General features: G+C 64.3%; 263 protein-coding genes, 37 tRNA genes, 1 other RNA gene and 2 pseudogenes (2 of these 303 only partly in view). 85 read left to right on the top strand and 218 right to left on the bottom strand.

All coding sequences use genetic code 11. The features are described 5' to 3' along the window. Positions 1-797, bottom strand: partial view of a site-specific DNA-methyltransferase gene (locus ABIB45_RS05590; RefSeq protein WP_354214918.1) — the beginning only. The gene continues 1,315 nt to the left of window position 1, outside the view; 797 of the gene's 2,112 nt are visible here — the first part of the coding sequence; its start codon is at positions 795-797; its stop codon lies beyond the left edge, outside the window. An 86-nt stretch (positions 798-883) separates the two neighbouring features. After that, on the bottom strand, positions 884-1,357 hold the full coding sequence (locus ABIB45_RS05585; protein ID WP_354214917.1) for a hypothetical protein: 474 nt from the start codon (positions 1,355-1,357) through the stop codon (positions 884-886). Positions 1,358-1,544: 187 nt separating this feature from the next. Here ABIB45_RS05585 and ABIB45_RS05580 point away from each other — a divergent pair, with 187 nt between their 5' ends. After that, positions 1,545-2,033: a hypothetical protein gene (locus ABIB45_RS05580; RefSeq protein WP_354214916.1), complete on the top strand. Its 489-nt coding sequence runs from the start codon at positions 1,545-1,547 to the stop codon at positions 2,031-2,033. A 55-nt stretch (positions 2,034-2,088) separates the two neighbouring features. Here ABIB45_RS05580 and ABIB45_RS05575 read toward each other — a convergent pair whose 3' ends face one another. From ABIB45_RS05575 to ABIB45_RS05560, 4 genes are all read right to left on the bottom strand, one after another. Continuing rightward, on the bottom strand, positions 2,089-2,571 hold the full coding sequence (locus ABIB45_RS05575) for a hypothetical protein (protein ID WP_354214915.1): 483 nt from the start codon (positions 2,569-2,571) through the stop codon (positions 2,089-2,091). 154 nt (positions 2,572-2,725) lie between these two features. Beyond that, the gene (locus ABIB45_RS05570) at positions 2,726-3,175 is read right to left on the bottom strand and encodes a hypothetical protein (RefSeq protein WP_354214914.1); all 450 of its coding nucleotides are present in this window, start codon (positions 3,173-3,175) and stop codon (positions 2,726-2,728) included. Between the two features lie 79 nt (positions 3,176-3,254). Continuing rightward, positions 3,255-4,103, bottom strand: a complete 849-nt coding sequence (locus ABIB45_RS05565; protein ID WP_354214913.1) for an ABC transporter permease — start codon at positions 4,101-4,103, stop codon at positions 3,255-3,257. Next, positions 4,100-5,029: an ABC transporter ATP-binding protein gene (locus ABIB45_RS05560; protein WP_354215040.1), complete on the bottom strand. Its 930-nt coding sequence runs from the start codon at positions 5,027-5,029 to the stop codon at positions 4,100-4,102. Before ABIB45_RS05560 ends, ABIB45_RS05565 begins: the two co-directional genes overlap by 4 nt. Before the next feature lie 278 nt (positions 5,030-5,307). Here ABIB45_RS05560 and ABIB45_RS05555 point away from each other — a divergent pair, with 278 nt between their 5' ends. Then, entirely contained in the window at positions 5,308-5,844 is a 537-nt protein-coding gene (locus ABIB45_RS05555) for a hypothetical protein (protein WP_354214912.1), read from the top strand. Positions 5,845-6,122: 278 nt separating this feature from the next. Here ABIB45_RS05555 and ABIB45_RS05550 read toward each other — a convergent pair whose 3' ends face one another. Both ABIB45_RS05550 and ABIB45_RS05545 read right to left on the bottom strand, forming a co-directional pair. Then, positions 6,123-6,338 carry a hypothetical protein gene (locus ABIB45_RS05550; RefSeq protein ID WP_354214911.1) on the bottom strand — a complete coding sequence of 72 codons (216 nt, stop codon included), beginning with the start codon at positions 6,336-6,338 and terminating at the stop codon, positions 6,123-6,125. 76 nt (positions 6,339-6,414) lie between these two features. Continuing rightward, complete coding sequence (locus tag ABIB45_RS05545; RefSeq protein WP_354214910.1) at positions 6,415-7,350, bottom strand: pilus assembly protein TadG-related protein; 936 nt, start codon at positions 7,348-7,350, stop codon at positions 6,415-6,417. A 180-nt stretch (positions 7,351-7,530) separates the two neighbouring features. Here ABIB45_RS05545 and ABIB45_RS05540 point away from each other — a divergent pair, with 180 nt between their 5' ends. Genes ABIB45_RS05540 through ABIB45_RS05530 form a run of 3 tightly spaced genes read left to right on the top strand, consistent with a single transcriptional unit; the run spans position 7,531 to position 9,218 of the window. Further along, positions 7,531-7,833, top strand: coding sequence for a hypothetical protein (locus ABIB45_RS05540; protein WP_354214909.1), 303 nt, complete (start codon positions 7,531-7,533; stop codon positions 7,831-7,833). Further along, positions 7,830-8,741, top strand: a complete 912-nt coding sequence (locus ABIB45_RS05535; RefSeq protein WP_354214908.1) for a phosphotransferase family protein — start codon at positions 7,830-7,832, stop codon at positions 8,739-8,741. The genes ABIB45_RS05540 and ABIB45_RS05535 overlap by 4 nt, the downstream gene beginning before the upstream one ends. Before the next feature lie 9 nt (positions 8,742-8,750). Continuing rightward, a complete protein-coding gene (locus tag ABIB45_RS05530; RefSeq protein ID WP_354214907.1) occupies positions 8,751-9,218 on the top strand; it encodes a hypothetical protein in 468 nt (155 codons plus the stop codon). 281 nt (positions 9,219-9,499) lie between these two features. On the opposite strand, the gene ABIB45_RS05525 is transcribed toward ABIB45_RS05530, so the two are convergent. Further along, positions 9,500-10,261 carry a tRNA(His) guanylyltransferase Thg1 family protein gene (locus ABIB45_RS05525; protein WP_354214906.1) on the bottom strand — a complete coding sequence of 254 codons (762 nt, stop codon included), beginning with the start codon at positions 10,259-10,261 and terminating at the stop codon, positions 9,500-9,502. A 198-nt stretch (positions 10,262-10,459) separates the two neighbouring features. On the opposite strand from ABIB45_RS05525, the gene ABIB45_RS05520 reads away from it, so the two are divergent. From ABIB45_RS05520 to ABIB45_RS05510, 3 genes are all read left to right on the top strand, one after another. Then, a complete protein-coding gene (locus tag ABIB45_RS05520; protein ID WP_354214905.1) occupies positions 10,460-10,849 on the top strand; it encodes a hypothetical protein in 390 nt (129 codons plus the stop codon). A 90-nt stretch (positions 10,850-10,939) separates the two neighbouring features. Beyond that, on the top strand, positions 10,940-11,416 hold the full coding sequence (locus ABIB45_RS05515) for a hypothetical protein (protein ID WP_354214904.1): 477 nt from the start codon (positions 10,940-10,942) through the stop codon (positions 11,414-11,416). 385 nt (positions 11,417-11,801) lie between these two features. Then, positions 11,802-12,005: a cold-shock protein gene (locus ABIB45_RS05510; RefSeq protein ID WP_354214903.1), complete on the top strand. Its 204-nt coding sequence runs from the start codon at positions 11,802-11,804 to the stop codon at positions 12,003-12,005. Positions 12,006-12,064: 59 nt separating this feature from the next. On the opposite strand, the gene ABIB45_RS05505 is transcribed toward ABIB45_RS05510, so the two are convergent. Together ABIB45_RS05505 and ABIB45_RS05500 are read right to left on the bottom strand one after the other, a co-directional pair. Further along, positions 12,065-13,753 carry a CCA tRNA nucleotidyltransferase gene (locus ABIB45_RS05505; protein WP_354214902.1) on the bottom strand — a complete coding sequence of 563 codons (1,689 nt, stop codon included), beginning with the start codon at positions 13,751-13,753 and terminating at the stop codon, positions 12,065-12,067. A gap of 65 nt (positions 13,754-13,818) precedes the next feature. Continuing rightward, positions 13,819-14,688 carry a hypothetical protein gene (locus tag ABIB45_RS05500; protein ID WP_354214901.1) on the bottom strand — a complete coding sequence of 290 codons (870 nt, stop codon included), beginning with the start codon at positions 14,686-14,688 and terminating at the stop codon, positions 13,819-13,821. Between the two features lie 156 nt (positions 14,689-14,844). On the opposite strand from ABIB45_RS05500, the gene ABIB45_RS05495 reads away from it, so the two are divergent. The 4 genes from ABIB45_RS05495 (at position 14,845) to ABIB45_RS05480 (ending at position 17,200) form a co-directional block, all read left to right on the top strand. Then, the gene (locus ABIB45_RS05495; protein ID WP_354214900.1) at positions 14,845-15,243 is read left to right on the top strand and encodes a hypothetical protein; all 399 of its coding nucleotides are present in this window, start codon (positions 14,845-14,847) and stop codon (positions 15,241-15,243) included. Further along, on the top strand, positions 15,240-15,617 hold the full coding sequence (locus tag ABIB45_RS05490; RefSeq protein WP_354214899.1) for a hypothetical protein: 378 nt from the start codon (positions 15,240-15,242) through the stop codon (positions 15,615-15,617). The genes ABIB45_RS05495 and ABIB45_RS05490 overlap by 4 nt, the downstream gene beginning before the upstream one ends. After that, positions 15,614-16,363: a hypothetical protein gene (locus ABIB45_RS05485; RefSeq protein ID WP_354214898.1), complete on the top strand. Its 750-nt coding sequence runs from the start codon at positions 15,614-15,616 to the stop codon at positions 16,361-16,363. Before ABIB45_RS05490 ends, ABIB45_RS05485 begins: the two co-directional genes overlap by 4 nt. A gap of 117 nt (positions 16,364-16,480) precedes the next feature. Continuing rightward, the gene (locus tag ABIB45_RS05480; RefSeq protein WP_354214897.1) at positions 16,481-17,200 is read left to right on the top strand and encodes a hypothetical protein; all 720 of its coding nucleotides are present in this window, start codon (positions 16,481-16,483) and stop codon (positions 17,198-17,200) included. A 59-nt stretch (positions 17,201-17,259) separates the two neighbouring features. On the opposite strand, the gene ABIB45_RS05475 is transcribed toward ABIB45_RS05480, so the two are convergent. The 24 genes from ABIB45_RS05475 to ABIB45_RS05360 all read right to left on the bottom strand — a co-directional run bounded on the left by ABIB45_RS05475 (position 17,260) and on the right by ABIB45_RS05360 (position 32,814). Then, entirely contained in the window at positions 17,260-17,685 is a 426-nt protein-coding gene (locus ABIB45_RS05475; RefSeq protein ID WP_354214896.1) for a hypothetical protein, read from the bottom strand. 369 nt (positions 17,686-18,054) lie between these two features. Then, positions 18,055-18,531 (bottom strand): dUTP diphosphatase, encoded by a 477-nt coding sequence (gene dut / locus ABIB45_RS05470; RefSeq protein ID WP_354214895.1) that lies wholly within the window; start codon positions 18,529-18,531, stop codon positions 18,055-18,057. A 9-nt stretch (positions 18,532-18,540) separates the two neighbouring features. After that, entirely contained in the window at positions 18,541-18,693 is a 153-nt protein-coding gene (locus ABIB45_RS05465; RefSeq protein WP_354214894.1) for a hypothetical protein, read from the bottom strand. Positions 18,694-18,696: 3 nt separating this feature from the next. After that, positions 18,697-19,167, bottom strand: a complete 471-nt coding sequence (locus tag ABIB45_RS05460) for a hypothetical protein (protein WP_354214893.1) — start codon at positions 19,165-19,167, stop codon at positions 18,697-18,699. 93 nt (positions 19,168-19,260) lie between these two features. After that, complete coding sequence (locus ABIB45_RS05455) at positions 19,261-19,842, bottom strand: hypothetical protein (RefSeq protein WP_354214892.1); 582 nt, start codon at positions 19,840-19,842, stop codon at positions 19,261-19,263. Beyond that, complete coding sequence (locus ABIB45_RS05450) at positions 19,839-20,204, bottom strand: hypothetical protein (protein ID WP_354214891.1); 366 nt, start codon at positions 20,202-20,204, stop codon at positions 19,839-19,841. The genes ABIB45_RS05455 and ABIB45_RS05450 overlap by 4 nt, the downstream gene beginning before the upstream one ends. After that, complete coding sequence (locus ABIB45_RS05445) at positions 20,201-20,590, bottom strand: hypothetical protein (RefSeq protein ID WP_354214890.1); 390 nt, start codon at positions 20,588-20,590, stop codon at positions 20,201-20,203. Before ABIB45_RS05445 ends, ABIB45_RS05450 begins: the two co-directional genes overlap by 4 nt. 16 nt (positions 20,591-20,606) lie before the next feature. Further along, on the bottom strand, positions 20,607-20,939 hold the full coding sequence (locus tag ABIB45_RS05440) for a hypothetical protein (RefSeq protein WP_354214889.1): 333 nt from the start codon (positions 20,937-20,939) through the stop codon (positions 20,607-20,609). Between the two features lie 3 nt (positions 20,940-20,942). Continuing rightward, complete coding sequence (locus ABIB45_RS05435) at positions 20,943-21,188, bottom strand: hypothetical protein (RefSeq protein WP_354214888.1); 246 nt, start codon at positions 21,186-21,188, stop codon at positions 20,943-20,945. A gap of 136 nt (positions 21,189-21,324) precedes the next feature. Further along, positions 21,325-22,071, bottom strand: coding sequence for a Bax inhibitor-1/YccA family protein (locus ABIB45_RS05430; protein WP_354214887.1), 747 nt, complete (start codon positions 22,069-22,071; stop codon positions 21,325-21,327). Between the two features lie 105 nt (positions 22,072-22,176). Then, positions 22,177-23,061, bottom strand: coding sequence for a hypothetical protein (locus tag ABIB45_RS05425; protein ID WP_354214886.1), 885 nt, complete (start codon positions 23,059-23,061; stop codon positions 22,177-22,179). Positions 23,062-23,134: 73 nt separating this feature from the next. Further along, positions 23,135-23,416 carry a preprotein translocase subunit SecE gene (gene secE, locus ABIB45_RS05420; RefSeq protein WP_354214885.1) on the bottom strand — a complete coding sequence of 94 codons (282 nt, stop codon included), beginning with the start codon at positions 23,414-23,416 and terminating at the stop codon, positions 23,135-23,137. Positions 23,417-23,514: 98 nt separating this feature from the next. Continuing rightward, positions 23,515-24,072, bottom strand: a complete 558-nt coding sequence (locus tag ABIB45_RS05415) for a hypothetical protein (RefSeq protein ID WP_354214884.1) — start codon at positions 24,070-24,072, stop codon at positions 23,515-23,517. 57 nt (positions 24,073-24,129) lie between these two features. Continuing rightward, the gene (locus ABIB45_RS05410) at positions 24,130-24,933 is read right to left on the bottom strand and encodes a hypothetical protein (protein WP_354214883.1); all 804 of its coding nucleotides are present in this window, start codon (positions 24,931-24,933) and stop codon (positions 24,130-24,132) included. Positions 24,934-25,030: 97 nt separating this feature from the next. Continuing rightward, positions 25,031-25,759, bottom strand: a complete 729-nt coding sequence (locus tag ABIB45_RS05405; RefSeq protein ID WP_354214882.1) for a hypothetical protein — start codon at positions 25,757-25,759, stop codon at positions 25,031-25,033. 42 nt (positions 25,760-25,801) lie between these two features. Continuing rightward, positions 25,802-26,257 carry a hypothetical protein gene (locus ABIB45_RS05400; RefSeq protein WP_354214881.1) on the bottom strand — a complete coding sequence of 152 codons (456 nt, stop codon included), beginning with the start codon at positions 26,255-26,257 and terminating at the stop codon, positions 25,802-25,804. A 31-nt stretch (positions 26,258-26,288) separates the two neighbouring features. Continuing rightward, positions 26,289-27,116, bottom strand: a complete 828-nt coding sequence (locus tag ABIB45_RS05395) for a hypothetical protein (protein ID WP_354214880.1) — start codon at positions 27,114-27,116, stop codon at positions 26,289-26,291. Then, on the bottom strand, positions 27,113-27,544 hold the full coding sequence (locus ABIB45_RS05390) for a hypothetical protein (RefSeq protein ID WP_354214879.1): 432 nt from the start codon (positions 27,542-27,544) through the stop codon (positions 27,113-27,115). Before ABIB45_RS05390 ends, ABIB45_RS05395 begins: the two co-directional genes overlap by 4 nt. Beyond that, the gene (locus ABIB45_RS05385; RefSeq protein WP_354214878.1) at positions 27,541-28,494 is read right to left on the bottom strand and encodes a hypothetical protein; all 954 of its coding nucleotides are present in this window, start codon (positions 28,492-28,494) and stop codon (positions 27,541-27,543) included. The genes ABIB45_RS05390 and ABIB45_RS05385 overlap by 4 nt, the downstream gene beginning before the upstream one ends. After that, positions 28,481-29,260 carry a hypothetical protein gene (locus tag ABIB45_RS05380; RefSeq protein ID WP_354214877.1) on the bottom strand — a complete coding sequence of 260 codons (780 nt, stop codon included), beginning with the start codon at positions 29,258-29,260 and terminating at the stop codon, positions 28,481-28,483. The genes ABIB45_RS05385 and ABIB45_RS05380 overlap by 14 nt, the downstream gene beginning before the upstream one ends. Then, complete coding sequence (locus tag ABIB45_RS05375) at positions 29,257-30,099, bottom strand: hypothetical protein (protein WP_354214876.1); 843 nt, start codon at positions 30,097-30,099, stop codon at positions 29,257-29,259. Before ABIB45_RS05375 ends, ABIB45_RS05380 begins: the two co-directional genes overlap by 4 nt. Before the next feature lie 121 nt (positions 30,100-30,220). Beyond that, positions 30,221-30,595, bottom strand: coding sequence for a hypothetical protein (locus ABIB45_RS05370; protein WP_354214875.1), 375 nt, complete (start codon positions 30,593-30,595; stop codon positions 30,221-30,223). 99 nt (positions 30,596-30,694) lie between these two features. Next, positions 30,695-31,915 carry an ABC transporter permease gene (locus ABIB45_RS05365; protein ID WP_354214874.1) on the bottom strand — a complete coding sequence of 407 codons (1,221 nt, stop codon included), beginning with the start codon at positions 31,913-31,915 and terminating at the stop codon, positions 30,695-30,697. After that, a complete protein-coding gene (locus tag ABIB45_RS05360; RefSeq protein WP_354215039.1) occupies positions 31,915-32,814 on the bottom strand; it encodes an ABC transporter ATP-binding protein in 900 nt (299 codons plus the stop codon). The genes ABIB45_RS05365 and ABIB45_RS05360 overlap by 1 nt, the downstream gene beginning before the upstream one ends. A 185-nt stretch (positions 32,815-32,999) precedes the next feature. Here ABIB45_RS05360 and ABIB45_RS05355 point away from each other — a divergent pair, with 185 nt between their 5' ends. Continuing rightward, positions 33,000-33,320 carry a histone-like nucleoid-structuring protein Lsr2 gene (locus ABIB45_RS05355; RefSeq protein WP_354214873.1) on the top strand — a complete coding sequence of 107 codons (321 nt, stop codon included), beginning with the start codon at positions 33,000-33,002 and terminating at the stop codon, positions 33,318-33,320. A gap of 70 nt (positions 33,321-33,390) precedes the next feature. Here ABIB45_RS05355 and ABIB45_RS05350 read toward each other — a convergent pair whose 3' ends face one another. The 3 genes from ABIB45_RS05350 to ABIB45_RS05340 all read right to left on the bottom strand — a co-directional run bounded on the left by ABIB45_RS05350 (position 33,391) and on the right by ABIB45_RS05340 (position 37,245). Next, positions 33,391-34,434, bottom strand: a complete 1,044-nt coding sequence (locus tag ABIB45_RS05350) for an ATP-grasp domain-containing protein (RefSeq protein WP_354214872.1) — start codon at positions 34,432-34,434, stop codon at positions 33,391-33,393. A 65-nt stretch (positions 34,435-34,499) separates the two neighbouring features. Next, positions 34,500-36,440: a cutinase family protein gene (locus ABIB45_RS05345; RefSeq protein ID WP_354214871.1), complete on the bottom strand. Its 1,941-nt coding sequence runs from the start codon at positions 36,438-36,440 to the stop codon at positions 34,500-34,502. 127 nt (positions 36,441-36,567) lie between these two features. Beyond that, positions 36,568-37,245: a hypothetical protein gene (locus tag ABIB45_RS05340; protein WP_354214870.1), complete on the bottom strand. Its 678-nt coding sequence runs from the start codon at positions 37,243-37,245 to the stop codon at positions 36,568-36,570. A 99-nt stretch (positions 37,246-37,344) separates the two neighbouring features. On the opposite strand from ABIB45_RS05340, the gene ABIB45_RS05335 reads away from it, so the two are divergent. The 3 genes from ABIB45_RS05335 to ABIB45_RS05325 all read left to right on the top strand — a co-directional run bounded on the left by ABIB45_RS05335 (position 37,345) and on the right by ABIB45_RS05325 (position 39,445). After that, entirely contained in the window at positions 37,345-38,289 is a 945-nt protein-coding gene (locus ABIB45_RS05335) for a ribonuclease H family protein (protein WP_354214869.1), read from the top strand. An 83-nt stretch (positions 38,290-38,372) separates the two neighbouring features. Then, positions 38,373-38,837 carry a hypothetical protein gene (locus ABIB45_RS05330; protein WP_354214868.1) on the top strand — a complete coding sequence of 155 codons (465 nt, stop codon included), beginning with the start codon at positions 38,373-38,375 and terminating at the stop codon, positions 38,835-38,837. 71 nt (positions 38,838-38,908) lie between these two features. Further along, on the top strand, positions 38,909-39,445 hold the full coding sequence (locus ABIB45_RS05325) for a porin family protein (RefSeq protein ID WP_354214867.1): 537 nt from the start codon (positions 38,909-38,911) through the stop codon (positions 39,443-39,445). Positions 39,446-39,515: 70 nt separating this feature from the next. Here ABIB45_RS05325 and ABIB45_RS05320 read toward each other — a convergent pair whose 3' ends face one another. The 12 genes and pseudogenes from ABIB45_RS05320 to ABIB45_RS05265 all read right to left on the bottom strand — a co-directional run bounded on the left by ABIB45_RS05320 (position 39,516) and on the right by ABIB45_RS05265 (position 44,603). Next, on the bottom strand, positions 39,516-40,055 hold the full coding sequence (locus tag ABIB45_RS05320; RefSeq protein WP_354214866.1) for a hypothetical protein: 540 nt from the start codon (positions 40,053-40,055) through the stop codon (positions 39,516-39,518). 93 nt (positions 40,056-40,148) lie between these two features. Beyond that, positions 40,149-40,607 carry an HNH endonuclease gene (locus tag ABIB45_RS05315; RefSeq protein WP_354214865.1) on the bottom strand — a complete coding sequence of 153 codons (459 nt, stop codon included), beginning with the start codon at positions 40,605-40,607 and terminating at the stop codon, positions 40,149-40,151. Positions 40,608-40,730: 123 nt separating this feature from the next. Further along, entirely contained in the window at positions 40,731-41,105 is a 375-nt protein-coding gene (locus tag ABIB45_RS05310; RefSeq protein WP_354214864.1) for a hypothetical protein, read from the bottom strand. 45 nt (positions 41,106-41,150) lie between these two features. Beyond that, positions 41,151-41,222, bottom strand: a tRNA-Gln gene (locus ABIB45_RS05305). A 7-nt stretch (positions 41,223-41,229) separates the two neighbouring features. Beyond that, entirely contained in the window at positions 41,230-42,207 is a 978-nt protein-coding gene (trxB, locus tag ABIB45_RS05300) for a thioredoxin-disulfide reductase (protein WP_354214863.1), read from the bottom strand. Between the two features lie 77 nt (positions 42,208-42,284). Beyond that, complete coding sequence (locus ABIB45_RS05295) at positions 42,285-42,452, bottom strand: hypothetical protein (RefSeq protein WP_354214862.1); 168 nt, start codon at positions 42,450-42,452, stop codon at positions 42,285-42,287. A 39-nt stretch (positions 42,453-42,491) separates the two neighbouring features. Next, complete coding sequence (locus ABIB45_RS05290) at positions 42,492-43,085, bottom strand: GNAT family N-acetyltransferase (protein ID WP_354214861.1); 594 nt, start codon at positions 43,083-43,085, stop codon at positions 42,492-42,494. Positions 43,086-43,125: 40 nt separating this feature from the next. After that, complete coding sequence (locus ABIB45_RS05285; protein ID WP_354214860.1) at positions 43,126-43,374, bottom strand: hypothetical protein; 249 nt, start codon at positions 43,372-43,374, stop codon at positions 43,126-43,128. Continuing rightward, positions 43,365-43,901 carry a hypothetical protein gene (locus ABIB45_RS05280; protein ID WP_354214859.1) on the bottom strand — a complete coding sequence of 179 codons (537 nt, stop codon included), beginning with the start codon at positions 43,899-43,901 and terminating at the stop codon, positions 43,365-43,367. The genes ABIB45_RS05285 and ABIB45_RS05280 overlap by 10 nt, the downstream gene beginning before the upstream one ends. Before the next feature lie 87 nt (positions 43,902-43,988). Then, positions 43,989-44,071: transfer RNA gene (locus ABIB45_RS05275), tRNA-Cys, on the bottom strand. Positions 44,072-44,106: 35 nt separating this feature from the next. Beyond that, positions 44,107-44,493: a transfer-messenger RNA gene (gene ssrA / locus ABIB45_RS05270) on the bottom strand. Positions 44,494-44,518: 25 nt separating this feature from the next. Further along, positions 44,519-44,603: pseudogene (locus tag ABIB45_RS05265) on the bottom strand. A gap of 225 nt (positions 44,604-44,828) precedes the next feature. On the opposite strand from ABIB45_RS05265, the gene ABIB45_RS05260 reads away from it, so the two are divergent. Further along, the gene (locus ABIB45_RS05260; RefSeq protein WP_354214858.1) at positions 44,829-46,022 is read left to right on the top strand and encodes an MFS transporter; all 1,194 of its coding nucleotides are present in this window, start codon (positions 44,829-44,831) and stop codon (positions 46,020-46,022) included. A 42-nt stretch (positions 46,023-46,064) separates the two neighbouring features. Here ABIB45_RS05260 and ABIB45_RS05255 read toward each other — a convergent pair. The 11 genes from ABIB45_RS05255 to ABIB45_RS05205 all read right to left on the bottom strand — a co-directional run bounded on the left by ABIB45_RS05255 (position 46,065) and on the right by ABIB45_RS05205 (position 48,016). After that, positions 46,065-46,137 (bottom strand) — tRNA-Arg (locus ABIB45_RS05255). A 26-nt stretch (positions 46,138-46,163) separates the two neighbouring features. Continuing rightward, positions 46,164-46,237, bottom strand: a tRNA-Gly gene (locus ABIB45_RS05250). Positions 46,238-46,590: 353 nt separating this feature from the next. Beyond that, positions 46,591-46,663, bottom strand: a tRNA-Phe gene (locus ABIB45_RS05245). Positions 46,664-46,912: 249 nt separating this feature from the next. Continuing rightward, positions 46,913-46,986 (bottom strand) — tRNA-Pro (locus tag ABIB45_RS05240). Between the two features lie 14 nt (positions 46,987-47,000). Beyond that, positions 47,001-47,103 (bottom strand) — tRNA-Leu (locus ABIB45_RS05235). A gap of 75 nt (positions 47,104-47,178) precedes the next feature. Then, positions 47,179-47,251: transfer RNA gene (locus ABIB45_RS05230), tRNA-Thr, on the bottom strand. A gap of 10 nt (positions 47,252-47,261) precedes the next feature. Continuing rightward, positions 47,262-47,336: transfer RNA gene (locus ABIB45_RS05225), tRNA-Pro, on the bottom strand. A 42-nt stretch (positions 47,337-47,378) separates the two neighbouring features. After that, positions 47,379-47,452, bottom strand: a tRNA-Thr gene (locus ABIB45_RS05220). Between the two features lie 78 nt (positions 47,453-47,530). Beyond that, a tRNA-Val gene (locus tag ABIB45_RS05215) sits at positions 47,531-47,603 on the bottom strand. Positions 47,604-47,714: 111 nt separating this feature from the next. Continuing rightward, positions 47,715-47,788 (bottom strand) — tRNA-Val (locus ABIB45_RS05210). A 154-nt stretch (positions 47,789-47,942) separates the two neighbouring features. Continuing rightward, positions 47,943-48,016 (bottom strand) — tRNA-Leu (locus ABIB45_RS05205). Positions 48,017-48,155: 139 nt separating this feature from the next. Here ABIB45_RS05205 and ABIB45_RS05200 point away from each other — a divergent pair. Next, complete coding sequence (locus tag ABIB45_RS05200) at positions 48,156-48,470, top strand: hypothetical protein (RefSeq protein WP_354214857.1); 315 nt, start codon at positions 48,156-48,158, stop codon at positions 48,468-48,470. 2 nt (positions 48,471-48,472) lie between these two features. Here the strand turns inward: ABIB45_RS05200 and ABIB45_RS05195 are convergent. The 38 genes from ABIB45_RS05195 to ABIB45_RS05010 all read right to left on the bottom strand — a co-directional run bounded on the left by ABIB45_RS05195 (position 48,473) and on the right by ABIB45_RS05010 (position 61,829). Next, a tRNA-Met gene (locus ABIB45_RS05195) sits at positions 48,473-48,545 on the bottom strand. A gap of 13 nt (positions 48,546-48,558) precedes the next feature. After that, positions 48,559-48,632: transfer RNA gene (locus ABIB45_RS05190), tRNA-Arg, on the bottom strand. Between the two features lie 11 nt (positions 48,633-48,643). Further along, positions 48,644-48,716, bottom strand: a tRNA-Glu gene (locus tag ABIB45_RS05185). A gap of 14 nt (positions 48,717-48,730) precedes the next feature. After that, positions 48,731-48,803: transfer RNA gene (locus ABIB45_RS05180), tRNA-Arg, on the bottom strand. Between the two features lie 5 nt (positions 48,804-48,808). After that, positions 48,809-48,884, bottom strand: a tRNA-His gene (locus tag ABIB45_RS05175). 84 nt (positions 48,885-48,968) lie between these two features. Beyond that, positions 48,969-49,040, bottom strand: a tRNA-Thr gene (locus ABIB45_RS05170). Between the two features lie 30 nt (positions 49,041-49,070). Next, a tRNA-Asp gene (locus ABIB45_RS05165) sits at positions 49,071-49,144 on the bottom strand. A gap of 42 nt (positions 49,145-49,186) precedes the next feature. After that, positions 49,187-49,261, bottom strand: a tRNA-Gln gene (locus ABIB45_RS05160). 46 nt (positions 49,262-49,307) lie between these two features. Continuing rightward, positions 49,308-49,380: transfer RNA gene (locus ABIB45_RS05155), tRNA-Asn, on the bottom strand. Positions 49,381-49,402: 22 nt separating this feature from the next. Then, positions 49,403-49,476 (bottom strand) — tRNA-Ile (locus ABIB45_RS05150). Between the two features lie 177 nt (positions 49,477-49,653). After that, positions 49,654-49,728: transfer RNA gene (locus ABIB45_RS05145), tRNA-Lys, on the bottom strand. Between the two features lie 29 nt (positions 49,729-49,757). Next, positions 49,758-49,831, bottom strand: a tRNA-Lys gene (locus ABIB45_RS05140). 9 nt (positions 49,832-49,840) lie between these two features. Continuing rightward, positions 49,841-50,368 (bottom strand): HAD domain-containing protein, encoded by a 528-nt coding sequence (locus ABIB45_RS05135; RefSeq protein ID WP_354214856.1) that lies wholly within the window; start codon positions 50,366-50,368, stop codon positions 49,841-49,843. A gap of 111 nt (positions 50,369-50,479) precedes the next feature. Continuing rightward, positions 50,480-50,552 (bottom strand) — tRNA-Ala (locus ABIB45_RS05130). A 39-nt stretch (positions 50,553-50,591) separates the two neighbouring features. Further along, positions 50,592-50,664: transfer RNA gene (locus ABIB45_RS05125), tRNA-Ala, on the bottom strand. Between the two features lie 83 nt (positions 50,665-50,747). After that, positions 50,748-50,836 (bottom strand) — tRNA-Ser (locus ABIB45_RS05120). Positions 50,837-50,850: 14 nt separating this feature from the next. Next, positions 50,851-50,937, bottom strand: a tRNA-Ser gene (locus ABIB45_RS05115). A gap of 26 nt (positions 50,938-50,963) precedes the next feature. Continuing rightward, a tRNA-Leu gene (locus tag ABIB45_RS05110) sits at positions 50,964-51,047 on the bottom strand. Positions 51,048-51,224: 177 nt separating this feature from the next. Further along, positions 51,225-51,308, bottom strand: a tRNA-Leu gene (locus ABIB45_RS05105). Positions 51,309-51,334: 26 nt separating this feature from the next. After that, positions 51,335-51,409 (bottom strand) — tRNA-Met (locus ABIB45_RS05100). A gap of 2 nt (positions 51,410-51,411) precedes the next feature. After that, a tRNA-Tyr gene (locus ABIB45_RS05095) sits at positions 51,412-51,493 on the bottom strand. 191 nt (positions 51,494-51,684) lie between these two features. Then, positions 51,685-51,757 (bottom strand) — tRNA-Trp (locus tag ABIB45_RS05090). Positions 51,758-51,876: 119 nt separating this feature from the next. Then, complete coding sequence (locus ABIB45_RS05085) at positions 51,877-52,026, bottom strand: hypothetical protein (protein WP_354214855.1); 150 nt, start codon at positions 52,024-52,026, stop codon at positions 51,877-51,879. Positions 52,027-52,509: 483 nt separating this feature from the next. Continuing rightward, positions 52,510-53,010: an RDD family protein gene (locus ABIB45_RS05080; protein ID WP_354214854.1), complete on the bottom strand. Its 501-nt coding sequence runs from the start codon at positions 53,008-53,010 to the stop codon at positions 52,510-52,512. 97 nt (positions 53,011-53,107) lie between these two features. Continuing rightward, on the bottom strand, positions 53,108-53,596 hold the full coding sequence (locus ABIB45_RS05075; protein ID WP_354214853.1) for an RDD family protein: 489 nt from the start codon (positions 53,594-53,596) through the stop codon (positions 53,108-53,110). A gap of 110 nt (positions 53,597-53,706) precedes the next feature. Then, positions 53,707-54,672, bottom strand: coding sequence for a hypothetical protein (locus tag ABIB45_RS05070; protein WP_354214852.1), 966 nt, complete (start codon positions 54,670-54,672; stop codon positions 53,707-53,709). After that, positions 54,669-55,205, bottom strand: coding sequence for a hypothetical protein (locus ABIB45_RS05065; RefSeq protein WP_354214851.1), 537 nt, complete (start codon positions 55,203-55,205; stop codon positions 54,669-54,671). Before ABIB45_RS05065 ends, ABIB45_RS05070 begins: the two co-directional genes overlap by 4 nt. A 23-nt stretch (positions 55,206-55,228) precedes the next feature. Then, entirely contained in the window at positions 55,229-55,435 is a 207-nt protein-coding gene (locus tag ABIB45_RS05060) for an NUDIX hydrolase (protein ID WP_354214850.1), read from the bottom strand. Between the two features lie 3 nt (positions 55,436-55,438). Next, the gene (locus ABIB45_RS05055) at positions 55,439-55,822 is read right to left on the bottom strand and encodes an NUDIX hydrolase (protein WP_354214849.1); all 384 of its coding nucleotides are present in this window, start codon (positions 55,820-55,822) and stop codon (positions 55,439-55,441) included. Continuing rightward, on the bottom strand, positions 55,819-56,538 hold the full coding sequence (locus tag ABIB45_RS05050) for a hypothetical protein (protein ID WP_354214848.1): 720 nt from the start codon (positions 56,536-56,538) through the stop codon (positions 55,819-55,821). Before ABIB45_RS05050 ends, ABIB45_RS05055 begins: the two co-directional genes overlap by 4 nt. Beyond that, positions 56,535-57,029, bottom strand: coding sequence for a hypothetical protein (locus tag ABIB45_RS05045; protein WP_354214847.1), 495 nt, complete (start codon positions 57,027-57,029; stop codon positions 56,535-56,537). The genes ABIB45_RS05050 and ABIB45_RS05045 overlap by 4 nt, the downstream gene beginning before the upstream one ends. Then, positions 57,026-57,868 carry a hypothetical protein gene (locus ABIB45_RS05040; protein WP_354214846.1) on the bottom strand — a complete coding sequence of 281 codons (843 nt, stop codon included), beginning with the start codon at positions 57,866-57,868 and terminating at the stop codon, positions 57,026-57,028. The genes ABIB45_RS05045 and ABIB45_RS05040 overlap by 4 nt, the downstream gene beginning before the upstream one ends. Further along, on the bottom strand, positions 57,865-58,389 hold the full coding sequence (locus tag ABIB45_RS05035) for a hypothetical protein (RefSeq protein WP_354214845.1): 525 nt from the start codon (positions 58,387-58,389) through the stop codon (positions 57,865-57,867). The genes ABIB45_RS05040 and ABIB45_RS05035 overlap by 4 nt, the downstream gene beginning before the upstream one ends. A 135-nt stretch (positions 58,390-58,524) precedes the next feature. Next, the gene (locus tag ABIB45_RS05030; protein WP_354214844.1) at positions 58,525-59,160 is read right to left on the bottom strand and encodes a hypothetical protein; all 636 of its coding nucleotides are present in this window, start codon (positions 59,158-59,160) and stop codon (positions 58,525-58,527) included. A gap of 186 nt (positions 59,161-59,346) precedes the next feature. Next, the gene (locus ABIB45_RS05025; protein WP_354214843.1) at positions 59,347-59,757 is read right to left on the bottom strand and encodes a hypothetical protein; all 411 of its coding nucleotides are present in this window, start codon (positions 59,755-59,757) and stop codon (positions 59,347-59,349) included. Between the two features lie 26 nt (positions 59,758-59,783). Further along, positions 59,784-60,254 (bottom strand): hypothetical protein, encoded by a 471-nt coding sequence (locus tag ABIB45_RS05020; RefSeq protein ID WP_354214842.1) that lies wholly within the window; start codon positions 60,252-60,254, stop codon positions 59,784-59,786. A 55-nt stretch (positions 60,255-60,309) separates the two neighbouring features. Continuing rightward, positions 60,310-60,969: an NUDIX hydrolase gene (locus ABIB45_RS05015; RefSeq protein WP_354214841.1), complete on the bottom strand. Its 660-nt coding sequence runs from the start codon at positions 60,967-60,969 to the stop codon at positions 60,310-60,312. Between the two features lie 2 nt (positions 60,970-60,971). Continuing rightward, positions 60,972-61,829, bottom strand: coding sequence for a hypothetical protein (locus tag ABIB45_RS05010; protein ID WP_354214840.1), 858 nt, complete (start codon positions 61,827-61,829; stop codon positions 60,972-60,974). 162 nt (positions 61,830-61,991) lie between these two features. Between ABIB45_RS05010 and ABIB45_RS05005 the strand changes: the two genes are divergently transcribed. After that, complete coding sequence (locus ABIB45_RS05005; protein WP_354214839.1) at positions 61,992-62,615, top strand: hypothetical protein; 624 nt, start codon at positions 61,992-61,994, stop codon at positions 62,613-62,615. 10 nt (positions 62,616-62,625) lie between these two features. Here ABIB45_RS05005 and ABIB45_RS05000 read toward each other — a convergent pair whose 3' ends face one another. Continuing rightward, on the bottom strand, positions 62,626-63,525 hold the full coding sequence (locus ABIB45_RS05000; RefSeq protein WP_354214838.1) for a hypothetical protein: 900 nt from the start codon (positions 63,523-63,525) through the stop codon (positions 62,626-62,628). Beyond that, positions 63,522-63,812, bottom strand: a complete 291-nt coding sequence (locus tag ABIB45_RS04995; protein WP_354214837.1) for a hypothetical protein — start codon at positions 63,810-63,812, stop codon at positions 63,522-63,524. Before ABIB45_RS04995 ends, ABIB45_RS05000 begins: the two co-directional genes overlap by 4 nt. Positions 63,813-63,870: 58 nt before the next feature. Between ABIB45_RS04995 and ABIB45_RS04990 the strand changes: the two genes are divergently transcribed. Then, entirely contained in the window at positions 63,871-64,488 is a 618-nt protein-coding gene (locus ABIB45_RS04990; RefSeq protein ID WP_354214836.1) for a hypothetical protein, read from the top strand. 4 nt (positions 64,489-64,492) lie between these two features. Here the strand turns inward: ABIB45_RS04990 and ABIB45_RS04985 are convergent, their stop codons facing one another. From ABIB45_RS04985 to ABIB45_RS04930, 12 genes are all read right to left on the bottom strand, one after another. Beyond that, entirely contained in the window at positions 64,493-65,053 is a 561-nt protein-coding gene (locus tag ABIB45_RS04985) for a hypothetical protein (protein ID WP_354214835.1), read from the bottom strand. A 63-nt stretch (positions 65,054-65,116) separates the two neighbouring features. Next, positions 65,117-65,275 (bottom strand): hypothetical protein, encoded by a 159-nt coding sequence (locus tag ABIB45_RS04980; protein WP_354214834.1) that lies wholly within the window; start codon positions 65,273-65,275, stop codon positions 65,117-65,119. A 61-nt stretch (positions 65,276-65,336) separates the two neighbouring features. After that, positions 65,337-65,786, bottom strand: a complete 450-nt coding sequence (locus tag ABIB45_RS04975) for a hypothetical protein (protein WP_354214833.1) — start codon at positions 65,784-65,786, stop codon at positions 65,337-65,339. 68 nt (positions 65,787-65,854) lie between these two features. Next, positions 65,855-67,156 carry a preprotein translocase subunit SecY gene (secY, locus tag ABIB45_RS04970; RefSeq protein WP_354214832.1) on the bottom strand — a complete coding sequence of 434 codons (1,302 nt, stop codon included), beginning with the start codon at positions 67,154-67,156 and terminating at the stop codon, positions 65,855-65,857. Between the two features lie 41 nt (positions 67,157-67,197). Next, positions 67,198-67,446 carry a preprotein translocase subunit SecG gene (gene secG, locus ABIB45_RS04965; protein WP_354214831.1) on the bottom strand — a complete coding sequence of 83 codons (249 nt, stop codon included), beginning with the start codon at positions 67,444-67,446 and terminating at the stop codon, positions 67,198-67,200. Between the two features lie 101 nt (positions 67,447-67,547). Then, entirely contained in the window at positions 67,548-68,198 is a 651-nt protein-coding gene (locus tag ABIB45_RS04960) for a DUF2637 domain-containing protein (RefSeq protein ID WP_354214830.1), read from the bottom strand. A 47-nt stretch (positions 68,199-68,245) separates the two neighbouring features. Beyond that, a complete protein-coding gene (locus ABIB45_RS04955; protein WP_354214829.1) occupies positions 68,246-68,899 on the bottom strand; it encodes a hypothetical protein in 654 nt (217 codons plus the stop codon). 98 nt (positions 68,900-68,997) lie between these two features. Continuing rightward, the gene (locus tag ABIB45_RS04950) at positions 68,998-70,428 is read right to left on the bottom strand and encodes a hypothetical protein (RefSeq protein ID WP_354214828.1); all 1,431 of its coding nucleotides are present in this window, start codon (positions 70,426-70,428) and stop codon (positions 68,998-69,000) included. 168 nt (positions 70,429-70,596) lie between these two features. After that, positions 70,597-71,550 (bottom strand): PDDEXK family nuclease, encoded by a 954-nt coding sequence (locus ABIB45_RS04945; RefSeq protein WP_354214827.1) that lies wholly within the window; start codon positions 71,548-71,550, stop codon positions 70,597-70,599. Between the two features lie 605 nt (positions 71,551-72,155). Then, positions 72,156-73,148 carry a hypothetical protein gene (locus ABIB45_RS04940; protein ID WP_354214826.1) on the bottom strand — a complete coding sequence of 331 codons (993 nt, stop codon included), beginning with the start codon at positions 73,146-73,148 and terminating at the stop codon, positions 72,156-72,158. 264 nt (positions 73,149-73,412) lie between these two features. Beyond that, the gene (locus ABIB45_RS04935; protein ID WP_354214825.1) at positions 73,413-74,888 is read right to left on the bottom strand and encodes a hypothetical protein; all 1,476 of its coding nucleotides are present in this window, start codon (positions 74,886-74,888) and stop codon (positions 73,413-73,415) included. 44 nt (positions 74,889-74,932) lie between these two features. Continuing rightward, positions 74,933-75,547 (bottom strand): M50 family metallopeptidase, encoded by a 615-nt coding sequence (locus tag ABIB45_RS04930; RefSeq protein ID WP_354214824.1) that lies wholly within the window; start codon positions 75,545-75,547, stop codon positions 74,933-74,935. A gap of 136 nt (positions 75,548-75,683) precedes the next feature. Between ABIB45_RS04930 and ABIB45_RS04925 the strand changes: the two genes are divergently transcribed. Further along, positions 75,684-75,878, top strand: coding sequence for a hypothetical protein (locus tag ABIB45_RS04925; RefSeq protein ID WP_354214823.1), 195 nt, complete (start codon positions 75,684-75,686; stop codon positions 75,876-75,878). A 70-nt stretch (positions 75,879-75,948) separates the two neighbouring features. Here the strand turns inward: ABIB45_RS04925 and ABIB45_RS04920 are convergent, their stop codons facing one another. Together ABIB45_RS04920 and ABIB45_RS04915 are read right to left on the bottom strand one after the other, a co-directional pair. Continuing rightward, positions 75,949-76,482: a dihydrofolate reductase gene (locus tag ABIB45_RS04920; RefSeq protein ID WP_354214822.1), complete on the bottom strand. Its 534-nt coding sequence runs from the start codon at positions 76,480-76,482 to the stop codon at positions 75,949-75,951. After that, positions 76,479-76,838 (bottom strand): hypothetical protein, encoded by a 360-nt coding sequence (locus tag ABIB45_RS04915; protein WP_354214821.1) that lies wholly within the window; start codon positions 76,836-76,838, stop codon positions 76,479-76,481. The genes ABIB45_RS04920 and ABIB45_RS04915 overlap by 4 nt, the downstream gene beginning before the upstream one ends. Positions 76,839-77,167: 329 nt before the next feature. Here ABIB45_RS04915 and ABIB45_RS04910 point away from each other — a divergent pair, with 329 nt between their 5' ends. Both ABIB45_RS04910 and ABIB45_RS04905 read left to right on the top strand, forming a co-directional pair. Then, the gene (locus tag ABIB45_RS04910; RefSeq protein ID WP_354214820.1) at positions 77,168-77,608 is read left to right on the top strand and encodes a hypothetical protein; all 441 of its coding nucleotides are present in this window, start codon (positions 77,168-77,170) and stop codon (positions 77,606-77,608) included. Positions 77,609-77,660: 52 nt separating this feature from the next. Then, positions 77,661-77,930 carry a hypothetical protein gene (locus ABIB45_RS04905; protein WP_354214819.1) on the top strand — a complete coding sequence of 90 codons (270 nt, stop codon included), beginning with the start codon at positions 77,661-77,663 and terminating at the stop codon, positions 77,928-77,930. A 61-nt stretch (positions 77,931-77,991) separates the two neighbouring features. On the opposite strand, the gene ABIB45_RS04900 is transcribed toward ABIB45_RS04905, so the two are convergent. The 3 genes from ABIB45_RS04900 to ABIB45_RS04890 are packed head-to-tail and all read right to left on the bottom strand — an operon-like array spanning position 77,992 to position 79,104. Next, entirely contained in the window at positions 77,992-78,300 is a 309-nt protein-coding gene (locus tag ABIB45_RS04900; protein WP_354214818.1) for a hypothetical protein, read from the bottom strand. 10 nt (positions 78,301-78,310) lie between these two features. Beyond that, positions 78,311-78,772, bottom strand: a complete 462-nt coding sequence (locus ABIB45_RS04895) for a GatB/YqeY domain-containing protein (RefSeq protein WP_354214817.1) — start codon at positions 78,770-78,772, stop codon at positions 78,311-78,313. Beyond that, positions 78,769-79,104, bottom strand: coding sequence for a hypothetical protein (locus ABIB45_RS04890; protein ID WP_354214816.1), 336 nt, complete (start codon positions 79,102-79,104; stop codon positions 78,769-78,771). The genes ABIB45_RS04895 and ABIB45_RS04890 overlap by 4 nt, the downstream gene beginning before the upstream one ends. 67 nt (positions 79,105-79,171) lie before the next feature. On the opposite strand from ABIB45_RS04890, the gene ABIB45_RS04885 reads away from it, so the two are divergent. Then, complete coding sequence (locus tag ABIB45_RS04885) at positions 79,172-79,705, top strand: hypothetical protein (protein ID WP_354214815.1); 534 nt, start codon at positions 79,172-79,174, stop codon at positions 79,703-79,705. 143 nt (positions 79,706-79,848) lie between these two features. On the opposite strand, the gene ABIB45_RS04880 is transcribed toward ABIB45_RS04885, so the two are convergent. The 9 genes and pseudogenes from ABIB45_RS04880 to ABIB45_RS04840 form a co-directional block, all read right to left on the bottom strand. Beyond that, positions 79,849-80,502 (bottom strand): hypothetical protein, encoded by a 654-nt coding sequence (locus ABIB45_RS04880; RefSeq protein ID WP_354214814.1) that lies wholly within the window; start codon positions 80,500-80,502, stop codon positions 79,849-79,851. A 2-nt stretch (positions 80,503-80,504) separates the two neighbouring features. Further along, entirely contained in the window at positions 80,505-81,335 is an 831-nt protein-coding gene (locus ABIB45_RS04875; RefSeq protein ID WP_354214813.1) for a thymidylate synthase, read from the bottom strand. A 226-nt stretch (positions 81,336-81,561) separates the two neighbouring features. Continuing rightward, positions 81,562-81,634: transfer RNA gene (locus ABIB45_RS04870), tRNA-Arg, on the bottom strand. A gap of 27 nt (positions 81,635-81,661) precedes the next feature. Next, the gene (locus tag ABIB45_RS04865) at positions 81,662-81,925 is read right to left on the bottom strand and encodes a hypothetical protein (RefSeq protein ID WP_354214812.1); all 264 of its coding nucleotides are present in this window, start codon (positions 81,923-81,925) and stop codon (positions 81,662-81,664) included. A 244-nt stretch (positions 81,926-82,169) separates the two neighbouring features. Further along, positions 82,170-82,562, bottom strand: coding sequence for a hypothetical protein (locus tag ABIB45_RS04860; RefSeq protein ID WP_354214811.1), 393 nt, complete (start codon positions 82,560-82,562; stop codon positions 82,170-82,172). Between the two features lie 138 nt (positions 82,563-82,700). Beyond that, entirely contained in the window at positions 82,701-83,420 is a 720-nt protein-coding gene (locus ABIB45_RS04855) for a hypothetical protein (RefSeq protein ID WP_354214810.1), read from the bottom strand. Then, positions 83,413-83,880 (bottom strand): NADH dehydrogenase [ubiquinone] 1 beta subcomplex subunit 11, encoded by a 468-nt coding sequence (locus ABIB45_RS04850; protein WP_354214809.1) that lies wholly within the window; start codon positions 83,878-83,880, stop codon positions 83,413-83,415. The genes ABIB45_RS04855 and ABIB45_RS04850 overlap by 8 nt, the downstream gene beginning before the upstream one ends. A gap of 370 nt (positions 83,881-84,250) precedes the next feature. Beyond that, positions 84,251-84,736: pseudogene (locus ABIB45_RS04845) on the bottom strand (SRPBCC family protein). Between the two features lie 36 nt (positions 84,737-84,772). Beyond that, positions 84,773-85,324 carry a hypothetical protein gene (locus ABIB45_RS04840; RefSeq protein WP_354214808.1) on the bottom strand — a complete coding sequence of 184 codons (552 nt, stop codon included), beginning with the start codon at positions 85,322-85,324 and terminating at the stop codon, positions 84,773-84,775. Between the two features lie 108 nt (positions 85,325-85,432). On the opposite strand from ABIB45_RS04840, the gene ABIB45_RS04835 reads away from it, so the two are divergent. Continuing rightward, entirely contained in the window at positions 85,433-86,008 is a 576-nt protein-coding gene (locus tag ABIB45_RS04835) for a hypothetical protein (RefSeq protein ID WP_354214807.1), read from the top strand. Between the two features lie 428 nt (positions 86,009-86,436). Here the strand turns inward: ABIB45_RS04835 and ABIB45_RS04830 are convergent, their stop codons facing one another. The 6 genes from ABIB45_RS04830 to ABIB45_RS04805 form a co-directional block, all read right to left on the bottom strand. Continuing rightward, the gene (locus tag ABIB45_RS04830; RefSeq protein ID WP_354214806.1) at positions 86,437-86,775 is read right to left on the bottom strand and encodes a hypothetical protein; all 339 of its coding nucleotides are present in this window, start codon (positions 86,773-86,775) and stop codon (positions 86,437-86,439) included. A 150-nt stretch (positions 86,776-86,925) separates the two neighbouring features. Next, a tRNA-Arg gene (locus tag ABIB45_RS04825) sits at positions 86,926-87,049 on the bottom strand. Positions 87,050-87,788: 739 nt separating this feature from the next. Beyond that, the gene (locus ABIB45_RS04820; RefSeq protein ID WP_354214805.1) at positions 87,789-88,193 is read right to left on the bottom strand and encodes a hypothetical protein; all 405 of its coding nucleotides are present in this window, start codon (positions 88,191-88,193) and stop codon (positions 87,789-87,791) included. An 85-nt stretch (positions 88,194-88,278) separates the two neighbouring features. Next, complete coding sequence (locus ABIB45_RS04815; RefSeq protein ID WP_354214804.1) at positions 88,279-89,850, bottom strand: Na+/H+ antiporter; 1,572 nt, start codon at positions 89,848-89,850, stop codon at positions 88,279-88,281. A gap of 113 nt (positions 89,851-89,963) precedes the next feature. After that, a tRNA-Asp gene (locus ABIB45_RS04810) sits at positions 89,964-90,037 on the bottom strand. A 416-nt stretch (positions 90,038-90,453) separates the two neighbouring features. Next, complete coding sequence (locus ABIB45_RS04805) at positions 90,454-90,765, bottom strand: hypothetical protein (RefSeq protein WP_354214803.1); 312 nt, start codon at positions 90,763-90,765, stop codon at positions 90,454-90,456. A 124-nt stretch (positions 90,766-90,889) separates the two neighbouring features. Between ABIB45_RS04805 and ABIB45_RS04800 the strand changes: the two genes are divergently transcribed. After that, positions 90,890-91,309, top strand: coding sequence for a hypothetical protein (locus tag ABIB45_RS04800; RefSeq protein ID WP_354214802.1), 420 nt, complete (start codon positions 90,890-90,892; stop codon positions 91,307-91,309). Positions 91,310-91,345: 36 nt separating this feature from the next. On the opposite strand, the gene ABIB45_RS04795 is transcribed toward ABIB45_RS04800, so the two are convergent. The 5 genes from ABIB45_RS04795 to ABIB45_RS04775 all read right to left on the bottom strand — a co-directional run bounded on the left by ABIB45_RS04795 (position 91,346) and on the right by ABIB45_RS04775 (position 95,504). Next, the gene (locus ABIB45_RS04795; RefSeq protein ID WP_354214801.1) at positions 91,346-91,978 is read right to left on the bottom strand and encodes a hypothetical protein; all 633 of its coding nucleotides are present in this window, start codon (positions 91,976-91,978) and stop codon (positions 91,346-91,348) included. Between the two features lie 305 nt (positions 91,979-92,283). Next, complete coding sequence (locus ABIB45_RS04790) at positions 92,284-92,967, bottom strand: NUDIX hydrolase (protein WP_354214800.1); 684 nt, start codon at positions 92,965-92,967, stop codon at positions 92,284-92,286. Then, a complete protein-coding gene (locus ABIB45_RS04785) occupies positions 92,954-93,130 on the bottom strand; it encodes a hypothetical protein (protein WP_354214799.1) in 177 nt (58 codons plus the stop codon). Before ABIB45_RS04785 ends, ABIB45_RS04790 begins: the two co-directional genes overlap by 14 nt. 2 nt (positions 93,131-93,132) lie before the next feature. After that, positions 93,133-94,674 (bottom strand): nicotinate phosphoribosyltransferase, encoded by a 1,542-nt coding sequence (locus ABIB45_RS04780; RefSeq protein ID WP_354214798.1) that lies wholly within the window; start codon positions 94,672-94,674, stop codon positions 93,133-93,135. Further along, positions 94,671-95,504, bottom strand: coding sequence for a ribose-phosphate pyrophosphokinase-like domain-containing protein (locus ABIB45_RS04775; RefSeq protein WP_354214797.1), 834 nt, complete (start codon positions 95,502-95,504; stop codon positions 94,671-94,673). The genes ABIB45_RS04780 and ABIB45_RS04775 overlap by 4 nt, the downstream gene beginning before the upstream one ends. Positions 95,505-95,701: 197 nt before the next feature. Here ABIB45_RS04775 and ABIB45_RS04770 point away from each other — a divergent pair, with 197 nt between their 5' ends. Beyond that, a complete protein-coding gene (locus tag ABIB45_RS04770) occupies positions 95,702-96,241 on the top strand; it encodes a hypothetical protein (RefSeq protein ID WP_354214796.1) in 540 nt (179 codons plus the stop codon). A 16-nt stretch (positions 96,242-96,257) separates the two neighbouring features. Here ABIB45_RS04770 and ABIB45_RS04765 read toward each other — a convergent pair whose 3' ends face one another. From ABIB45_RS04765 to nrdI, 25 genes are all read right to left on the bottom strand, one after another. Next, a complete protein-coding gene (locus tag ABIB45_RS04765; protein WP_354214795.1) occupies positions 96,258-96,719 on the bottom strand; it encodes a hypothetical protein in 462 nt (153 codons plus the stop codon). Between the two features lie 78 nt (positions 96,720-96,797). Next, positions 96,798-97,331, bottom strand: a complete 534-nt coding sequence (locus tag ABIB45_RS04760; protein ID WP_354214794.1) for a hypothetical protein — start codon at positions 97,329-97,331, stop codon at positions 96,798-96,800. Between the two features lie 2 nt (positions 97,332-97,333). Further along, positions 97,334-97,576 carry a hypothetical protein gene (locus ABIB45_RS04755; RefSeq protein WP_354214793.1) on the bottom strand — a complete coding sequence of 81 codons (243 nt, stop codon included), beginning with the start codon at positions 97,574-97,576 and terminating at the stop codon, positions 97,334-97,336. A 31-nt stretch (positions 97,577-97,607) separates the two neighbouring features. After that, the gene (locus ABIB45_RS04750) at positions 97,608-98,330 is read right to left on the bottom strand and encodes a hypothetical protein (protein WP_354214792.1); all 723 of its coding nucleotides are present in this window, start codon (positions 98,328-98,330) and stop codon (positions 97,608-97,610) included. 33 nt (positions 98,331-98,363) lie between these two features. After that, on the bottom strand, positions 98,364-99,086 hold the full coding sequence (locus ABIB45_RS04745) for a J domain-containing protein (protein ID WP_354214791.1): 723 nt from the start codon (positions 99,084-99,086) through the stop codon (positions 98,364-98,366). A 582-nt stretch (positions 99,087-99,668) separates the two neighbouring features. Further along, positions 99,669-100,082 (bottom strand): hypothetical protein, encoded by a 414-nt coding sequence (locus ABIB45_RS04740; protein WP_354214790.1) that lies wholly within the window; start codon positions 100,080-100,082, stop codon positions 99,669-99,671. A 100-nt stretch (positions 100,083-100,182) separates the two neighbouring features. Then, entirely contained in the window at positions 100,183-101,295 is a 1,113-nt protein-coding gene (locus ABIB45_RS04735) for an AI-2E family transporter (protein ID WP_354214789.1), read from the bottom strand. Between the two features lie 183 nt (positions 101,296-101,478). Next, the gene (locus tag ABIB45_RS04730; protein WP_354214788.1) at positions 101,479-101,793 is read right to left on the bottom strand and encodes a hypothetical protein; all 315 of its coding nucleotides are present in this window, start codon (positions 101,791-101,793) and stop codon (positions 101,479-101,481) included. 110 nt (positions 101,794-101,903) lie between these two features. After that, positions 101,904-102,548, bottom strand: coding sequence for a hypothetical protein (locus tag ABIB45_RS04725; protein ID WP_354214787.1), 645 nt, complete (start codon positions 102,546-102,548; stop codon positions 101,904-101,906). 143 nt (positions 102,549-102,691) lie between these two features. Further along, a complete protein-coding gene (locus ABIB45_RS04720) occupies positions 102,692-104,299 on the bottom strand; it encodes a vWA domain-containing protein (protein ID WP_354214786.1) in 1,608 nt (535 codons plus the stop codon). Next, positions 104,296-105,495: a toxic anion resistance protein gene (locus ABIB45_RS04715; protein ID WP_354214785.1), complete on the bottom strand. Its 1,200-nt coding sequence runs from the start codon at positions 105,493-105,495 to the stop codon at positions 104,296-104,298. The genes ABIB45_RS04720 and ABIB45_RS04715 overlap by 4 nt, the downstream gene beginning before the upstream one ends. A gap of 11 nt (positions 105,496-105,506) precedes the next feature. Continuing rightward, complete coding sequence (locus ABIB45_RS04710) at positions 105,507-106,664, bottom strand: hypothetical protein (protein ID WP_354214784.1); 1,158 nt, start codon at positions 106,662-106,664, stop codon at positions 105,507-105,509. A 198-nt stretch (positions 106,665-106,862) separates the two neighbouring features. Beyond that, complete coding sequence (locus ABIB45_RS04705) at positions 106,863-107,357, bottom strand: hypothetical protein (protein ID WP_354214783.1); 495 nt, start codon at positions 107,355-107,357, stop codon at positions 106,863-106,865. Positions 107,358-107,482: 125 nt separating this feature from the next. Next, positions 107,483-107,986, bottom strand: coding sequence for a hypothetical protein (locus tag ABIB45_RS04700; protein ID WP_354214782.1), 504 nt, complete (start codon positions 107,984-107,986; stop codon positions 107,483-107,485). Between the two features lie 111 nt (positions 107,987-108,097). After that, a complete protein-coding gene (locus ABIB45_RS04695) occupies positions 108,098-108,694 on the bottom strand; it encodes a hypothetical protein (RefSeq protein ID WP_354214781.1) in 597 nt (198 codons plus the stop codon). A gap of 17 nt (positions 108,695-108,711) precedes the next feature. Further along, a complete protein-coding gene (locus tag ABIB45_RS04690) occupies positions 108,712-109,104 on the bottom strand; it encodes an SLOG family protein (protein ID WP_354214780.1) in 393 nt (130 codons plus the stop codon). Further along, positions 109,104-109,394 carry a hypothetical protein gene (locus tag ABIB45_RS04685; protein WP_354214779.1) on the bottom strand — a complete coding sequence of 97 codons (291 nt, stop codon included), beginning with the start codon at positions 109,392-109,394 and terminating at the stop codon, positions 109,104-109,106. The genes ABIB45_RS04690 and ABIB45_RS04685 overlap by 1 nt, the downstream gene beginning before the upstream one ends. Continuing rightward, positions 109,391-109,744, bottom strand: a complete 354-nt coding sequence (locus ABIB45_RS04680) for a hypothetical protein (RefSeq protein ID WP_354214778.1) — start codon at positions 109,742-109,744, stop codon at positions 109,391-109,393. Before ABIB45_RS04680 ends, ABIB45_RS04685 begins: the two co-directional genes overlap by 4 nt. Before the next feature lie 5 nt (positions 109,745-109,749). Beyond that, entirely contained in the window at positions 109,750-110,175 is a 426-nt protein-coding gene (locus ABIB45_RS04675; RefSeq protein ID WP_354214777.1) for a hypothetical protein, read from the bottom strand. A 62-nt stretch (positions 110,176-110,237) separates the two neighbouring features. Beyond that, positions 110,238-110,636, bottom strand: a complete 399-nt coding sequence (locus ABIB45_RS04670) for a hypothetical protein (protein WP_354214776.1) — start codon at positions 110,634-110,636, stop codon at positions 110,238-110,240. Positions 110,637-110,797: 161 nt separating this feature from the next. Next, on the bottom strand, positions 110,798-111,775 hold the full coding sequence (gene nrdF, locus ABIB45_RS04665) for a class 1b ribonucleoside-diphosphate reductase subunit beta (RefSeq protein ID WP_354214775.1): 978 nt from the start codon (positions 111,773-111,775) through the stop codon (positions 110,798-110,800). Between the two features lie 124 nt (positions 111,776-111,899). Beyond that, on the bottom strand, positions 111,900-112,943 hold the full coding sequence (locus tag ABIB45_RS04660) for a hypothetical protein (protein WP_354214774.1): 1,044 nt from the start codon (positions 112,941-112,943) through the stop codon (positions 111,900-111,902). Between the two features lie 343 nt (positions 112,944-113,286). Next, positions 113,287-113,784 (bottom strand): hypothetical protein, encoded by a 498-nt coding sequence (locus tag ABIB45_RS04655; protein WP_354214773.1) that lies wholly within the window; start codon positions 113,782-113,784, stop codon positions 113,287-113,289. Positions 113,785-113,876: 92 nt separating this feature from the next. Then, positions 113,877-116,027 (bottom strand): class 1b ribonucleoside-diphosphate reductase subunit alpha, encoded by a 2,151-nt coding sequence (gene nrdE / locus ABIB45_RS04650; protein ID WP_354214772.1) that lies wholly within the window; start codon positions 116,025-116,027, stop codon positions 113,877-113,879. Further along, the gene (gene nrdI, locus ABIB45_RS04645) at positions 116,024-116,446 is read right to left on the bottom strand and encodes a class Ib ribonucleoside-diphosphate reductase assembly flavoprotein NrdI (RefSeq protein WP_354214771.1); all 423 of its coding nucleotides are present in this window, start codon (positions 116,444-116,446) and stop codon (positions 116,024-116,026) included. Before nrdI ends, nrdE begins: the two co-directional genes overlap by 4 nt. Positions 116,447-116,668: 222 nt before the next feature. Here nrdI and ABIB45_RS04640 point away from each other — a divergent pair, with 222 nt between their 5' ends. Next, positions 116,669-117,268: a hypothetical protein gene (locus ABIB45_RS04640; protein WP_354214770.1), complete on the top strand. Its 600-nt coding sequence runs from the start codon at positions 116,669-116,671 to the stop codon at positions 117,266-117,268. A gap of 62 nt (positions 117,269-117,330) precedes the next feature. On the opposite strand, the gene ABIB45_RS04635 is transcribed toward ABIB45_RS04640, so the two are convergent. The 17 genes from ABIB45_RS04635 to ABIB45_RS04555 all read right to left on the bottom strand — a co-directional run bounded on the left by ABIB45_RS04635 (position 117,331) and on the right by ABIB45_RS04555 (position 132,234). Then, entirely contained in the window at positions 117,331-117,675 is a 345-nt protein-coding gene (locus ABIB45_RS04635) for a hypothetical protein (protein WP_354214769.1), read from the bottom strand. A gap of 218 nt (positions 117,676-117,893) precedes the next feature. Beyond that, a complete protein-coding gene (locus ABIB45_RS04630; RefSeq protein ID WP_354214768.1) occupies positions 117,894-118,811 on the bottom strand; it encodes a hypothetical protein in 918 nt (305 codons plus the stop codon). 199 nt (positions 118,812-119,010) lie between these two features. Further along, positions 119,011-119,208 (bottom strand): hypothetical protein, encoded by a 198-nt coding sequence (locus tag ABIB45_RS04625; RefSeq protein ID WP_354214767.1) that lies wholly within the window; start codon positions 119,206-119,208, stop codon positions 119,011-119,013. Positions 119,209-119,241: 33 nt separating this feature from the next. Continuing rightward, entirely contained in the window at positions 119,242-119,805 is a 564-nt protein-coding gene (locus ABIB45_RS04620; protein WP_354214766.1) for a 3'-5' exonuclease, read from the bottom strand. 25 nt (positions 119,806-119,830) lie between these two features. Next, positions 119,831-120,358, bottom strand: a complete 528-nt coding sequence (locus tag ABIB45_RS04615; RefSeq protein ID WP_354214765.1) for a hypothetical protein — start codon at positions 120,356-120,358, stop codon at positions 119,831-119,833. After that, positions 120,358-120,654 (bottom strand): hypothetical protein, encoded by a 297-nt coding sequence (locus tag ABIB45_RS04610; protein ID WP_354214764.1) that lies wholly within the window; start codon positions 120,652-120,654, stop codon positions 120,358-120,360. The genes ABIB45_RS04615 and ABIB45_RS04610 overlap by 1 nt, the downstream gene beginning before the upstream one ends. A 113-nt stretch (positions 120,655-120,767) precedes the next feature. After that, on the bottom strand, positions 120,768-121,571 hold the full coding sequence (locus tag ABIB45_RS04605) for a DUF2958 domain-containing protein (RefSeq protein ID WP_354214763.1): 804 nt from the start codon (positions 121,569-121,571) through the stop codon (positions 120,768-120,770). An 82-nt stretch (positions 121,572-121,653) separates the two neighbouring features. After that, positions 121,654-122,535 carry a type II secretion system F family protein gene (locus ABIB45_RS04600; protein ID WP_354214762.1) on the bottom strand — a complete coding sequence of 294 codons (882 nt, stop codon included), beginning with the start codon at positions 122,533-122,535 and terminating at the stop codon, positions 121,654-121,656. 38 nt (positions 122,536-122,573) lie between these two features. Beyond that, positions 122,574-123,503: a type II secretion system F family protein gene (locus ABIB45_RS04595; RefSeq protein ID WP_354214761.1), complete on the bottom strand. Its 930-nt coding sequence runs from the start codon at positions 123,501-123,503 to the stop codon at positions 122,574-122,576. Then, positions 123,503-124,885: a TadA family conjugal transfer-associated ATPase gene (locus ABIB45_RS04590; protein ID WP_354214760.1), complete on the bottom strand. Its 1,383-nt coding sequence runs from the start codon at positions 124,883-124,885 to the stop codon at positions 123,503-123,505. Before ABIB45_RS04590 ends, ABIB45_RS04595 begins: the two co-directional genes overlap by 1 nt. Then, positions 124,885-126,075, bottom strand: a complete 1,191-nt coding sequence (locus ABIB45_RS04585; protein ID WP_354214759.1) for a CpaE/TadZ family protein — start codon at positions 126,073-126,075, stop codon at positions 124,885-124,887. Before ABIB45_RS04585 ends, ABIB45_RS04590 begins: the two co-directional genes overlap by 1 nt. Continuing rightward, the gene (gene cpaB, locus ABIB45_RS04580) at positions 126,072-126,812 is read right to left on the bottom strand and encodes a Flp pilus assembly protein CpaB (RefSeq protein WP_354214758.1); all 741 of its coding nucleotides are present in this window, start codon (positions 126,810-126,812) and stop codon (positions 126,072-126,074) included. The genes ABIB45_RS04585 and cpaB overlap by 4 nt, the downstream gene beginning before the upstream one ends. Positions 126,813-126,917: 105 nt before the next feature. Then, positions 126,918-127,901, bottom strand: a complete 984-nt coding sequence (locus ABIB45_RS04575) for a pilus assembly protein TadG-related protein (protein ID WP_354214757.1) — start codon at positions 127,899-127,901, stop codon at positions 126,918-126,920. Further along, a complete protein-coding gene (locus tag ABIB45_RS04570) occupies positions 127,889-128,269 on the bottom strand; it encodes a TadE/TadG family type IV pilus assembly protein (protein ID WP_354214756.1) in 381 nt (126 codons plus the stop codon). The genes ABIB45_RS04575 and ABIB45_RS04570 overlap by 13 nt, the downstream gene beginning before the upstream one ends. 82 nt (positions 128,270-128,351) lie before the next feature. Next, the gene (locus ABIB45_RS04565) at positions 128,352-128,564 is read right to left on the bottom strand and encodes a Flp family type IVb pilin (RefSeq protein ID WP_354214755.1); all 213 of its coding nucleotides are present in this window, start codon (positions 128,562-128,564) and stop codon (positions 128,352-128,354) included. Between the two features lie 146 nt (positions 128,565-128,710). Next, entirely contained in the window at positions 128,711-129,262 is a 552-nt protein-coding gene (locus ABIB45_RS04560) for a hypothetical protein (protein WP_354214754.1), read from the bottom strand. Between the two features lie 44 nt (positions 129,263-129,306). Continuing rightward, on the bottom strand, positions 129,307-132,234 hold the full coding sequence (locus ABIB45_RS04555; protein WP_354214753.1) for a sigma-70 family RNA polymerase sigma factor: 2,928 nt from the start codon (positions 132,232-132,234) through the stop codon (positions 129,307-129,309). 203 nt (positions 132,235-132,437) lie between these two features. On the opposite strand from ABIB45_RS04555, the gene ABIB45_RS04550 reads away from it, so the two are divergent. The 3 genes from ABIB45_RS04550 (at position 132,438) to ABIB45_RS04540 (ending at position 134,352) form a co-directional block, all read left to right on the top strand. Continuing rightward, positions 132,438-133,352, top strand: coding sequence for a hypothetical protein (locus ABIB45_RS04550; RefSeq protein WP_354214752.1), 915 nt, complete (start codon positions 132,438-132,440; stop codon positions 133,350-133,352). 16 nt (positions 133,353-133,368) lie between these two features. Next, positions 133,369-133,995, top strand: coding sequence for a hypothetical protein (locus ABIB45_RS04545; RefSeq protein ID WP_354214751.1), 627 nt, complete (start codon positions 133,369-133,371; stop codon positions 133,993-133,995). Between the two features lie 93 nt (positions 133,996-134,088). Continuing rightward, positions 134,089-134,352: a hypothetical protein gene (locus ABIB45_RS04540; protein WP_354214750.1), complete on the top strand. Its 264-nt coding sequence runs from the start codon at positions 134,089-134,091 to the stop codon at positions 134,350-134,352. Here the strand turns inward: ABIB45_RS04540 and ABIB45_RS04535 are convergent, their stop codons facing one another. Then, on the bottom strand, positions 134,353-135,543 hold the full coding sequence (locus tag ABIB45_RS04535; RefSeq protein WP_354214749.1) for an NERD domain-containing protein: 1,191 nt from the start codon (positions 135,541-135,543) through the stop codon (positions 134,353-134,355). Between the two features lie 96 nt (positions 135,544-135,639). Between ABIB45_RS04535 and ABIB45_RS04530 the strand changes: the two genes are divergently transcribed. From ABIB45_RS04530 to ABIB45_RS04495, 8 genes are all read left to right on the top strand, one after another. Further along, positions 135,640-135,795: a hypothetical protein gene (locus ABIB45_RS04530; protein WP_354214748.1), complete on the top strand. Its 156-nt coding sequence runs from the start codon at positions 135,640-135,642 to the stop codon at positions 135,793-135,795. A gap of 80 nt (positions 135,796-135,875) precedes the next feature. Then, complete coding sequence (locus tag ABIB45_RS04525) at positions 135,876-140,072, top strand: DNA polymerase III subunit alpha (protein ID WP_354214747.1); 4,197 nt, start codon at positions 135,876-135,878, stop codon at positions 140,070-140,072. A gap of 102 nt (positions 140,073-140,174) precedes the next feature. Continuing rightward, complete coding sequence (locus tag ABIB45_RS04520) at positions 140,175-140,459, top strand: hypothetical protein (RefSeq protein ID WP_354214746.1); 285 nt, start codon at positions 140,175-140,177, stop codon at positions 140,457-140,459. A 202-nt stretch (positions 140,460-140,661) separates the two neighbouring features. Continuing rightward, complete coding sequence (locus ABIB45_RS04515) at positions 140,662-141,144, top strand: single-stranded DNA-binding protein (protein ID WP_354214745.1); 483 nt, start codon at positions 140,662-140,664, stop codon at positions 141,142-141,144. Positions 141,145-141,255: 111 nt separating this feature from the next. Continuing rightward, positions 141,256-141,738 carry an HNH endonuclease gene (locus tag ABIB45_RS04510; RefSeq protein ID WP_354214744.1) on the top strand — a complete coding sequence of 161 codons (483 nt, stop codon included), beginning with the start codon at positions 141,256-141,258 and terminating at the stop codon, positions 141,736-141,738. After that, positions 141,716-142,069, top strand: a complete 354-nt coding sequence (locus ABIB45_RS04505) for a hypothetical protein (protein ID WP_354214743.1) — start codon at positions 141,716-141,718, stop codon at positions 142,067-142,069. The genes ABIB45_RS04510 and ABIB45_RS04505 overlap by 23 nt, the downstream gene beginning before the upstream one ends. Before the next feature lie 48 nt (positions 142,070-142,117). Further along, on the top strand, positions 142,118-144,013 hold the full coding sequence (locus ABIB45_RS04500) for a CHAP domain-containing protein (protein WP_354214742.1): 1,896 nt from the start codon (positions 142,118-142,120) through the stop codon (positions 144,011-144,013). A 25-nt stretch (positions 144,014-144,038) separates the two neighbouring features. After that, positions 144,039-144,689: a hypothetical protein gene (locus tag ABIB45_RS04495; protein WP_354214741.1), complete on the top strand. Its 651-nt coding sequence runs from the start codon at positions 144,039-144,041 to the stop codon at positions 144,687-144,689. A gap of 65 nt (positions 144,690-144,754) precedes the next feature. Here the strand turns inward: ABIB45_RS04495 and ABIB45_RS04490 are convergent, their stop codons facing one another. The 7 genes from ABIB45_RS04490 to ABIB45_RS04460 all read right to left on the bottom strand — a co-directional run bounded on the left by ABIB45_RS04490 (position 144,755) and on the right by ABIB45_RS04460 (position 151,374). After that, complete coding sequence (locus ABIB45_RS04490) at positions 144,755-145,468, bottom strand: hypothetical protein (RefSeq protein WP_354214740.1); 714 nt, start codon at positions 145,466-145,468, stop codon at positions 144,755-144,757. A 130-nt stretch (positions 145,469-145,598) separates the two neighbouring features. Continuing rightward, on the bottom strand, positions 145,599-148,505 hold the full coding sequence (locus ABIB45_RS04485) for a TrbL/VirB6 family protein (RefSeq protein ID WP_354214739.1): 2,907 nt from the start codon (positions 148,503-148,505) through the stop codon (positions 145,599-145,601). Next, a complete protein-coding gene (locus ABIB45_RS04480) occupies positions 148,502-148,954 on the bottom strand; it encodes a hypothetical protein (RefSeq protein ID WP_354214738.1) in 453 nt (150 codons plus the stop codon). The genes ABIB45_RS04485 and ABIB45_RS04480 overlap by 4 nt, the downstream gene beginning before the upstream one ends. 65 nt (positions 148,955-149,019) lie before the next feature. Next, positions 149,020-149,355, bottom strand: a complete 336-nt coding sequence (locus tag ABIB45_RS04475; RefSeq protein ID WP_354214737.1) for a hypothetical protein — start codon at positions 149,353-149,355, stop codon at positions 149,020-149,022. Between the two features lie 99 nt (positions 149,356-149,454). Then, positions 149,455-149,874 carry a hypothetical protein gene (locus ABIB45_RS04470; RefSeq protein WP_354214736.1) on the bottom strand — a complete coding sequence of 140 codons (420 nt, stop codon included), beginning with the start codon at positions 149,872-149,874 and terminating at the stop codon, positions 149,455-149,457. A gap of 9 nt (positions 149,875-149,883) precedes the next feature. After that, positions 149,884-150,918 carry a hypothetical protein gene (locus tag ABIB45_RS04465; RefSeq protein WP_354214735.1) on the bottom strand — a complete coding sequence of 345 codons (1,035 nt, stop codon included), beginning with the start codon at positions 150,916-150,918 and terminating at the stop codon, positions 149,884-149,886. A gap of 81 nt (positions 150,919-150,999) precedes the next feature. Next, the gene (locus tag ABIB45_RS04460) at positions 151,000-151,374 is read right to left on the bottom strand and encodes a hypothetical protein (RefSeq protein ID WP_354214734.1); all 375 of its coding nucleotides are present in this window, start codon (positions 151,372-151,374) and stop codon (positions 151,000-151,002) included. Positions 151,375-151,580: 206 nt separating this feature from the next. Between ABIB45_RS04460 and ABIB45_RS04455 the strand changes: the two genes are divergently transcribed. Then, positions 151,581-152,333 carry a DUF2637 domain-containing protein gene (locus ABIB45_RS04455; protein WP_354214733.1) on the top strand — a complete coding sequence of 251 codons (753 nt, stop codon included), beginning with the start codon at positions 151,581-151,583 and terminating at the stop codon, positions 152,331-152,333. Positions 152,334-152,345: 12 nt separating this feature from the next. Here the strand turns inward: ABIB45_RS04455 and ABIB45_RS04450 are convergent, their stop codons facing one another. The 5 genes from ABIB45_RS04450 to ABIB45_RS04430 form a co-directional block, all read right to left on the bottom strand. Beyond that, on the bottom strand, positions 152,346-153,020 hold the full coding sequence (locus tag ABIB45_RS04450; protein ID WP_354214732.1) for a hypothetical protein: 675 nt from the start codon (positions 153,018-153,020) through the stop codon (positions 152,346-152,348). 61 nt (positions 153,021-153,081) lie between these two features. After that, positions 153,082-155,370: a DEAD/DEAH box helicase gene (locus ABIB45_RS04445; RefSeq protein ID WP_354214731.1), complete on the bottom strand. Its 2,289-nt coding sequence runs from the start codon at positions 155,368-155,370 to the stop codon at positions 153,082-153,084. Between the two features lie 33 nt (positions 155,371-155,403). Then, positions 155,404-156,039: a M23 family metallopeptidase gene (locus tag ABIB45_RS04440; RefSeq protein WP_354215038.1), complete on the bottom strand. Its 636-nt coding sequence runs from the start codon at positions 156,037-156,039 to the stop codon at positions 155,404-155,406. Positions 156,040-156,214: 175 nt separating this feature from the next. Then, positions 156,215-156,499: a hypothetical protein gene (locus ABIB45_RS04435; protein ID WP_354214730.1), complete on the bottom strand. Its 285-nt coding sequence runs from the start codon at positions 156,497-156,499 to the stop codon at positions 156,215-156,217. A gap of 153 nt (positions 156,500-156,652) precedes the next feature. Further along, on the bottom strand, positions 156,653-156,823 hold the full coding sequence (locus ABIB45_RS04430; protein ID WP_354214729.1) for a hypothetical protein: 171 nt from the start codon (positions 156,821-156,823) through the stop codon (positions 156,653-156,655). A 118-nt stretch (positions 156,824-156,941) separates the two neighbouring features. Here ABIB45_RS04430 and ABIB45_RS04425 point away from each other — a divergent pair, with 118 nt between their 5' ends. Beyond that, on the top strand, positions 156,942-157,676 hold the full coding sequence (locus ABIB45_RS04425) for a beta-ketoacyl-ACP reductase (protein ID WP_354214728.1): 735 nt from the start codon (positions 156,942-156,944) through the stop codon (positions 157,674-157,676). Here the strand turns inward: ABIB45_RS04425 and ABIB45_RS04420 are convergent. Further along, positions 157,673-158,659: a zinc-ribbon domain-containing protein gene (locus ABIB45_RS04420; protein WP_354214727.1), complete on the bottom strand. Its 987-nt coding sequence runs from the start codon at positions 158,657-158,659 to the stop codon at positions 157,673-157,675. The genes ABIB45_RS04425 and ABIB45_RS04420 overlap by 4 nt on opposite strands. Before the next feature lie 79 nt (positions 158,660-158,738). Between ABIB45_RS04420 and ABIB45_RS04415 the strand changes: the two genes are divergently transcribed. Together ABIB45_RS04415 and ABIB45_RS04410 are read left to right on the top strand one after the other, a co-directional pair. After that, complete coding sequence (locus tag ABIB45_RS04415; RefSeq protein WP_354214726.1) at positions 158,739-159,287, top strand: helix-turn-helix domain-containing protein; 549 nt, start codon at positions 158,739-158,741, stop codon at positions 159,285-159,287. Next, positions 159,274-159,894, top strand: a complete 621-nt coding sequence (locus ABIB45_RS04410) for a DUF6036 family nucleotidyltransferase (RefSeq protein WP_354214725.1) — start codon at positions 159,274-159,276, stop codon at positions 159,892-159,894. Before ABIB45_RS04415 ends, ABIB45_RS04410 begins: the two co-directional genes overlap by 14 nt. Here the strand turns inward: ABIB45_RS04410 and ABIB45_RS04405 are convergent. From ABIB45_RS04405 to ABIB45_RS04390, 4 genes are read right to left on the bottom strand one after another with little or no spacing between them, the layout of a single operon-like run. Continuing rightward, positions 159,891-160,418: a hypothetical protein gene (locus ABIB45_RS04405; protein WP_354214724.1), complete on the bottom strand. Its 528-nt coding sequence runs from the start codon at positions 160,416-160,418 to the stop codon at positions 159,891-159,893. The two genes, ABIB45_RS04410 and ABIB45_RS04405, sit on opposite strands and share 4 nt — an antisense overlap. Next, the gene (locus tag ABIB45_RS04400) at positions 160,418-161,542 is read right to left on the bottom strand and encodes a site-specific DNA-methyltransferase (protein WP_354214723.1); all 1,125 of its coding nucleotides are present in this window, start codon (positions 161,540-161,542) and stop codon (positions 160,418-160,420) included. Before ABIB45_RS04400 ends, ABIB45_RS04405 begins: the two co-directional genes overlap by 1 nt. A gap of 22 nt (positions 161,543-161,564) precedes the next feature. Continuing rightward, a complete protein-coding gene (locus ABIB45_RS04395) occupies positions 161,565-162,041 on the bottom strand; it encodes a hypothetical protein (protein ID WP_354214722.1) in 477 nt (158 codons plus the stop codon). Beyond that, complete coding sequence (locus tag ABIB45_RS04390) at positions 162,038-162,925, bottom strand: Helicase associated domain protein (RefSeq protein WP_354215037.1); 888 nt, start codon at positions 162,923-162,925, stop codon at positions 162,038-162,040. The genes ABIB45_RS04395 and ABIB45_RS04390 overlap by 4 nt, the downstream gene beginning before the upstream one ends. Before the next feature lie 172 nt (positions 162,926-163,097). On the opposite strand from ABIB45_RS04390, the gene ABIB45_RS04385 reads away from it, so the two are divergent. After that, complete coding sequence (locus ABIB45_RS04385) at positions 163,098-163,904, top strand: ETEC_3214 domain-containing protein (protein WP_354214721.1); 807 nt, start codon at positions 163,098-163,100, stop codon at positions 163,902-163,904. 3 nt (positions 163,905-163,907) lie between these two features. Here the strand turns inward: ABIB45_RS04385 and ABIB45_RS04380 are convergent, their stop codons facing one another. The 11 genes from ABIB45_RS04380 to ABIB45_RS04330 form a co-directional block, all read right to left on the bottom strand. Next, positions 163,908-164,147 carry a hypothetical protein gene (locus tag ABIB45_RS04380; protein WP_354214720.1) on the bottom strand — a complete coding sequence of 80 codons (240 nt, stop codon included), beginning with the start codon at positions 164,145-164,147 and terminating at the stop codon, positions 163,908-163,910. A gap of 78 nt (positions 164,148-164,225) precedes the next feature. Then, positions 164,226-164,543, bottom strand: coding sequence for a thioredoxin domain-containing protein (locus ABIB45_RS04375; RefSeq protein ID WP_354214719.1), 318 nt, complete (start codon positions 164,541-164,543; stop codon positions 164,226-164,228). 83 nt (positions 164,544-164,626) lie between these two features. Beyond that, entirely contained in the window at positions 164,627-166,876 is a 2,250-nt protein-coding gene (locus ABIB45_RS04370) for an ATP-dependent DNA helicase (protein ID WP_354214718.1), read from the bottom strand. A 63-nt stretch (positions 166,877-166,939) separates the two neighbouring features. Then, complete coding sequence (locus ABIB45_RS04365; protein ID WP_354214717.1) at positions 166,940-167,218, bottom strand: hypothetical protein; 279 nt, start codon at positions 167,216-167,218, stop codon at positions 166,940-166,942. A gap of 120 nt (positions 167,219-167,338) precedes the next feature. Continuing rightward, positions 167,339-167,797: a hypothetical protein gene (locus ABIB45_RS04360; RefSeq protein ID WP_354214716.1), complete on the bottom strand. Its 459-nt coding sequence runs from the start codon at positions 167,795-167,797 to the stop codon at positions 167,339-167,341. Further along, complete coding sequence (locus tag ABIB45_RS04355) at positions 167,794-168,957, bottom strand: hypothetical protein (protein WP_354214715.1); 1,164 nt, start codon at positions 168,955-168,957, stop codon at positions 167,794-167,796. Before ABIB45_RS04355 ends, ABIB45_RS04360 begins: the two co-directional genes overlap by 4 nt. A gap of 523 nt (positions 168,958-169,480) precedes the next feature. Further along, the gene (locus tag ABIB45_RS04350) at positions 169,481-171,982 is read right to left on the bottom strand and encodes an ATP-binding protein (RefSeq protein ID WP_354214714.1); all 2,502 of its coding nucleotides are present in this window, start codon (positions 171,980-171,982) and stop codon (positions 169,481-169,483) included. Positions 171,983-171,984: 2 nt separating this feature from the next. Then, the gene (locus tag ABIB45_RS04345) at positions 171,985-173,049 is read right to left on the bottom strand and encodes a hypothetical protein (RefSeq protein ID WP_354214713.1); all 1,065 of its coding nucleotides are present in this window, start codon (positions 173,047-173,049) and stop codon (positions 171,985-171,987) included. Positions 173,050-173,070: 21 nt separating this feature from the next. Next, positions 173,071-173,724, bottom strand: coding sequence for a hypothetical protein (locus tag ABIB45_RS04340; protein ID WP_354214712.1), 654 nt, complete (start codon positions 173,722-173,724; stop codon positions 173,071-173,073). Between the two features lie 172 nt (positions 173,725-173,896). Beyond that, entirely contained in the window at positions 173,897-174,424 is a 528-nt protein-coding gene (locus ABIB45_RS04335; protein WP_354214711.1) for a hypothetical protein, read from the bottom strand. 35 nt (positions 174,425-174,459) lie between these two features. Continuing rightward, positions 174,460-176,322 carry a RecB family exonuclease gene (locus ABIB45_RS04330; protein WP_354214710.1) on the bottom strand — a complete coding sequence of 621 codons (1,863 nt, stop codon included), beginning with the start codon at positions 176,320-176,322 and terminating at the stop codon, positions 174,460-174,462. A 720-nt stretch (positions 176,323-177,042) separates the two neighbouring features. Between ABIB45_RS04330 and ABIB45_RS04325 the strand changes: the two genes are divergently transcribed. Together ABIB45_RS04325 and ABIB45_RS04320 are read left to right on the top strand one after the other, a co-directional pair. Then, positions 177,043-177,204, top strand: a complete 162-nt coding sequence (locus ABIB45_RS04325) for a hypothetical protein (protein WP_354214709.1) — start codon at positions 177,043-177,045, stop codon at positions 177,202-177,204. An 8-nt stretch (positions 177,205-177,212) separates the two neighbouring features. Continuing rightward, the gene (locus tag ABIB45_RS04320) at positions 177,213-177,383 is read left to right on the top strand and encodes a hypothetical protein (RefSeq protein WP_354214708.1); all 171 of its coding nucleotides are present in this window, start codon (positions 177,213-177,215) and stop codon (positions 177,381-177,383) included. Positions 177,384-177,432: 49 nt separating this feature from the next. Here the strand turns inward: ABIB45_RS04320 and ABIB45_RS04315 are convergent, their stop codons facing one another. The 4 genes from ABIB45_RS04315 to ABIB45_RS04300 all read right to left on the bottom strand — a co-directional run bounded on the left by ABIB45_RS04315 (position 177,433) and on the right by ABIB45_RS04300 (position 185,175). Next, positions 177,433-180,585, bottom strand: coding sequence for a hypothetical protein (locus ABIB45_RS04315; protein WP_354214707.1), 3,153 nt, complete (start codon positions 180,583-180,585; stop codon positions 177,433-177,435). 103 nt (positions 180,586-180,688) lie between these two features. Next, positions 180,689-181,573: an HTH domain-containing protein gene (locus ABIB45_RS04310; RefSeq protein WP_354214706.1), complete on the bottom strand. Its 885-nt coding sequence runs from the start codon at positions 181,571-181,573 to the stop codon at positions 180,689-180,691. A 390-nt stretch (positions 181,574-181,963) separates the two neighbouring features. Then, positions 181,964-183,055 carry a hypothetical protein gene (locus ABIB45_RS04305; protein ID WP_354214705.1) on the bottom strand — a complete coding sequence of 364 codons (1,092 nt, stop codon included), beginning with the start codon at positions 183,053-183,055 and terminating at the stop codon, positions 181,964-181,966. Next, entirely contained in the window at positions 183,052-185,175 is a 2,124-nt protein-coding gene (locus ABIB45_RS04300; protein WP_354214704.1) for a nucleotide-binding protein, read from the bottom strand. The genes ABIB45_RS04305 and ABIB45_RS04300 overlap by 4 nt, the downstream gene beginning before the upstream one ends. Before the next feature lie 212 nt (positions 185,176-185,387). On the opposite strand from ABIB45_RS04300, the gene ABIB45_RS04295 reads away from it, so the two are divergent. From ABIB45_RS04295 to ABIB45_RS04280, 4 genes are all read left to right on the top strand, one after another. Then, a complete protein-coding gene (locus ABIB45_RS04295; RefSeq protein ID WP_354214703.1) occupies positions 185,388-185,972 on the top strand; it encodes a hypothetical protein in 585 nt (194 codons plus the stop codon). A 30-nt stretch (positions 185,973-186,002) separates the two neighbouring features. Beyond that, complete coding sequence (locus ABIB45_RS04290) at positions 186,003-186,482, top strand: HAD family hydrolase (RefSeq protein ID WP_354214702.1); 480 nt, start codon at positions 186,003-186,005, stop codon at positions 186,480-186,482. A 72-nt stretch (positions 186,483-186,554) separates the two neighbouring features. Further along, a complete protein-coding gene (locus ABIB45_RS04285; RefSeq protein WP_354214701.1) occupies positions 186,555-187,226 on the top strand; it encodes an aminoacyl-tRNA hydrolase in 672 nt (223 codons plus the stop codon). 1 nt (position 187,227) lies between these two features. Continuing rightward, positions 187,228-187,524 (top strand): hypothetical protein, encoded by a 297-nt coding sequence (locus ABIB45_RS04280; protein WP_354214700.1) that lies wholly within the window; start codon positions 187,228-187,230, stop codon positions 187,522-187,524. A gap of 12 nt (positions 187,525-187,536) precedes the next feature. Here ABIB45_RS04280 and ABIB45_RS04275 read toward each other — a convergent pair whose 3' ends face one another. After that, the gene (locus ABIB45_RS04275; protein ID WP_354214699.1) at positions 187,537-187,773 is read right to left on the bottom strand and encodes a hypothetical protein; all 237 of its coding nucleotides are present in this window, start codon (positions 187,771-187,773) and stop codon (positions 187,537-187,539) included. A gap of 283 nt (positions 187,774-188,056) precedes the next feature. Here ABIB45_RS04275 and ABIB45_RS04270 point away from each other — a divergent pair, with 283 nt between their 5' ends. Both ABIB45_RS04270 and ABIB45_RS04265 read left to right on the top strand, forming a co-directional pair. Next, entirely contained in the window at positions 188,057-188,845 is a 789-nt protein-coding gene (locus ABIB45_RS04270) for a hypothetical protein (protein ID WP_354214698.1), read from the top strand. Beyond that, on the top strand, positions 188,842-189,006 hold the full coding sequence (locus ABIB45_RS04265) for a hypothetical protein (RefSeq protein WP_354214697.1): 165 nt from the start codon (positions 188,842-188,844) through the stop codon (positions 189,004-189,006). The genes ABIB45_RS04270 and ABIB45_RS04265 overlap by 4 nt, the downstream gene beginning before the upstream one ends. Positions 189,007-189,009: 3 nt before the next feature. On the opposite strand, the gene ABIB45_RS04260 is transcribed toward ABIB45_RS04265, so the two are convergent. Further along, a complete protein-coding gene (locus tag ABIB45_RS04260; protein ID WP_354214696.1) occupies positions 189,010-189,321 on the bottom strand; it encodes a hypothetical protein in 312 nt (103 codons plus the stop codon). Between the two features lie 68 nt (positions 189,322-189,389). Next, positions 189,390-190,169 (bottom strand): MBL fold metallo-hydrolase, encoded by a 780-nt coding sequence (locus ABIB45_RS04255; protein ID WP_354214695.1) that lies wholly within the window; start codon positions 190,167-190,169, stop codon positions 189,390-189,392. Between the two features lie 304 nt (positions 190,170-190,473). On the opposite strand from ABIB45_RS04255, the gene ABIB45_RS04250 reads away from it, so the two are divergent. The 5 genes from ABIB45_RS04250 (at position 190,474) to ABIB45_RS04230 (ending at position 196,555) form a co-directional block, all read left to right on the top strand. Then, positions 190,474-191,526, top strand: a complete 1,053-nt coding sequence (locus ABIB45_RS04250; protein WP_354214694.1) for a hypothetical protein — start codon at positions 190,474-190,476, stop codon at positions 191,524-191,526. Between the two features lie 108 nt (positions 191,527-191,634). After that, positions 191,635-191,913: a hypothetical protein gene (locus ABIB45_RS04245; RefSeq protein WP_354214693.1), complete on the top strand. Its 279-nt coding sequence runs from the start codon at positions 191,635-191,637 to the stop codon at positions 191,911-191,913. Between the two features lie 157 nt (positions 191,914-192,070). Continuing rightward, on the top strand, positions 192,071-194,332 hold the full coding sequence (locus ABIB45_RS04240; RefSeq protein ID WP_354214692.1) for a penicillin-binding protein: 2,262 nt from the start codon (positions 192,071-192,073) through the stop codon (positions 194,330-194,332). Positions 194,333-194,339: 7 nt separating this feature from the next. Beyond that, a complete protein-coding gene (locus tag ABIB45_RS04235) occupies positions 194,340-195,944 on the top strand; it encodes a hypothetical protein (RefSeq protein WP_354214691.1) in 1,605 nt (534 codons plus the stop codon). 65 nt (positions 195,945-196,009) lie between these two features. Next, positions 196,010-196,555, top strand: a complete 546-nt coding sequence (locus ABIB45_RS04230) for a hypothetical protein (protein ID WP_354214690.1) — start codon at positions 196,010-196,012, stop codon at positions 196,553-196,555. On the opposite strand, the gene ABIB45_RS04225 is transcribed toward ABIB45_RS04230, so the two are convergent. After that, positions 196,496-197,065, bottom strand: a complete 570-nt coding sequence (locus tag ABIB45_RS04225; RefSeq protein ID WP_354214689.1) for a hypothetical protein — start codon at positions 197,063-197,065, stop codon at positions 196,496-196,498. The genes ABIB45_RS04230 and ABIB45_RS04225 overlap by 60 nt on opposite strands. A gap of 358 nt (positions 197,066-197,423) precedes the next feature. Here ABIB45_RS04225 and ABIB45_RS04220 point away from each other — a divergent pair, with 358 nt between their 5' ends. From ABIB45_RS04220 to ABIB45_RS04120, 21 genes are all read left to right on the top strand, one after another. Next, complete coding sequence (locus tag ABIB45_RS04220) at positions 197,424-197,846, top strand: PMP-22/EMP/MP20 family protein (protein WP_354214688.1); 423 nt, start codon at positions 197,424-197,426, stop codon at positions 197,844-197,846. A gap of 3 nt (positions 197,847-197,849) precedes the next feature. Beyond that, complete coding sequence (locus tag ABIB45_RS04215; RefSeq protein WP_354214687.1) at positions 197,850-198,371, top strand: hypothetical protein; 522 nt, start codon at positions 197,850-197,852, stop codon at positions 198,369-198,371. After that, positions 198,371-198,697 (top strand): hypothetical protein, encoded by a 327-nt coding sequence (locus ABIB45_RS04210; protein WP_354214686.1) that lies wholly within the window; start codon positions 198,371-198,373, stop codon positions 198,695-198,697. The genes ABIB45_RS04215 and ABIB45_RS04210 overlap by 1 nt, the downstream gene beginning before the upstream one ends. A gap of 28 nt (positions 198,698-198,725) precedes the next feature. After that, complete coding sequence (locus tag ABIB45_RS04205; RefSeq protein WP_354214685.1) at positions 198,726-199,664, top strand: hypothetical protein; 939 nt, start codon at positions 198,726-198,728, stop codon at positions 199,662-199,664. Between the two features lie 64 nt (positions 199,665-199,728). Further along, complete coding sequence (locus tag ABIB45_RS04200) at positions 199,729-200,043, top strand: hypothetical protein (protein WP_354214684.1); 315 nt, start codon at positions 199,729-199,731, stop codon at positions 200,041-200,043. 76 nt (positions 200,044-200,119) lie between these two features. Next, the gene (locus ABIB45_RS04195) at positions 200,120-200,326 is read left to right on the top strand and encodes a hypothetical protein (protein WP_354214683.1); all 207 of its coding nucleotides are present in this window, start codon (positions 200,120-200,122) and stop codon (positions 200,324-200,326) included. A 43-nt stretch (positions 200,327-200,369) separates the two neighbouring features. Beyond that, complete coding sequence (locus ABIB45_RS04190) at positions 200,370-200,720, top strand: hypothetical protein (RefSeq protein ID WP_354214682.1); 351 nt, start codon at positions 200,370-200,372, stop codon at positions 200,718-200,720. Continuing rightward, complete coding sequence (locus tag ABIB45_RS04185) at positions 200,717-201,307, top strand: metallophosphoesterase (protein ID WP_354214681.1); 591 nt, start codon at positions 200,717-200,719, stop codon at positions 201,305-201,307. Before ABIB45_RS04190 ends, ABIB45_RS04185 begins: the two co-directional genes overlap by 4 nt. 8 nt (positions 201,308-201,315) lie before the next feature. Then, entirely contained in the window at positions 201,316-201,570 is a 255-nt protein-coding gene (locus tag ABIB45_RS04180) for a hypothetical protein (protein ID WP_354214680.1), read from the top strand. After that, positions 201,563-202,192 carry a hypothetical protein gene (locus tag ABIB45_RS04175; protein WP_354214679.1) on the top strand — a complete coding sequence of 210 codons (630 nt, stop codon included), beginning with the start codon at positions 201,563-201,565 and terminating at the stop codon, positions 202,190-202,192. The genes ABIB45_RS04180 and ABIB45_RS04175 overlap by 8 nt, the downstream gene beginning before the upstream one ends. Continuing rightward, positions 202,185-202,322, top strand: a complete 138-nt coding sequence (locus tag ABIB45_RS04170) for a hypothetical protein (RefSeq protein WP_354214678.1) — start codon at positions 202,185-202,187, stop codon at positions 202,320-202,322. The genes ABIB45_RS04175 and ABIB45_RS04170 overlap by 8 nt, the downstream gene beginning before the upstream one ends. 61 nt (positions 202,323-202,383) lie before the next feature. Next, entirely contained in the window at positions 202,384-202,698 is a 315-nt protein-coding gene (locus tag ABIB45_RS04165; protein ID WP_354214677.1) for a hypothetical protein, read from the top strand. A gap of 41 nt (positions 202,699-202,739) precedes the next feature. Next, positions 202,740-203,051: a hypothetical protein gene (locus ABIB45_RS04160; RefSeq protein WP_354214676.1), complete on the top strand. Its 312-nt coding sequence runs from the start codon at positions 202,740-202,742 to the stop codon at positions 203,049-203,051. 179 nt (positions 203,052-203,230) lie between these two features. Next, positions 203,231-203,716, top strand: a complete 486-nt coding sequence (locus ABIB45_RS04155; protein WP_354214675.1) for a hypothetical protein — start codon at positions 203,231-203,233, stop codon at positions 203,714-203,716. Positions 203,717-203,756: 40 nt separating this feature from the next. Further along, entirely contained in the window at positions 203,757-204,071 is a 315-nt protein-coding gene (locus ABIB45_RS04150) for a hypothetical protein (protein WP_354214674.1), read from the top strand. Positions 204,072-204,073: 2 nt separating this feature from the next. Next, the gene (locus ABIB45_RS04145; RefSeq protein WP_354214673.1) at positions 204,074-204,373 is read left to right on the top strand and encodes a hypothetical protein; all 300 of its coding nucleotides are present in this window, start codon (positions 204,074-204,076) and stop codon (positions 204,371-204,373) included. 26 nt (positions 204,374-204,399) lie between these two features. Further along, positions 204,400-205,131, top strand: coding sequence for a hypothetical protein (locus tag ABIB45_RS04140; RefSeq protein ID WP_354214672.1), 732 nt, complete (start codon positions 204,400-204,402; stop codon positions 205,129-205,131). A 41-nt stretch (positions 205,132-205,172) separates the two neighbouring features. Continuing rightward, on the top strand, positions 205,173-205,871 hold the full coding sequence (locus ABIB45_RS04135; RefSeq protein ID WP_354214671.1) for a hypothetical protein: 699 nt from the start codon (positions 205,173-205,175) through the stop codon (positions 205,869-205,871). 77 nt (positions 205,872-205,948) lie between these two features. Further along, entirely contained in the window at positions 205,949-206,224 is a 276-nt protein-coding gene (locus ABIB45_RS04130) for a hypothetical protein (RefSeq protein ID WP_354214670.1), read from the top strand. A 97-nt stretch (positions 206,225-206,321) separates the two neighbouring features. Further along, positions 206,322-206,618: a hypothetical protein gene (locus ABIB45_RS04125; RefSeq protein ID WP_354214669.1), complete on the top strand. Its 297-nt coding sequence runs from the start codon at positions 206,322-206,324 to the stop codon at positions 206,616-206,618. Further along, positions 206,608-206,943 (top strand): hypothetical protein, encoded by a 336-nt coding sequence (locus ABIB45_RS04120; protein ID WP_354214668.1) that lies wholly within the window; start codon positions 206,608-206,610, stop codon positions 206,941-206,943. The genes ABIB45_RS04125 and ABIB45_RS04120 overlap by 11 nt, the downstream gene beginning before the upstream one ends. A gap of 68 nt (positions 206,944-207,011) precedes the next feature. Here ABIB45_RS04120 and ABIB45_RS04115 read toward each other — a convergent pair whose 3' ends face one another. Further along, positions 207,012-207,971 carry a cation diffusion facilitator family transporter gene (locus ABIB45_RS04115; protein ID WP_354214667.1) on the bottom strand — a complete coding sequence of 320 codons (960 nt, stop codon included), beginning with the start codon at positions 207,969-207,971 and terminating at the stop codon, positions 207,012-207,014. A gap of 107 nt (positions 207,972-208,078) precedes the next feature. On the opposite strand from ABIB45_RS04115, the gene ABIB45_RS04110 reads away from it, so the two are divergent. From ABIB45_RS04110 to ABIB45_RS04080, 7 genes are all read left to right on the top strand, one after another. Next, complete coding sequence (locus ABIB45_RS04110; protein WP_354214666.1) at positions 208,079-208,399, top strand: hypothetical protein; 321 nt, start codon at positions 208,079-208,081, stop codon at positions 208,397-208,399. Next, positions 208,396-208,785, top strand: a complete 390-nt coding sequence (locus tag ABIB45_RS04105) for a hypothetical protein (protein WP_354214665.1) — start codon at positions 208,396-208,398, stop codon at positions 208,783-208,785. Before ABIB45_RS04110 ends, ABIB45_RS04105 begins: the two co-directional genes overlap by 4 nt. A 51-nt stretch (positions 208,786-208,836) precedes the next feature. After that, positions 208,837-209,640, top strand: a complete 804-nt coding sequence (locus ABIB45_RS04100) for a DUF8359 domain-containing protein (protein WP_354214664.1) — start codon at positions 208,837-208,839, stop codon at positions 209,638-209,640. A 104-nt stretch (positions 209,641-209,744) separates the two neighbouring features. Then, complete coding sequence (gene ligA / locus ABIB45_RS04095; RefSeq protein ID WP_354214663.1) at positions 209,745-211,853, top strand: NAD-dependent DNA ligase LigA; 2,109 nt, start codon at positions 209,745-209,747, stop codon at positions 211,851-211,853. Between the two features lie 74 nt (positions 211,854-211,927). Then, the gene (locus ABIB45_RS04090; RefSeq protein WP_354214662.1) at positions 211,928-212,455 is read left to right on the top strand and encodes a hypothetical protein; all 528 of its coding nucleotides are present in this window, start codon (positions 211,928-211,930) and stop codon (positions 212,453-212,455) included. A gap of 8 nt (positions 212,456-212,463) precedes the next feature. Then, a complete protein-coding gene (locus ABIB45_RS04085) occupies positions 212,464-213,048 on the top strand; it encodes a hypothetical protein (protein ID WP_354214661.1) in 585 nt (194 codons plus the stop codon). 89 nt (positions 213,049-213,137) lie between these two features. Then, a protein-coding gene (locus tag ABIB45_RS04080) for an ATP-binding protein (RefSeq protein WP_354214660.1) crosses the window boundary here: on the top strand, positions 213,138-213,584 show its beginning. It continues 663 nt past the right edge of the window; only the first 447 of its 1,110 coding nucleotides appear in the window; it begins with the start codon at positions 213,138-213,140; its stop codon lies beyond the right edge, outside the window.

The following is a 213,584-nucleotide window of genomic DNA, read 5'->3' as shown; positions in this document are numbered from 1 at the left end:
CCCTCGCCGAAGATTTCGTCGGCGAGCATGCGGAGACGGTGGTGCTCATCGTCTCCGATGGCCATCACGATCACACCAGTCGGCCTGAGCAGAGTCTTGGCGATCAGGAGTCGCTTCTCCATGAAGGACAGCCACTTCGAGTGCCGGTAGCCGTCCTTCTTGTCGATGTACCGGTCGTTGTACTTCCAGTCGGCGTTGCCTGTGTTGTACGGCGGGTCGATGTAGATCAGGTCTACCTTGCCGGCGTGCGTGTACTGGAGGGCTTCCAGAGCGTGATAGTTTTCGCCATTGATGACGCTGTGGACGGGTGCGTCCGGGTCGCCGTTGCGGATCTCGGAGAGTCTTCGCAGGCCGGGGTAGCCGATGTCGCCGAACTCTTTGGCGACAGTCAGCTCGGCAATCGGGTGGATTGCTTCGTTACCCTCGGCGTCCACAAGCAGGGCCGTCGATTCGTCACGGTTGAGCTTGTGAACCCGGTAGAACACCGAGTCCTTGCGGGGCTGTCCATTGACCGAGCTGATGACGACCTTGGAGCCGCGCTTCACGGCGTGCCTGGGCAGTCGGATGCCTTCGGGGTGGTGGCGTTCGAAGACGAGCCCGAACTGGCGCTGCATCCCGCCGATTTCGCGCGCCAGGTTCTCGCGGAGTACTGGATCGGTGATCTCGGCCAGGTACCGGTCCAAGCTGGAGGTGGTCTCGGCACCGGAGGGCGCGGAAGTAGTTTGCTGTGCGGTCATGCCGCTGATGTGTGCGGCGTTGCCCGCCACGCTCCACGGTGTGTTCGTCTCGATGCTCACACCAGGAAACATGCGTAGACGACGGAGGCACAGGCGCCCGATAAACGCCCCGCCGAAGCAGGGCGTTTATCGGGACTCGTATGGCACTAGATCTGCTCTACAGAAGCCCTCCAGCGAAGAAACTCCTCCCAGCCGCGCGGCTGACGAATTCGCGCACCTGCATACGGCTTCCTGCCGTCGTAGAAGATCCAATCAAGCTCTGGTGCTGAGATGCCGAACTGCGGGTTAAGCCCGTCGAAGCGGACCGGAAGGTCCAGCAAGACGCCTGCTGCGATGGCGGAGCCGTTGTGGACGTACCGGGTATCGCCCACTCCCCATTTTTCTGCACGATGCTTGAGTGAGTATGAGCTGGCCTTCGGGGTCTTGATAGTAGTGAACGCAGACAGAAACGCCAAACAGTGGTTGACCTCAAGCTGTACACGATTGCTGTACATGTCTTGGCGGTGTTCGGCGAAATGAACCGCGCCAAGTTCTTCGATTCCGTTAGTGGTGAGATGGGGGTGCTTCTCCAGGAGCGCCCCCATCCCCGCGGCGTCGACGATCATTGGTAGCTGGGTCATCCTTGTCCTTCCCGGACATTGCTAGGTTTTCGTTAGATGGCACTTACGGATATGCGTAGTTGCGGCAGGACCGGCTTTGAATAAATCGCTGCCGTCTGTGCTTGCTCCAAATGTGTGCGGCGGACTGGATTCCGCGTACCGCCAATCTGAAACCAGTAGATTTGTCGTTAGCGAAAGGAGCGCGCGAATGGGCTACACCCACTACTTTCCCGGGTTGACCGCCTCCGCCGAGGTCATCACTGATGCCCGCAAGATCATCGCCGCGTCCCCTGTGACCATCTGCGGTCCGGACGGCCAGGGTCTGCCGATAATGAACGGGGCGGAGGGGATCCGGTTGAACGGGTTTGAGGCCGCCGGCGAGGCGTACGAGACGTTCCACCTTGCCGGGACCAAGGCGCCGCTCTACCCGGACATGTGGACCTTCTGCAAGACGGAGGGGAAGCCCTACGACGTCGTGGTGACCGCCATTCTCATTGCGGCCGCGGTCCGCACCATGGAATCCGCTGATGGCGGGCTCAGGAGCGACGGCGACTGGGACAACTGGGCCGCCGGAGTGGAACTGTTCGAGCATGCGGTGCGCCCGCTGACCGAGGACGAGAAGATCGCCCTGGAGCTCGACGTCGAGGCTATGCGGCCATCTCAGACGGGAGAACACACCGTCGACCCCGGGGCCTAGTCCAGCCGCGTGATCGCCGAACCAGGGCGCATGGAGCCCCGGTTCGGCGAGGACCTCACCACCGGTACTCGGCCACGATCCGGAAGTGGTGACTGCATTTCCGTGTGATTTCCGCGATGTACTCGGCGAGGTGGCCGTTGAAGATCCGTTCTGCGTTGTCACGTTCGAACTGGTCCGTGGCCTTGTCCTGAACTTCCTGGTACTGCCTCAAGAGCAGATCGGTTTCCGATCCAGCAGCGAACGTCAACGTCACGAACGTAGTGACTTGAAAATGCTCATCGGTCGCCATCAGGTCTGTCGGTCCGCAAACATCCAGGTTCGGCACATTGTTCGCGGTGACAAAGCCTTCGACTGCCTTGAGGTACCGGGAGCCGTACCGCGCGTACCCGGCCCCGGCGCCCGGTGCGGCAGCTTCCTCTGTGTCGATATTCAGTGCGATGACCGGAGCCAGGGTGAGGTAGACCTCGATCTCTTTATCGCCTGTGTCTGTGTTTTCGTCAATGCCTGTGGGGGTCGCTTTTTCATCTACGGCGGTCATATCGTTCCTTCGAAAAATGCCACTCAGGTCCGCGGGCTGAATGCCCGTCCTAAGAAGCATGGTGTACCTGTCCTATGCGGCTCGCCTGTTGACGGACAGAGCGGGAACAGCGGGGCACGGGAGGGCGCCGTGATTATCTGAAATGCGACGAGGCTTACCGGCGCACCACGGGATAGAACCCGTTGCGGCCATGGCCGACCTCGACCTTCGGGGGAAGCTTTTCCTCCTCCGGCTTTCTGGGCCCATGGGCGGCGCTCCGGCGGTGGTGTCCTTCCTCCCACGCCTTCCATTCGTCGGTTGCCTCGACCTCATCGACCCGGTCGGTGGAGAACATGCGCATCTTGGGACCGTTCCGGTACACCGGGTTGCGGATCAGCTTGTCCGGCTCGCCCAGGAACCTCTTGATGGCTGCCGGCGTCCAGGCAGGGCTGCGGTCCGCCAGCGTCCCGGGCCCGAGCATTTCCCGCTTGCCCATCGGCTGCGTGCCGGCTCCCAGGCGGGTGTCGGTGATAGACGCCAGGGAGACGGATGGCTCTGCCCGTTCGACGGCGGCGAACTGGCCACCGGCGCGGAGGCCTTTGGGCTGGCGTGAAGTGGTCGTCATAACTGGTTTGTGTGCGGCTGGAGAGACATAACAGGCGGCCTGACACCTGGGGAAGGGTCCCCATCCCAGGCTGTCGCTCCTACACGTCCCGGGACTTTACGGCCGCCATCCCAGCCAGCAGCGGGGTGAAGGCCCAGGCGAGGAGTACAAGGGCGCCCTGGCCCTGGGTGAGATCGTTGGAGCCGGTGGTGACGGTAACCATCTGTGTCGCGGCGTTGGAGGGCAGATAACGGCCCATCTCGAGGATCGTTTCGTTGAACATACCTGCGATGCCGGCCACAATCGGCAGGACCAGCAGCACACCGAGGGTCACGGTGATTCCCGCGGCGCTGCTGCGGAGCAGGTATCCGGTGCCGATCGCCATGATCGCCACCAGGGCCAGGGACGCCCCGAGGTTGAGGATGCTCGGGATGACACCGTCTGCGGTCAGGGGGAACCCGAGGTTGTGTCCAGCCAGGAACGGCTGGGCGGCCAGGTAGGACCCGAGCCCGCCGAGGAGTCCGGTGAGGAACGCGGCGGCGGCCATGACGGCGGTCTTGGCCAGGACGTTGGAGATCCGCCGCGGTGAGGCGGTGAACGATGCCCGGATGAGTCCGGTGCCGTATTCGGATCCGACCTGGATGACTGCGAGGGAACCGATCAGGAGCTGGCCGAGGACGAGACCGGAGGCGGGGATCGCCAGGGCGACGGAATCCAGGTCAGTGGCGGCCTGCATCGCCGAACTCTGGCCGAGCACCATGGTGATGCCCCACGCGCCGACAGCGCCGATGCCGATCATGGCTGCCACAGAGGATAGCAGCAGAATCACCGAGGACCGGAGCGAGGTCAGCTTGATACATTCGGCGCGAAGGAGCCGGAGGAAGTTCAGCCGGGCCGGGACGGTTGCTGTCCGTTTGCCAGCTGAGCGAGTGTTGGTGACGGTGGTCATCGGATTTCCTCCCCTGCTGCGGCGAGTTCACCGGAGCGGTATTCGACGTCGTTCTTGGTCAGTTCCATGTAAGCCTCTTCGAGGGTGGCGCGCACCGGGGCCAGTTCGTAGATCAGCGCGTCTGCCTCCCGACCGAGCTGGGCGATCCTGCGCGGTTCGGCGCCGGATACTTCCAGCAGTTGAGGTTCCAGGACACGGAAACTGATGCCCTCCGCCGTCAGGACACGACACAGTGAGCTTTGTTCATCGGAGCGCACCAGCACCCGGTCTTGTCCACTGGCGAGGATGTCCTGCACGGGGGCGTCGGCGATGATGCTGCCGCGGCCGATGACGATCAGGTGGTCCGCTGTCTGGGCCATCTCACTCATGAGATGGGAGGACAGGAAGACTGCCCGGCCGTCGGCGGCAAGGTTCCGGGCCAGGTGGCGGACCCACTGGACACCTTCCGGGTCCAGACCGTTCACCGGTTCGTCGAGCAGGATGGTCTTCGGGTCCCCCAGGAGTGCGGCGGCGATGCCGAGCCGCTGGCCCATGCCGAGCGAGAAGCCGCCGGCCCGCTGCCCGGCAACGTCGGTGAGGCCGGTCAGGGCGAGCACCTCACGGACCCGGCTACCGCGGATGCCGTTGGTTGCCGCCAGACCCAGCAGATGCTTGTAGGCGCTGCGTCCCTTGTGGAAGGCTTTGGCGTCGAGCAGGGCGCCGACTTCCCGCAGCGGAGCGTCGTGTCTACCGAAGGGCTTGCCGTTGACGAGCACTTTCCCCGCACTGGGCCGGTCCAGGCCGACGATCATGCGCATGGTGGTGGACTTCCCGGCACCGTTCGGGCCCAGGAACCCGGTCACCTGACCGGGCCGGACCGTGAAGGAAATACCGTTCACTGCGGTTCGTTGCCCGTAGCGTTTGGTCAGGCCGATGGCCTCGATCATGGGGTCTGCTTTCATCGACGGATAGTGGTGCGGCGCGGGGCCGCCTCCGACATGTGTACGGACTGCGCCGCCGCGCTTCCCGGAGGCCGACGAGCGGGAAGGTCCCGGCAGCAGAAAGCAATCGATCTCCGCCTGGAGGGAGTGCAGCATCTCTGCCGGACACGATCGGTACGGACTAAGCGCCTGTCGGAACGACTCCCTAACGAGCACAGCACGCCCGTCGGCCACGTGTCTGCGCATGTTCAGGGGTAGAAGCCCTCGACAGAACTGAGACCGCCATGGCCCGGACCCCGCTCCGACCCGACATCGCCGCAGCGCGCGCCCGCACCAAATTCTCGCTCGGAAGCGGCCGTGAACTGCGCCATCTGGCGCAGTTGCTTACCGCCGGCGAAACGGTTTCCGCCATGACCCGGGCCCGCTACCAGGGCTGCTTCGGTCTGGCGGTCCTCACCGACACCAGGTTCCTTTTCCTCTGCCACGGGTTCATCTGGAAGGTCACCGAAGACATCAGCGTGGACCGTATCAGTCTCGTGCAATGGCGCACCGTCTTTGGCGTCGGCACAATGACAGTCCATGCGGGCGCCGTGCCCCTGGAGTTCACCGGCGTCAGGGGCCTGGGAGGGACCGCCGTGGTCCAGGGCCTGCGGAAGCAGGGGGCGGGACGGGATGTGGTGGATCGGAAGGTCCGCGAAGGCATCCTGTTGATCGCCGAGCACGTCGCTGCCGCGGCTCCGGAGGCAGCTATGGCCGGCTTTCCGGATGAGGTCCGGGAAACGTACTTCAGCGGTCAGGAGCTGTTGACTCAGTCGCGGTGAGGGCCGCCGGTTCCGCCGCACACATAGGAACTAAGAGCAGACGTTCACGTCGTCGCCCGGGGATTTTCAGACACTTTGCCCCGGGGTGAAGCGAAGGTTGCGCCGGGGCTTTCCTATTTCCCTGCTATGGAGTTTCCTGCGGCTGCTGAACATTGAACCGGGTCGGCCATCGCCGATCCGGTTCTTTTGTTCCTGCCTACTTCCCGGCCGGCACGGAGGTGCCGCTGCGCAGACCGACCGCAAGGTCGGCCCACTTCCGATGCAGGCAGGGGTGATTGCTATGCGCCCAGTGCTTGACGGACTTCGGCGCGGACGAGCCGTTCGGCGTCGTGGCCGAGATCCAGGGTCAGGATGGCTTTGAGGGCCCGCGCCATTTTGGGGGCTGCGGCCACAAATTCGGCCAGTTCTTTGTCGGTCAGGTCCAGCTCATCCAGGTCGGACGTTGTCCAGTGCTCAGTGGCATTCGGGTTGGTGAGGACTGCGGGTGCGGCCATGGTGGCTCCTTTGACGGGAACAAACGTGCTGACACTCTTTATGTGTGCGGCACACCCCGAGACTCCACCCCGCCGATCAGAGGCTGAGCTTCACGGCCCTTGCGCCCAGGTCGGCTCCGCCCAGCGGGAAATCTTTGAGGGTCACGAACTGGACGAACTTTCCGATGATCCCGGTGCAGGTGCCTGTGCATTTGAGGGTTCCGGTGTTGTTCCAAGACTGCGAGGGGAAGTTGTATCCGAGGATCTGGAACGCTGCGAATCCCCTGATGTGGAAGTCGCCACTGGAGCTGACTGTGTCGAACACCGGAAGCAGGACGGTCTGGTTTTGAAGGGAGGTGAAGGCCGGCTTGCAGACTTGCCCGTTGGGGACGCTGTCGCCGTTCTTGGAAGATACTGCCGGTTTCGTGATGGTTATCGTCGCGCCGCACACGGAGCTGCTGTCGGGGGTCAGCCAGCCGAAACCGCCCGGGATCACCTGACCGGACGGGCTGGAGCTGACACAGGTCGTCGTTCCGTGAAGCGTGAGCAGCTGGGTCTTCCCACTGAGGTCAAATTGGCATTCGGAGAACGCCACAGGCACCGCCGTAGTGAGCCCCGACGGTCCGCCCCACATCGCTTTGGAGGTCGTCACGACATCGGCGCGGGAGGCCCCGAAGATGTTCGCCAGGAACAAGGTCATGCCGGCACCCTTCGCGTCCCTGGCCGACGTTGTCACCTCAACGGTTCCGGCCGCAGGGAAAGTCGGCGCCGGTGCGTCGGCCATGCCGCTGTTGGTGTTGGCCTTGGCGTACTCCAAGGCTGTCGCAGGAGCGGCCGCCTTGCACAGTGTGGGACCCCGTTTGGCGCAGTCCTGGGCAATGGCCAAGGCTGCAGCGTCGGCGCCGTTTTGGAGCTGGACTTTCTGCGCGGACAGCATGCCGAAGTCGATGGCCATGGCTCCGAAGCCCAGCAACACGACCAGGAGCAGGGCGACGATGACCGCCACGGCTCCGCGTTCAGATTCTCTTTCCACTGCTCCCCCAACGACAGGCCCCGGAGGTGCTCGCGCGGGCCGGACCAAGTCTTCCGTACTGGCCGTGCCGCGGCCGCCCGTTCTGGCGATGGTGGGGAAACCCTTGGCCAATCCTGCGGGAACCCCGGCATAGCTTGTCCGACGTCGAGCGAATTGTGGCCCGCCGCACACATCAAAGGTATGAAATCTTCATCTACCTGGGTCCTGGCGCCGGCGCGGCTGGCTCCTGCGTCCCTGGACCCGAGGCCGGTCAAGAATGAGAACTCGTCCGGCTTTCCGACGACCACTGATACCGCGCGCGCCTACGCCATGGAGATCAAGTCTGACCGGGCCAAGCGGCTGCCGTGGCGGGTGATCGCCGAGAAGTTGTCCATCTCCAGGATCGAGGCCATCCGCCTGGCACACAGCCTGGATGAAGTCCTTGATGACATCCGCGAGTCCGCACTGGCAAGCGAACCGGTAGCCGCACACAGACGGGTATGACCACTCTTCACGCGGTACGTCCGGCAGTCCGTTCCTGGAGCCATCTGCGCTCCCCTGGGTTCAACGACCTGGCACCGGAGGTCGTCGCTGCCTCGGTCCCGGACGGGCTGAGTGTTGAGTCCGTCGCGCACCTGCGTACAGCGCACTACGCCGTCTACAAAGCGTTCACCGATGACGGGTCATACTGGGTGGTCCGGATCGGTCTGGTCTCCGAGGAGGACGACGCACCGGCTGACAACACCGGCTTCCAAGGAACATCCATGTTCTCCCCGTCCGGCCAGCGCCGGGAGTTCGACATCGCCCGGGGGTACGCGGCCGCCGGCGCCGGTATCTCCATCCCGAGCCACTATGACCGGGCCGAACGCCTCGACGTCCTCTGGGTCCCCTTCCTGACGGGCGACGCCCGACCTTTGACAGCTGCCCAGTGGCATCAGGCGCTCACCGAACTGCAGGCCTACCGCCCGGCCGAGGAAATGCCCGTCTTCACGAACCGGACCAAGAGTTTCGCGCGGCTGGACGAACTGCCGGACCAGCTGACGGTTGCGCTGCGGAACCGCTACGACACAGCTATGGAGGCCCTCTTCGAGGCCGCCACCTCATGGAGCGTCGTCCACGGCGACGCGCACGCCGGCAACGCCGTCAACGTCGGCGGTCGGGCTGTCCTGTTCGATTTCGACACGGCTTGCTGGGCGCCGTCCGTATGGGACCTCACTCACCTGCTGAACCGGGCCGGGGTCGGGCCTAACACCGGGTACGCCGCAGCAGAGCTCGCGGCCCTGTTTTCATTCACAGCAGCGGAAGTGGCTGCAGCCCTCGAACTCCGGAAGATTGCCGCCGGCATCGCCCGCATCCACCGGGAACACGCCGCGCAGGCCGGGGCGCCGGGTCCTGTCCGCGCCGCGGCCTAGGCTGGATCTATGCCGCCAACCCCGTCTCCGACTCCACTGGATGTCATCGTTCACACAGCGCCTGCGGCCGACTGGCAGGTGTGGGCTGCTTTCGCACCCCTGATCGCAGCGATCATCGCGGCTCTTATCGCCGGCGCAGCCTTGTGGCAGAAGCGGCGAGCCGACAATAGGGCCGAGTGGTGGCGGCGCGCGCAATGGGCGCTGGACGCTTCGATGTCCGACCATCGGGCACGGAAAGAGATGGGCCAGCAGGCAATCAACATCCTTGGGCAGAGCAAGCTCGCCACCCAGGAAGACGGTGTGCTGCTGAAAATCGGCACCGAAGACCCTCTCGACGCGGCGAACCGTGCCCGCCTAGCGGAGGCCAATGACACGGTTGCACTAACTGATCACGTGGAGGCGCCCCTGACGAGGGTGGACGACCCGGCTACAACACGCGACAATGAAAGGGACCACAATGACGGCACAGGCAGGTAGGAGGTCGACGATGGCTATGGCACACCCGACAACACACCGCAGGCCCTCCCGCGCCGAAACGGACGCGATTGCACCCTCCCGGCGGCCTGCGTCAGTGGACCCCGCGGACCGGAAAGTCCAAATTGCTGCTGCTAAGGCTCGTGTCACCTTGGACAAATTGACAGGTGATCAGACCGAAGAATGGATCATCGCGCTGTCCCGAGAAAAGCCCGAGTAGCCGCACTGATCCGTCCCCGTTGATGAGCCAGCCCTGATCGGACCGGGGCTGGATCTTCTGCTTCCTACGCCAGGCCGAGGGACCCCACCGTGTCGAAGTAGGGCGCCGGGACTGGTGTCCATTCCCGCCGCCGGACGTCGAGGGTCTTCGTCACTTGCTCCTTGGTGTGAAAGTAGGACACCGTCCGTTCCGCGAGCACGCGTTGGACGAAGGTCCCCTGCCGGACGGCCTGGTCCAGCTCGCCCCAGTGGACGCCTATGGCGGCCAGCATGTCCTTGCGGTCCCGCACCGAAACCCCGGTCAGTTCCCGGTGGCTGAAGTGGTTTGAGGCGAGCATCCCGACGCTGTTCTTCATCGCATCCGCCTGCCGCCAGCGGACGTATTCGAGCACGCCTCCGGGGCCGACCAGGTGGTGTGTTCGGCCGTCGAAGAGCGCGAGGGCTTCCACTTCAGGGCGGAGCCGATTGAACTTTGCGGTCGCCAGGGCGGCCGACGTCGAGACGATCTTCTGGACCTGCCCGCCGAACCATGCCTGGGTGTTGGCGCCTGTCAGGTCGGAGATGACGACGGAGATCTCGTCGGACTGGGTGTACGCGAACTGTGCGCCGTCGATGTTCTCGCACAGGTACAGGGCGGTTGCCGTCATGTCCTCGGTGAACTTGGGATCGAACGGCCGTTGCAGGTTCCGGGTGTATTTGGAGAATCCTTTGCCGTCGACGCGGATGACTGAGTAGCTATTGGCTGGCAGGACGGTGCGGTATTGGCGTTCCAGGCCCTTCATTACCATCGTGGTCTGGTCCCGGGGTGCGGGCGCGGTAATCGTCATGGCGCTCATGTGTGCGGAAAAGTCGATCGTGCTTCCCGACCCCTCCTCCGCCCCTAGGGACAGCCGGTGCGGCTTTCTCCGCATTAGCCGGAAGCAGCCTCTTGGACATGCCCAATTCTTCGCGTGACCGGGATGTGAATTCCGTGATGCCGCACACATAGAAGGCAAGTAGCAGCACCAAGACCATCAGGAGTACCGATGACCGCCACGATGAACGACCTGATCGGAGATTCGATTGCAACCGTCCCAACCCAGTTTTCGGGCCTCGTCGAGGACGCCTGCGCTCCGGTTCTGACCCTCACCGTCAATAGCCAGGCGGTCATCACTATCGCGCGCCGGCTTCACGACGGGACCTGTCTGGACGGCCCGGGATGCGAACTGCGCGACTTCCACGCCCTCGACACTTACCAGTCTGATGTGCAAAGCATGCTCGCTGCCCTGGTTCAGGCCGGTACCGCTGGGGACAGCCCCGAAGTCAGCACCTGCCGCGCTGCCGGCGACCGCCGCTGGCTGCATGGCCAATGGCGGTGCACGAAGTGCGATGCTCCCATCAGGTTCCGAGCCAGGTCCGGCTGGGTCCACAGATGACGGGGTCGCATCGTTAGGGCGACCCGGCGAGGAATAGGGTGGTCGCCGCCACATGAGGGGTATCTGACCTTGCACTGCCAAAGGAACCCCGTGCCCAAGATTCTCCGCAATTACCAGACCGATGCCCTCACCGATGGCGTGGAACCGTTCGCCGGCCATGACCGCGCGGGTATGAGCATCGGTCTTGAACACCTGCCGGCATCGTTCCGGGACTTCGCCGCGGATGACGATACTGAGCACCGCGCGTTCCTTGCCTACCAGGCGCAGAACCACGATTTCCCCGGCATCCTGCCGACCTGGGCTGAGCTGGCCGAAGACGCGGACATCAAATGGATCTACCGTGCCGTCCACTACCGGCCCTGGAGCGGTCAGTTGCTTGGCGGCAACGTGGACCTGCGCGGTACCGACGCGGAGACCGTTGCTGTCCTGCTCGAATCACTCATTCTCGGCTTCGCAGCCACCGGTCAGGCCTGGCAGATCACGAAGTTCTTCCACGTCGCCCCGCACGGGGTCCACCCGGGCCACCTCCATCTTCGGCTCGAGTGGGGAACCCCGGCGCAGCCCTGATCACCGATTCGGCCAGTGGCCCGGGTCGAACTTGGTGATCTTGGCGGGCCTTACAATTTCCCAGGGCTCAGCGGCCGGCCGGACTTTGTCCTGGTCATCCTCCGGCTCGGTTTCATCCGGATCAGTCTCGGGCGCGGGTGGTTCCTTGTCCTGCGGCATCGCGCTCCCCTAATGATGAGTGGCGCACTCTGCTTGACGCCTCACGACGCACATTAACCGCCGCGGCGCCTCATGGGAAGAGCAGCATTTGGTGACTCGGCGTGGTTCCGCTGCTGACGCAATCTCTTGCCCATTGTGGGAGGAGACACATAGGCTCGGGGTTGTGAGTGGCTGGGACGGTAATCCGAAGAGCGGAACCGACCAGCGACCCGTGAAGGAAAACAGCATGGCACAAGGTACGGTCAAGTGGTTCAACGCCGAAAAGGGCTTTGGTTTCATCGCCCCCGACGACGGAAGCGCTGACGTGTTCGCACACTATTCGGCAATCACCTCCAGTGGTTACCGCTCGCTGGACGAGAACCAGAAGGTTCAGTTCGACATCACCCAGGGCCCGAAGGGTCCTCAGGCTGAGAACATCCAGCCTCTCTAGGCGTCACCGAAGGCTGGCCGGCCCATGCGGGGTTCGGCCAGCCTTCTGCTGTGTCCGGGCTAGGACGCGTTCGCGGCCGCCCCTGCAGCTTCCCGCTTCGAAGCCCTCAATACCTTCGCTGCGGCTTTCTGTTCAGCAACCCTTGCCTTGGTGACGATGTCCTGCGCGGCCTTCTTCTTCGCATAGGCTGCCTCTGACTTCTGCAGCCGGCGCTTCGCCTCGGTCATGATGGCTTCCTCGTTTGAGGCCAGCCATTCCCGGGCGCCCGCTTCGTCACTGAAGGCCCCGTCGTCCTGTGCCTCTTCAGACTGGGACACAATGATCGCCCACAGCTTCCCCTTCGGGATGCCGGCGTCGGCCAGGTGCGGCCCCTTCAGCAGGGTCTTGCTGACCGCCGTCTCGTTGCCGATCTTCTCGGCGACGGCCAGCCAGTCCGGCACGTAGTTCCGGGTGTGCCGGGCACCGGGCCCCCGCCCGGCCTTGTCTGCCTCCACCAGCCGGGACCACTGCTTGAGCGTCGGTCCCCCGCCGGCGTTGTCCAGGCGGCGCAGCAGGCGGCGTACAGCCGAGGGCGTGATTTCCACGCCACCGCCGGGGGTGTGGCACATGTGCTCCCGGATTAGGGGAAGGATCTTCTCGTGGTACTTGCCGGGCGCTCCGATGCCGTCCAGGAATTCACGCGCGGGCTCGATGCCGGTCTCGTGGTGGCCGCCGGACTTGATGGTGCCGTCAGCCTCGATCTTGGTGGAGTGCGCCTTTCCGAAGTCGTGCGTTATGGCGGCGAGAACCAGGATGGAGGTTTCCTCTTCGTCGAGCCCGTCCCGGCGGGCAATGGCGGCCGCCTGGTCACCGGCCATGCCGAGGTGGACGATAACCTCCCCCTCCGGGTGCCAGCGCAGGTCCTGTGGAACTCCACGGGTCGCCGCGAGCCCCGGAAAGTGCTTCTCCCAGCCGGACGCGTGCAGGGCCTCCAGCGCCTTGGAGATGTGGGTGCCTTCGGTGCTGAGCTTGCGGAACTGTTTCCAGATTCCGTCCTTGTGCAGTTGGTCGAACGCAGGGGCCATTTCGTGGCACAGCTCGGCCGTTTCCGGTGCCAGCTCCATGTTGAACCGGCCAGCAAATTGCACGCCACGAAGAACGCGTAAAGGGTCCTCGCTGAACTTGTTTCCCGTGTGCCGGAGGATGCCGGCCCCCAGATCGGCGCGGCCGCCGAGGGGGTCCACGAGCTCGCCGGTTTCCGAATCCCAGCCCATGGCGTTCATCGTGAAGTCGCGGCGCGCGAACGCGGTCTCAAAGGGCATGTCCGGGTCAGTATCGACCACGAAACCGCGGTACCCGTCGCCGGTCTTGTTGTCCTGCCGGGGCAGGGTGACGTCGAAATCCTGGCCGTTCAGCGAGGTGTTGAACACTCCAAACGCCTGGCCGAACTCGTTCACGTCCCCGGGCAGCGCCCTCCGAACCTCCTCTTTGGAGAGCCCGTAGACCTCGATGTCGACGTCCATGGAATCCACGGTTCCACCTTGGGTGCGGGAGAGCAGCCCGTCGCGGACGGCGCCGCCGACGATCAGCGGCCGGCCGCCGGCAGCCCGCAACGCATCCAGGACCTGTTGGGTCTCGGGCGTGAGGTCGATCAGGTCAGGGATGATGTCCGCGGCGTGGCGCAGCGCGAGACTGGCCTCGGCGCGGGTATCGGGTGCGAACTGTCCACCGACAGGTATGCCCTTTGGCTGGCGGGATTGAGTGGTCATGCTCTTAATGTGTACGGCCATGCCTGCCGAAGGGTGGGAGCCCCCGCGGTGGCGGGCGAGCCGGCTCACTCTCCGGACGGCAACTCGTTCAGGAAGCTCTCAATTTCCTGTTTGCTCACCCCTGTCATGTCGGCGATTTCAGCCGGGGCTTTGCCCTGTCTGTGCAGCTGAAGAACGGTCCAGGCGAGGTCGTCCTCCTGCTCAATTCGTGCAGCGTTGGCCTCGTCGTAGTATTTCCAGGCGGTGCGCATGGAAACGCCCAGCTGCATCGACAGACCAAGTGCCCGGTCCTGAGCGGCCTGATCCCGTTCCTTCCGGGGCGGATGCCTGAGCTCGTCAGGGCGCCGGATGATGAATTTCGGGACGGGCAGTGCGAACGGGTCTTCTCCGGAGAGCCCGGAGTCCATGATTTTCTCGAAGGAATCAGCGACGGCTTTCCGGGCCCGCTGCCGGTCCTCCCACTCGTGGAAGCTGATCCCGTCCGGATCGGGCGCGATCTCTTTTTGAGCCACCCACAATTCCACCTGCTCGGTGAAGGTCCGGCCCTCCCTGGACGCTGCCGAAGCTGCGGCTTCCAAGTCGTCCCGTTTGTACTTCTGGCCATCGAAGATGTCAGGAAGATCCTGCCCAACCTGGTCTCCGAAGATCCCGTGAATGATCTTGCGAATATCGGCCTCGGGTTTGCCTGTTTCGAGCGCGATGGCTGCAGCGGACTCACCTCGCTGGTACATCGACTCGATCGTAATGAGGAACCGGTCCGCAGCCAGGTTGGCCTCGACCCAGTCCTCGACTGGCATCCCGTGTTCGGCCGCCTGTCGCCGACGGCTCTCGGTTGTGTATCTCTTCAGGACGGTCGCCCGGGTCAGGCCCATCATTTCGGCGGTTTGGTCCGCCGTCTGGATCTCGATCCGCGTCCACTTCGACTGCCGGGGCATGCATGCTCCTCACCGTTCGGGGCCACCGAAAAGCCACCCCGAATGACCATATCCGGCTGCTGAGGCATTGTCAGCCGCGCCGGCCGAATGGAGACCTTGGCGCCGGGTGCCGCACACATAGTCGGGAGAAGTATCCCCAGCAGGTCGAAAGAAGCCATGACAACTGAATCCGACTTTGCGGCGGCCACAGCCCCGGAAATCACCGCCGGCGGTGTCTACGACATCGTCTCCAAAATCACCCCATTCGCCTTTGATGGGATGAACGTGGCCATGAGCGCAAACTTTGAAGCGTTCGGCGAGAAGATCACCTTCGCTATCGAGCACACCAGCGAAGACCAGACCGCGACGGACGCTGAACCGTTCCTCGCCGCGATCCGGGCCAACGAGGAACTCCTGGCCACTCGACTCACCGAGGCCCGCGAGACTGCCCGTACGACCGGCGCCACCGCGCGGGTGTCCATGGACGGCATCGGCCTGGACCCGCTCTGGCCGGAGCTGATTCTGTCCGCCGGCCCCTACGACCCTGATGAAGATGAAGACGAGGACGAATTGTGAGCCACCTGACTGTTGTCCCCTCACCTGCGCAGATCCCCGCCGCACGCCAGAACGCCCGGCTGCACCTGCAGTCCCGCGCTCTGACCGGCATCCAGCAGCATCTGCTCGCAGGCGGCACGGACCACGAATTCATGCTTCGTCTGGCCACTGCTGCCCTGGCCGGGACCGCGACCGTCTCCGATGACCGCTTCGCCGCTGAGCTCCGCCGCCACACCAGAGGACTCGAAGCCTTGCGCCGCCATCTGACCGTCGGGGGCACAGACCGGGCCATCCTGATCGGCCTGACAGTCAACGCCCTTACCGGCTACAGCCCGGCGACCACCAAAGAAGCCGAAGCCGCTGCGGGACTTGGCGGGCAGCAGGTGGCCGCATGATCAGGAACACCTCCGAGTACATGCTGGCCGACGGGTCGCCGCGCTACGGCATCCGGACCACGGGCCTTGTCCCGACGCCGGTGGCCGCCGTCACGGGTCTCGTCCGGGTCGGGCAGACGGCTGACGCTGCGGCGCTGTTGGACGCCGCCGAACTGAAACTTGCGCTCCAGCATCGCTTCGTCCTGGACAGGGTCAACCACGCCGACGCCGAGATCATCACCCACCTGAGGGCCGAACATCCCGGAGAGCTCAAAGAGGCCGAGTCCATCGTGGCCGAGCGCCTCGGTTCCCCGACGGTGTGGATGCGGGGCGCGAAGTCCGCCTACGCTGAGGCTCGCGCGGAGGAGGCCCACAACGATGGCACCCTCTTCCGGCAGCTCGGGGCCGCCCTCAAATCCCTCGGCCTGACCGTGGCCATGCTGGTCGTCATCATTGGGCTCACCGTCGTACAAGCCCCTCCCCTGACTTCGCTGGGAATTATCGTCGGCATGTTCCTGGCGGCGCGGCCCATCCAGAAGCAGGTGAACCGGACGATCAACCCTGGCGGCATCTCAACCAGGATCGATGAGGAAGACGCAGGCATCCTCTGGGATGACGTCGTGAACGCCACTTTGGTTTCTGTCCTGCAGAACAAGGACATTCCGGTCGACCGGGCCAGCACCACGGCCGCGCTTCGCGGCTGGAATCACACCCGCTACGTCGGATCGGTGGCGCAGGAGCTGCGCACCAACACTGCGCAGCCGTAACAAATCAGCGCAACCGCCGATGCCGGGGACAATGACCTCGGGACCGGCAACGTCGCCGGCCTGGTCCGGCGTGCATTAGCAGCAGTATCACCGCCGGACCACAACATTGGGGGAATCATGAGCAACGAATACCATCTCGCCGACGGGTCGCCACGCTACGGGCACCGCACCGAAGAGTCATCCGCCACACAGCCAGGACAAGCCGTTACAGTCCGGGTCGAGGAAGCAGCACAAGGCGCCGCCCGCTTGGGCCTGGATGACATGGCCGCCGCCATCGACCGCAGGCTCTCCAGTGCCTGGGCGGACGCCCCGGACCCGCTCGTCACGTCCCTGCGCAAGGAGCATCCGGAGGAGCTGGCCGCCGCCCGCGCCCTGGTCAAGCTTCACCTGGGGTCCCAGCGGCAGTGGCGGCTGAAGGCCCAGGAGGTCCGCGACAAGCAGCTGTCCGCGTTGGTGGCCCGCCGCAAGGCCTCCGGCAGCGCCATCCAGATCCTCCTGATGCGCCTGGGCTTGATGGCCGCCCTGATCTTCCTTCCGGCCTACGTCGTCGTGACTGACCAGGAGAACTACGTGAAGCTGCTGATCACCGGTGCCTTGTGCTTCGCGGCGGCCCTGATCGGCGGCCACTTCCTGACGATCCGGGCGCGTGTCCCGGTGATGCCGAACATCCGCGGGCCCTGGCTGACGGAGCTGCGCGAGGACGTCGTGGACGCGACCTTGGCCGCCATCCTGCAGAACAAGGGCGTTGCCCTTGACTCCCGCACCGCAGCAGCCTGCCGGCGCGGATGGACCAGCATTCAGGCGGCATCCAAGGCCATGGCTGCGGTCCGCGACTGAGTTGCCTCGGCAAGACGAAGCCCCGGAGCGGTATTCGCTCCGGGGCTTCCTTTCGGTTTCTAGACGTCGGTGGCGACCTTAACCGGGGTCAGTTTGATGTAGCCGTAGCGGTCCTTGCTGATCGTGTACTCGGTACCCCGCAGGATGAGGGTGTCCGCTTCGGTGACGAGGATGCGTTCGCGGCGTTCCTGCTTGTGGGCGGTGATGACCGTGGCGTTCGCACTCATCCAGGCGTGCGGACCTTCAACGAGCGGGCCCTGGCAGACGACGCGGTGGAAGTTTCCGGCTTCCCAGCCGCCGACGCTGTAGGTGTTGTAGAGGTCGGTGCCGCGGTAGGTCTTGTCGAACATGGCCAGTTCGGGACCGGTGAAGTGGTCCTGGCCGAACAGGGCCTGCGGGGTTCCAGCGCCCGGGTGGCCCTCGGAGTAAGTGATCGGGTCGCTGTCGTTGATGATGAGCAGCTGGTCCAGGTTGAATGTAGCCATGGTCTTCGGTCCTCCGGTGTCGGCGTTCCCGGCTCCCTGCCGGTACTGCCAATGTGTGCGGGGATCCGAAACGCCCTCACCGATCGAAGCGCCGTCCCGCCGTACACAGAGAAGGCGGAGGGGTCACCGACCCCTGGACGCAAAGAAACCCCGGGACGTTGCAGGTTCCGGGGCTTCTTCGCAAAGGCAGACCTTTTCCGTTAGGTAGTCGGCTGCTGCATATTCTGATTCAAGGCTTGTCAGGCCACCGTACGGTCTTTCCTGACGTGCTGCGTTCCACACATTAGCAGCACCATCGGACAGTTTGGCAAGTCCCTCAGCCGAAGCGGGTCCCTCCGGATTTCCCGCGTCTCCGCAGGTCAGTGGTTCCTAGCGAGCCGCAAAGCCGCCCGTGGAGCCGAACCCGCCGGTCCCACGTGCCGATTCGGGAAGCGTCTCGACCCGGACGAACGAGGCGATTTCGACCTTCTGGATGACCAGTTGTGCGATCCGGTCGCCGCGGCTGAAAATCATGCCCCGCCGCTGGTCGGTGTTGAGCAGGCAGACGTGAATTTCGCCCCGGTATCCGGCGTCGATGGTGCCAGGGGTGTTCACGACGGTGATGCCGTGCTTGGTGGCCAGGCCCGAGCGGGGATGAATGAGGCCGACGGTCCCCAAAGGCAGGGCGACGGCTACGCCGGTCGGGACGAGGCGCCGCTCCCCCGGATCCAGGTGGAAGTCGATGGTGGTGCGAAGGTCGGCGCCGGCGTCCCCCGGCTGGGCGTAGGAGGGCGGTTCGATGCCGTCATCAAGCATTCTCAGTTCGACGGTGAGGGTGGCCGCTCCGGCGGCAAGATCTACGGTCATGGCTATCTTTCAGTTGGCGGCGCGTTCGTGGCGCAGCGCGGCTTTCAGTTCTTTGGCTTTGGCGCTCTTCTTGGCTTTTCGGCGCCGTCCGCGAGGGTTGTGGCAGGAGCAGCCGTTCATGATGAGCCCGTCTGTGGCGCAGCTTCGTCCGTTGGTCAGCACGGTTCACCCTTCGATCTGCAGGAGCGGCTTGACGGCTCCGGTGCGGTAGGCGGTCTCGATGCCCGCTTCGGTTTCCTCGTGGATCGTTTTGCCGTTGGGCAAAACGATGTGAGCCAGGAATTCTGCTTCGAAGCTCACGATGCCGGCGGCGACCGCTTCGAGCTTGGCCTTGACGACCAGGTTCAGGGCCCGCCAGGACTGACGGACCGCGGCCTCGTATTCCTTGGCCGCGGCCTCCGGGGTGCGGCGCTGGTTCTTGGCCGGTGTGTGGGTGAAGCGGCGTTCGGTGCGGTCGGGCAGCGGCAGGATGAAGCGGACCTGGCGGCCGTCGGCGGTGAAGGCCAGGGCGGCGCGGGAATCCTGCCAGCCGTACATGAACGAGGTTGCCCCGTAGCGGGTGAGGGTGCGTTCGATTTCGGCCCGGGACGTGTGACTGTCCACGGTGGTGCCCTGGGCGTAGCGTGAGGCAGTCATGGTCCCTTTCCGGGTTCGGTTTGTACCTGTCCTATGCGGGACCGGCGCTGACGGGCCTGATGTGTGCGGAAGCAGCGGCCGCCGTCCCCGGGGCTAGATGACCCCTCCCATTTCCTGTTCCTGGGCCAGGTAGTAGGCGTAGTCCTCTTCCATCTGCTGGGGTGTGGTCAGGACGGCCCCGGCGTTGAGGTCCCCGAGGAAGGCGAGCACGCGCTGCTTCGGGGTGGGGTGCGGGTAGTCCGGGTTCTCACCGTCGTTGATCGGGTAGATCCGGTACGTGGAGGCCCAAGCCCCCTCGAACCGCTCCCAGAGGGCGTTGCCGCGGGCGTCGGTGCCGCCCATGTTGAACAGGTGCCCGAAGAAGCAGTTGGTGGTGCCGTCGGCGGAGCGGACGGTGTCGACCTGCCAGGCGTCCTCCGCGGTCGCTTCCATGTAGGCGATGACCGGATCCAGTGTCGTCAGCTGAAGGTCAGCCCAAGCATCGTCGGAAAGAGCGGGGCACTGGTCGGCCCGGTGCGTCTGGCGAAACGTTTTAGCCCGGTGGAAGGGGTGCTGGTCACAGTCCGGGTGGAGGTTCGTGTCCTCGACGAGGCCGCACGCAGTTTTGGGGCACGGGCAGTCGTCCTCCATCGGGGTGCCCTCCCCGGGCCACGACCGCCCCATGTGGTGGCTCATTGCTTGTCCCCGTTCCAGACGTACGTGGCGGTGCCGTCCGAGTGCCGTTCGAGGACCTCGGAAGAGGTGTAGGGCCAGCCGTCGCCTTCGGAATTGGTCAGGAAGAACCACCCGGCCGGCATCCTGCGGAAGAACCGCTCGATGCGCCGCGGCCCGCGAAGGACAGTCCGCACGACGGAGCCCAGCGGCAGCTCGTCGAGCTCTGAGGCCGTGGTGAACGCGGTCTGATGGAACACGCCGGACGCGATCAGACTGGACGCGACGTGCCCGTCCATGGGTGCCGGGGATTGCCCGGCGGGCAGCCCGGAACGCCGGGAGTAGACGTCGGCGATCAGCTGTGCGAGGACCTTTACGGGGCTCATGCGGCCTTCCTTCGGGGTTGTGCCGTTGTCCGCACGGCGGCCGCCGTGCGGCGCTGATCTGCCGCCTCCAGGGAGGTGACCGGTTTGGAGGCCAGCGTGCCAAGACGGCGCCTGCGTGCTGCGATGAACGAGTTCAAGGACGAGACCGCGAGGGCGAGGTGAAAGTCCGGGCTGCCGTCTTCCCGGACTGGGTCTTCAATGACGAAGACAGGCTTGGCAGGCCTTTCAACGGTCTTGTGCGGCTGGACGCAGGACTTGCACTTACCGGAGTGGCCCCACGCCAGGGTCCCTGGCATCTCCTTGAGCAAGACACCGCGCGGCCGCATGGGCCTTTCGCATTCTTCGCAGAGGCATTCTGCCTTGGGAGTTTCTGGGGCGGTGCTCACGGTCGTGCTCTTTCTACTAACTGATCTGGGCGAGGAATTCGGTGATGGGGATGCGTCCGGCGAGGCTGCCTTCAGCGGGGATGCCGCGGCGCTGGCGGTCAGATTCGATACCGGCGCGGATGCTGGACAGGTAGCCGACACGTTCAACCGAGATGAAGCGGTCTGCCGGGTCCTTGCCGCAGGCTTCGTAGTCGCACAGGCGGCACTGGTTGTTTCCCCAGCTGGCGCTGGTTCCAGGGAAGTCAGCCTCGGTGGTGCGGTGCGGCCGGATTTCTGCGTTGCAGCCTTTGCAGCGGGGAAGCTCCGTGGTGTCTGTTTCAGATGCCAGGGCGGGGACGAGGTGCAGCATGGCTTAGATCTCCTGCGCTACGGAGGCGTCGACGAGGGCGCCGAGAGTCTTGCGGATGGCGGTCTCGAAACTGTCGAGGGCGTGCCCGTCGCGGCGCGGGCAGATTCCGCGTTCTCGGCATTTTTCGTCGTGGAGGCGGCGGGCGATGGCGAGGACCGAAAGGTCGTTCACGGTCACGGCCAGCGGTGTGGCTCTCCCTGCGGGGTAGGGGATGCAGGGTTTGGCCGGCGGGCGGGTGTAGGTGGTCATGTCGGGCTCCTTCTGGATTGGCTTCGTTGCCTTCTATGTGTGCGGCTCACGGCGGAACCCTGCTCAGCCGCAACTGCCGGTTCAACGCAAAAACGGCCCGCCTGCGTGGATGCAGACGGGCCGTTCAGTGGCATTGCTAGTCGTCGCCGCCACCCCGGAGCAGGGCAATCAGCCGCAGCAGCTCCAGATAAAGCCAGACGATGGTCAGCATCAGCCCGAAGGCGTTACGCCACGATTCGATCTCCGGGGCGCCCGAATTCACGTCGTCTTCGATGATGGTGAAGTCGACGATGAAGTTGAACGCCGCCATGATGACCACGACGATTCCCACGACTACCCCGACAGGGATGGACGTGCCGGGAATGTTCATGCCGTTCAGACCGAACGGTGTGGTGACCACACCGAACATGACCAGCCCGACGTTGATGAGGCTGTAAATCAGGTAGCCGAACATGGCCACCAACAGGATCTTCATCATTTTCGGGGTGGCCCGGACGTTGCCGAACTTGAACACCGCCAGGGTGGCGGCAAACACGGATAGCGTGGCCAGGACCGCCTGAATAACGATCCCCTCATACCTCGCCTCGTAGATTGCCGAGACGCCGCCCAGCGCCAGACCTTCGAAGGCCGAGTAGGCCAGGATCAGTGCCGGCGATGGCTTCTTCTTGAAGATGTTCACCATGGCGAGGGCGAAACCGCCGATCACGCCAATGATCATCAGGCTGGGGTTGGCCCAGCCGACAACGCCGGCGGCAAGCAGCGCCGCCATGCAGAACAGTGTCTTCATGATGACGTCGTCGTATGTCATGGTGCCCGCCGAAGCGAACTCCGAACCGCCGAAGCCGGGTGATTTCCTCTTCTTGGTGAAGACGGGGTTACTCAAGGTTCTCCATTTCGTGGATCAAAGGGCCGCCTGGCAGGTGAGAGTCCCGTCCGGCGGTTGTGCAGCAGTCATGTGTGCGGCAGCTGGTGCGCGGCTGCCCGGCGGCTATTCGGCGTAGTAGACCTCGAGTTTCAGGTCCGGGTCACCGAACGCCTCGATGGCGCGCGTATTTCCCTTGGTCGGTCGAAGCTGGGACCCGTTGGCGATGATGTCCGGGATCATCGCCTCGAACTTCTGGAAGTCCCCTTGACGGCCTTTATTGGTGTCGATGTGGGCGATGAAGGAAAACGGGGTGTCACGTGACGGGCCGACGGCAGGGTTGTCCAAAGCCTCGCCACCGATCGCTGACCGGTTGGCGTAGCCCACCACGCCGGACAGCGCGTAGGCCTCTGCATCGGTGAGGGGCCGGTTGGCCTGGAAACGGATCGACTGCGTGTCCTGCGGGTAGCCACTGACGGATGAGTGGTTGAAGACCTGATCCTCGGCGAGGACGCGGTCGAACACCTCGCCGGCCTGCAGGCGCGGATCGTCGTGCGGCACCGGGATCGTCTTTCCGTCCGGGAGGGGTTCAGCACGGTGGGCCCCGAACTCTTTGGCAGCGCCACGGGCGTTGGCGAGCCTGGCGTCGGTGACCGCTTCCAGGGCGTCCGCTTGGTCGTTGTTTCCCGCGGCGCGGAGGATCCGGAGTCCTTCCTCGGCGTCCCTGGCCTTGCTGGCGGAATAGCCGTGTGCCCGGAGGTGCAGCTCATCGGCCACCGTCTGGATGTTCCGGTCGGTGAAGTCTTTCGAGTCGTTCAGGCGGGACGCTATCTCGTCCAGCTGGTCAAGGTTGAGGTGGGCCGAAAGGCCCAGCTCTTTTAACCGGGTTCCGACATACTCCGGTGCCACTGTGGGCGCGCCCAGGCTAACGGACGGCTCGGTGTGGGTGGTGGCGGCGAACTGGCCGCCGACGGGGATGCCTTTAGGCTGACGGGGTGTGGATGTGCTCATGCCCATGATGTGTGCGGCTGGGCAGCAAAAAGGCGCCCCGCATTGTGGCCAGGGCGCCTTCGGGACTGCAGGCTTAGTTGTCGCCGATAGGACCGGTGAAGATCAGCGAGGACAGGGAGCCGAAGCCGAGGTCCACCGCGGTCACGAACAGGATCATGACGGCCACGAAGACCACGACCGTCAAGGTATAGCGGAACAGATCATTGCGGGTTGGGGTGACGACTTTGCGCAGTTCCGCGATGACCTGCCGGACGAACAAGAAGATGGTCCCGAAGAATCCCTTCTTCTGCTTCTGGGCGGCAGGTGTCTGTGGGCCGGAGAGCGGCTTGTCCCGGTGTGTCAGGGTCTGGGTCATGAAAGTGGTCCTTGCTTAGGTCGGTTCCGCCCTTGGCGGGGTGGGCGTTGCTCAGCAAGCATGTGTGCGGCACCAGAAGCTGCCCTCTTCATCTGCGGTCAGGGAGACTGCCGAAACAGCGCGTCCACCAGCCTCGTGCGGACCCTGTCAAGATTCGGCGGACAGCTCCCGAAGTACCAGGCGGAGCCCTGCCCATCTACATAAACCCATATAGTCTCGTGCGGACCCTCTTGTTCCCAATAGCCAAAGTCCATCGCTGCGGCATTCGGGTATTTAGTGTCCCAAAGCGCTGTTACCTCAGCCCTGACCTTGCTCCGTTCCTTCTCCCACTGCCTGCGCGCCACAGCGTTGCTGTCGGCGGATCCAGACTTGGGCAGCGGCGGCGAGACCACACACGACTCATCTATCACGATGTCACTATCGTAGGGGTGGTCGTCCGGTATCCAGATGGTTCTGTCTGACCGGATGCGGCCTCCTTTGACGACAAACTGATGGACGGTATCCTCTACTTCGCGCGAAACCCGCCGGACCCTTATGTATGTGTTCGTATGGGTGTCTCGCCCCCACTCGTATAGCCGGCGGCCACGCTCCATCTGCTCGGCTTCCTTAAGCTTCTTCGCGGCAAGGGCTGAATCGAAACTGAAAGGGTCGTCCATGAGCAGAGGCTACTCCTGGTGAGATGTGGGCAACAGGTAAACTCCGCAAATAAGGCGCTAGGGGCGGTTGATGCCCCGCGGGCTGTATCCGGGCTCCTTCGCTGCGCGGTCCGCGGCGTCCTTCATCATGACCTTCCAGCGGATGTCGCCCATGCCCTCAAAATGGTCCTTGTCGAAGTCGTACGCCAGGGCGTCCAGCTGGATGTGCGGGAGACGCAGTTCGGAGCCGGAGATGAAGACCTTGACGTCTTCATTACCGCGCTGGACCAGCTCCCATTGCCGGCCGTCCTTGTCGACATCCACGGTGATGATCCGGGTTCCGTCGGGGGCGTAGCGGACCCCGAAGTCACGGATGTTCACCTCGTCCCCGTACTGGAAGGTTTCTCCTTCAGGGTCGCGGCGCCACGCTTCCTGGCAGGCGGCGTCATGGCGGGCGCTAGTGACCAGGTCGGCGAGGACCTCATGTTCGTTCTTGTTCGCGCCGTCGCCGGCTTCCATGCGGAACGTCCAGGCGTCATCCTCGTCGTCGCCGTAGGCGACCGTCGGGTTCATGGTCCCAGTGTGGTGGACGGTGAAGTTGCGCCCGTCGACCTGCAAAATAAGGGCGTCCAGGCCGTCGTCAGTCCGGTACTTCGTGTAGAGCGGCGTCACGGTTCCTTCAATGCCGGCCTCATCCATGAATGCGGCGGCTTCGAGGAAGCGGGCCTGGTCTTCGGGGGTGTCCCAGGTGATCTGATCGCCTGAGCCGTTCACTACCAGCCCGGTCGCCGGGGAGTCCAGGGTGACGTCGGGTTCGGGATGGGTGTCGGGGGCGAACTGTCCTCCGGCGGGGATGCCTTTCGGCTGGCGGTTCTCGCTCATCGTCTTCTTTCGGTTGGCGTCTGTCACCTGACTGTGTGCGGCTGGCACCGAAATGGCCCGCCTCCGGATGATTGGAGACGGGCCTCGGGGGCAAAGGCTACTGCCTGGGTGCTGCCGCTGCGCTGCCGGCTGCGTACTCGGCGCGCTGATCGTCGTCGAAGCCTTCGATGATGGCTGATGCGTTGCCTTCCACCCGGAGGATCAAGGCGCCGTCCTCATCCACGTCTACTGGAGTGGCGGTGGCTTCCATCAGCAGAGGCGACCCGACGAGTTTTTCGCCGATCTGGTCGCAGTGGGTTTCGAGGTCATTGTTGATCAGGTCTGACATGCTCATGGTGGCCAGCCCGGAGACGTACCCGTTCTCATCGGCGCGGGCCCCGATTTCGTATGCGGAGAGCGGTTCATGGAGGATCGCCTCCGCGGTCCGGTTCGCCGGCGCTCCAAGGATGCGCGCGTATACGTCCGAGTCGGTCCCCTCTGCCTCGTTCATGGCGTCGCGAACCCGGACATGGAACGGTCCGTCATGGTCTTTCACCAGGCCGGAGCGCACCCCTGCTTCATAGAGCATGTCCGTTTCGTCAGACCCGTCCCGGAGGTTCCCGCGCTGTTCAGGTGTCATCTCGGCCAGGATCCGTCCGGCGTCGAACTCAACCGTCTCGATGTCGATGGCGTAGTCGCGTGCCCAGGCCTGCAGCGTGACACGAGCCATGATCTTGGGCGGGGCGGCAGGCGATGCAAGAGATACGTTCGGTTCGGCGTGAACGCCGGGGGCAAACTGGCCGCCGGCAGGGATGCCTTCTGGCTGGCGATTGGGTGAAGTGGTCATGGTGCCTTTCGTGGGCTTGTTTGAGGACGAAGCGAGGTTGGCTTAGTGGCTGGGAGTGGCTGCCCGGAGTCCGGTGTCGATGCCGTAGCCTCCTGCGCCTCTGGGCAGGTCTTTTGCGGGGATGATCCCTGCGGAGCGCGCCCATTTCTTGAGGACGCCCATTGGGTGGTTCCTGGTCCAGAAGAAGTACCAGTCAGGTTCCCCGGCGGCTCGGAAAGGGTTCCGGTAGCCGTGGGCGATGAATCTTCCGACGTCGTCGAAGCGAAAGAGGGTCTCTTCCAGGGATGGTGCCCGCGGGCAGACGATGGCGGCTCCCGCCCATTCCGCGTAGTTGTCCACGGTGAAATGGGAGAGCCAGTGGATGATCTGTTCGTCATCGCTGTCCTGGTAGACGGTCAGGCCGTTCACGATGCGCGACAGATCCGGGTAGAGGTGTCCATCGCGGAACACCGAATTTCCGACATGCTCCCAGGCTTCAGCCGGGATGGTGCGTTCCATAGGGACTCTTTCTTAGTGGCTTGGGTCGGATCTAGTTAGCGCGGATGTCGATGTAGAGCTCGTCAGTGTCTTCGCGGTGCTCGACGTGCCGGTCGAGGTGGATGTCCTGGAAGCCGTAGTCCTCCATTGCGAAAAGGTTGACGTCGCCGTAATTGCCGTGGACATCTTCGACGCGGTTCAGTGTGAAGGTGAGGCCGGATTCGACATCGGCTTTGCGATTCACATACACCTTGGCGAAATCCGGGTTGATGGCGAGCAGCCTGGCGGAGAGGTCTTCGACGTAGGCGTCAACGGCCTCGGTGTTGATCTGCTGCGCGTAGGCGTTCTGGGCGCGGGCCCGGTCCATGCCGGTCAGGTGGGCGAACGGGTCGCTGGAGGGTTCAGGGGAGGACTGCATTCCGGCCCACCGGTCCGCGATGGAGTCGAGGGTGAAGACCCCGGACCGGGGTGTGAAAAGGGTTTTGTCCGGAAGGTCCTGGTGCGGGCCCATGTCCCAGTGGGCGTCATAGCCGTTTTCGAAGAGGACGCCGTTTTCCTCGTCCAAGTCGATTTCGGTTCCGTCAGCTTTGTACAGCCCCATCCCTAATGTGTAGGAGCCTCCGGCGTCTGATGCCACGTCGACGTAGGCATAAGCGGCGTCCGGGTACTCTTCCCGGACAGCAGATACCCATTCGTTCTGGGCATAGGCGTCGTGCTGTTCCTTGGCGGCCGCATAACGCTCCTTCAGGACCTCTCCGATCGGCTGGGGAGGTGTCTGTGCCGGCGTGAGGGTCAGGTCCGGCTCTGCGTGGGCGGTGGCCGCGAATTGTCCGCCGACGGGCACACCCTTCGGCTGGCGGGTGGTGTTTTCTGCGCTCATGGGTTCTCTCCAAAGAGTCTGTTGTTGTACGAATCGGACCGGTATTCGCTGACCCAGTTGGCCTGTTGGGCGACCTCGAACTTGCGGTCCCTGAGTGTCTTGTCGTCGAGGTGATCCTGCTCGGTCTCGAACTGGGCCCGCAGTTCCTGGAAGGCGTCCCGCGCTTCGGTTTCCGGTGGGTTCCGGGCAGCTCCCAGGGAGTCCACGTAGGCTCCGGCGGCGTCGTACGCTTCGGTGATCCGGTCGATGTTGCCGTGCCGGTTTCGACCGATGCCGCGGCCGGCGGTGTAGATGGCATGGATGGACGCGCGTTCCAGTTGGTGTTCCTCATCCTTCCCCGCGTTCAGGGTCAGAGCGGGCTCGGCGTGGGTGGTCGCAGCGAACTGGCCGCCCACGGGGACTCCCTTGGGTTGGCGTCCGGCGCTCACCAGGTGCTCCCCATCTCGCAGTCTTCAACGTGGGTTCCGCGAGGCGCCGTGCACCAGGGGCCGTTAGTGCAGGGGCGCTTTTCAGCTTGCGCTTCCGGTGTCTGGAGGTCCGCCCGGAAGGCTTCGTCAGCCGGGCTCCAGGCCGCGGCCTTCTGCAGGTCAATCATGTAGAGGTCCTCGCCGTAGCTGCCGGTCGAGAAGGCGCCACTCCAGTGGGCGTTCTGTGGCTGCGCGTCCAGGTTTTTTAGCAGGCCAACGACCTCACGGGTGGCGTCCGTGGCTTCGTCGTCGTCCGCGAAGTACGTCTGCAGGGTGTCGTAGCCGGCGTCTTTGACGATCGCTCCGGCAACGAACTCGCCGTTGTCCCAGGAGTCGGTCTGGATCTCGGCGTAGACGGCGTCCGGGTGTGCGGCGAGGATCTTTCGGGCGGCCAGACCGGCGCTGGCCAGTTCAACGTGCCGGAGCGCCTGGCGGGCCGCGTCTCCGTAGCTGTCGATGGTTGTGGAGAGTTCCTCGTCGGTGGCAGGTTTCGCCTCACCTGTCGCGATGGCGAGGATGCGGGCCCGGGCGCGTTCGACGGCTGCGGTCTCTTCTGCCCGGACCGCGGCGGCGATGACTTTGTGCCGTCCAGTCAGCCAGCTCTGTGCCTGCTCGATGTCGTCGTCATCAGCACCGTCCCATTCGCCAAGAGCGTGCCCGTCGTAAGCGCCGCTGCCGTCGCTCTTCTCCCAGACTTGGATGAAGTCACCGGAGATGTCGGTGGTTTCGGTGATCATCCGGCCTTCGTCGCTGACGTGGAAGCGGACGTTGGGTGGATAGAGTGCCTCCGGCCAGCCGTCCAGCTCGGGCCGGCTGGCCTCTGAGAGGCTCACTCCCGGCTCCCCGTGCGTGGAGGCGGCGAACTGTCCGCCGGCCGGGACTCCCTTGGGCTGTCGGTTATCGGCCGTCATTTCGGTCCTCCCAGGTCAGGCCTGCAGTGCGGTAGGGGTGCATCCAGGCGGGACTGTCGTGTTTGGCGGCGGCGATCCGGAAAGACCGTTCCATGTGCCAGGCCATCTGCCCTGTCGGTGAGCCGTCGGGGGCGTCGATGTCCACGCTTTTCACCAGGTCGCGGAGGGCGTCGTCGGACTCGTCGCCGGTGAGTGTTTCGCCGTTGCGGTCTACCCGCAGACTCCCGGTGTCGTGGTCGAAGTCGATGTTCAGGTCCTCTCCGGATTCTTCGATGTCCGCGAAGCACGCGGCGGATGTGGCGTGTTCGCCGTCGATGATGTCGTAGCTGCGGAAGTCGTACCGCTCACTGCCTGCGTTCAAGGTGAATGCCTCAATGGCATCAGCATCGGCAAGGGCGCCCGCGAGGTCTTCGCCGAGGTTCTCGGTGCGGGACTCGTAGCGGAGACCGTACACGGGATCGTCGGCATCTGCGGTGTCGTGGTTGTCGATGGCCCAGCCGGGGTTCCCTGCCTCGTCAAGATGGCCGTCCTGGTGGATGTGGAACGCGCGGCCGTCGTTGGAGGTGAAGGTCATCTTCCCGTCGTGCGCTGAGACGGCTCCTTTGAGCCCTTCCTGCTGGATGGACTCGACATGATCGGTGAAGTAGGTAGCAGCTTCCTTGTCCACGTGGAGGTCGCCGCGGAGCCCCACGGCAGCCTCCCTGTGGGTCGATGGTGCGAACTGGCCGCCGGCGGGGATGCCGCGGGGCTGGCGGGTCTCGTTCATTCGTCGGCTCCGGTCCATGCGGCGGCCTTCTGCAGGTCGATAGTGAACCGGTCGTCGTCTTCCTGGATCGGGATGTTCAGGTCGGCCCAGTGAGCCCTGTCCGGTTCGGCTTCCAGTCCGGAGAACAGGCTGGCGTTGTCTTCGCCTGCGTACTTTTCGTCGTCTTCCAGGAACGAGTCGTAGCTGCTCAGCGAGGAGATGTAGTTGCCGTCAGCGTCGTAGATGATGGCGCCGGAAACGAACTCACCGTTGTCGGCTGAGTCGACCTGCAGGCCGATGTGGTGGGCGTCCGGGCGGTCCTTGAGGATGCTGCGGGCAATCACGGCAACGGATGCCAGTTCGGTGTCGCGGCGGGCACGGTAGGCTGCCGCCTGGTTCAGGCCGACCAGCTTCCCGAGATCTTCGTCGGACAACTGCGGGGCTTGGCCGGTGGCTGCTGCCAGCACCCGGGCACGAGCCCGATCAGCCGCGTCGGTCATTTCCTGACGGAGCGGCCAGGCGATCGTGTCATGTGTTGCATGGGCCCACTTCTGCGCGGCCTCATGGATGTCTTCATCCTTCAGCCATTCGTTCTCGAAGCTCTCGTTCTCAATGTCATGAACGTCATCGGCCGGGTTCCAGACCTCGAAGACCGGCTCGCCTTCGATGCTTACCGTGGTGGTGATGACGTTGTTTTCGCCCACGCTGTAGTCCACTTCGGGCTCGGGCAGGGACTCCGGCCAGCCGTTCAGTTCGGGGCGTCGCGGGGTGAGGCTGAGGGCTGGTTCGGCGTGGGCAGTGGCGGCGAATTGGCCGCCGACGGGGACGCCCTTTGGCTGGCGCGCGGTGTTATCGGTCATGCCCTACATGTGTACGGCAACTCCTGAAAAGCGCTCAAATCTGGCACAGACTTTGCCCTTCCACTGCCGGGCGATGGAACATTCCCCCGTCCGGCAGTGGCATGGTGCTAGTAGCCGCGGCCTAGTAGCCGCGGCGCTTGCGGCGCCGGCGGACCTGCTTCAGGACGACAAGGCCGAGGAAGATGACCGCGACGACCATTCCGGGGACGGTGTTGATTCCACCGAAAATGCCGACGATCACGGATCCGAGAAAGTAGGCGAAGATCCACTTGGCCAGGAACCAGACGACCGGCCCCAGCGACATGACAAAGTCGGCCTGGGCTTCGATCTCCTGGTTGCTCTTGGCCGGTTTCCGGCGGCGGGCTGCGGCGTCCCGCTGGTTGTAGAAGTTTTCCCGGTCCCGGTTGGAGGCCGAGCGGTTCCTTCCGTCGGACTGTTCGCGGAGCCGCTGCTGTTCCCAGAGGAAGTGCTGGGATCGGGTGTGCTTGCTTGCCATGGTGTTCCCCCAATATGTTGCACTGCCGGAGGGCAGTGGTTGATGTGATTCTAGAGTGCGCTGGTTTGGTCTGTGGGCACGGGCAGCTGCCTGAGCGGATCAGCCTCTCCGGATGAGGGCGGCAAGTACGGGGACCTTGGAACTGTATTGGATACTGCCGTGCCGGAAAAGCTTCACGGCGACCGCAATGACAACCGCTCCCAGGACGAACAGTTCGCTGATGACAATGGCTGCTTCCATACCGCCGAGCGAGCCGAGGCCGTTGCGGAGCATGGCGGTGACCGGGGCTGAGAACGGGAAGTAGGTGAAGACCTGGACCACCAGGCTGTCGGGGGCGCTCATAATGAGCGGGACGGCGTAGAGCGGCACGAACATGGTGATGACGATGGCGCCGAAGAGTCCGTTGGCGTCCTTGGCTGTGGGCATGACCGAGCCGATGGCGACCAGGGCCGCGGCGAACAGGATGAAGCCGCCTGCCAGCAGGAGCGCACCGATGATCATGGCTGACGGTTCCGGGACCAGCGCGGTCAGGGAGATGTCCGGGATTCCGGCTGTGCCGCGAAGGAGCATGAAGGCGAGGACGGCTGGCGCAGCCACGGTGAGCATCTGCACTACTCCGGTGGCCAGGATCGCGAGGATCTTCCCGACGATGAGGGTTGAGGCGTTCATGGTCGTCAGGAGCATCTCCGTGACCCGGTTTTCTTTCTCCTCCACCGTGCTGTTGAGGATCTGATTGCCCAGGAACAGGATCACCAGGTAAAAGAGGCCAAGGAACAGCATCGGCGGGATCATCGCGAAGAAGCCCCCGGATACTTCACCGTCCTTGAACATGGTTTCCGAGAACGAGAAGCGGCCGGCGGCCATGGCGGTCAGCTCCTGGGAGCCGATACGTTCCTTGACCGCGGTGCCCAGCATCTTGGTAGCCACGGCACTGTAGATGCCGCTTTCGAACATGCCACGGTCCTCCCCGTACACCTCGATGGCGCTCCGTGCCGGGTCTGCGGGGATGTAAATGAACGCTTCGGAGCTGCCGGCGCGGACGGCGTCGATCCCGCCCTGGCGTTCTGTTGCGAGGGTGCCGCCGGAGTCTTTTCCGAGCTGTTCGGAGATGAGGCCGGATTCATCCAGATACTGGAAAGACAAGGCAGCGTTCTGCTGCGCGGACACGGATTTGCTGGTGCTCTCACCGCTGAACCCGACCAGGCCGAGCACGATACCCATCACAATCGGGACGATCAGGGTTGTGGCCCAGAAGCTCTTCTTCTTGAGAGTTCGCAGGAACTCGAAGCGGACAACAGTGCTGAGGTTGTGGCGAGCCATCAGAGGGCCCTTTCCGGTGCTTGATCGGCGCCGTAGACGCGGAGGAAGATGTCTTCCAGCGAGGTCCGGGACGTGGTGAACGAACTGATCCGCAGGCCGCGGCCGACCAGGTGCTGCAGCAGCTCGGTGCTGTCGGTGGAGTCAGCCAGCGCGATGTGGGCGGTCGATTCGCCCGGGACGCCGGTTGGCCGGACCGTGAGCGGAGTGAAGGCGGCGTCCGCCGGAAGGGTGCCGGTGTAGACGACGGTAGCGGTGCGGGTCCCGTACTGGTCCTGGACCTGCGCGATGGTTCCGTACGCTTCGGCCTTCCCGTTTTTGAGCAGGAGGATCCGGTCGCAGAGCTGCTCGACCTCTTCCATCTGGTGGGTGACCATGATGACCGTGGCGCCGCGGGTCTTCTGTTCGCCGATGATGTCCATCAGAAGCCGTCGGTTGACCGGGTCAAAACCTTTCGTGGGCTCGTCCAGGATGAGCAGATCTGGCTTGCTCATGATGGTGACGCCGAGCTGGACTTTCTGCTGCTGGCCGCCGGAGAGCTTGTCAACGCGGGTCCTGGCTTTGTCGGCCAGGCCTACACGCTCCAGGAATTCCAGCGACCAGCTGCGGGCTGCTTTGCCGGTCAGGCCTTTGAGCTCACCGAAGTAGGCCATCACGTCGATGACGGAGTCCTTCTTGTAGAGTCCGCGCTCTTCGGGAAGGTAGCCGAGGGTGTGGCCTTCTTCGGACCGGAAGGACCTGCCGTTGATGTAGAGGGTTCCGGCTGTGGCCTGGTAGATGCCCAGCAGCGCCCTGATAGTCGTCGTTTTGCCGGAGCCGTTGCTGCCGAGGAAGCCGAACGTTTCGCCGCGGGCCACGTCGAAGGACAAGTCCTCGATGACGGTGCGGTTGCCGAAAGCCATCCGGAAGCTAGATACAGCCACGGCTGGACCGGAGGTCAGGGGTTCTGTCACAGGGTTGTTTCCTTACGAAGGTGGAAGTCTGTGGTCCATGTGTGCGGCAGTGCCGGCAAGGCTGCCCGTGAGGGTGGCGAGGGACACGTGCAGGGCTCAGAAAGTGTTATGACAGCCGGTGATAACCTCGTGACATGGCACAAATAACTGTAGTGGAACTCATCGATGACCTGGACGGATCCGAGGCGACCCAGAGCCTGACCTTCGCATTGGACGGTGTCGATTTCGAGATCGACCTCAACGACGCCAACGCCGAGGATCTCCGGTCAACGTTGGCCCGTTACAGCGAGAAGGCCCGCCGCGCCGGCGGCCGCAAGCGCAGCCTCTCTGAGGTCCGTGCGGCAGGACCATCCTCAAAAGACATCCGGGCATGGGCTCAGGCCCAGGGCCTCGAAGTGAACAGCCGGGGCCGCATCAACGGGGCCGTCATGGACCAGTACATGGCCGCCAACTAGCCTTCATTTCGATTCAGAAAGGCCGCCGAAACGCAACGCGCACCGGCGGCCTTTCACGTATCCCCGCTGCTTAGCGAAGCACGGCATTTTCCTGCGCCGCCATCGCGGAGGTCACCCGGAAAGGCTGGCTGGCATAGAGGCCGGAGTTCAGAAGCGGGTTCAGCTCGATCACCAGGGGTTCCCCATCGGCGCCAAGCGCGACGTCGATGACGTAGTCCGTCAGCTCAGGGACTTCGAGAGCCAAGGCGTCGATGGTATTCCTGGCGAAACCAGTCAGGATGCCGGCGATCGCGGGTTCGACCCCCACCTCGCTCGCTTCGGCACGGTTCCGGCGCAGCTTGTTGTCGAAGCGGTAGCCGTTGTTATCCAGGGGTGTAAATTCTTCGATGCAGCCAGCCGCGGTGACGGCGCAATGGCCGACAACGAAAACCCGATATTCGTACTCCATGGTCACGAATTCCTGGGCGAGGAGGTTTCGGGATGCGCCTTCGAGATACATCGCCCCGAAATCCAAAGCATCGTACATGGTGGCGCCGGCATCGTCGCGGGTAAACCCTTCGGGCAGGTCCACAGGGAATGCTGCGTACTTGTTCAGGTTCGCCTTCAGGAACGCCTTGCGGATCCCGTCGGCGGCGAAGCCTGCCAGGACGTCGCCCAGGTCGGTGGCTCCTTCCTCGGTGGGCGCGAACCCGCATACGGCGAGCCGTCGCCCGGCCCTGGCCCGGAATGCCTCGTATTCGTAGTAGTTATCTGCCAGCAACGCCTGGGGTTGGTCGACGCTCTGGTGGCGCTGGCTTGCCTGGGCGCCGTAGCGGGGCAGGTGGGCGAGTTCGCCGAGGGGTCGGCGCTCCCCTGTGCCGAGGTTCCGGGCTTCGCCGTATTCGTGCTGGGATACGGTCAGCCAGATGTTGCCGGGGCCGAACGCTTCGATGGCGGCATGAAGCCGGACTGCCTGCTCCCAGAAGTCCTCGTAATCGCCCTCGCCGCCTTCGGCGACCGGACCGATGTGCTCCCGCCACAGACCCAGCAGGCTGTCCTTGCGTGATTGGACGGCGGCCGGTGCCGGACGGTGGACGGGGTCTTCGCGGTGAACAATGTTGACGAGCCAGGGCATAGGGATCTGTCCTTTCGAGGTTGTCCCCTATGTGTGCGGAGCGGACAGGAGGGTTCACCAGCTGTCTAGCCGAGGCGGCGGATCAGGTAGCCGGTGCCATAGGTCTTCCACCGTTCATGCGCCATGGTGGCAGCCGGTCCAACGTCTCGGCGGATCTTGGCTTCCTGTGCTCCCGCCGGCAGCGGTAGGGTCCCGACGCGCTTGGCAGCCCATTCTGCACCGGCAGCCAGAGTGTCCTGAGTGAGGTAGATGCTTCGCTGCGTTTGGCGGTTGGTGGCGCCGTTGTATGAGCCCGAAGGAGCGCGGCAGCCTTTGTCTGCAAGCATGCAGACGTTGCGCACCCTGTCCTTTAGCGTAAGCGGCAAAGCGACAGTTCCCCGACCTTCCGCATCGGCAACATACTGGCCGCCGCTGTCGTCCGCTGGCAACGTTTCGCCAGCGCCTGCGATGCTCCCAAAAAACTTCGGCTCCCGGGCGGTATCGCCCATGAGCCAGACGGCGGCGATCCTGTCAATGACCGGCTGGGGCGCGGACGCGACTGTTTCATGAAGCACCTGGGCTCCCTGGCTGTAGCCGAGCATCACAAGCTTTGTGTTCGGGCATTCAGCGACGGTCTTGGCCGCCAATTCGGAAGCTTTTTTAGTGCCGTCTATAACCTGCAGGTCGAACATGTTCGGCGGCCCCATGATGCCGTGCATTGGAGCCCCAGGATCGCGAGGAGGAAGTGCGGGCAGGACGGATGCGAATTTCACACTCGTTCCGGAAGGAACCTCGTCTTTGAGCTTCCTGGCCGCGGCGGACACCGCCGGACCGAACCCGGGGATCTCCGGCCCGGCGCTGTCTGCTTCAGGCGTCTCCAGCCAATCCTCTCCCCTCGCGCCGATGACAGTCAGGTCGGCGCATTGCTGGCCGAGGCCGATTCCACTGCTTCCGCCGCCGACGTACTGGGGGAATCCGAGCTTGCCGAACACCCATTCGCCCGGGACGGTGTAGATGTCCGAGTTGTGGATGCGCTTCGTGACTTGGGGGTGTCGATAGTCGTAGGTGTCGGTGTAGACGGATCCGTGGGCGTGGTCGTCCATGACGAAAGAGAGATTGCAGACCTGGTCGAGCATGTGGCAGACGTTGACGACTTTGCCTTCGAGTTCTGTCGGGACGGGAACATAGATCCGGGGGTTGAGTGGAACACCGTATCTCAGGGCCCCGAACCCATTGGTCAGGTCGGTGTCTTTCTGGATGGTGCTCAGGACCCCGGTGTCCCAGGTGCTGTCAGGAATCGGGCGTGCGAGCTTTGACAGGGTCCATGAACCTTTGGTCCCTTTTCCGCTGTAGTTGTAGGGAGTTTTGTCGTTGGGATTGCGCATGGGATCGGCAATCAGCTGGACGGCCGCAATGTCTTTGAGCAGCCCCTCGGTCTTCAACTTGTCCAGCGCCAAGTGCGTCGAATGGGCACCCTGGCTGAAACCCATCAGGACGATCTTCGTTCCCGGGCATGCCTTGCCCAGCTTTCTGACGGTGTCGACGATGATAGTCGCCCCGGCCTCGACGGACGCCATGTAGGTTTCGTTATTTCCAATGCCCCACGGTGAGATGAGGAAAGTCCTGCCACCGAAAGCTTCGATGACACCGTTCACTGCCTCCACGGCCGGGTAGTCCACGGGGATGAGCCGGACGTTCGTTGTCGGTGAGAGTTTGTGGACAATTTCGTAGGCGGCAGTGGCGACTTCGTTTCCGAAGCCTGCAATCTGGTCTTGGGGCCTCGACCCTTCCTGGGTGGGTTTTCCTTCATTGCTTTCCATCAAAGGCTGGGCTGATCCGCGGGCACCGATAATGGCGACGTCCGCTTCACATTTGCTCTCTTTTGAGACAAACGAAGGGTTGTCCACCAGGTCTGAGACGATCGTCGCGTCGGCTGTCGCCGGGGCTGCCACGGCCCCCAGCGAGCCGGCGATCAGGGCGGCGGCGAGAGCGGTTCTGGCCAGGACAGAGCGGTAGCGCAGTTTCATGATTCCCCCAAGAAGTGCTGCCGGCCGAAGACCGGCCGGAACGTGCTCTGCTCATCCTGCCAGAAATGGCCACCAACCCGTGCGAGTGACGTTGCCCTGACCTGCGACAATGCGACCACCTGGACGGTCAGGCGATGAGGGCTGCCTCCAGGGCCGTGCAACGGGCGGACCGGGTGGCCAGCAGTTCGGCGAACCGGAGCACGAACTCCGCTGCCGTGTCCGGGTGTTCCAATGGGTCGCGCATGCTCGGTGCAAGTTCAAGCTGGATGCCTCCGCTGCCCGTGGAGCGGGCATAGGTGCGGACAGATTTGGGGCTGGCGGCGTTGAACTGCCCATTGGTCACGACATGGAAGTCACCGAAGGTGTCCTCGATCATTTCGGCCATTTCGAGTTCTTCGCTGCGGGGGTCATTTCCGATCCCCACGTGGATGTCCACCCCGTGCCGGGCGCTGGCCCCGACAATGTTGACCAGGTACTTGCCTTCGTCGAGGATCCCGTCCAGGGCGAGCTTGAACGGGTCGCTGCGTTCGTCCCAGTAGGTCCAGTCGGAGGCGACTCCGTCGGTGGCCAGCCAGCTTTGGCCGGCGGTGGTCCCGAGCAGTTGCACGACCGATCCGGTGTACTGGTCTGCGAATTTTCGACGCCCGTCCTGCCACCTGTTTGTCGCGTGCGGTGCCGTCAGCAGGAAGTAGCCGTCGGTCTTCTGCTGGCGTACGGCGTCAAGCGAATCACCGTTGTAGAAGTTCCGGCTAAAGAATTTCTCCATCGTCAGGAGGTCGTGGGTCAAGTCCATATTGATGAACATGCGTAGACGGTCTTGACGGTTGTGGGCACTAGCGGTGAATTTGCCGCACACATCAGGGGTGAGCGGCAACGTGCCGCCGTGTCGAGCCGAAAGAATCCCATGTCCCCCGCACCCGAGACCATCACCGCACCCGCCAGCGCAGGCGCACCCACCGACGTCATTCTCCATGTCCGAGTCCTGGACGAGGCGGGCCAGTGGGGCATTGGTGTTCTCGAAGACGACGGCAGCATCGGCATCCGCACCGGGGAAGTCGAGCCGCAGACATCCTTCTCCGCCACCCGAACCGAATCGGTCCTGGCCGCGTTCGCCGCGGTCCTGGAAGTCGCCGCCGAACGCCAGTACGTCGTTCTGGACGTCTCCAACATCCTGGTCCGCAAAGCCATCGCCGGGATGATCGACAGTGTCCCGAACGTCCTGCTGTCCGAAACGACCGCCATATGCGCTTACCGCACCGCCGTCGTCAAGGCCATGGAGGCCATGCCTGTCAGCATCGAAGTCCGGCACAACCCCGATGCCCGGAGCATGGTGATCAGCACAGACGCTTCCATCGCCACCACCGGCCAGGTCGCCGGTCTCGGCTGGATCGTGGCTGACGAAGACGGCGCCGTGCTCTCCGTCGGGCAGCGGACCGCCGATGTGAGCCGGTGCGGGGACATCCTCACCGGTGAACTCCTCGCCATCCGATGGAGCCTCCAGTCCCTCATTAGCCGTCACCCGGTTCCCGTGCAAGGACAGGGAACCGTCACCGTCCAGTCCGACTCCCGGGCGGCCCTCCGGCTGCTGAACACCCTCGGCGCCGGACGATACCCGTCAGCGTGCACTACCGATCAGATCAAGCTGGCCAAGCGCATCCTGGATGAGATCGGCACCATGCCGGTCCAGTTCCGCTGGGTGAAGGGCCATCAGGGCAACGAAGGGAACGAAGCTGCCGACCGGTTGGCGGTACTTGCCCGCCGGAACCGGGAGTTCGGCGTCACCACCGAAGTCGGGACCCGCATGTTCCGTGACCTCCGAGATCAGCTCGTCGCCCCCGTCGCCGCATGACCGCAACGCCATCCACCGGCTTGTCCTCGCAAACCTACGCATGTTTCGGGATGTAAGCGGACCCCAACCGGATACCCAGGGACATGATGAAAAAGCTCGGAACCCTCCTGACGGCCGCGGTCGTCCTCGCCCTCACCGCCGGCTGCTCTGCCCCGGCGGAACCGGCAGAAGCGCCAACCACGCCGCCGCCGACCTCACAGTACTCGGGCAGTGGATCCACCGAAGGTCCGACGCCCAACAAAACCATGTGGGACTACCAGGCGCCGGCTATGAAGGACAAGGCGTTCTATCTGGAAGCACGCAAAGGGACAACCGCCATCAAGGATCTGGCCGATGACAAGCTGACCGTGATGTCCCAGCTCACGTGCGCTGCGCTCGGGAACGGACAGACCAGCAAAGTCGCCCTGCTGAAGCAGGCCATCATCTCAGCCACTGGCTCCGAGGACGGCCTCACTGCGGCCGTAAGTAGCGACCTTGAGAAGGTCCTGAGTGTCGGCACCCGGAATTACTGCCCGGACCTGACTGGCGCCTTCGCCCAGGCCACCTGAGCGAGATTGCCCCGCAGCCTCTTTCTACGCATGTTTCCTAGCGACAGCATTCGCAAAAACCCAAGGACATCATGAAGAAGCTCGCCTCCCTCTCACTCGCCGCCGCGATCCTGGCCATGACCGCCGGCTGCAGCATGCTGCCCCAGGCAGGACCGGCGCCTACAGTGACCGTCACCGCCGGATCAAGTCCATCCGCCACCGCCGAACCCACTTCGGACGCCAAGTCCACGGACTCGGAGACAGGTGTGGACTACAAGGCCGGCAGCCCCAAAAAGGACGCGAGCACCGTCCTGACCAAAACGATGTGGGACTACGAGCACGGCACGATCTCGGACACGGCCTTCGTGACGCACGTCAGGGCAAACACCACCACCCTGGATCCTTACGATGAGTCGATGCTGGTAGTCCTGACCCAGACCACGTGCGCGGCCGTGTACAACGGCACCACCAAGGCAGAGATCGTGGAAAAGCAGGCTTCCATGGCCGAATCCAAGCAGGGTGCAGTGCTGACCAGAGAGATGGGCCGTGACATCGGCTACTTACTGGGCGCCGGCTCCAAGAACTACTGCCCGGAGCTTTCGGACGAGCTCGTCTCAATCCTCAGCTAGGCGGCTGCACCCCAAAGGGCCTCGGAAGTCTCCGGGGTCCTTTGGTGTTCCTGGCTACCACTGGCGGTTCCTAGTTGAGGGTGTCGAGGTACGTCCGGGCCTGTTGGGACAATCTGCTTGTTTCATGGTGGCGGAGATGGTCCGGCAACGGTTCGTCCACGACCACTACGAGCTCAGCTGCGGCGCCTCCCGGGAATGCCTTCGAAACCACGAGCTGTCCGGGCTGGAGGGACGGATACTCAACGAGTCCGCCTTTCGTCGTCTCTCGCTTAAAAGAGCGGGTCTTCCACAGGGCCAGGTCTGCCGTGATCAGGGTGGCAAACCACTCGTGATCGTCATACTCGCCCCGGAAGCTGTAATCGATGATCCATCCCGTTACCGAGGACTCATCGAGGGAGATGATAGTGGTTGGCCTGGACTCCCGGGAGTGAATGCCCCTGGACTCGACAGACCTCGTGTACGTCCGTTCCGGCTGGATGCCCTTGCTGCGCATGATCTGGACGAACTCGGCGAAGTCCTCCTCCGCCTCCCGAATACGGAGGCCTTCTGCTGACTCGGCTTCCAGCTGCTTGTTCCGGAGCGCTTCGGCGCCGTCTTCAATTCGTCCCATGAGTATCCCTTCGTTGCTTAGGACCCTACATTGGCGCGCTCAACACGACCACGACACCGCGAAGGGCGGCCCCGGAAAACGGGACCGCCCTACCTAGGCGATGAGTGCATAGTCGAAGTCCGGGACCAGCGGCGGCCGGGACTTGGGGGCATACGGAGTCAGGAGCAGCTTCATGCCGGCCTCTTCGGGGGTGCGGTCAGCCTTGCGCTGGTTGCACTTGAAGCAGCAGCCGACCAGGTTCAGCCACGTGTTTTGGCCGCCGCGGGACTGCGGCATGACGTGGTCAACCGTTTCGGCTTTGCCCTTGGTGCAGTACGCGCAGCGGCCGTCACGTCGCTTCACGGCCTCCTTGGTGCAGGTGGACCGTGTCCGCCAGGACATCTTCACGTACTTGATCAGGCGCAGTACTACAGGCCGGAGGAAGGGACCGAACGTCGCACCGTCGTCCTTCAGGACTTCAGCCACCCCGCGGTGGACCATTCGAATGGCGTGCTTCAGCGACACCCTGTGCAGCGGCTCGTACCCCGCGTTGAGGACCAGAACGCTCTCCATGACATCCGCTCCCCTTTCCTGTGTTTGCGGCCTCCGAACTTCTCTATGCGCTCACTTTCGTGAGAGCGGTTTGATCATTGGGAGATCCACAGCGAACGTGAAGGAAGACTGCTCTGGCCTCGCTTAGGGCTTGATGTTGAGGATCTCTACCGGGACGTTGTTCCTGTGGGAGACCTCGGTGGACGTCTCCGTCATGACGACCCGCTTCTCGCCGGCCTCCAGACGGGAGGCCACTTCAAGATGGAAGTTCAGTGCCCTCAGGAGTGACGCGCAACCTCCGTCGGCGTCTACATCCCATCCTTGTCCGATGAGGTCGCAGGGGCCGCGGACACCGCGCACCCGGTCGATGATGGTGTACTCGCTGCCCTTGCCGGCCGTAGACCGTGGCCGAGTGAGGATTGCGAACCGCTCGTCGGCGCTCCGGACCTTCCACCACGCTTTAGCCCGTGTGCCTTGACCGAGCTGGACCTGGCTTCCTTCGATGAGTTTCTGCGTCATGGTGGCTCCTTGCTCCGGCGCGTTTGCGCTTCGTCCTGATTTGCGTTCCTCGCCGAGGACTTGAACCTCGTCTGCCGGTTCCAAAGACCGGGGTGCTGCCGCGTACACCAGCGAGGACTGGCCTTTAGGCCGTGGCCGACTCCAGCATGGCCGGGACGGAGTTTGCGAGGTAGTGCTCGACGTCCTGGGCGGCCACGCAGCCAGACGCGGCCGCGGTGACCGCCTGGCGGTAGGTCGGGTCGATGACGTCGCCGGCCGCGAATACGCCGGGCAGGTTGGTCCTGGATGACCGGCCGTCCACGGCGATGGTGCCCTGGGCGGTGAGGTCCAGCTGGCCGGCCACGAGGGCGGTGCGCGGGTCGTTGCCGATCGTGACGAACAGCCCGTCAGCCGGAACCGTGTAGTCGTATTCCCTGTCCTTGGAGCTCAGGATCAGGCCGACGACCTTGTCCTGTCCGAGAATTCCGATCACTTCGGTTTCGAACTCGACGGAGATTTTCGGGCTGGCTAGGACGCGGTCCGCCATGATCTTCGATGCGCGCAGCTGGTCGCCGCGGACGATGAGATGGACGGCCTTGGCGAACTTGGTCAGGAACAGGGCTTCCTCTGCGGCCGAGTCTCCCCCGCCGACCACGGCGACCTCAAGGTCCTGAAAGAAGGATCCGTCGCAGGTCGCACAGTAGGACACGCCACGGCCGGAGAACGGCTCCTCGTTGGGGAGGCCGAGCTTCCGGTGCGCGGAGCCGGTGGAGATGATGACGCTCCGGGCGTAGTGGGCGCCGCCGTCGGTGGTGGTGACCTTCTTGACCGGTCCGTCCAGCTCGAGCTCCGTGGCGTCCTCGAAGAGGATTTCGGCGCCGAAGCGCTCGGCCTGGGCCTCCATGTTGGCCATCAGATCCGGCCCGTCGATACCTTCCGGGAAGCCAGGGTAGTTTTCGACCTCGGTGGTCTTCATCAGCTCTCCACCGGGCTCCATCATGCCCGCAACGATCAGCGGCCGGAGGTTGGCCCGCCCGGTATAGATGCCGGCGGTGTAGCCTGCGGGGCCGGAGCCGACGATGATGACGTCGCGGATTGTTTCGGCGGAGGGTGAAGTGCTCACGAAGGTTCTCTTTCTGAGGTGGTGATGGGGCGCCGCCTGAAGGCCTTGCGGCGCCAGGAGGCCGCCTGGTGCGAGGGCTAGACGCCGACCAGTTCGGCTGGATCCTCGAGAGGCGCTGCAGAAGTCTCAGAGTCGCTAAGGAACTCCAGGGCGGCGGTTGCTTCACTGTCGCCCATGCGGGTGAACAGTAGTTGTGTGCTGACGAAACTCTTCAGTTCCGGGTCAGCGGATGGGTGGGTAGCCATGTGAGTCCTCGCGGTGGTGCCGGTGTTGTCTGGCTGTCCCTATGCGGTGAGGACGCCGACGGCCGGTTCCAGCCCCCAGGAAGGATCACTGACACCGTCCACGAAGACGAAGTTCTCGCCGTGGATCCCCTGGAAGCTTCCGGTCTCGATCATCCCGTGGCGATCGTAGAACCGGCGGGCCGCCAGCGAGGTGGAGACCACAGCGAGGGCCGGCTGCATTCCTTCCCGGCGGGCGAAGCGGAAAGCTGCTTCGAACAGCTGCGCCCCGGTTCCCTTACCCTGGACCGTCGGGTCGACGAAGAACTTGGAAACCTCGCAGATACCATGAGGCGCCGGAGACACCTGCCCCATCCCGGCTAGGGCTTCAGTCAGGTAGGGGTGGGGTGCGGTGATCGAGATATGCCCGGCCACCTGGCCGTCAACGATAGCCACCCAGCGGCCCAGGGCGTCCTCGCTCAGGAGCCAGCCGGTGAAGGCCGTCGGGGTGGCCTCGACGTCGCGCTGGGGCGGGTACAGGCCCTCGGCGCGGCGCAGTTTGAGCAGTGCTTCAACGGCGCCGTGCAGGTGCTGCCCGTCCTGGAAAGGTGCGATCTCAACCGCGGGGCGTACAAGGACATTCGTTGATTCGCTCATGCCAAGGAACATGCGTAGATGACGACCGAAGCCGGCGCCGCTAGTCCCGGAAAGAAGAGCCAATCACTTCACCCTGGAATGCCCGGGCGATTTCGTACGGCGTTGCGCCCTTCTGTTTCGCGAGCACGGTGAGGCCCTCTATGACGCCGTACGAGAGGCCCGCGACAAGCGCCTCCGCCGGGCCTGCGATCTGCGTGCCGCCGTAAAACGTGGTTGCCGCGTCAAGCAGGTGCGTCAGTACTCCCCGGAGGTCGAGTTCGGCCGGTATCGGGTCTACGCTCAGCACCACTGGACATCCCGTCCGCGGTCGACGGCGAAGTCCGCCAGTTCCCGCAGGGCGGCGAGCCGGTCCTCGGAATAGCCGACGCGGCGGCCCATTTGGACCATAGTGGCACCGCCCTCACTGGTAGTCGTGGTGACGGGGACACCTGCGTCGGCCGGGTTGATGGCCTCAGCGAGCAGGACCCTGCCCATGAAGTCCTCCGGCGTCGTTGAGCCTGCGAGGGACCCTTCGAACGGCGTGGACGGAAGACCCAGCAGCTCCAAGAGGTGCATGGCGTTGGCGTTGCTGACGTTCATCTCCGGGGAGGGGGCCGACTCGATGGCCAGAACGGACATCATCCCGTAGGCGCAGTAGTCCACGTCACCGCAGACGGCCAGGGCGCCGGTATAGCCGCGGGCATCGTATTCGGCCTGCAGGAACGTCCGGGCCTCGTCGTAGGTTTCGAAGCGGTGGTCTGTCACGCCGTTGTCGTGCCCGCAGGCGAAGGCGAAGCCAGTGATGGGGCTGAGCGCGGTGCTGAAGGTGATTGACATGGGAATCCTTCCGGATCTGCGTGCCGGAGGTTCCGACTCCTCCAATGTGTGCGGAACGGCAGGAAAGTCTTCCCGTGGATGGATCATTGGAGGCGCCGACCGGACTCGAACCGGCATGCCCGGAGGCACAGATTTGCAGTCTGCCGGCTTACCAATTCACCCACAGCGCCATGTAAAAGCCGGGGCGCCGCAAGGCACCCCGGCCGTGTGGAGGTGGCGAGTAGCGAGCTCGCGTCCATCCAATGCTTCCAAACTCTTCTACGGGTGTAGTCCACCTTGGTGCTTATCGACCCGTCCGGTTCATGGCGAACAACGAACCGTCCCGGTCTAGCTGCTGATACAGGTGGCGGCCCACAGCGCTGCCGTCATCCAGGTCTCCTTTGCTGATGCCTAAACCGCGGCCGAGAGCCAGTTGCCTGATGCGGTTTGAGACAGACCCCGTTTAGGTCTCCAGCCGACTAAGCGGCGAGAGCGAGATCAGAGCGAGTTGCGTTGGCATCTCTTGTTGCCCGGACTTTTGAAAGGATGACCGTGCGTTTCCTTACCCGCTTCTTTTCGGAAGGATCATTGAATGTCGAATCAATTCACCCCCTAGTAAGGCCGCCGAAGCAGCCTCGTGGGAACCGGTGGGCTCGAACCACCGACCAAGTCGACTAAAGGGCGCCCTCGTCGACCACGCTCTTCCACCTGAGCTAGGTCCCCCTCGCGGTGTCAGACGCCGAACAGGCCCTTCACCGCTATGTCCTTTTTGATAACCCAGCTTGGCCAACTGGGCTTCGTTCACGAGCCGCCATTCTCAGGGCGGTCGATCGGGCGGAAGCACCCGTGCCTGGCCCGTGTTCGGCGGGCTGACTTCTTTCATGTGTGCGGCGATGAAGAGAACGCTCACCGCCCCCGTCGGGCGCGGATCTACGCATGTTTCCCGGCATGAGAACGAACGTCTCCGGTCCCAGGAACGCCACCGCACGGCCAAACACTGCAGTGCTCCTGCGCTCGGCCTACCTCCCAGCGGCCTTGCTCACCGGGGCCGCGACGGCTGCCCTGCCGGCCATCATCGCCGTTTCGCTGGAGCACGGGGCCTCCCCCGCGGAAGCCGGCGTCGTCACGACAGCGATCGCGGCGGGGAACATGATCGCAACACTGCCCGGAGGCAGGGCCGTCGCCCGTTTCGGTGCCGGCCGCATGCTTCCCGTTTCGGGAGGGCTGATCGCCGCTGCACTGCTCGGGATTCTCCTCGCCCCTGGCCTGCCGCTGCTCATCGTGTCCATGCTCGCCTTGGGAGCCGGCTCCGGGGTGCACACCGTGGCACGGATCGCCGGACTCACCGACCAGCTCCACCCTGACCGGCGCGCGGAGGTCTTCTCCGTTCTGAGCGCCTGGCTGAGGGTCGGCATGGTGGCAGGGCCGCTGCTCGGCGCCGGTGCATACGCACTCACCGGCCAGGTTCACTCTCCTGTGGTGGCAGGTCTGGGGCTCGCCGTCATCGCTGCCGTTCTTCATGTTGCCGACCGGCAGACCGGGTCATCCGTCGACCAGAAGCCACGCAGGACCGCGCCAGGGCTGACAGGCAACAGGGGTGAGGTGCTGAGGGTCGGCGCTATTCACGCAGCCGTTACATCGCGGCGCCACATCAAGACGATTCTGGTGCCCCTGATCGCTCTCAGTATCGGCATGGACGTCGGTCAAGTGTCGCTCCTGACGGCGGTAGCGTCCGTCGTCGGGTTCGGCGGCATCTGGCTCGGCATCCGATTGGGGCGGATCCTGGGCCCGGTGCGCTGCGGGACGTTGTCCTGCGCCGGGATCTCAATCGGTCTTATCGCCATGATGCTGGTCAGCGGGCCGCTCTGGCTGAGCGCTGTCGCACTGGGCATCGAAGTGGCCACGGGACTGGGGGCAGGATTCCTGTCCCTCCTGGCTTCCCGGACGGCGCCTGCGGAGAACCGTGCTCCCATGATCGCGCTCTTCCAGTTGGTCTCGGAGGCCAGTGCCGTGATCGGCCCGGCGGCCGTGATGGGAGTCGTCGCTCTGTGGGCTCTTCCGGCGGGGGCGGCTGCGGGCGCGGTGATCGGTGTTGCCGGCACGTGCCTGCTGATCCGAGGACAGGCCCGGGACACAAGATAACTGGAGGTGTCGATGGAGCGCCAGCAGAACCAGTGCTTGCGGTGCCCCCGGCAAGATTCAAACTTGCGACCCGCGGATTAGAAAGCCGCCGCTCTATTCTCTGAGCTACGGGGGCGTGACGGCGCACCAGGGCGCCATGCGAGCGGGAGACGAGAGTCGAACTCGCGACATCCACTTTGGAAGAGTGGCGCTCTGACCAACTGAGCTACTCCCGCATTGGTACTTCGAGTCGGTGACGGGAATCGAACCCAGGCAGTTCCAGCGAAGCTGGATCTTCCTGTCCAGGCGCTCGGATGCCGGCTCGAACCGGAGGTCCGAGCGGCAGCCCGAGGCGCCTGACCGCAATGACAGACTGGCAGACTGTCGTGTTGCCATTTACACCACACCAACATTGCAGGGTTAGGGCCTTAGCGGGCCCGACACCTGCCCGGAATCTCGTTCCCGTGGACGACCGCATGCCCTGGTGGGTTTTCCCTCAGCGGTATTGGGTCGCCGTTTGTCCGCACCGGCGCAGCACGACCGCTGTCTCGACTCATAGCGGCATACAAGGAGGGAAGCTACTCCCCCGTGGTCACTCCCGGGTTCGAACCGGGGACCTTCCAGTTTTCAGCCGGACGCTCTACCAACTGAGCTAAGAGACCGTTCGACGGATGCGCAAATGGTTCCATTTGCGCAGCTTCTGCACCGTCATTGTCCGGAGGTGAGTCCGGCGTCGGGATGACAGGATTGAACACAGGCAGTCCGGCTTCGCCGGATGCCTGTTCGGACACTCGGATGCCGCCTCGAATTGAAGTTTCGAGGGCAGCCCGAGGCGTCCGACGGCGGCCACCTGGCCCCCAGCCAGGTGCGCTACCAAACTCGCTCGGACCATCCCGCCAATTTGTACTGCGTCGGGGTGACAGGATTTGAACCTGCGACCTCGTCGTCCCGAACGACGCGCGCTACCAAGCTGCGCTACACCCCGAATTTTTCACTGCGGCGCCGGTCACGGAGTCGAACCCAGGGATACCCTGCCCGGACTCTCATCCGGGGTGAACTCCTGCCTCCTACGGCAGGCGCGTTGCCATTTCGCCAACCAGCGTGAATCCTGTCCGGCTCCGGCCCGTTAGTTTGACGGGTATTCCGGGTGGGGTAACTACTCCCACGGACAGGTTCGAGCCCTTTGCCAGAATCGAACTGGCGACCTCTTCATTACGAGTGAAGCGCTCTGCCAACTGAGCTAAAAGGGCGGGTAAAACGTCGGGGTGACAGGATTTGAACCTGCGACTTCCTGCTCCCAAAGCAGGCGCTCTAGCCAAGCTGAGCTACACCCCGGTGCGCACTGATGGTCAACAGACCGGGACGTGCCGCCCCTTGAGCTTCCCGGCGGATTCGAACCGCCGACCCTTCGCTTACAAGGCGAACGCTCTGGCCATCTGAGCTAGGGAAGCACTAACACTGGATTTGTCCGGTGGGTCGACCGCTACATGGTCACAACGCTTCGGACGGCTGCAGTGCTTCAGCCTGAGTGCTTGCACAGGGACTTGAACCCCGGACAACCCGCATGTCGAGCGGGCGCTCTACCAACTGAGCTATACAAGCAAGCGAGAGAGGGTAGCCTGGCCGGGCCGCCCTCTCTCCGCCGTATCGTGGCGTTATCCCGTCCGTGATTTTGACGCCACCCTTGCGGGGGCCTTGGTTTACGGAATCCAGTGCCTGCACAGGGATTTGAACCCCGGGCCTCCCGCGTGTGAAACGGGCGCTCTGGCCAACTGAGCTATACAAGCGCTGACCTACGTTTCATCCCGCCGCCGTTGAACGGCCGGCCCGGTGGCGGGACTTGAACCACCAACCCCTTACGGGTCCTTCGGCTGCGCATAGGCCTACGCAGCGGCTTCCAACATCTTCAATGTGTGCGGAGACTCCATTGAGTCTCCCCAGTGCCCGCCCCCGGACTCGAACCGGGAACTCCTGCATTTTGAGTACAGCGCCTCTGCCAATTTGGCCAGTCGGGCCGGTTGTGATTTACAGTGGAAGGGAACTTTCGACAGGGGACTAAGGTTGATCAGCACCGTGGCGCGCTTTTGGAGAATGCCTGCTTTCCTGGCTGTGGCTTGCGCCCTTTTCACAGGATGCGCCGCCGGCGATCCTCCATTGCCGGACCCGCAGATCCCGGCTGCCGGGAAGGAGCGGGACGCATGGGTGGAGTGGGCTGTCCGGGTGAACAACGTGTTCTTGGAAACCTCCAGCATCGAATCCCTTACCACTGTCATCTGCCAGCTCCTCCCGGAACGCGATGACATGGATGCATTCCACAGGGAGCTCGCAAAAATCCGAGACGTGGAAAGACTTGAGGCCCCCGTCCTGGTCACGATCTCCACGTATGCCTATTGCCCGGAGTTCAAGCCGAAGCTCACGGAGGATAACTTCAAGGCCCCTGGCAAGAAAAGGATCGTCCTGGACCAATAGCGTGCCTGTAGCTGGATTCGAACCAGCGACATACGAATTATGATTTCGTCGCTCTACCATCTGAGCTATACAGGCGGGTCTTGCTGCGTGCGCCCAGAGAGACTCGAACTCCCGACCTCCGGTTCCGTAGACCGGCGCTCTATCCAACTGAGCTATGGGCGCGTGGTGCTGCGTACCCCCAACGGGATTCGAACCCGTGCTGCCGACGTGAAAGGCCGGTGTCCTGGGCCGCTAGACGATGGGGGCCAGGTAAACGTGCGTGCCCACGAGAGGAATCGAACCTCCGACCTCCTGCTCCGGAGGCAGGCGCTCTATCCACTGAGCTACGCGGGCGAACTTGGGGTGAGAGACGGGGCTCGAACCCGCGACCTCCTGGACCACAACCAGGCGCTCTGCCAACTGAGCTACACCCACCATGCGGCCATGACACCTAGTCTTCATGGCGAAAATCGCCAACTAGCCTTCGGTGCCACAGCGCGCGGCGCCGTCCGGCGCCCGAGCCCGATGCCGGAATCGATCCGGCGACCTCGTTCTTACCAAGAACGCGCTCTACCACTGAGCTAATCGGGCGGGGTACTGCATGAGGGGATCACTCCCCCGCGGAACCAACGGGACTCGAACCCGCGACCTCCGCCGTGACAGGGCGGCGCTCTAACCAGCTGAGCTATGACTCCAGAACGGGCTCTTACCGGACCACCGAGGTGGTGCTTGCTGAGCTGCGCCGCCTGGACTCGAACCAGGAACGACCCCGCTCCAGAGGCGGGTGGGTCTGCCAATTCCCCTACGGCGCACTGCGGGCTCTTACCGTTCACCCCGCGAGGGACGAGCTTGCTTTCGCTCCGACACCTGGGCTCGAACCAGGGACAATCGCCTTAACAGGGCGCCGCTCTGCCAGCTGAGCTATGCCGGATCAAAACGGGATTCACCCGTCGTGGCCATCCAGGGACTTGAACCCCGGGCCTCTTCGTTATCAGCGAAGCGCTCTAACCGTCTGAGCTAGATGGCCGTGAACGTCCAGCCGCCGATGCATCCGGGCAAGGTATGAGCCTGCCCGGCGCCGGCTGGGCGCCTCCGCATTTGCCCCATGCACAGGGGCGGGGAGCGGATCCCACATTTGTCGTGCAGCACGCTCTACCGGCGTTCTTCCAGGTACATCCCGCCTGGCGTTGCGTGCCGCACTTCGTGCCCCCACTCGGACTTGAACCGAGGACCCTTCGCTTAAGAGGCGAATGCTCTAAACCAACTGAGCTATAGGGGCGTCGCCGTCTTTCCGGCTGTCATCCTGCGTGCCCCCACTTGGACTCGAACCAAGGACATCCGAGGTAAAAGCTCGGAGCTCTGCGCAACTGAGCTATAGGGGCGGGGTGTTACTACGTTCCGATGAACGATTCGATCTCGGCCAGGTGGTCCCTCGTGAGGCCGTGTTCGGTCCGCGGGCAGATCACCAGCACTGGAATATCCAACGACTCCAGCCACGCCAGCGACTTGGCATCGAAGTTGATGTCGTCATCCATCCAGACGATTTTGTCGGGCCGGTTGCGGGCGACGTCCTCGCGGATTTTCGCCAGCTTCCACCAGTTCCAGTTGGCCAGGTCGTCCTCTTCAACGCCGGGGATCATCTCCCAGTCGGCGCCGTTGAGGCCGATCGTCGGTGCCAGCTGTTCCGGTGCGTCCTCTTCCCAAGCCGTCAGCCATTTGACGGTGAGGTCGGGATGAGCCGCGATCCGGTTCATCGCACTGACTGACTCTTCGGACCAGTACCCGGGAAACGATCCAGGGATCGTCACAGGATGCCATTGTCCGGTCCAGCCGGTCTGTTGGGCCGGCGCCGCGGTGAAGCGGTGGTCGGACCAGGCGACCCAGATGCCGTCCGCGTCGGAGTACAAAGCGATGTTCACCGTGTTCTCCTTCGCTGACGGGTGACCAATGCCGGGTGGCTGACGCTCGAATTTCCAGTGTCCTTCTTAGGGATCTTCTCCCTGGAATCGATGCGCTGCCCTTCCCAGCCGTGGAGCCACGGGGACTCGAACCCCGAACCCCCTGCTTGCAAAGCAGGTGCGCTACCAATTGCGCCATGGCCCCATTCAGACCGCGGTGCGGCCTTGGATCATTGCTGACCTGTGGAGACTAGGGGAATTGAACCCCTGACCTTCTGTATGCCATACAGATGCTCTACCAACTGAGCTAAGTCCCCGTAGCCGGCGGCCTTCACCACCGGTGTTGGTTGTTCTGTCCTGACCCATGTGTGCGGAGCGTTCGAGCTCTCTCACCACTGTGCGGAAGGCACGGGGTTCGAACCCGTAAGACGGTGTTACCCGTCCTAGCCGATCAGCAGTCGGCCTGCTCCCCAACTTCGCTTACCTTCCCTGTGTACTGCGCGCGGAGACCGGGAGAGTCGAACTCCCACGCGGTTTTACCCGCAGGCTGGTTTCGAAGCAGCTGCCGCCGCCAGTCGGCTGGGGCCTCCCTATGTACCGGGTCCAACCCGGCAAGTGCCCATCCCCGGACTTGAACCGGGACGTCCTTTCGGACACCAGCACCTCATGCTGGCGCGTCTGCCAATTTCGCCAGACGGGCGAGACACCGGGCGCCGTTCCGCGGGGTGTGCAGTGACTAGCTGCAGTCCACGTTCAGGCCTTTGTGGTCGAAGCCACCCGGCGGCGGGTATTTGTTTTTACATCGCCCAGGCATGCACCCGCCGGTCAAGACGTTGCGGTAATGCCTGGACTTGGGCCACCCTGCTCATGGCCACCGTGCCCATCCCCGGACTTGAACCGGGATGTCCTTGCGGACACCAGCTCCTGAGGCTGGCGCGTCTGCCAATTTCGCCAGACGGGCATGCCCGCCCTGACGGGCGGCCATCGTTGCAGAGGCGGGATTCGAACCCAGCGACCTCCGGGATATGAACCCGGCGAGCTACCGAACTGCTCTACTCTGCGAGTGGGAGATGTCGGATTCGAACCGACGAAGGCTGAGCCAGCGAATTTACAGTCCGCCCCCTTTGGCCACTTGGGTAATCTCCCGTGAATTCCCGGACCGGCCTTCAGGCATAAACCTTCGCGCCGGTCCGGGAACCGTTTATCACTTGATTTTGAGCGCGGAGAAATAGCACCACAGGATTTGGCTTTCCTGTAGCTTCTCCAGCTCTTACTTCACGTTCACTATGGAATTCTCAATGAGCAATGGCATCTCTTGCGAGTGCCTTTGTACTGCGCGGGGCGGACAGGGCTTGAACCTGCGACCTACGGTTTTGGAGACCGTTGCTCTACCAACTGAGCTACCTCCCCAGAGCCGGGAACTCCGGCCGGGTAGAGGCGGTCTGTCGTCCTCATCGGGACAAAAAGAGACCGCCTCGGGGTTGGACTTACCCGAAGCGGCCTCTGGTGGACGGTCATGCCGTCAAAACTTAGAGGAGACTTCGGTGCCTTGCGTGGTCATTCCGCTGCCAGGTGTTTCCATAGGCCTTCGGGGATTCCAACGCCGGCTTCGTCGTGGGCAGGACAAAGCCGAGGCGGCATGATGCTGCCGAGATGCTGAGCATGGATTTTGCGAGCATGGCTTGTCCTTTCCTGAACGATTTCGATGACCGGGGTGGCCTGCTTGTAAAACTCTAACTGAGAGACGGGGAATTTGTACACTCAAAAATCTCTCACGATTTTCCGGTTCAATTCTTCCGTCAGATTGAATGTGTGCGGCGAATCTAAATAGTGTCACCGCTTCAGCGAATTACTTTCACATTCAGCAAGTCAGCCGGACTCGAACCGGCCACCGGGAGCGTTTCGATCTCCCAGCCCTACCCCATGAGCTTATGACTCGATGGCCAGCGAGCCAGCCATCATGCACCACCGCAATGCCACCGTGATTGCCTGCGGTCCGGCCGGGTCTTGACTCCGGCATCCTTGGGCGAGATCCCTGCTCTACCTTTGAGCTACGATTCCGCAGGCCCGCACAGTGGCGCGGGATCCAACACGACTGATGTGTGCGGTGTGGCCAGTTTCGCTCACCGAACGCTTTGGCCTACCGCCGGCCTTGCTTCGTGTCAGTATCCAGTGGCGAGGGCGTCGACCGAGATGTGACGGTCGGTGATGCCAAAGGTACTGCCGCCGCACATGTGATAGACGAAAACGACCGGGAGGAGCAGGACGCGGAGCACCATCATCCAGCCTGAGCGCCAGAAGCCCGGCACGGCGCCGTTGTCGATCCTGAGGGTTCGGGTGCCGGCGATGCGTTGCCCCAGGGAGCGCCGGTAGCTGGCAGTGAGCCCGTACAGGAACGCCACCGCCGGCCACGCAGCCAGGGCGTTCAGTTCCCGTGCGAACGAGAAAGGGTCCGGGAACGCGGCGGCCAGAGCGATGTAGACGCCGAAGGTAGCTGCGAAGACAATTCCGGCGTCAACCGCCCAGGCGAATGCCACCTCGCGGTAGCGTGCCGGAGCGACAGTTCTGCCGTCGCCGAGTGGGACGACCTCCCAGATGGGTCCGCCAGACTCATCAGTCACTTCGGCGGGGTCTTCGGTTACTTCTTCTGGGCTGGTGGTCATCGGTGGTTCCGTTCGGTCGGGTAGGGGGTGGCAAGAGTAGGGCAGCGCTCTCGGGCTTGTTATCCCTATGCGGATGCCCGTGCGACGGGCCATTCTGTTAGGCGCGTCGCACCTGGGAAGACGGCCCTGCCGTTGCCCGGACGTCAATGGACAGGTGCCGGTCGCGGGGGCCTTCCATTGTGGGTGCGGTGCTCCCCAGGGCAACAATCACCAGGCCTGAAAATGCGAACGGGAGGAGCACGAGGCGGAGAACCATCATGTAGCCGGAGCGCCAGAAGCCAGGAACCTGTCCATTGTCCAGCCGCACTGTGCGGGTGCCGGCGGCTGCCTGACCGATCGAGCGTCGGTAACAGCACGCCAGACCGTAGACGAACGCCCCGGCCGGCCATACCGCTGCTGCGGCGAGGAGGGCTGTCAGCGGGTCACCCTTCAGCAGGGCTATGTAGGTGCCGAGCGAGAGGACCAGGATGAGTGACCAGTCCAGCAGCCACGCGGCGAAGATGTGCCGGTCTTTGGCTTTCATGACCACCATGCCGTTCTTCAGCGTGGTGAGTCGCATGTCGGTCGTTCCTGCTGAAGTGGTCATTGGTCCGTTTCTGGTCGTTCGGGCAGCGCTTTCATTCCTGTGCGCCGGCATGCTGTCGTGTCATGCCACTGTGTTCTCCCTTACCTATGCTCCGAAGCCGCTGACGGGGCCTATCCTGTCGTCCGCTTCGGCGGCTCGGGAACGTAGGGCGGGACAGGTTCTTTCCGCGTGTACGGCCAGGCCTGCCGGCGCGTCACGCGGGTGTTGAAGCGGACCTCTTCCTTTGTGTAGGAGTCCCACTGGATGGGCTCGCTGACCTGCCGCGCGATGCTGCCGTCCGCGGCGTATTCGATAAGGGCCGGCTTGCCGGTGGGCGAGTCGAGCAGGCTGCCGTTGTAGCGGTAGACCTCCTTGTAGACGGTCCCGTCATCGCGGTAACGGCGTTCGGAGGGGTCGCCGTAGTCGGAGTCCCAGCCCTTGTCCCCGTGGCGCCGGATCTCGGCGATAAGGTTGCCGGCCGGTCCGTAGTGGTGTTCGGACGGTGTCCCGTCGGGCAGGTCCTCGAGTTGGCCGAACGGTGCGCGCTGTTCGATCCGGGTCCCGTCGGCCCGGACTTCGACCCGGGCGGGGACGCGCGGGGCCGGGTCCTGGAGGATGCCCTGGGCGAAGTGGCCCGTCACGACAGTGCCCTCGGCGCTGGTCTTCACGGACGCCGGCTGGCCATCGGGTGAGTCCTGTCTGAAGAAGAAGGCCGTGTGGGGCCGGCGGTGGCCGCGCCGTATTTCGGTGCGGCCGGAGCTCCAGGTGAGCAGTTCGGAGGGCTTGTCGCCGGAGCCGTCGTGCACCACTCCGTCCGTGTAGAAGGTCGCGTGTGTGGCGCCCTCCGGATTCGTGGAGTACCGGATGATCGCCGGCGTGCCGTCCGGGGCGTCGTTAGGTTTTCCGTTCTTGAGTCGGACCTGCAGGACCAGGTTCCCGGCTTCGTCGAAGGTGTCGGTGTAGCCGGCGGCGGCCGAGCCGAGGGCGGGCATGTTGTTCCGTGGTTGCAGGGCTGCGGCCAGGGCGATGTCCGGCTCAGCGTGGGCGGCAGCGGCGAATTGGCCGCCGACAGGGATTCCGGCGGGCTGGCGGCTCATCGTTCCTTCCACCGGCGGTACTCTGCGTCGGAAGCGAAGCCGTCCGGGGACTGGCCCCTGCTGGCGATGGCGTCGCTGGCACCACCTTCCATGTCCAGGATGGTGTCCGAAATTTCCTTCGCAGCGTCCTCGGGCCCCGTCCAGCGCTCCGGGTGCAGGTCCCGAGGCTTGAAGTCGGGGTTGTAGTCGTTGTGAAGGGCGATCTGTGCTTTGCCGTCGGTAAATCCGACCGTGTAGGAAACGCCTTCATCCGCGCTGGGCTTGCGGGTGTAGATGTAGATGCCATCATCGTCGAGCTCGGATTCGAAGACCTGGTCGGTCCTGGCACCCGAGTACCAATCCTTGCCGCGGATGCGTCCCTTGAGGCTTGCGTCGATCTGTCCGGCGAGCTCGTCGGTCATCAGGACGGCGAACTGCTCTTTGGTGAGGGCCTCGGTCTGGAGTGCAACCGAGGGCTCAGCGTGGCTGGTTGGGGCGAACTGGCCCCCGGCCGGGACCCCTTTGGGTTGGCGTGCTGCGGTGTCTGTGGTCATGCCAAACATGTGTGCGGCGGTCCTCAGTCGCGTTCACCGGGGGCGGCAAGCAGCCCGGAGACTTCCAGCATCATGAGCGCCGTCAGGGTGATGCCGGATCGGATGAGGCCACAGCGGATCATTTCCCTGACCTCGTCGTGGCTGTACCAGTGCAGGACGCCGCCTGATTCGTCCTCGTAGTGAGTGGCGGCCAGGGCCTCTTCGGGCTGGCGGCTAAGCCAGATGGCCACTTCTCAGTTCAGCAGCGGGTCGGGATAGGTGGTTCCCAAGAAGATCCCGTCGGTGAGGGCCAGCCCGGTTTCCTCCATCAGTTCACGTCCGGCTTCGGCGGCTGAGAAGTTCTCGGTCCCGCCGGCCGGGAATTCCAGCAGGGTCGTCTTCACCGGGTAGCGGTACTTGCTGATGAAGCCGAAGAAGTGGGTGCCGGCTGCGGTGACCAGCGGGATGGTGAGTGCTCCCAGGCCGGTTCCGCCGGTGATCACGGAGTATTCGCCGCGGCGTCCGTCCGGCAGGCTGACATCGTCAATGTCGACCCGGATTAAGGCGTTCTGCAGCGCCGTGTGGCCGTCAACGCGGGTGATTGGCGTGGCTGTTTCAGTGGGGACGGTGACGGTCATGATGCTCCTTCGGCAGTTGATTTGGTTTTGCGGGCGGCGGCCATTTCCTTGATCGAGTCGAAGATGCCTTCCACGTCCGGGACACCCATGCGGTGGCGCCAGTGCTCGCCGTACTCCTGTGTCGAACAGATGTCGTCCTTGAGTTCGCAGGCGCACTGCCTCTCGTGCTGTTCCCGTGCCAGGTGGTCTTCGACGTCGGCTGCCGTGAAACCGTCGAGGACCGGGGCCGGGGCTGTGACTTTCTTGGCGATCTCGTCGGCCGCGGCTTCGGCGCCCATGCGCCAGCGGATGGCGGTCAGCCGGGAGTCGTCATCAGCGGCGGCGGCGAGATCGTTGAAGAGGGGTTTGAGGTGTGTGTGGATGGCTTCGCTGGCGACGTTGGTGGCGTCGCCGCGCTGCTGCAACCCGGGCGGCGTTGCGGAGAAGCGTTCGGCGACATCGTTGGCCAGGCGGTCGACCCTGTCTTTGAAGGACGTGACATGGCTGCTGGTGTCCTTGCCGTTTGCGGCGTCCCGGCGAAGCCACCCGATGACCGGGGAAAGGTGGTGTTGGGCCTGCCCGGCGACCCATGCCCGGATCTGCTCCGGGCCCATGTCGGCGACCGGGGCCCGTTCGCCGCGGTCAAAGTCGAGTGATACGTCCGGTTCGGCGTGCGCGCTGGCGGCGAATTGCCCGCCGGCCGGGATGCCTTTCTCGACGCGGTTGGGGGTGGTCATCGGTTCTCCCCTGGCTGGTGGGATGCAAGGTCTGTGGGTGTTACGGCGGCCATCTTCTCGATGCTGTAGTACCGCCAGCTGTAGTTGCTGCCCCGGACGCGGCTGGTCCGCAGCGGGGAGTCTTCCTCCTGGTACTGATCGGGAATCAGGGACAGGGTGCCGAGCTGGGCGACTTTGGCGCGCGGCCCCTCCCACATGGTGCGGCCGTCCTTGCCTGAGATCCGGATGGTCATCTCTTCGGGGTCGAAGACCTGGTTGCTGGAGCGGTACGCGGAGATTCCGTGCGCTCCCCGGAACCGCTTTTTTAGGCCCTTGGCGGCCGCAGTGACGTCCATGGCGCCGATTTGCGCGGACAGGTGCCTGCGGGCTGCGACGAGTTCGTCCCTGGAGGTGAGGGGTTCGGCTGCCAGGGACAGCTGTGGTTCGGCATGGGTGTCGGAAGCGAACTGGCCACCGGATGGCACGCCCTTGGGTTGGCGGTTGGTGTTCACAGCAGGTCCTTGGCAGTGAGTTCGGTCATTTTGTCCAGGTCGTATCGGCGGATCCAGGCCTGGTCATCCGGTGAGGTGCAGGTCCGCAGCGGGTTGACTCCGGCGTAGTGCTTGTCCGGGGTCAGGTTCAGGGCGTCCAGTTCGGTCAGGTCTTCAATGTCACCGCGCCAAAGGTCTGTGCCGTGGGCGTCGGTGAGCCGGCACGGGGTGGCCTGTTCCTCACCGGCGGTCGCTTCGATCACGGCTGCGGACGGGAATCGCTTGCGGAGTGCCGCCGCGGCTTCGTTGACGTCCAGGGCGTCAATTTCGGCGGTGATGGCTCTGCGCTTGTTGACGAGTTCAGACCGGGCCGGCGCTCCGGTGGCGCCCCGCATCCGGGTGTCGATGAAGTCGACGTTGGCGATCGGGGTGTTCCAGACGCTTTCGGAGTACATCTGGGTGAGGTTCCTCCACGGCTGGCTGCCCGGTTCGTGGGGCCCGACTTCTTCGTGGAAGCCGAGGATTTCGCGGGCCGGGGTTCCGGTGATCGCCTGGAGCTCCTCAGCCTGGGCGCGTTGTGCGAGAGTCTTGCGGCCCTCGGGCGTGGCCGCGGCCTTCTCCATGGCGGCGTCGAAGACTTTGGGCATGTGCTGGTAGTAGCCCTGGCCAGGTTCGTAGGTGCCGTGTGCGTTTTGCAGTCCTTCGATGTCCCGGATGGTCAGCGGCCGGGCAGACTCTGCCAGGAAGTCCTGCTGCCGTTTCTGCTCTGCGGTGAGGGCGACCGAGGGTTCTGCGTGCCCGGTGGCGGCGAACTGGCCGCCGGCCGGGACCCCTTTGGGCTGTCTGGTTGTGGTGCTCATGAGATCTCCAGTGCTTTATCGAGGTCGAGGTGAATGGTGGCGTTCGCTCCGGGTCCCGCCGTCTTCTCGGAGAGGATGCCGTCCAGCTTGCCGCCGTGGTCTTCCAGGTCGTTGGCCAGCATGTGGATTGACTCGGGGTCTTCGTCGCCGTCCCCGTCCGCCCAGGCGTGAAAGCCGTTGCTGGGATCGAGCCAATTCTTGATCACCAGTTCGTTCCGGTCGGCGTCCAGGACTGCGTAGGGCCTGAATTCGTGCCACTGCTGGTCGTCGGTGTGGAAGACCGCGTACCGGGCGGTCGGGTGCATAGCCTTGGTTCGGGCGGCGATTGCGGCCGCAGAGGTCGCTGCCATCTCGAAAGTAAGCTGCGCCATCTTCTCCTGCTGGAGCCGCCGGGCCTCCTTGAAACCGGCCTCCAGCTTCGTCATCGGGACACTGTTCAGTGTCAAGGCTGACTCGGTGTGAGTGTCGGGGGCGAACTGGCCGCCGACGGGGACGCCTTTCGGCTGGCGAGTTGTCGTCATGCCAGATGTGTGTGCGGCTGCCGGCCAGCTGCGACGACAATGGTCGCCAGCGGGGCACCCGTCAGGGATTATCCGGCGGAAAGTAGCCCCACGACAGGAAAGCCCGCCGCTGAATCAGCGGCGGGCTTTCTCTTGTCAGGAGTTGTAGCTGTCCTGGATGCGGGTGGCGAGTTCCCGGCGGGTTGCCGGGTCGGTGTAGCCCGAGAACTCGGAGGCCCAGGATGCGAAGTCGTCGGGGTCGATGGACGCGCCCTCGGCGTACGTCTCATAGGTGGTGAAGGCCAGATCGCCGGCGTCGTCTAGCTCGACCTTGGTGTCTGGAAGGAGGGACGGCGGTGCCGGCCAGGGCTTGGGACCAAGGTCGGCGAAGTCTTCGATGCCGCTGTGGGCTGCCTGGCGTGCGCGGCGGTAGCTCCAGTCGTCGAACTCGTACAGTTCCCTGAGGTTCGCTTCGGCAGGCAGGGTGTAGCGCAGCTCGAGGAGGTGCTTTTCCGGGGCCACCCGGGCCGCGGCGGACGGTTCGATGAACAGTGGCACGGACGGTTTACGCAGCGGGCCTTTGCCGGTCAGGGTGATTGTGTCGATCCCGTCGATGCCGTGGACGTCACGGCCGATGGTGCGCGGCTGGCCGGGGACCAGGGTTGAAAGGTCCAGCGCCTGCTCGCGGGTGAGGGGTCCGCCCAGGGACACGGACGGTTCCGCATGGGTGAGGGGTGCGAACTGGCCGCCGACGGGGATTCCCTGGGGCTGGCGGGTGATGGTGGCGGTCATGGTGTCCTTGCGTGGGGTTTGGTACGGATGGAGTTTACGTGAGCGGGTCAGTGGTAGACGGCTCCGGGCAGGGCCGGCGGGTTTCAGGAGGCGGCCGCGGCCGGGTCGTCGGGCTTTCGTTGACGAAGCGAACGAGATGTGTGCGCTGACCAGATCTTGTGCGGCCTCGGCAACGTTCTCGGGGGCTCAGGCAGTCTGGTAGACGCGGAAGTTGTCTTTACGCGCCTGCTCGATGTCGCGGCGCAGCGCGTTCGGGTCGCCGAAGTAGTTGCTGATGTCCACGTGGCTGGAGATGAAGGCGCTGTACTCCGCGGGCGTGTACCCGTTGTCGTTGAAGTAGGCGTCCTCCGCTGCTTGTCGGACGCCGGCATAGGAGAAGTCCCCGGTGTCGTCGATGTGGTCCCTGACCGCGGCAAGCTGGTCTTCGGTCAGGTCGATGGTGGCGACGCCCTCATCATCCTGATGACGGTTGGTGATGGACCTGATGGCGCTCTCAGAGAAGGACCCCCCGAGCCTGAAGACGGGTTCGGCGTGGGCGTGGGCGGCGAACTGCCCGCCGGCAGGGATTCCGGCGGGTACACGTGTGGTTTGGCTCATGCCCTTTCTGTGTGCGGCGGGGCAGTCTAGGCGCCGATGCGGTCCAGGAAGTCCGGGTGTTTTGGGTCGTTCGGTTCGTAGGCCAGGCTGGCATCCTCGTCAGCAGCTGGGCGGCGCGCGACCAGGTAGGCGCCGAGCTGCTTCTGCGTTTCGGCTTCGATGGCGTCCTCGACGAGCTGTTCGGCGAGGAATTTGCCCAGGTAGGGAAGCTGGTCGGCGGGGAGTTCACCGATGGCCTCCAGGGCCTGCAGGATGTTCTCGTCCTTGGATGCTGCGTGTTCGACCAGTTCCCGGTCGCCGTCACTCTGGAGTTCTTCGAACGCTTCGGGGCAGTCGGCGATGGCCTTGCGGCCGGCGGCGGCGCGTTCGGCAGGAGTGGTGAGCGTGGGTGCGGCGGCTGTTGTAGTAGTCATGGCGCTCATGTGTGCGGCATCGGCGGAAACGCGCTCCGGTGCCGCACAGTGGCCCTGCCGCCGCTTCCAGCGCAGTGCCTTCATGGACCCATTCTGCGCCGAACAGGCCCCGCACCGGTAGGGTGCGGGCCGGTCCGGGCTAGGGGCAGTTCATGTTTCCGCCGGCGGTTAGCAGTCCCAGGGCCGCCAGCGTCATGCCGCAGGTGATCTTGCCGTTGCGGATCATGCCCAGCAGCTGGCCGTGGCTGTACCACTCGATCTTGGCGCCCGTTTCGTCCTCGACGTGGCCGGGGCGCAGGTGCTCCATGCCGTGAAAGGTTTTCCATACGGCAACCTCAGTGGTGAGGATACCGGTGTCGGGGCGGATGGTGCCGAGCAATGCAGCGGAGCTGTAGTCCAGGCCGGTTTCTTCGATGAGTTCGCGGGCTGCTTCATCCAGGGTCAGGTCGTCGGAGCCGCCACGGGGGAATTCAAGGGTGAACTCCCCTGTGGGGTAGCGGTACTGACGGACCAGGCCGACGTGGGCGATGCCGCGGAAGTTCACGAACGGGATGGTCAGGACGCCGAGTCCGCTGCCGGAGGTGACCACGGAGTACTGGCCGAGGGTGCCGTTCGGGAAGCGGACCGTGTCGGTGTCCACCCGGATGAACTGGTTCTCCAGGACGGTGGAGCCCTCGAGGCGTTCGATGGTCCCCGGGACGGCGGCGGCCTTGATCGCCGAAATCATTTCGGTGATAGGCCCCGGTGTGCCCGTAGCTTCAGCCGGCGCGCTGACGGGGATGTTGGTGGTGACGGTCATGGTCATGCCTTTCCGGAGCGGTCGATCGGGGTGTGCCGCCAGGCCTGGAGGCGTTTCCTGGCGAACTCTTTGATGAATACGGTGCCGTAGCCGGCGCCCACCTCGTTGGCCAGGTAACGGACGTTGGCTTCGTCGGTGGGGTCCCCGCGATGGGAGATGAGCCCGTCGATCCGGGTTTCCAGGGCGGTGACCGGGTGGGAGATGAAGTCCGGGTTGTCGGTTTCGCTGACCTCGGGCCGCGGCGCCTTGAGCGCGGCGCTGCATTCGTTGGCGACGGCCAGCTTGTGCAGTTCCCGGCGCTGCCAGCTTTCCGGCTGAAGCTGCTGGTTGGTCAGCATCGGCCCGTACCATTCCTCGCCTACGTGCGGGAAGGTCGCCTCCAGGGTGCGGCGGTACTCTTCGGGGCTGGAGCCGATGTGGGCCGCCGCGATCTCGAAGGTGTCCTCCGCGGTGGGGACGTAGTGGCTTTCGCGGGCGAGGCGCCGTTCGCGGATGGTTTTCAGCTCCCGGGCTGCAGCTGCTCCGAACTGGTGGGGCTTGATGTCGCTGTGCCGGATCCGGTCGGTGGCCCGGTCGACGGAGTCATCACGCTCGGCTTCGGCCCGGATTCCCCTGCTGGTTTCCTCATCGTGGACGGCGTTGAAGAAGTCGCCGGCCAGGGACTCTTCCAGGGCGGTCCGGGTGTAGCTGCGCCGCTCCCCGTTGGAGGGCCTGTCTTCGTAGACGAGCTTGTACCATTCCGGGTTGGACGGCACCGAAATGACCGCCGCTGACAGGCTCAGGCCCGGTTCGGCGTGCGTGTCGGGCGCGAACTGTCCGCCGGTTGGTACTCCCTTGGGCTGGCGGGCTGTGGTGGTCACGGGTGCTGCTCCTTCTCGTTACGGGTGAACATGCGTAGACCCGGACACCGTCAGCGACGGGGACTCCATGTCTTGCCTTCTATGTGTACGGCTCGGAGCTATTCATGACGCATTTCACTGAAAACCTGCCGGGCCGCGGGCCGGGCTGTCATATTGGGGGGCATGACCCTGGAAGATGAGGCACGCCAAATGGCCGCGAAGATTGCCTCTGAAAGCGCAGCAATAGACGAATGGGAGGCCAAGGAGCGGTGGAAGCGGAGCCTGGAGCAAACTCCCAGGCCGCCCAGTTGGACAGGCGAACTGATAGACCTCCTCGACGGATACTACTTTTCGGACCAAGATGTCTACCGCGTCGTAGCCAGCGATGAGGTCCGAGACGGATACCGCCAGTTGAAGAGCATCCGCTATGAACTCCTGGGTCGCGGGTGGGGCCTTTGTGCTTACTTTTGGAGTGACGGGCGCAGGGCGTCCTGGTCTCCGACCATTCTGCTGCGCGACGGAAACGTCTATTCCGGGGGATGGCATGGCGTGCGCAATGATTCGGCAACCACCCATGTTGGCTTTCCGCCGGGAACCAAAGCGGTCCTCGTAGCTAACTCATTGCTAACCACCGCTGCGGTCCTTGCAGCTGATTCCTTTGATCCCTCCGCTGCGAAACAGGATCAATGGTTGTACGAAATTTACGGTCTGGGCGCGGCCGCTGCGATCCTGTCCGGCAGCGCCAAAGCAGTACACAGTGGGCTCGAGTGGCCCGACCACAGCAACTGGGACCGCCCCCACGGCTGACGCTACACCTCTAGTATTCGGGGACGCAGGGTCCGTTGCCAAGGAGGGCAAGGCCTGCCAGGTCTCCTTCGCTGAACGCGGCTTTGGTTCTGTCGTTGGCCCGGTACATAAGCTCGTCGGTGCCTTCGGCATGGCCGAGGCCGACCATGTGCCCCATCTGGTGCAGGATCAATGACTGAACCTGTGCCGCCGATCCCTGACCGATGAGTTGCTGGGCGAGCGGACCGTCCACCTGGACCTGTCCCGTGACAAAGATCCAGGGCGCTTGGCCGGACTGGATGAGGGAGCTGCCGCCAAAACCTGCGATGTCGCCGGTGAAAGCCGGTGTCTCATCCGGTGTCGTCCACGAGATCAGGAGCGGCGCCCAGCGGTCCCCGTAGCGTTCAGGCTGGTATTTGGCGCGGTCCGCGGAAGGGGACTCTTCCGTGAGCCCGTCGTAGGCGAAGACCAGGCCGGTTGCGCTGGCGGTTTTGGCGACGGCGTCGTGGATCATCTGCTCTCCGCCGGGCGGTGCGTTATCGGGGCGGATGACGTACCGGATCGTGTCGCAGGGGTCGTAGCGGACAGGAAGAGTGTTCTCCGTGCGGCTGATGACGTAGTCCCTGCTGGGGCCAGCCGTGGCTGCGGGGGCGAGTCGGCCGGTTCCGCCGCGGTGCGGTGTCGGCCAGCGGTCCCGGGATGCTTCGAGCTGGGCGCCGAGGCTTGCGAACGAGTGCGGTCCCGTGACGACGTAGCTGACTCCCGCTGCCGCGGCGACACTCAGCGCCAGGACAGCGGCAATCCATCGTCCCTGTTTGCTGCGGCGGCCGGAGACTGAGGGGGCATCCGAAGGGAACTCCGGAACCGGCGGCGTGTACACGCCCTCGTCCTGCCACGGCTGGTTGTTGTCCTCGGGGCCGACCGTGCTCATGCGGTCCTGCTGGCCTTCATGGCCTGCTTCACGTCGAACGAGAAGTAGCCGCGGACGTAGCCGTGACTTTCAGGGACGCCGACACCGGCGTTGCCCCAGTTGTCGGCGAGGACTTCCGCTGCGGCCGCCAGGTCGGCGTCGGCCGTTTCCTTCAGCAGCGCCGAGAGCTGCCCACCGAAGAACAGGTGCCGATTCTCGGATGCGTCGGAGAGCTTGAACGTCCATTTGCTGGCAAGCCGATCAAGGACCGGGCGGAGGGCTGAGACGGTGGTTCGGTCTGATGTCATAACTGACATGTGTGCGGAAACTGCGGCGGCGCTCCCCTCCAGCTGGCATATTAGGGGAATGAGTCTCGAAGACGACGTTATGGAAGCGATCGCCCGGCATCAGACGGCAACGCAGGATGCCCAGGACAGGGCGGATCTCGCCAAAATCCCGGTCATCCACGACTGGGCCGTGGATGCCCAGGACAGGGCGGATCTCGCCAAAATCCCGGTCATCCACGACTGGGCCGTGAACCTCGCGGCGCGGCTCGAAGCCATGCCCGGAGTAAGCCCGTACAACAGTCTCCCCGTCTACCTGCGCGTCAGCGTCAACAAGGAAAGCAAGGACCAAACAACCGAGCGATATGAGATGGTTGGCCGCGGATGGGACCTGTACGCCTCGGACAAAATAGGTGAATCTTCAAAGGCGATCATCCTGATGGACGACGGGGTGGTTCGCACTGGCGGCGGAAATTCAGTCCCTCGACCCAGGACCACCGACCACGTCACGTATGAAGGTTTTGATCCTGATCATCAACGAGTCATCATCCCGTACAACGAAGGTGTCCTGAGCAAGCTCGACGAATCCTCGCACGGCTATGACGAGTATCGCCGCCTCTTCGGCGTAGGTGGCATCGTGGCTTTGACGCTTGGCACAGTGAACTTCAAGGAAGGCCGGCTCTCGTGGCGGTGTACCTGAACGGTCAAGCTGCCTCGGCGTAGCAGGCGCCCGTCATGGTCACGGCTGCTTCTTCCAGGGTCTGGGCGATTTTCATCCGCTGGCGTTCGCATTCGTCGGCGAGGCTTGGATAGGCGGCCGCGATGACTTCCAGACAGCGGGATTTGAGCTCTCTGTTGTACCAGGACCGCAGGTCCGAGGTGTTGAACCTGTTCCGCAGGAGCGAAACGTCGTAGACGGTCCGGGCGTGCCGGAGGTAGTTCACAGTGAGCCGGTCCACGGTGCTCGGGTGCAGGCGGTTGAAGTCCATGGGCGTGCGGCCGTCAGCGACCGTGATCTCGGTGTAGCTCTCGTACGCAAGGTGGACGATTTCATCCATGCTCTCGTGGCACTGGAGGCTCACTTTCAATGAGCGTGCGGCCCGGAGGACTTTGCGCATTTCGGTCTGTCCGTTCAGGCGGACTTCACGGCGGACCCCGGGCTTGGTGGAGGTGTAGGCGGCCAGCCGGCCGTGGCCTTTGCGGATCTTTTCCTCAGTTTCCAGTTCGTCCTGGCTCACGAACGGGGAATTCTGGATAACGCGCATCGGCTTGCCTCTCTCGGTCCTGTGCTTTCGGGTAGCTCCTATGCGTGGAGATCGCCGACGGGCCTAGGCGGCCGTCCGTGCGGGCTCAGGCACCGCTGCCCCCTGCAGCTCGCACAGGGCGCAGAGTGTGTAGGCACCGTTGGCGTCCTGGGATCCTCCGCTGCAGGCAATGCAGACCAGTGCGAGGGCCCGCACAGTCGCTGCTGATCGTTTTCGTGTCATGCCTTCCATGTGTACGGCGCTCCCCCGATGAGTCATCGGAAGGGGCGCCGTACCGGCGCAATCAGACCTGGACGATGGCGAGCCGGAAGTGCTTTTCCGGGCTGTAGTTCCAGGCGAAGCCCAGATCGTCCCATTCAGCGGAGGTGGGTTCCGCCGTGGAGGTGGTGAGCTTCATCATCGAGGTGATGTCTTTAGGGACCGACAGGGCGCTCAGGACGCACTGCACATCCGTCATCGCCGCGCCGGAAGTTTCCCGGGGGCCCTTGGTGTCGATGGAGAGCTGCGTGCTCCCGGCGGTCAGCTCCACGCCGTCGGCCCCGTCGAGCCCGCAGCCGGTAACGGCGCCGGCCAGGTCGGCTCCAGCAGGTGCCGGAATGGCCGAGGAGGACGCTGAGTTTTCGGTGGTTGCTTCGGGTGCCGGGGCTGGAGCGGCCGTGGAGCAACCCCCGAGGAGGAGTGCGGCCGCGATGGCTGCCGCAGCGGTGAGTGAATACCTGACGGGGATGAGCATGGGTGCCTTTCAAGGGGTGGCCGGAGGGCCGTTGGGCGGGAGGCTGATGCTGGCCTCCCGCCAGGGTTTTAGCGCATCAGGGCCGGGTATGAGCGCTGCTCCATCTGGGCGCTGATCTGCTTGACCGTGTCCAGCCCGACACCGACCATGATCAGGATCGCGGCGCCGCCGAACGGGAAGTTCTGGTCAGCCTGCAGCAGCACAAGGGCCACCAGGGGAATCAAGGCGATGATACCGATGTACAGGGCGCCGGCGGCGGTGATCCGGTTGGACACGTAGGCGAGAAGCCTTTCCGTGGGCGTGCCGGGTCGGAAGCCGGGGACGAACCCGCCGTACTTCTTCATGTTCCCGGCGATCTCCTTGGGCTCGAAGGTGATGGAAACGTAGAAGAACGAGAACCCGATGATGAACAAGGTGTAGACCACCATGTAGATCGGGCTGCTCCCGGTGGTCAGGTGCGCGATGACCCATTGGGCCCATTCGGGACCGGCGATCGTCTGGTTGGCGGTGGCGTACTGGGCGATCATGGACGGCAGCGAAAGCAGAGTGGAGGCGAAGATGACCGGCACAACACCGGCCATGTTGACCTTGATCGGCAGGAAGGTGGTGTTCCCGCCGAGGGTCTGACGGCCGACCACTCGCTTGGCGTAGACGACGGGGATGCGGCGCTGGGACTGTTCGACGAACACGACCAAGGCGATGGTGATCAGCCCGACGGCGAGGACCGCGGTGAACACACCCCAGCCCTGGGTGCGGCCGATGGTGCCGAGAGAGGTGGGGAAGCCAGCGGCGATCGAGGTGAAGATCAGCAGGGACATGCCGTTGCCGATGCCGCGCTCGGTGATCTTTTCACCCATCCACATCACCAGCAGCGATCCGGCGATCAGGGAGATGACCATGATGAGTGCGGTGAGGAAGCTGTCATCCCTGACCAGGGGCAGGGCGCAACCGGGGAACAGGGCGCCGGTGCGGACCATCGTGACGATGGTGGTCGCGTTCAGGGCTGACATGCCGACGGCCAGGTAGCGGGTGTACTGGGTGACCTTGGCCTGTTCTCCGGCGGCGTGCAGTTCCTGGAGGCGTGGGACGATGACCTTCATCAGTTGCATCATGATGGACGCGGTGATGTAGGGCATGACACCCAAGGCGACGATAGAGACCGACAGCAGCGCGCCACCGGAGAACATGTTGACCATGTCGTAGATGCCGCCGCCGCTGGCACTGGCCAGGCACATCTGGACGTTGGTGGCGATGACGCCCGGGGCGGGGATGAACGACCCGAGCCGGAAGACGGTCAGGACGCCCAGGGTGATGAGCAGTTTGGTGCGCAGGTCCGGTGACCGGAACGCGCCCTTGATTGAGTCCAGCACAGTGCCGGCCCTCCTTTAGATGATGCCCGAGGGCTGGATGATTACAGGCCGGTGAACCGGGTGATGACTGCAAGGGCCATGATGGCGGCAGCCCAGATGACGGCCGTGGCGATCGTGAACCGGGTGAGGTTCTTCTCAGCCACGCCGGTGGAGTTCAGGCTGCTGGTCATGCCGCCGCCGAACATGTCGGAGACGCCGCCGCCGGAAGCCTTGTGGAGCAGAATAAAGGCGCCCATGATGACGCTGGACGCCACAACAAGCACCTGGAGTGCGATGATCAGAAAATTCATTGGTGTCCTTCGAAGAATTGGGGCCGGCGGAGTATCGCCAAAGGCCCGGGAATCCCTATGCGTCCCGGGGCCCGACGGGCGTCGGATCGGCCGGGAACGGTTTAGGCGGTGACGAGTTCGCGGTCGTGGACGGGCCGCTCCACAGCCGCGGCGGGGACAGGTTCCTTGACGGGGGATTTGCTGACGGCGGGTGCGGCCGTTGCCGGTGCCGCCTCCAGGGCTTTCACTTCGGGTTTGGTCGACTCAGGGGCCGGCTTTACGCGGGCTGGGGATGCCGCCTTGGCGGGCTTCTTCCTGGCCGCGGTGGCCGGGGCTGCCTTCTGGACCAGCAGGACGGTCAGGTGGGTGATGGCGAGCAGGACGACCGGCGGCATGGCTGCCATGACGGCGGAGACCGCCGGCGGGACCCCACCGTCAGCCTGGTCCACCGAGACGATCGCGTGGACGGCGTTGGCTGCGGTGGAGACGACGGCGCCCAGAAAGAGAAGCGCCCAGGGATACGCGAGCGTTTTGCGGTCATGCCCGGCGAGGGCGACGATCGCCACGGTCGACGCGACGATGAGCCCGTCAACGATGATCGGCCAGATCCAGGCGAGGTTCCGGTCAATGCCGGAACGCGCTGCCAGGTCGGTGAGAGCGGCGAAGGACAGGACGAAGGCGCCGACGGCGATCAGCACGGTGGAGCCAATACCCACGGCGATGATGGGGCGTGCGAGGGGCGCGGCCGGTTTACGGGCGGCAGGGAATGTCATGGGGACTCTTTCAGGATCGGTAGGAAACGGTGGTGCGGTGCGGTCTGTCAGAGTTCGAGTCCGTCCGCTTCGCGGGCGACTTCGGCTGCGGTGGTCAGGACGAGGCGGACCAGTCCGCGGAGCTGTTCGGCGCTGACTCCGGCGGCGCCTGCGTCGATGAGCCGGTCGGTGATGGTGCGCACGTCGCAGGAGAGTCGCTGGACGCGGCGGGCCTCGTCGAACTGGTCAGCGAGGATGAGCGCGTCCGTGGCGGCGGCCAGGCCGATAGGGTTCCCGGTGCTGTCGTTGGCGGCGGCGGCGATCTGGAAGCGCGGGTCGCGGACGGGCTCGCCGGTGTGGTCGCCGCCGGCGATCCGGATCTCGGTAGCGATCCTGGCGACGGTCCGGTCCACGCAGCCGACGTGGGTTTCGGCCCCGTAGGTCTCCTCGTAGGACTTGTAGCGGTACGGGATGGTGTGCAGGTAGTTGTAGAGTTCGTGGCTGCCGTCGAGCCCGAACTTGTCCTTAAGGACGTCGAAGGCGTCCCTGACGGTCTGGCCGGCCGCGAAGTGCAGCTGACGGACAACCTCGCCGATGCTCCGGGAGGATTCCATCCGGCGGTAGGCCTCGGTCTTGTGGCGGTCCCGTGAGAAGTTGGCTGCCATGTTGGTCAGGACGGCGGCGATTTCAGGGTGGAGGTCATCGGGCTGATTTTCAGTCATGGCCGTCATGTGTGCGGAAATCCGGGCACAGCTCCCCGGCCTCAACACAAGCGCCCCCGCAGTGGTGACTGCGGGGGCGCTTGTGTTGAGGCCGGCTCTTACTCCTTGGGGAAGGTGAGCTGCACTCCCTTGACGGGGTAGTCCATGGAGGAGGTGGCGGGGGCGCCCTTGTCAGAGGAGCGCTGGAGGGTGCCTGCCGAATGCACGGTGTAGTCCACGGTGAAGTCGGTCGCGGTGGCCGGCACTTCGAAGACGATCTTGAACGTTGCGGTGCCGTTCGAGGTGGTCGCCTTCTCGTTCTCCATGCTCTTGGCTTCGACCGTGAACTTTTCGCCGCTGACATTGGAGGCCGACGCCGAGGCGACGTTCAGGGCGGTGTCGTAGTAGCTGTTCGCCTTGGACCGGCCGTCGTAGAAGCTCTGGCTAAGTCCGAAGAACTTGGTGCTGCTGGCGCGTGCCGAGCCGTTCACGACCAGCCATGCCTTACCTTCGGGAGCCCAGCCGGTCTTTGCGTCGTAAGCTGTCCGGGTTGCCGTCACCGAGTCGGAGGAGAACCGGGCGTACATGCCGTCCTTGGTGTGATCGCCGATCTCGAGCTCGGCGGGTGTGGTGCCCTTGGCCGTGTCAACCACACCGTCGTAGTACGCGGTGGCTGTCGTGTGCAGCTTGCTGTCGCCGAGTGTGACCGTCTGAGTGAGCCCTTCGTAGGTGATTGCGAGGGCAAGGTCTTTACCGTCGCCGGGCACCGGCATCGAGACGGTGCCGGATTTGACGTCACCGACAGGGTAGGTCTTGTCACCAGAAATGAACGCCAGGGTCGTCTTGATCTTCTGCTCCGGCCCCTTCAGGTAGCCGGGGCCCGGGGTCTGCGTGGGCGTGAAGTTCAGGGAAGCCGTTCCGAACTTGTTGCCGTCACCTGCCTTGAGCCGGTTGGAGACCCCTCCGATGCGGTCGCTGATCCTGATGCCGTTCACGGAGAGGACCCCGTCGGGGGTCTCGACTTTCACGGTTGTGCCGGAGGGACCTGATCCGGTCCCCCAGATGGCTTGGGTGACCGGGGCTGAGGTTGTGTCCGGTTCGGGCAGATCGGTCTTGTCCGAGGCCTTTTTGCCGTCGGTGCGGTACAGCGAGGTGTTGGCGCCCGGCTGGCCTGTGCTGAAGCTTTTCCCGGAGCCGAGGAGGATCTTGTCGGCACCTTCCGGGGAACCGGAGAGCTTGACTGCGTCCCAGGTGGTCTCGTCCTGGCCGAGGTAGTGCACGGGGCCGCAGAGGGCGGTGTCGCCCAGGACGCCCTCCGGGGCTTTTTGGACGAAGCAGCGGGAGTCATCAATGACGGTTGCGGCGGTGCCGTTGGCTCGGTACTCGGCCCATGCGGCGTCCAGCGACTCGATGGTCTTGTCCAGCTTGGAGACTTCCACTCCGCTGAAGGTGTGCTTTTCGCTGCCGCAGCCGGTCAGCAGAACCGATGCGAGCAGGAAGGTTCCCGCTGCGACGGCCGCTTTGGCGGTCGGGGTGGATCGGATAGTCATAGTGCCTCAGATTCTGTGCGAACGGGATACATCGTGACGGGTGCATCGACCGCCATGCCGCCGATGTGTACGGCATGGCCCATCAATGTCACCGGTCATCGCATGCCCCGGCTCCGGCAGAATCCTGCCGCCCCCAGATGAAAGTACAGCGTTTGGACTATCACTGCGTCAAGCTGCGAGGCCCAGGGGGCGCCCGGATCTGCGGCGTGACACCGCAGCGAGCAGCTCGTGGTCCGAAATGTTGCGGCTCTTCTCATCAAAGCCCACCCGGTACGCACCTTGGTAGGCGCGGGCGATCCGGTCCGAAACAGAACCGGGGCGCAGGTGCGGTTCAGGGTCCAGGAGCAGCTGCAACCGCGCAGGGGTCGGCCGCCGGGCGGCCTTCACCCCCGTGGCCGGCATGGTGTCCCAGGCGGGGCCCTGACTGGTGATGTCCACTCCCCCGTCTGGGCGGATTCCGAAGGCGGCGTAGGTCAGGGAGGCGAGTCCGGGGCCGGCGGGTGTGATGAGTGTGTGGACCGGCATCAGTCCGTGCTTGAGCGCCCTGAACGGTCCGCCGAGGAGCAGCCGGTCACTCGGCGTGTACGGGAACTCCCGCAGCGGTATTCTCATGGGACCGGCGACCGAGGCCAGGACCTTGGCCATGCTGGCGGTGTCCATGAACGGGGCGCCTTTGACCTCGAGCCAGATCTGGTGGTCCGGGAGGTAGAAGTCGGGCAGATAGAACAGGTCCTCCCCGACCTGGTAGAACGACGGTTCGTAGTCCCAGTTCACGTCCAGCAGGTCCAGGAAGACAGCCCAGCGGGCTTCGAGCCGGGAGCGGAAGATCCGGCCGGAGTAGGAGACCTCCATGGCCTTGGGCTTGGGTGTCCTCGATGTCCGGGTTGTGCCGGCGCCGCGGGCAGGTGCCCGACGTGCCGCTGAGGTCTTGACCCGGGCTTGTGTGCTTGCCGGAGCTTTGGTTGCTGCGGTCTTCTTCGGGGCGGCCGGCTTCTTCGCCGTTCCTGTCTTGGCTGCCGTCCGTTTCCGGGGTGGCTGTGTTGTCGTGGGTTTGGCGGCCGCACGTTTCGGTGCAGTCGCTTTCTTCCTGGGTGCAGCCTTGGCTGCTGTGCGCGGTGCCATGTTTCCTCCTGGCCTGAAACATGCGCAGACAATCCCGGGACCGGCATTCAAGGGGTTTCGGCGCTCTACCGGCCACTCCCACCGAACGACCATCACTCGACCAGTTGGTCGAGTGGGAAAATCCCCGGAGTGGCGGGGAATATAGGGCCCCTACTACTACTACTCTACTTAAACGACCTTAAATAGAGATATATATAAGGGGGCCCCCTTGTTCTCTCTATAGAGGCCCCTCCTTTCTTAGTTAATACACTTCCCTCTCATAGATGTCCTATCCTCCGCGGTCGTTTTGGTCGAGCGAGGGTGTGTCGGGACTCAAATTCCTCGCCAGCATTGGGATGCAGGGCCGTTGAGTCACCCTACCGGCGGTCGTTTCCCGAACGTGTGAACGACCAGAAGCGGTCGAGTGTGAGAGATGCCGCCTTTAACTCATGTGATAACCTGAGGAAAGATTTTCCGCTTTAGAGACGATGGTTATCACATGGCTCCCAAATGGGGGCCTTTTCTTGTTTCCGGATGGTTTTTCGTTTGTCGGAGAGAGTCCAACGAAAACAGCCCCGCAGGCATTCTTCGTGCACGTTGCGGGGCTGTTTATCGGTCGGAGTAATTTACGGCGTCCAGGTCGCCGACGGTGCGCCGTCCTTGTAGGCGGGCTTGTAGACTCCGGCGACGGAATCCCAGCCGTAGCCGCCGGCGTCCGAATCCAGGTACGCGCGTCCTGTCTGCGGGGCTTCCTCTTCGTCATAGCCGACCCTGGTAAGGGTCCGTTTCATGGCCGCAGGGACGACCACGTCGTGACCGGATCCGTTCCACTTATCGATCAGCAGGACGTGCGGCTTCGCGAAGTCGAGAACCTTCCGACCCTCGGTTTCGGGTGACTCGGTGCGTGGTGTGGGGACCGCATCGTCGATTCCCCCATACCAGAGGACGTCGAGCTGAACACCTTCATGCCAGTCGTACGGTCCCTCGTTGACGAGCTCGTCGATAGCGTCCCGGACTTCGGGGCTGTCGACGTCCATGCCGGAGTCTTTCAGCAACCCGGAGACGGCCGAGTGGCGGGCTGCAAAGCCGCCGTCGTCCAGCCGGTGCCCTGAGCTCCAGCGGGGCTCTGAGAGCCGCTCAGCGGGCCTCCCGAGGGAAGTTCGCAGGAGCTGGTCGGGGGTATTCCGCAGCAGGTCCTTGATGGGGTCCGAGTCGTCGCGCTCTTCGACGGCCCGTCGGGCTTCGTCCTGTTCATCCGGGTCCAAGTCGTCCCATTCGCGGTCGAAGCGGCCCTCCTCGACGGCTTCGTCGATTTCCGTCCTGGCGGTGGTAGTGGCTTCCTCGTAGGCGTTGTCGGCGAAGTTGTCGTCGACGTCGTTCTCGGCGTCCACCCATTGGCCGGCAAGGATCATGCTCATCTGTTCCTGGGTCAGCCTGTCATCGTAGTCGACGAAGCGGAGGCTGACCGGGGACTGGTTCGCTGCGATGATGCCGGCAGCGCCTGTGGCCGCCGGGGGATTCCTGGTGGTTAGGCTCAGGTCTGGTTCGGCGTGGGTGGTGGCGGCGAACTGGCCGCCCGTAGGGATGCCTTGAGGCTGGCGGGCCGTGTTATCAGTCATACCCAGTGTGTGTGCGGCGGGGACCGCGGCCGCTCGCGCAAAGGCCCCGCAAGGTAACTTCTCACTCCTGCAGGGCCTCGCACATCCGGATGCGGTCAGTCTAGCCGCGCCGACTTTAATCCGGCCAGAGCATTAGGGGGGTGGGCAGCGAAAAGCCCCACTGCTATTGGGGGATGCAGCGGGGCTTTTCTGAAACTACTTTATCTGCCCGTGGGGGCGTTACGTGACAGGGGCCCGGTGACGTCACTCACCGGGCCCTGGACGTTACTTCTGCCCCAGCCGCTTCAGGACCTCGGCGGTGACGGCGTTCTGCAGCTTGGCCAGTTCCTCGTTGCTGAGCCCACCGATTTCTCCGGGCCCCGCAGCGGGCTGACCGGCCTCGGCCGAGGCGTCAGGTGTGGCGCCGACGGTCTTTCCGTCGGCATCAATGCAGCGGACGGTGGCACCGTCTTTGGTCAGGCAGGACGAGCCGTCGGATTTGACGAGCACCCGGTACGCGACGTTCTGGTTAAGGCCGATGGAGGCAGCCCATTCGTTGTGGGACACGGGGATAACTTCCATCACCGCAAGGCCTGTCGCCCAGCCGCTAAGGTCGCTGAAGTCCGCCTTGATCTTGTCGGCGGTGGCGCCGTTGGACTGCCGCGGAACCTCCAGGTGGTAGAGGGTCACGGCGGGCCGTTCGCCTGCCTTGACGTGCCCGGATTCGAGCAGGGCCACATCTTCAATGGACTGCGAGGACGCCCTGGACGTGAACGGGGAGGCGTACACCGAGCCGGAGCGGTCCTTGTAAGCCAGGGAGAATGCGCTGGAGTTGTCCTTGTTCGGGTCGTTGGAGTCCTTGACCTCATCAGTCAGTCCGGACTGGCCCATGAGCATCGACCACCAGTCACCGTCGCGGGTTGCCATGGATTCGTTAATCCTGTGGACGTACGACAGACCGACTGCCGGACCTGGAAGCTCCCCGGCTTCGACCTTGTCGCGGAGTTCAACCTGTCCTGTTTTGCCGTCGTAGATGGCCACGCCGGCGGGCACGTGGACGGGGTTGAGCCATCCGTCCAGCTTGGTCACCGGGACCACGATCTTCGGGGTGTCCCCGTCGCAGTAGCCCCATGCGTCGTCCTTTTTGGCGATCAGCAGGGCGTCCTGCCCTGCGATGGCGCGGGTCAGGGAGTTCCCGAACCAGCCGTCCATCCGCTGGGAGGCCTTGCCTTCATCAAACAGGCAGGGTTTGCCGGCGGCTTGTCCGGTCAAGGCGATCGTCTGGTTGATGATGGCCGCGTAGCCGGGGTTGCCGATGCCTTTGCGGTCAACGAGTGTCGAATAGTGGTTGGAGTCCGCCAGGTAGTCGGTGGCAGAGATCTGCCCGTTGATGCCGGACAGGTTGGAGCTGGCCTGCCGTTCGGCGACCAGGAACGGTGCACGTTCTTTCAGGGTCGGCATCGGGTCGTTGCTGTCCTGGACGGTGGCTGCGTAGGAGGTCAGCTGGCTGTAGGAGCGGGCGTTGCCATAGCCGATCAGTCCGGCGACGCCGAGAACCCCGATGAGGACGGCCACGCCCACACGCTCCAGCGCCCAGGCGATACTGACGGCCGCAATGATGAGGATGAGCAGCAGGAGCGGGAAGCCCCATTCGACGACCCAGCCGTTCCAGAAGCGGGCGCGCGTGAGGGGGTCCAGGAGCGGGAGGCCGAGGACGGCGATGACGCCCAGGACCCAGTAGGGAATTCCAGATGATTTCATGTCCGCAATGTGTACGGACTTCGGGGCAACGCTCCCCCGGTCGTCTACGCGCGGGCCGGCACGGACATCAGTGCCTGGAGCACTTCGGCGGAACCGGCACACGCCGGGCACGGACCGTCCGGCAGGCAGGTGAGTGGGCGGTTGCCGGCAAGGGCCAGCCGAAGGAAGATCAGCAGCCGGTAGCCGTCAAGGGATTTGTGGACCGGGAGCAGGTTCCCGCCGCCGTTGATGATGGCCATGAGTCCGGCAGCGCCGAGCGGGCTGGCCAGTCCCTCCCACGTACCGCCCGCGGCCGTCCAGAGGGCGGTGCCGAAGGCGAGTTCCAGGGCGGGTCCGGTGATGATGGCGATGACCCGCCGCCACGGGGTGGTGTTTCCGCTGGTGACCGCTCCACCGGCCAAGCCGAACTCGAGCCGTTCAACGGTCCGTCCGGTGGCCCGGGCTGCGAAGGCGTGGCCCGCCTCGTGGAGCATGAGCCCGGCGATCGAGAGTGCGCCGACGGTGGCAGCCTCCTGCCAGGTCAGCCACAGCTCTCCGGTGTACTGAAGCCGCCGGGTCGCGACGAGCATTCCGCCGCAGACCGAGAGAGCAATGAAGAGGGCAAGCAGGCCGGGTTTGAGGACGATGGGACACGGTGCGCGCAGGATAGTGAGGGTCACTGCCCTCATGTGTCCGGCATGAGCTCTCGGGCTTCCCGGCTGCTAGCGGCAATGCCGATGCCAGTACGCGACAGGCAAGTACGCTTGCACACGACGTAGCCACAGGAGCGACGTCGCTACAGGAGTGATACCAGCCATGGCGGACCAAACTCACGAGCCCCCGTACCAGTGTCGGATGCACTACGACCCATCGGTCAAAGGCGTCTGGATCGGGCACGGCGTCGACCTGAAACCCCTGTGCGGCCAAAGCGAGTTCATCGGGGTCACCAGCGTCGCTGAAGCGGTGGACTGCCTTAAGTGCTCTCGCATGATGGAGCAGTCGGCTACCTGACCGATGATCGCCTCCATCCGGCAAGTGTCATATGCCTCCGTCGGCGCCAGCACTTACCCGGCACGGGAAATCAGCGCCCCGCCAGCCACATTTCGATCCGGTAGCGGGTGCCGTTGGCAGCAGTCGCCCACCCCCGTTCTGGCTCGACGCTTGCCAGGGCCCATTCGGGACCCAGACCGGGGGCATGGGTGTCACCTTCGACGTCGGCATCGATCACGGTAACGACGGCGCTGTTGGCCACGCCCAGGAAGATTGCCTCCCGGTAGACCATGCCTCCGCCGATGATCCAGACCTGGTCACTGCCGGGGAGCCCTGCGACGGCGGCGAGAGCGTTGATGATTGAGGAGGATCGCTTAGCACCGGCGGCCTGCCAGCCGGGGTCGGATGTGATGACGATGTTCTTCCTGCTGGGAAGCGGTCGGAACCTAGCCGGGAGGGAATCCCAGGTGCGGCGGCCCATGATGACCGGGTGGCCATCGGTGATGCGGCGGAAGTGCTCGAAGTCTTCGGGCAGATGCCAGGGCATGGTCCCGTCACGGCCGATGACCCCGTTGGCAGCCTGGGCCCAGATCAGGCCGATGTTCCAGCCAGTGGCTGCCCTCACAGGGCGCTTCCGTCCAGGCCGATGGCGATGAGACCGTCTTTGTCCAGGATGGAGCGGAACGTCTCGTCGCTGAAGCCGGTCATCGCCTGCGCGGCGGAGATTCCTTCAAGGTAGGACTTGAGCTCGGCAGCCTTGATGACCTCCGCGAAGACCTCCTCGATCGCCGCAGCGGTCTTGGCCATGCGGACCTCGTGGACGGCGTCACGGCCTTCCCGGAACCCGCCGTTCTTGCGGTAGGCGGCCGCCTCGTCGGCGGGCCAGTCGGGAATTCGTTCGCCGCGGTCGCGGAGGATCTCGGTCAGGGGCTCGATGAGCTCGGGACGGATCGGTGCGAGCTTCTTAGTCTCCTTGGGCATGGCACCAATGTGTACGGCAAGAAGACAGCCTGTGCCCGCAGTGAGCGATTAATTTAGCTCTTGACTCTTGAACCAGCGGGTGGGATTGTCACCGCACCACCAGGGAGCCTGGCAAAGGCCGGTGCCTGTGAGGCGGGAAGTGAAGTCCTTGACGAGAGGGGAAACGATGAAAAATCCAGAGGAAGCGAAACCCGACCCGGATACGGAAATGAGCTACGCCGAAGCTGTAAGGCGGAAGCAAGCTGTAACCAGTGAGGAGCCGGTGAAACCCAAGGAAGACGTTCAGGAGGGCCCCGGCTCTGTCCTGCGGGAAGGCCCCGGCGAGTAGCATGTCATTCGTTCAGATACCGACTGCATATGCGGCTGACCCTTCGAATGTTTGGGCGCCGAAAGCGTTTTTTGACGGATCGGATCCCTTCGCAATCGTTATGAGGGTACAGGCGTCTAGCGATCTGGTGAGGGCAGGGTTGTCATACGATGCGGTTTTCCAGATGGCCAACCCCAGGCAGGACGAGCGCTATCGTTGGTGGATTGCTCTTGGCGACCATGCATATGAGCAGCCCACCAAGGACATCCACAGTGATAACCAGCGTTTCCAGTACGACAACTTCGCCCACTGGATTTCTTGGGACAAGTACAGCGATGCGGTGCGGGAGATACGTGGCCTCGAGCGCAATAAGGGTCTGTTTTTCGTGCGCGCACAAATCGATGTCATAGGCACGAACCTCTTCGCCCACTCGGGCGACTTCTGGTACAAGGCCGTACCCTAAAGGCTGGTTTCCTTCGGTGAGGCGCCGTCTTGGATCCGCACACATTATGGGCATGAGCAAAGACACTGTACTGGCACCTGAAGACTTCGTTATTACCACCGGCGAGGAACCTGCCGAATGGCCGGAGCGTTTCGCGCCCGGCACGATGGCGAAGGTCGTCACCCACTCTGAGGGTCTCTGGACGAAGATCACCTCGGACGACGGCCAGACCATCCACGCGACCATGGCGAACAACCCCTTCGGCGACTTCGCCGTCTTCGGCGACCGGGTCCAGTACCGGCGCGAAAACGTCCGGAACATCCTCCCTCCCACGTTCGGCTAGAACCCACGCAAAAGGCCCGCACTGTTCAAACAGTGCGGGCCTTCCTCATGCCACAATGCGGTCAGCCCTGGTGTTGGACCGTCAGGTGAACAGTGACCGGTTCGGGTGCGAACTCGGCCGGCATGCCCTTCTTGAAGTGGCGGCCGCCGAACGGCTCATCAGTCAGGTCGTCCGGGATGTAGGTCACTAGCAGGTCCGCTCGGGGGCAGCTGCAGTCCTTTCCCACGGTCTCGGCAAAGATGGACCGGTCCCAGGGGTTCTTGGTCCGGTAGCCGTTCTCCGGGTGGTTCTTGCAGATCAGCCGGTATTTGGCTCCGCCTGCGATGCCGAAGTTGACGTGCTCGATCGGTACGGGTGTCGTGAGAATCATCAGGACCGACTTAGCCCAGGCGTCCGCGGACGATCTCGGAAACCGTCTTGCCATCGAAGCGGCCCGCGACCTTGGCAGTGACAGGTTTCATCACGGCGCCGATGGAGCGAATGGACAGTTCCTGGCCGTCTGCCTTCAGAGCCGCGATGGCCTCGTCGACGATGGCTTCCACCTCGTCCCGAGTGAGGGCTTTCGGCAGGTATGCCTCGATGATCTCCGCTTCGGCAACCTCGGCCGCAGCACGGCCGGGTTCGCCCGCTTCGGTGTAGATACGGGCAGTGTCCCGGCGCTTAGCGGCTTCCTTTTGCAGCAGGGAAGTCACCTGGGCGTCGTCGAGTTCGACCGGGGTCTTGCCGGACTTTTCACGGGTGCTGATCTCGCCCAGAACGTTCCGCACGGTCGTCAGCGCGGTCTTGTTGCCCGCCTTCATGTGTACGACAACGTCGTCCTTGAGGCGTTCTTTGAGTGTCATCGCTTGTCCTTCTCTTCGGTGGTGCCGTCCAAAATGGTGTTGATTGCCTGGAGCAGCGGGGTTTGTTCAAGCCATTCGGCCGGGGTCTTGGACTCCAGCGTGCGGACGGGCTGGTCGTAGTTCGGGTCAAAGCCGGCGAGGAACAGGCGGGTGTCCTCTTCGAAGACTGCCATCACATAGAAGTCCTCGGGCCGATCCCGGAGGAACCACAGCACGTTCTCCAGGTAGCCCCGCGACATGTCCCTGAGGGCGTGCCGGTTGCCTTTTCGGTCCACCCAGTAGTCAGCCTGCTTGAAGGTGCTGAGCACAATCGGCGTCGCTTCATCGTTCATTTCCAACATGTGTGCGGAGTCCCGGCTAAGCGTGCCCGGTAGGCTCGTGCAGGAACGAGAGGGCCCCATGACAACCGAATCACCGGATGATCTGCAACGCGCAGCGAGCCAAGCACTGTCCGAGCAAGAAGACTACCTGCGCAGCCAGCGCCACCTCACCGACGAGCAACTGCTAAGCCAACTCGTCGAGACCCTTCGCAAAGAGAAGGCCGTCATCGACAGGTGGGTCGATTCAGGGGACTGCTTCATCCTCTCCGGCTCAGGAAAGGTGCACCTGCCGTCGTGCCCGAGCATGCAGGCCTTGGTGGACCGCGAAGCGGCCTGGGCGCCGTACCTTGACGACTTGGACCGCGTTCGGAACTGGCAAAGTAGCGATAACGCCCCGCCAATGCCGGCCCTGATGACTCGGGCCGACGTGGAGGATCTTAAGCGGTACTCGTCCTGCACGGTCTGCGCCCCGACCCTGGACCACACCGATAAGCGGCCCGTCGCCCGCGGCTGCACCCTGTTGCCGGCCGGCAGCCTGAATTACCGCCACTTCGGTACCTCGTTGACCCTCGTGGACGACGGGGTTGAGCTCGGTGTCCTGACGAAAATTTAACGAGTGGAAACGGCTGAGGGACTGGTTTTCAGCGCCGAGTTCGATGGAGCTGAAGAGCCTGTCACCGATCCGCTCACCGAGCTGATGTACAGGACCGGGAGCAGGCCCGTCTAGTCCTCTCTCCGAGGGCCAGCCCTCCCGGATTAGAGTGGCCCGAACTCCTTGGCGCCCACTGGATCCTGCCAGACCAACGACATCTCTTCCAGTGAGTGCCGAAGCCCCGGAGACGACGCGATGTCCGCACGGAAGTCCCGGGCCGCGTGCTCTATGAAGTAGGCCGGCACAGCAAAGACGCTGCCGAAAAAGAGGGGGGTCATGAGGGCGTAACCAATCAGGAGGACGCCCCCACCGGGTGCATCTGTCAGCAGTGCGCTGGTCAGAGGGTAGGTGATACCGCAGAAGATCAGGGTGAAGAAGGCTGCCGCACCAAGTCCTGACCGGAAGTTACCCGCGCCTCTCGAAGGTGCCATGTCCGCAATCTTCGGCAGCCGCTTCCGGATCCAACGGAACATCAGCACCCCGAACAGCACCAGCGACAAGCCAGGGGCGGCGAGCCCGAACAGAACACCAGGGCCACCACCGCTTGCCAAGCCGAGAGCCCCGAAGCCGGTGAACGACACCCCGGCTCCCACCGCGGCACCGGCAAGCCCGCGGAGATGGCCTCGGTTCCACGCCATCGCCCGCAGTGCCGTTGTCACACCCTCAGGTGCGTAGTGACCGGCCTCCTCCGAGAGCCAGTACCCGAGCTCCCGCTGGCGCGGCGTGGGGACGAACACCCCGTCACGGTGCCACGGCATGATCAGACCGCGACCGGAGCCTTGATCGCGTCTTGCGGGTCGTAGCCGATGACCTCGAAGTCCTCGAAGTCGTAGCCGAAGATTGAGCCCGGGACCCGGTTGAACTTCAGCTCCGGGTAGGGGCGGACGTCGTCCAACCGGCTCAGCTGGAGCTCGACCTGGTCGGCGTGGTTGTCGTAGATGTGGACGTCGCCGCCAGTCCAGATGAACTCACCGACGTCGAGGCCGGTCTGCTGGGCGACCATGTGGGTCAGCAGCGCGTAGGACGCGATGTTGAACGGGACGCCCAGGAACATGTCCGCGGAGCGCTGGTACAGCTGGCAGGAGAGCTTGCCCGGGGCGCCGTCGACGCCGGGAGCGACGTAGAACTGGAAGAGGGCGTGGCATGGCGGCAGGGCCATGTTGTCGACTTCGGCAGGGTTCCAGGCGAGGACCATGTGCCGGCGGGAGTTCGGGTTGTTCCGGATGGACTCCACAACGTTGGAGATCTGGTCGATCTGGCCGCCGTCCGGGGTTGGCCAGCAGCGCCACTGCGAGCCGTAGACGGGTCCGAGGTCGCCGTTCTCGTCGGCCCATTCATCCCAGATTTTCACGCCGCGTTCCTGGAGCCAGCGGACGTTGGTTTCGCCGCGGAGGAACCAGAGCAGCTCGACGGCCACCGATTTCCAGTGGACCTTCTTGGTGGTGATGAGCGGAAAGCCCTTAGCCAGGTCGAAGCGGATCTGACGGCCGAAGACGCTGGTCGTGCCGGTGCCGGTCCGGTCGCCTTTGGCGGCGCCGGCGGCGAACACCTCGGCGAGCAGGTCTTCGTAGGGAGTTTCAATCGTGGGCATGGGCTGCCTTTCAAGTGGCGGTCTTTGGTAATGCCTATGCGGTGCGGGATCTGACGGCCCTGCACCGGGTCCTGACCTATCGCTGGCCAGGGTCCGGTGTCGCTACCAGCACGGTATCGAACCGCTCGGACTCGCGTCCTTTTCCAGCGGACATTGCTGTCCGGCCCTGAAGCGTTCCCGCTTCGAATTCTTCCTATGCGGCGACTTTGACGAGGGGGGGGTGTCGTGCCCTGGGCGGGAATCGAACCCGCGACTTTCCCCTTAGGAGGGGGACGCTCTATCCACTGAGCTACCAGGGCGTGGTCCGAGGGGCCTTACGGGCCTGTTTACTGCCTGACGAGATTGCCGTTACTGAGCTGGACGGTCTGGCCGTTGGCAAAGCCGTTGCAGCTGGTGCGCCTACCAACGCTGATTGTGTCGGTCTGGCCGTCCGGCAGGGAAACCACAAGCTTGCAGCCCGATTTGCTCGAGTTCTTGTAGGTGTCCTGAATGACCGCCGACCCGGTGTACTTGTCGGCTGGTCCGGGGGCGCTGCAACTGGTCAGCAGGAGTCCTATCCCGAGCGCCAGAACGGCAACCGTATTCTTCAAGTCGTGTCCTCCAAGGCCATGCTCAACGTGTGGGCCCGGTGTGCAGATCAATACGGTGGCAGCACCGAACCTCTGCCCCGGACGCCCGCGGCGGGGGATGTCCGGCACTCCGTGGCACCAGGGATCCACGACCGGCCAGTATGAGTCCCGGGAGCCCTGGCCGGACGAATCCCTCGGTCCGGGCTATCTCAGGCGGCCCGGTACGTCCCTCATGTGTGCGGCGCCGGCGGCCAATCTCTCCGGGCTAGTAGCCGAGGACGCTCAGATACTGCTCCAGCGATTTGCAGTGGACGCCGGTACGTGCCCCGTCGACAGTGAAGACTGCGAGGGCGTCCGACCTGCCGGCGTCGTTGGCCGCATCGAAGAGATGGGCGGCTCCGTCCAGTGTCGGTGAAATGAACCTGGCCTTTGGCACTCCGTATTCGACAGTGATGAGCCTGAAGATTTCCCGCGCATACTCACGCGTCATGACCTCGTTGTTATAGCAGCGGACAGTGACGGAGGCTTTCTTCCCCAGGCCGTCACGGGTAACCAGCTTCTCCAGGTCCGTCATGTTTTCGCGGGCTTCTTCGGCGGTCAACGCCGTCGCGCGCAAGGGCTCCAGCACGACATTCCCGGTTTTCTCTCGGCTCAGCATGCGGGGCCTCCCTGATCGGTGCGGCGCTCGGATGATGGGTGTGGGTCGGCCGCTACTAACCCTATGCGCCCCGGCCGCCGACGGGCCGATCCGGATTGGCGGATCTCATCCTGTCCGGGCTGAAAGGATCTCAGCCTCTCAGCGGGCTCCGATTTCAGTGTCGGGCTGCTTGCGCAAGTACAGGAACGCGGCGGTGACGACCAGCAGGCCCAGGATCCCGGCAATGACCGCCCCCATGATGCCTTCGGCGGCTGACGTCTGGGTCGCGTCCACTGCGACGGGCGCGTCGGCTGCCTCGACGGGAGCCTGGGAAACCTGCGCGTCAGGCTGGACGGCTTCAGCCGGCACCACCGCGGAAGCATCAGTTTCCGTATCTACGGCAGCCAGGGCTTCTGCGGGAACGGCCTCGACGAGCATGACCACCGGTTCTTCTCCGGCAGCAGGGGCCAGGGCCACCCCGCCCACCTGGCTTTGCGGTGCCGAGTAGTCTTTCGGGGCGACGTACTGATTGGTGATCGGGGCCGCCGGAGCGGCAGGGGCCGGTGCCTGGATCGGCGGAACGTACGGCGCTGCCGGGGCGGGGACGTACCGAGGGAGCGGCGCCGGTGCCGGTCCCATGCCACCACCGTTGACCGGTCCTGCCTGACCTGGCGTGGTGACGGTACCAGGGGCGGTTCCGACGCTTCCGCCGCCGCCGACTCCACCAGTTCCTGTCGGTGAGCAGAAATCGGCGCCGTTTCCGGCTACAGAGGGCACGTACCCGGCCGGGCAGGTGATGGCATTGGCGGGTCCGGCGGACCAGAGGGCCGCGGCCAGCATGGTTGCTGTTGCCAGGGCAGCGGCGGACGTCTTACGCACGGGTGCCTCCCTCGGTCCGGCCGCCCAGCATTCGGGGCCGGATAAAGAAGTAGTAGGCCGCGGTGCCCCCGATCACCAGGACGCCGGCGACGGCGAAGAAGAGGACCTGCCAGGTCGGGACGTCAACGGATGCCGATGCGGTCTCGGCCCGGATGACGGTTTGTCCCACGGCGTTGGAGGATGTCGAGGTAGGGCCGGCGGTAGCTGACTCGGTTACCGCAGCTTGCTCTGTCGTCGGCGGCATCGTCGCATCCCCGGGGGCGCCGGTCTCGGCGGGCGCTTCGGGGTTGGTGATCCCGGCCTGAGCGCCAGGGGCCTCGGCGAGAGGACTCTGGACGGCGTTCTGCTGGTCCGGGACAGGGATGACCTGGGCGGGCCCTGGAGGTGCCTGGTACTTCGGCACAATGCTGAGCTCGACGGTGCCCGGAGCCGGCGCAGCCGGGACGGGGGCTGGTGCCACGGCTGGCGGTGCTGGTACAGGAGCCGGAGGGGCTACGACGGGCGGGGGCGGTGGTGGCGGGACTGCCCCGGGAGCTCCGCTTCCTCCGGCGACGTTTCCCATGCCTCCGTTGTTGCCGCCGCCTGTACCGGGTCCGGTGCCATCGTCCTGACAGACCTGTGCCCCGTTCGCTGCCGTCCAGCAGACTTGGGCGGCATTTGCCGGCGTGCTGAGCAGAAGCGGGCCGGCCAGGATGGCAAGACAGAGTCCGGCACCGGTTTTGATGCGCATTGTTTCCCCCAATGATTCGCCGGACCGTCCCGGCTTATGGTCAGCCTACTGGAGGCTGTGCTGTCCGGAATCACATGTGCGGATCGGTGACGGCGGCTCTTCAGGAGTTTGTCGCCAAGGCCCGGAATTCTTTGACGAGTTCGGGATTCTCGCAGGCGCGGGCGAAAGCTTCAATGCGCATTTCGATCTCTTTGCCCAACAGCCAGGAGCCGATGCGTTCAGCGATGGGCCGCAACCAGGCCGGCCGACAGGTGAACGAGTACTTCCAGACCGCGCGGGTCCCGCCGTCCTCGGGGGTGAACCGCCAGCCGCCGCCGAACTTTTTAAAGAACCATGGGCCGGAAATCATCGTCATGCCGACGTTTTTCGGCGGCATGAAGGAGACGTACTCGCTCACCATCACCAGCCCCATCCTGGACACGGTCCTGGTGCGGACTCCTTTGCCGACTGCTGCTGCCCCGTCCAACCAGCCTTGTGCGGAGATGAACGGGTCTTATTTGAGCCGGAACTGGCCCGTCGTTTGGGAGATGGCGAACGCCGTCTCCGGGTCGAGACGGATGAATCGCTCTGCGCGTACCTGAGCCATGAGGTTCAGCCTATCCGGGTGATTTTCGCGTGTCGTCTAGGCGGGCGCAGCGGCGTTGCCTGCGTCCATGCGGGCCTCGTCGGCCGCGTGCAGTTCGGAGAGCCGGATTTCTTCCCAGTCGCCAGTGATCGGATCGTTACGGAACGTAGTGTCCTCATCAGGCAGCAGCGCGTACAAGGCACCGTCGTGATGCATCCACTGGGTCCGGTAGAGGCGTCCAGGGTGCATGAAGACCTGGGGCATGCCGGTGCCGGCGACAATGGCACCCGGCTGGAGGACCGGGATGGTCAGAGCAGCCAGCGCTTCGCGTGCCGCATCTCCCTTGGCTCCACGAACAGGTTCGACGGCGTCGCGGGTCCTCACGTATCGCCAGCCCTCGGCCAGGTCGGTGCTCTCCACACCGAGGCTCAGAATGACCTCGCTGGTGTCGTCGCTGAACCCGCTGCGGCGGAAGCGGACGATAATGTCTTTCCCGACGCTGGCCGCGAGCTCACGGGCCTTGTTCTGCAGATCGTTCAACTTGGACTGGGCGGCGGTGATCTCGTCGATGGTGGTTGAGGCGTTCGCAAGCTTGAAGGCGCGGGGCATGATCTCTCCTGGTGGACGGTTGATTCCCTGGTCATGTGTACGGCGTCCAGGAGGAGGGTCACCGCTAGGATGCTTTCGGGGGCTGGCCCCGACGAAGGAAGAGGGACCATGACGACTTTGCCCGGCACGTGGCGCGAACCGCACCGCGACATTCCGGTCCCCTTTCCGGAGGCGCTCCAAGAGTGGGCCGAGAAGTCGGTCGAAGTACTTGAAGATGTAGCCCGGACGTATGGCGGCCACATCACCTATACCCAACTGGGCTCCCGGCTCTTCGACGAGACAGGTATCCGCACCAACGCACTGCTCACCAGATGGAGCGGAAAACTGCTGAACCAGGTCATCCACCTGTGCCTTGAGCGCAAGCTCCCTGCCTTGTCGTCCCTAGTCGTCTATTCGACAGACGGGACGGTTGGCGCCGGCTTCACCGAAGTGCTGCGCGCCTCCGGCCGGGAAGTCCCGTCGACCGAGCTGGAGCGTGAACGGGCAGCGGCCGCCGAGCGTCTGGCGTGCTACAAGTTCTATTGCAAGGAGGGGGACGTCCCGGCGGACGCCGCCCCTCAGCTGACACCCAAGTACGAGGCCCGGGTGAATCCGGTGAAGAAGGACGCTCCCAAGCCAAAGCCGGTGTGCGTCGTGCATGGGATCCAGCTGCCGGCCACGGGTATCTGCGACGACTGCGCCTAAACGGCGAACGCCCCGGCCAATGGGCTGGCCAATGGGCTGGCCGGGGCATTCTAAGTGTCGCTCTGGACGCCTTACGGCGAAATCCCCTAGCCCTATTACGCGTCTTTACCGGTGTCCGCGCTTTTACTGTTCAGGTTCAACGGCACATGTGCTCCAGGCGGTGTCGACGGGATCCCCGCTTGCGCTGACGGGTCCTGCATCGTCCTGCCCGGCATGAAGCCGTTCCAGACCGTGAAACGCACCGGGTTCGAACCGGTGTCTCCGGGGCATAGGCCCGGCGTATTAACCGAAGAAAGTGCTGCCCCAGTACATCAAGCCGCATTCGAAAGCGGCGGGTCGACCATTGCTTCCCCCGGCTCCACCTGTCATGTACTGGCCACTGCTCCATACGAGCGTTCCATTGGTGCGCTTTCCCGCACCGGGTGTTTCTACTTCCGCCGGGGCGGGTTCTGCCTTATTCCGCGGACATACACGGCAGGCTCGATGCCCTCTTCCGTGAACAGAATCTGCTCTTTCTCCTTCCAGAGCCTGGAGTTTTCGCCTTGCGCTTCCCTACGGACCTCGGTCAGCTGACCGATGAAGTGCTGGACCTCCCCGAAGCTCAGCGGGACGCTATGGCCATCAACAGTGAGCACGGCGCCGTTGATCTCCGGGTCGTAAACCAGGGATAGCCCATCCTTCTGCGTCGGCTTTCCCCGAGGGTATCGCGGGTTCCGCCATACGCCGTCGGCGTCTTTGGACCAGCCAGGGTACTGCTGTTCAGACATTGGTGGCCCTTTCGAAGCTCCTTGGATAGAGGGCGCAGTCCCCGATCCCGTGGTGGCACTCTTTCTCTACCCACGCACACACCTGGGCGTGCCGGACAGAAGCGGGGACTGCTTGAGAGCCGGCGCGTGTGCGAGACGGTCGACTCTCCGTTGCCTCAGGGGGACTCGAACCCAGGAGGTCCGGCTGTCGCCGGCCCAACTGCCCGGGCACCCAAAGGTCCCGGCCCCAACCTCCGGCTCGTCACCGGTGCTCTGCCAATTGAGCTACAAGGCGTTCCAGTTGTTTTGTTCCGGCCGTCGCCGCGGATGGTTGGTCGCCACCCGTGAAGCCCCCGCCCCGAAGGGCGGCAGGTATTCTTCGTAGCAGGAGCGGGTCTCGAACCCGCCTACCCTTCCCCGTCGGCAGACGGGTCCAGGCCACACCTTCCAGTGCGGGCGCCGCCAGAGCGCCTTCCCTGCAATCCATTCATTTAGCGTGAGGTCTATGGAAGCCCGCCCTGCCGGGCAAGCCAACCGCACGGGGTCGTATCGGGACACCGTCGCCGCCGTCATTATTTGTGCTGCCGCCCAAAAACAAGGAGCAACCCCTGCTGGCAACGAACCGCAGTCAGCGAGCTTTGCGGTTCAGCGCAGACCGGCACCCCTCGACGGATGCACCTCGGAGCTACGCTCCGGCTCTTCCTTTGAGCTACGGTCCTCGGTTCTGGCCAGCCGGGGCTGAAATTCCCTATCCCTCGCCGCGCATCTTGCCTAGGAGCTGCGCGGCTACTTTTCAGGTTCAACGGTGCAGGTAGCCAGGTGGGGTTGACCGGCCCCCGCTTGCGCTGGTGGGGTCCTGCATCATCCTGCCCGGCATACGCCGTTCCAGAGTGGGCCGTCCCGGAATCGAACCGGTCCGCGTCCGCGGATCCACATCAGCCCTGCCGGGTTCCTCAACCCTGGATAGGTTCCTTTATCTGCCTCTCATGTGTGCGGAGTCCGGAACCTCTCTCACCACCTTGGCATCGCGGCGCCTAAGCCAGGGAAGGTAAGGGTTCTGAGACACCGGTCGACGGGTTGGTTTTGAGGCGGGCAATGAACAGCGACACTGCAGCGATGAGCAGCGCAGTGCAGGCCGGCTCGAAAGTCAGGATGCCGCCATTCAGCGAGGCGGAGACTCCGCCGGCAAAGGTGAGGGCCGCCGTCGCTACGCCCAGGATGCAGACGACGCGGGCGACGCCGGACGCTTTCACGGTCAGGCGCAGGCTGGCGACCAGTGCCAGTGCCGCCGCCAGGGCCATGGCCTGCTGGACTGCCACGGGTCCTTCGCTGGCTCCGGCGACGATGGCCGCAGGGGCAATGAGGAGGAGGGCGAAGGACGCGACGTCCCGGCGCCGGATGTTCCCGTCTTCGGAATTGGCCCGAAGGATCGCGGTCATGGTCTCTTTCATGGCATGCCCTTGCCTTTCGGTGTGACGCTTCCACCTGTCACATGCGTAGACGGGCCCGCCCTCCTCCTCCGCGCTACTTCTGACGCATTACCGTGAGCAGGTCCAGCCGATGCAGGACCCGGTCAGCAATCTCCGGGTCGGTCCCTGGCTCGTTCCGGGCGTTCACCACTTCCTGGCGGGCCGCGTCGAGGGCGATGGTGCGGATGGCCACGGCGGAGTCGTGTTCCTGCCTGGTACGGGCACCCTTCCGTCCGGCCGGCGCCGCGTCGGTAATCAGTTCTTCGCTGAGCCGCTTGATGCCCCGCTCGATGGCTTCGTGGCGCTGATGCGGGAGGTCGTGAACGAAAGGGGCGTCATGCAAGGCACTCAGTGCGGCGTCTTCGGCTCGTTGGGCCAGGACCCTCTCGGCCTCGTGCTCGGCGGCAGGTGCTTCCCGCATCTGCAGTTTCCGCATCAGCCACGGCAGGGTGGAGCCGGGGATGATGAGGGTCGTGAACAGGACGGCGACAGCGGTCAGGACGATCTGGTCGCGGGCCGGGAACGGCGTACCGTCGGCAATATGTTCGGGCAGTGCCAGGGCAAGCGCCAGGGTGGCGAGTCCGCGCATCCCGCACCAGGTCAGGAGGAGCACGTCCTTGGGTCCGTTGGGTGGCAGGCCGTCGTCGCGGCGGCGGTTGAACGGCACGAGCAAGGCGAGCCAGGCAGCCCGGATGGACACGACGACGGCGCAGATGATGGCCGCTTTCCCCAGCATCGGGATGGTTTCGGCGCCGGTCTCTTCGATGACGCTCCGGGTGACCAGACCGATGAGCCCGAAGGCGAGGCCGGTTGCCAGGAGTTCGGTGACGTCCCAGAAGGCGTTGCCGGTAATGCGTTCGGCGGCGTCCTGCGGGCGGGAGCGGCGCTTCATTTCCAGGGCGGTGACAACGACGGCGATGACTCCCGAGGCGTGCAGCTCTTCGGCGAGGATGTAGACGGCGAACGGGACCACAAGTGTCACGGCGCTGCGGGCGGTGGAGGAGTCGATGAATCCGATGAGCTTCTTCGCTACCCACGCCATCGCCAGGCCCAGCACAACGGCGATGGTGGAGCCGACCAGGAACGTCATGGCCAGCCAGCCGTCGACGTCACGTCCGTTCACGGCGGCGGCGACGGCTGTTTGGAAGATTACGATGGCGGCGGCGTCGTTGAAAAGGCCTTCGCTTTGGAGGACGGTCAGCAGGCGGCGGGGCATGTGGACCCGGCCGGCGACTGATTCGACCGCGACCGGGTCAGGTGGCGCCACCATGGCTCCAAGCGCGATTGCTGCGGGCAGGCCGATTCCGGGGATCAGCAGCCAGGCGGCGCCGGCGACGACCGCCACGGTGACGACGATCAGGCCGATAGCGAGGAGGATGACGCTGCGCCACCGGATGCGGAACACCGACCAGGAGGTCTTTTTCGCGGTCGCGAACAGCAGCGGCGGAAGGAACAGCGGCAGGATGAGCTCAGGGTTAAGGTGCAGTTCCGGGATGCCCGGGATGAATCCGGCGCCGAGGGCGATGAGGACCATCAGGACCGGGTAGGGCAGCTTCAGCTTGTCCCCGAGGCCTACGGCGATGACCGTGGCCAGCAGGAGGCCGATGATGAGTGCGAGTTCGTGCATGTTCTGTCCCCCTGGACACGTGGCAAAGGCCACCGCCCGGGAGGGCGCCGGCCTCGGCTGGGTTCTCCGGCTGGTGGACCGGTGACGGATGAAACGTGCCGTGGGGCACCTTGCGGCTCTGACGGGACTTGAACCCGCGACCTCCGCCGTGACAGGGCGGCGCGCTAACCAACTGCGCTACAAAACCAGGTGGCCGGCGGTGGAAGGCACCGGCCTGGACCCTTGCCGCCGGAGTAGGCTGCAAGGGAAATCGGTGTCTGGCCAGCGGTGAAGCTGAAATTCCCTATCCCTATCACACGGCTTTACTAGTACCCGTGCGCTTACTCTTCAGGTTCAACGGCATTGCTAGCCGGGTGGTGTCGACCGGACCCGCCTAGCGCTATATTCGGGTCCTGCATCGTCCTATCCGGCATATGCCGTTCCAGACCGCGGGCTGTTCCGGAATCGAACCGGTCCGCGTCTGCGGATCCACATCAGCCCTGCCGGGTTCCTCAACCCGGTCTAGGTTTTTCTTATCTGCCACTCATGTGTGCGGAGCTCCGGGGAACTCTCACCGCTCCCGGAAAGCGCAACCGGCGGGGCCGCTTTCGAGCGCCAGGGGCATCAGCGTCGTTTCTGGTCGTGTGCAGTCGGGGCATCGAGTGCCAGTGCCAGAGCAGTGACGCGGTCATGCAGCTGACCTGCAGCATGCATGGCCTGCGCTTTGAAGGAGCCGCCGCGCGGGTCGACGCCGTCCACGATCGTCTGAAGGGCTGAGCGCACCACGTTGTCCTCGTAGGTGCTCGCCTCGGGAAGCTCAGAGATGGCGACCTGGAAAGCGTTCTTGACGAGGCCCTTGGCGGGGAATTCGGACTGCGTGAGCCATGCCATGGGAAGGATCTGGGCGGACTTGGCGTAGCGGGTCAGTGCGGACATCGGGTTCTCCTCGGCTTGTCTGCCGGGCCGTTTGCCCGGATTCTCTTCTCAACATGTGTGCGGAGCCTGCCGGGATGCTCACCGCGTCGCTGCTAGATTTGGGGGCGAGCGATGGGAGGTCGGCATGGCGGAGCGCAGCGAAACTGACTGGAAGTTTCTGGTCACCGAAGGGCACGAGATCCTGAAACGGGTTGCCCGGGACGGGGGCCTGACCAATTACGGCGAGCTCAACAAAGCCCTGATGGACGCCACCGGCCTTCCCGGCTTCGACTTCGCCACCGACCAGGGCCGCGGCGAGATGGGCCGGCTCCTCGGCCGTATCGCCATTCAGGATTGGGCCACCAACCCGGACTTCATGCTGACGTCCTTGGTGAAACGGACGGATGAAAACGGGCCAGGCCAAGGTTTTTTCAAACTGGCCGAACAGGAGCACTTCTTCGACCCGTCACGGCAGGACGAGATGGACTTCTGGCAGGAGCAGGTCGGCAAGGCCCATGAACGTTACCGGCGCGGCACGCCACAGCAGAGGAGCCGGAAGGCCTGACCTTCCCGGCTCCGGTGCGAGAACTTCCTGGGAACTCTAGAGCTTACGCAGTCCCAGCATGACCAGTTTCCCCAGCATCCGGCCGCACCAGAACACGACGTTGAGCCCCCACCTGAGGGGGTTCCAGCGGTCCAGTGATGCCAGTTTGTCCGGGTCACCTTCCGCCTTCTTGATCTTCCAGAACCAGAAACCGACGAGGGCGGCATATCCGGCCGGTACGGCGAAAACACCCACAATGTACGCGTTGACGACGAAGTCGCCGACGGTGGCCCAACCGATGAGGATGGCCGCGACGATCATGCCGAAGACCCCCATGGACATCGGGACTTTCGGAGTGAGAATGGGGGCGAGAACCGGCTCGACGGGCTTGGGCGGGCGCTCTCCCATGTCGGAGACTTCGGAGGGATGCGTGAACCGGGGTGCGCGACCTTGCTTGAGGGCGGCCATCTGCTCCAAGCGGACCTGGCCGTGCTTCCATCTGAGGTTCTCAGCGTCCCACTGTTCGTACTGCTTCAGCTCGCTCTTGTAGTCCGCCATGGCCTTGTTGTGCTGGAATTCCCTGGCACTGGCCGCGGTCCGGTTCTGCTGCCGGAGATCCTCGTTGGCGCGCACGCCCTCGGCGCGGGTGCGCTCTGTTCGTTCGCCGGCGCCTTCGTTCAAAATACCCATTGCTGGTCCCCCACCTATTCTGTTGAGCCGTGACGGCCCAACGACATGTCTAGCACCCTGAACCGCATGCCGTGACGTGCCACGGCGGGGGCGAGAGATCCTTCGTGTTGCATGGAGCGCATCCGGGGATCCGAACCCCGTGCAGACCGGCTGATCAACACCGGGCCCCACCAAGGGGCTGACGCGCGTGGCCGGCAATTTTCCCTGCCGGATAGGTTGCTCTTTCTGGCACCCATGTGTGCGGGAGGAGCGGTAACGCTCACCGCGTTCCTGAACGGATGACGCTAGCGGCGGCAGCCGCTTTCTTAGAAGCTAGTCCTTCGCTTCGGGGCGGACCAGCCTGAGGCCCAGGACCATGCCGCGGCGGGACGCCCCTTGCCGGTAGGTGCCGCCGGGGAAGCGGCCTTGGCGAGGGATTCCTTTTTGGCCAGCTCCCTGCCCAGGTTGGAAGTGTCGGGTTCGCCTTCCAGCGCTGCAACTGACAGCTCGCGCATGAGACGGGCAACGTCCGCGGTGCTGAACCTCTCCCCCAGCAAGGCGCGGGTGAGCGGTTCGTTCACCCAGAGGGCATCCAGGACAGCCTTGGCGGCGGACGTGATGATGGCGGAGTGGTCGAACGGCAGGTCTGCGTTGCCGGTGATCAGGTGGTGGACGGCGCCTACGGGCTCGTCTTCGGGGTCGATGACGGCGACGTGGGCAATCGACAGGGTCGGACCGCGGGGGTCACGGTCCGGATTGTCGAAGGCGCCGGTGTTCATCAGGAACAGGACGCTCTCTTCGGAGACGTTGACCTTGGCCGACAGGGCTCGCAGCGCAGCTTCTTCGAGCCGCTCCATGGGGCGCAGGAGCACGCCGGGGAGGGCGGCCTGGCCGGCGTAGGGTTCGAACCCGCGGACGCCCAGGATGACCCGCCAGTGCCCGTCGCGGAGGACAAGGGGCACTGTGTCGATGGACACCAGGGGCTGCTGCGGAAGGTCACTCATGGTCATGGGTCAATTCTTGCCGAAGTTCAAGGATGATCTGTCGCCGGGCGTTCCGTCCGCGGAGGTACGCGCGGGACCCGAGCGGGGGCTGTCGCTCGAACAGCTCCAGCTCCCTCTCGGCGTTGGCAAGCCGCTGCGCGCTCAGCGTCTCCGGCGTGGTGGTGTCCATGGTCAGGCGATGTTGCCGAGGACGGCGCGGACGTCAGCGAGGGACTGCCGGCGGATGAACTGGCCGTCGGCCCAGACCGGTTCCAACAGGGACACGGCTTCCTGCTCCGGGGTGGCTTTCTCGATTTGCACGAGCTCCCCGTCGGCGTTGCGGATGACGGCGAGGCGGCCGGTGGCGGACTTCTTGGTGCCGTTGTCCGTGACAGGGTCCTTCAGCAGGTTGTACGTCTTGTTCTTGATCTTTGCCCAGGTGGCTTTGATCGCCGACGCGAAGGTGTCGCGGGTGACGTACTGGTAGGAGAAGGAGCCGACGCCGAAGACGATGTTTTCGGACGCGAAGCCAAGACGCTCGAGCCGGGCCCAGATGTCCTTGGCGCGGTCCAGGGTGATGGAGTCACCGTAGATCAGGCCGACGCTCGGGTCGAGGACCATGTAGCCCTTCGAGTTCTTGGTGCCGCCGAAGTGCTTCCAGAGCAGCTGGACGGCTCCGAAGAACTCCGGGTCGCGCTCCTCAGTGCGCACCTGGGCGGTGAAGATGGCTCCGGGTCGGGACATGGTGCCGCAAATGATGTCGGCAGGGTCGCCGGAGTCGGGGCGGATGACGAGCTTACCGTCGCGACGGGTGATGCGGCCCTTGAGTGTCGGGAGGATCTCGTTGAGCACCTTCCAGAAATCTTCGGTGTCGGAGACGACCGAGACGTTCCCGGCGGGGTTCTTGTCCAGGATGCGGGAGAAGGTGTCCAGTTCGCTGGATTCGCTGATGCCTGCGCACATGACGGAGTGTTCGGTGGCGGGGATCGATCCAAGGACCTGCCCGTTGTCGGCTCCGGCAGCGGAGGGGTAGTAGCGGCGGACCCAGTCCAGGGTGGCCAGGGAGTCGGAACCGGTGAAGGAGAGCAGGTGGCCGGCGCCCGATGCGGCGGCGGCCGGGGTCCCGGTCATGCCGCGGTAGGAGAAGTCGTGCAGCTGCCAGTTCACGAACTCCGGTGCGGAGCCGGTCTTTTCGGCTGCCTCGTTGAGGACCTGGCGGTAGGTGTCGGCGATGGTGGCCGTGGTGGACGGGTGCCACACCGAGGCCGAGAGGACCGTTTCGATGTAGTTGACCAGCCAGAAGAATTCCGGCTCGGTGTTTTCGATCGTGAAGGTCGGGACGCGCAGCGGGACCCGGGTGCCCTCGGGGAGCCCGCGGAAGACCAGCGGCAGGTATCCCTTGCGGTGCAGCGCCCGGATGTGGTCGCTCTGAATGGTGTTGGGGCCGAGGATGGCAGTCAGGTTTGCCTCGTACTCGTCCACTGCTTCGTCCTCATCGGCGGCGAAGAAGGGTGCGAAGGCTTCAATGCAGTAGGACTGCAGGAAGGCCTGGAGACCGAAGTGGACGACCTTGGTGACGCCTTCGAGGCGGGAGCCGCGGTTGGTGTAGTTGGCCAAGATGCCTGTGGTGCCTTCCGGGTAGAGCTCGCGGTGGCCCAGCTTGTAGGCGTCCGTTTCGAACAGGGCGGCGGTGACGGAGGCGGTGGTGATGCGGGTGTCTGTTGCGGTGCTCATGAGTTGCGGCCTTCCAGAAGGTGGTGGATGAGGGGTGAGACGGTGGCTCCGACCGCCGGGTTAGCGGCGCCGGGGTGTGAGTCGGTGGTGTAGATGTTGCCGAAGTGGTCGTTCAGGGCGGCGGCGTTACCGGAGAAGACGCCGTGGCTGACCCAGAGGTCAAGGCGGTCCTTGGTCAGGCCGGTGGCTGCGGCGAGGCCGCGGAAAGTGCCGCCGCCATCGCAGATGTCGTCGACGACAAGGAACTTGCCGGTGGCCGGCAGCGCCTCGCATTCGAAACCGGAGAGCTTGCCTGTGGTGAAGTCGCGGTGCTTTTTGGCGTAGTAGACGGGCAGGCCCAGCGCGGCGGCGACTTTTTCGGTGCGGGCGTGGGCGCCTTCGTCGGGGCAGATGACGCCGGCGTAGTCGGCGAGGGTTTTGCGGAGGACTTTCTTGATGACGGCGTCCGAGTACACGACGCGGAGATTGTTCACCAGTGCCGGCATGATCTCGGAGTGCGGGTCAAAGCAGACGATCTCATCGGCCGCCATGGCGTTGATCAGGTTGGCGTATACCTTGGCGCCGAACGGGGTGCCGCGGTCCTGGCGTGCGCCGGGCAGGTACGGGATCAGCGCGGTGACTTTGTGGCCGCCCTGGTGGGCGTAGTCGATCCACATGGCGGCGGTTACGAAGTCATTGGCGTCGGCGCCGGTCAGGTAGAGGTACAGCGGGGTTTCGCCGTCGAGGACCTTGTCGGTGGTGACGTGGCATTCCCCGGCCGGGAAACGCATCTCGGAGGCCCGGGAGTGGGCGGTCCATCCCTGCGGGAACTTCGCGTATGTCGTGATCATGCTTCCACCCTACTCTATTAATCGTCATTTGACGATTATTCAATGAATATTGGTTTTCACTGTCTTCTTACCTGACCCTCATGTGTGCGGGAGCGGCCGTAAAGCTCCCCGCCCTGTCGAACAGATGCCGCACACTAGTAGGCATGACCGCTTTCGATGAATCCAAGCACCCGCGCAGCCGTGGAAGGTTCACGGCCGTGTCTCACCGCGAATCGGAGGTGGCAATCGGCGCCGGCTTCGACGCCAGGTACTGGGGCCTGCCGGCCGGGCGTCCCGGGGCCTGGGTGTTCGGTGACGACTCCACCGCGGAAATCGTCACCGGCTCAGTGGTTGATGGCCCGTTGTCGCAGGGAGTTGCGCGGCGGGAGAGCCTGGACTCCTTTACCCGATGGCAGGGATTCGCGGCAGGGCAGGACACAGCCGATGGGCCAGAATTCGCCGCCGGACTCGAGGACGGCCTCCGGGCCCTCTACGGGTCCACGGCTGGCGAGCCAACTGCCGAGCTGCTGGACATCGCCGCGACAACCCCCACCCGACCGACGTCCCGGGTCAACTGGATGCTGGGCCTTCGAAGCGCACCCAGCGAGGCCCACCGTCGCGGCAGCATGGCTGCCGGCGTGATCCTTTCCGGATCCGACGAGTGGTGGGGCATTGCCGACAACAAGGACCTGGCCATCAGCGGGCCGCCGGTGAGGACCCCTCGCCGGGGCGCCTGGTCGTCGCTCGCCTCCCGCTAAGTACCTCAGCGGACGTTCAGCACCACGCGGTGAGCGGGAAGACCGGAGTCGCAGCTTCGGCCTGGCCGGCGGTCTCCCAGGCGAAGTCGACGAAGCTGTCACCGATGGTGTCCCAGCAGTGCAGAGATCCGTTGGCATCGATCGCATAGAACTGGAAGAGGTTCTCGTCGACTTCGTCCTGCTTGACCAGCTCCCTTCCGCCGCCAGGGATCTGCGGTGGCAGCCCCGGGCCGGCGATGATGTACGCGGGGAGGACGACACTCTCGTGCGCCGGGAATGCCCCGTCCAGCCCGGTTGACTGGAAGGTACCGGTCCCGTCTGCGACGGCGTAGCACTCGTCCGCGTCGATCGTGATGGTGCCTGCGGGCAGTGACGCCCTGGCATCCGCCGTGCGGACGCAACGTTCCTCCGGCAGCCCCGGCGCGAGTTGAAGCCCGCCGGAGTGGACGATGAAGGTTGGGATCGGGATTGCTGTCATGGCGGTTCCTCGGGACGGGGACAAATGGTTACCGGTTTCGCCCCCATGTGTGCGGATCTGCACCCGGCCCTCTCCGGGTCAGGCGGCCCAGTCGGCCAGGGCTTCGGTGACGATCTTCTTCACGGCGGCCGGCTTGAGATCCGGCCCGTCCCACGCGCCTGTTTCGAGCGTGACCTTGAAGTCGCGACCCCCGCCCCGCTGCGCCCCGTTGTGCTCGGACACGATGGACCGGACAGAGGCTTCGAGCCCGCCGGCCGCCGGGATTCGCAGGTAGACGTCGTTCTCGAACCCTGGCTTCCACCCTTCCGTGTTGTGCCGGAGCGTAAGGAGGGACACAGTGCCGCGGGCGCTCTTGGCGGGAGCCTCGGCCAGGGCGTCGCCGTCAATCAGGTTCACGACGGTTCCGTCCTCGAGCTGCAGGACGGGACGGTAGTCGCAGCCGGTCCAGATGACGGAGCCCTTGGCTCCGGTCTTCACGGTCTTGAGGTCCCGTAGCGGCTTGATGACTCTCACCCGGTCTCCGGGCAGCAGGCCGGTGACGTCCAGGCCCTCGGCGGGCGCGGCTGGTTCCGGGAACGGGAGGGTGCGGTCGGTTCGGTAGCTGGCTGCCATGTCTAGTCCTGGTTCTGGTGGGAGGCGTAAGGGGTGACCGGCGGGACGGCGAGTCCGGCCCGGGTCCGGGGGTCTTCGATCTGGTCGAGCAGTATGCTCGTCTTCTCGGCGGCGCGGAGCGCGGCGGTGACGTGGATGTCGGCCTGCCAGATGTTCCGGGAGATTTCCGGCGGGGATTGGATGATGGCACGGCGCGGCGGGTAGATGCTCCGGTGGGCGGCGAGCCCGGAGAGAACGAACAACACGGATCCGGCGCCGAGGACGATCCCGAAAGCGTCAGGCGGCGTGCTGTCCCTCGGTGGTCACGGTCTGGCGTGCGGTAAGCAGGGCGACCGGGCTGGTGGTAGTAGGGGTGGCGTTCAGATGCTCGGTCCCCAGTCCGGCACCCGCCCAGACTGCACCGAGGGTGAGCAGCAATTCGCGGGTAATCCCGTCCGACCCGCTTCTTCCGGTCAGGGCAGCCGCCGCGGCGGCGTCGATGCCCGCGTCCCACACAATCGCCGCGGCTGCTTCCGGGTCGGCAAACATCCAGCTTTCGTCCTGCCGGGACAGGAGGTGCCCGCCGATGTAGGCGGCGACAAGCAGTCCTCCGGTCAGCCCGGCCCCGGCGACGGTGAGCGGATGGTGGATGACACCGGTCAGGCCGAGGATGGTGGTGATGACTCCGAGAACAGCGGCGGCCAGGACAGACAGTGCGGTGAGCTTGCCGGTCCGCGTTGTGACGGCCCCGTCCAGCTGCTTTGCGTGCGCCTTCGCCAGCGCTTCGAAGCGTGGCAGGTCGTTGATGATCTCGCGGGCGTGCAGGTCATCCATGGTGTTGGCGAGCTCCGGGGCCGCCTTCGTGAGGGTTGCCCAGCCTTCGGGAAGTCTGCTCCTGCGCCGGGCGACCCGGCGGGATGAAGTCAGGATGGCGGCGATCTGCCCGTCGTTCAGGGACCGGATGGCGGTGGCAGTGCGGGCTGCGATGTCAGCGGCTCCGGGCATGGAAATGTTGCTCATGAACCTTAATGTGTGCGGTGGACCCGCAAGCTCTCACCGGAGCTGACGGACCCGGTCGTTCCTGAACCGTACGGCAGCCGCAATCGAGTACGTCAGCACGGCGCCGGTGATCAGTGTCGGGAGCCATAGACCGGTACTCCAGGTGGCGGTGATGAACGCGAATCCGGCGGAGAGGCCGGCGAGGAATACTGGTGCCTTCCAGGCGGTCCTGATCTCATCGGCGAACGTTGCAATGAGGGTTCCGACCGCCCAGAGGACCGCGTAGATGATGGCCGGCAGGCCCGGGGCGGTGAGTAGCCGGATGCCGCCTTTGGGCTGGACAATCTGGAGGAGCTGAATTTCTTGGAAGATCCAGTAGCCGCCCAGACCGGCGAAAAATGTGATGAGCAGGCCGAGTTTCAGCCGGCGCAGCTTGAGCGATCCTGGCGGTGTCGCTGCAGGCTCCTGGTAGGTCTCTTCCTCGTACACGGGTTGCCGGAAGGTGGGCGCTTCGTGGCGCGGCTGGCGGGGCGGTTCCGGGGCAGCTGGCTCAGAAGGGGCGGTCTCCCGGTGCGGACAGCCCAGTTCCCGGTCGTAGGCAGCGCGCTTGGCCGGGTTCGAGAGTGTCTCGTAGGCGTCCTGGACAGACATGAAGAGTGGTGCCATGACCGCGCCGGCGACATCGGGATGGGTTTTGGCGGCCAGCTTTCGGTAGGCCTTCTTGACCTCGTCCTGGGTGGCGTCGGCTTTGAGGCCCAGCACGTCGTAGCGGTTCACAGGGGATCCCGAGGGCAGGTGCAAGCGCTGGGCAGCGGTGTGTGGCTGGTGCAATTCATGGGCGGCCTCTCGGTGGCTTCTACCCTAAAACATGCGTAGGCCAGCCGATCACGGGCGTTCCGTGCTCCTGCACACAGGAGGGGGTCGGACCCCCGACCCCCCTGTGAGTTCCAGATAAAAAGAAGGAGCCGGGAAGTTGAACTTCCCGGCTCCGTTATGTTGAAGCGCCGCGCCCCTCGGGATTTGAACCCGCCCGGATTGCCCCAGTAGTGGCTCGACACACTGTCGGCTCGGCACTTCTCATCCGTCGGCTAGGTCCGGAGGCCACGGTCTCGGGCCCTTTGGCTGTATGTACGGGATTCGGACCCGCTGGGTGTTTTCTCACGCTCCCCTATCGGGTTGCGTGGTCCGGCGTCATGCCCACCTGCTCACCAACTCACTGCCCAGGGGGACGGATGCCGATCCGTCTACCTGTCCGTCCTGCGGGGCGCGCTTTCCCCGTTCTTCGGATGCCCGGCTTCCCGGGCTTGAACTTCATGTGTGCGGAGGCGGGAATCAGCCTCACCGCCACCGACCAGTCGGTCAGATGCCTTGGTAATCCCCGGAGCTTTGTTCCGGAACAACCCATTGGCCATTCTTGGTCCGGTTGCCGCGCATGACGCCGAACATCGTGTCCGTCATCCCGGCAGGATCGCCGCCGCACCGGACGAAATCTTCCCGTGTGCGCCGCCCGGAACGCAGGCTGCTCCGGGTGAAGATGACTGCCCCCAGCACCGCACCGATGCAGGCAGCGACCAGGTAGAGGATCTCCGCTTCAGGGGAGAACGGGAGCAGGGCGCAAGACAGTGCGGCGGCTCCGGCCCCAATGGACAGGAACATGCCGACCGCGACGGCGCCGCGAAGTCCAGCGTTGCTGGGCCGGTCAATGTGGACGAACTTGCTCGGGTCAACGGGGGCCGGCCCTGTCCTGGCCCTTCGTCCGGATGGTGCGGTCATGTGGTGATGCTCTCTGTCGTGTAAATTCTTCGGCTTGGCAGCTCCGCCCCGGGACAGCCCACGATACGGTGGGTGCTATTCACCGGGCGTCAGCGGATGTTCACGCGGGCACCGTTTCGGGCTGCTGGGTCTCCTGCGGATCGGGCAGCAGCACTGAGGTGTCCTGCCCGGACCAGACCTTGATGACGGCCCAGCCGACGGCGGTCAGCGGGACCGACAGGACCGCGCCGATGATCCCGGCAAGGATTGTTCCGACGGTCAGTGCCAGCAGGATGACGAGCCCGTGGACCGCCATGGCCTTGCCCATAAGCACGGGCTGGAGGAAGTTGCCTTCCAACTGGTTGACGATCACAACGACGGCCAGTACGATGATCGCCCCGACGGGGCCGTTGGAGACCAAAGCCACCAGGACGGCCAGAATTCCCGCCGCGGTGGCGCCGACGAGCGGGATGAAGCCGCCGACGAAGGTCAGGACGGCCAGCGGCAATGCGAGGGGTACCTGCAAGATAGCCAGGGCGGCGCCGATGCAGACAGCGTCAACGGCGGCGACGGCAGCTGTCCCGCGGACGTAGCCGCCCAGGACTTCCATGCTGCGCCTGCCGGCCAGTTCCGCCTTGGCCCGGTGGTCGCCGCCGAATCCGCGGAGCATGAATCTCCAAATGTGCTCCCCGTCTTTGAGGAAGTAGAACAGGACCACGGCCAGGAGGACGAAGCCGGTGATGAAGGATGTGACTGCGCCGAGCCCGGTCAGGGCACCGGAGCTGAAACTGGAGCTGGTGAGGTAGCCGACGGCGGTGTCCCGCGCATTCTCCATGGCCTGCGCGTCCAGCTGGAACGGCCCGTTCTTGACGAAGCCGAGGGTCTGGTCGAACCCTTCTGTGGCGTGGGCGATCAGGTCTGGCATCTCGCGGCGGACCGCGATGACGATGCCGAAGATGGTGCCGCCGAAGACGGCGAGCAAGCCCAGGAAAGAGACGCCGGTCGCCGCCGCGGAGGGAAGCCCCCGCGCCTTGAGCCAGGTCACGAGCGGGGCGATCGCCGCGGTGAGGATCAGGGCCAGCAGGATGGGGATCACGACAAGGCTGACGGCGAGAAGACCGTAGATGGTGACGCCTGCCAGTGCGAGGATCAGCAGGATCTGGGCGGCTCGGGTGCCGGCGCGGCCGAGGGTGTCGGACCAGGTTGCCCCGGTGGCGGACGGGCGGACGGTCATAGAAAAGCTCTTCTCATGGTTGGGGTGTCTGCTTGAAAGCATGCGTAGAGATGGGTTGGGGGCTTCGGAATGACCTGTATGTCTGTTGATGCTGCTGGCGCACCCGTAATTCTGGCTGCCGGCTGCAGCGGTTATGCGCGATGGGACAGGCGTTGCACCGGCGATGTGGAGCGTTTGAAGAAGTCAGCCTTTGGCGGCCTTGCAGGCAACTTCAATGCGCTGGGCCGCCTCTGGGTTTCGCTTGGCGTCGGGGCTATCTGTCATGAGCAGGTAGATCGCGTGCATGTCGGCTTTTACCGTGTCCGGGGCCTTGTCCAGCATGTCTTTTAGTTGGTTGCCGTACCTGGAGTGGATCTGGTCGTCGTTGGACGAGCTGATCATGAGACTGGTCAGGGTGTTGTACTCAGAACATGCTTCCGCCGTGCTCAACTTCGGGGCGCAGGATGTCATCGTCAGCAGCGCAACAATCGATGCGAGCACGCACAGAAGCTTCTTCATGTTTCCCCCCAGTTCGAGCTAACGATTCCTGCTGATCCTATTGGCAGAATAGCTTTTTGCCCTCACCGTCACGAAACCGGTTCCGGTTCAACAGGAACCAGGCACGGTTGTCAGATGTCGAGGCTGGAGGGCCGGAATTTGTCTTCCAGGAACCGGCCCTGATTGGCCAGTGCCGAGGAGTCGTTTTCCACGACCGCGTCCAGGATCTTCCCTGCTTCCCGGGCCAGGATGTCCAGCTGTCCGAGGAGCTCCTCGTGGGCGGACTTCTTTCCGGTCTGACGGGAGCTCATGGCGTAGGTGCGTGGCAGGTTCAGGTAGGTTTCCAGCGACGTTGGAAGGTAGTCGTGGATGGTGGACTCGACGACGTTCAGCTGCTGGGGTGAGCCTCTGAGTGCCTCCCCCCGGTCCAGAATGTCGTGGAGCAGTCCGGTGAGGGCGTCCACCTTTGCGGTGACGTCCTGGCCGAGCCGGTTCCGGTTTGGCAGCAGCCGGCGGTCCAGCGCGGCCAGGTCCTCCTTGAGTTTGCGGAGGTCGGTGCTGGAGCCAAGGGCGCCGGTGAAGTTCACCTTCTCGGGCGGGGCCAGCAGGGCCCCTGCGGCGTAGAGGCCGATGATCACGGCGGGCCAGAAGGGGCCAAGGCCGAGTGTGAGTTCGGCCAGTACGCCGGCGCTGGCCAGTCCCATGCCGGTCAGGTTCTTGGTTGTGCCTGCCCAGGCTGGGACCCGTGAGAGGATCCCGGTGAAGTTGCTGGCCACGAGGCCACCTTTCAGAAGCATTCGTATTCGAGGTTCGGTTCTGCACCCTATGTGTGCGGCATGATCGTCAGCCCTCCCCTGCTGGAGGCGGAAACTGTGATGCCCCGGCCGGGAGCGGTCGGGGCATCACAGGTGGAGTCGGGCTACTGGTAGCCGCGGATCTCGCGGAAGACAGAATTCAGGTCGGAGCTGCGGGCGTCGAACGCCTTGCCGCCGGTCAGGGAGGCTACTTCCTGGAGTTCCTTGACGTTACCTTCACCGAAAATGATCACGAAGACCGGGATCTGTTTGGCGGCGGCGCCGAGGCTGGCGTAGTGGTTCTTGAACCGCTTCAGGTCCATGCCGTCCCGGTTTTCACCGTCGGTCATCAACACGATAGAGGTGAAGGTGTCGGGGTTGCTGGTTGCCTGGGCTTCGGCTTCCTCGAGTGCCTTCACGAGCGAGTCGTAGATCGCTGTCCCGCCCGCGGCGTTGAAGCCGGAGACGGTGGAGGAGATGCGTCCCAGTTCGGCGGCCTTGTCGGCTTCCGGGATGGTGAACCGTGCGGTGGCACCGACGCGGTCGTTGAACGGGATCAAGGTGACGTGCTCACGGGTCTGGAAGGACGCGAAGGAGCCGGTGGTCGAGGCATCCGCGCCGGAGAGGTTCTTCAGCGCCGATTTCAGCTGGGCGATCCGTTCGCCGCTCATGGACCCGGACGTGTCCAGGGAGAAGACCGTCTGGGAGGGCTTCCGGATGGTGCCGAGGTAGCTCTCGATGAGCTGGTGGGCGACCGTGAGGGTGTTCGGGAAGGGCTGCTCCACGAGGGGCTGCTTGCCGAACTTGTCCGTCAGGGCGATACCGGGAACCGCGGGGCGCCGGGCGGTGGTGTCCATGATGGTCTGCTGACTTGAGGGCTTGAGCAGCCATTCGGTCAGGATTTCAGCCTTGGCTTTCTTGGCGTCGCTGGCCGCAGCCAGAATGGACAGCGGGTAGTCGGCCGTGATGACGCCGTCCGCTGGTGTGACCTTCGTCAGGCTGTCACCGAGCGCGGTGGTGTCCATGCCGGCGATCACTGATTCGTAGTTGATGATCCCGTCAATGTCGGTGCTGGTCTGGAACTTGTCCGAGAGCCATCCCGATGAGCCGGCGGTGAGCTTCTGTCCGGAGAAGAAGCTCGTCAGTGACGGGGTGTACTCTTTGATGTTCTCCGCGGTCAGCGAGTTGCCGGTGTTGGCCAGGCCGGTAGCGACGGCCACCAGGGCGGAGAATCCGGAGTTGGAGGCGGCCGGGTTGGCCATGCCGTACCGGAAGTCGCCACCGGCTGCTGCGGTGGAAATTTCCGCCCAGGTGGGTGCCTTGGTGTTCCAGCCGAGCTTCGTCGCTACCTTCGACTTCACGCCCAGGATCACCGGGGAGGTCATGATCTTCGTGGCGGAGGCGACCTTGTCTTTGGCTCCGGGGAGGAGCGTCAGGTAGCGGTTGGACGGGAACCAGACAGCGTCGTACTTGCCATCAGCGGCGCCATCGGCGACGGTCTGCGTCCCTTCCAACGTCCCGGCGTAGTCGAAGTGGACCTTCACACCGGTCTCCTTGGCGGCTGCTTCGAGGATCGAGCCCATGTCTTTGAGCTCACTGCCGGCAAGGATCTGGAGAGTATCCGGGTCCGTCCGCGCCTGGTCGGCGGCCGAACCGGCACCGCACGCGCCCAGGGTCAGGACCAGGATGAGGGTGGAAGCGGCGACGCCGGCCCCCTGGGTGAAGCGGCTCATGAGAGTCCTCCGATTGACTTCTGACCCTCGTTGGCACGGGTGCGCTCAAGGTAGGTGCCGGCCTTGCCGATCTGTTCCTGCAATGCGTCGACCGTGATCTGCATGGACTCGACAGCCTGGAGCTTGTACGTGTCGACGGCGTCGATCGTGTCGTATATGTTCTGGAATGCGGTCTGCAGGGTCTCGATGCTGATCGTCGAGGATGCGGCCTGCTGGTGGATCTGTGCGGTCTGGTCCTTGAGCATCACGGACGTGGACAGGATCATGCTCTCGGTGGTGCTGTTCAGCGCCGTGATCTGGTCCAGGACCATCTTCTGACTGGTCAGTGCCTGTGCGACGATGACGGCAGTGCGCAGGGCCGCGACGGTGGTGGTGCTTGCCCGGTCGACGCCTTTGAGGAGTTCCTTGTTGTTGTTGCGGACCAGGTCCAAGGCCATGTAGCCCTGCGCGGCGACGGACTGCTGGGTCAGCAGGTCCTGGTGCTTCCGGCGCACCTCGAACAGGACGTCGGAGGACAGTACCTTCGCACGTTCCGGGTCGGTAAGCCGGAGAGATTCGATCCGAGTGTCCAGTTCGGCGTCGAGGGCGCTGACGAGGGCGACCTTCTGCTGAAGCTTGCCCATGGTTTCCCAGAGACGGGTCTTCTCACCTTCGATGTCGGCGTTGTCTTTCAGAAGACCGTCCGCGCCCTTGTCGAGGGACTTCAGGATGGCGTTCAGGTGCGACTGTGAGGACTGGTAGCGGGCGAAGTAGTTGCGCAGCTGGTTCTTCACACCGAACAGGTCGCCGAAGAAGCCACCCTTCATCTTGGACGGGTCGAGGTCTTCGACGGTGAAACGAAGCTTCGCGAGCCCGTCTGCGACCTGGGCCTGAACGTCGCCGCCCTTGCCTTTGGACCCGGCGAGGGCCTGGCTGGGCCGTTCCAGCATCCGGTTGGACATCTGTGAGGACGCAACGATTTCCGCGTTCCCGAGCTTGGCGATGTCGTCGATCTTGCGGGAGAAGACCGGGTCTTTCGTGTCGATAGTCATGAGGCTGGAGACGAAGTCCGCGGCCTCCTGCTTGATCTTGAGCGTGGCGGCATCTTCGAGTGGCACCACATTGGTGGCCTGCTCGGTGGTGACAACCGCAACGGCTGACGGAGGAGTCAGGACGAGGGCTCCCGCTGGTGGCGTGAGGCTCAGGGATTCGGTCATGGTTGGTCCTTCTACTTCTTGGTGACGGCGTCGCCGTCAGCGGTCGGGGCCGGGGTATTGGCGGGGTCGTATTTGGCGCTGATCTTGTCGATGAGCGACTCAAGCACCTCGTAGGTAGGGGCATCGGCGACATCAACCAGCGGCTCGGGCAATGGCAGGTTGTGTTCCTGCAGGGCGTTTTCGAGCTTGCTCCGGTCTGCGGGACGGAACCCGTGCTGGGCTTCAAGTGTCATCAGGTCAGGGTCGGAGAGGAGCAGCTGACCGATGGCACTGCCGCTGTCGGTCAGAGCAATGACAGTGTGCTTTGAAAGGACTGTGGCTTGTGGGTACATCAGGACCATGTCCGGGGACATGGCCTTTGACCCGGTCTCGGACATCTGCTGGCCCAGGAACTGGGATTCGTAGATCATCACCATCGGCTTCGAGCCCATGCCTTGAGAAAGGTAGTCCCCAAACGGCCCGCCTGAGGATGCCTCGGAGAATCCCTGATTGAGGAACAACCCGGCCATTTCGGGCAGGACGGTATCTCCGGAGAAGGAGCCGGAAAGGACGTTGTTGCCGTTCGCCGTGTAGGAGGCAATGGCCAGGTACATGGCAGCAGAGTTGGATGAGCGGATGTCGGTTGAGGTCATCAGGACGCTGCGGTTGGAGTTGTAGAGTTCGGCGGCTCCTGGAAGCTGGTTCCATCGTTTGCCCTCTTTGACTGCGTTCAGATAGGCCTTCATGTCCAACGTCCAGGTGCCTTTGGAATCCTGCCGGGCGATGCCAGCGTTCTTGAGGAGCTGGGCGACCGGCTTGAAGGTTGCGACGGCCATTGGTGAGAAGAACGGCGAGTAGGTTCCCTTCACGGTCCTGCCAATGGCGATCTTGTCCGCGGCCGGGGCTGAGGACGGGAAGGCAAAATCGCTAGTGGCCAGTGCGGGGCTGGTGGCGATCTGGCGTGAGCCTGCGGTCTTGACCCGTACGTCATAGCCTCGTGCGGCGAAGACGGCCTTGACTCTCGGGTCATCGAAGAATTCCTTCTTCTCGGAGCCGATGACTCCGGTGACGACCTTCAGTGGCTCGCTGGCAGTGCCTGCGGAGGCTGACATCTTCGGCACGATCACAGCCGCGACGACGCCGACCAGCAAGACGCCGGCCAGGATGATGCCGATGAGGCGCTTTTTCATGCGGTTGCTTTCTGTTGGTGTGGCTTCAGGGCGAAGGCCGTCAACGGTCAGCGGCCTTGGTTATTTGAGGCTCATGTGTGCGGCATCGTCGGCAGCAGTCACCGTGCGGCGGGCAGCCGGCCGGGTCACGGCACGAAAAAGCCCGCCGGCGCCCGGTTTCCAGGCGTCTTGCGGGCTTTTTCTGTGTGCTCGTTCGGGTCAGGTCCCGGCGGCCGCTGAGTCAAGTTTGTCGGCCATGGACCGGACAGTCCCGTCGCTCAGGCACCCTGTCGCCGTACTGGTTGTGAGCGGTTCCGGTGTCGGGATGAGGTCGGTGACGAAGAAGTGCTGTCCGGTGGCGGACCGGCTGATGACCACGAAGCAGGTGCCGCCCTGACCTGACCCGACGTCGAAGCGGCGTGGACCGGATGCTGCCCGGTAGGCGGGCAGGTAGCCGCCGGCTTCGAGGCCTTCGAGGTCAGTGAACTTGCCGTCCATGATCCTGGCGAGGCCCTGCGCGGTCCCGACCTGTGCCGCGTTTTGCCGGGCGGCGCTGTCCTGGGCGATTGGCATGAGCCCGGATACCGACGAGGCGGCCACGCCGCCGACGACTGTCATGACACCGAGCCCGACCATGGCCGCGGTGGCGTTGATAACACCTGCCTCGGATTTGACGAGGTCAACGGGGCTATCTAAGCGGAGCGATCGGGGCATCTTGGGACCTCACAGATCGGGACAGTGACCCCCAGTGAATCAGCGGGGGACGACATTGACCTTTCCGGAGTGACCTTGCCTCGGATTGGAACGGCTTCGCCCTGCCCGGGTTCCCGGACGAATGCTCAGAGCGCGTGTCCGCCGATGCCGGCGATCATGTCCTGGGCCACGGTGTCGGTGACACACTCAAGCGCTGCGTGGTCAGTGAGCTCTTTGGGCGTGGGTGCGGTGTCGCTGTTGAAGAACAGTCTGCCCGTTTCCGATTTGGAGATGCCCGCGAAGCAGCTGCCGTTGGCATCGGTGCCGACAGCCAGGGTGTCCCCGCCGTTGAGGAGGGTGGCGCCTTTGAGTCCGGCTTTGTCTCTGAAGACTCCGTCCCTGACTTTGGAGACTCCCTCAGCGGTGGTCAGGGCCGCCAGGTCCTGCTTGGACTCCAGGTCCTGGGAAAACGGAATGACACCGAGCACGGACACCAGCACGCCTGCGGTGAGGACACCGACGATAACTACGCCGACCAGAATCGATGGAAGATCGAACGCGCCAGCAGTGGAGCGGAGGGCGGTAGCGGCCGAGGGTAGCCGCCGTGCCCGGCGGTGGGGGTCCTTCTTGCGTCGGGGCGATGGTTTCAAGCTGGATCTCCTGGCCACGAATTGGTTGCGAGCTTCGATGTATATCGAAAAACATGCGTAGATTCCCTGAGCTCACACCTCTGACCGGCGGTGGGCCGTTAGGAAGTCGCTTCAGCGGCGGTCCCGGCCGGCAGAGACGACACGGTCCACGGCCTTCACAGCCGACCGGGTGTAGAGGCCGTGCCCGATGACGAACGCGAGAGCGTCCTGCTCGGTCGATGGGGCACCGCGTTCAAGGAACAGGCCGGTGCGGAAGTGTTGCGCGTCAGGGATCAGCAAAGTGGAGTAGGCGACGTCGGCGTCCCGGAGCACTTCCTCGAGCCTGCAGCGCGGCGGGACCAGGTAGGGGTAGCGGCTCGCTTCGACGAGTGACGCGATCCGGTGATGGTCGGTGAAAGCCAGGTGCCGGTGGACGGCCGAAGCGGAGCGCGCAGTATTGACGGTGTCATTGGGCGCACCAGCGTAGTCGTAGTCGTGGAACAGGGCGGCCAGGAACACCAGGTCCGTCTCCTCTGCGGTGAGTTTCTCGCCGTCCGCCAGTTCCAGGACGGCCAGCGCGACCACGAGCATGTGCGGGGTGCCGTGGTAGGGCAGCTCGGCAGACGGGTTGTCGTCCAGGGCTGAGAGTACGGCCTCAGCGTGCCCGGGGAAGCGTGCACGCAGTTCGGTGGCGCAAGCCTCCCGCCGCTCCAGATCGACCGGTCGCATTAAATGGGGTGCTGCCATCAGCCGGCCGAGGAGGCTTCATGGACGGTGAACGGGATACCTTTGCGTTGGGCATAGCGGAGGCAGTGACTGGCACCGCCGGAGCCGTCGAGGATGAAGGCGATGATGTGGTCCGGTGCGGTGTCGACCATGGCTTTGTTGCGGGTGTAGCCGGCGCCCATGTCTTGGCTGCCGTCCGGTTTCCGCCACTTGGCGGGATGCAGTTCTAGTGTCAGCCCGTTGTGGGCCCAGACTTCCTCGCAGATCTTGTCCGCTCCTTTGGGGCACTTGCCGGAGACGAGGACGGCGTCGGGGTCACGGCCGGTGGAGTCCCACCAGGTGCGGAGTGCGTCCCGGATGACGGCTCGGTCAGTCCAGCCGCGCGAGCCGGTGATGAGTAGACGCGGGGGCATCAGAAGTCATCCCCATTGTCATCGGATGCGCCTTTCATGGCGGCTTCGGCGGCATTTCGGGCGGCGGCGGATTTGGCCCCGTCTCGCCCGGCAAGGCACAACTGAGCGTAGGCAATGAGGTTCCCCGTCTGGAGGTGCTCGTTGGTTTTTGCCTGCTCTTCGGCAACGGCAAGGATGGCCCGGGTCTGGGTGACAGCGAGGGCGGTGGCTTCCGTCGGCGGCGTTCCGCGGTCCACGATGGCGCGGATTTCCTTTAGCCCGTCCATAGCCGCCTGATAGTGGTCATTCATTTCTGTCCTTCGGTGGAGGGGAATTCGAAAGGGGTTCCGTCGGCGTTCAGGATCGCCTCGAAGTACGCGCCGCAGGGTGAATCTCCCTCGCCGCAGATGGCGCAGACCGCAGAGACGGAATCGCTGCCACAGGTCTCGCAGCCACCGCACATGCCGGGGTTGATCTCGGTGAACGTGTGGGCTTTCAGCAGCGCCTGGCGGGCACCGGTCTCGTCAGTTCCGAGGAGCCCGGCGATGTGGGCGAGGTAGCCGGCGTGCCCGCGGTCGCCGCACTCACAGACTGTGTTTCGCGTGGCCTCGTCGAATCCGATGTTGTGGGTGACCATCAGCGGGTCAGGTGTCTCGGTCAATGTGCTCAGTCCATCTTTGGGGCGAACGCCCACTCAAGGCGGCACGGCTGGTCGGTGGTGCGGCAGGCACGGAAGTAGCTGATAGCTTTTCCGGCGTCCTGGCCGAAAAGGGTGATCCTGTCGAGGGCAGGGGCTGCGTTCATGCCGCGGTACTCTCCGGGTTTTTGAACCGTCCAGCCGATCCCCGGAGTTTCCTTCTGGGGCCAGGTGAGCATTCCGACGGCTGCCAGGTTGGCGGCGTGGGTTACGAACGGTTCCATCCGTTCTTCGCGGGTTTCCTGTCGGTTGCCGATCCAGTCGTTCCAAGATTCTCTGATGTCGCCGACTACCGCGAACGTGCGGCGAGCAAGCAGCTCGGCGGCGAACTCGGTAAGCAGCTGGTTCTCCTCCTGCGGCGGATATTCGGCCGACTTGGCTTCGGAGTAGGTCATTGAGGCCTCCTTGTGGGTCTGTCCCCAGTCATGTGTGCGGACAGCCCAGTTGCCCGACCCGCCTAACGGCAGACCATGGCGTAGGTGTGGGGGTCCGAAATCCCGGGGAACGGTGCGTCCGTGCGGGTGTCGTCGCTGACCAGGATGTCGCGGACGATTCCGATGACCGTTGCACGAAGCTGCAGGGTCTCCCCCGACACGGTGGGCCAGCCAATCGCGGTGAAGACATCACTGACGTCGGAGGTGGCATCCCAAAGGACGCCCATGAACTGGTCCTGCAGGTGCACGGTAAATTCCGGTACGCGGCCGCGTAGATGTTGCCGCATGGCTTCGTCGGCGAGCCAGGACGCCGCCCACGAAGTCGACTCGAAGAACAGGTTTTCGTAGGCGCCGTCGGAGACCGCCCATCGGTACTCTCTTGCTGTGGCTGCGGCCGGCCGGGCCTCGGTGAGTGTGCTCATGCTTGGTATGTGTGCGGACCTGGTCCGATCCGGGCACAGAAGGGCGGCCGGGTTTCTCCGACCGCCCCGTAAGCTATTGTCGTCCGTATTCGGCGATTTGAATCATGGCTCGAAATATTAAAGACTCAACAGCACCAAAAGCAGAACTTTAGACAGCTTTTTTAGAAATTCCAGTCCTCCGATTCGGTGGCAACCGCTTTCGACGACCCGACGATATAGCTTGAGCCCGACCCACTGAAGAAATCATGGTTCTCGTCAGCGTTCGGTGACAGTGCGGACAGGATCGCCGGGTTCACGTTGGTGGTGTCCTTGCCGAACATCGGTTCGTAGCCGAGGTTCATGAGTGCCTTGTTGGCGTTGTAGTGCAGGAACTTCTTGACGTCCTCAGCCAGGCCGACGCCGTCGTACAGGTCGTGCGTGTACTGGACTTCGTTTTCGTACAGCTCGAAGAGCAGGTCGAACGTGTAGTCCTTCAGCTCTTCCCTCCGCTCCTCGGAGACCTTTTCGAGGCCCTTCTGGAACTTGTAGCCGATGTAGTAGCCGTGCACGGCCTCGTCCTTGATGATGAGGCGGATCAGGTCGGCAGTGTTCGTCAGTTTGGCGCGCGAGGACCAGTACATCGGCAGGTAGAACCCGGAGTAGAACAGGAAGCCTTCAAGCAGGGTGGAGGCGATCTTCCGCTTGAGCGGGTCGTCGCCCTGGTAGTAGTCCATGACGATTTTCGCCTTCTTCTGAAGGTGCTCGTTCTCGACCGACCAGCGGAATGCCTCGTCGATCTCCTTGGTGGAGGCCAGCGTGGAGAAGATCGAGGAGTAGCTCTTGGCGTGCACCGATTCCATGAACGCGATGTTCGTGTAGACGGCTGCCTCGTGCGGGGTGATGGCGTCCGGGATGAGGGACACGGCGCCGACGGTGCCCTGGATGGTATCCAGCAGCGTCAGGCCCGTGAACACGCGCATGGTGAGCAGTTGCTCTTCCGGGGTCAGGGTGGCCCAGGACTGGACGTCGTTGGACAGAGGGATCTTCTCCGGCAGCCAGAAGTTGTTGACCAGGCGGTTCCAGACGTCAACGTCTTTTTCGTCCTGGATGCGGTTCCAGTTGATCGCGTGGGCCTGTTCGACGAGCTTGAGGGCTCCCATGGTGTTCTCTTTTCGTGGTGCTGGATGGTCGGCATGAGCCGGCGGTATTTCGTGGTGTCTGGGGTTCCCTATGCGGCCGGAAGGCCGACGGGCGATTTGGGGCTCGAGTTGACGCAAAAGAGCGTCAGGCCTCGTCGCCTTGGACGATCCCGCGGAAGACTTCGGTGGGAAGCCCGAGGCTCGCCGCGCATTCGGCCAGGAAGGCTTCTTCGGGGTCGACGACCGCCGGCGTGCCTGCGCCAACGACCGGGAGGTCGGAGATGGTGAGGCCGTCTGGTCCTACGCCGATCCCGATGCTCATGCTTCCGCCGGCGGGGATGCCGATGACTTGTGCGTCGCCGACATCGATGCCAAGGCCGGCCAGGATTGCTGCTCCCATACTGGAGGGCCCGCCTGTCGACGCCTGCTGGTCCGGATAGACCCGCCCGGTCGTTGCCTCCGGAACAGAGTGGCCATAGCTGGCAGCTTTGTTCAACACCGCGCCCAGCATGCCGGGAACGTCGTCCTCGGTCATCCCGGCTGCCGTGGCCAGGGCACGGCGCACCTGCTCGCTGGGGGTAGCGGTCCCGGAATTCCAGTCAACCTCGAATTCCTCGTTGAATGCCTCAAACGCGTCGTAGGACGTCCGGCGGATCGAGTCGTGGAGGGCCGCGAACGGCGAGCCGGCGAAGGCTGTCGATACGGCCAGCAAATCGACTAGCTCAGCGACGGGGTTCGGAACGTTGGTGGTGCGGTGGAGCATTACTGGCGGCCAGGCTGGTTCGCTTCCGTCCACGGCAATGAAGCGGGCGCCTTCCTTGAAGGAAACCCCCGTCTTGACCTCCGCGGCAGTTGCCGTGACAGTGAGTCCATGACCGGTAACGGTCAGCGCCAGCGCGTCCCCGGCTTCGGGGCCGGCTGTCGCAGCCCAGTCGCCGGTGACGCCGCGTGCGCCCCGCTGAAGGGCGGACAGCAGCACGAGCTGTCGGTCGGTGAGCTGGCCATGGTCCACCGTGATGGGGCCTGAAGGGTCGTGTCCGTGGAGATGATCGTCGGCCAGTGCCTTACCCCACCATGTCTTGAGTTGTCGGGCCTGCGCGGAAGGGTCGGCGCCGGCAAAATCGAACATGGGGTTGATGTTGTCCAGGTGTTCGATGGCGGACTGGAGCTGGCGGTAGTAAGCGTTCATGAGGCTTTATGTGTGCGGCGCCCTCGCCGCGCCTGCCCGGGCAGCAAATTGCCCCGGCCGGAACCGGGGCAATTCGCCGGACCTTCGATGGCCGCTCAGCCCGCAGATCGGTTTAGCCCACATGGGCAAGTAACTCGGGGGCGGCCAGCCGGAGCCCTTCACCGGCTATGTGTGCGGCGTACGGACCGGGTGTCTTCACGCCTGGGCGGCCCGCTTCCTGCTGAGGCGGTAGCGGATGTTGTTGAGAGAGCCCGGGCTGGCAATGAGGAGGACCCGGCACGGAAAGGGGATCAATTAGTTGCCGAAGCAGCCGGGGCTCTTCGTGTTGGTGCTAATCGCGGACTCAGGAGAGGCGGAGCTCCTGCCAAGCGGCCGAGATGAGCGTCTCTGCCTCGCGCACGGTAGACGTCTCGACATAGCCTCGCCTGCGTACGCTGATGGGCAGCCCTGTTGATTTGGCGGTGACGGTGACCCCGACGACGTAGAGACCGTCGAAGTCGTCGCGCATCGCCGCTTCGAGCTCATCACCGCCGTAGGTCGTGAGGATGTCGACCATTTGTGCGGATGCTCGGGCCTGCTCGTCCCCGCTGAGTGGCGAGAGCCCGGCATCGGCGATCATGAAGGCCGACACTGAGAACCGCCGATCCGATGCGAAGCTGGCGAACCGGATCAGGTCCTGGCTCCCCAGCTGGAGTCCTCTGCAGCGGGGCTGCGTGGGCCGTTCGGTGCCGATGATGCGCAGAGCGATGCTGCCGCCCTCGGACGGGAACAGCACGGCCTGGGACGCGCCGGTCATGAGGTCGTTGTCGTAAGAGGTGTTCAGATCGTTGCGGATGCCCATCTGGGCTATGTGTGCGGCAGCTGTCGACGCCCTGCTCGCATGCCGAAAGCCCCGGCAGCGCGGTGCTGCCGGGGCTTCAGTAGGTCAGGCTGTCAGAGCTGACAAGAGACGCAATTTTCCACCTCGGTTCCTTCCAGCGCGAGCTGGCGGAGACGGATGTAGTAGATGGTCTTGATGCCCTTCTTCCAGGCGTAGATCTGGGCCTTGTTGATGTCGCGCGTGGTGGCGGTGTCCTTGAAGAACAGCGTCAGGGACAGGCCCTGGTCCACGTGTACGGTCGCTGCCGCGTACGTGTCGATGATCTTCTCGTAGCCGATCTCGTAAGCGTCCTGGTAGTACTCCAGGTTGTCCTCGCTCAGGTACGGCGCCGGGTAGTAAACGCGGCCCAGCTTGCCTTCCTTGCGGATCTCAATCTTGGACGCCACCGGGTGGATCGAGGAGGTGGAGTTGTTGATGTAGGAGATTGAGCCGGTCGGCGGGACGGCCTGCAGGTTCTGGTTGTAGATGCCATGCTCCATGACGGAGGCCTTGAGGGCTTCCCAGTCCGCGATGGTCGGCAGGGTGATGCCTGACTTTGCGAACAGCGCGGTGGCACCCTCGGTTTCGGGCAGCCAGCTGCGGGTGACGTACTTGTCGAAGAACGTCCCGGAGGCGTAGGTTGACCGCTCGAAACCTTCAAAGGTGCTGCTGCGTTCGATGGCCATCAGGTTGGAGGCGCGGATGGCGTGGAAGGCCACCGCGGCGAAGTAGGAGCTGACGAAGTCGAGCGCCATGTCTGAGCCGTAGTAGACGTGTTCGCGGGCCAGGTAGCCGTGCAGGTTCATCTGGCCCAGGCCGATGGCGTGGGACATCCTGTTGCCGCGGGCGATGGATTCAACTGCGGTGATGTTGGACTGGTCGGACACCGCGGTGAGGGCCCGGATTGCGGTTTCGACGGTGTCGCCGAGGTTTCCGCCGTCCATGGCCTTGGCGATGTTCAGGGAGCCAAGGTTGCAGGAGATGTCCTTGCCGATGCCCTCTTCCTCATAGTTGAGGTTTTCGTTGTAGGTCGTCGGGGTGGAGACCTGCAGGATCTCGGAGCAGAGGTTGCTCATGATGATCTTGCCCTCGATCGGGTTGGCCTTGTTCACCGTGTCCTCGAACATGATGTACGGGTAGCCGGACTCGAACTGGATCTCTGCGAGGGTCTGGAAGAACTCGCGCGCTTTGATCTTGGTCTTCTTGATCTTCGCGTTGTCGACCATCTCGTAGTACTTCTCGGTGACGTCGATGTCCGAGAACGGCATGCCGTAGACCTTCTCGACGTCGTAGGGCGAGAACATGTACATGTCCTCGTCCTTCTTGGCGAGCTCGAACGTGATGTCCGGGATCACGACGCCGAGGGAGAGGGTCTTGATGCGGATCTTCTCATCGGCATTCTCACGCTTGGTGTCCAGGAACCGGTAGATGTCCGGGTGGTGGGCGTGCAGGTACACGGCGCCGGCCCCCTGGCGGGCACCGAGCTGGTTGGCGTAGGAGAAGCTGTCTTCGAGGAGCTTCATCACGGGGATGAGACCGGAGGACTGGTTCTCGATCTGCTTGATCGGGGCGCCGGTTTCGCGGACGTTGGTCAGGGCGAAGGCTACGCCGCCGCCGCGCTTGGACAGCTGCAGGGCGGAGTTGATGGAGCGCGCAATCGACTCCATGTTGTCTTCGATGCGGAGCAGGAAGCAGGAGACGAGCTCGCCGCGCTGCTTCTTACCCATGTTCAGGAACGTGGGGGTGGCCGGCTGGAAGCGGCCGTCAACGATTTCGTCGACGATCTTTTCAGCCAGGGTTTCGTTGCCGTCGGCCAGGCCGAGGGCGACCATGGCCACGCGGTCTTCGTAGCGTTCCAGGTGACGCTTGCCGTCGAAGGTCTTCATCCCGTAGGAGGTGTAGAACTTGAACGGGCCCAGGAAGGTTTCGAAGCGGAACTTCTTCGCGTAGGCCCGCTTGAACAGGCTCTTGATGAAGGCGTCGCTGTACTTGGCGAGCAGTTCGGCCTCGTAGTACTGGTTCTTCACCAGGTAGTCGAGCTTCTCCTCCAGGTCATGGAACCAGACCATGTTCTGGTTGATGTGCTGCAGGAAGTACTGGCGTGCGGCCTCGCGGTCAGCGCCGAATTGCATCTTGCCGTCAGCATCGTAGAGGTTCAGCATGGCGTTCAGCTCGTGATAGCCGAGGCCCTTGTAGGCCTCCGGAAGCAGATCGTCCTTGCTCACGCGTTCTGGCGCGAGGGTGTTCGTTTCCAAAATTTCTCCAATCCAGTTTGGACACGCTCCACGTCTTCCGGGGTGCCCATAAGTTCTACTCGGTACAACAGTTGTGTGCGGCACTTGGCCGCGATGACATCCCCTGCAATGCAGTAGGAGTCATGGAAGTTCGTATTCCCTGCAGCGATGACTCCGCGGATGAGAGCCCGGTTGCCTTCGACATTGAGGAATTTGATGACCTGCTTCGGCACCGCCCCGCCCTCCGGGCCGCCCCCGTAGGTGGGAGTGACCAGAACGAACGGTTCGGTGGCGATCAGGGTGTCCTCGGCGGTGAACAGTGGCAGCCGTTGAGCTGCGATGCCGAGTTTCTGAACGAAGCGGTGGGTGTTGTCCGAGGTGGAGGAGAAGTAAATCAGGTTCTCCGTCACCAGCAGTACCGCCCTTTCTCGTGGACCAGGTTCAGGTCCTTGGTATCCCCCTATGCGTCCCGGCGGACGACGGGCGTCGGTGGACTCAGCAGGCAAGGGTTCGCTGCTTGGGGCAGCCCGTGTCATGTGTGCGGCAATCCCAAAACGCTCAACCATTGACACATTGCTGAATTGTTGACTATGGTTCAATAACTAACCGCCGAAGAAGAAACGAGCCACCGAATGCCCGCTCCGTCGATTACCCTGACCCCTGCTCCGGCACTCATCGAAGAAGAGTTCACTATGAACGCGGCCTCCACGTTCCTGGGCACCCATAAGCGGAACATCGAAAAGCTGCGCGCCGCCGGCTACCTGGACGACCTGACCCTTGCCTCACTGACCCCGATCCGCACGGCGGACTTCGTTTCGGCGGATAAGAAGCTCCCGCTCATCCAGACAGCACCGGCTGAGGTGGCCGTCGAAGAAACCGACTGGCGCAATTGGTACGGCGACTCCCCATCCCTGAGCAATGAGGACTGGATCAACGCCCAGCGGGGTGACTGGACCGGCGCCGGAGCTGAGAGGATCGAAAAGGTCCAGTACCTGGCGGTCGGCCTTGGCGGGATCATCACCGGGGCAACCCGCGTGATCAAGGCGGTTCCCTCCAGCGATCCGCGCAAAGCCCGCTTCGAGCTTCAGCTCCTCGGCCGCCTCACCGGGGACCTCAAGTCAGGTGACGTCACCTTCAACGAGGAAGCATCCGAAGACGACCTGACCTTCGCCCACTCAGTAGTCGGCAAGCGTTACGAACCCCGTGCCGGCGGCAGCGTCATGTGGCTTTAGCCTCTGCCGAGACGACAGAAGCCCCGGTCACCGTCATGCGGTTGCCGGGGCTTTTGCGACCGTTAGCGCATCATGCAGCCGCGGTGGGGCATGACGTGGGTCCGGTGCGAGGTGCAGCAGTGGTTTTCGTGATCGCAGCCGACGTACTCGTAGTCGTCAGGCAGGGTGGTGTCGACCGGGACGCGGTCCCGGTATTCCCGGCCGTCGGCGTTGGAGGTCAGAATGACGGAGCGGCCGGAGCGCAGCCCGGTCAGGGTCCACAGGGAGCCGTCGGATTTGTCCTTGTAGACGTGGCCGATGCCCACTTCGATATGGAGCTGGGGAACGGCGACGGTCTCGGCGGACAGCTTCAAGGGGATGCCGGTGCGGACACCGGGGCGGGCTTGTTGGGGTGCGTTCTCTTCCATGCAGCCCATGTGTGCGGCAGCCTTCCGACCCCTCCCCTGCTTCAGCGGAACAAGCAGCCCATGTTCCGGTGGGGTGCAACCACTCAATGTGGACCGTCGGCACTCTCGCTGTAACCCCAGGATGAGGATCTCTTGCCGGTCCCCGTGCGGAGTGCACGAAGAGAAAGCGAAAGGGCAGGACATCGCAAAGGATGTCCCGCCCTTTGTGAGCCGGTCGCCTAAACGGCGTCCTGATTCGCAAAATCTCGTGTGTCGAAATCAGTTTTGGATTCAAAACCGATGATCCTCAGGCCTCCGGGCTCCTTAGCCACCACTACGTTCGCATAGCCCTTTGCACGGTATACGTTCTCGCCGTTGCCGTCCTTAAGCTTGTCTGTGGCGTACTTGGAGGCCAGTACCTCGTCGCCAGTCATGCCGACGTGCTGTCCCACGAAGGCAGCTCCGTTTACGTCATCGACCCGGTATCCGGCATTGAATTCGATGCTGTACTTCAGGTACGTGACCAGCCCGGCCTCGATCGGCTCATTGATGAGGTTTCCATTCTGATCGACCTCATCAACAGGGTCGCCATTTTCATCAACAAAGCCGCTACCTGCCACGTCCAGGTCCAGATCCTTCAGGCGGGGAGAACCGTCGTGGATGAGGGTGGGGATGAATTTGTTAGCTCCGAAATTACCGAGGATTACCTTTGTCTCGCCGGGGTTTTGGCTTGTCTGCGGAAGGATGCTTTCGGAGAAGTAGTCCTTGCCAGTGGCAGCGTGCCAGCTCGAGAATTCCGTATCTCCACCCTCAAGGGCGGCTGAGTCAAGGAATTCCTGTGTCATGTAGTCAACGGCCAGTTTCTGGGCGGCAGTAGCTTCCGGAATCATCCAGCCCCAAGCGTCCCGATGAGCAAGCGGTGCGTAGTTGTAGGCGGGATCCTTCTCGCTCAGCTTGATCCTTTCGTAGGTACCGGAGGGTGTTGTCACCATTTCGCCGCTGCCCACCGCGTCCCCATAGGACGAGGCAGCCTCGACGGCGCCGGCAACGCCAGTACCCCCCGGGCTCGGGAGCATGCTGCAGCCCGTGGCGGTCAGCGCCAGGACAGCCAGCAGGCCGGTGATCGTAATTGCTTTGCTGCGTGATGCGATAGTCAAGTCAGCCCCCAATAGGCGTAGAAATGTCAGGTAAACCTGTCGTGAAAGTGGACCTAGTTCTGGGCCCAGTGATCTTCGAGGGCGTACGCGAGGGGTCCCTTATTGACGCTACCTTCCTTTTATCGGATTGTGGTGACGGCGCGGGGCGCCCCCGCTCCTGCCCCCTCATGTGTGCGGCAGTCGCCCGTGCCTCCCCCGGTCAGGCCACCAGCTCGTACTCGGATCCCAGTTCGGTCCACGTGACGTAACCGCGGCGTTCGCAGCCGGCCCCATAGAATTCCTCAACCAGGCCGATGAGTCCGGAGTCGCAGATCCTTGTGACGGCCCAGGTGCGGCCGGTGGAGTGTTTGCGGTAGCGGGCGCCGACGGCGGACGCGTCGAGCGTGAGTGTGGTCATGCCTTCCCTGTGTGCGGTTGCGGGAGAGTATCGTCAGCCGATGCCCAGGTCTGCGTAGAGGCCCCGGATGGATGTCGCCTGGTGGCGGCGTCCGATCTCGATGGCGATGCGGGCGCAGGTAAGCGCGTCGGCCCCGGCATCGTGCAGGGTGAACTCGGGAAGCCCTAGATGCTCGGCCACAAGGTGAAGCTTGTGTTTGCCCAGCCGTAGCGCGGTCCGGGACAGTGTCTCGGTGCAGCGCAGCTCGTTCGTCGGTGGTTTCAGGCCAGCGATCTGGAAGGAGCGGCGGAGCACGTCGGCGTCGTAGCCGATGTTGTGGGCAAGCACCGGACCGTCACCAATGAGGCCGGCTAGCTTGCTCATGGACTCGGTCAGTGAAGGCGCGTTGAGCACCATCGAGGCATCTATGCCATGGATGCGGGTCGTGAAGGCGTCGAACGTCTCGAGGCCGGTGTACGGCCGAATCAGCCAGGATCGGCTGTCCGTCACCAGTCCGTCGCGCACCGTGGTGATGCCGATGGCGCAGGCGGAGGCGCGGTCGGAGTTGGCTGCTTCGAAGTCGATGGCCGTGAAGTTTAGGCCGGGAAGTGTTTCCATGCGGGTGATGTGTGCGGAAGCGCTCTCAGCCGTTCCCGGGTTCCCGGTCATGGAGCCAGCGGTCGTAACGTGCACCGCGCTCTTTCAGGAGCCTCGTGGTCCTGTGGATGATGACCCCGAGCAGCGGCGCGAAGACTGCCAGGGAGGCAAGGATCGGAAGGACGTCCGGTGCCAGGCCGCGCGGGGTCCCGAATGCGGCACCCAGAATGAGGAGCGCCATGACGACGTTGGAGACGATCACCACGCCCTTGTTGATGCGGATCGCCTGCTCGGCACGCGCCACGTCCATCGCTGGTTTGGGAATCTTCCGGGTGAATCGTTGCGGCGCCGAGGCCAGCCAGCCCAGCGCCGCGATGGCGGCCCCGAGGATGAACATGACGACGCCGATCTCCGGGTCGTTGCCGGTCAGCGCCGAGGTAAGAACATAGGCGGCACCGGAGGCGGCCAGAAGTGCGCCGTACCCCCAGGATGCCATGACCCAGGTCCGCCGGTGCGCGTAGGCAAGCGCATAGTTGTCTGTCGCCGGCTCGGTCCGGTTCGTGATGCCAAACATCAGTTTTCCATGATCCAGTTCTTGTCGAGTTCACCGCGGTGATATGCAATTTCGAGGGCTATGAGCACGCACTTGCGGCGGAGGAAGTCCACCTCCATTTGGCTGATGTCCGGCCTGTCAGCAAGCCGGACCCAGCGGGCGTACGCCATCAGGTCATCCGTGAAGTCGTGGGCTGCGGGCAGGGCAGCCACGTACTGGTCGGCCAGGTCATGGCAGGTGTAGCCCAGCCGGCCGTCCTGGACGAAGGACGTTTCGATGGCAGCGGCCAGCGCCTTGGTCTGGATGTCAGCGGTCACGGATTCTCCCCCGTTTGCTTGTGCGGCCCTGGCCTATCCTGCCATCACCTGGGCCACTGCATTCCCATACCCGACAGGAGCAGTGACGCAGCGGTCTCCGTCCTGTTGAACGATCAGCCGAGCGGGCGCTCCTGGGCCATCCAGTCGTCGACGACGCCGTGGATGTCCATGTTCCCGTCCCAGCCCGCTTCCATGTAGGCGTTGGCCGCGAAACCGGCGAATCGCTCCACGGTGTCCCTGTCTTCAAAGCCGGTCACTCCCAGCACTTCTGTGCCGTAGTTGTAGGCGTGGCGGTGGAATCCGTCCCAGAGCTTCCGGTCCTCCGGGCTCATCGGGTCCTCTTCGGCGGGCCCGTCCCATCCGAGATCGAAACGGTCATCCTCCTCGACCGGGTCGTCCCCGATCAGGGCGGCGAGCTTGTCCGCGGCTTCGTTGTCGGCCTTGGCTTTAGCGGCCGCCTCCTCGACGTAGCGGGGGATGCATCCCTTGGCGGGCGTTCCCGGCTTGAAGTCCAGGTCGCGTTCGATAGGGACACCGAGATGGCCCCGGAGGCGTTCGACTTCGTCGAGATCGATGTAGCCCCACTCACCGCCGTAGCCGAGGTCGGTGTACCCGAACGCCAGGTTCTCTTTGGGGTCGCGTTCGGCCACGTACCAGTCCATGCTGCCCTGGAAGTAGTGGGCCTGGATCGGCTTGTCGCCGAGTGGTCCATCACCGTCGGTGGCGTAAAGTGCCGGCCAACTGGCCAACTGCTCGGCCGGCGGATAGAAGTCGTGGCCGCGGATGTGGTGCAGCGTCTCGACGGGCCGTTCCGGGACCCGGATGCCAAGAGAAACGTCCGGCTCGGCATGGGCGGTCGGGGCGAACTGGCCGCCGACAGGGATTCCCTGCGGCTGGCGGGTGATGCTGTCGGTCATGATGCTCCTGGAAGAAGATGTCGTTACCCGGATTGTGTGCGGCGGGCGCGAGATGCGATCAGCTGCTGATGCGGTCCCAGTCCTAGCCGAACTGGCTCATGACGTTCAGGACCGCCGGCCCGAGCAGCGCGATGAAAAGAACGGGAAGGATGCAGAGCATCAGGGGGATGATGACCTTGACCGGGATCTGCATGGCCTTTTCTTCGGCACGCTGACGGCGTTTGAGCCGGATTTCCCCGGCCTGGGTCCGCAGCACCTTGCTGATCGAGATGCCGTAAATGTCCGCCTGGATGACGGACCGGATGAACGCGTCCAGGTCGGGGACGTTGGTCCGCTGCCCCAGCGCCTCGTAGGCTTCCCGCCGGGACCTCCCGATCTGCATGTCCTGGAGGGTGCGGACGAGCTCGTCCGCCAGCGGGCCTTTGCCTTTGTCGCCGGCGCGGGCCATGGCGGAGTCGAATCCGAGGCCCGCTTCGACGGCGATCATCATCTGGTCCAAGGTGTCTGGAAGTTCGAGCCCGATCAGGGTTTGCCGTTCCGGGCCGCGGCTTTGGAGCAGCAGGTCCGGGACGAAGTAGGCGGTGACGGTGACGGCGATGACCAGCAGCATCAACGGCGCCCCGGGGCGTCCGCTGTAGAGCAGCAGGCCCAGTAGCAGCGCCACGACAGCGAGCACTGGCTTGGCGGTAATTACCCGGTCCATGGGCCAGGCAGGGGGCCGTCCCGCGAGGGCGTGCAGGCGATCAAGCCGGGCTACGGCGCGTGGGAGGGTGAACCGGCGGGCAGTGGCCGCCAACGACCAGCCGCGCCCCTGTGCTGCGAGTTCAGCCGGCTCAGCGAAGCCTCTGAGCAGGTTCTCCCGGACGGTCTGGCGGCTCTTGTCGCGGCCCAGGAAGAGGCACCACAGAATCACCGGGACCGAGAAGGTGATGGCGCAGATGGCCAGGGTGATCGACGACGGCATGATGCTCCTTTCGCTGTGACCTGTGGGGCCGCGGGTGGTTAGAACTTGAAGCTGACAATCTTTTTGAGCCATAGTCCGCCGACAGTCATCATGAGCACGCCGGCACCGACCATGCCCCAGCCCATGACGCTCGAGCCGAAGCTCTTGATGTAGGACGGGCTGATGATGGCCAGGACGCCGATGATCATGACGGGCAGGGCCATGAGCACGTAGGCGGACATCTTTCCTTCGGCGCTGAGCGCTTTGACCTGCCGCTGGATCTGGTTCCGTTCCCGAATAGTGCGTCCCACCTGGTCCAGGACATCCGCGAGGTCGCCACCGACTTCGCGGTGGATGCCGATGGCTTGCGACACCCAGCTGAAGTCCTCGCTTTTCATCCGCTCCGCGGTTTGGTCCAGAGCATCGGTGAGGTCCCGGCCCAGGCGGGTTTCGTTCATGATCCGGGAGAACTCCTCCGCGGACGGCGACGGCGCCTGCTGGGAGACGGCGTCGATGGCCCGCTGCAGGCTATGCCCGGCCCGCAGTCCGCCGGACAGCAGCTGCAGGGAGTCATCGAGCTGGTCAGCGAACTTCTTGCGCCGCTTGCCTGCGAGTACGGAAAGGTACATTTTGGCCCCGAAGGCGCAGCTCCCGGCCCCGAGCAGTGCCAGCAGTGGACCCCCGACCAGGAGTCCGGCGATGGCCCCGATCAGGCAGGCGGCCGCGGCCAGGATCAGGAAGTCGGCCGGTGCGATGACAAGGCCTGCGTGTTCGAGCGCGACAGCGATGGCCCGGGTCCAGCCGCGCCGGTTCAGGATCTCTTCGATGGTGCTGGAGGTGATGCCGGTCATCCGGCTCAGCACGGAGGTCGCCTCGGTGTTTTCCGGCCGCCGCCGGTCTGCAGCCAGTTTCGGCTGCCGGGGTTTGAGGACGGTGAGCCCGAAGACCGCCAGTGCGGCGTAGCAGCAGATGAAGCCGAACAGGAGCATTACCTGCTCCCGGCAAGGGTTGGCAGGCCGAACACCGACGGGGAGAGCTTGATGCCCAGGTCGTTGAATTTGTCCGTGAACTTCGGCCGCACACCGGTGGAGACCGGCTTGCCCAGGAACCGCCCGTCCTCATCGACGCCAGCGCTGTAGTCGAAGACGAAGGCGTCCTGGAGGGTGACAACGTCCCCCTCCATGCCCTGGACTTCTGTCACGTGAGTGACGCGGCGGCTGCCGTCACGCAGGCGGGTCAGCTGGACGATGACGTCCACTGCGGAGGCGATCTGTTCCCGGACAGCCCGCAGCGGAAGGTCCATGCCGGCCATCAGGACGAGGGTCTCCATGCGGGAGATGGCGTCCCTCGGGGAGTTGGAGTGGATGGTGGAGAGTGACCCGTCGTGGCCGGTGTTCATCGCCTGAAGCATGTCCAGGGCTTCACCGCCGCGGCATTCACCGACGACGATGCGGTCCGGACGCATGCGCAGCGAGTTTTTGAGCAGGTCCCGGATGGTTACCTCGCCTTTGCCTTCGACGTTGGAGGGACGGCTTTCCAGGCGCACGACATGGTTCTGCTGCAGCTGGAGTTCGACGGCGTCCTCGATGGTGACGATCCGCTCCCCTGGCGGGATGAAGGAGGACAGGACGTTCAGCAAGGTGGTCTTTCCGGTGCCGGTGCCGCCCGAGACGATGATGTTCAGATGCGCCTTCACACAGGCATCGAGCAGTTCGGCCATTTCCGGGGAAATGGACCCGAAGCGGACCAGGTCGGCGGCCTTGAGCGGGTCAGCGGCGAACTTGCGGATGGTCAGGGAGGACCCGTTGACAGCCAGCGGCGGGATGACAGCGTTGACGCGGGACCCGTCTGCGAGCCGGGCATCCACCATCGGTGAGGATTCATCGATGCGGCGCCCGACGCGCGAGACGATCTTTTCGATGACCCGCCGGAGGTCCTCTTCGGATTTGAAGCGGGCCTCGCTTTCGGTGACCCTGCCGTTCTGTTCCACAAAGATCTGATCCGGGCCGTTGACCATGATTTCGGAGACGGTTTCGTCATTGAGCAGTTTCTGCAAGGGACCGTAACCCATGACGTCGTCGCTGATCTGGGTGACCAGGCGCTGCTTCTCGTCACCGCTGAGGGGAACACTTTCGGCGTCGACGATCTGGGTCAGCTCATCGCGGGCGTACGCCAGAAGCTCATCTTCAGCCATGGCAGGGTCGTTCAGGCGGCTGCCGATCCGTTCGAACAAGGCGTTTCCTGCCCGCTGCTTCAGCCCGGACAAGGCGTCCGCAGGCGGTGCCGTGTCCTTGACAGGGACGGCCGGGGCCGGCGGCGCGACGGCTGGGGTGATTCCGGCTGCGACATCAAGACGGTCGGCGAGGTTCACTACACACCCGCCCGTCGGTGCAGCCCTTTGCGCGGTGTTGCGCACTCGGGGTCGAAGCGGTCCACCAAACGACGGAGCGCCTTGGCGGCCTTGTCGCGGGACCTCTGATGCAGCAGCGGTTCGCCTTGGTTGGTTGAGTAGGCCAGGGCCTTGGATCGCGGAATGGCAAGGTTCACCGGGGCCCCGAGGGTGGCCTCGATGTCCTGGATGGACAGGCCGCTGTCCCTGGTTGCGTTGTTCACGACGAGGTGCCTTTTCTGTGAGGTCATGTGGAGTTTCTGGAGGACGTCCAGTTCTTTCCGGGCGCCGCGGACGCTGGGGACGTCCATGCCGCACAGGAGTACAAGGTCGGTTGCCGCCTCCAGCGCCGCCAGGGTGTGTTCGCCCAGGCCGGGCGCGGTGTCCACGACGACGTACCGGAACTCGCTGGCGAGCTGCTTGAGCATGTGGGTGATTTGATCCCCGCTGATGCGGTTGCTGGCAGCCGGATCCGCTGGCGCGCAAAGCGCGTAGATGGAGGCGGGGTGGACGCTGAGGAGAGTTTTCAAGACCATGGTGTCCTCTGCCGCGGCGCCGGTCACGGCGTCCTTCAGAGTGTGCTCGGGAACAATTCGCAGAACCGTGTCGACGTCACCGAACTGGGTGTCCAGGTCTACCAGGACGGTCGACATGGGCGCGATCCGGCCCAGCCCGACCGCGATGTTGGTCGCCACGGTCGTCTTACCGACGCCGCCCTTGGCTGCTGTCACGGTGATGACTTTCCCGAGGGGCTCGTCGGCTGCGGCGGACGGGGAAATACTCCGGCGCCGGCTGGTGGCGGCCTGGCATGCGCGTTCGAGCATGACCCGGATGGTGTCGGGGTCAGCGTCGGGGGCCAGGATGTCCCGGATGCCGGAGCGCATGGCTGTCAGTGTCAGGTCTGGATCGGCCTCGCGCACGAGGACGAGGCTGATGTCCGGGTGCTGGACGTCAAACGCCGAGGCCAGCCGCAACGAATCGTCGAGGTTGATGCCGGGGCCGAGCAGGATGACCTGGGGTGCGCCGTCGGTGACGGCCCCGAGAACCTCTTCCGGGGTCTTCGCCAGGGGCGTGCCGGGGAATGACTGCATACTGCCGGGAAGCCCGGAGATGGCCAGGCGGACCCGTTGGCCGAACGCGGCATCGGGAGAGACCATGACGAACCGGCTCATTTGTAGAAGCCGTCCTTGGTGACGACGGAGGTGCCGTCCGATGTGGCCGTGGCCGGCTCCTTGGACAGCCAGAGTGAACCGAATTCGGCCGCGAAGATGATGCGCTCGGCATCCGAAGCGGGCCGGGCCAGGGTGATGAGCATGGCACCGGCGGGAACGGGTGGTCCCGGGGATGCGGTCGCGGCCGCCTTGCCGGTCGGTTCGACGGGGGCGCCCTGAACGGTAGTAACCAGGACCTTCTGGAAGACCAGGTGCGTGGTGGGTCCGTCATGTCCGGCGCCTTCGGTGAAGGAGACGTAAACGCCGACGGTATCCCCGGCCGCGAGCTGGCCGCCGACAACACGGTCGGGTCCGAGCTGGATGGTGATTTCCTGCATGCCCTCCGGTACGGGTGCGGTGCCGGGAACCAACAGGGACGCCGGGTCCACCATGCGGCCGTCAAGCAGTTGCTCCCCGGGCAGGAGCGGCGCGGAGGTGACCCTCCCGGTCAGGGTGCTCAGGTCGGTGACTGCGCCCGGGGCTACTGCTGACGCCGGGATGGCGGCCGGCTTGATGAACTTGGTCAGGTCGGTCGCGGGAGTGTTGGCCGGAACGTTCTTGTCCACGACGTAGATGTTCGTGATCGCGGCCCCTTTCAGCGCCCGCTGATCAGCACCCTGGACGTAAGAGGTCACGGCGACGGTCCCGCTGATTGCGAGCAGGAAGGCGGCGGCACCACCGATGAGTCGGGTTTTCAAGCTGGGAGGCTCCTCTTCAAGATCCAGGCGTCCACGGAAAGCAGGCCTGCACCTACATGTGTGCGGACCTGGAAAGAAACGTGCCCGCCCGGGCTGCCGGTGTTCCTATTCGCTGAGCGTGACGATGCTCGCGCCGAGGTCAGGGCCGACACCGGTGAACTTGTCGTCGAGGGAGACGAAGCTGACGAACTGGCCGATGATGCCTTTGCAGTCGCCCTTGCAGTTGGCTCCGGTGTAGCTGGTGTTCTGGTAGCTGAAGCCGGGAAAGTTCCACCCCAGCAGTTTGAATGCTGCCCAGCCGGTGATCTTGTACCAGCCGCCGGACCCCGAGCCGCTCTTATCGCTGTAGACGGGCAGCAGGACAGTCTTTCCTGCTGATGCCGTCAGCACGGCCGCGCACCCGTCGGGGAGGCTGATTCCGGTATCGCTGGCCATCATGGCGTTGATCGCGATGTCCACATTGGTGCCACAGACCCCGCTCGGGGTGGCCAGCCAACCGAAGCCGCCGGGGAGCTGCTGACCGGAAGGACTGGTACTGGAACACGATGTTCCGCCGCTGTCGCCGTGCCGGCTGATGACCTGGATGGCGCCGTCGAGTTTGAAGTTGCAGGGGGCGAACACCAGCGGCAGGATGGCCGGACCCCGGGCGGGGCTGCCCCATCGTGCCGTGGACGTCGCACTGACTGTGTCGGTCTCGATCCCGAGGACGGGCGCGAAGGTCAGGGCCAGGGAGCCTGCATTGGTTTTGCCGTCCTTGGTCGTGGTTTGTACCTTGACGGAGTTGGCTGTGGGGTAGGTCAGGGAGGAGACGGTGGAGGCGCCGTCATTGGAGTTCGCGTTCGCCAGTTCCTGGGCGGCCGGCAGTTTGAGGGCCGGGTTCGTGCAGGTGCGGGACTTGCTGCACTCCTGGGAGATGGCCAAGGCGGCGGCGTCCGCAGCTGACTGGAGCTGGGCCCGTTCGGAGTACAGGGCGCCTGTGTCGATGGCGATCGCGGCGAAGCCCAGGACCCCGACCATCGCGAAGGCCACGATCACCGCAGCGGCTCCGCGCTCATCCCTGGTTCGGGGAACCCGCTTCAGCCACCGCACCGCATGACCCCTTTACCTTTGAGATCGACCCCGTCGGTGAGGAAGCCGGTAATGAACTTCAGCCGGTAGGTGACCGTGACTGTGACGTTGGCCCCGGGAGTGCAACTGGCAGGGGTGACTTGGATCTGCCCTTTGGTCAGTTGCGGGTTCAGTGCCGGGGATGCCGTCTGGACCGCTGTCTGGGCTGTGGCGACGTTGCCCTGGATGGACATCACCCTTGCCCCTTCGCGGGCTGCCGCCGTCACGGTGATCTGGGCGTTGTAGGCGCGTCCAAACTCCATGATGCCCAGGAGTACGGCCACGAGGATGGGGAGGATCAGCGCGAACTCCACAGCGACCGAGCCGCGCTCGGATCGGAGATGCTTCATGGCTGGATTCCTGTCCCACACAAATCTGCCCCGCGGCCGCCATCTAAGCAGCCACGGGGCAGATTCATTGTTGTCGAGCGGACTATGCGCCGGCCGGTGCGCCCGGGAGGCTCTCGGTGACGTTCGTGAAGAGGCCTGCGAGCTGCGGGCCGAGGATGACGAGGGCGGCGATGATGCCGACGGCGATCAGTCCCACCAGCAGGCCGTACTCGACGGCGGTGGCGCCAGACTCGTTGGAGAGACGCTTCTTGGTGTCATTGAGGAAGGAGAAGAGGGTGGCGAAGAGCGGGTTCATGGGTTTCCTTAGAACGGGATACTGCGGACGTCGTGCGATGAGGTGCGCCGCCTTGCACTTTCCGGTGCGGAGCTTCTGCCTCTCACCACTAGAAGTGGCTGGCCGCGCAAAAAACTTGAGTAAATCTTGATCTTTCTTGAGAAACCTCAGGCAGCGAGGCTGAGCGCAGGCAAATGGGCCTGCCTGTACGCCGCCGCCCACGCCTCAATCGGAGCGATCAGAGCAGGCTCACCGGGGCCGCCGAGGAGCCCAATACGTTCGAGCCGGTTCCAGACCCGGAACCCATACGGGCCAGTGTCGTCCTTGACCCAGTTCAAGGCTTTGGAGACCATGGCGAACTCCGCGACCGGCTCGACCGGAACCGGCCAGCGGTCCGGCGCCACGCACGCGAGCCAGCGCACCTGGTGGGCGCGGGCACCCAGGATGGGGACCATGCCGAGGGCGTATTCCTTGTCGCCGTGGCCGGCCTGGACGACGGAGCCGGCGACAGCGGTGCGGATCGCACCGCCCATGTTGTCCCAGGCCTTCACCTGGATGGCGGCGTCGGCCAGGACGTATAGGTCACCGACGTCCTCTTTACGTCCTGCGCCAAGGAAGCGCATCGCCTTCTCCAGGGCGAACTCCGGAAGCAGGTTCACCAGGACGGGTACCGACTCGCGTTCGAAGCGGTCGCCTTTGTCTTTTGAGCTGTTGGCCATGCCGGTCCTATGCGGTTCGGTCGCTGACGGCCCTGCTGGCGAGGTCAGGCAAATGGATTGTCATCGTCCCGCACCACAGCGGCGCCGCGGTTCGGCATGAGTTCTGGCCCGGCAAATGGGTCCGTATCGTCAGGCACGGCCACGACGTCGGGGACGGGATCCGCCGTCGGCTCGGGCAGTGTGACGGTCTGCAGCATCGTGTCCTGCTTTGATTCCCAGGGGGCGATCTTGCCCTTGCGCCATGAGACGTCGATCGCATCGAGGTCGGCGAGCCTCTCCCGTGTGAGGTTTCCCAGGCGCAGGTCGTTGCGCTGGTTGTTGATCCATGTGCCCAGGTTGTGCCCTGATTCGACGTGCTTGGTGGGCACCAGGGCGTGTCCTTCGCGGGCCACGTAGGCGGAGAGTCTGGTCAGCGCCAGGTCCCACTTGGCCTTCCGTTTATCCACGGCAGTCTCTTTCGGCTTCTTGGCTGACTGCTTGGCGGGCTTGGCCTTAGCCGCTGTGGTGGGCTCGATCTTCCCCGTCCCGGCATCTTTCCCGCCGACCTCAAGGTCGGTCTTGCCGTCGAAGAATTCCCGCAACCGGCTGGTCACGGCGGGGGCACGAAGGGCGGCGAAGGCCTTCGTCTCGATCTGGCGGATGCGTTCGCGTGTGACACCGTACATCTTGCCGATCTGATCCAGCGTCAGGCACTCACCTGTGGTGAGGCCGAACCGGTATGCCAGGACCCCCGCTTCCCGTTCGGTGAGCAGGTCCAGGGCTCCATGAACGGTGTCCCGGAGCTGGCCGAGCACGGCCGCGTCGAAAGCGGTTGGCTCATCCGGGTCATAGAGGCTCTCGCCCAGCGGCTCGACGCCGCCCTTACCGTTGGGCACCTCCCAGTCCAGGGAAGCCGGGGTCACCCGGTGGCGGCGGACTGCTGTGATCTCCTCAACGGTCTTGCCGGCGGCCTCCGCGATTTCTTCGATGGTGCCTTCCCTGCCCTTGTTCTGCAGGAAGTTCCGTTCGGTGAGGAAGACACTGGTCATTTGCTCGTGGAAGTGGACCGGGATCCTAATTGTTCGGGACTGATCCGCGATTCCGCGGGTGATGGCCTGGCGGATCCACCATGTCGCGTATGTTGAGAACTTGAATCCCTTGGTGTAGTCGAACTTCTGCACGGCCCGGTAGAGCCCGGTGTTGCCCTCCTGAATCAGGTCAAGGAAATCCATGCCACGCCCGGTGTACCTCTTGGCGATGGACACGACCAGGCGGAGGTTACCGTTCACCAGGCGGAGCACCGCGTGACGCCCTTCGGCGGCAATGGCCTCCAACTCGAGGACGGCCCGGCGGCCCTCGGGGCGTGCGGTCGCCAGCATGTGCTCTGCGTAGAGGCCGGCTTCAACAGATTTGGCGACGTCGACCTCCTCTTCGGCGGTCAACAGGTCGAATGCCCCGATCTGTTCGAGGTAGAGGCGGACGTCGTCATTGATGCTGCCTTCGAGGACCGGCTCGTCGGACCAATCCCCGTCCTCCCTGTCGAGGATGAACGGTGCTGCCGGTGGCTTGGCCACAGGGTCCTTTGTCTCGTCGGGCTCTTCGGGCACCGGTGCGGTAAAGGCGAGGAACTCTTCGATGGACTCGACGTCGGTCTCGATCCGGAACGTCCCGTGCCGGCGGGCGTAAGGCAGGACGGCTCCGAGGTATTCGTCGCCACGCACTGCCGGGTCTTCGACGGTGTTTCTGGAGTAGAGGACGACGAACCGGCCGGCCCGACCGTCGGCTTTCTTGCGGATGACCCGCCCCAACCGCTGGACCAGCTGGCGCTGGCTGGATGACGCGGCAACCATGATGCCCAGGTCCGCCTCGGGAACGTCGATTCCTTCATCCAGCACGCGCGGGGCGGTGAGAACTTTCGCTGTGCCGCCACGGAAGCTGCCCAGAGCCACAGAACGCTCGTCCTTGCCCATGCCGGACATGACAGTGGTTGCCGGGTTACCCATGGCGGCGCAGACCTGCGCCGCTGAGAGCGCGGACTTCTTCGTCTGAGTGAACACGAGGGTGGGCCCGGATGCGGTGATGGCAGGGTTCAGTGCGGCCAGTGCCATGCGCTTGGTGGGCGTCTCGGCCAGCAGGTTCTGCCTACCGGTCATGGCGGCCATGTATTTGCGGGCCAGTGACGGACCCGGGGAGTCGACCTTGCTTTCGGCCAGACGGGCCACCGCGGCAATGAACGGCGGGAACGGGTTCCGCGGCAGGTGGAGGTAGATTTCCAGGGGCACGGCGGCCTTGGCCATCGTTTCGGTGAACGCGTCGTATTCGTCACGCTCAGCGGGAGTCAGTTCTACGCCGACCATGGCGACGTCGAACGGGGCGATGATCTTCTCCGCCAGGGCGCGGTCGTACCAGAGCCGGAAGACGATGTCCCCGAAGAATGGTGCCAGCCGGACGAGGTGTTCGCCGTCGGCCCGTTCGTAAGTCGCGGACAGGCCAAGCCGCCACGTGTACCCGGTCTCCAGCGCCTCGGCGAACATCGGCGCCGCGTAGCGGTGGCATTCGTCTGCGATGATCAGGCCTGCCTTGTGATCCCGCAGCGTCTGGCGGGTCGCCGCCGAGTGAACGATCGCGACCAGGACATCAACAGTGTCCAGGCTGTCGTGGCGGTGATCTCCCAGGGCGCCGCGACGGGCACCCGGAAGGTCCTTGGCGAGGGAGCGCAGCCACTGGGTCTGAAGTTCGGCCGTGGGGACGAGGACCAGCACCTTGAACCCGCGCCGGATGGCTTCGAAGGCGGACGCGATCCCGACACGGGTTTTGCCTGCCCCGGTGACCGCTTCGATGACGCCGCGCCGGCCTGCGGCACGCCAGCTGTCCATCGCTTCCTGCTGCCAGGTGTAAAGGCCGGGGTAGTCATCGGCGGCCGGGATGTGCCGTTCCGAGGGGACAGCAGAAAGTGCGGCTTCGTTCGGCCGCTGGGTCAGGGCAGTGTTCATGCCTTTGAATGTGTGCGGCGAAGCCCCTCCGCGTGCCCGGGGCACCGGAGGTTCGGGTCGTCATGGCCGTGGCCGGGGTTGGCAGGGCAAGGGAAGACGATACTTGGCCTATGATCTAAATCCGCGCCACGGCCGTCCCCAAAACGTCTACGCATGTTCCTTGCCAGAGGCCAACTACTACCAGCACTCAGGGGTTTATCAACATGGACATCAAGCGCCGCCGGATGCTCACCGAGCCGGGCGACTCCCTCCTCCTGTCAAAGTCCTCCATGGACACGGCCTTCCGTTTCTCGGAATGGCAGGAGATCACCGGGCTCACACCGAACCGGTTCACTGCGGATCCGATCTGCGCGGTCCCCCTTCCGATCTACACGCAGGTGGCGCCAGGGGTCCGTCAGTTTGCCTCCGTCAAGCCGGAGGTAATGTGGCACCCGCTGTTCTGGCTGCCGCCCCGCCTGGCCGGCCGCTACAAGCTCCCCACGGGACCTGCCGGCGCCCAGGAGGTCGAGCCCACTACGATGTGGTCCATCCGCGTCGCCCTGGAGCTGACAGCTTCCGGCCTTTACAGCATCGAGGATGGCTGGCTCGACGTTCTTGCCACCGTCGGCATCGACGTCGAGAACGAAGTGGATCTGGCCCGGATCGAGGAATGGCAGGCCGGCGGTGTCGATGACCTGCTCGACTCCATTGACCTGGACCTGTACCTGAAGCTGGACACGAACCCGAACTGGGCGCTTCAGTCCGCCATGGCCCTCGTTGAGCCGGCCACCCGGGCCCAGTGGGCGATCCTGGCCGACTCCCTGATGGAAATGGTCTCGGACTCCTACGACCCGGAGCAGGACACGCCGCTGCAGGAGGTTCGTGACACGATCGCCGTCGCCGCGTCCTTGGCCGGCGTTCAGCTCGAAGACGTTTCCACGGATGACGAAGAGCCCGCCGAAGTGTTCTGGGAGCGGATCGAGCTCGAGGCCCGCGCCGGAAACTTCAGCACGGTCCAGCAGTTCCTGGCCGGTCCGGCAACCGAGGCCCTCGGCTGGCTGACACTGACCCGCGACACGTACTGGGAATCCGTGGAGGACCTGAAGTCCCTCCAAGGAACCCCGGCGCCGGCCGCGTAGAACGATGGGAGTCACCGTGGACGAGTACACGCCACTGGAAGCCAGGGTCAACCACAACGGAACCGTGGATGTGCTGGTCGACGGGTCCGCCGTGCCGGCCGGGTCCGGGCTGAGCATGGGAGAAGTGGTGCAGCTACTCACACGCTATGCCGGTGAAAACGGCAAGCTGCTGATGACCACCACTCACCCCAACGGACGGGTCACCCGTGACCTCGTCTCGGAGACCGGAGAAGTCACGCCCTTCTACCCCGAGGCCAAACCGGCAGCTCCGGCCGCCGCGGCCGCGACCGCCGAGCCCTCCCATGAGGAGCTGTACCAGGCACTTCGGAACAGCACCCGCCGGGTGGGGCTGGCAGACATCGCCTCCGTGCCCGCGGCACAGTCGGTCGCGCCGACGACGACCCGGGTCAAGATGGGCGAGGGGGCGGTGCCGAAAGTTGACGTCGAAGCTGACATCCAGAAGGCGCTGTCGGCCAAGAAGCCTCCGCGCAGCTCCGCGAAGACGATGATCCTGGCCGTGATCGTCACGGTGGCCATCCTGGCCGGACTGGCTGTGGCCGGATGGATGCTCCTGAACGGTGTGGACATCCGCCGCCCGTTCCCCATGTCCCAGGGCTCCGTACTCGAGGTCCCCCTGCTCTAACTGCTCCCAGATAATGCCCGCCCTGTCCACTGTGACGGGCGGGCTTTTTCGTGCCCGGTGAGTGCCGTCCGGGCCGCCGCACACATGGCGGATATGTCTACCACCAACGTTCAGCAGACCAGCGCCGTCGCCTATGCGAGCCTCGAAGATCTGGGCGAACGGCAGACCGCCGTCCGCAACGCCATCAGCTCCATGGGTGCCGCCTGCAACCAGAAGATCGCCGACTACCTCGGCGTTCCCGTCAACCAGGTCACCGGCCGTGTCTTCGAGCTGCGTGCCGCGGGCCTGGTCCGCGAAGCCTACCGGGGCATCTGGCTCCCGACCGGACGCAACGTCATCTGGTGGGAAACAGTCTGATCACGACAGCCTGTGGTCGTCAACGATCCGGACCTTCAAGTGAGCCTCGTCGACTTCTGCGGACAGTCCGTATTTTTTCGCGGTCTCCAAAGACCACTCCCATAATGGCGCTCCAAGATGATCCCGTAGCTTCACAGGGCCGTCAAAGTGGGCTCCGACGGCGCTACCGAAGGCTGCCAATCCGACCCAGCTCCCTGGCGGAAGGTCAGCCAAGATTGCGTGAAGAGCCCGGCCCAGCTTCTCTACAAAGTCCTCGGAATTTCCGTCGAAGCCAGCGACATGTGCGGATACGTGTTTCTCGATGGCATCGGACACATTTTTGTGGTTTTTGGTTATCACTGTCTTCACCGGAGAGGGCTCATCTGCCTTTTCTGCCGGGACACTCCGCCGCGGGGCGAATTCATCATCGATCAGCTGCGCCATCTCCTGGTGCAGTGCGGCGATGCTGCTATGGATTCTGCGCGCTTCCTGCCAGAACCTCGCTGATTCCTTCGGATTGTGCTCCCAGACAACTGCCTCTTCCAAGCCGTCCGGCATGGCGCACCTGAATAGCTCTGCCAGGGCTGCCGCTAATTCCAGAACCGAGGCCATATCACTGACCAAAAGTGGCGATGGGCTTTTGAGGGTGTTGACGGCCGCGCAGAGATCCTCGATGCTGCCGTACAACTTGCCGAACTGCAGGCGGTCTTTCACCGTGTCATGGTCGATCTGGGGGCAGTAGACGCTCTCCATGACCTTGATGCGGTGTGCGTCCTGGTCTGGAAAGAACTTCGGATGTATCTTCTCCTGCAGTACCGACCGGAGCGCTTTCTGCTGCTTGTCTGCCTGCTCTAGGGGATTTGGATGAAGTGTCCCATCTTGGAGCCGCCAGCCATCGCCCCTGTCCTTGGCCTCCGCGACATTGCTCGGGTATCTCTTCCACTCGCTCAACATCAAGGTTCCGAGCGTCGTGTTGTAGAAGAGCCAGTCAAGTTCGGCCACCGGTTGGTGTGCGGCATCGACTCGACAGTTGCTGAACGCCCACACGTCGTCGCCCAGGAGTTCGTTGAGCCTGTCTACGTCGCTATGTCTCGCCACACGCGCAGATGTCGATGTTGATGGGAAGTGCAACACTGCTTCCTCCTCGTCGCCGACGCTGGGCTTCACAACGTCCACACAGACGACTGCCGCGTCGTGACGTTGTCTGCTCATTTTGCTCCATAAAACGGAAGTGACAAGGACTAGCGCAACTGTGTCCCTTCTTCGAGGGCGTGGACCTTTGCCGGGCATGCCGCACACATAGCGACCATGGCGAACCAACATTTCACCCCCGCGTCCTGCACCCCGTACGCCTACGCGTCGCCGGAACCGCCGGAGCTCAGCTACCGGTACTTCACACCGGAGTTCCTGGACGAGCTCGAAGAGCACTGCCAGCAGATGGCCGTCGGCCAGCTCTCCGCATAGGAGACCCCGGACGGTACTCCCGTCCTGCATGACCCGGGCCTGTCGGCCCACTTCCCGCGAGACAGAAGTCAGAGGATCACATGGCGTTCGCCCATCTACACAACCACACCGAACACAGCAGCCTAGACGGATTGGCACGAATCAAGTCGGTCGCCAAGACTGCTGCGGCACTGGGCCAGACCGCCATGGCCATCACCGACCACGGTTCTCTTGCCGGTGCCTGGAGGTTCACGAAAGCCTGCCAGGCCGCCGGGATCAAGCCGATCATCGGCATCGAAATCTACATGTCCATCGGGGACCGCTTCGAGCGGAACTCCGAGATCGTGAACCGCAACGATGACACCACAGCCGACGCTGACGACGGCAAGGGCGACACAAAGGAAAAGCGCTACGAGCACCTGACTCTGCTGGCCCGCAACGAGACCGGCTGGAAGAACCTCCTGGCCCTGCACAACAAGGCCGAAGAGTCCTACTGGTACAAGCCGCGCATCGACTACAAGCTGCTCAAGGAACACGGGGAAGGCCTGATCATCCTGACCGGCTGCCTCGCCGGTCCGGTCGCCGGGCCACTCTCCCGCGCCGCGGCCACCGCAGCTACGGGCAACGCCGCATCAGCCGCCGCGCTTCAGGCCAGGGAAGACGACGACGAGGAAGCAGCCTCGAAACTCGACACCGAAGCACTGGCCAGCCTGGTCAAGTCAGCCGAATTCGCCGCCGAAGCCCGGACGAATCTGGACACCCTGATCGACTGCGTCGGCAAGGAAAACGTCTACCTCGAAATCATGTACCACAGCATCGATGCCGAGCAGTCGGTCCTAAAGCCGATCGGCCAGCTCTCGTGTGAGTACGAGATCCCGATGGTCGTCACCAACGACTGCCACTACGAGAAGGAAGACGACGCGGACCACCACGAAGGCTTCCTCGCTGTCGGCAGCAAGAAGGGCCTGGACGACCCGGCCCGCTTCAAATTCAACGGCGCCGGCTACTACGTGAAGTCCGAGCAGGAAATGCTCGACATCAAGCCCGGCAGCAACTCCTGGGCCACCGCGTGCGCCATGACCCAGGTCATCGCGGACCGCTGCGATGACCAGGTGATCCCGACACCGCACCAGCGCCTGCCCAAGTACCCGCTGCCTGAGGGCTTCACCGACTCCAACGTCTACCTGAAGAAGCTCGTCAAAGAGGGCGCCGTCGCCCGCTACGGATCCCCGCTGTCCCAGGAGGTCAAGGACCGGCTCAAGACCGAGCTGGACATCATCGCCGAGATGGGATTCCCGGACTACTTCCTCATCATGTGGGACGTCATCAACTGGTGCCGTACCGATGCGCCCATCGAGTTCGACAACCCGGACGCCCCCCGCAAGAAACCCATCCTCGTCGGCCCCGGCCGCGGTTCCGCCGCAGGCTCGGCCGTCTCCTACTGCCTGACCATCGTTGGCCTGGACCCGCTGTACAACAACCTGCTGTTCGAGCGCTTCCTGGAACCCGGACGCGCCGGCATGCCCGACATCGACGTCGACTTCGAAAAGGGCCGCCGCGACGAAGTCTTCGCCTACCTCGCCTACCGGTGGGGCAAGGGCAACGTGGCCCGCATCGGCACGTTCGGTGTCGCACTGTCAAAGGCAGCGATCAAGGACGCCGCCCGCATCCTGAAGCCCTCCGGCGCCAGCGAGGAAATCAAGGCCCAGGCCAAGGAGTACTTCATCGCCGGGGAACGCGGCAAGGGCGCAAAGCTGCTCGCAGATGCCGAGAAAGCCGCGGCCGACCGTGCCACCGCCATCATGCGCCTGGGCAACAAGATGTCCGACCTGGTTCCCGCGTCCGGTGAAAAGGCTTACGACTTCGCCCAGCTGGCAGACCCGAAAGACCAGGCCGGGCAGGCGTTCCGTGACCTTGTGGAGGAATCCGGGCAGGACGCGCTGGACATCCTCGAAATGGCCCGGTCCTTCGAAGGGGTCATCAAGAACGAATCCATCCACGCCTGCGGCTTCGTAGTATCCCCCGAACCGCTCGACGACCTGGTGCCGCTCCGGTGGGCCTCACACGCCGCAGACGCCGACCCTGCAGCTCCGCGCGTCATCTGCTGGGACGGTCCCGAGGTGGAGGACTACGGCTTCCTGAAAATGGACATCCTGGGTCTGATGAACCTGGACATCGTCTCCACCGCGCTGGAAAACATCGAGATGAGCACAGGCGAGAAGCTCACCATGGATGACATCCCGCATCCGGACACCGCCGGGGACCCGAAGGTCGATGCCGCGTTTGCGCTCATCGCCGCAGGCAACACCGGCGGCGTGTTCCAAATGGAATCCGCCGGCATGGTCAAGATCGCCCAGGACGTCGTCCCGGAGTCGCTCACTGACATCTCCGCCATTGTCGCCCTGTTCCGTCCGGGCCCGTTGGCAGCCAAGGTCCCGGACCGCTACGCCGCACGTAAAAACGGGCTCGAAGAAGTCGACTACAACCAGTTCACCGCGGACAAGACCGAGCAGGAATGGATTGCCAAGGTCCTCGGCGACACGTACGGCGTGTTCGTTTTCCAGGAATCCCTCATGCGCCTCGGCACCGTCATTTCCGGCTTCGACGCCTCCCAGCGTTCGGTGCTGCGTAAGGCCGTCGGCAAGAAGGACGCCAAGAAGATGGCCGAGGTAGGTCAGATGCTGGCCGCCGGAGCGGAGCAGGAATTCTTCGACGAGGACGGGGTGATGATCTCCCCGAAGTTCTCACCGAAGACGGCCGCGCATATGTTCGAGCTCATGAAGGGCTCAGCGTCCTACCTGTTCAACGCCTCGCACTCGGCTGCCTACGCGCAGCTGGCGTTCGTCACCGCATACCTGAAGGCCAACTGGCCGGTGGAGTACGCGGCGGCGATCCTTGCCATCGCGGACAAGGACGACAAGCGCATGAACGCTTTCTGGTCCCTGAAAACCGACGGCATCACTGTGCTGGCCCCGGACGTCAACCTGTCCCTGGCCCGCACCGCCCCGGTGAACGGTTCCGTGCAGATGGGCCTGGCCGAGGTCAAGGAGGTCGGCGTTGCCGGTCACTACATCGTCGCGGAACGGGAAAAGAACGGCCCGTTCAAGAACCTGACCGACGTCCTCACCCGGGTGACCGTGCCGGGCAAGAACGGGGCAGAGCCGACCAAGCTTCCCGTGGGCGCCATCCAGGGGCTCATCGAAGCCGGTGCGCTGGACTCGTTCGGTCCGCGTCTGGGTCTGCTGATGACGCTGCGCGCCGCCCACAAATCCGAGCTGTCGCCCATCGACGCCGAGTGGTCCGACGTGGAGGAATCCACCCGGCAGCGCCAGCGCCTGGGCGTCAGCCTCGGTACCCACCCCCTGCAGTCCCTCAAGGAAGAAATCCTCGCCTGGGAAGGTCCGGCCGGCGGCAAGGCCACCCCACTGCACCGAATCGCCGATGAGAACGGCGAAGCCGTGCTCACGGTCGGAGTCATCTCCATGTGGGAAGAGAAGGGTTACTCCGGCGGACGCCGGGCCAACTTCGCCCTCGAATCCTCCAAGGTGACCATCCAGGGCGTCATGTGGGACCGCACCCTGTCCCACCTGCGCCGCCGCGGCGCCGTCCCCAAAGTCGGTGACGTTGTCGCCGTCTCCGGCAAAGTCAATGTCCGCACCACCTCGGTCGGCGACGACGACTCCGAGGCTCAGGACACCATCACCACCAAGGAGCTTTCCATTTTTGAAGTCTGGCCGATCGCCTCGGCAACCGCCCCTGAAATCAACGAACCGGCCGCCGTGATCGACTTCGCCGCCAAGTACCGGGAACTGCGCGCCACCCCGGACAAGCCCAAGGGCCCGACCGGCGGCAAGACCCCAGAGGTCGCCGAGGTCCCTGAAGTCCAGCCGGAACCGGCCGTCATCGCCGAGGTTGCCGACCTGGAAGAACACCGGAACCGGACCCGCTCCCGGTCCGCGGTTGTGGCCGTATCGAGTCGCCATATGGGTCTGGGAAGCGGGCGTGTCATCCATGGTGACCCCGATGTCCGGAACAGCCACCTGTACGCGCTCTGGCCGACCAAGAAGATCCTGCCGGGGTCCATCTACCGCGTCATCTGCGCAGGCGGTGACCTGGTCACCGTCCTCGTCAACACCCCGTCTCTGAAGCCGGAACAGATGCTCGAGGTGGCCGCAGGCGTCCACAGCACGGACAGTCGCTGGAAGAAGCAGGACGGTCCCTCGGAGCTCTACACCTGGTACCTGCTGGAGCAGGCGGCCGAAGACGCCGGCGAGTCTGAGGACACCCAGGCCGCCTGATCCGGTGAGAGGGGCTCCGGAATCCGCACACATGAGGGAAGAACAGGCGGGACTGCCGCCACAAAGATCTACCCGCCGCGTGTGCGGCAGAAGGAGCCCCTCGTGAGCCCCGCCACCGACAAGCCCCAGACCGACACCACCCTCGCGGCCCTGGCAGTGCTTGAACGCTTCGCCACTAAAGATTTCGACTCGGTCGACGCTCTGCTGGACACCACGGACCCCAAAGAACTCCTCATGGGCCTCCTCGACGTCTCCCGAATGCTCACCGGCATGCTTGCCCGGGCCACCGACGCCCGCCACGACGAAGTCATCGTTCACGTCCGCGGCACCATCCTGGGCCTCATCCACGACGGCCAGCTCGGCACCGGTCTCGTACCGGTCAAGTGACCTGTGTGCGGTGACGTTTTCCAGTGCCGCCGCACACATAGAAACCAGAAGGAACTGCCCTTTTGGGGTCGGATCCAACTGAATGCGGGACCCGCGCGGAAGTGACACCCGTCGGCCGCCGGCCCGCATAGGACTACCAGAAAGCCGGAGATGTTCCGGGTTTCTACCCGCAGCCCTTATGGGCCTTACGAAAGGCTTCGCCTTGTACAACATCCCCTTCAACGGCAACCTGACCCACGACCTGGAACTCAACACCAACACGGCATCAGGTATCGCCCGCCTCAACTTCCGCCTCGCGGTCAACGAAGGCGAACGCGGCTCGGACAACGAGAAGACGCACTTCATCCCCTTCACTGCTTTCGGCTCGACCGCTGAGAACGCCGCGAAGTCCTTCAAGAAGGGCGACCGTATGCTCGTCCTGGGCCGCGTCAACACGTACCCGAAGAACGTGTACCTGGAGAACTCCGACAAGGAGCTCGAGGAGAAGGAAATCACGATGGTTGGCTTCACCGCCAGCGACATCGCCGCACCGACCCGCTTCGCTACCGTGGAAATCCACAAGATCGCGAAGAAGGAAGGCGCGGAGGGCTCCGCTCCCGCGAAGAAGGCTCCGGCCCCGCGCGTGGCTACCTCCAAGCCCAAGGTGGCAGCAGCCGCCACCGCCGGCGGCGACGACGACTTCTAAGCCGTCACACAAGAACCCCGTCCTGCCCCTCACCGGGCCGGGCGGGGTTCTGTCGTTTAGCCCCGTCTACGCATGTTTCCTACGGATAGCGAAACAACCCGAGAAAGCGCCATGACCTCCCCCACCACGCTCATCGAAAACATCTCCGCGTTCGTCCAGGGCCTCGTGATGCAGGTGACTTCCCTGGCCAGCGCGAACCCGGTGCCGTTCCTCGTCATCGGCGGCTTCATCGTCCTCGCCTACGTCGGCCGCACAATCGCCCGGAACCGTCCGTTACCGACCGACCCCTCCCGGCTGTTCTCCGCAATCCAGAAAAATGAGGGCTTCGGCCGCGCGGGAGGACGCTGCGAAATGGATGGGGTGTTCTTCATGCGGTGCAAAGCCAAGGCCCATCACGGCGACCACCACTACCCGTGGTCCAAGGGCGGTTCCACGTCCATGGCCAACTTCGTCGCCGCCTGCGCCCGGCACAACACCTCCAAGGGAGCCAAGATACCGACCGCGTGGGCCACGATGCGCATGGAGGCCCGGCGCCGGAAGTACTTCCCGCAGGGCGTGAACGTGAAAGCCGGTGAACGCTTTGCCCACCGCTGAGACGACCGGACAGAACCACGTCCCGGCCCGGCGCGGGCCGGCCACCGGCGAACTCTGGTCCATCCAGGGGACCGATCAGCACGCGATCTTTCTCGGCGACGGACTCTGGAACGTCCTCACCTTCGTCAACGACGAATACACGCTCGGGCAGGTCACCGGACTGGAACCGGCCGCCCTCGCCCCCGAACAGCCCGACGGCTTCCACTGGGCAGACCAGTTCGACTCCCTGGCCTCCGCGGACGGTCTGCGGATCAGCTGGGCCGAAGAGATCCTCACCTATCAGGCCCAGGGCTGGGACAAGATCAGGAAGCTCCCCCAGCCCGTCCGCTGAAGCGTCTGTGATGAGCCGTACCCCTGAAATCTGCGCATGTTCCAGGGTATGAGCGCCAATCCTCCCGAAAGCACCGGCCCTGCCACTCCCGACGCACCCGGGCCCGCCAACACACCGAACGGCAACGCCACCGTCGCAGACCAGGCCAAAGCAGACGCCGGCGCCGTAGCAACCGCAGCACTCAAAGGCGCCGCAACGGGAGGTCTGGCGGGCGCCGCCAGAGGTGCGATCGTGGGCGCGGCCAAAACCAAGACCGGGCGCAACATCGCCATCGCGGCGATCGCCGCCCCCGTCCTGACGCTCACCATGCTGGCCAACCTCATCTTCGGCATGGGCCAGAACACGACCGCGGTTCCTGCCGGGCGGGGCGCTATCGCCCAGACCGCCGCGCTGGCCGCCTATGAAAACGACGGCGAACTGCGGTCAATCCAGGACGCGGCCACTATGACGGGGACCCCGTGGGAAATCCTCGCCGCGATCCAGCAGACGACCAAGACCTGGTCCGGCGATAAGGGAACCGGGCCTCTGGGCATCGACATGGCCAAGGCCAACGGGGAGATTACCGAGGCTGACGCCAACGACCTGGACAAGGCCGCCGTCTTCGTCGGTCGGAAGCTTCAGGCTGCCTCCCAGACCACAGTGAGCACGCTTCAGACATCGGCGCTGGACGCCGGCTACATGGACACGCGCGGGCCCAAGGATGAGAACATCCTGAAGCCCTCCGAAGACGAGGAAGCCAAAGCACTCCGCGAAAACGTCAAGAAGCAGTACATGGCGGCCATCACGGCCCTTCCGGTCAAGGACAGTGACAAGGTCGCCGAGGCGGTCTTCAAGTCGGCTGTCAGCCTGAGCATCGGGGCTACCGCCAAGTGTTCACCGTCCACGGTCACGGTCGGATCACCCACCGGCGGGGATCTGAACGAGAAGAAAAAGAAGTACGCCCAGGCCATCATTGACCAGGTCGCAGCCAAGGGCATGCCTGAGAAGGCCGCGGTCATCGCCCTGGCCACGGCGCTTCAGGAATCCGGCCTGCAGATGTACTGGAACTCGAGCGTCCCTGGCTCCCAGGATCTCGCCGACGGAGGCCCCGAGGGCGGCTTCGACCTGGGTCCCGGCAAGAAGTCCTACTCAGTGGGGCTGTTCCAGCAGCAGGTCAACGGAAGCGCCTTCTCCTGGGGCACCGTCGAAGACGCCATGAACCCGGCCAAGTCCGCGGACATGTTCCTGAGCCGGCTGCTGACCATCATCGGCTGGGAGAACAAGCCCGTCACCGTAGCCGCCCAGCTGGTCCAGAGCTCCGCGTTCCCGGACGCCTACGCGGACGACGAAGTCGCCGCCCAGGCCATGGTCAACGAAATGAAACCAACCACCGGCAGCTACGGCACCACCACAAGCAGCCTGGGCCAGGGCACGGATGCAGTCCCCGGAGGCTCGACTGGTACTTCCACCACAGCCGGTTGCTCCCCTGCCGCCGGCGGGGTCGGGACGGGCGCCGCCGGTAAGGGCGATGACTACCCGTTCAAGGACGCCCAGATCTACACGCCTGACCCGTGGGGCCTGTACTACCGCGAATGCACTTCGTTCGTTGCCTGGCGCATGAACGTCCAGATGGGCTACAAGGAGGGCGAACCGTACCCGTTCACTGTGGCCACCCAGGGCGTCGGGCTCTTCGGCGACGGCGGCCAGTGGGGCACAACGCTCGGGTCCAAGTACCCGGTCGACATGACCCCTAAGGTGGGAGCTGTCATCTGGTGGGGTCCGAACTTCAAGAGCCCCACATCTGAAACGCAGGGGTACGGTCACGTGGCGGTCGTCGGTGCGATCAACGATGACGGCACGGTCGTCGTCGAGGAATACAACTTCGGCTACAACCACAACTACCACACCCGAACCATCCCGGCCGATGAGGTCAGCGGCTACATCCACATCGCTGACATTCCCTAGCCCGAACTACCCCGAAGGACGCTCCATGACCGCTGACTCGAAGCAACTCCACCCTGCACTGCAGTTCCTCAAAGACAACGCCGTCGTCATTGGCCTGGTAGTCGTGGTGGCAGCCTCCGTGGCCTTCTTTGCTTTCACCCAGAACGCGCCGGCGGCCAAGTCACCTGTCGGTGCGGTAACGCCAGCGCCGGTAGCGACCGCCCAGCTCGAAACCGGAACCGCCACAAGCCCCTCAGCCGGCCCTTCGGACCAGGCAGGCTCCCCGGCTCCATCGGACGGCACTGCAGGCTCCCAGGGCGGCGGCCAGCCGTCCCCGACGCCGTCTGCATCGGAGCCGGTGGTGTTGGGCAAGGAGCCCCAGGGTGTGAAGGCAAAGGAATGGCGTCCGTACGCGAAGGATTTCGCCTCGGCGTGGGTCAACACAGCTGACGGCAAAGAAGCCTGGCTGAGCCGCCTCAAGCCGCTGGTCAGCGACAGATTGTACGCCGGCTACGTCACAACGGACATCCGCGTCATCCCGGCCGTCACTGTGGACAGCGTGTCCATGGCCGAGGAATCCCTGGGCTTCAAGACGTTCGTGGCTTACTCCACCGCGGGCCCGCTGCTCCAGGGTCGCGTCGCTGTTCAGGCCGACGGCAGTTGGCTCGTTGACCAGGTCTCGCCGCCGAAAAAGTAGCAGACACAGCAAAAGGGGCACTCAGCGATTGTTCGCCGGGTGCCCCTTCCGTTTTTCGTCGAGCCTCAGTAGTTGCTCATGTCGTTGCGTGAATGAATCAGCTGCTCGCGGATACCCGAGAGCTCTTCGCGCTGGCTCTCCAGGGCTGCCAACAGGGCGTCGTTCTCGCTCCGGAAGACCTTCTCCATCGAGTACCGGATGTCGTAGAGGCTGTACTTCTTGTCGATCTCGAGGACCGTCAGCTCCTCGTCGAAGAGTTCGATCTTTTCGGCGAGCACCTTGTCACCCTCGCCGGGAAAACGCTGCGAGTTGGGACGGTGCACCAGCATCTTGGCTGCACGAATAAGCTGTCTGGTGTCGTACTGGCCGAGCCGCTCAGGGCGCTTGGCCACAGCCGCGGGTTCCACGGACTGCCTGTACTGCTCGTGCTGGGTCCGGAAGCGCTGCTCGTAGTCCTCCAGGTGCTTGCCCTTTGGTACGGGGTTCTGCTCCTGCCAGCGGGCAGTCCACTGGGACATGGTCTGCTCCATATCCCGATCGATTTCCTCGGACCGGAACTTCGCGTAGGCGTCAACGACCTGATCGATGATCTCGTCGGGGATTTCCACCCGGGACCAGAATTCGATGCAGTGCTCGGCGGTCGCTGATGGGGCCGGGTTGAGGAAGGAACCGTCGGTTCGGTCAAAGAGTCGGATAGGTGCCTCCGAGTGCTGTGTCGGCGCAAACTGGCCTCCGACAGGAATGCCCTGCGGCTGACGGTTGATGCCTTCTGATGTCATGGTCGGTAAGCTCCCTTGATGCTTGCGACGCTTCGCAGGTGCTCGGCGTCGATACTACTGGACGTGGTCGGTTAATTCGGCTAAATGCCTCCTACCGGGTTTGTGTCCGGCAGGAGGCATTTTCGACGAGCTACACGACGGGCAGCTGTTCTGTCACCGGCGCTGCCGGTCCGTGGTCCGGACGCGCCTCCGACTGTGAAGCCACTACTGGCTTCGCTGCGGGACCCGTCTTGTCCTGGCCGCCTTCGCCAAGTACCTTGCTGGACTTGCCCTTGGAAGCTTTGACCTCCTTCGGGCCCTTCTGCTTCATCTGGTGACGCATCGCCTGGCGGTAGTTCTCCGTCCGGACGTCATCCCGCTGGCGACGTGCGCCCGGGGTGTTGTTCCTGGCCGCGTCGATACCCTTCTTCGCCGCCCAAGCACCAGCGGCGACCGGCACGATGGCCAGTGCCGGAGTGGAAACGGCGAGCAGGGCACCGCCGGCGAGGACCTTCGCTGAGGTACGGAGCGGCTTCTCACGGAACTGCTGCTGTGTGCTGGACCAGGAGTCAGCGATGGCGTTCTTGGCCTTTCCGCCCATCGTGGTCGGCAGTGGAGCAAGACCGAGTTCTGCACGGCGCTGTTTCTCGAACGACACGGCCGCAAGGCGCTCGTCCTTCGCAGCGCCACGCATGGCCTTGCGGTCCCCGGCGGACATCTGTCCGTGGGCGAGCTGGGAGTTCGCCACATTGGAGTTGACCAGGTCCAGGTGATCGAGTTTTCCGTCGGCGTGCCCGGCACGGATCTGCTCGGTCGTCGGCGGCACGATTTCCGACTCGCCGGCGTCTACGGCTTCGCGACCCTTGGCCTTTGCACCGACGGCACCGGCTGCAGCACCCGCGCCGAACGCGCCACCGAGGCTGAGACCGCCACGGCGCTTGGATCCAGCCAGTGCTGCAGGAACGGCACCGGGGGCGAGAGCCCCACGCTTACCGGCACCAGCCGCGGCACCGGCACCGACCGGAGCAGCGGCCCCGCGGCGGGAAGCCCCGAGCTTACCGAGACGTCCGCCGGAAGCGGCCGACATGGCACCGTTGAGACCGCGGCTGCTGGCACGCTTGGCAGCGCCCATGGCACGGGCTCCGTGCCTGCCGGCGGTGCGGTCCAGGAGGGATCCGACGCCGGCCGCGGCTGCGCCACCGACGGCTGCCGCTGAAGCGCCCCAGGCCAGACCTGCGGAGAGCTTGAACGGGGAGGGAACCTTCATGACCTTGGTGAACATCATGTGCAGCAGGTACACCGCCAGCAGCGGGGACAGGCCGGTCCAGACGGTGGCGATCAGGGATCCGTTGCCGCCGAGGAACGTCGCACCCGTGGACTGGAGCATCGTGGTCAGTACCGCCACGAGCGCGAAGATCATCTGGATGCCGAAGACGAAGATGTTCATGCCGAGCAGCATCTTGACGAAGCCGGAGAGCTTGTCCATTCCGGCGCTCGGCAGCAGGCACATGATGACCAGGAAGAAGGCGGTGATGATCATGATGAGCATCGCGACCTTGGCCACGATGATCGAGATGGCGATCGCTCCGAAGACACCGAGCATCGCAGCTGCCGAGAGGTTGTAGGCGAACACTGAGGTGATGCCCTGGTAGTTGTAGTTTCCGTGCAGCGTCAGGATGTAGTCACGCAGCTCCAGGCTGGTGGTCCGCTTGGCCACATCGTCACCGTTGGAGGGCCAGTTCATGGCTCCGGGGACGTCGCCTGTCTGGTTGAACCAGTTCTTGCAGTCATCCGGGCTGACCTTCTTTTCGGTGTCGCCGATGTTGAAGGTGTCCTGGATGGTCCATGTCCCGGTCGCGGGGTCCTCGCCGGCGCCGATGCGGCAGGTGGACCAGCCGATCAGGGAGCGGTCACGGCTGACGTTGTCGACCGGCTGCCAGGCTTTGGAGTTGTAGAAGGCTTCGCTGTAGCCCTTGTCCCAGAAGCGGCCCATGGTGCCTCGCACCGTGGATGCGGCGGGGTTCTGGTCTTCCGCCACGGAGCTGCCCATAACGCGGACACCGCTGGAGTTGTTCCAGTCCAGGAGGTGGCAGTAGGTGTTCTCATCGAGCCTGTTGCCCCCGGATGCAGTCGCCGTACCGAACTGTGCGGTCCGCCAGGTCTGCAGGCCGGTGCCTTCCCAGAGAGACGACATGATCATCGGTACGCCGGAGGAAAGCTTGTCGGCTCCGGCCCCGTAGGTTGCCTGGTAGCCGGACTTCAGGGAGGTGATGTAGTTCCCGCACCAGAGTGGGTTGGACTGGTCGTAAGTGCCATTGGAGGTGCTCGGCATGGCCAGTGCTGCTGCCGGCGCGGATGCGAGGGAGGAAACGGTTTTGTTCAGTGTTGTGACGATCCAGCCCGGGGACATGAGACCGGGCTTGTATTCACCGGTGTTCCCGTCCTTGCCGCCGCCTGTTGAGGCCATGGAGCCAGCGACCATGATGCCCAGGAGACCAACGATGGCGCCCTTGGCGATGATGGTCTTCCAGGCGGCACCGCCGCGGCGACGGGCCTGGAAGAGGAGTACGGCTACGGCGATGACCACGAGGGCGGCGAGCAGGCCGGACTTCAGGACAGCGTCACCGATAGTGGCGCCCACCTTGTCGGCAGCCCCGCCCATCGAGTCCAGGAGGCAGAAGTTGATCGCGAAAGCCGAAGCCCCGGTGCCCAGGGACCACATGAAGTTGCCGGTGGACATGCCGCCGCTGACGATCGCGTTGCGCTGGAGCAGCTGGGCCGTGTCGGCCATCATGACGTTGTCGAGGCGGGAATGCATGTTCGCTGTGGCATCGGCCCAGCGATTCACCGGAAGCAGAGGGGAACTGGCAGCGTATTTTCCGTCGGTGCCGCTGATTCCACAGGAGTTGGTCGCAGCGGGGGCGATGGCCGGAACAGCGGCAACAGCGGCGGCAGGGACACGCGACGGGGCAGCGCTGGCTGCGGGCGGCATGCCGATGGCCAGGACGGCCATCACGATGAGTGCCCCGATCAGGCGGGCGAGCAGGGACTTCTTCATCGGGATGATGCCTCAAAATCTTCGAAGTAGGTGGGCTGCGCGGGCCGGGAGTCACCTTCGTCGCGGTAGACCGGGACGGTGATCTGGCGGATGGTCCCGAACGTTTCGCCGCTGACATCGACCGGCTGGCCGCACAGGTAGAAGGTGTTCACTGCGGAACGCTTCTTGTCGAACATGGCCTGGTACGTGCGCAGCTGCAGGCCGTCCTTGGAGCGGCGCTCAATCAGGACGAACGCGGCTGCCTGCACAATGGGGATCCAGAGCATGGCGTAGGAGCCGAGCATCGGGAAGAAGATGGCGGTCAGAACTCCGGCCGGAACCATGGCGAAAACCGCGATCCAGAAGGTGCGCCACTTCATTTCCACCGTGCCGATGACTGTGGTCCTGTCGGCGCCTGATGTGCGGCCCGTCATAGGGGTCAGCAGGTACAGGGAGTTAATGGTGGCCATGAAGATGTCCCTTCAGACGTAAGCCGGGACTCGGAAGCCCCGGCTTACGGTTGATCAGTGGCGGTTTAGGTTCCGGTTGCGGTCTTCGCCAGCTGGATGCAGATGTTGGCTACCCAGTCGAGCAGGCCCAGGAGCATCGGGAACAGAACGCCCGGTGCGCAGAGGATTGCGCCGGGGATCAGTGCGCCCCACAGGGGCTGTGAGCCTTGGCCCATGCCACCGCCGCGGCGGCGGTCCCATGCCCACTTGAGCAGAGCGCCCACGACGAGGATGACGCCGATGATGGTCAGGAGCTGGGGAAGGCCGGGGAAGCCTGCGTTCACGGCCTGCCAAACGCCGTCCCAACCGCCCTTGAGATTGACTTCGCCGGCCATGGGTACGGCCATTGGAACAGCGTTCATTTCTTGCCTTTCTTGACGCACCCGCCGGGGCGTGTGCCGCTTGTAATGCTGTGGGTTGTTCTACTCATAGACATGCGTAGATCTTTGGGTGACGGCCGTTCAGCGGGAGATGAGTCCCATGACCCGTTGAACTTTTGGGTCGTGGGTGAGTCGTTCACGGTGAGCGTCCGACAGATCCCATGCCGCCAGCGCGGCGGCCCGCACCAGAGGGTGGCGGTCTTCAGCTGCCCTGTCGCCGGTGCCCGCGTAACCGGTGTTCACGGCAGCCAGGCGTACAGATGCCGGCTGGTCGGACTGGGAGAGCCGCTCCAGGACGTCGTCCGGGACACGGATGCTGGAGGTCACCTCCGCCCGGACCAGGGGGTCATTGCTTTCAGCGAGGGAGCGGATCTGATCGACGTCGGCGTCGCCTACGGAAGGAAAGTCGGCATCGATGATGCTAAGTTTCGGCTCCTGATGGGCCGAAGCGGCGAACTGGCCGCCGCTTCGGACCCCTTTCGGTACTCGGTTCGTGGGCACTGAGGCCTCCTAGCTGTTCTTGCTGTGCTTGTTGTTGGCGATGGCCATGGCGGACTCCCACATGACCTGGGCGCGGCCTTCGCCGCGGGCCTCGAAGCCCTCCAGCATGGTGACGACACGCTCCTGGTCTTCGAAGTCCATCTCGCCGAACGGTGCGAACAGCGCAGCGGTGGCCTCGTTTTCGCGGTCTGCTGACCAGTCCTTGCAGGCGCCCATGAGGCCGCCTTCGTGCTTGTCCATGACACCGCGGTGCTTGGTGACCTGGCGCTGTGACAGGCTGCCTGGGTTGGACATCGGAACCTGAGTGCCTTCAGCGATGGCGTTCCAGGCGAGGCGCTTCATCTCTGCCTTGTGGGCGGCGCCGGTCTCTTCCATGGCCGTGTGGGCGCGGTCCATGTAAGAGTTGGGCTTAATGTAGTTGCCGCTCTGTTCGGGGTTCACGAGTGTTGCTCCGAGGGTCGACTCCACGCCACCATCTGCTCCGTGCGGGGCGTCGAGGGAACGGTCAAAGGTGCGGGCGATCCGGAAGTCCTTGGAAGGCTTGTGGCGCGGGTCGTGCCACTCGTCCAGGACTTTCTGCGCGAGCTCATCCTGGGCCCGCTGCGTCATCCGTTCGCCGGTCTCAAGTTCAATCGCCTTGCGCTGCTCGTCGAAGATGCGGTAGGCCTTGCGGTCTTCAGCACGGAACGTGGTTTCCGTGGCACGCACCGTCACGTTGGCGGCGGTGGAGGTCACCATCTGCTTGAAGTCGGTGATCTTGCGTCCCCGGTCCAGCGCCTCGAGGGTGCGGAGCATGGTCTCCTGTGCGATGTCGTCTTCGTCGACGATGATCGACTTGTCCTGCTGGTTGTACCGGCGGCGCCAGTGGGCTGCCGAGGTGTAGGCGACCTCGACAAAGTCTTCGACGTTAGTGAATTCGTTGAGACGCTCTGTGGCGAGGCTCAGTGTTGGCTCGGCATGGAAAGTCGCGGCGAACTGGCCCCCGGTCGGGATGCCCTTCTGGACGCGGTTCATGCCGGCTGAGGATGCGGTGTCGTTGCTCATGCCTGGTGTGTGTGCGGCAGATTCACAAAACGCGCAGCTTTCAGGAAAAAATGTCCGGGATCACTATTTCGGGCCCCTGGTTCAGCAGCGCTCCAGTACCTTTTCGGCTGCCCCGCGCACCCTTTCCGGGACGGCGTTACCGTTCCGGCGGGCGTCGTCCATGAGTTTGGTCGTGTATTCGCAGAGCGTCTTCTTCCCTACGTCCGGCCACTCGCCGGGGTGCAACAGGACATCGATCATGTCGGGTGCGGGGCTCGTTGCCGAAGACCTGGCGTTGAGCCGCTCCAGTTCCTGATCCGCCGCAACCTTGGCCTCTGGTGTCCCGAAGCGGGCCGACTCGTAGGCATCGCGGTCCGCGGTGGTGACCGACTCCCTGCAGCCGGTGACAGCGGTGAGAAATACAGCCGCGGCGGCCAGCACGGTGAAGGTCTTTTTCGGGGAGCTCATGGCGGTCATGTGTGCGGACTTCAGGGCCTCTTTCACCAAGGTGGTCCACCCGTGGTCCAGGGTGGTCCTTTTGCCGGTCCATTCAAGTGGTCCTTTAGTGGTCCACTTGGTGGTCCTTACTGGTCCATTGCCGGAGGTCAAATTGTCGTGGACCGGTCCTAGACTGGCATTTCGAGCGGTCCACGTGGACCACTGTCGAGGGAGGAAGCGGACGAATGACTTCACGTATCGAGCCCGATAGCCGGACGATGGTGATGCTGTCACTGACTTTGGTCGGTGTCCTGGCCGCGGCGAGCTTCACCCTCTCTTTCCTGGGTCTCATGCAGGCAGCATCCTGGGCCGGAATCCCTGAGCAGCTCCGCTGGCTAGTGCCCATCGTGGTCGACTCCACGATCCTCGTATATGCCGTTGCGGCCAGTGTTCAAAGGGCCAGAGGGGAATCGACGACCCTTTCGTGGGTCGCTGTCGGCTTTTTCACGCTCGTCTCTGTCCTGGCCAACGGCGCACACGTTTTGGCACCTCACGGGGTGCCGGCTGCCGTGGATTCGACCGTGGTTTTCGGTGCCTTCCTAGCTGCCATCATGCCTGTCAGCCTGTTCTTCGCGACGGAGACAACAGTGAAGCTCGTGGTGGCGCCGGCGTACGGTTCGGTGGCCCAGCGGAGGAAGCGGGCACGTGATCAGGTGGTCCGCGCGGACCAGATGGACCAGGCGAAGGACCAGTGGACCACTTCGGGTGGACCACGAAAAGGACCACTTGGTGGACCAGCATATGGACCAGGGGTGGACCACCTGAAGGACCACCCGCGGACCACCCCGAAAACACGTGCCGAAGTCGACCCGGTGAAGGTCCGGGAACTGGCCGCGGAGAAGCTCAGCCAGAGGGCCATTGCGCAGCGGCTGGGGTGCTCAAAAACGACCGTGGCGAGGGTTCTTTCAGACGCCGGGGATCCGGTGCCGGCCCACTAGGCGCTGTTTCGTTCAGGCGAAGGGATCTTCGTCGTCCGCCACGATTACCAGGTCCATGACCGGTTCGGCCACGGGAGCTTTGGCTGGTGCCTGGGGCTCTTCCGGTGATGGTCCGGCGGGCGGTTCGGCTTCTGCAACGGACCCCGGTTCAGGAATGTCGTCGGGCATGTGCTCAATCATTGAATCTGTCGCGGCGGATGCCTTCTTGACCACCCGTCTGGCGGAGTTGGCCGTTGCTTCCGCAGGTGCCGGAGTCGGTGCGGGCTCGATTACAGCAGCGGGCGCTGGTGCCATAGTTGCAGTGGCGGCAGCTGCCTTCGTGGCGGTGATGCCGGTGGCAGCAGCCACTTTGAATGGCTTCCCTTCGCAACCAGCGGTGACCATGCACCGGGTCGGCGCTGTATCGGCGGTCAGCACGTAGTGCTGGCAGACAGGGCAGATGACGGGGATGACGGCGGGGTTGACCTTGACGAGGTTCAGGACCGGCTGCCATGTGTTGACGGTGTCCAGTTGGGCGTCCGTGAGGTCCACTGCTTTGAAGGCTTTGATGACCAGAAGATTGTCGGCGCCCATCGCTTCGATGAGTTCGGGCCAGGTGTTCTGCTTGGCCTTTTTGAGCAGCGCAATGCCCAGGCTGACCGCCTCGGCCAAACCGTTGTACTCGGGTTTCGTCTTCAGTCCCGCCATCAGCAAAGACCCATGGTGAAGCTCATGCTTTTCATGTGTACGGCAATCCGGGCGGCCCTCATCAGGCGGCCAGTTCGTAGCCGCGGATGTGGAGGATGTCCTGGACGATGGACTCCACGATGTCGCCCAGGGACTTGAAGTTCTTCTCCAGTTCCAGGTCCTCCTCGGTGAGCACTTCGTAAGCGTTCGTGTCCTCGTTCAGGACCGAAGTCATCCTGGTGACGTTGTTGTCGGCACCGGGCATCATCACGTCCAGGTCCTTGGCCTTGTTCCGGAGGATGGCGCGCATGTGGGCGTCCAGGGTGTTGGTCGCCAGCAGGGTCGTCACCATGCAGGTGTTCACCTGCCCGATGCGGTTGTTCCGGTCCTCGGCCTGGGAAATGTTGGCCGGGGTCCAGTCGGTTTCGATGAAGATGGTGTCCGAGCTGGCCGTCAGGGTGATGCCGAAGCCGGCGGCGCCGATGGAACAGAAGATGACTCCGATCTCGCCGTTCTGGAGCTTGTCCGCGACGAGCTGGCGTTTGTGCTGGGCCACTCCCCCGTCAATGAAGCCGGCGTCGGCGATGCCTGCCTTCTCGACGGCTTCGATGAGGGCCTGCATGACGGGCTGGTGGTGGACCCAGACGGTCAGCGGCCGGGTGTAGATCTTCTTGCCGTTGCGGACCTCAGTGGTGGCCTCCATCCAGTCGGAGATGATCTCGATGGCGGCCGGGATCTTGGCGACGCCGGCCGCTGCGCGCAGCGGCGTAATCAGGTCAACACGGGACCGGGCGAAATCCTTGATGGAGTCCTTGGAGATGATCTCGCCGGCTTGGCGCTGCTCATCGATCCACTCCGTCACCTTCTCGTACAACGTGTCGTGAGCGGCTTTGAAGCCTTTCTGGTCGATTTCGACGTAGCGGGTGGTGCGCAGCTTGGGCGGCAGCTGTTTGAGTACGTCGCCTTTGTTCCGGCGGACCCAGCAGCTGTGGGTGAGCATCTGCTCGAGCTGGGGCAGCATCTTGCGGTTGGGCAGGAACGCGCCGAAATGATTCTGGGTCGTATAGGTCTCCATGAATTTGGAGGGACCACCGAAAACCGGATCCAGAAGGCCGGCAATGGCGAGCATGTTGACTCCCTCGGCCGGGTTCTGCAGGAACGGGGTGCCGGTCATGGGCAGGCGCAGTGCGTCGATGGAGCAGGCCAGGTTGCGGTTGGCCGTGGCCCGTTTTCCAGCCCAGGTGCGGGAGCGGTGCACTTCGTCGAAGAGGGCTGCTTCCGGCGCCCAGGCAACAAGATCGTCAAGCAGTTCGGGACGGGATCCGAGCAGGGAGTCCGCAACGACGACAACACCGGCTTCAGGGAACGGCGGGACCTTCTTGCCAGCCCGGATCGGGACAATGTACGCGGGGAAGTCGGGCTTCTTCGGTGGTGCCTTGGGCTTGGCCTTCGACTTCCGCTTCGACGGTGCAGGCTCGACGGCGGCTTCCTCGGGCGGCTGGATCTTCTTCAGGCCGGGTCCCAGGGCGGCGTACGCTTCCCGGCACCAGTTCTCCACAACGAGAGGCGGGACAATGATGACGATGCGTCGGGCCCGGGCGATGGCCGCGGCAGCCAGCGCACTTCTCGTCTTACCCAGGCCCGGGGCGTCCGCCAGAGCCCGGTGTCCCCCGGCGATCGCGTAGGCCCCTGCTACCTGGAACGGGTACAGGGCGAGGCCGAACCATTTGGGCAGGTAGCCGGAGTGGGTGGCGACGATGTCTATGAGTTCCTGAGTGCGCGGGGAGAGTTCGTGTTGGAAGTCCCCCTCAACGCCGGTGGAGGATGCCAGTTCGCGCGCTGCGGCCCGGACGTCGTCCGGTATGGCCTCCAGTTGCCGGGCGGCGACTGCTGCGGCCCACGTGTCCGGGTCAAGTTTGAGCCCACGTTTCGGTTCACCTGCGTCGGTGACCAGGTCGGAGAGCATCACCTCGAAGCGCTGCCGAGCCTTATCCCAGACGGCGCCGGGGCCCAGAATCGTGCTCATCCGTTCGAAGCCGGCCATGCGGGGTCGGACGAATGCCATGTGCGGGAAGCGGATGGAGCGCTGGAAGAGGGGGCGCCACAGGGATTCCAGGGAGGTGAGCCCTGCGAGGTCGCCGGTGGCCTCGGAGAAGTCCACGTCGATTTTCGCAGCCTCGAAGAACCGGTCCGGGTTCGTGCCGGTCCCCGTGATGTACCAGGTCTTTTCGGAGTTGTCCCAGCGGCGGCCAGGGAGTTTCTTGACCCAGTCCTGCGCGGCCTTGCCGTTGGGCAAGGTGGCACCCCATCCGAATTTGAATCGGAGTTCTGGGTTGCGGTAGGTCCCGGTGAGGACAGCAGTAAGGGCCATGCTCTCCCTATGCGTCGTGGTCGGCGACGGCGGTTAGAGCCAGCCCAGCGGGTCCACGACGTCCTTGCCGAGGTAGACCTCGAAATGCAGGTGGCAGCCGGTGGAGGCGCCGGTGGTACCGACCGTGGCGATGGCATCCCCTCGGTTTACGTGCTGACCGACGGTGACGGTGGATGCTTCCAAGTGGTTGTAGGTGGTGGTCAGTCCGTCCTCGTGCTGGATTTCAACCCGGTTGCCGCCACCGTTGGCGTGCCATTGGGCGAAGATCACCGTGCCGCCGGAGGATGCGTGGACCGGTGTGCCGCAGGTTCCGGCAAAGTCTTGTCCCCTGTGGAGTTCGGAGGCGCCGGTCAGCGGGCTGGTGCGTTGGCCGAAGGCCGAGGTGGTATCCAGGTTGCCAAGCGGCGGCGCAAGAGTGCCTTTGGACTCTGTGACGGCTGGTGCTCCGTTGGAGGTCGACATCAGGTGGTGCAGCTTTTCGTCGGGGCTCGGCGGCGGCGCAGCCATGGTGGTGACCGCGGAACGGTCGAAGTGGATGCGGGCTGCCGCGGGGGCGATGATGGTCACCGGCCGCGGCTTCGCTGGGGTGACTTCTGAGGCCAGGGTGAACTCCTGGCCGGAGGGTCCTATTGCCTGGACTGCAAAGCCGCCCAGCATGGCCAGGGTCATGACCGCCACAGCGCCGGCGGTGCTCCTGCGGCGGAAGGATCGGCGGCGTCGGCGGTTCTCCGCACGGACCTCTCGCCTATCCGGAAGATGGGCATTCGTTGGGGTGCCGTCGAGGCGGCGTCGTGGTTTCACCGGGAACATGTGTGCGGCGCCCTGACGGGCCCTCACCGCTCTGTTAGGCCGCGAGGGTATAGGAGTTGACGGAAAGATCCTCATCGTCGTACACAACGACCTGAGGTGCCTCGGCGCTGGATGCTGTCGACATGCTCAAGGCCAGCGTATTGCGGACGCTGCGCGCGGCCTCTTTGTCTGCCAATCCGGTCGCGAATGGAGCCGGTGCGGCTGAGGCGGAGACACTCACATCCCAGCTGGAGGTTTTGTCGTTCTGACGCATAGTGATGTGGGTCGTCGCGGAAGCCTTTACAAGGGTTCCGGCGGTGGTTTCGATCCATACGTCCATGACAATCTCCTGCTGTTTTGCGGGTGGTTTCCTTGCCTTTTATGTGTGCGGAATGCGCGGTGCAAGTCCCCGCTTCGGCCCTTTTTCCTAAACAGATTCCGGGCAAAGAAAAGCCGCCGCCCATGATGGGCGGCGGCCTGTATGAAGTTCGGATCAGCCTTCGTGGCCGGCCATTTTGCGGCCGAAAACGGACAGCGGTTCGCTGGGAACTGTCAACGCAGTGCGGCGCGCGTCCGGGTTGGCCTCGATGGTGTGCAGCAGGTCAGCGGCAACGATTTCGCGGTTGCGGAGCTGGCCGGTGCTGATGGTGGTGTTCTCGCTCATGGCTGGTCTTCCTGTTGACTGCGTTCTTCTTCCCCCAAACATGCGTAGAGAACGTGTGACAAGGAGCCGCCCCGTACATCAGGCTATGCTGACCCCGGTCTAAACGGAGGGAAAGATTATGACGAACGAACTGACGGAGCAGCCCGGGGCCCGGAGCGTATTGATCACTGGCGGAAACAGAGGGATCGGCCTGGCGATTGCCAAGTCGTTTCTGGCCAACGGCGACAAGGTGGCTGTCACCTACCGCACTGAATCGGAGCTTCCGGATGGCATTTTGGGTGTCCAGGCGGACGTCACGGACTCCGAATCCATCGACCTTGCCTTCAAGCAGGTCGAGGCTGCCCACGGCCCGGTCCAGGTCCTGGTACCTAATGCCGGGATCACGAAGGACACACTGCTGATGAGGATGTCCGAGGACGATTTCACGTCCGTTCTGGACACCAACCTGACCGGCACATTCCGGGTCATCCAGCGGGCAACCAAAGGCATGATGAAGCTCCGCAAAGGCAGGATCGTGCTGATCTCCTCGGTGTCCGGCATCTACGGGGCGCCGGGCCAGGTGAACTACTCCGCTTCCAAGGCCGGGCTCATCGGCATCGCACGGTCCATCACCCGCGAGCTGGGCTCGCGCGGAATCACGGCGAACGTGATCATGCCCGGGGTCGTCCTAACGGACATGTTCAACGAAGTCTCCGAGGAAATAAAAGCGCACTACAAAGCAGGAATCCCGGCAGGCCGTTTCGCTGAGCCTTCCGAAATCGCCAACGTTGTCCGCTGGCTGGCCAGCGATGAGGCGTCCTACATTTCAGGAGCGCTCATTCCTGTCGACGGCGGCGGCAGCATGGGCCACTAGGCGTCGTTTTGCGGGGCGACACGTGCGTCCCTCCGTTCCGCGCGTTCCACCGGGCAGGTCGTGGTCGCAGTGCGCCGGACGACACTGCTTTCGTAGCGATGCCCGTCCGGGCAGATCCAGTGCACGACCTTTCGGCTGTTGGGTGCGACATCGGCTGGCGTGATCGTGTTGCGTTCGGTGTCCCATTCCGGGATCAGGTCGGGACGTTTGTCGGCCAGTGACGTCCCGGGCTTCGGGCCTTTGTAGCGGATCGCTTCTGCCCGGTTGGTCCGGGCGCATTCGGGGCAGCCCCGGCCGACGGTGCGCCGGCCTACGGCGGCCTTGTACGGTTCGTGGCCGACAGGGCAGTTCCACCACGCCTGGACGAGGCTGGAGGGGCTGACCTCGTCGGGCGTCAGCTCGTTCAGGTCACGGTTCCATTCGGCCGCCAGTTCAGGTTTTGCCCCGGCAAGGGTCGCCTTTGCAACCGCGCGGGCTGACTGTGCCGCCGATTGGCGCTGCTTGCCACATTCGGGGCAGCCGTTGCCAGCCGTGCGATTGCTGATGTACGACTCGGTGGAGCCGTGCCCCTTGGGGCAGATGAAGAACGCCTTCCGGTTGGAGCGCGCGGCCACGTCGGACGGGGTGAGCGGGTGGTTGGCTTCGTAATCCCAGTCTGCGGCTACTTTCGGGAACGCTTCTGCCAGGGTCTTACCGTTCCTGGGTCTGAGAAGCGTGGCCTTGGCGCACACCGGGCATCCCCGGTTTCGGCCGGTCCGCAAGGAGATCTTCCGCAGGTATGGTCCATGCCCGGCGGGGCACAGCCAGGATGCCATCAGGTCCGAGCCGTAAGAGACGTCTTCGGGTCGGAGTGCGCCGTTGCCGTCGGCGTCCCATTCGGCTGCGATCTTGGGAAACTTTTCGGTGAGTGAGCGCCCGGCCGCCGGGGCTTTCCGGCGTGTGGCTCCTGGCTGGGGCTTAGCTGTTGTCTTCACCCCACTCATGTGTGCGGAGCACCCCGGCACTGTCACCGGGCGGGGAGCCGCCTGCAACATCGTCAGTGTACGGGGGTACCATACAGTCATGGACAAGGAACTGGTGGACCGTCTTGTGGACGAAGCCAAGACCCTCGCTGCGGAAACAGAATCCGCTCGGGAAACCATGATGGCTGCCTCACGCCGGCGCCAGGAGGCCATCCTGGGCTTGAAGGCCGCCGGCCTCTCTGTGCGGGCGATTGCGACACGCCTCGGATCCAGCCCTTCTGTTGTCCAGGATGCTCTCCGGACGGCCATCGCCCGCCACCCCGCCACAAACCGGCGGGAGGAACGCTTCCCCTATGAGCTGCACGTGCTCCTGGCCGCCAAGCTCCATCAGGACCCCGGACACCTACTTGACCTGGCGCTCGAGAACATTTCCCGGATGCGCGCAACACCGCGGGCGCCGATCGCCGAGAGATGGCTGAACCGTTGGGAAGCCATTCTCAAGCTGCCAGTCGTGGAGATTGAGGAAGCTATGCTCAAGGATGACGACGAAGGCAGGGACATGCGTCAGATCAGCCCCTTCGCCGGAGCGCTTGATCGTAATGAGCGGATGATCGCGATGAAGAAGGCGCAGCTTCTTGCGCAGGGATGAACTCGAGCATGCGATCCGCGCCGTCACGAAGATCATTCAGCAAGACCGGGTCATCATCATCGGCAGCCAGGCAATCCTCGGTTCTTATACCGAGGACCATCTCCCACAGGCAGTGACGATGTCGCCCGAGGTTGACATCGCCCCCTTGGCCTCATCGGACGCAGAGTCTCTTGCTGACCAGCTCAGCTTCGATGTCGGAGAATTCTCGGATTTCCACCAAACCTACGGCTTCTACATCGAAGGTGTCGGAATGCGGACGGCGATTTTGCCTCCGGACTGGGACTACCGGCTGGTTGGAATTCGGAACGAGGGCACCGAGAACGCCACGGGACTGTGCCTTGAACCGCACGACCTGTGCGCTGCGAAGCTCATGGCGCATCGGCCCAAGGATTTCGAATTCGTTCTTGCCCTTATCGACGCCGGGCTCATCGACCCTGCTGTCCTGGCCGATCGCGTCTCGTCCATAGACATTGGCGCTATCGAAAGCGACCAGAGCCTGGACATCCTCGAATACCGGCAGCAGGCGTCGGCGTCGTGGCTGGCCAATGCTGCAGGGCGCAAATCGGACGAGGCATCCCGAAAGCAGCAGACAGACGCCCCGGACTAGGCTGCTTTCCGCTCCTCCAGGGTCCCGGGCTGAAGGAGCACGATCTCGTGCACCGGGCCGGGGACCGCTGCCGCCGACGATTGGGCGTCCAGGAACGAGGTCATCTCCTCCAGTGCTGCGTCGATGATCTCTGTATCGGGTGCCGGGTTGTTCTGCAGGTAGAGGTTCGCTGCCAGCGCCAGGGCGCCCGGCATGTCCCAATCCCCGTCCAGGACATACCGCAGGATTTCCTTGGTCTCGTCCTCGTTCAGCACGTCCATGTCCTCATCGCTGGCAATGCCGTCGGCGAGGCGTTCCAGCTCTCCCCCGTCATCGATGCCCGGACGGGTCAGGACCAGGTTGACGATGGTGAGGCGGACCAGTTCCTGCAGGTGGGGCAGCGAGTTGTCCACGAGGTCACCAGCCCGGCCGGCGGCGGCCATGAACCCAGCCAGGGCTTTTGTGGATGCGTGGGCTTCAAGTGCGGCGGCGAGCCGCTGCGGTGCTTCGGACATCGCGGCGGAGGGCAGTGTGTACAGGGTCATCAGGCAGCCATTTCTGTTACGCCGGTGTGGATGGCGTAGGTGTTGGTGGACGGCGTGTAGCCGTCCATCGGCAGCGGGTCGGTGCCGGCGAGGATGCCGTCGATCCGGGGGCCGATATAGCTGGTGATGGTGTCGGGGTTCAGTTCGACGCCGACCCAGTTGCGGCCCAGCTTCTGAGCGACGGCAAGGGTGGTGCCGGAACCGGCGAAGCAGTCCAGGACGGTGTCACCGGGCTCGGTTGCGGCGGCAATGAGCCTCTCCAGCAGCGCTTCAGGTTTGGGGGTGTCGAAGGAGGCGCCCATCTCTGCCCCGAAGATGGCTTCGGACTCCGCGCGGGCGTCCTCGTTGGTGGGGGAACCGTTGACCCGGAACGACTGCAGGTTGGTGAGAACCTTGCCGCGGGATTCCTGGGACACGTAGGAGGGGCGGAGCATCTGCCGCGGGCAGATGAAGGCGCCGGGTGTCTCAGCCATCTTGTTCACGGCGTCCTGTCCGTAGCGGAAGGGCCCCGACATGCGGAAGGCATTCTTGTTGGTGCCGTTTTCGACGATCAGGTCATCGAGCAGGTCCGAGTCGATGGTCGGGGTGTTCATCTCTCCGGCCGGGATGGTCCGGTCGCTGAAGTTGAACGTCATGGACCCGGCGGGGAACTCGAGCACGGAGGGCTTGTTGCCCTTGTTGTGGATCGGGATCCGCTTGCCGACCTCGGTTGAGGAGTGGACCAGGGGCGCCATCTTGGACTTGTCCTTGGCGTAAATCAGGATGTGGTCCGTGACGTCGGCCAGGTGCGCGTGCAGGAAGGATCCGCGGTTCTTCTTCTCCCAGATCATGGTGCCGACGTAGTTCCGGTCCCCGAAGACGTCATCCATGATGCACCTGACCCGGTGAATGTACCGGTCATCCAGGTGCACGAAGATGCTGCCGTCCTCCATGAGCGTTTCCCGGACCCCGGTCAGGGTGCGCTCCAGCATAGCCAGCCAGTCTTTCAGCGGCGACGAGTCGCTGTACTGGTTGAACTTCCTGCCCGTGTTGTAGGGCGGGTCCAGGTAGGCCATTTTGACGATGTTGTGGAGCTGCGAATCCGCCAGTGCGCGTTCTGCCGTGTCGCAGAAAAGTAGGTTCATGGCAGCCTCTATGCGGCGACTTTCACGACGGGCGTCGTTTAAGTGCAAACATGGGACCGCCAACCCGGATGGACTTCGATGCGGGCGCCCCTAGCCAGCCCGGGCAGTGCGCATCCAGCCAGGCCACACGGGCAAATGGCAGATGGTTTCCTTGCTTCAGTGCACGCTGGTTGCTCAGGAAGATGGCGATCAACTGCTCGCCCTTGGCTTCTGCCGTGAAAATTGGGAGCCGGCCGTTCGCCAGGATGAAGTCCGAAGCCTCCCGGGCCCGTTCCTGCCATATTTCTTCAGAGGATGCCCTCCAGCCGGGCAGGTGCTGGTCCAGGAAGGATGCACGGAACGGGTCCATGACCCCGCCGTTGCACGCCACGCGCTGGACGTTTAGCCAGAGCCCGGCTGACCGCTCGTAACCTGATGATGATGCTGCGGAGGGCCAGCGCCCGTGCTCCGCGAAGAACCGGGCGATACCCTCGATGGTCTTCTTCTCGTCCAGCATCATGTTCCCGCTCCCTGTCTGGCCAGGGCCCAGTTGGCAGCAATGCTGTCCAGTTGTTCCCGGCGGACGGCGCCGAGCCGGCCGGCCCTGGCTGCGGCCCGCTGTGTTCCTAGCCAGCGGGCGAGGGTCTTTTCGGCGGGGTGCGTCACCCGTGGCCACCGGCCTGATGACTCCAGGAAGGTGGCCAGGGCTTTCGCCTGCGCTTTCCAGTGCAGCTCCCGGCTGTCCTGCGCCGGCAGCCAACCCGGGACGTTCTTATCGAGCCATTTGCGCCGCTTCGTGGTGATCTTCCCGGCCCGCGCCAGGCTGCGCTGGTAGTTCATCCACCGGTAGAGCCCGGACACATCGGCGGTGCCACCGGTACTGGCGGGGAGTCTGCCGGCGAAGTCCACGTAGTTGGCCAGGTCTTCGGCACGACTCAGCCACAGGTATTCGGTATCAACTGAGGGGCGGTCCCATCCGGGCGCTCTCGTGTCCAAGGCGGCTTTCCGGTCCACGGACAGGTTCCCTGCCGCCGCTGCGCGGCGCTGGGATTTCAGCCAGACCTTCAGCTGGCCCCGGACCGGGGTGCCGGCCGTGGCGGCGTCCGCCAGCCGGGTCAGCTGCGCGTCCCAGCGTTCCTGGCGGGTCTGTCGCCAGCGCGGAATGTTTGAGTCAAGGTAGCGGCGGTGCGTCCCGGTGAGGCGGCTTTGCTGGGCTGCACGGCGTTGCACTGCCAGCCAGCCGGCAAGTTCATCCTCGGTAAGGTCCGGCCCCGGCCCGGGAAGGCGTCCGTTGAATGCGACAAAGACGGCGACGGTGGCGGCTTTGGCGGTCCACGGGTCAGCGTCGGCGCTGGCGGCCCGGGAGTCGGCCGGCGCTGGTACCGCTGCACCGGGGATCGTCATGATGTTCACAAACGAAAACATGCGTAGAAATCGGCGCCATAGCCGGCCAGTCCCCAATTCTTTCGCAGATCTTGAGATGGCGATTCTGTGGCCTTGGCAACTTTATGGCGGAATGCACGCTGGCGTTCTAAACTCCTGAATCATTGCTACTGGCATTTTGTAAGGGCGAACGATGAATCAATCATCGAGTTCCAAAACCTGTACAGCAAAGATGTCCAAATGGCAGCGTCGGCGAACGGTCTTCTGGCCGCGAGCAAAAGCTGCGGGAAAGGCCATCATCGCGCTTGCCGGATTGGGAGCGGCAGTGGTGGCTATCTATGCCTGGTTTCCGGCTGCGAGAGATGCCCTATGGCCGGAACTCAGGGAATACAAGACCCTCGATACGCTGTACGCGGGTGCCAGCGTCACATTTTTTGACAGCGCGCTTGGGTCCCCGGACATTGTCCGGGCTGTCGAAGGCGAGGCAGGGACAACGGAGCGGCTGTACATAAAGGAGAACTACATTGTGCAGACTCTGGCCACCCCCGAAGGGGAAACTCAGCTATTTTCCGTACTTTCGTGCAGTCAGGACTTCAAGCCCAAACTCGGGGGCAGAATCACTCTCCAGGACAAGCCGCTGGCTGAGCAGCTAACAACCGGCCAGCAGCCAAGGGAGCTTTACTACCTGATGCCTGCGCATGTATTGAACGCGGTCTACTTCGAGCTGACTGTAGAAGCCGGTGTACCTTCGCGTAACCGCGGATCAGGCTACGGCGTCAACAGTGCGTGCGCTAAGGACTTGCCGGGACAAGAAAGCTATGTGGGCCCCGCGTCCAACGCAACTCAGGCAATCAAAGATTTTCGGACTAGGGTGCCAGCCAACTTTTATGTTGAAACCTATAAACGAGAACTCGCAGACGTCACGCAGAGCGGCTCGCGCTTCTACACGCGGGTTACCCCGCTTTTTGAGGATATTCCCCCGCGGTGGCGAACCTCCTGAGGCCTACGACCCTGTCCTTCGTCCGGCTGCGAACTCAGCCAGATGATCTGCGCTGCCGACCGAGGAATCCGCCCACAGGTACGTTCCATCAGATCCGACGATAACGGACGCTCCTTCGCCGGCCGGATCCCAGAAGTGGGTGGCGGCCTCGGCGGGCAGTCCGCTACTGTTCCTGACTGCATCGTTAAACCTAAGTCCAAGCAGCCGTGCGGCGATGGTGGCGACTGCGGTTTTGGTGCTCATGGGGTGCCTCTCAGAAGGGGATGCAGGTCAAGCAGAAACCCGCCGTCTGGATGGACGGCGGGTTTCGAAAGTTTCGGGTCAGGCCGCGATGAGTTCGAGGACCGGGGCCATGCGCTCGACCAGGGGGTCGTTCTTGAGCTCGTCGACCTTGCCCGGGTTGAAGCCGGACCAGTGGTCGATGACGACGCCGTCCTGGTAGACCACGACGACGGGCGCCTGCATGTGGCCCAGCGTCATGCAGTACTCCTTGTTCTCCGCCGTGGTGCCGTTTTTCTTGGTGATGAGGAGGTCGGTCTTGGCGACGGCGCGGTCCATGGCGGTGCACTGGACGCAGCCCTTTTCCTTGCCGAAGACGACGACGGACTTGGGGGCGGTGGAGGTGATGGCGGGTGACATGGATTCTGCCTTTCGGGGCTGGTGGTTCTTGTTCTGGCGGGGTGTGCCGGTAATGAATCTGTGTGCGGCTAAGTTGAAAAGTGTCAGGAGGCCAGGGCGAACGCCTGAGTGCTGACGCGGTGCAGGTATTCCTCGGCGGCTGCCTGGCTCGTGGTGACGTTGCTGAACCGGCCGGCGGCTTCCTTGTAGACCTTCCGGGTCGGTTCCGGGTAGGACACAGGACCGGTTTTGAGCATCCGAGGATCCAGGATGGCTGCCATGCCGAAGTCCGACACGGACCGGATCAGACGGCCCAGGGCCTGCTCGAGCAGCAGCGCGGCGTCGGAGACGTACACGTAGAGGTCGGCTGACCATTTGCTGGTCTGCAGAGCGTCCATGATCGCTTCGACGCGGGCGTCATCGACGGGGTTGCCGGCGGCGCGCGGGATCCGGTCGATGGTGACCAGGGAGCAGGTGCGCCCCTTGGCGTCGACGCCGGTCATGAACGACTTGGTGCCGACCAGCACGGATTTCACGTCGTCGCGCCACAGGTTGGTCAGTTGCTGGGTGGAGAGCCCGTCCCATTGCGAGTGGACGTTCCACCGTCCTTTGGCGGCGCGGCGCAGTGCAACGGCGTAGGCCTTGCCGGCGGTGGAGTTGGCGGACAGGATCAGTGCCGAGCCCATGTTGGCTTCGACGAGCTCGACGTTCTTCTTGGTCGCCCAGGCCTGGTGGAGGGCGCTGTTGAATTTGCCTTTGGTGCCCGGCCGCCAGCCGGGGAACATTTCCGGGATCTCCGCCGGTGTCAGTTTCGGGATGTAGAGCAGCGAATCGTCGTAGGCCTCATCGAACGGGGACGGGTAGGCGACGTTTTCGGCGGTAAGCCCGACCTGGTAGCCGAACCGTGACGGCAGGGTCGCGGAGACGGCGATGACCGTCATCGGGTACGTCTCGGTTTCCTCCTCGATGGGCTCTCCGGCTTCCTTCATGGCCTGGACCGTTTCGTCTTCCTCGTCGACCATGACCGGTGCGGTCCACAGGTTTGCCTGCAGGAGCCCTGAGATGTTCACCGGGGAGGCGTTGGCGCACCAGTACGGGGCCTGGTTTTTGGCGTTGGGCGGCGGGGTCTTCAGTTCGATCCAGCGGGCGGTGCCGATGCGGTGCAGTTTGACCTGGCCGACGGCGCCAATGAAGGCGTCCAGGCGGCCGGCGAGCCGTTTGGCTTTGAGTTTGGTCTGGATGTTCTTGGACTTGCCTGCCCCGTCCAGGGCTCCTTTGATGCTGCGGGCCCAGGCGATCATCATGTCCCCGGTGGCCTCGACCGGGTCGGCTGTCTCCTTGATCTTGCAGACCTCTCCGGTTTTGGTGAACTTGGTCATTTCGGAGAGCTCGTCCTCCAGTTCGATGGCCAGGGCGTTGCCCTCCTTGATGAGCCGTCCGACGGCGGGGTCGGATTCGTCCAGGGTCCGGGAGATGGATTTGGTCAAGGACATGACAGCGGCCGCGGAGACTTCGCTGGCGCCGGCGGAGCGGACGTTCGCGGGGAGGGCGTGGGCTTCGTCGATCATGATGATGTGGAATTCGCCGAGGGTCTTGTTGCCTATGATCACTGGGACACCTTTGGCGGCCTGGACGGCCAGCATGGAGTGGTTGGTGACCACAATGTCCGCCTCGGCGGCCTTGGCGCGGGCAGCCCGTGGCTTGCAGAGGTCAAAGATCGGGCAGGTGTCCCCGATGCATTCGGACGGGCCGACAGAGACGGTGTCCCAGAGTTCGGGGGTGGTGACTCCTTCGTAGGACTGCCTGTCGCCGGCTTGGTCTGCCGCGAGGGACAACGCCCACAGCAGCAGGGGCGCGCCGTTGGCGGCATCGAAGGGGCGGCCGTCCAGGAAGACGTTCTTCTGGTTGGCCAGTCGCTTGAGCTTGGACCGAAGGGAGGGCAGGGAGGGTCGCTGTCCGACGGTGCCGGTGAGCGCTTCGGCGGTGTCCCGAGCGGACTGGGTGCAGACGTAGTTAGAGAAGCCTTTCAGGACAGCGACCTTGGGCCTGGTGCCGGTGACTTTCTCGCAGGCCGCGGCGGCGACGGGAGCGTCTTTGCCGAGGATCTGGCTGAGCAGGGCCAGGGATTCGGTGCTGAGGATGGTGCGCTGGCCGTATTTGGCGGCGGCCACCATGGCCGGTGCGAGCAGGCTGAAGCTCTTGCCCACTCCGGTGGGTGCCACGCCGCAGACGTGGCCGGTGGCGCGGATCGCCGCTTCGATGTCGTTCAGGAGTGCGACCTGTCCGGGCCGGGCGTCAGCGGTGGGGATTCCGGTGCTAAGCCGGACGGTTTCGGTGAGGGTCTTCTGCATCATGGCAGCCTCTATGCTTCCTGCCCGGTGGCGGGCGTCGTGGAGATGGGAGTGGGGGTGCGCGGCTCAGGTCAGGCGCAAGGAGAGACCGTATTCGGGATAGTCGGGCCAGACAACAGGACCCCTGACCGAGGTGCCGGCATAGTCGTGTCCGGCCCCGTTCGACTTCAACTCGTCCGAGATTCGCCGGACGTCGTCGACGGTGAGCACGTCCAGGTCGGCCAGAAAGCCCTTGGCACCGTTGATAGCGGCCGCGGGTCGGTAACCGCTGAGCAGAAAGATGTCTGATGCGCCGGCTTTCGTGGCGGCGGCAATGAGCCCTGGAGCGTCGAGGGGCTGCGTCATGTCGGGTCCTTCTGAGGTTTTTGGAGCGGCGGGGAGATGGGTGGACCCGCCCACCTCTTGGGGCGGTGGACGGGTCCGTGCCGGCGGGGACCGGCGGGGCTGCGTAAGGGTGTGCGGGCCTTACGCGGTCTTGGGGCGGCGGGGAGCCTTGTTCTTCTTCGGGGCAGGGCCCGGCTTGAAGCAGACGGGTTCTTCCTTCGGTTTACCGCGGCGGAGCAGGTTCTTCACCGGGACGGTACGTTCGGTGATCCAGGCCCGGTGCAGCATCCAGGTTTCGCCGAAGAGGATGACGACGAACGGGTTGGAGGTGGATTCCAGGACCATCAGGACCAGTCCGAGCAGGGAAACCCACCGGTACCAGCGCTTCCAGCCGCCGGGCAGGAGGGTCATGGTGACGATGCCGGGGAAGACGACCATCAGGGGAACGAGCCACCAGATGAGATCCATGGGCAGCAAGTTCAGGGCCAGGGTGATGGCGATGACGTGGACGATGCTGAAGGCGGTGAAACCGGCCCAGCGGGCTGGTCCGGCCAGTGCCTTGAGGGTAACGCGGGATTTGATCTTGTCGATGATGTTCATGCGGCGTCGGGCACCTTGACTTCCAGGTCGGTCAGGGACCGGATCAGGCGGTCCAGCTGGTCATACAGGTCGGCCTCGTTGATGCCCAGCCGCTGGCCTTTGAACGCCAGGGCGCGGGCGAAGACGTCGGGTGCCTTCAGGCAGGCGATGCGGCGGCCGGCGACCCGTTCGTCGCGGTAGTCGGCGCCGGTGGTGTCGAAGGAGGAGTACGCCTCGAATTCCAGGGCGATGAACGCTTCGCAGGTCTCCTCGGCCAGGCGGGCCCAGCCGCGGCCTTTGCCCATGGCCTTGACGGAGGCCCGGAAGGACCGCAGTACGGTGCGTGAAGGGCGGGCGCGGTCGGCCAGGACCGAGTCCACCAGGACACCGGCGACGCGCGGGGCGGCACGGGTGATGTTGTCGATCTGCTCGAAGCTGTAGTCGTCCCAGAGGGCCAGCAGCCCGGAGTCCACGTCTTCGTACGGTTCGCCTTCGATGAGGGCCCGCATGGCGGCGATCGAGCGGTGGGCGAGACCTGGTTCCGCGTCGATCATGGCCTTGAGGCGCTTGCGCTCCTGAAGCCTGGGGCGGACCAGTGCCGGGACCCCGTAGCCGTGCATGACGGTGGCGGCCTGGGCGGCGAGCTTAGAGCTGTCCCGCAGATGCCGGGTCTTGGAGCGCAGCCAGTCGGCGGCGTCTTCCATGGTCTGGCTCAGGTTTTGCGGATCGTGGCGGTCGCTGGTAACCGCGTTGTGGAAGGCGGTGTATGGGCCGGCGACCCAGCCGCTGTCCTGCCACTGGCGCATCGGGGACGGATCCACCAGCGTCATCTTCGACGTCGTGCGGGTCTGGATGTTGCGGATGATGGACAGCCGGCCTGCGCGCAGCAGCTGGCGTGCCCACCCGGTCGCCGACGCGTCCAGGCCAAGGTCCAGGTCGAACCCGCCGGGCTCGGTCTGCATCACCTTCTGGAAGAGGAGATCCTCCATCTCGGTGGCCAGGTCCTGCATAAGCTGCACACCGTGGACGGTCTTTTCGCGGGCGACAGCATAGGCGATGCCGGAGCGGTGGAGGGATGCGGCGATGAGCCGTCGGGCCTCTGTGCCGTCGACGAGCCCGGCAGCGTGACGCTGCAGGATGTCGTGGCATTCGGAGTCGGTGGATAGAGAAGTCAGTTGCACAAAAACTATGTGTGCGGCTGATCTGACAAACGTCATCAAGATCGGCGTGTAACGTCCATCACCTGTTCATGGGCCGTCATGTCCGGGCTAGTTTTGGTACCCCACATCGAGGCATTTCAGGGACGAGATATGTCCTCACACATGAACGTAGAACCGTTCCACCGCACGATCTGCGGCGCCTCGTGACCAGCGACGCTCATCTGATATAGCAGGCCGATAAGTGCGGCCTCCGCGTCCTTCCGGTCTAGGTAAGGGGTGAGAGCCTCACCTCCTGGGTAGCCTGTGCCACTCAAAACCCTCACTGCGAAAAGCACGCGCTTCCCCGTGGACTCCTCCAGAAGGTGGGCCTCGGTGATCGTCGACACAGGGACGTACGTCCAAGACTCCGGGTCGAATGATTGGCTGGCGCCGGGAACCTTAAGGTATGACGTGTACATATTGGCCAACATAGCGCTGGCAACCGGTGGGCGGTAGACCATAAAACCCCGGCATCCTGGCAAGGACACCGGGGCTTTCCGTCCCCTTAGACGAGGACTGCCTGTTCGGCTTCCTGCCGACGGCGGATGTCGTCCGGGTTGGTCGAGGCCATGGTCAGGAACGTCGGCGGAAGGACGACCTCAACGGGCACGGCCCGTCCGGTCAGGTCCGCGTAGATCCCGATGGCCCCACGGATCACTTTCCCGGTGCTTGGGTCACGCAGGGCCCGCATCGAGTTCGTGTTCGGGGCCTGCGATTCGCCCTCGCCCACGATGGCCTTCGCGCGGATCCGGGCGAGCCGTTGGGGGGTGGGCTCGAGGTTGAAGAGCCGGCACGCTGCCTCGGACTCCTCCTTGTCCTCGATCGGGAGGATGAAGCCGCGGGAGATGTAACCGGTCAGCTCCGCCTTCAGGGCGTCAGAGACCCGCTGTGTGTAGAGCACGGGCAGCACGCCCTGGGAACGGGCCAGACGGCCGAGGCGCTCGACCTCAGCCTTGCCGGCGCCCAGGAACACCCATGCCTCATCGAGGTGGATCACGCCGCCGCGGCCGGTCAGGGCCATCGCTGAACCGAACACCATCATGCGCACCAGGGCCAGGCAGACGCGCTGCATCAGCGGCGCACCTTCGATGGCGCCTGGTTCGGGCAGGTCCAGGTGGGAGTTGCCGACCTTGATCAGGGTGATGCCGTCAAAGATGTTCAGGGCCGCAGACTCGGGCCTCATACCCACACAGGCACGGAACATCGGGGAGGCTTCGGCCAACTCCAGGACCGGCTGGACCATGCCCTGCGGTGCCTTGCCGTGGGCGAGGGCGATCTGCAGTGCCTGGCCGACGCACTTGGCGCCGTTCGCTACGCCGTACCGGAGGGCCACGAAGATTGAGACTTCGTACTTGGCCTTGTCGTCGCCCCAGGGGTTGATGGAGCCAAGCATGGACGCGGCCATGTCGACGCCGACCTCGGGGCTCCGTGCGAAGCGGATCGGGTCGAAGACACCATCGGCGTGCTGGAGGTCGTCCAGGGAGATGACCTGCCCGCCGGCGGCGAGAACCGTCTTGGAGTGGTCGGATTCCGTTTTCGGGTCCACGATCACCTGCGGTGAACGGGCAGACCGGGGGCCGGGAATCTTGGTCATTTGGGTCGCGAGCCACAGCAGGGCCTGGGTTTTACCGGAGCCGGTTCCGCCGGCGACGAGCATAAGGGGCAAACCGTCCGCGGTGGACGCCGCCGTCGGGGACACGTACGCCGGCTGCCGGTCGCGTTCGGTGAATCCGATTAGCGCACCGACCTTGTCACCGACGGTGGACAGGGACTGGATGCCGGATGCGGCGATATTCTGGGTCGGCATGTCGTGCAGGTTCGGGTTCGCCCGGATGTGCGAGCAGAGCATCATCTCGGCCAGGGCCTGGCGCTGGCGGAAGTTCATGATCCTCAGGTTGGCGGCCGAGTCGCCGCCGGCCTGGGTAATGTCTTCGACTTCGCCGTCGAACGCGACCAGCACGGAGGCATCCACCAGGGTCGGAGAGCCTTCGCGGGAGGCGTAGACTTCCTCGACCTGTTCGAGGGTCCGGACCATTTCCTCCTGCTCGGAGAGTTCCATCTTGTTCTGCTTGATGCGTTCGTTGATGTCATCGAGGTAGCGCTTGCGCTGTCGGCGCAGCTCGGCGCGGGTGACCTTCGCAGGCTCGATCTGGGCGCTGATGGAGATGGCGACGGCACCGTCCTCAACCAGCCCGGTGGCCCAGTGGGCGGCAGTACTCGTCGGGGAGACGAAGTCGAATTCGAATCCTTCGAGGGTGGCGATCGTCAGGGTCCGGTGGTTGGGGATCACCGGCCAGGCGTGGCAGTCTTCGCGGCCGGCGGCGTCGGCCATGCGAACCGCTTTGGCGTCGGCAAAGATGTGCAGGTGGTCCGAGTGCGGCAGATCCACGGTGTCCGGGAAGTGGCCCTGGTTCCACCAAGAGTTCGCAACGGCGATCTCCTGGGAGGAGGGGATCGACAGCCCGCAGCGGGCCATGGCGGCGTCAACCCTGCCCAGGTCGGTGTCGTAGTCGGACAGCGGGGTGCCGCCGACGACGAGCGTCTCGGTGAACGATTCGACCGCGTTGCGGAAGCCGCCGTTGCCGCCGAGCTTGCCGGAGAGCTTCACAGCCAGGATCAGCAGCCGCTTCTCGGTGATCTGCTGCGGGAAGGATTCCTTCAGGAACCCGGCAATGGGATGCCCGTTTTCCGGGTTGTACATCTTGTGCAGGTTCACCATCAGCATCTTCGTCTGCCGGTAGTCCTTGCGGGCCAGGGCACGGCGGTTCGAGGTGGTGTGTGACATGGCTGCCAGTTCGTCGTAGGCGGCCATCAGCGGGGTGAAGACGTTGACGCGTTCGTCGATGGATTTGGCGTCCACGACCGGTTCAAGCGGGACTTTGCGGAAGAGCCAGAGGGACCCGTCCACGCCGAGGCCACGGCCGCCCGGAAGCAGGGTGCGCATCATGGTCGGGACGGAGACGTCCATCAGGGGTGGGGCCACGGGAGCCTTGGAGTTGCGAGCCATGTCTACTTTCCTGCAGCGGCGGCTGCGGTGTTGTCGGTGGGAACGGCCTTCTCGATGCCGCCGGCGGTGATCTTGCGGCCTTCAACGGCGTTCATGAACGGCTTCAGGGATTCGCCGGTGCCGGCGCCGCCCCAGGCGACAACCTTCGGGGAGGGCGTGTCTGCCTGTTCGATGAGCACGTCGTAGGTGACGCGGGATGGTGTTTCGCCGCGGCCAAGCGGTGCGCTCTGCCAGTTGACGGCGAAGGAGACCTGGGCGACGACCTGCGAGGGCTTCTTATCGGACGGGGCGTCCTTGGCCGGTTTCTGCGAGCCGACGTCACCGACACGGACATCGGTGGCCGTGACCTGGACGAGGGGGATGTAGGAGCGGTTCGCGCCGGTGTCACCGACACTCAGCCGCAGCGCGTCCGGGTCACCGGAGGTGAAGGCCTTAGCCCAGGCGGTTGCTGCCTGCTCGACGGGTTCGGTCTTGGAGACGTTGACCAGGTTCGGCCATGCGACCAGGTTCGGCCAGGTCTGTTTGTCATCGGGTGCGCGCGGGATGAGCGTCGGTTCGCCGATGACCTTGGCGCCGCGGACCGGCGAGTACCCGACCTGGATCTGGGTAGTGAAGAAAGACCCGGACGGGCTGACCAGCGTCATGGTGTGCAGCTGCAGGCCCTGGGTTTCTTTGACCTGGTTGGTGTTCGGGTCAGTCTCGGACTTCGGTTCGGCCTGGACCTCCACCCCGTCCCAGGAGAGTACCTTGCCGCCGGGCAGCGGGGAGGGGGATTTGGCCAGCCAGTCTTCGACGGTCTTGATGGCAACCGGCTTCGTCGGGGAATCCAGCTGGTTGTTCACCGCCGGGGCGACGTAGGGCTTTTCGAGGAACTTCGGCATGAAGGAGATGATGGCCAGCAACGCGACCGGCAGGAGCACGCAGCTGCCGACAACCCAGATCTTGACCAGCTTGAGGCGCTTGACTGTGGTCTGGACCGCCCCTACATCCGCGCGGGGAAGCTCCTCAGCTTCGTTGCCCCAGAAGTCGTCCGCCGGGTTGTTGCGTTTGGTGTTGCGGGCCATCATCGTCCTTCGTTGAAAAAGTGGTTAGGAGCGCTTGAGCAGTTCGCCGGCGGCGAGCAGTTCCAGCTGGTTGTCTTCGGACAGGTCGTTCACTGCCTTCACGACGGCCAGGCCTGCCTTGGCGTCCGAGGCGGGCGGGGTAGGCGTCCCGACGGTGCCGAGGGTGTGCAGGAGGGTCCAGATGGCCTTCAGCCGGACCCGGCCCATCGCGGTGGCGGTGATGCCAACGCCCCAGGGCTCGGACTTAATGCCGTCGCGGATCGTTTCGATGTCGGCCATCGGGGACGCAGAGCTGCGGGTCGCTGACATGATCGATGCGACCAGTTCCACGACGTCGTCGGAGCCGCCGACCTGGGCTGCAGCGAGGGCCCGGACAGTGTCCGTTGCGTCCTGGACTTCGATTGTCTTGGCGGCGACCCTGCGGAACAGGCTGCGGGACGGCTTGGCCGAGGCCTTGGCTTTGGATCCGGCGCCTTCGCTGGCGTCGTCAGCCGTGTCGTCCTCGGCGGTGTCGTTCTCGGAGCTACCGTCCGCCATGTCGGCGGTGTACAGCTCGTCGGCGTCCAGGTCCCCGTTGAGGTCGGCGTCGATGGCCGCATCGGAGTTCGGGGTGTACTCGTCGGGGGCCGAGTAGCCGGACGGCTGGTAGCGGTCGGTCTCGTAAGGCGTGGTGGTCACGGTGTTCGTGCTCCTTCGTGCGTGCGGTTCCGGCAGGACTGCCGGGCCCCGCGGGTACAGATGCGGTCACTGATGAACATGCGTAGACAATCCGGTGACGGGCGTCCCGCCACAAAGCCCCCGCCGCCGTTTCCGGTGACAGGGGCTTTGCAGGCGCGGGAAGGGTGGTGCGCTACTTCTTGGTCATCTTTTCGACCGTGATGCGCTTGCCCTCTTCGGGGTCGAACTCCGGGTCAAGGCCCAGGTCCTGAACGTGCTGGAGGATGCGGACCTTCTGCCCGGCGCTGTTCTTGATCTCCTGCATTTCAACCCACACGAGCACGCGGTGCCCGGTGAGCTCGGTGCGGAGGCGGGACGCGAAGGCCCGTGCTTCCTCGGAGGAGTCGGTGCGCTCGGTGCGGACCGTCTCGATGCCGTCCGGGGAGAACTTCGATTCGACGGTCTTAAGTGCAACGAAGGCGCGGGTGGAGCTGGCTTCCTTCTGCACACCCAGGATGGTGCCGGTGAAGTTCTTGCATTCGGCCAGCATGTTGATGGACCGTGCGACATCGGAGTTGTCGTTCAGCATCAGGGCGATGGACTTGGCGTTGGCCTTGAGCTTCGAATCCCATTCGCTCTGGGTCTGGCCTTCGGCGACCGGGCCGGTCATGGTGATGGCGCCGAGGATGATGTCGTTGCGTTCTTTGGTGTCCAGGGGCATGGTTTCCTGCTTTCGGGTTTGCTGGGGTGGAGGGGTTAGTTGGCGAAGACGTCGAAGTCGGCGGCGAAATCGTCAGGAACAAAGTCGATGTCCTCGACGGGCGCGGCCTTGGCAGCGGCCTTGCGGATCACGCGCTTGGGCTCGGGGGCCGGTTCCTCGGCGGGAGCCTCTGCGGCGGGCTCAGCAGGCTCGTCAGCGGCCGGTGCGGGCTCCTCGGCTACGGGAGCCGGTTCAGCCTTCACGACAGCCTTGGGAGCGGCCTTGGCGGGCGCCTTGGGTGCGGGAGCATCCGAGACCTGTTCCGGGGCGACGTCGGCGAGGGCCTCCCACGGAGAGTCGGGCAGCTCTTCGCCGAACAAGGTCAGCGCGACAGCGGTGATGGACTTGCACCGGCGGATCGCTGCGGCAACCCACGCATCCCAGGCTGCGGAGTCTTCACCGAAAGGCATCGGCAGAGTGGCCAGCACCGTGCGGAGGGCACCGCGCATCCGGGCGTTCGCACCGTCAGATGCGGACGTGGAACCCGTCCAGCTGTCCTGAGCACTGGCAACGATGTGCTGGAACGTTGCGGCCAGCGCCTTGACGTTCGAGCCGCTGATGGCCAGGCCGCCGCGGTGCAGTGCTTCGACGGCGAGTTCAGCCGTTCCGAAGACGCCCATGGCGGCGTACGAGTTGGGGTTCAGTTCACCTTCGCTGGTGTACGGCTCCCAAACTTTGCCTTCCGTGATTTTCTTCATTCCGTGGTCCTTGTCCTGTGAAGTGATCGGGTTCTCCCCGCTGTTGTAGATGTGTGCGGCAAGCTCCGCGGCCCTCTCCACGGCGTCGAGTTCTTCGTCGGGGATTCCGTAGCTGAACGGGTCCGGCATGAAGAAGGTGACGTCCTGGCCGTGGTGCTCGACGAGGGTGTCCGGGGTGGAGACCATGGGCGCGACCGAGGCGCCCGGGCGCAGCGCAGGGATGCCCAGGTGGGTGGCCGAGTGCATCTGGTCCGCGACCTTTTCGGAGACCTTCTTGCCTTCCTCCTTGGCGACGGGGCAGGCGTTGATCAGCGGGCACCAGCCGCACAGCGCCGAAACCTTGGTCGGGAACTCGTGGGTTTCCATGTACCGGTTGTGGCGCTTCCAGGACAACTCATAGGTCTTCAGCGTCTTGGACATTGCGCCGGGGCTCAGGTCCACGTCCTTGGTCTTGCCGAACTTCGTGTAGAGGACCGTGCCGCCCACCGGCATCTCCCCGAGCTTCTCTTTTATGGCCGCAACGTAGATCCGGATTTGGTCGCCATGATCGTCGCCGAACCGGGTGTTTCCTACCTTGCCGGTTTTGTAGTCTTCAACCACGAGGCCCTCTTTGCCGCGCCTGTTGACCCCGTAACGGACACGGTCGATGAACCCGTTGGTCGGGACACCGTTGATGGTGAGACCGTCGATCTGGATTTCGCGGGAGTGGACGGCGATGGTCTTGGGGTCCTCGATGACGAAGATACCCTCGTACGCGATCTTGACCTCTTCGATCCAGCGGCGGCGGTTGAGCCGGACCATGGCCCGGACGCTGTCCGGTTCGCTTTCGATGTCCGGCCACATGATGCCGGCGTCACGGACGGTGAGCGCTTCGGCCAGGGCGAGAGTCCGCTCGTGGCGTTCGTAGACGGCCTCGTCGTACATGTCCTCCATGATGGAGTGGGCGCTGGTCCCCAGCGGGGCCGGAGCGAACGGGTCCTCGACCTCGTTGCGCAGCAGCCGCTCCCCCACCCAGCGCGCGGCACACGACTGCATCGACTTGGACGTGGACGGGGAGAGAGCCTTGCGTCGGATCTGGTTGATCACGGCGTCATCGGTGACGACGAGCTTCTTACCGTCCCAGGCGAGCTTGTCGCGGAGCAGTGGCGTGGTCTGGTTCATGGAATTTCTATGCGCCGCACCGGCCCACGGGTGTCGCTATTCGACATGAAAACGGGCTGTGCGGGAGAAATTTGACTCGACCGGCCACTCCCACCGAACGACCCTCACTCGACCACCTGGTCGAGTGGGAAAATCCCCGGAATGGCGGGGAATATAGGGCCCCTACTACTACTACTCTACTTAAACGACCAGAAAGATATATATATAGGGGCCCCTGTTCTTTCTCTCTCTAGAGGACCCCTCCCTTCCTAGTTAATACACTTCTTATTCATAGAGGTCCTATCCTCCGCGGTCGTTTTGGTCGAGTGAGGGTGCATCGGGACTCAAATTCCGCGCCAGCATTGGGATGCACGGCCGCTGAGTCACCCTACCGGCGGTCGTTTCCCGAACGTGTGAACGACCGGAAACGGTCGAGCGTGAGAGATGCCCGCTTTAACTCATGTGATAACCTGAGGAAAGATTTTCCGCTTTAGAGACGATGGTTATCACATGGCTCCCAGATGGGGGCCATTTTGTTTATCGGCCCATTCGAAGGGCCGCACACATTTGCTTGGAGATTGCGGCCGTGAAGCAGCATGATTTGCTCCGGGTACCTCTTTTTGCCTCATCATCATCAGCTCAGTCCATCCGCTGCCGGCCGCAACACAAGCACTGAATGAAGGCGCGACGGCCCGCAATCGATATTCTTGCTCGCAGACATCTTCAGAGGGAAGCAGATTCATGGAATACGACGGCACCCCGGACGGGCAGATGGAGCTGCGGCTTGAGGCCTGCCAGGATGCCGGGTTCACCGGCCTAACCGTGGAAGCCGATTCGACCGTCACCGCTGTCTGGGACCACTCCGGCGACAGCTTCTGGACCGCCGCAACGCATACGATCTGATCGACGCCATGCTGCGTGAAGCACCGGACGGCACCCACCGGAGCATCTCCACAGCGGGGGACGTCCAGCTCGCCTGCCTGGCGCTTTGGGAGCAGATCAAAACGTACCTTTACGGGATCAGGTCGAAGCCTCTTGAAGTCCTGGACGAGTACGACATCGATTTTGGACCGGAGCCGTGAAACGGAAAAGACCCCGTCAACATGACGGGGTCTTTCCTGTGTGGGGGAATTAGTCCTCGTTGGCCTCGGGCAGGTCTTCGATGGACAGGCCGCCGTCGACCAGGCGGGACACCGCGATCGGGATGCCGGTGATCTTGCCTTTCCGCCAGGGGGCGAGCGGGGTTCCGCGGCCGTTCTTGATCCGCGTGATGAAGGGCGGGTTCAGGTTCTCGTCCCACACGCTGGACCAGGCAGCCGTCGGGCCCTGACCGAACTGGATCAGTGCCGGGTAGGCCTTCTGCGCGGCACTGAACGCGGTCTCGGAGGAGAACAGCACGACTTTCTGCGGTTCCCTGTTGTGGTCCATGACGGTCACGACGGTTCCGATGTTGGTTCCGGACGGACGCAGCGATCCGTCTCCGCCGCCACCGACCACCCAGCCGAGCCGGTTGTTGACCATGGCCTCGGACTGCTCAGTGCCTTCGATCGGCGGCCGGGACGGGTCATCGCCGGAGATCACGTGCGCCGCGCCGGAGGCGAGCAGCGCGGCCAGGGCCTTGACCAGCGAGATGCCCGGGGCTGCCTGCTGGTTCTCGGCGTGGGCGTTGGTGACCAGCTGGATCACGGACATGGACATGTCGCCGTCGACGCTGAACTGCTCGGCGAAGTCATCGCCCATGTCCAGTTCGCGGGCCAGGTTTTCGAGGATGAAGAAGGTCAGCATGACATCCGCGGCCAGGGTGGAGGTACGCTCCAGGGACCCGGACGCGGCGCCCATTTCCTTCATCAGGTCGCTGATCTGGTCCTTGAGTTGGGTGCGGGCACCCTCCATGGCTGAAACGTAGGCTGCCCAGCCACCCGGGTGGGTGGTGGCGGCGTAGCGGATGTACTTGATCAGCTGGGACGTGAACCGGGCCGGGGTGCCGTATCGGGATGAGATCTCGTTCAGCGCATCGGTCGGCTTCTTGGACTCGTTCAGCTTGCCCTTGCCGACGTACAGCGGGATGAGCCGCTCCTTCGCAGACGGGGTGCTGAGCTCGTTCTCGGCCGTCATGATCAGCTGGGTCATCGGCTTGTTGGACTTCTTCACCGTCATGTCCGCGTTCATGCGCAACTTGGTGGCGTTATTGAAGATGGCGCGGGTGATGTCGGCCAGCTTGGCATCCTCCTGCTCGGCCTGCCGGCGGACCGCAGACGGGGCGAGGTCATCGATCACCCAGATGGGGGTGCGGGCGACGGCGTTCTCCATGGCCGCGGCCGTGTCCTTGGCCGAGCCCGGCAGTTCCTCGTGCCAGTCACCCCGGTTCCTGGCCCAGAAGTGCATCATGCACTCGGCAGTCCAACTTTTGCCCTTGCCTTTGGGACCCCAAACATAGATTGTTGCCTTGGGGCGGATGGGGATGGCGGGGCGCAGTGCCGCAGCCAGGACCACCGTTGCTGTGGACAGGTCGGTCCACGCCCTGGCATGGATGTAGGTGTCCATGATGGTGCGGAAGTTCTTCCGGATCTCGGCCCGGTACTCCGGGTCATCGAAGTCGCCGCTGATGTTTTCTCCAACACCGTATTTCTGGATGACGTCGATTTCGCGGGAGCTGATGCCGGGCAGCACCGAAGTGTTGGCTTCGACGTCGCCGACGATCTGGTCGCCGATGAGGAAGACCGGGTCGCCGTCCTGCACGGGCACCCAGCCCATCTGCATCCAGCGGGTCTTGAACGAGACCTCCTCGGGCCTGTTGGCCTTGATGGCGGACAGCCAGGACTCACCCTTGGCACCGCGCGGCGGCCACTCCGGGTGGAGCAGCAGTTCGCGGGGCACGGAAGCCTTCTTCCGGTCCCACTCTTCGGGCCGGTAGCCCAGGATGGATTCGGGGCCGGTGACGGTAGCGGTGAAGTCGCGGCCGTTCAGGTGCCAGGAAACCTCGATTTCGACCTGGGCGTCGTCGATGTCTTCGTACTTGACGTTCGGGTTGAAGATGCCGGTCTTCAGTTCCTGGTCGGTTGGCTGGCGGCGGGCTTCGAGGGCCACGACGCGGCCACCGATGTCGATGCGGCGCTCCCACCGGTATTCGCCGATGGTGCCGCCGGCGCCGGTGGCCAGGGAGACGCATTCTTCAACGAACTGTCCTGTCTTGCCGACCCGCCAGTTGCCGGCTTTGTCTTCGGCGTTCTTCGCCGGCGCGTCAGGCATGACGTCATCGAGCTGGTTGATCAGGGCGGCCCAGTTGCCCCTTTTGGCCAGGAAGTCATCCACACCGTCCTTGGTGGTGGACCCGTCATCGCCGGCGGTGACCTGCGGGTTCAGGTACAGGATTTCGGACATCTTGGACTTTTCGAACAGCTGGGTGGAGAGCTTGTTCGCGGCCGCGTGCACGGCCGGGTTGATGGCGATGTCGGCGTCGAACGCGATCCAGCCGATGCGGTCCTTGAGGGTGATTTCACGCCAGTCCACGGCGTTGCCGGAGGCGTTGTACACCCCGCCGATGGAGACGATCAGGACCCGCTCGTCATGCGGGATGCGCTCGAGCAGTTCACGCAGCTTCGCGACCGGGTTATCGACCCCTTCGGAGCGGAGCTCGGAGTAGGTGATCCCGTTGTGGACCAGGTAGGCCGACAGAGCGGAGTCCCCTTTGAGCATGCCTTCGGCAAACATGACCACCGGGGTGGTGTCGATCCAGTCGGTCGGGATGGCCGGGTGCAGGTCCAGCGGGGTGCCGACGTTGGAGACGAACTCGTACTTCAGCGGCTTCCCGGCTTCGTTGTTCTCCGGGAATTCAGGGCGCACCTGGTAGGTGTGCGGGACGGGCCGCTCGTTCTCGCGCTTGGCCTTCACGATGCCGGCCAGCGAGTACCACGGCATCACCATGCCGTCCTTGCCGGGCGCGGAAAGGGTGCGCTTGAAGCGTTTGCCCTGGCCGGAGTTGCCGACGACCTGCATTTTGCGGGACAGCTCGGCGTAGTTGGTCTTGTCGATCCGGGCGTAGCCGCGGGCGGCAGCGACAAGCGGTGCGACGCCGGAGTCCTTGAGCTTGAACGCGCCGGATCCGGTGATGCTGGAGGCGTAGTCGGAGGCTTCCCACGGCGGCAGCCCGGTGAGGTTGGGGTCCAGCCCGCTCAGGCTGGTGAGGTCATTTGTGCCGACTGCGGCCGGGGAGGGAAGCTGCGTCGCGTTCCCGTCCGCCTGCACGCCGGAATCCTGATCGGTTTGGTTTGTAATCTCTTCCATGGTGAACCCCTATGCGGGTCACCTGGGCACGGGTGTCAGTTCACTGCATCATCAAGGAGCGGGCGGCAGCCGGTGGTGGCTGCCGCCCTCCGGGTTTCGTGGTCTAGAGGTCGTCCTCGGAGATGGCGAACTCGTCCTGGGCGACCTGGACCGCGTACTCCTTGATCTTGCGGACGTAAGCCCGGGCTGTGGAACGGCTGACGTCCAGGGCTTCGGCAATCTGATCGACCGAGGCGATCCGTGGCTCGTGCTTGTCGCTGTAGAGGCCGGAGAGCCACAACTCAGCGGCCTTCCCCAGCCGCTCGTTGTAGGCGCTTGTGCGTTCCACGATCAGCTGGATGAACCGGGGGCCTTCGACCGGGTGCAGCACGAAGTCCGTATCGATCGGCACGGAGTAGTCGTGGTCGGCGATGTCGTCCTGGACCCTGCTGACCCGCAGGTCGTTCACGGAGGCGATGACGCCCTGCTTGACCGGGTTGGCGCGCTTCTCCCACATTTTTGCGTTGTGGGTATCCACGATCTCCTGAGGTGTGGGCTCGGTGCCCATTTCCCGCCGGATTTCGTCGCGGGTGGCATCGAGGACCCGCTTGCGCCGCAGCGCGGAGGTCATCTCCGTCATGGGCGCGCCGTCTTTGTCGATGAAGTCGCGCACGGCGGCACGGGCCTGGACGCGGAGCATCCCTTCCCAGTTCTCGATCCGCTCGAGCAGCTCGTCGTTGGCGAGTTCCTCGGTGAGCATCTTGAGGGCGGTCATGGAGACGATCGAGGCAAAGTCGTCGACGTGCTGGTCCGGTGCGTGTCCGTAGCGGCGGCACAGGCCCCAGGCGATCTGCTTGAACAGACCCATCCTGGCGCGCATGAACTCGTGGATGAGGTTGTCGCGGGTGCGGCCGGAGGATGCGGCAATGGAGCGGATCGCGTCGTGGGTGTTCTCAGACATGGCTACCCCTGTTCGAAGCAGCGTCGGGGATTCCAGCATTGATGACATGGGGGCTCCTTCTCGCGTACGGAAACCCCCCTCCTCCCAGTGCGGAACGGGGTTCAAATGCATCCAGCCAAGCGGCAAATCTGCGGCCGCCGGCACGCGGATCAAGAAGCCATCCAATGGTTACTTGCCGATGCTCAATCTTAGCGTCTGCAACCGACAAAATTCTCTCGATGATGGCCCCGGCCCTGGTCCTTCCCCAGCCTGGCTGAGCGAGCAGCAGTTGGCGCAGCGACAACTTCAGCAGGGGCCGCGCTTCGGGTCGCGCAGCCTCCGCCAAAACGTCTCCCGGAGTGACCATCCGGTCGTGGATCAGCATCAGCCATTCTGCCCTGAAATGTGCCGCGTTGCGCCGTGCAAGGTTCGCGGATTCCAGGGTCGGGGTCGGCGGCGTCATGCCGCCTGGCTCCCCTCGTACGCGGCCCGGCTGTTGAAGCTTTCCGGAACCAGCATGGTGGTGCGCGCTGACGCTGACGGGCTTACGGAGAGGGCGGCCCGGGCGCGCGGCAGGGAGAGCCGGTCTTTCGGGTAGACCTCGCGGTAGGCCTCGACGATGTCGGCGATCTCGGCGCGGGGGTGCCGGCGCGCGATTTCTCGGATCTTGGGTCCGATGTGCGGGTCGCCGAGGCGGCGGCGGATCTGGCTTTCGGCGTCGCGGCGCATGTGCTTGGTCATGTAGCGCAGCGGATCGACCCGCAGGAAGCAGTCCGGTTCCAGGCAGAGTTCGATGAGCCGGAAGATGGCCGAGGGCTTGCCTTTGTCCCGGTCCCCTGTCTCATCCTCTTCGTCCCGGAGTTCCCCGTACATCATAGTGTCGATGACCTGATCGAGTCCGAGCTCGTCGAGCATCGGTTCGACGACGCCGGTGCTGAGACCGATTTCGTAGCTGACCGAGGAGTGCGCCTGGAGGACGGCGCTGCGGAGCTTCGGTTCCATCCCCTGGAGCACCTCCCAATGGGCCGACTCTCCGGCTTTGACCAGGGCGTTGAGGTAGGCGACGTTCCGGGACGGGAGACCAGCGCCGACGAAGACCGGCTCGGCCAGGGACGGCACGGCGGTGACGGCGGTGACCGGGGCCAGGCCCGGGCGGCGAACCAGCTTGGACTGGCCGGCACGGGCGTGACCCATGCCGCGGGTGCTGTAGCTTACCGGCACGGCCTCTTCGGCGATCAGGACGACCATGGGGGTGTTCCAGTTGTTGCGGACCGGCATGAGCATCCTCTCACCGGTGCCGTGCGCTTTGTCTTTGCGGCCCACGTCGATAAGCGGGTGCTCCCAGCTCCACGCCGGAAGGGTGACGATCCCGGCCCGGTCGGGCAGGTCTCCGGCGGCCAGGAGGGCCTGGGCGGCCTGCCCATGCATGATCCGTTCCAGCCGGGCGCAGAGCACCTCAAGGCTGGGGTGCTTGCGGTTGCAGTCATCGGCGGCGCGCGCCGCGTCTGCCATCAGGGCGGCTGCTGTTTCGGAGGCGAGGTTCAGGCTCATGCGGCCTTCTTTCCGAGCATACGGGCGAACATGCCCTGTTTCCTGGCCGGTTCGGGTTTGTACTCTGCGGCTTGGCGGAACGCCTCGTTCCCGGTGATCCTCAGCAGTGCCTTGGACATGACCGCGCGCAGCTGGGCGTTGTCGGTGTTTACCCGGCCGGCGTTCATGTTGTGCTTGACGTTGATGTCCAGTTCGACGGCGCCAAGGAAGGTCCCGAGGTTCCGGAAGTAGCCCACTGCCTTCGCGGCGACTTCCATCTGTTCCGGGTGGACCTGGTTGATGGTGATCATCATCCGGTCGGTGGGGACGCCCTCGTTGATGAACTTCCGCAGCCGGTCGTTGAGGTTGTTGACCCCGGTGGTGGACATGTCGGTCACGCCGATGGCCCAGGCGTCATGGACGAGGGCCGGCAGGATCAGGGTGTTCACGACCCCGGTCCGGTCGGTCGTTTCGATGATCTGGGTGTCCATGATGACCAGGTCCGCGTTGCGCCGGGCGAACTGGATGACGTTCCGGTACAGGGCGTCGGTGACGACGGTCGGGTCGTTGATGTCGTTGGGCGGGGCGCCGACGAATGCGAATCCGACTTCGCCGAGGTTTTCTTCGCGATTGGCGTTGATGGTCGCCGGGGTCAGGATGGCGTCCTTGATACTGCCGATCGCGGCGTCGTACATCGTGGGCAGGTTGGTGCGGTTCAGCCGAAGGTAGGTGCGCAGATCGCCTTGGCCGGAGTTGCCGTCGATGAGGACCACGCGCAGCCCGGCTTCGGCAGCGACGCTGGCCAGCTGCAGGGAGGTCGTGGATTTGCCGACCCCGCCCTTGCCGGAGAAGTTGATGACGAGCGCGCCCAGGCCTGCCGCGGAGCGGCCGGTGCCCAGGAGCTTGGATGCTTCAAAGTCATCGAAGATCCCGGCGGAATCAGGTGCCGGGGCCGCCGGTGCCTGCACGCCGTACCAGGCCGGGGTGCCGGCGGGGGCGGGCACGTACTCCTGTGTGGGCTGGGGTGTGTCGTGACCGAAGTAGTTCTCGGCGGGCATGTTCGGGGCGACCTGAACCGGGACGACCGGCAGTTCGGGGGTGTCCCAGTCACCGAATTCCTCAGCGGGCGGGGCCATGACCGGAGCGAGGTGGCCCTGGTACCGGGGTGCTTCCCAGTCCTCCACGGCCGGTGTTGCCATCTGGACCGGTGCTGCCATCACGACAGGCGCCGGAGCAGGTGCCGGAGCAGCCTGGATTGGAGTGGGGGCGGCGGCAGGTGCCGACCATTCCTGCTCCTGCTGGGCGACGCGGGCGGCCCGGCGTGATGCCGGTGCCGGCTGCGAGGCTACCGCGGGGATGTCCCATTCATCCTGGACCAGAGCGGGCTGAGCAACAGGGGCCGGTGCCGCCACCGGGACCGCTGCAGGTGCGGGCGTAGGGAGAACCGGTGCGGTATCCCATTCGTCCACCACAGGAGCCGGGGGAACATACGCCTGGGCAGGTGCTGCCGCAGGTGCTTCCACCGGTGCCGGCGAATCCCAGTCATCGAACACGTCCGCAGCGGGAGCTGCCGCGGGCGTGACGCCGGCGAACGGGTCCACCTCGGGCTCTTGGACCGGAGCGGCGACGGGCACCGGGATCACGGGGGCGGCTACTGCAGCCGCCGGTGCGTGGGCTACGGCAGCGGGCTCGGGCTCGTCATCGAAAAAATCGATGTCCGGCAGAACGATACCGACCGGTTCGGCGGCAGGCGGGAATGCCTGAAGTCCTGCCGGGCCGTCCAATGGGGCGAGCCCCACGGACGCCAGGATCGCGTTGACCGTGGTCGGCAGGACGATCTCCGCCACGGATTCGGCAACCACGACGGGGTGCTCGGGGTTACGGACGACTGCGACCTTGACCGGGGTACGGGTCTGGATGTTCCCCACCCAGGCACGCAGGCCGGGAGCCGGAATGTCGGCAACCACGATCGGGAAAGCCCCTGCGGTCTTTGACTCGGCGATGATTGAGGTGGCGGCTTCCCGGAAGTTGGGTCCTGTCACCACTTGCAAGCCGCACTGCGTCAATGTCTCGGCGAGGGCCGGCAGCTCAATCAGCCCGATGCGGCCTCGGGTGATTGATGTGCTGTCTGATGTGTTCACAAACAGCTCTATGCGTTAACTTTGCCGACGGGCCTCACACGTTGGACGAAGGTTCAATTTTCCAAGTACATTTGACTATCGTGCGCGAACAGTCCGAACCTCCAGGGAATGTAACTATGAGCCAACTAGACAGCGGGTGGGTCGCCCGTTGGGTCGTTGCTCTTTGTGAACCCCTCCTCGAAACTGAAGCGCGCGTTCAGATTGAGGCTCAAATGGTTGAGCTGGTCACCCGCCACCCGCACTGGTTCGCTGCCTGGCTCTCCGGGTTCCTCTCCGACGTTGTGCGCTCTCTGGATCCTGACGACCCGTGGCGGAATCTCGCCATCGTCGAAGGCCAGACAGTCCATCCGGACAAAAGCCCCTTCGGCACCTGGGTTGACGCGAGTGACATTGTGCACGTTTCCATTGAGGACATCCGTGCCGATCTTGGCCTTGCTGCCCTGGAAAAGCCGCTCAGTGACCAGTCCGCGCAGCTGGTATCCGTTGCAGCTCATGGCTGGGACGCTGCACTGACTTGGTGTGAAGCCAACATGGTCAAAGCCGCCGTGCTCAGCCCCGAGCAGGGCGCCGATTTCTTCAAGACGGCATCGTCAGCACTGCGCTGGGTGATCCACCGACGCCGGCTGTTCTCCGGGATTGAAGACCCGTTCGTGCAGGTCTCCGGCGTGGCCTGGATCATGCGTGCAGACAAGATGACGAGCGGCGAGCCCTGGGATGAAGCCCGAGCGGCACGTCACTTGCAAGCGAACACTGTCCAGCCGGGCACTTACCGGCAGTTCAATCCGTCCCCGGAGTAAGACCTCGGCGATGCCGCACACATGGAGTACATGCGCTCCCTACCCGAAGCCGTGGTCTTCGCCTTCAGCGGCACTCTCAACGACACTTCTGCCATCAGCTACCTGATCGCCGGCCACCACCCTGCCTGCGATGCACCAGGCGCGGACCAGTTCCAGCTCGAATCAGTGATGTGCCCTCCCGTCCGGCAGATCGTGCAGCTCCTGAACGTCGAACGAAGCATCGGGCGGCGCGCCATCATCATCACCGAGGCTCGGGACCACTACCGTCCCCACCTTGAATCCTGGCTGGATCTGCACGGGATCAGAGTGGATGACATCCTGCTTCGCGACATCGGCGACCACCGCCCCGATGCCCTCACGAAGGCGAGCCTCCTGGCGGGCCTGCAGGAGAACGTCTCCGTTATCCACGCCTATGAGAGCCGTGCTGATGTGGCCAGGGCGTATGAACGTCTCGGAGTCCCGGTGACCCGGACGGGCATTCCCGCGGTCGCAGCACGACGCGCCGCCTGAGATCCGGGGAGCAGCAACTTCCGGTCCGCACACATGGGCCGTGACCTTTCACCTCCAGAGGACCAGGACCACATGACCGAAACATCCAGCCTCGTCCAGCCGATCGTGCTGCTCGTAGACAAGAACGACCCTGCCGGCCACCGCGACAGCATTGTCGCCGCAGCCATCGCGAGCACCAGCGCGTACGCGAAGACATTGGAGCCGGGCGCCGAACGGGACAGGTCCTGGGAGCAGTGGCTTTCGGGCCGCTTCACCAAGTCGGTCCGCCGAGCCGATCTGAAGGCGTTCACCAAGCTTGAGTCCGATGAGGCCTTTCAGCATGAGAGCCATGTCGTCGTCGGTAAGGCCAAGGCCATGGCCTACCTCCCGTCCGCGTATGAGGACATGCCCAAGTCCCTGACCCGATTGCAGGTTTCGGGAACGGACCTGCCCGACGCTCCTCTGACGGCTCCGTCCCGGCGGCGCAGCGGCGACCCCATCATCGTCCTGAACGGGGCGCTTGGCATGTCGACCGGAAAATCGGCGGCCCAGGCAGGGCATGCGTTGTTCGCGTGGCAGTTGAACCGCGGCGAGATGGACGGGGAGTTGACCTCAATCCGTCTGGCCTCCACCGACCTGATCATCGCCTCCGCAGAAGAATTTGAGACGCTGCAGACGGTGGCTGCGAGCCAGCTGATCGTGGATTCCGGCCTGACCGAGATCGACCCGAACACCGCCACGGCTTTCGTCATCGAACGGCCCTGACGTGCAGCTGAAGAACCGTATCGCCGAAGGCCGGCGCTTCCGCCGAAACGTCATCGCCACTTTGGGCAGGCCGGGCCGTCCGCCGCTGGAACGTCTCTACGGGAAAGGGACGTTCGTGCAGCACTTCGCGATGGACCGGCTCTCCCCCAAAGCACTCTGCGGCGGCGACGTCATGCTCGTCTCTGACCAGCCGTTCACCACAAAGACCCGGCTGCAGTGCCCGTTGTGCGTGTCCGTGGTCGCCCGTTTGATGGTCCGCGCCGCAGCCGAACAAGCACCGTCGTCCCGGCCCAAGTAAGCCGGGGTGGAACTACCTGCCCAGGGGCCTCTTGCCTCCCTTGCGTTTGGGCCTGACCCCTGTGTCCCCGAAGAAGATCTCAGGCTTCGGGAGGAACGCCACTGCCAGTGCGGCGAAGGTGGTTACACCCATGGCCACCCCTGCGGCCATACCGACAGCACCGGAGGCCAGAAGGACCGCCGCAAGAATCAGTGTGTAGCGCATTCCGCGCCGGGACTTCAGGTCAGCAACTTTTCGGCCTAAGCTCATGTTGACTCCAAGTGAGGTATGCCATCCAAATGGAGAGTCATCGGGTCCCCCTGTTCCTAGCAGGGGGACCCTCTCCGTATTTCGACTGTAAACCCAAGTTGGCAGGTACTGCTGGAGACTCCCGAAATGTGGACTAGTTCGTGATCTCCGGGCTGTGACGAGCCGGGTGCCGGCCGGAAGTCAGCGCCTAATCTGCCTCGACGACAGCGGTTTTGGCGCCCTGCCGCATCTGGGCTCAGTGCCTTGGGTGACACCTCGCTGTCTGTCCGTACACATGCTGGGTATGACGACAGCACTGTTTGAAAGCGTCCCGCTCAAGGACATGGACCCATCCGCCCTGACCCTGGCCATCTTCGACGGCATCGGTCACTTGCTCGGTATTGACGGTGTCAAAGTCTCCACCGCCATGTCGGTGGCCTCGTTCCTTCACCTGCACCAGACCCGGGCAAACCGGAAGGGACTCCCCCGCACCCCCTACATCGAACATCCGCTGCGCGGAGCGCTACGGGTGCTTCGCTGGGGCGTGAAATCCGAGGCAGTCCTGATCGGGGTCATCCTCCATGACATCGTCGAAGATTGCCTGGACCGGATCCTGGGTGCCTTCGTTCCCGGAGACTGGAGCGGATTCAACGAGACAGCCCGGCGCGAGCTGGCGTACCGGTGGATCACGCGGGAGTTCAGCCCGGAAGCCGCCGGACTGGTGCGGTCCCTGACCAACCCTGTCGCCACGGCTAATGTCCTGACCAAAGAGCAGAAACGCCAGAACTACGCCACCGACGTGGCAGCGAAGATCCGCGGTAACGCCGAGGCCTTCATCGGCAAGCTCGCCGACTTCATGGACAACGCCGGCGGCCTGCACCACAACGCCATCGAAGGCAACGAGGCCATGATCTGGCACCTGACCCAGAAATACTGTCCCGTTGTCGCGATCTTCCAGGCCGAGCTCGCCGCCAACAGGGAGGCCATCCGCAATCTGGTCTCCGAGGACGGGTTCGCCGACATCGAGCTCAAGCTCTCCATGCTCGCCGGCCGTCTCGGCGCCCTCGCCGGGCTGTACGGGGCCACGGCTTGAGCGCCGGCACGGAGCCCGTGGAACCACTGGGTTCAGGTGCCTTCGTCAACGAGGACGGGCTGGCGGTGGTGATCGAGCTGACCCCCATGGACAGGCTCGTCATCGCCTGCCTCCAGGACGTCGAGGACCACCCCGACCTGATTGTAGACGAGGCGGCCTGACTGTCAGGCTGCGGCAGGCACCCTCGGATGCCAGGAGCCGCCAGCAGCAGGTGTCCAGGCAATAGCTTCCTGGACCTCCGGCAGCGCTGCACTAAGCATTACCGGGGCCGCCGGGGCGAGGTCCGCGGCGACGGAGGTGACCTGGCTGCATTCAGGACACATGGTCTCAATCCAGACGGTCCAGCCGCTGTTCTGGGCAAGGCGGATGGCGACACTTTGCGGGCGCGCAAATTCAATGACGGCATCGTTGGGACAAGGTGCCCCGTTATGTCCGTCACACTCAATAGTGGTCACAGAGATAGCAAGAATTGACACAGTTTTCGGCTTTCACGAAGGGTGGCACAGGGGAGGTGCTGAGTCAGAGAGGGGAAGGGCTGGTGCGGTCAGCTTCGCAGGGACGCCAAGGCGTCGCTGAGCGGCATCGATAACGCCGGTCCGTGGCCGGGAAGAATCACGGAGGCGTCGATGCTGTCGAGCTGATGGGTTGCTGCCAAGGCGGCCGCGGGGTTGTGGTGATACATCGGATGGAGCATCTGGGGACACGTATGCTTGCTCAGCGGATGACCGGTGACAAACGTGTCGCCCGTCGCGATGACTCCCTTGCCAGGGAGAAGGATCGCAACATTTCCCGGGGTGTGGCCGGAGGCGGGGACTGCCTGAGGCCGGCCCGGAAGGCTATTGAGGGTGTCGGCTGTCCAGGCCTGGGCCTTCGTCGCCGGCTTCGCGGACAGGGAGCCGGCCTTGATGGCGTGGATCATCCAGCGGAAGACGCGGAGACGCCAGGCGCGCGGGACGACCTGCTTGGCTGAGACCTGGTATTTGACGAGCCCCCGGACGTGATCGAGTTCGTTGGGGCTGCAGAGGACCGGGGTGCCGTAAACGGTGGAGAAGTGGGCGGCCGAGCCGGTGTGGTCGACGTGTCCGTGGGTGATGAGCAGGGCACGTGCGGCGGCTGGGTTGAGTCCGAGGTGTTCGATGGACTGACGGACCAGGGGCTGGTCGGCCGGGTAGCCGCTGTCGATGAGGATGAAGCCGGTTTCATCGCGGACGATGATCCAGTTGGAGGCGGGGCCTTCGACAAAAAAGACGCCAGGGGCCTGTTCGGAAACGTTGGTGACGGGGTTCCAGCCGCGGGGGGATGTTTTCGCAGTGGGTGAAGGCAAAAGACTGTACTCCTGAAGATTGATCAGATGATGCTTCGTACAGCCTGCCGGGCGTCCGCCAGAAGGGCTTGAAGTCTCAAGAATATCTCAAGAAATGAACATGTCCAAATTCTCGATCCATGCCCATAAACTCCGTGACACATCTCACATGACAGGTTATGAATCGCGCGTGACGCATATGACAAGTGCCAGAAAATAGGCGAAACTGACCATGGACCCTACTGGGTGGGTCCGGCCCGGCCTGGGGGAGTCGGGAACATTTGGGGGCACGACATTAGCGTCTGTCCCACAACGATGGGTCTCGATGATGAACGCTACAGATGAAATTCGCGGTAAGTGGGTCCTTGTGGACTACCTGGACAAGGAACAGTCCGGGCTGCTCAGCATCGGCGACGGGAACTTCCATGGTGCGAGTCTGCGCAAAAACCTGGACGCGAACGGCCGTGAACTTTTGGTGGACCGGATCCGCATCGTCGCGGAATCCAGCGTCGGCATCGACGAAGTGGTGGAACGCCGCGGTGAGAAGTACCGGGTCATCGTGGAGCCCATCCTCGCCCCCGAATCCAACGGCCTGGTGGCAGCCCGCGCCATCTACATCGCCGAAGACGATCCGCTTCCTCCACGCCCGGTCGTTGGGTCACTCGAATGGCTTATCTGGGACGACGGCCGGGTAGAAACCCTCTGGAACGACGAGATGTTCACCCTGTACGAAATCCCCCGGACCGGGTCATCCAGCCCAACCGGGGACATGAACCAGTGGGTCAACAGCCTGATCGCGCCCGAGGACCGGGCCCGCATGAAGCTGACCATCGACGCCGGCATCAAAGAATCCAACGGCAAGAGGTACTTTGTGCACTACCGCATTGTGACCCGCAAAGACTCCGCCGACCCCGGCATCCGAAACCTTGAGGTCTCCTCCAGCTCCAACCCGGACCCGGTGCTGCCGATGCGGCGCCTGCGTGCCGTGACCCGTGAAGTCCCTGAGCTGACCCCTGCCATCAACCCGGAGTTCGGCGACACCGGCGCCCTGATGCGTGCAGTCTTCGATCTCTCCACCCACCAGGCCCTGGCCGCTGTCGATGTCCGCCGCTGGCAGACCTTCATGACCTCCGATAGCTGGACGGCCTTCGGAATCCAGATGCCGCAATACGGCTACCTTCCGCACATCATTCACCCCGATGACTTCCAGTGCTTCCGTGAGGCAGTCCAGGCGGAAGAGATCATCCCGGTTCAGGTCCGGTTCCTGCATACGTCAGGAGAATTCCACTCCTACGAGGTCACCAGCAGCAGCGGGCCCAAGGTACCCGGCGGAGCCGAGTACGTTATCTGCAAGCTTAGGGACGTGTCGACGGCCTAGCAGTCGGGGGGACTAGCCCCAAGAGCCGGCGTGGATCATCCGCGCCGGCTTTTCTTATGCCCTGAGTTGCCGAAGAGCGATGCCTGATGCTCCGCACACATGACTTGAATGACACCGCACACTGAAGCCGACGCCCGATCCGGCCTGCGGACGCGGCACTCCTTTCCCGCAAACATTTTCGTGCCTGCGCCCGTGACTCCTCCGCACCCGGCCCTCAGCCGTTTGGACGGTCCCCGCAGGATGCTCCGCCATCCCGGCTTTTGGGCGCTCATGCTCGTCCTCACCGCCCTCATGGTCGTCGGCGCCCTTCTTCTCTCGGACCATCTGCGCAGCACATCCCAGCCGCCGCAACCACGGGAACACCTGACCTACGCCCTTCCCGCCTGACTCCGGCGCGGGCAGGAAACTCTTGCCGTCCGCACACATGGCGAGCACGTCCTGATCACCGCAGCCTTCGGCTGCCTCACGAGCATTCCAGGAGCACCACACTTTGAGACGCGAACACCACGAGATGGCCAGTGTTGAGCAACTGCTCGGATCTGCTATGGAAGAAGATTCCACCCCGCAGCGGCACGTTGCCGCCCGCCTGGGAGCGTTCGTGGCATCCGTGCTCCTGGTGTCCCTGACCGGGCTCCTCGCCGCCCCCGTCGGCGCCGTCGCATCCATCGGCGTCGGCGCCGCCATCGACCACTGGGATTCCCTCCCGTCCGACATCCCGCTCGATGTCGCACTGCCCCAGCACACGGTCCTGCTGGACAAGAACGGCCAGGAGTTCGCCCGCTTCTTCAGCGAAAACCGGGTCGACGTGAAACTCACCGACATCTCCCCCACGTTCACCGAGGCCTTGCTGGCCACGGAGGACTCCCGCTTCTACGAGAACGGGCCTATCGACTTCATCGGCACGATGCGGGCCGCCGTCATCAACAACATCCGCTCAGACCAGCCCCAGGGCGCCTCCGGCATCACCCAGCAGCTGGTGAAGAACCTCCTCGTCGCACAATCCGGCGAGACGTCTCTGCCTTCACGGGACCTGGGCGCCAAGCTGCAGGAACTCAAGTACGCGACCGGCCTGGAAGAGAGACTCAGTAAGGACCAGATCCTTGAGATGTACTCGAACACGGTTTACTTCGGTAATGGCGCCTACGGAGTCCAAGCCGCCTCGAAGGTCTACTTCGACACGACGGCCAAGAACCTGACCCGCGCCCAGGGCGCGACCCTCGCCGGCATCCTCAAAGGCCCGGGCATCTACGACCCGTTCATCAACGCCGACGGCGCCCAAGGCCGCCGCGACACCGCACTCTCCCGGCTAGAGGCGACAGGGAAGATCACCGCCGAGGAGAGCACCGCGGCCGCCGCCGAACCGCTCGGCATCACCAAAGGCGCGCTGCCCAACGGCTGCGCCAGCTCCACCTACCCGTTCTACTGCTCGCTGGTCCGCGATGAGATCCTGACCGACCCCGCCTTCGGCGCCACCGCCGAGGCCCGTGCCGAGAAGCTTTCCCGCGGCGGCATGATCCTCACCACCGCACTGGACCCGGCTGCGATGTCAGCCGCCCAGGACGCCGTCACCAAGGCGCTCGGGAACGACAACCGGGCCGCCCTCGGCACCGCGACCATCAAACCCGGCACCGGCCACATCGTCGCGGTCGCCCAGAACCGGGACTGGGGCTCCGGGCCCGGACAGACCCAACTGGTCTACGCGAAGAGCGCCTACCCGGTGGGCTCGTCGATGAAGCCGATCGCCCTCGCCACGGCCCTCGAACAGGGCATCCCTGCCACCACCCGGTTCAACACCAACAGCCCGTACATGTCTTCCCTGGATAACCCCGACGGCGGCTTCATCAACTACAACAACATCTCCTGGGGCACCGTTGACGCCCGCCGCGCCATCCAACTGTCCCTGAACATCTACTTCATCCGGCTCGTCGAACGCACCGGTGTCCTGCCCGTCGCCGACATGGCCGCCAAGCTCGGCGTCACCTCCCTGCCGCGGACCGGGGAACGGGCCATCCTCGGCCAGGAAGCCTCCCTGGTCCTGGGAGCGTATGACATCTCCCCCATTGAGATGGCCAACGCCTACGCCGTCTTCGCCGGCGGAGGAGTCGCGTGCCGCCCCGTGGCTGTCACTTCAGGTGTCCGCGCCGATACCGGAACCGCGATCCCTGCACCGGACCCTGACTGCCACCAGGCCGTGGCGCCTGCTGTCGCCAACACGGTCGCAGATGCCCTCAAGATGCCGTTCGTCGGTCCCGACGGCACCCTCGCCGAACTCGGCGGACTGCCCGGACGGGAAGCCGGGGCAAAGACCGGTACCACCAACGACTTCGCCGCGAACTGGATCGTTGGCATTGTCCCCCAGTACGCCACCGCCGTCTGGCTTGGGGACCCCCGCGGCGGGCAGTCTTTCCCGCTGAACAAAGTCCGTGCCTACGGCCGCGACTTCTACAACCTCACCGGCAGTGAGGTGGCCGCCCCGGTCTGGAAGGACATCATGACACGGCTGACCGCCGGGCTGCCCGCAATCCCCTTGCCCAAGGCTGACGATGCCGCCACGAGCTCAAGCACCGCCCGTACTGTCCCGGACGTCCGAGGTCTGTCCGTCAGTGAGGCCGCCACCCTGCTGATCGAGAATGATCTGGCCCCCGCCGTCGCCGAAGCAACAGGCGACCCGAACCCTCTGTTCGCCAAGGACATCGTGGTCAGCCAGACCCCGGCGGCGGGAAGCACCTTCACCTACCGGGAAACGGTCAACCTCACCCTCAGCCAGGGCAGCAACACTGCCATCCAGCTCCCGGAACAGAAGTAGGACCGCCATGGGACCCTTTCGATTCACCCAGAAATCCGTGCCGGCACTGCTGACCGGAACCGGTGTCATCGCCGCGATCGCCGCATCCACCACACTGGCCATGGTGTTGATCGGCATGCCGCCTGTTGTTGACACCAACCCGCAGGCCCCGTCCGGGCCCAACATCGTCACCGCCGACTGGAAGCAGGCACCCGCTACCGCGGTTCTCACGGACGCACTGAACAACCCTCCGGCCGGCTGGGCCGCCCAAGGGGACCTGCAGCAGCTGGTCACCGCGCCCCTGCCGTACTCGTGCCCGCAGCCCGGACTGGCCCCTTCGGTGTCCCTGGCCCGCACCTACACGTCAGGGAGCAGTCGCTTCCAAGTGGCCACCCTCGCCTACACGGCCGGGATCGGCGCCGAGGCCATGCAGCGGCAGGCAGCCAACGCCTACGTCTGCGCCGGAGCCGAAACCGGCCTGAACCTGGGGACGGTCAGTGGCCCCGGGCTGGACGCGAAACAGGCGATCACCAACCGTGGCGGGGTCCGTGCGGCGGTACTGTCCTTCCGCCGCGGCGACGTCATCACCTACGTCACCGGCTCCCCTTCTGACCCGCTGCAAGGCCTGGCCAAGGCCTTCGACGAGACCCTTTCGGGCCGGCTGGCCAAAGTCTGCGTGAACCCGGGCTCAACCGTGGCCGACGCCACCCGCTCACCCTGGTCAGTTGCCGGCTACAAGCAGTTCACCGAGGAAGCCAAGGTTGTCATCCCGGACGTCGCCCTCCCCTCCACGGGTCTGACAGCAGAGACGACAGCCCCCGCTGCACCGCCGACCGGTCCGGCACCCACGCCTGCCGCCTCACCGGCCGCAACCCTCGTCAGGGTCCCCATCCCGGCACCCAGACTGGTAAACCGGACAGCGGATCCGATGGACAGGCCCTCATTCCCGGTTGCACCCGCCATGCCGGCGGCCGTCCCTGAACCTACTGAGCCACAGGCGCCGGCGGCCAAAGCAACCACCGAAGCCGAGCTGCAGGTCCCGGCCAGTGACGTCAGCGGGCCCGGCTGCGGATGGGCCTTCACCGGAATGAAGCCGTTGACCTTCGACGAAGCTGCGGCCACCACCGCACGCACCGCGCTCCTCTCCGACGCCCGCACCAAACTGGAATCCGGCGCCAAGGCCTGGCAGAACTCCGTCGTGACCTACTGGACCGAGTACGCCAAGTACACCAAGGACGCCGAGGCCTACAACGCCTACACGGCCAAGGTCGACGAGGTGAACAAGACCTGGTCCGCGATCAGCGACAAATGGGATGCCTACGACCGCGCCGTCAAGGACCGCGACCAGAAGATCACCCAGCGGGCTGCCTTCATCGCCCGCCAGGACCAGGCGAGGAAAGATTTCGAGGCCAAACAGGAACAGTGCGCTGCCCCGGCCGCACCGGCGCCGACGGCAAGCCCTTCACCGTCGCCCTCACCAACCAGTCCTGGGTCGCCGACGGCCAGCCCGTCCCCGAACCCCTCCCCCACGACAATCCCAGGGTGCCCGGCCGAACGTCCGGCGATCCTTGACGAGGCAGCACCCGAGGTGCCTGCTGAGCCGGTTCGTCCCACAGACCCCGCGAAGCCATAGGCCGTTGAGGGAAAACACCGGTTCTACGCATGTGTGCCGGTGACCGACCTAGGAGAAACCGGACCATGAGCCTGCCCACAGCACAAGACCCTGCAGGGTCCTTTGACTACGCCAATCTGACGCAGTTCCACAACCCAGCCTATGACTCGCTGTTCGGGATCCTCTTCAGCGGAGGCTGGTTCCTGGCACTTGCGGCGGGCATCGTGATCTACGTGATTCGCCGGGTCGACAAATCGAGGCTCCCTGCCATATGGGCGAAGCGATCGTTTTGGGCCGCCGGCCTGTTGCTTGCCGTTCCCATCCTCGGGTCCGGCGCGTTGGAACTCACGGCCGGCACCGGAGACTCGGTGCCAAACTTCGTGGGCCTGGCCAAGGGCGCCAAAACCTCCGACAAGAACGCCGAGTTCATCTCCTGGGCGAAGGATCGGTACCAGGTGGGACTGACCAACATTCAGGCGTCGGAACTCCAGAAGCTGACCAACAAGGGGTTCCAGGTGACCTCGAATGAGACGAACCCGGCGATCCACAACGGGGCGCTCATCCACGGCACCTCAGCGGCCGGCCAGATCATCCTGGTCGACAAAGACGACAAGGAACTGCCCATCAAATAGTCGTGGCTGCAGATCGTCCGGGCTTTTGTCGGGGGCGGAAGGGAGCCGTCGTCGATTTTCGCGTCGCAGCCGCCTAACGTCGGCGAACTCATCCGACATTGATTGCCAGGGGGTGGGCTTCAGCCAGCAATAAACGGCGTCCTTCAGGATTGATAGCAGTGGGATGATCTGGCCAAAAGCCATGAGCGACCAAATCTGTTGTAGTGCTGCGGCATTCTGAGTGTGCCGGAGCACAACGAGGGGATCGCTACACGCGTCCTGTGCCGGGTCAATGGCGCAGTCGACTGAGGCACTCCAGTCCGGCTCGTACATCTGCTTTGCCACCACAGCAAGGATCACCAAGGTCAGCGATGTGGCGATTGAGACGCACGCATCGGACCTCTGCTTCAGGTCACCGTGCACGAAAATAAACCATGCTGCCGCCAGTAATGAAATGCCAAGTGCTATCAGCAGGGCGCTCAGCAGGAAGTTCCGGCCGTTGGTTATCCCTAAATAGAAGTAGCCTGCCAAGAGAAAGGCCTCTAGGGCGGCGAACGTTAGGCCAAATTTCCAGACCACACTTCTCAATTCAGGGGCATGTTTTCGTGTCCATGCCACTCGTTCCCGCAGGAGGGCCCAGAGTCTTCGTTTCCATCCCCCGAGATCAGGGGCAGGGGCTTTCGTTGGACTCTCAGGCTCTGCCATGCGGGCTCCCTCCGACAAGGCAAGACGATACGCGCGGACATGATGACCGACAAGACGCTCCTCGCGATAGGTGGATGGTGAGCGGGTCAGCCTGTTCCGCACACATGGGTGCTGCCGGGATCAGCCGACCCTGGATGCTGCGTTCAATGCAGCGCGTACACCGACCAGCACAGGACCCATACCCATGAACTTTTCTGACTTCGTTGTGCCTGAGTACACGATCCTGATCACCTTGTTCGTCATCTCCGTATTCGCGATGGTGGCCGGATTGATCGCTGCAGCTATAGCTTTCTTGAGTTCAACCCCTAAAGTCTTCCGCGCCGTGGGGTGTGCGTTCGTTGCAGTAGCTGTCGTTTCTACGGGCATTACGTCGGTGATGCTCGCTGACGCCAAGGACCGGCAGGACGCAAACTTCACACGTGCGTTGAGCGACGCCTACGGCGCTACATCTTCAACGGCCTACAGCAAGATGATGGACAACCGCGACTTCGAAGCCGAAGTGACTCGTGACGGAAAGTCCACACTCGTGCGATTCGTATCAAAGGGCGACAAGCTGACGCCGATCGTCCTCTCCGACGGGGAATACCCGGCCCTGGGTGAAAAGTAGCAGATGACTGCGCCAAGCACCCCCGCGCTGACCATCGCCGGCTCCGGATCGCACCGGATCTGGGTCAGGCTCGAACCTGTCTCCCACGTCTCATCGGCACACCCGCGCGGCGGCTGGGCTGACGCGTTCAATGCTGTCACCCTGACCGGGGCCGACTTCAACGGCGACCACGACCGTGGCCTGTCCCGCTTTGAGGCACGGGTGTACGCACCGCCTGGCTTTGAGGATTCGGACCGGGACCGCTGCATGCTCGCGTCCTTCGAGTTCCACCACATCGTCCTGGACCACGCCGGCGGCGGTGCCATGGACTTCACCGGTGTCCTCGTCGACGCACTTGCCTACCCACAGCACGTCTATGACCGCATCGCTGCCGGGACTCTTCTGACGGAGATTGAGGAGGCCGCCGGCCGCTGGCCGGGAGACATCCGCTATCAGCCCGTTCCCCATGCAGAGCTTCAGCCTTTCCTGGGGTGGCGTGCCAAGGTCACCGTGGCCCCGTTGAAAGAAAGCCACCAGGAGGGCTAATGACTGCAGATCTGATCCCCCACGCCACAGAATTCGTCTTCACCCCGACAGGAACAGACCGCACCGACCGGGACACGATGCACTTCCGCGTCTACGTCCGCTGGACCGGGGGCGAGATGTGGGCGGTGCGGTGGATGGACGAATGCTGGAACGGCACCGAATGGGAATTCGAGCCCTCATCGTCCTACCGCGACGAGGACTTCCTGTCCCGCTGCCGCTTCACCCTGGAGGACGCTTGCTGGCACGCCCGGCCACTCCCGGACACCGTGATGCCGAGCGGCGCTACGTACGCCCAATGGCAGGAATCGCGGGCCATCGGGAAGTGATGCGGCCGCTGCCGCACACATCAGTCCTATGACCGACACCACGGCCGCGGCCGCCGCCCCCGAACTGGATCTTGACGCTCTCGAAGCGACCGCCCGTGCCGCCGCCGAGTACGCCCCCGGCAAGTGGTTCTGGCGCGGCAACACCGACTTCGAAGAGCCATCCCTGAACTGCATTGTGCCGTCGCTTGGCCGGGTCGAGATCCTCGGCCACGTACCGGTCGACCGCGAAGCCGACTCTTTCGAAGCCCGCGAACACCTGCGTGAGTTCAAGGACCTCTTCTCGCTCACTACGACAGAGGAGGACGCCGTCGCGCACATGGAGGACTGGCTCTGGGCCGATAAGTACTACGAAGTCGCCAATACCGATTCCCGGCTCTCTGTCACCAGCCAACGGAACACCAAGGTGCCTGTCCGCGACCTGGCTGTCTTCGAAGTGGCCAGGCATCGTGGCTTGCCCGACGACACCCCAAGGACCCATGACGGGATTCACCGCGGGGACATCGTGGATGTCCGCAACCCGGTCGCCCGGCACCTCGCGGCTGCCAGTGCCGAGACCGTGCTGGCCTTGGTGGCACGCATCCGCGGCCTCGAAGCCCGGCTCGCACATGCAACCAAGGTTGCCCGTCAGGAGATGAACCGGGCCGACATCAACGGCCGCGGCAGCGCCACCGCACACCGGAGCCTGGAGGACGCCACCGACACGATCCACCGCGTGGGTGAAGTCACCGAGTTCCTTGATGACATCCTCGAAAACACCTTCGGCGGCGGCCCCACGGAGGAGTACTACATCCGCGAGGAAGAGAAACTCGCCAACCTTTCATTCGCCTCCGGGCTCGTGAAAGCCGCCCTGAACGGAGTCAGCCCCGACGAGTACGTGGACAGCGAGCAGGCCCCGAAAGACATCCGCCGGCCCGCACGATGCTTCGTGCTCCAAGGAACGCAGCCCATCTCCAGGCCCGCCTCGTAAATCTCCGCCCCGCGATCACCGCGGCTGCTGCGGTTCAGTCCACCCTCACCATTGAAGGAATCCCATGACCAAGAGATCACTGATCACCGCACTTATGATCCTGACGGCTATCGCCGGTGTGTTCGCTGCCAAACCAAGAAGTCGAAGTGCTCTTCTCGTCGAAGGCCAAGCCGAAAAGTCGTCTCTCCCTCTGGCAGAGGAAACGCACGTCCTTGCAACCTCGCCGGACCCAACAGAGCCGAACGCGGAGAAGAGCGCTCCGTGGCGCCCGAACAACTTTCTGCAGGCTTGGATCGACATCCTGCCGTGGCTGATCGTCGCTCTTACCGTTTTCGCCGTTGCTGCACAGATTTACTACAGCACTATCGCCCCTCAATGAGGCGCCCCGGGACCAACCCCACCGACCGCTGCCAACTTGCGGCCGGAGCCCCTGACACTACAGAAAGCGAAGTCCCATGAACCCGATGCTTACCACCGCAGCCATCATCGGAGGCTGGCTCGTTGCCGCCTTCTGTGCGTGGGCATTCGTCCACGGGGCCCAGATCCTGCGGCGCCAGGAGGCGGCAGGACTCATCGCCGCGCAGCAGGAACGCAACCATGAACAGCCGGCACCCGTTACGTCCATCGCGCCGAGGCCCGCCCGGCTTCCCTCAGCCGCTTAGGCAGCCGGGCACGGGAACACGGCGCTCCGCACACATAGTCGGCATGAGCGAACTGCAGACCGTCATCGACCTCCACGCCGCCGCCACCCCCGGGCCGCACTATGTCGACGTTATCGACGACCATGCAGGCCGTCATGACAGCAGGCAGTGGCTGATCCCCGCCCTCGCCAGCGAACGCTACGGCAAAAACAACGTCAGCTTCGGTGAAGACGAGAAGACGGCCCGGTTCGTGGCCGCCGCGTTCACCGCCCTCCCGGCCCTGGCCGCGCGGCTGCAGAAGGCTGAGGAGGTCCTCGCCACCATGGAAGACCTCATCGACCGCAACGCTGTCATCCCCGGCGACTTTTTCCTCGTGACCGAAGATCTGCGTAAAGCACTGGACGGCGCCGCATGACGAGCGTCCTCACCACGTCTGACATGCACATCGCCCATTCCGTGGTCGCTCTGGACCGCGGATTCTCCTGCACGGCTGACCACGACGACTTCTTCGCCCAGCAGTGGCTGGAGAACGTCACCAAGAAAGACTCCGTCTGGATCCTCGGTGACCTGGCCTCGTCCAACCCTAAGCCGGCCCTGGAACTGCTCAGGAAGTTGCCAGGCACCAAGCACCTGGTCGCCGGCAACCACGACCCGGTCCACCCGCTGTACACGGACGCCCACCGCCACTTCCGCAAATACCTCGACGTGTTCTCATCCGTGCAGATGGCTGCCAGCCGCCGCATCGGGGACCGCACCGTTGCGCTCTCGCATTTTCCATATTCCGGGGATGGCGTAGACCGGGAAGACAGGTACAACCAGTGGCGGCTTCGGGATGAGGGCCTGTGGTTGATCCACGGCCACGTCCACAAAGCCTGGAAAGTCCGCGGCCGGCAAATCAACGCAGGCTTCGACGCGTGGCAGCGCCCCGTCTCGTTTGACGAGCTGGGCACCTTTATCGACGCATGTGAAGCAGAAAACGAAATGATCGGAGCCACACGTTGACGCACCGGATGGCGGATACAGAAAACGACGCGCTCCGAAAGAGGCTGACGTCCCTGCGACTCCAGATCCCCACATGGCTGACTGTGGCGCTTCTACTGACCGCCATCGTCACTTCCACCTGGACCTGGCTCACAGGCGATAACACTGCGGGATGGATCAGCATCGCATCGACGCTGCTGTTCATGGTCGCGGCGCTGACCCTCGAAAAGCTGATGAGTCGGCTATTCCGCGACCACTACAATCTGAAGGGCAACAATGGCTGAGACTACGACCTTGCCGTGCGCGGTGTGCCGCACACCGCAGGAACAGATGGACGGGCAACCCGACGTCCCCTACGGGGCCAACATCTTCACGAGCCACGGGCACCACGGCGCCACGGCTTTCGATTCGCCTGGCGGTGAGTACCTCGAGCTGCTCATCTGCACGCCTTGCATGAAAATCATGAAGGCGAACTCCGCCATCCACCGTGTCCTGGATGGGACCCAGGCCATCCCCGGCCAGCGCAACTTTTGGGAGTCCGAGGCTGATCCGCAAGAGGACAACCCCTGGAACAAACAGCGACTCCGCAACGAATTCGCCATGGAGCATTTCTGCGAATCGACCGAAGGCATGACTCAGGAGTGGGCCGGGCAGATTTACGAGGCCTGCCAGATCGCATCCCGCACGGGAAAGACCTTCGACCCGGCCTCCATTTCCGCACCGGGCCGACAGGACGAGGGCCGTATCGTCGCCGCCGCGCAGGCAAAGGTTGACTTCTACGACGACCTGCGCGGGCACGGCTCCGAGTGGACCGAGATCGAATTCGCCGAAGCCCAGGCCGCGTTGAAGTCCGCCGACGCCTGGGACACCGCCAACGGCATCCGGAGGGTCGGCGGCCATGACTGACATACTCGTCATCTACATCTTGATCGACCGTCTTTCCCCGGTTCTGGTCCTTGTGATCCTGGCAGGTGTCTTCGCTGCCGTGCGCCATTCGGAGCGGATCAAGCCGCTGAAGAGCCGCCGCGATGGGTAGCCCCGGCGCACCGGAGCGCCGCCGCGGATACCACCGGGCGCGGCAGGAGCCGGCCGAACCAGTGTTTTTCACAACGGAGCGGCACGCCTTCGAAACGGATGGCAAGCACCTCTGGGTCACGCCCCCGGGCTCCGATCGGATCGACCGCATCAAGGTCACCCGCTACCTGGGCGACCGATCCGTCCGGCAAGGCTACCCACGCGAACTCATCCGCCCTGAACCGATGACGGAGGGCTGGGCGCGCTCGGCTGCGGTTTTCTGGCTGGACTGGTCAGTCACAGCGGACGCCGCCGCGTTCCCGTCGGTGCACCTGGACCATTTCGTCCGCAAGCTGGAGCTGGAGACTGTGCCCGCCGCTGCCGCACACATGGGGTGAAGAGATCCGGCTCCCGCCGGCCCGAGCAGGAGGTCCCCACTGTGAGCAATACCGACGAGCCATTGGGCTATGTCACCATCCGCATCCCGATCCGCTCCGTCGTCGAGCGCGAGTCCTGGGAGATTCCCCAGGAGTACACCGTCCTCGAGGTGGGAGAAGCCGAACTGGTCTCCCACGACATGCCGGCCGGCTGGCACGGGAGCCTCCGCGAGGAGCTGGTCGAATCGGGGATTCCCCTGGCCAATTGGACGGACGAGGAGGTCGCCGACGCCTGCACCCGCCCGGCCGATACCGAATCGGCCCCCTTTCCTTACCCGAACCTTCTCGACTTCTTCCTCTCCAACGGCCGATGAAGCGGAACCTCCGCTCCGCCGCCGTAAGCGTGACCGCATGAAGCTCGCCTGCTGCGAGCTGTGCCTCCGGCACGCTCCCGGCCGGTTCGGCCGCGCCGAACATTTCCGGCCCACCGAGCGCGCGGCAGCCCTGCGGGACCAGTGCGCCAACTCCTGAGCCCGGCCGCACACAGATGGGTATGACCAACATCCAGTCCCGCATCCAGCCAGGTGTCCCCGCCGGCGGCCAGTTCACCGCCACCACCCACGCGGAACCCGACCACATCCACCTGCTCGGTAAGCGCGACGACGCCTTCGAGGACGCGATCGAGAGAATCGCACTCCACACCCTGGCCTCCAACCGCTGGAAAGAGGAAGCTGCCGACGGGCTCATGGACCGTGGCAGCTTCGACCACAGCCAGCTCTGCATCACCGCCTGGCGTGCCGTGGACCGTGCAGGCCTCCGGGAGATCCAGAACGCCAAGCTGTACCCGGAGATGTACGAGTTCCGGGACCGGGGCATGGACCGCTACGAGAAGCACCTCCCGGCGGCCCTGGAGATGGTCGAGGCCCAGTACCGGGAAGCCCTCGGCACCGTCGCCAACGGCGGCCTGTTCAACGCCACCGAGCTGGACGTCACCCGCAAGGCGCTCAAGCACGAAATCGCGCAGCTGACCGGCGCCTGATCCGGGGAGCAGGTCCGCGGCCGCCGTACACATCAGACCCATGAAGATCCTCAACATCAACCGCCGGTCCGTGGGCCAGGTCGAAATAGCGCTGCCCTTCGAGACCGACCGGGACGTGCTCCGCGCGTTTGAGTACCTGGTGTCCCGCCGGCATCTCACCGACTTCCGCTATGACCCGGACGTCGACGGGGAGGATGCAGACCGCGCCCTCATCGCCGACTACCTGCGGCGCCGCAACAGCGGAGAGTGCATGGACGACGGCCCCGAGGCCGACGACATCCGGCGGTTTATCCCGAAGCTCTGGGGCGCCGAGCTGAACTACGACATCCGCGAGCTCATCGGCGTGGAGGCCTGAGCATGCCGGGCCCGAACAGTCCCCTGAACGTCTCCCGCCGCGAGTTCCGGCGCATCCTCATCAACGAATGGCCTGCCGGCGACCGGCCCTGGTACGCCCGCGGCCGCCTGCTGCAGCACTACACCCCGGGTCTGTTCACCGTGGGTGCGTTCTGCGGCGCCCGGGTGGGCGGCAACAGCAGCGCACCGATCCGTACGCCGATCGGGATCCACTGCCCCGCCTGCACCTCGATCCTCAAATCCATCGTCAAGCGCATCGCCGCGGACACCAAGAGCCAGGAGACTTCAGGCGGGCAGGACTAAGAGCCCGTCCGCACACATCAGGGCCCATGGCACTTCGACTCAACAAAGCCCTCGGCTACGCCCTCACCGACCTCATCGAGGACGACCCGCGCATCAATCCGGACTCACCCCTGCTCTTCTGGTCCCGCCTCGAAGAGGAGGACGAGGACTTCGAGGTCCCCACCCTGGACAGCTACGCCGCGTGGCTGGAGGCCCAGGCTGAGGTCGGCCTCGGCGGATTCGGCACCCGCACCGAAGCCAAGCTCCTGCAGAGCGAACGCAGCCGCAGCCTGCACCACCTCGAGCTCACCGACGCCGTCGTCCAGCCCGAAACCGGCCCCGACGTCCTCCTCCTTATCCCGCCGGTCAGCCTGCACCGCTGGTGCCGAAGCGACGACGCCATCGACTACGTCGAGACGTCCCTGCTTCCCGACGGCGGACAGGACAACACCCTGGTGGCGCTGCAGCGCGGCCTCGGCGCCCACTCCGAGCGGTTCATGGACGTCGATGGAACCGAGCTGAACCGGGACGCCCAGCAGTTCGCCTACTTCGCCGGCATGTCCATGCCCGAGGAGGAGCTCGACAACATCGCCTCCCGCATCCGGACGGCCGACCCGTCCCTGGACCGGCTCATGTACTCCGGTGCTGCCGAGGCCCGTGAGCGGGTCGTCCCGTGTGTGCCCTCGGACCTGCGGCGCCTGGCCGAATACGGTCAGCTGTTCACCTCGGGCGACGTCTGGAAGCAGCTCCACCCGGTCCTCTACACCTACTGGGGCTAAGCGCGGGGAGTTGCTGCCGGCGCTCCGCACACATAGAGGGCATGTCACTTCGCATTCGAAAAGTCCTGGGCTACGCACTGACCGACGTCGTCCCGTCCGACCCCCGCATCAACTGGGATTCGCCCCTGCTCGAACAAGGGGTCACGCTGGCCTTCAGCGACTTCGTCCGACACCTGGAAACCGCCGGGCCGTTCGAGGACCCCGAACTGGAAGACATCGACATGGTGCGGGCCGGAATCGGAGACCTGTACGGCTACCGCCTTGGCTCCTGCGTCGTTCACTCCTTCGACTATGGGCTGCCCAACGTCATGGCCCTGGTCCCGCCGTCCTACGCTGACACCTGGCTCCAGGACGACAACCTCTTCGACTACGTGGAGGCGCACCTCGGCGGCGAAGCCGACACCGACCCCACCCTCAGTGACGTCCCCGGCATCGATCCCTTCGACGGCCGCTGGATGGACAAGGCCACCGGCCTGGAGCTGAACCACAACTACGTCCGCGGCTACCGCCGTGCCCTTGAGCTCGACGATGAACAGCAGGACGCCGCTGCCCGGCGCATCTGCATTGCCGGCCGGCCCCGGCCCGAGACGCCGCTGTTTGCCGACGCGGCGACGGCAGCCTCGCGGCTGACCCGGCTGGTCCCCGGCGAAATCCGGGAGTTGGCCCGCCTGGGCAATCTGTTCACGGACCCGGACGTCTGGACGTCCCTTCGGCCAGTCTTGTACACCTACTGGGCATAGAAGCGGTGAGGGATACCAGGGTCCCCGCACACATGAAGTCCTGAGCGCAGAAGCGCCCCCGAATCTCAGGAGAACCCATGCAGGCCGTCAAGTACAGCTTCAACTTCCGCTACCAGCGCGAGATCCCCCGCGAGGTCATCATCCCGATCGAGAAGCTCGCCGGGATCAACCTCCTGGACGGGGACCTCAACTGGAAGCTCCGCCGGCTCATCGACGAGGACTGGGAACTCCAGGACGCGCTGCTCGGGGACTTTGTGAAGGAGTACGAGGAGATGAAGTCCAGCCAGATGGACTACTCGAAGGACCTGGAACGCGAACGCGAACAGGCCGTCATCGTTCTCATCGAGGACTAACAACGGCAAAGCCAATGACACGGGCACCGGGGAGAGATTCCCCGGTGCCCGCACACATTTGCAGGGAACCAGCCCCGCCATCTTCAGGAGTAGACCCGTGGCAGCTGACATGAATGACCCGTACTGGGTGAGCGACATGCTCTCCAAGGAGTTCACCCGCCAAGGGCTGCGGGTCGCCGAGCAGCTCCGCCGCGCGGCGGACCAGGTCGAGCGGAAAGCATCGTCCATCTCGGTCGACAGGACCACCGGGATGCCTGACCACAACCGCACGGCCGCCGACATCCTCGGCGAGATCAACTCCTTCCACGGCAACCTGTCCACCTCGAACCTGCTCACCGCGGCCGCCGACGCCGACCGCCACGTCCGGAACCCGGAGGCACCCAATGGACGCTGACCTGCTGCCCCACGCCACCGAGTTCGCCTTCCACCCCGAAGGCGCCTCGTTCGGCGACAAGGAGGTCGAATACTTCACCGTTACCGTGGCACGGCGCTCCGCCGATAAGTGGGCGGTCCTCTGGATGAACCAGTGCTGGAACAAAAAGACCCGGACCTGGGAGTACGAGTCCTTCCCTTCCAGCCGGACCAAGAAGTTCCTCCGGGACGCACGCTTCAGCCTCGAGGAGGCGGTGCAGATCGCGGCCGGCAAGCCGGACACGCTGACCGTCATGGGCAAGACTTGGCTGGACTTCAAAGCTATCCACGCCCGGCAGGTGTCCTGACCCGGGCGATGAACCCGCAGGCACAAGGAAGGCCGCCCCGGATCGGGGCGGCCTTCCTGTTGTCCGGGCTAGAGCCGGCCGATGTTCACCGGTTCACGCTGGGCGCGGTTGCCGGCGGCCGAGTAAAGGTCAGGTTCCAGGTACATCAGGGTGGCGATCGGCACGACGGCCCGGACGCGCTGTTCTGCGGCGTCAATGGCCTCGGTGATCTCCTCGCCGGTGGCGGTCTTCGACACGGCGATCTTGGCGGCGACGAGCAGCTCCTCGGGTGCCAGGTGCATGGTCTTGAGGTGGATGACCCGCTCCACGCCCGGGCCGACCAGGGCTGCGGCGATAGCGTCGACGTCGGTCGGGTCCGCGGCCTCACCGATCAGCATGGACTTGGTCTCCACGACGAGCACGACCGAGACGGCGACGAGCAGCAGGCCGATCAGGGCGGTTCCAGCGGCGTCCCAGAGGCCGTTGCCGGTGAGTACGGTCATGCCGACGCCGAACAGGGCGAAGACCAGGCCGGTCAGGGCCGCGGAGTCCTCCAACAGCACGACGGGCAGTTCCGGGGCCTTGGCGGTGCGGATGAACTGCGCCCAGGTGTTCTTGCCGCGGGTGTGGTTGGATTCCTTGATCGCGGTGGTGAAGGAATAGCCTTCCAATGCGATGGAGCCGACCAGAACGGCCAGGGGCACCCAGGCCCAGGTCATGTCCAGGGCGTGCGGGTGCTGGAACTTCTCGATCGCCTCGTTCAAGGCGAACAGGCCGCCGAGGCTGAAGATGACAATGGACACGACGAAGGCGTAGATGTAGCGTTCCCGGCCGTAGCCGAACGGGTGCTCGGTGGTGGCCTTGCGGCGGGCCCGCTTGCCGCCGAACATGAGCAGCATCTGGTTGATCGAGTCAGCGGCGGAATGGATCGCCTCGGCGAGCATGGACGCGGATCCGGTCAAGACGAACGCGACCACCTTCAGGACGGCGATGGACAGGTTGGCGCCGAGCGCGGCGACGATCGCCTTGCTTCCGGCATGGGCAGACATGGATAGATCTCCAGGGGTTGAGGACGTTTCCCTGGTTATGTGTGCGGGCCGCCGGCTGCTGCTCACCGGCGGAGAGCACAGCCCCGCTGTCCGTACACATGGGTGCCATGACTTCCAGCCACGAACCCATGCCCGCCGAGCACCTTGTCCCCCTGGTGACTTCACCGAAAAACAGCGGGCTGTCGGCCAGCCTGCCCGTGATCCTGGCGATCGGCGAGTCCACCAGCGGGACAACAGATGCAGACCACCAGCGGGCCATCGACCAGGCCCTGGCCAGCGGCGTCCAGGTGACATTCGAGCGCCCGCTGACCCCGGAGGAACGGCACGAGCTCGGCCTGGTTCCGGGGAAGAGCTTCGCCGACGCGCTCAAAGAGGCCATGGCCGCTCCCGCTGTCATCGAGCTCGGCACCATCAAGGACTTCCGGTGAGCCGCCGCCTGGCACCAAAGCTGTACCGGGCCCTCAATGCCGCCCCGCCGCAGGACATGGTCTCCAGCTTCCTCGCCGACACCCGGGGTCCGCACGTCTGGACAACCTATGTCCGGGCCACGCACCGGGATCTCGCCACGACCACACTCCACAACTTCGGACACGTCGACGTCCGGCCCGGCGAGCTGAAGACTCCCCCCGGCACTCCGGTGCTGGCCAACGACCTCACCCGCGCCCTGGATGCCGCCGGCGCCCCTGCGGAGGGCGAACTGGTCTACAACCCGAGGTTCGGCGGGGAGCTCATTCTGGCCCGCATCGTGGCCGGTTCAACTGAGTACCACCTGATCGGCGACTACCCCTGGCAAACACTGACTCTGCCGGCCTGACCGGGAGGCCAGACTGTCGGTGGGTCCGCGCACATTGAAGGTATGGAGACTATGACCGATTTCGCTGTCACGAGCACCATCACGTTCCGCCCGCTCCGGGTCCCGCCGCGCTGCCGGAAACCCCGGCCCGTCGTGGAAACCTTCAAGCACGAGTTCGTCATCCCGTGCGTCTCCTCCGAGCAGGCGCCGGTCGTAGCCCTCGTGCCTGACGACCGCGGCTACTACGGCACCACGCCCGGGGAGGACGCCCCGCTGCGGGCGCACGCCGGCAAGCTCTACACCGCCGAGATGCGCGGCCGGCAGCCGGTGCGGGCAGGCTCCGCTGCCTTCCCGGCCAAGGACAGCCACGAATCCTGGCAGGCCTGGGAGTACGAGGCCATCAACGAGGCCGGCCGGCGGTTCCAGGACATCCTCATCATCGACGGCGAAGTCTGGAAGCTCACGCCCGAACCCGCCTATGCGATCGTGACGATGGGCCTCGGTGGCAACCACGGCGGCACGTACCTGGAAATCGACTACGCCGGGCGGTACTCCCGGCAGTACGCGCTCACCGACTACGACGCCGCCGTCGAGGCTGCTGTCGCGTTCGCCACCAAGCGCGGGGACACCAACACGATCGGGATCATCCGCAAGACACCGAAGGCCACCATCCTGGACCCGTCGGCATTCAAAATCCCGTCGGAGACGGACACCCTCGCCGCCGCCCGTTCAGAGGTCATCGCTCTGGCGGCCAAGGCCCGGGACATCCTCTCCGGCACCTTGACGCGGGCCAGCCTCACCGAGGCCAAGGATCTGGCGGAGAAGGCCGCCAGCGTATTCTGGCAGCACGACCTCGAAGAGTTCATCGCCGAGTAGCGATACCCTTCCAGTGCCCGATCTGCCTGCGCGGATCGGGCACTTTCGCGTAGATCGCCGCACACATATGGGTGTAGGAAGTTCACAGCAACCAGAGGAAGAACATGAGTCTTTCACCCCAGAACCGCCAGCCGGTCGGCATCCCCGTCGGCGGCCAGTTCGCGGCCACCAACCACGCCGAGCCGGGCATCGGTCTCGGCACCTTCGCCAGCGCCGAGGAGTACGAAGCAGCGGTCGCCAGCGCCCTGTCCGCGGCCCGCGCCTACGAGACCAGCGACGTCGAGGAAATGCCCGACGTCGACTTCGACCGTCTGCTGTCCCGGATCGCTTCATACGAGGAGGCCAACGGGATCGAACCAGAGCATGACCTGCACGACGCGATCGGCCACGGCGGTGCCAGCGGCGGCGATGTCGAGCACGCCACCATGATGAAGTCCCTGGACAAGCCGGGTGAGGAAGCCGTCATCGAGTTCGCGGCCAAGCACCCGAACGCGGTCATCGAGCCCAAGATCGATGGCCTGGCCATCAGCGTCCGGTATGAGGACGGCAAAATGGTGCGGGCCGCCCGCCGCGGCGACGGCTACACCGGTGAGGACGTCACTGACCGGGTCCGCGGAGTCGAAGGCCTGCCCGAGATGGCCGGCGACGGCGACTACGAGGTCCGCGGCGAGCTGTACCTGAACGACGAGAACAAGGAAAAGGCCAACGCGGTCCGCGCCGCCGCCGGCAAGGCACCCTTCGCCAACGCCCGCAACGGCGTGGCCGGGATGCTCAACAAGCAGGACGGCTCCTACGCCGGCCTGTTCTCCTTCGCCGCGTACAGCACGACGATTGACGAAAAATCCGACCACCTTGACTCCATGCAGCAGCTGGAGGGCCTGGGCTTCACCACCGCCCGGTCCCTGCTGCCGCAGTCGGTCCTGGACGCCGAAGACCCGATGGCAGCCATCGCCGCACTCGGCGCCGAACGCAAGGGCCTGAGCTTCCTTATGGACGGGGCCGTCCTGAAGGTCAACACCGCCGCCGAACGAGCCGAACTGGGCGAAGGCTCCCGGGCGCCGAAGTGGGCCGTCGCCTACAAATACCCGGCGGTCGAGGAACCAACGGTCATCGAGGACATCGAGTACAACATCGGCAAGACCGGCCGCCTGTCCATCCGGGCCAGGCTCACCCCGGTGGAGGTGGACGGCTCCGTCGTGGAGTACGCCTCCCTGCACAACGTCGGCCACCTCCAGACCGCCGACATGCGCATCGGCGACACCGTGAGCGCGTACAAGGCGAACGACATCATCCCCCAAGTTCATCTGCCCCGCGCCGATCTCCGCGATGAGGGCTCCCAGCCTTGGCAGCCGCCGTCGGTGTGCCCGCAGTGCTCCGAGCCGTTCGACAAGTCCACCGAGCTCTGGCGTTGCCACACGCCCGAATGCAGTGTGAGCGGCCGCATCGCGTATGCCGCGTCCCGCGATGCAGGCTTCGACATCGAAGGCCTTGGCGGCTCCATCGGTGACGCGCTCATCGAGGCTGACCGGGTCAAGGACGTCGGCGATCTGTTCTCCCTCACTGAAGATCAGCTCGCCGAGCTGGACCTGGGTGAGACCTCCACCGGAGGCACCCGCACCCTGGGGCAGAAGAACGCGGCCAAGATCATGGCCGAGATTGAGAAGGCCAAGTCCCAGCCGCTCAACCGGGTCATCACGTCCCTGTCCATGCGGTTCACCGGCCGCACCTTCGGCCGCCGGCTGGCAGCTCAATTCGAGACGATGGAAGCCCTCCAGACCGCCACCGTCTCCCAGCTGGCCAACGTCGAAGGCATCGGCCAGAAGAAGGCTGAGGTTATCCACGAGCAGCTGAAGAAGAACGAGCCGGTCATCGCCAAGCTCCGCGCTGCTGGCGTGAACATGGGGGCCCCGAAGCCGAAGCCGGAAGCGGGCTCGAAAGCCCCGAAGCTGGCCAAGGCAGGTGGCGTGCCCTTGAACGTGGTCGTCACCGGCAGTGTCAAGGGCGCACCGAGCCTCGCTTCACTCTCCCGCAGCGGGGTCCAGGAGCTCATCGAAGCCAACGGCGGCAAGGCTTCGGGATCTGTATCAAAGACCACCGACCTGCTGGTCTCATCTGAAGAGAACTCGTCCAAGGTGATCAAGGCCCGCGAGCTTGGCATCAAGATTGTCACTCCTGAGGAATTCGCAAAGATGCTGGAGGACGGCGAAGCGTAGCCAACCGGCCACATGGAGAGGGCCTTTCCGTTACGGTGGGGAGGCCCTCTTCGTCGTCCGCACACATAGGCCACATGGAAATCTACGCCGAATCCGCCCTGCACAACACAGAGACACTCCCCTACGGCGACGACACCTTCCAGGTCGTCGAAGAAGCCGAGGGTGGGGTAATCGCCTACTGCCACCGGGGCAGCGCAGAACGTATCGTGGCCGCACTCCGGGCAGCTGACACCCGGATCATCCCCGCGTCCACGCTGGGAGAACTGATCAAGGCACTTGAATCCTGCTCTCCCGACGCCCCTCTCTACGTGGACTACCGCGGCCATCTGATCCATCCGGGAATCGCGATGTACTACCGCGGCTACCATGACGACCTGGCAATCAGCCCTGACGGCACCGGGGACGATACGGTCTCCGACCTCACCGAAACTCTCCGTGACATCCTTCGCGATGGCTTCACGCGCCCCGGCACAGAGACAGCCGCATACGAAACCACGGAGGTCTGGATTGCAAAGCTTCGCGATGCCAGCAACCTGCACGTGACCGGGATCAGAGTTGAACGGTACAGAGTCGTCATCCTGACGGATGACCGGGGCCGGTAGGACCAGCGATGAGTCTGACTCGGCCGTCCGCACACATGACGCCCATGGACACTGAACAGCAGACCCCCACCTTTGACATCGGCTATCACCGCTGGGTTGCCGCCCAAATCCGAAGCGGCCGTGCAACGGCTGGCACAATTGAGGGCTCCCATGAGTGGCTCCTAGCCGAGGTCGAGCGACTGACATACCTGGTGGCGCCGGCCAAACTGCAGCAGCCTGCCAGCACCGAACCCGTCCAGGTCAACACTCTGCCGGAGCTTATCGACGTCCTGGCGAAGCATCCCAAGAATGCAGACGTCCAGGTCGAGTACATGGGCATGAAGTCCTCCCCGGGCTACATGGGCTCCTACCGGGGCTACTACGACCAGCTCGCCATAGATCCAAACGGCCGGGAGCCGAAGAACGTGGCCGATGTCCTGAAAGAGCTCCGAACAATCCGCAGGAAGGGCATCCAGGGCGAGGGCGGCCCCTATGAGGTCAAGACCCACACCGGCGTCTGGGTGGACCGCGGCCAGGCTGAGCAGCAGCACGTTTCCGGTGTCCGCATCGACGGCGGCATCGTGGTCATCATGACCGAGGAGAGAGACTGGTAGCGGCGAGGTAACATTGGCATATTCACCAAATTCACCTCTTTGTCCAAATTCACCAGATTCACACAGATTCACCTGACAGGGCCCCGCACATGACCGAAATGGAGAACCCGTTCCGCCCGACCGCTGGCGCTACCCCGCCGGAAGTCATCGGCCGCGCGGGGTTACTGGACGAATTCGAGTACGGCCTCAGGCTCGGCTCCGGGGCTCCCGGTCTGCTCTCCATTTTCACGGGCGCCCGTGGCATCGGCAAGACAGTGATGCTCGGCGCAGCCCATGACGTGGCGCGTGAGCACGGCTGGGCGGTGATTTCTCAAACCGCCAACGGTAAATTCATGGGCCGGATCGGGGAGAAGATGCGCCGTCTTGCCGAGGAACTGGGCGATGGGCCTGAACCCCGCCGGCGTCTCACTGGAGCCACCCTCGCTGGATTTGGCCTGACGTCAACGCTCACACCGGAGCGCGAGGTGGATTGGCGGGACCTGGGCGAAAATCTCCTCCGGCTCCTGGATGATCGCGGGACCGGCCTGGTTATCACC

The organism is Arthrobacter sp. UYCo732 (assembly GCF_040547265.1).
GTDB lineage: Bacteria > Actinomycetota > Actinomycetes > Actinomycetales > Micrococcaceae > Arthrobacter.
This window is presented reverse-complemented; position numbering and strand designations above follow the sequence as displayed.

Bases quoted from the DNA above. Each gene is read 5' to 3' on its own strand.
- ABIB45_RS05585 (WP_354214917.1), bottom strand. From the start codon at position 1,357: ATGACCCAGCTACCAATGATCGTCGACGCCGCGGGGATGGGGGCGCTC.
- ABIB45_RS05580 (WP_354214916.1), top strand. From the start codon at position 1,545: ATGGGCTACACCCACTACTTTCCCGGGTTGACCGCCTCCGCCGAGGTC.
- ABIB45_RS05575 (WP_354214915.1), bottom strand. From the start codon at position 2,571: ATGACCGCCGTAGATGAAAAAGCGACCCCCACAGGCATTGACGAAAAC.
- ABIB45_RS05570 (WP_354214914.1), bottom strand. From the start codon at position 3,175: ATGACGACCACTTCACGCCAGCCCAAAGGCCTCCGCGCCGGTGGCCAG.
- ABIB45_RS05565 (WP_354214913.1), bottom strand. From the start codon at position 4,103: ATGACCACCGTCACCAACACTCGCTCAGCTGGCAAACGGACAGCAACC.
- ABIB45_RS05560 (WP_354215040.1), bottom strand. From the start codon at position 5,029: ATGATCGAGGCCATCGGCCTGACCAAACGCTACGGGCAACGAACCGCA.
- ABIB45_RS05555 (WP_354214912.1), top strand. From the start codon at position 5,308: ATGGCCCGGACCCCGCTCCGACCCGACATCGCCGCAGCGCGCGCCCGC.
- ABIB45_RS05550 (WP_354214911.1), bottom strand. From the start codon at position 6,338: ATGGCCGCACCCGCAGTCCTCACCAACCCGAATGCCACTGAGCACTGG.
- ABIB45_RS05540 (WP_354214909.1), top strand. From the start codon at position 7,531: ATGAAATCTTCATCTACCTGGGTCCTGGCGCCGGCGCGGCTGGCTCCT.
- ABIB45_RS05535 (WP_354214908.1), top strand. From the start codon at position 7,830: ATGACCACTCTTCACGCGGTACGTCCGGCAGTCCGTTCCTGGAGCCAT.
- ABIB45_RS05530 (WP_354214907.1), top strand. From the start codon at position 8,751: ATGCCGCCAACCCCGTCTCCGACTCCACTGGATGTCATCGTTCACACA.
- ABIB45_RS05525 (WP_354214906.1), bottom strand. From the start codon at position 10,261: ATGACGATTACCGCGCCCGCACCCCGGGACCAGACCACGATGGTAATG.
- ABIB45_RS05520 (WP_354214905.1), top strand. From the start codon at position 10,460: ATGACCGCCACGATGAACGACCTGATCGGAGATTCGATTGCAACCGTC.
- ABIB45_RS05510 (WP_354214903.1), top strand. From the start codon at position 11,802: ATGGCACAAGGTACGGTCAAGTGGTTCAACGCCGAAAAGGGCTTTGGT.
- ABIB45_RS05505 (WP_354214902.1), bottom strand. From the start codon at position 13,753: ATGACCACTCAATCCCGCCAGCCAAAGGGCATACCTGTCGGTGGACAG.
- ABIB45_RS05500 (WP_354214901.1), bottom strand. From the start codon at position 14,688: ATGCCCCGGCAGTCGAAGTGGACGCGGATCGAGATCCAGACGGCGGAC.
- ABIB45_RS05495 (WP_354214900.1), top strand. From the start codon at position 14,845: ATGACAACTGAATCCGACTTTGCGGCGGCCACAGCCCCGGAAATCACC.
- ABIB45_RS05485 (WP_354214898.1), top strand. From the start codon at position 15,614: ATGATCAGGAACACCTCCGAGTACATGCTGGCCGACGGGTCGCCGCGC.
- ABIB45_RS05480 (WP_354214897.1), top strand. From the start codon at position 16,481: ATGAGCAACGAATACCATCTCGCCGACGGGTCGCCACGCTACGGGCAC.
- ABIB45_RS05475 (WP_354214896.1), bottom strand. From the start codon at position 17,685: ATGGCTACATTCAACCTGGACCAGCTGCTCATCATCAACGACAGCGAC.
- dut (WP_354214895.1), bottom strand. From the start codon at position 18,531: ATGACCGTAGATCTTGCCGCCGGAGCGGCCACCCTCACCGTCGAACTG.
- ABIB45_RS05460 (WP_354214893.1), bottom strand. From the start codon at position 19,167: ATGACTGCCTCACGCTACGCCCAGGGCACCACCGTGGACAGTCACACG.
- ABIB45_RS05455 (WP_354214892.1), bottom strand. From the start codon at position 19,842: ATGAGCCACCACATGGGGCGGTCGTGGCCCGGGGAGGGCACCCCGATG.
- ABIB45_RS05450 (WP_354214891.1), bottom strand. From the start codon at position 20,204: ATGAGCCCCGTAAAGGTCCTCGCACAGCTGATCGCCGACGTCTACTCC.
- ABIB45_RS05440 (WP_354214889.1), bottom strand. From the start codon at position 20,939: ATGCTGCACCTCGTCCCCGCCCTGGCATCTGAAACAGACACCACGGAG.
- ABIB45_RS05435 (WP_354214888.1), bottom strand. From the start codon at position 21,188: ATGACCACCTACACCCGCCCGCCGGCCAAACCCTGCATCCCCTACCCC.
- ABIB45_RS05425 (WP_354214886.1), bottom strand. From the start codon at position 23,061: ATGAGCACATCCACACCCCGTCAGCCTAAAGGCATCCCCGTCGGCGGC.
- secE (WP_354214885.1), bottom strand. From the start codon at position 23,416: ATGACCCAGACCCTGACACACCGGGACAAGCCGCTCTCCGGCCCACAG.
- ABIB45_RS05415 (WP_354214884.1), bottom strand. From the start codon at position 24,072: ATGGACGACCCTTTCAGTTTCGATTCAGCCCTTGCCGCGAAGAAGCTT.
- ABIB45_RS05410 (WP_354214883.1), bottom strand. From the start codon at position 24,933: ATGAGCGAGAACCGCCAGCCGAAAGGCATCCCCGCCGGAGGACAGTTC.
- ABIB45_RS05405 (WP_354214882.1), bottom strand. From the start codon at position 25,759: ATGACCACTTCACCCAATCGCCAGCCAGAAGGCATCCCTGCCGGCGGC.
- ABIB45_RS05400 (WP_354214881.1), bottom strand. From the start codon at position 26,257: ATGGAACGCACCATCCCGGCTGAAGCCTGGGAGCATGTCGGAAATTCG.
- ABIB45_RS05395 (WP_354214880.1), bottom strand. From the start codon at position 27,116: ATGAGCGCAGAAAACACCACCCGCCAGCCGAAGGGTGTGCCCGTCGGC.
- ABIB45_RS05385 (WP_354214878.1), bottom strand. From the start codon at position 28,494: ATGACGGCCGATAACCGACAGCCCAAGGGAGTCCCGGCCGGCGGACAG.
- ABIB45_RS05380 (WP_354214877.1), bottom strand. From the start codon at position 29,260: ATGAACGAGACCCGCCAGCCCCGCGGCATCCCCGCCGGCGGCCAGTTC.
- ABIB45_RS05375 (WP_354214876.1), bottom strand. From the start codon at position 30,099: ATGACCGATAACACCGCGCGCCAGCCAAAGGGCGTCCCCGTCGGCGGC.
- ABIB45_RS05370 (WP_354214875.1), bottom strand. From the start codon at position 30,595: ATGGCAAGCAAGCACACCCGATCCCAGCACTTCCTCTGGGAACAGCAG.
- ABIB45_RS05365 (WP_354214874.1), bottom strand. From the start codon at position 31,915: ATGGCTCGCCACAACCTCAGCACTGTTGTCCGCTTCGAGTTCCTGCGA.
- ABIB45_RS05360 (WP_354215039.1), bottom strand. From the start codon at position 32,814: ATGGCTTTCGGCAACCGCACCGTCATCGAGGACTTGTCCTTCGACGTG.
- ABIB45_RS05355 (WP_354214873.1), top strand. From the start codon at position 33,000: ATGGCACAAATAACTGTAGTGGAACTCATCGATGACCTGGACGGATCC.
- ABIB45_RS05350 (WP_354214872.1), bottom strand. From the start codon at position 34,434: ATGCCCTGGCTCGTCAACATTGTTCACCGCGAAGACCCCGTCCACCGT.
- ABIB45_RS05345 (WP_354214871.1), bottom strand. From the start codon at position 36,440: ATGAAACTGCGCTACCGCTCTGTCCTGGCCAGAACCGCTCTCGCCGCC.
- ABIB45_RS05340 (WP_354214870.1), bottom strand. From the start codon at position 37,245: ATGTTCATCAATATGGACTTGACCCACGACCTCCTGACGATGGAGAAA.
- ABIB45_RS05335 (WP_354214869.1), top strand. From the start codon at position 37,345: ATGTCCCCCGCACCCGAGACCATCACCGCACCCGCCAGCGCAGGCGCA.
- ABIB45_RS05330 (WP_354214868.1), top strand. From the start codon at position 38,373: ATGATGAAAAAGCTCGGAACCCTCCTGACGGCCGCGGTCGTCCTCGCC.
- ABIB45_RS05325 (WP_354214867.1), top strand. From the start codon at position 38,909: ATGAAGAAGCTCGCCTCCCTCTCACTCGCCGCCGCGATCCTGGCCATG.
- ABIB45_RS05320 (WP_354214866.1), bottom strand. From the start codon at position 40,055: ATGGGACGAATTGAAGACGGCGCCGAAGCGCTCCGGAACAAGCAGCTG.
- ABIB45_RS05315 (WP_354214865.1), bottom strand. From the start codon at position 40,607: ATGGAGAGCGTTCTGGTCCTCAACGCGGGGTACGAGCCGCTGCACAGG.
- ABIB45_RS05310 (WP_354214864.1), bottom strand. From the start codon at position 41,105: ATGACGCAGAAACTCATCGAAGGAAGCCAGGTCCAGCTCGGTCAAGGC.
- ABIB45_RS05295 (WP_354214862.1), bottom strand. From the start codon at position 42,452: ATGGCTACCCACCCATCCGCTGACCCGGAACTGAAGAGTTTCGTCAGC.
- ABIB45_RS05290 (WP_354214861.1), bottom strand. From the start codon at position 43,085: ATGAGCGAATCAACGAATGTCCTTGTACGCCCCGCGGTTGAGATCGCA.
- ABIB45_RS05280 (WP_354214859.1), bottom strand. From the start codon at position 43,901: ATGTCAATCACCTTCAGCACCGCGCTCAGCCCCATCACTGGCTTCGCC.
- ABIB45_RS05260 (WP_354214858.1), top strand. From the start codon at position 44,829: ATGAGAACGAACGTCTCCGGTCCCAGGAACGCCACCGCACGGCCAAAC.
- ABIB45_RS05085 (WP_354214855.1), bottom strand. From the start codon at position 52,026: ATGCTCGCAAAATCCATGCTCAGCATCTCGGCAGCATCATGCCGCCTC.
- ABIB45_RS05080 (WP_354214854.1), bottom strand. From the start codon at position 53,010: ATGACCACCAGCCCAGAAGAAGTAACCGAAGACCCCGCCGAAGTGACT.
- ABIB45_RS05075 (WP_354214853.1), bottom strand. From the start codon at position 53,596: ATGACCACTTCAGCAGGAACGACCGACATGCGACTCACCACGCTGAAG.
- ABIB45_RS05070 (WP_354214852.1), bottom strand. From the start codon at position 54,672: ATGAGCCGCCAGCCCGCCGGAATCCCTGTCGGCGGCCAATTCGCCGCT.
- ABIB45_RS05065 (WP_354214851.1), bottom strand. From the start codon at position 55,205: ATGACCACAGACACCGCAGCACGCCAACCCAAAGGGGTCCCGGCCGGG.
- ABIB45_RS05055 (WP_354214849.1), bottom strand. From the start codon at position 55,822: ATGACCGTCACCGTCCCCACTGAAACAGCCACGCCAATCACCCGCGTT.
- ABIB45_RS05050 (WP_354214848.1), bottom strand. From the start codon at position 56,538: ATGACCACCCCCAACCGCGTCGAGAAAGGCATCCCGGCCGGCGGGCAA.
- ABIB45_RS05040 (WP_354214846.1), bottom strand. From the start codon at position 57,868: ATGAGCACCACAACCAGACAGCCCAAAGGGGTCCCGGCCGGCGGCCAG.
- ABIB45_RS05035 (WP_354214845.1), bottom strand. From the start codon at position 58,389: ATGACGACAACTCGCCAGCCGAAAGGCGTCCCCGTCGGCGGCCAGTTC.
- ABIB45_RS05030 (WP_354214844.1), bottom strand. From the start codon at position 59,160: ATGACCGCCACCATCACCCGCCAGCCCCAGGGAATCCCCGTCGGCGGC.
- ABIB45_RS05025 (WP_354214843.1), bottom strand. From the start codon at position 59,757: ATGAGCCAAACCACACGTGTACCCGCCGGAATCCCTGCCGGCGGGCAG.
- ABIB45_RS05020 (WP_354214842.1), bottom strand. From the start codon at position 60,254: ATGAAGGCACTGCGCTGGAAGCGGCGGCAGGGCCACTGTGCGGCACCG.
- ABIB45_RS05015 (WP_354214841.1), bottom strand. From the start codon at position 60,969: ATGACCGTCACCACCAACATCCCCGTCAGCGCGCCGGCTGAAGCTACG.
- ABIB45_RS05005 (WP_354214839.1), top strand. From the start codon at position 61,992: ATGACCCTGGAAGATGAGGCACGCCAAATGGCCGCGAAGATTGCCTCT.
- ABIB45_RS05000 (WP_354214838.1), bottom strand. From the start codon at position 63,525: ATGAGCACGGTCGGCCCCGAGGACAACAACCAGCCGTGGCAGGACGAG.
- ABIB45_RS04995 (WP_354214837.1), bottom strand. From the start codon at position 63,812: ATGACATCAGACCGAACCACCGTCTCAGCCCTCCGCCCGGTCCTTGAT.
- ABIB45_RS04990 (WP_354214836.1), top strand. From the start codon at position 63,871: ATGAGTCTCGAAGACGACGTTATGGAAGCGATCGCCCGGCATCAGACG.
- ABIB45_RS04985 (WP_354214835.1), bottom strand. From the start codon at position 65,053: ATGCGCGTTATCCAGAATTCCCCGTTCGTGAGCCAGGACGAACTGGAA.
- ABIB45_RS04980 (WP_354214834.1), bottom strand. From the start codon at position 65,275: ATGACACGAAAACGATCAGCAGCGACTGTGCGGGCCCTCGCACTGGTC.
- ABIB45_RS04975 (WP_354214833.1), bottom strand. From the start codon at position 65,786: ATGCTCATCCCCGTCAGGTATTCACTCACCGCTGCGGCAGCCATCGCG.
- secG (WP_354214831.1), bottom strand. From the start codon at position 67,446: ATGAATTTTCTGATCATCGCACTCCAGGTGCTTGTTGTGGCGTCCAGC.
- ABIB45_RS04960 (WP_354214830.1), bottom strand. From the start codon at position 68,198: ATGACATTCCCTGCCGCCCGTAAACCGGCCGCGCCCCTCGCACGCCCC.
- ABIB45_RS04955 (WP_354214829.1), bottom strand. From the start codon at position 68,899: ATGACTGAAAATCAGCCCGATGACCTCCACCCTGAAATCGCCGCCGTC.
- ABIB45_RS04950 (WP_354214828.1), bottom strand. From the start codon at position 70,428: ATGACTATCCGATCCACCCCGACCGCCAAAGCGGCCGTCGCAGCGGGA.
- ABIB45_RS04945 (WP_354214827.1), bottom strand. From the start codon at position 71,550: ATGGCACCGCGCACAGCAGCCAAGGCTGCACCCAGGAAGAAAGCGACT.
- ABIB45_RS04940 (WP_354214826.1), bottom strand. From the start codon at position 73,148: ATGACTGATAACACGGCCCGCCAGCCTCAAGGCATCCCTACGGGCGGC.
- ABIB45_RS04935 (WP_354214825.1), bottom strand. From the start codon at position 74,888: ATGAAATCATCTGGAATTCCCTACTGGGTCCTGGGCGTCATCGCCGTC.
- ABIB45_RS04925 (WP_354214823.1), top strand. From the start codon at position 75,684: ATGGCGGACCAAACTCACGAGCCCCCGTACCAGTGTCGGATGCACTAC.
- ABIB45_RS04915 (WP_354214821.1), bottom strand. From the start codon at position 76,838: ATGCCCAAGGAGACTAAGAAGCTCGCACCGATCCGTCCCGAGCTCATC.
- ABIB45_RS04910 (WP_354214820.1), top strand. From the start codon at position 77,168: ATGTCATTCGTTCAGATACCGACTGCATATGCGGCTGACCCTTCGAAT.
- ABIB45_RS04905 (WP_354214819.1), top strand. From the start codon at position 77,661: ATGAGCAAAGACACTGTACTGGCACCTGAAGACTTCGTTATTACCACC.
- ABIB45_RS04900 (WP_354214818.1), bottom strand. From the start codon at position 78,300: ATGATTCTCACGACACCCGTACCGATCGAGCACGTCAACTTCGGCATC.
- ABIB45_RS04895 (WP_354214817.1), bottom strand. From the start codon at position 78,772: ATGACACTCAAAGAACGCCTCAAGGACGACGTTGTCGTACACATGAAG.
- ABIB45_RS04890 (WP_354214816.1), bottom strand. From the start codon at position 79,104: ATGAACGATGAAGCGACGCCGATTGTGCTCAGCACCTTCAAGCAGGCT.
- ABIB45_RS04885 (WP_354214815.1), top strand. From the start codon at position 79,172: ATGACAACCGAATCACCGGATGATCTGCAACGCGCAGCGAGCCAAGCA.
- ABIB45_RS04880 (WP_354214814.1), bottom strand. From the start codon at position 80,502: ATGCCGTGGCACCGTGACGGGGTGTTCGTCCCCACGCCGCGCCAGCGG.
- ABIB45_RS04875 (WP_354214813.1), bottom strand. From the start codon at position 81,335: ATGCCCACGATTGAAACTCCCTACGAAGACCTGCTCGCCGAGGTGTTC.
- ABIB45_RS04860 (WP_354214811.1), bottom strand. From the start codon at position 82,562: ATGCTGAGCCGAGAGAAAACCGGGAATGTCGTGCTGGAGCCCTTGCGC.
- ABIB45_RS04840 (WP_354214808.1), bottom strand. From the start codon at position 85,324: ATGCCCCGCGCCTTCAAGCTTGCGAACGCCTCAACCACCATCGACGAG.
- ABIB45_RS04835 (WP_354214807.1), top strand. From the start codon at position 85,433: ATGACGACTTTGCCCGGCACGTGGCGCGAACCGCACCGCGACATTCCG.
- ABIB45_RS04830 (WP_354214806.1), bottom strand. From the start codon at position 86,775: ATGTCTGAACAGCAGTACCCTGGCTGGTCCAAAGACGCCGACGGCGTA.
- ABIB45_RS04820 (WP_354214805.1), bottom strand. From the start codon at position 88,193: ATGACCGCGATCCTTCGGGCCAATTCCGAAGACGGGAACATCCGGCGC.
- ABIB45_RS04815 (WP_354214804.1), bottom strand. From the start codon at position 89,850: ATGCACGAACTCGCACTCATCATCGGCCTCCTGCTGGCCACGGTCATC.
- ABIB45_RS04805 (WP_354214803.1), bottom strand. From the start codon at position 90,765: ATGTCCGCACTGACCCGCTACGCCAAGTCCGCCCAGATCCTTCCCATG.
- ABIB45_RS04800 (WP_354214802.1), top strand. From the start codon at position 90,890: ATGGCGGAGCGCAGCGAAACTGACTGGAAGTTTCTGGTCACCGAAGGG.
- ABIB45_RS04795 (WP_354214801.1), bottom strand. From the start codon at position 91,978: ATGGGTATTTTGAACGAAGGCGCCGGCGAACGAACAGAGCGCACCCGC.
- ABIB45_RS04790 (WP_354214800.1), bottom strand. From the start codon at position 92,967: ATGACCATGAGTGACCTTCCGCAGCAGCCCCTGGTGTCCATCGACACA.
- ABIB45_RS04785 (WP_354214799.1), bottom strand. From the start codon at position 93,130: ATGGACACCACCACGCCGGAGACGCTGAGCGCGCAGCGGCTTGCCAAC.
- ABIB45_RS04780 (WP_354214798.1), bottom strand. From the start codon at position 94,674: ATGAGCACCGCAACAGACACCCGCATCACCACCGCCTCCGTCACCGCC.
- ABIB45_RS04775 (WP_354214797.1), bottom strand. From the start codon at position 95,504: ATGATCACGACATACGCGAAGTTCCCGCAGGGATGGACCGCCCACTCC.
- ABIB45_RS04765 (WP_354214795.1), bottom strand. From the start codon at position 96,719: ATGACAGCAATCCCGATCCCAACCTTCATCGTCCACTCCGGCGGGCTT.
- ABIB45_RS04760 (WP_354214794.1), bottom strand. From the start codon at position 97,331: ATGGCAGCCAGCTACCGAACCGACCGCACCCTCCCGTTCCCGGAACCA.
- ABIB45_RS04750 (WP_354214792.1), bottom strand. From the start codon at position 98,330: ATGAGCAACATTTCCATGCCCGGAGCCGCTGACATCGCAGCCCGCACT.
- ABIB45_RS04740 (WP_354214790.1), bottom strand. From the start codon at position 100,082: ATGACCGCACCATCCGGACGAAGGGCCAGGACAGGGCCGGCCCCCGTT.
- ABIB45_RS04735 (WP_354214789.1), bottom strand. From the start codon at position 101,295: ATGACCGTCCGCCCGTCCGCCACCGGGGCAACCTGGTCCGACACCCTC.
- ABIB45_RS04730 (WP_354214788.1), bottom strand. From the start codon at position 101,793: ATGAAGAAGCTTCTGTGCGTGCTCGCATCGATTGTTGCGCTGCTGACG.
- ABIB45_RS04720 (WP_354214786.1), bottom strand. From the start codon at position 104,299: ATGAGCCGCTTCACCCAGGGGGCCGGCGTCGCCGCTTCCACCCTCATC.
- ABIB45_RS04715 (WP_354214785.1), bottom strand. From the start codon at position 105,495: ATGACCGAATCCCTGAGCCTCACGCCACCAGCGGGAGCCCTCGTCCTG.
- ABIB45_RS04710 (WP_354214784.1), bottom strand. From the start codon at position 106,664: ATGAAAAAGCGCCTCATCGGCATCATCCTGGCCGGCGTCTTGCTGGTC.
- ABIB45_RS04705 (WP_354214783.1), bottom strand. From the start codon at position 107,357: ATGCCCCGATCGCTCCGCTTAGATAGCCCCGTTGACCTCGTCAAATCC.
- ABIB45_RS04695 (WP_354214781.1), bottom strand. From the start codon at position 108,694: ATGCGACCGGTCGATCTGGAGCGGCGGGAGGCTTGCGCCACCGAACTG.
- ABIB45_RS04690 (WP_354214780.1), bottom strand. From the start codon at position 109,104: ATGCCCCCGCGTCTACTCATCACCGGCTCGCGCGGCTGGACTGACCGA.
- ABIB45_RS04685 (WP_354214779.1), bottom strand. From the start codon at position 109,394: ATGAATGACCACTATCAGGCGGCTATGGACGGGCTAAAGGAAATCCGC.
- ABIB45_RS04675 (WP_354214777.1), bottom strand. From the start codon at position 110,175: ATGACCTACTCCGAAGCCAAGTCGGCCGAATATCCGCCGCAGGAGGAG.
- ABIB45_RS04670 (WP_354214776.1), bottom strand. From the start codon at position 110,636: ATGAGCACACTCACCGAGGCCCGGCCGGCCGCAGCCACAGCAAGAGAG.
- nrdF (WP_354214775.1), bottom strand. From the start codon at position 111,775: ATGGGAGCCCTCAAGCTCGTCGAACAGGCCCACGCGATCAACTGGAAC.
- ABIB45_RS04660 (WP_354214774.1), bottom strand. From the start codon at position 112,943: ATGAACGCTTACTACCGCCAGCTCCAGTCCGCCATCGAACACCTGGAC.
- ABIB45_RS04655 (WP_354214773.1), bottom strand. From the start codon at position 113,784: ATGGGCATCCGCAACGATCTGAACACCTCTTACGACAACGACCTCATG.
- ABIB45_RS04640 (WP_354214770.1), top strand. From the start codon at position 116,669: ATGCCCGCTCCGTCGATTACCCTGACCCCTGCTCCGGCACTCATCGAA.
- ABIB45_RS04635 (WP_354214769.1), bottom strand. From the start codon at position 117,675: ATGGAAGAGAACGCACCCCAACAAGCCCGCCCCGGTGTCCGCACCGGC.
- ABIB45_RS04625 (WP_354214767.1), bottom strand. From the start codon at position 119,208: ATGACCACACTCACGCTCGACGCGTCCGCCGTCGGCGCCCGCTACCGC.
- ABIB45_RS04620 (WP_354214766.1), bottom strand. From the start codon at position 119,805: ATGGAAACACTTCCCGGCCTAAACTTCACGGCCATCGACTTCGAAGCA.
- ABIB45_RS04615 (WP_354214765.1), bottom strand. From the start codon at position 120,358: ATGTTTGGCATCACGAACCGGACCGAGCCGGCGACAGACAACTATGCG.
- ABIB45_RS04605 (WP_354214763.1), bottom strand. From the start codon at position 121,571: ATGACCGACAGCATCACCCGCCAGCCGCAGGGAATCCCTGTCGGCGGC.
- ABIB45_RS04600 (WP_354214762.1), bottom strand. From the start codon at position 122,535: ATGCCGTCGTCGATCACCCTGGCCATCTGCGCCATCACCTTCTCGGTC.
- ABIB45_RS04595 (WP_354214761.1), bottom strand. From the start codon at position 123,503: ATGCTCCTGTTCGGCTTCATCTGCTGCTACGCCGCACTGGCGGTCTTC.
- ABIB45_RS04585 (WP_354214759.1), bottom strand. From the start codon at position 126,075: ATGAGCCGGTTCGTCATGGTCTCTCCCGATGCCGCGTTCGGCCAACGG.
- ABIB45_RS04570 (WP_354214756.1), bottom strand. From the start codon at position 128,269: ATGAAGCATCTCCGATCCGAGCGCGGCTCGGTCGCTGTGGAGTTCGCG.
- ABIB45_RS04565 (WP_354214755.1), bottom strand. From the start codon at position 128,564: ATGAACCCGCTCTTCGCCACCCTCTTCTCCTTCCTCAATGACACCAAG.
- ABIB45_RS04560 (WP_354214754.1), bottom strand. From the start codon at position 129,262: ATGGCCAACAGCTCAAAAGACAAAGGCGACCGCTTCGAACGCGAGTCG.
- ABIB45_RS04555 (WP_354214753.1), bottom strand. From the start codon at position 132,234: ATGAACACTGCCCTGACCCAGCGGCCGAACGAAGCCGCACTTTCTGCT.
- ABIB45_RS04550 (WP_354214752.1), top strand. From the start codon at position 132,438: ATGGACATCAAGCGCCGCCGGATGCTCACCGAGCCGGGCGACTCCCTC.
- ABIB45_RS04540 (WP_354214750.1), top strand. From the start codon at position 134,089: ATGTCTACCACCAACGTTCAGCAGACCAGCGCCGTCGCCTATGCGAGC.
- ABIB45_RS04535 (WP_354214749.1), bottom strand. From the start codon at position 135,543: ATGAGCAGACAACGTCACGACGCGGCAGTCGTCTGTGTGGACGTTGTG.
- ABIB45_RS04530 (WP_354214748.1), top strand. From the start codon at position 135,640: ATGGCGAACCAACATTTCACCCCCGCGTCCTGCACCCCGTACGCCTAC.
- ABIB45_RS04525 (WP_354214747.1), top strand. From the start codon at position 135,876: ATGGCGTTCGCCCATCTACACAACCACACCGAACACAGCAGCCTAGAC.
- ABIB45_RS04510 (WP_354214744.1), top strand. From the start codon at position 141,256: ATGACCTCCCCCACCACGCTCATCGAAAACATCTCCGCGTTCGTCCAG.
- ABIB45_RS04500 (WP_354214742.1), top strand. From the start codon at position 142,118: ATGAGCGCCAATCCTCCCGAAAGCACCGGCCCTGCCACTCCCGACGCA.
- ABIB45_RS04495 (WP_354214741.1), top strand. From the start codon at position 144,039: ATGACCGCTGACTCGAAGCAACTCCACCCTGCACTGCAGTTCCTCAAA.
- ABIB45_RS04490 (WP_354214740.1), bottom strand. From the start codon at position 145,468: ATGACATCAGAAGGCATCAACCGTCAGCCGCAGGGCATTCCTGTCGGA.
- ABIB45_RS04485 (WP_354214739.1), bottom strand. From the start codon at position 148,505: ATGAAGAAGTCCCTGCTCGCCCGCCTGATCGGGGCACTCATCGTGATG.
- ABIB45_RS04480 (WP_354214738.1), bottom strand. From the start codon at position 148,954: ATGGCCACCATTAACTCCCTGTACCTGCTGACCCCTATGACGGGCCGC.
- ABIB45_RS04475 (WP_354214737.1), bottom strand. From the start codon at position 149,355: ATGAACGCTGTTCCAATGGCCGTACCCATGGCCGGCGAAGTCAATCTC.
- ABIB45_RS04465 (WP_354214735.1), bottom strand. From the start codon at position 150,918: ATGAGCAACGACACCGCATCCTCAGCCGGCATGAACCGCGTCCAGAAG.
- ABIB45_RS04460 (WP_354214734.1), bottom strand. From the start codon at position 151,374: ATGACCGCCATGAGCTCCCCGAAAAAGACCTTCACCGTGCTGGCCGCC.
- ABIB45_RS04455 (WP_354214733.1), top strand. From the start codon at position 151,581: ATGACTTCACGTATCGAGCCCGATAGCCGGACGATGGTGATGCTGTCA.
- ABIB45_RS04450 (WP_354214732.1), bottom strand. From the start codon at position 153,020: ATGGCGGGACTGAAGACGAAACCCGAGTACAACGGTTTGGCCGAGGCG.
- ABIB45_RS04445 (WP_354214731.1), bottom strand. From the start codon at position 155,370: ATGGCCCTTACTGCTGTCCTCACCGGGACCTACCGCAACCCAGAACTC.
- ABIB45_RS04440 (WP_354215038.1), bottom strand. From the start codon at position 156,039: ATGACCCTGGCCATGCTGGGCGGCTTTGCAGTCCAGGCAATAGGACCC.
- ABIB45_RS04435 (WP_354214730.1), bottom strand. From the start codon at position 156,499: ATGGACGTATGGATCGAAACCACCGCCGGAACCCTTGTAAAGGCTTCC.
- ABIB45_RS04430 (WP_354214729.1), bottom strand. From the start codon at position 156,823: ATGAGCGAGAACACCACCATCAGCACCGGCCAGCTCCGCAACCGCGAA.
- ABIB45_RS04425 (WP_354214728.1), top strand. From the start codon at position 156,942: ATGACGAACGAACTGACGGAGCAGCCCGGGGCCCGGAGCGTATTGATC.
- ABIB45_RS04420 (WP_354214727.1), bottom strand. From the start codon at position 158,659: ATGAGTGGGGTGAAGACAACAGCTAAGCCCCAGCCAGGAGCCACACGC.
- ABIB45_RS04415 (WP_354214726.1), top strand. From the start codon at position 158,739: ATGGACAAGGAACTGGTGGACCGTCTTGTGGACGAAGCCAAGACCCTC.
- ABIB45_RS04405 (WP_354214724.1), bottom strand. From the start codon at position 160,418: ATGACCCTGTACACACTGCCCTCCGCCGCGATGTCCGAAGCACCGCAG.
- ABIB45_RS04400 (WP_354214723.1), bottom strand. From the start codon at position 161,542: ATGAACCTACTTTTCTGCGACACGGCAGAACGCGCACTGGCGGATTCG.
- ABIB45_RS04395 (WP_354214722.1), bottom strand. From the start codon at position 162,041: ATGATGCTGGACGAGAAGAAGACCATCGAGGGTATCGCCCGGTTCTTC.
- ABIB45_RS04390 (WP_354215037.1), bottom strand. From the start codon at position 162,925: ATGACGATCCCCGGTGCAGCGGTACCAGCGCCGGCCGACTCCCGGGCC.
- ABIB45_RS04385 (WP_354214721.1), top strand. From the start codon at position 163,098: ATGAATCAATCATCGAGTTCCAAAACCTGTACAGCAAAGATGTCCAAA.
- ABIB45_RS04380 (WP_354214720.1), bottom strand. From the start codon at position 164,147: ATGAGCACCAAAACCGCAGTCGCCACCATCGCCGCACGGCTGCTTGGA.
- ABIB45_RS04375 (WP_354214719.1), bottom strand. From the start codon at position 164,543: ATGTCACCCGCCATCACCTCCACCGCCCCCAAGTCCGTCGTCGTCTTC.
- ABIB45_RS04370 (WP_354214718.1), bottom strand. From the start codon at position 166,876: ATGATGCAGAAGACCCTCACCGAAACCGTCCGGCTTAGCACCGGAATC.
- ABIB45_RS04365 (WP_354214717.1), bottom strand. From the start codon at position 167,218: ATGACGCAGCCCCTCGACGCTCCAGGGCTCATTGCCGCCGCCACGAAA.
- ABIB45_RS04360 (WP_354214716.1), bottom strand. From the start codon at position 167,797: ATGAACATCATCGACAAGATCAAATCCCGCGTTACCCTCAAGGCACTG.
- ABIB45_RS04350 (WP_354214714.1), bottom strand. From the start codon at position 171,982: ATGGCTCGCAACTCCAAGGCTCCCGTGGCCCCACCCCTGATGGACGTC.
- ABIB45_RS04345 (WP_354214713.1), bottom strand. From the start codon at position 173,049: ATGATGGCCCGCAACACCAAACGCAACAACCCGGCGGACGACTTCTGG.
- ABIB45_RS04335 (WP_354214711.1), bottom strand. From the start codon at position 174,424: ATGCCCCTGGACACCAAAGAACGCAACGACATCATCCTCGGCGCCATC.
- ABIB45_RS04330 (WP_354214710.1), bottom strand. From the start codon at position 176,322: ATGAACCAGACCACGCCACTGCTCCGCGACAAGCTCGCCTGGGACGGT.
- ABIB45_RS04325 (WP_354214709.1), top strand. From the start codon at position 177,043: ATGGAATACGACGGCACCCCGGACGGGCAGATGGAGCTGCGGCTTGAG.
- ABIB45_RS04320 (WP_354214708.1), top strand. From the start codon at position 177,213: ATGCTGCGTGAAGCACCGGACGGCACCCACCGGAGCATCTCCACAGCG.
- ABIB45_RS04315 (WP_354214707.1), bottom strand. From the start codon at position 180,585: ATGGAAGAGATTACAAACCAAACCGATCAGGATTCCGGCGTGCAGGCG.
- ABIB45_RS04310 (WP_354214706.1), bottom strand. From the start codon at position 181,573: ATGTCATCAATGCTGGAATCCCCGACGCTGCTTCGAACAGGGGTAGCC.
- ABIB45_RS04305 (WP_354214705.1), bottom strand. From the start codon at position 183,055: ATGAGCCTGAACCTCGCCTCCGAAACAGCAGCCGCCCTGATGGCAGAC.
- ABIB45_RS04295 (WP_354214703.1), top strand. From the start codon at position 185,388: ATGGTTGAGCTGGTCACCCGCCACCCGCACTGGTTCGCTGCCTGGCTC.
- ABIB45_RS04290 (WP_354214702.1), top strand. From the start codon at position 186,003: ATGCGCTCCCTACCCGAAGCCGTGGTCTTCGCCTTCAGCGGCACTCTC.
- ABIB45_RS04285 (WP_354214701.1), top strand. From the start codon at position 186,555: ATGACCGAAACATCCAGCCTCGTCCAGCCGATCGTGCTGCTCGTAGAC.
- ABIB45_RS04275 (WP_354214699.1), bottom strand. From the start codon at position 187,773: ATGAGCTTAGGCCGAAAAGTTGCTGACCTGAAGTCCCGGCGCGGAATG.
- ABIB45_RS04270 (WP_354214698.1), top strand. From the start codon at position 188,057: ATGACGACAGCACTGTTTGAAAGCGTCCCGCTCAAGGACATGGACCCA.
- ABIB45_RS04250 (WP_354214694.1), top strand. From the start codon at position 190,474: ATGATGAACGCTACAGATGAAATTCGCGGTAAGTGGGTCCTTGTGGAC.
- ABIB45_RS04245 (WP_354214693.1), top strand. From the start codon at position 191,635: ATGACACCGCACACTGAAGCCGACGCCCGATCCGGCCTGCGGACGCGG.
- ABIB45_RS04240 (WP_354214692.1), top strand. From the start codon at position 192,071: ATGGAAGAAGATTCCACCCCGCAGCGGCACGTTGCCGCCCGCCTGGGA.
- ABIB45_RS04235 (WP_354214691.1), top strand. From the start codon at position 194,340: ATGGGACCCTTTCGATTCACCCAGAAATCCGTGCCGGCACTGCTGACC.
- ABIB45_RS04230 (WP_354214690.1), top strand. From the start codon at position 196,010: ATGAGCCTGCCCACAGCACAAGACCCTGCAGGGTCCTTTGACTACGCC.
- ABIB45_RS04220 (WP_354214688.1), top strand. From the start codon at position 197,424: ATGAACTTTTCTGACTTCGTTGTGCCTGAGTACACGATCCTGATCACC.
- ABIB45_RS04215 (WP_354214687.1), top strand. From the start codon at position 197,850: ATGACTGCGCCAAGCACCCCCGCGCTGACCATCGCCGGCTCCGGATCG.
- ABIB45_RS04210 (WP_354214686.1), top strand. From the start codon at position 198,371: ATGACTGCAGATCTGATCCCCCACGCCACAGAATTCGTCTTCACCCCG.
- ABIB45_RS04205 (WP_354214685.1), top strand. From the start codon at position 198,726: ATGACCGACACCACGGCCGCGGCCGCCGCCCCCGAACTGGATCTTGAC.
- ABIB45_RS04200 (WP_354214684.1), top strand. From the start codon at position 199,729: ATGACCAAGAGATCACTGATCACCGCACTTATGATCCTGACGGCTATC.
- ABIB45_RS04195 (WP_354214683.1), top strand. From the start codon at position 200,120: ATGAACCCGATGCTTACCACCGCAGCCATCATCGGAGGCTGGCTCGTT.
- ABIB45_RS04190 (WP_354214682.1), top strand. From the start codon at position 200,370: ATGAGCGAACTGCAGACCGTCATCGACCTCCACGCCGCCGCCACCCCC.
- ABIB45_RS04185 (WP_354214681.1), top strand. From the start codon at position 200,717: ATGACGAGCGTCCTCACCACGTCTGACATGCACATCGCCCATTCCGTG.
- ABIB45_RS04180 (WP_354214680.1), top strand. From the start codon at position 201,316: ATGGCGGATACAGAAAACGACGCGCTCCGAAAGAGGCTGACGTCCCTG.
- ABIB45_RS04175 (WP_354214679.1), top strand. From the start codon at position 201,563: ATGGCTGAGACTACGACCTTGCCGTGCGCGGTGTGCCGCACACCGCAG.
- ABIB45_RS04170 (WP_354214678.1), top strand. From the start codon at position 202,185: ATGACTGACATACTCGTCATCTACATCTTGATCGACCGTCTTTCCCCG.
- ABIB45_RS04155 (WP_354214675.1), top strand. From the start codon at position 203,231: ATGACCAACATCCAGTCCCGCATCCAGCCAGGTGTCCCCGCCGGCGGC.
- ABIB45_RS04150 (WP_354214674.1), top strand. From the start codon at position 203,757: ATGAAGATCCTCAACATCAACCGCCGGTCCGTGGGCCAGGTCGAAATA.
- ABIB45_RS04145 (WP_354214673.1), top strand. From the start codon at position 204,074: ATGCCGGGCCCGAACAGTCCCCTGAACGTCTCCCGCCGCGAGTTCCGG.
- ABIB45_RS04140 (WP_354214672.1), top strand. From the start codon at position 204,400: ATGGCACTTCGACTCAACAAAGCCCTCGGCTACGCCCTCACCGACCTC.
- ABIB45_RS04135 (WP_354214671.1), top strand. From the start codon at position 205,173: ATGTCACTTCGCATTCGAAAAGTCCTGGGCTACGCACTGACCGACGTC.
- ABIB45_RS04130 (WP_354214670.1), top strand. From the start codon at position 205,949: ATGCAGGCCGTCAAGTACAGCTTCAACTTCCGCTACCAGCGCGAGATC.
- ABIB45_RS04120 (WP_354214668.1), top strand. From the start codon at position 206,608: ATGGACGCTGACCTGCTGCCCCACGCCACCGAGTTCGCCTTCCACCCC.
- ABIB45_RS04115 (WP_354214667.1), bottom strand. From the start codon at position 207,971: ATGTCTGCCCATGCCGGAAGCAAGGCGATCGTCGCCGCGCTCGGCGCC.
- ABIB45_RS04110 (WP_354214666.1), top strand. From the start codon at position 208,079: ATGACTTCCAGCCACGAACCCATGCCCGCCGAGCACCTTGTCCCCCTG.
- ABIB45_RS04100 (WP_354214664.1), top strand. From the start codon at position 208,837: ATGACCGATTTCGCTGTCACGAGCACCATCACGTTCCGCCCGCTCCGG.
- ligA (WP_354214663.1), top strand. From the start codon at position 209,745: ATGAGTCTTTCACCCCAGAACCGCCAGCCGGTCGGCATCCCCGTCGGC.
- ABIB45_RS04090 (WP_354214662.1), top strand. From the start codon at position 211,928: ATGGAAATCTACGCCGAATCCGCCCTGCACAACACAGAGACACTCCCC.
- ABIB45_RS04085 (WP_354214661.1), top strand. From the start codon at position 212,464: ATGAGTCTGACTCGGCCGTCCGCACACATGACGCCCATGGACACTGAA.